General features: G+C 67.1%; 234 protein-coding genes, 3 tRNA genes and 1 pseudogene (1 of these 238 cut by a window edge). 102 read left to right on the forward strand and 136 right to left on the reverse strand.

What is annotated here, in order from left to right; genetic code table 11:
• Positions 1-72 precede the first annotated feature (72 nt).
• The 10 genes from ILT43_RS04635 to ILT43_RS04680 all read left to right on the forward strand — a co-directional run bounded on the left by ILT43_RS04635 (position 73) and on the right by ILT43_RS04680 (position 9,208).
• Positions 73-267, forward strand: a complete 195-nt coding sequence (locus ILT43_RS04635; RefSeq protein WP_204195517.1) for a hypothetical protein — start codon at positions 73-75, stop codon at positions 265-267.
• A gap of 12 nt (positions 268-279) precedes the next feature.
• Positions 280-1,521 carry a sensor histidine kinase gene (locus ILT43_RS04640; protein WP_204195518.1) on the forward strand — a complete coding sequence of 414 codons (1,242 nt, stop codon included), beginning with the start codon at positions 280-282 and terminating at the stop codon, positions 1,519-1,521.
• Complete coding sequence (locus ILT43_RS04645) at positions 1,518-2,585, forward strand: substrate-binding domain-containing protein (RefSeq protein ID WP_204195519.1); 1,068 nt, start codon at positions 1,518-1,520, stop codon at positions 2,583-2,585. The genes ILT43_RS04640 and ILT43_RS04645 overlap by 4 nt, the downstream gene beginning before the upstream one ends.
• The gene (gene pstC / locus ILT43_RS04650) at positions 2,585-3,958 is read left to right on the forward strand and encodes a phosphate ABC transporter permease subunit PstC (protein ID WP_204195520.1); all 1,374 of its coding nucleotides are present in this window, start codon (positions 2,585-2,587) and stop codon (positions 3,956-3,958) included. Before ILT43_RS04645 ends, pstC begins: the two co-directional genes overlap by 1 nt.
• Complete coding sequence (gene pstA, locus ILT43_RS04655) at positions 3,951-5,249, forward strand: phosphate ABC transporter permease PstA (RefSeq protein WP_204195521.1); 1,299 nt, start codon at positions 3,951-3,953, stop codon at positions 5,247-5,249. The genes pstC and pstA overlap by 8 nt, the downstream gene beginning before the upstream one ends.
• Positions 5,249-6,016, forward strand: coding sequence for a phosphate ABC transporter ATP-binding protein PstB (gene pstB / locus ILT43_RS04660; RefSeq protein ID WP_204195522.1), 768 nt, complete (start codon positions 5,249-5,251; stop codon positions 6,014-6,016). Before pstA ends, pstB begins: the two co-directional genes overlap by 1 nt.
• Before the next feature lie 13 nt (positions 6,017-6,029).
• Complete coding sequence (gene phoU / locus ILT43_RS04665; protein ID WP_204195523.1) at positions 6,030-6,713, forward strand: phosphate signaling complex protein PhoU; 684 nt, start codon at positions 6,030-6,032, stop codon at positions 6,711-6,713.
• A 5-nt stretch (positions 6,714-6,718) separates the two neighbouring features.
• Positions 6,719-7,411 (forward strand): phosphate regulon transcriptional regulator PhoB, encoded by a 693-nt coding sequence (gene phoB / locus ILT43_RS04670; RefSeq protein ID WP_055845339.1) that lies wholly within the window; start codon positions 6,719-6,721, stop codon positions 7,409-7,411.
• Between the two features lie 121 nt (positions 7,412-7,532).
• Entirely contained in the window at positions 7,533-8,003 is a 471-nt protein-coding gene (locus ILT43_RS04675) for a hypothetical protein (RefSeq protein WP_204195524.1), read from the forward strand.
• A 116-nt stretch (positions 8,004-8,119) separates the two neighbouring features.
• Entirely contained in the window at positions 8,120-9,208 is a 1,089-nt protein-coding gene (locus ILT43_RS04680; RefSeq protein WP_204195525.1) for a hypothetical protein, read from the forward strand.
• Here ILT43_RS04680 and ILT43_RS04685 read toward each other — a convergent pair.
• Both ILT43_RS04685 and epsC read right to left on the reverse strand, forming a co-directional pair.
• Positions 9,186-9,521, reverse strand: a complete 336-nt coding sequence (locus ILT43_RS04685) for a DUF2794 domain-containing protein (protein ID WP_239474097.1) — start codon at positions 9,519-9,521, stop codon at positions 9,186-9,188. The genes ILT43_RS04680 and ILT43_RS04685 overlap by 23 nt on opposite strands.
• A gap of 13 nt (positions 9,522-9,534) precedes the next feature.
• Entirely contained in the window at positions 9,535-10,218 is a 684-nt protein-coding gene (gene epsC, locus ILT43_RS04690; RefSeq protein ID WP_204195527.1) for a serine O-acetyltransferase EpsC, read from the reverse strand.
• Between the two features lie 210 nt (positions 10,219-10,428).
• On the opposite strand from epsC, the gene ILT43_RS04695 reads away from it, so the two are divergent.
• From ILT43_RS04695 to ILT43_RS04710, 4 genes are all read left to right on the forward strand, one after another.
• Positions 10,429-11,193 carry a sulfite exporter TauE/SafE family protein gene (locus ILT43_RS04695; protein WP_204195528.1) on the forward strand — a complete coding sequence of 255 codons (765 nt, stop codon included), beginning with the start codon at positions 10,429-10,431 and terminating at the stop codon, positions 11,191-11,193.
• A gap of 47 nt (positions 11,194-11,240) precedes the next feature.
• Positions 11,241-12,140, forward strand: coding sequence for a hydrogen peroxide-inducible genes activator (locus tag ILT43_RS04700; RefSeq protein ID WP_204195529.1), 900 nt, complete (start codon positions 11,241-11,243; stop codon positions 12,138-12,140).
• Positions 12,137-12,682 (forward strand): fasciclin domain-containing protein, encoded by a 546-nt coding sequence (locus ILT43_RS04705; protein ID WP_204195530.1) that lies wholly within the window; start codon positions 12,137-12,139, stop codon positions 12,680-12,682. The genes ILT43_RS04700 and ILT43_RS04705 overlap by 4 nt, the downstream gene beginning before the upstream one ends.
• Before the next feature lie 118 nt (positions 12,683-12,800).
• Positions 12,801-13,547 carry a fasciclin domain-containing protein gene (locus ILT43_RS04710; RefSeq protein WP_204195531.1) on the forward strand — a complete coding sequence of 249 codons (747 nt, stop codon included), beginning with the start codon at positions 12,801-12,803 and terminating at the stop codon, positions 13,545-13,547.
• Between the two features lie 181 nt (positions 13,548-13,728).
• Here ILT43_RS04710 and ILT43_RS04715 read toward each other — a convergent pair whose 3' ends face one another.
• The 3 genes from ILT43_RS04715 to pgsA are packed head-to-tail and all read right to left on the reverse strand — an operon-like array spanning position 13,729 to position 14,974.
• The gene (locus tag ILT43_RS04715) at positions 13,729-14,166 is read right to left on the reverse strand and encodes a molybdenum cofactor biosynthesis protein MoaE (protein ID WP_204195532.1); all 438 of its coding nucleotides are present in this window, start codon (positions 14,164-14,166) and stop codon (positions 13,729-13,731) included.
• Positions 14,166-14,417 carry a molybdopterin converting factor subunit 1 gene (gene moaD / locus ILT43_RS04720; protein ID WP_211534395.1) on the reverse strand — a complete coding sequence of 84 codons (252 nt, stop codon included), beginning with the start codon at positions 14,415-14,417 and terminating at the stop codon, positions 14,166-14,168. Before moaD ends, ILT43_RS04715 begins: the two co-directional genes overlap by 1 nt.
• Before the next feature lie 5 nt (positions 14,418-14,422).
• Complete coding sequence (gene pgsA, locus ILT43_RS04725) at positions 14,423-14,974, reverse strand: CDP-diacylglycerol--glycerol-3-phosphate 3-phosphatidyltransferase (protein WP_204195534.1); 552 nt, start codon at positions 14,972-14,974, stop codon at positions 14,423-14,425.
• 114 nt (positions 14,975-15,088) lie between these two features.
• Between pgsA and ILT43_RS04730 the strand changes: the two genes are divergently transcribed.
• A complete protein-coding gene (locus tag ILT43_RS04730; protein WP_204195535.1) occupies positions 15,089-16,378 on the forward strand; it encodes an MFS transporter in 1,290 nt (429 codons plus the stop codon).
• A gap of 7 nt (positions 16,379-16,385) precedes the next feature.
• On the opposite strand, the gene ILT43_RS04735 is transcribed toward ILT43_RS04730, so the two are convergent.
• The 4 genes from ILT43_RS04735 to ILT43_RS04750 form a co-directional block, all read right to left on the reverse strand.
• Positions 16,386-16,553, reverse strand: coding sequence for a hypothetical protein (locus tag ILT43_RS04735; protein ID WP_204195536.1), 168 nt, complete (start codon positions 16,551-16,553; stop codon positions 16,386-16,388).
• Positions 16,554-16,684: 131 nt separating this feature from the next.
• Positions 16,685-17,962, reverse strand: a complete 1,278-nt coding sequence (locus tag ILT43_RS04740; RefSeq protein ID WP_204195537.1) for an SPOR domain-containing protein — start codon at positions 17,960-17,962, stop codon at positions 16,685-16,687.
• Between the two features lie 15 nt (positions 17,963-17,977).
• Entirely contained in the window at positions 17,978-18,511 is a 534-nt protein-coding gene (locus ILT43_RS04745) for a hypothetical protein (RefSeq protein ID WP_204195538.1), read from the reverse strand.
• Between the two features lie 5 nt (positions 18,512-18,516).
• Positions 18,517-19,227: a ParA family protein gene (locus tag ILT43_RS04750; RefSeq protein ID WP_204195539.1), complete on the reverse strand. Its 711-nt coding sequence runs from the start codon at positions 19,225-19,227 to the stop codon at positions 18,517-18,519.
• Positions 19,228-19,382: 155 nt separating this feature from the next.
• Between ILT43_RS04750 and ILT43_RS04755 the strand changes: the two genes are divergently transcribed.
• Entirely contained in the window at positions 19,383-20,318 is a 936-nt protein-coding gene (locus ILT43_RS04755) for an SPOR domain-containing protein (RefSeq protein ID WP_204195540.1), read from the forward strand.
• A gap of 185 nt (positions 20,319-20,503) precedes the next feature.
• Here the strand turns inward: ILT43_RS04755 and serB are convergent, their stop codons facing one another.
• On the reverse strand, positions 20,504-21,385 hold the full coding sequence (gene serB, locus ILT43_RS04760; RefSeq protein ID WP_211534357.1) for a phosphoserine phosphatase SerB: 882 nt from the start codon (positions 21,383-21,385) through the stop codon (positions 20,504-20,506).
• Between serB and miaA the strand changes: the two genes are divergently transcribed.
• From miaA to ilvC, 4 genes are all read left to right on the forward strand, one after another.
• A complete protein-coding gene (gene miaA / locus ILT43_RS04765) occupies positions 21,378-22,319 on the forward strand; it encodes a tRNA (adenosine(37)-N6)-dimethylallyltransferase MiaA (protein ID WP_204195542.1) in 942 nt (313 codons plus the stop codon). The genes serB and miaA overlap by 8 nt on opposite strands.
• Before the next feature lie 55 nt (positions 22,320-22,374).
• Positions 22,375-24,120, forward strand: a complete 1,746-nt coding sequence (locus tag ILT43_RS04770; protein WP_204195543.1) for an acetolactate synthase 3 large subunit — start codon at positions 22,375-22,377, stop codon at positions 24,118-24,120.
• A gap of 146 nt (positions 24,121-24,266) precedes the next feature.
• Positions 24,267-24,782 (forward strand): acetolactate synthase small subunit, encoded by a 516-nt coding sequence (gene ilvN, locus ILT43_RS04775; RefSeq protein ID WP_204195544.1) that lies wholly within the window; start codon positions 24,267-24,269, stop codon positions 24,780-24,782.
• 126 nt (positions 24,783-24,908) lie between these two features.
• Positions 24,909-25,928 carry a ketol-acid reductoisomerase gene (gene ilvC, locus ILT43_RS04780; RefSeq protein WP_204195545.1) on the forward strand — a complete coding sequence of 340 codons (1,020 nt, stop codon included), beginning with the start codon at positions 24,909-24,911 and terminating at the stop codon, positions 25,926-25,928.
• Between the two features lie 100 nt (positions 25,929-26,028).
• Here ilvC and ILT43_RS04785 read toward each other — a convergent pair whose 3' ends face one another.
• Positions 26,029-26,379, reverse strand: coding sequence for a hypothetical protein (locus tag ILT43_RS04785; RefSeq protein WP_204195546.1), 351 nt, complete (start codon positions 26,377-26,379; stop codon positions 26,029-26,031).
• 300 nt (positions 26,380-26,679) lie between these two features.
• Here ILT43_RS04785 and ILT43_RS04790 point away from each other — a divergent pair, with 300 nt between their 5' ends.
• The gene (locus ILT43_RS04790) at positions 26,680-27,282 is read left to right on the forward strand and encodes a YceI family protein (RefSeq protein WP_204195547.1); all 603 of its coding nucleotides are present in this window, start codon (positions 26,680-26,682) and stop codon (positions 27,280-27,282) included.
• Between the two features lie 35 nt (positions 27,283-27,317).
• Here ILT43_RS04790 and ILT43_RS04795 read toward each other — a convergent pair whose 3' ends face one another.
• Positions 27,318-27,716 carry a BLUF domain-containing protein gene (locus ILT43_RS04795; protein WP_204195548.1) on the reverse strand — a complete coding sequence of 133 codons (399 nt, stop codon included), beginning with the start codon at positions 27,714-27,716 and terminating at the stop codon, positions 27,318-27,320.
• 248 nt (positions 27,717-27,964) lie between these two features.
• Here ILT43_RS04795 and leuA point away from each other — a divergent pair, with 248 nt between their 5' ends.
• Positions 27,965-29,623, forward strand: coding sequence for a 2-isopropylmalate synthase (leuA, locus tag ILT43_RS04800; protein WP_204195549.1), 1,659 nt, complete (start codon positions 27,965-27,967; stop codon positions 29,621-29,623).
• A gap of 77 nt (positions 29,624-29,700) precedes the next feature.
• On the opposite strand, the gene ILT43_RS04805 is transcribed toward leuA, so the two are convergent.
• From ILT43_RS04805 to folE, 4 genes are all read right to left on the reverse strand, one after another.
• Positions 29,701-30,288, reverse strand: a complete 588-nt coding sequence (locus ILT43_RS04805) for a PEPxxWA-CTERM sorting domain-containing protein (protein ID WP_204195550.1) — start codon at positions 30,286-30,288, stop codon at positions 29,701-29,703.
• Between the two features lie 294 nt (positions 30,289-30,582).
• Positions 30,583-30,939: a dihydroneopterin aldolase gene (locus ILT43_RS04810; protein ID WP_204195551.1), complete on the reverse strand. Its 357-nt coding sequence runs from the start codon at positions 30,937-30,939 to the stop codon at positions 30,583-30,585.
• Positions 30,932-31,684 (reverse strand): SDR family oxidoreductase, encoded by a 753-nt coding sequence (locus tag ILT43_RS04815; protein WP_204195552.1) that lies wholly within the window; start codon positions 31,682-31,684, stop codon positions 30,932-30,934. Before ILT43_RS04815 ends, ILT43_RS04810 begins: the two co-directional genes overlap by 8 nt.
• Positions 31,681-32,301, reverse strand: coding sequence for a GTP cyclohydrolase I FolE (gene folE / locus ILT43_RS04820; protein WP_204195553.1), 621 nt, complete (start codon positions 32,299-32,301; stop codon positions 31,681-31,683). The genes ILT43_RS04815 and folE overlap by 4 nt, the downstream gene beginning before the upstream one ends.
• A gap of 66 nt (positions 32,302-32,367) precedes the next feature.
• Between folE and ILT43_RS04825 the strand changes: the two genes are divergently transcribed.
• The 3 genes from ILT43_RS04825 (at position 32,368) to ILT43_RS04835 (ending at position 35,073) form a co-directional block, all read left to right on the forward strand.
• Positions 32,368-32,571 (forward strand): hypervirulence associated TUDOR domain-containing protein, encoded by a 204-nt coding sequence (locus ILT43_RS04825; protein WP_204195554.1) that lies wholly within the window; start codon positions 32,368-32,370, stop codon positions 32,569-32,571.
• Between the two features lie 42 nt (positions 32,572-32,613).
• Positions 32,614-32,916 (forward strand): SWIB/MDM2 domain-containing protein, encoded by a 303-nt coding sequence (locus ILT43_RS04830; RefSeq protein ID WP_204195555.1) that lies wholly within the window; start codon positions 32,614-32,616, stop codon positions 32,914-32,916.
• Positions 32,917-33,012: 96 nt separating this feature from the next.
• Positions 33,013-35,073: a GDSL-type esterase/lipase family protein gene (locus ILT43_RS04835; RefSeq protein ID WP_204195556.1), complete on the forward strand. Its 2,061-nt coding sequence runs from the start codon at positions 33,013-33,015 to the stop codon at positions 35,071-35,073.
• Positions 35,074-35,403: 330 nt separating this feature from the next.
• On the opposite strand, the gene ILT43_RS04840 is transcribed toward ILT43_RS04835, so the two are convergent.
• A complete protein-coding gene (locus ILT43_RS04840) occupies positions 35,404-36,465 on the reverse strand; it encodes a LacI family DNA-binding transcriptional regulator (RefSeq protein ID WP_239474108.1) in 1,062 nt (353 codons plus the stop codon).
• A 183-nt stretch (positions 36,466-36,648) separates the two neighbouring features.
• Between ILT43_RS04840 and ILT43_RS04845 the strand changes: the two genes are divergently transcribed.
• The 6 genes from ILT43_RS04845 (at position 36,649) to paoC (ending at position 44,771) form a co-directional block, all read left to right on the forward strand.
• A complete protein-coding gene (locus ILT43_RS04845; protein WP_204195558.1) occupies positions 36,649-37,740 on the forward strand; it encodes a glycoside hydrolase family 43 protein in 1,092 nt (363 codons plus the stop codon).
• Between the two features lie 7 nt (positions 37,741-37,747).
• Positions 37,748-39,190, forward strand: a complete 1,443-nt coding sequence (xylB, locus tag ILT43_RS04850; RefSeq protein WP_204195559.1) for a xylulokinase — start codon at positions 37,748-37,750, stop codon at positions 39,188-39,190.
• Positions 39,187-40,497, forward strand: a complete 1,311-nt coding sequence (gene xylA / locus ILT43_RS04855; RefSeq protein ID WP_343283954.1) for a xylose isomerase — start codon at positions 39,187-39,189, stop codon at positions 40,495-40,497. Before xylB ends, xylA begins: the two co-directional genes overlap by 4 nt.
• Positions 40,498-40,936: 439 nt before the next feature.
• Positions 40,937-41,599, forward strand: a complete 663-nt coding sequence (gene paoA / locus ILT43_RS04860) for an aldehyde dehydrogenase iron-sulfur subunit PaoA (RefSeq protein WP_204195561.1) — start codon at positions 40,937-40,939, stop codon at positions 41,597-41,599.
• Complete coding sequence (locus tag ILT43_RS04865) at positions 41,596-42,552, forward strand: FAD binding domain-containing protein (protein ID WP_204195562.1); 957 nt, start codon at positions 41,596-41,598, stop codon at positions 42,550-42,552. Before paoA ends, ILT43_RS04865 begins: the two co-directional genes overlap by 4 nt.
• Positions 42,549-44,771 carry an aldehyde oxidoreductase molybdenum-binding subunit PaoC gene (gene paoC / locus ILT43_RS04870; protein WP_204195563.1) on the forward strand — a complete coding sequence of 741 codons (2,223 nt, stop codon included), beginning with the start codon at positions 42,549-42,551 and terminating at the stop codon, positions 44,769-44,771. Before ILT43_RS04865 ends, paoC begins: the two co-directional genes overlap by 4 nt.
• 45 nt (positions 44,772-44,816) lie before the next feature.
• On the opposite strand, the gene guaA is transcribed toward paoC, so the two are convergent.
• The 36 genes from guaA to rpsL form a co-directional block, all read right to left on the reverse strand.
• The gene (gene guaA, locus ILT43_RS04875; protein WP_204195564.1) at positions 44,817-46,370 is read right to left on the reverse strand and encodes a glutamine-hydrolyzing GMP synthase; all 1,554 of its coding nucleotides are present in this window, start codon (positions 46,368-46,370) and stop codon (positions 44,817-44,819) included.
• 90 nt (positions 46,371-46,460) lie between these two features.
• Positions 46,461-46,883 (reverse strand): 50S ribosomal protein L17, encoded by a 423-nt coding sequence (gene rplQ / locus ILT43_RS04880; protein WP_204195565.1) that lies wholly within the window; start codon positions 46,881-46,883, stop codon positions 46,461-46,463.
• A 248-nt stretch (positions 46,884-47,131) separates the two neighbouring features.
• Positions 47,132-48,199, reverse strand: a complete 1,068-nt coding sequence (locus ILT43_RS04885) for a DNA-directed RNA polymerase subunit alpha (protein WP_204195566.1) — start codon at positions 48,197-48,199, stop codon at positions 47,132-47,134.
• Between the two features lie 80 nt (positions 48,200-48,279).
• Positions 48,280-48,669: a 30S ribosomal protein S11 gene (gene rpsK / locus ILT43_RS04890; protein WP_204195567.1), complete on the reverse strand. Its 390-nt coding sequence runs from the start codon at positions 48,667-48,669 to the stop codon at positions 48,280-48,282.
• Between the two features lie 105 nt (positions 48,670-48,774).
• Positions 48,775-49,143 carry a 30S ribosomal protein S13 gene (gene rpsM, locus ILT43_RS04895; RefSeq protein WP_055845469.1) on the reverse strand — a complete coding sequence of 123 codons (369 nt, stop codon included), beginning with the start codon at positions 49,141-49,143 and terminating at the stop codon, positions 48,775-48,777.
• 188 nt (positions 49,144-49,331) lie between these two features.
• Positions 49,332-49,577: a hypothetical protein gene (locus tag ILT43_RS04900; RefSeq protein WP_204195568.1), complete on the reverse strand. Its 246-nt coding sequence runs from the start codon at positions 49,575-49,577 to the stop codon at positions 49,332-49,334.
• A gap of 40 nt (positions 49,578-49,617) precedes the next feature.
• Positions 49,618-50,991, reverse strand: coding sequence for a sensor histidine kinase (locus ILT43_RS04905; protein WP_204195569.1), 1,374 nt, complete (start codon positions 50,989-50,991; stop codon positions 49,618-49,620).
• Complete coding sequence (locus ILT43_RS04910) at positions 50,988-51,680, reverse strand: winged helix-turn-helix domain-containing protein (RefSeq protein WP_204195570.1); 693 nt, start codon at positions 51,678-51,680, stop codon at positions 50,988-50,990. The genes ILT43_RS04905 and ILT43_RS04910 overlap by 4 nt, the downstream gene beginning before the upstream one ends.
• Before the next feature lie 236 nt (positions 51,681-51,916).
• Entirely contained in the window at positions 51,917-52,399 is a 483-nt protein-coding gene (locus ILT43_RS04915; RefSeq protein ID WP_204195571.1) for a hypothetical protein, read from the reverse strand.
• 45 nt (positions 52,400-52,444) lie between these two features.
• A complete protein-coding gene (locus ILT43_RS04920) occupies positions 52,445-53,089 on the reverse strand; it encodes an adenylate kinase (RefSeq protein WP_204195572.1) in 645 nt (214 codons plus the stop codon).
• 34 nt (positions 53,090-53,123) lie between these two features.
• Complete coding sequence (gene secY / locus ILT43_RS04925) at positions 53,124-54,488, reverse strand: preprotein translocase subunit SecY (RefSeq protein WP_211534358.1); 1,365 nt, start codon at positions 54,486-54,488, stop codon at positions 53,124-53,126.
• A 184-nt stretch (positions 54,489-54,672) separates the two neighbouring features.
• The gene (gene rplO, locus ILT43_RS04930; protein WP_204195573.1) at positions 54,673-55,215 is read right to left on the reverse strand and encodes a 50S ribosomal protein L15; all 543 of its coding nucleotides are present in this window, start codon (positions 55,213-55,215) and stop codon (positions 54,673-54,675) included.
• 104 nt (positions 55,216-55,319) lie between these two features.
• A complete protein-coding gene (rpmD, locus tag ILT43_RS04935) occupies positions 55,320-55,496 on the reverse strand; it encodes a 50S ribosomal protein L30 (RefSeq protein ID WP_204195574.1) in 177 nt (58 codons plus the stop codon).
• Between the two features lie 6 nt (positions 55,497-55,502).
• Positions 55,503-56,309, reverse strand: a complete 807-nt coding sequence (rpsE, locus tag ILT43_RS04940) for a 30S ribosomal protein S5 (RefSeq protein ID WP_204195575.1) — start codon at positions 56,307-56,309, stop codon at positions 55,503-55,505.
• A 2-nt stretch (positions 56,310-56,311) separates the two neighbouring features.
• Positions 56,312-56,662 (reverse strand): 50S ribosomal protein L18, encoded by a 351-nt coding sequence (gene rplR / locus ILT43_RS04945; protein WP_204195576.1) that lies wholly within the window; start codon positions 56,660-56,662, stop codon positions 56,312-56,314.
• The gene (gene rplF, locus ILT43_RS04950; protein WP_204195577.1) at positions 56,662-57,195 is read right to left on the reverse strand and encodes a 50S ribosomal protein L6; all 534 of its coding nucleotides are present in this window, start codon (positions 57,193-57,195) and stop codon (positions 56,662-56,664) included. Before rplF ends, rplR begins: the two co-directional genes overlap by 1 nt.
• Positions 57,195-57,590 (reverse strand): 30S ribosomal protein S8, encoded by a 396-nt coding sequence (gene rpsH / locus ILT43_RS04955; RefSeq protein WP_055845506.1) that lies wholly within the window; start codon positions 57,588-57,590, stop codon positions 57,195-57,197. The genes rplF and rpsH overlap by 1 nt, the downstream gene beginning before the upstream one ends.
• Before the next feature lie 9 nt (positions 57,591-57,599).
• Positions 57,600-57,905 (reverse strand): 30S ribosomal protein S14, encoded by a 306-nt coding sequence (rpsN, locus tag ILT43_RS04960; protein ID WP_055845511.1) that lies wholly within the window; start codon positions 57,903-57,905, stop codon positions 57,600-57,602.
• A 59-nt stretch (positions 57,906-57,964) separates the two neighbouring features.
• Positions 57,965-58,552, reverse strand: coding sequence for a 50S ribosomal protein L5 (gene rplE / locus ILT43_RS04965; protein ID WP_211534359.1), 588 nt, complete (start codon positions 58,550-58,552; stop codon positions 57,965-57,967).
• Positions 58,545-58,862: a 50S ribosomal protein L24 gene (rplX, locus tag ILT43_RS04970; RefSeq protein ID WP_204195579.1), complete on the reverse strand. Its 318-nt coding sequence runs from the start codon at positions 58,860-58,862 to the stop codon at positions 58,545-58,547. The genes rplE and rplX overlap by 8 nt, the downstream gene beginning before the upstream one ends.
• Positions 58,862-59,230: a 50S ribosomal protein L14 gene (gene rplN / locus ILT43_RS04975; protein WP_017979484.1), complete on the reverse strand. Its 369-nt coding sequence runs from the start codon at positions 59,228-59,230 to the stop codon at positions 58,862-58,864. The genes rplX and rplN overlap by 1 nt, the downstream gene beginning before the upstream one ends.
• Positions 59,231-59,453: 223 nt before the next feature.
• Positions 59,454-59,726 carry a 30S ribosomal protein S17 gene (rpsQ, locus tag ILT43_RS04980; RefSeq protein WP_055845520.1) on the reverse strand — a complete coding sequence of 91 codons (273 nt, stop codon included), beginning with the start codon at positions 59,724-59,726 and terminating at the stop codon, positions 59,454-59,456.
• 12 nt (positions 59,727-59,738) lie between these two features.
• Positions 59,739-59,942 carry a 50S ribosomal protein L29 gene (gene rpmC / locus ILT43_RS04985; protein ID WP_055845523.1) on the reverse strand — a complete coding sequence of 68 codons (204 nt, stop codon included), beginning with the start codon at positions 59,940-59,942 and terminating at the stop codon, positions 59,739-59,741.
• A gap of 2 nt (positions 59,943-59,944) precedes the next feature.
• On the reverse strand, positions 59,945-60,379 hold the full coding sequence (gene rplP, locus ILT43_RS04990) for a 50S ribosomal protein L16 (RefSeq protein ID WP_055845527.1): 435 nt from the start codon (positions 60,377-60,379) through the stop codon (positions 59,945-59,947).
• A 13-nt stretch (positions 60,380-60,392) separates the two neighbouring features.
• A complete protein-coding gene (gene rpsC, locus ILT43_RS04995) occupies positions 60,393-61,100 on the reverse strand; it encodes a 30S ribosomal protein S3 (protein ID WP_055845529.1) in 708 nt (235 codons plus the stop codon).
• A complete protein-coding gene (gene rplV, locus ILT43_RS05000) occupies positions 61,100-61,477 on the reverse strand; it encodes a 50S ribosomal protein L22 (RefSeq protein ID WP_055845534.1) in 378 nt (125 codons plus the stop codon). Before rplV ends, rpsC begins: the two co-directional genes overlap by 1 nt.
• Positions 61,477-61,752, reverse strand: coding sequence for a 30S ribosomal protein S19 (gene rpsS, locus ILT43_RS05005; protein WP_204195580.1), 276 nt, complete (start codon positions 61,750-61,752; stop codon positions 61,477-61,479). The genes rplV and rpsS overlap by 1 nt, the downstream gene beginning before the upstream one ends.
• A gap of 3 nt (positions 61,753-61,755) precedes the next feature.
• Positions 61,756-62,595, reverse strand: a complete 840-nt coding sequence (rplB, locus tag ILT43_RS05010; RefSeq protein ID WP_055845538.1) for a 50S ribosomal protein L2 — start codon at positions 62,593-62,595, stop codon at positions 61,756-61,758.
• Positions 62,596-62,601: 6 nt separating this feature from the next.
• Positions 62,602-62,916, reverse strand: coding sequence for a 50S ribosomal protein L23 (locus ILT43_RS05015; RefSeq protein WP_204195581.1), 315 nt, complete (start codon positions 62,914-62,916; stop codon positions 62,602-62,604).
• Positions 62,909-63,535: a 50S ribosomal protein L4 gene (gene rplD / locus ILT43_RS05020; protein WP_204195582.1), complete on the reverse strand. Its 627-nt coding sequence runs from the start codon at positions 63,533-63,535 to the stop codon at positions 62,909-62,911. Before rplD ends, ILT43_RS05015 begins: the two co-directional genes overlap by 8 nt.
• 3 nt (positions 63,536-63,538) lie before the next feature.
• Positions 63,539-64,273 (reverse strand): 50S ribosomal protein L3, encoded by a 735-nt coding sequence (gene rplC / locus ILT43_RS05025; protein WP_204195583.1) that lies wholly within the window; start codon positions 64,271-64,273, stop codon positions 63,539-63,541.
• A gap of 257 nt (positions 64,274-64,530) precedes the next feature.
• Complete coding sequence (rpsJ, locus tag ILT43_RS05030; protein WP_007406109.1) at positions 64,531-64,839, reverse strand: 30S ribosomal protein S10; 309 nt, start codon at positions 64,837-64,839, stop codon at positions 64,531-64,533.
• Between the two features lie 214 nt (positions 64,840-65,053).
• Positions 65,054-66,247 carry an elongation factor Tu gene (tuf, locus tag ILT43_RS05035; protein WP_055845552.1) on the reverse strand — a complete coding sequence of 398 codons (1,194 nt, stop codon included), beginning with the start codon at positions 66,245-66,247 and terminating at the stop codon, positions 65,054-65,056.
• A gap of 128 nt (positions 66,248-66,375) precedes the next feature.
• A complete protein-coding gene (gene fusA / locus ILT43_RS05040; RefSeq protein WP_204195584.1) occupies positions 66,376-68,472 on the reverse strand; it encodes an elongation factor G in 2,097 nt (698 codons plus the stop codon).
• Between the two features lie 97 nt (positions 68,473-68,569).
• Positions 68,570-69,040 (reverse strand): 30S ribosomal protein S7, encoded by a 471-nt coding sequence (gene rpsG, locus ILT43_RS05045; RefSeq protein ID WP_204195585.1) that lies wholly within the window; start codon positions 69,038-69,040, stop codon positions 68,570-68,572.
• Between the two features lie 60 nt (positions 69,041-69,100).
• Entirely contained in the window at positions 69,101-69,472 is a 372-nt protein-coding gene (gene rpsL, locus ILT43_RS05050) for a 30S ribosomal protein S12 (protein WP_019516007.1), read from the reverse strand.
• A gap of 255 nt (positions 69,473-69,727) precedes the next feature.
• On the opposite strand from rpsL, the gene ILT43_RS05055 reads away from it, so the two are divergent.
• Together ILT43_RS05055 and ILT43_RS05060 are read left to right on the forward strand one after the other, a co-directional pair.
• Positions 69,728-70,903, forward strand: coding sequence for a glycosyltransferase 87 family protein (locus ILT43_RS05055; protein WP_204195586.1), 1,176 nt, complete (start codon positions 69,728-69,730; stop codon positions 70,901-70,903).
• A tRNA-Trp gene (locus ILT43_RS05060) sits at positions 70,902-70,978 on the forward strand. Before ILT43_RS05055 ends, ILT43_RS05060 begins: the two co-directional genes overlap by 2 nt.
• 64 nt (positions 70,979-71,042) lie before the next feature.
• Here the strand turns inward: ILT43_RS05060 and ILT43_RS05065 are convergent.
• Positions 71,043-71,273: a hypothetical protein gene (locus ILT43_RS05065; protein WP_204195587.1), complete on the reverse strand. Its 231-nt coding sequence runs from the start codon at positions 71,271-71,273 to the stop codon at positions 71,043-71,045.
• A gap of 121 nt (positions 71,274-71,394) precedes the next feature.
• Positions 71,395-71,631 (reverse strand): hypothetical protein, encoded by a 237-nt coding sequence (locus ILT43_RS05070; protein WP_204195588.1) that lies wholly within the window; start codon positions 71,629-71,631, stop codon positions 71,395-71,397.
• A 231-nt stretch (positions 71,632-71,862) separates the two neighbouring features.
• On the opposite strand from ILT43_RS05070, the gene ILT43_RS05075 reads away from it, so the two are divergent.
• The 5 genes from ILT43_RS05075 (at position 71,863) to ILT43_RS05095 (ending at position 75,307) form a co-directional block, all read left to right on the forward strand.
• Positions 71,863-72,372: an NIPSNAP family protein gene (locus ILT43_RS05075; RefSeq protein ID WP_204195589.1), complete on the forward strand. Its 510-nt coding sequence runs from the start codon at positions 71,863-71,865 to the stop codon at positions 72,370-72,372.
• A gap of 144 nt (positions 72,373-72,516) precedes the next feature.
• A complete protein-coding gene (locus ILT43_RS05080; RefSeq protein ID WP_204195590.1) occupies positions 72,517-73,029 on the forward strand; it encodes an FxDxF family PEP-CTERM protein in 513 nt (170 codons plus the stop codon).
• A 263-nt stretch (positions 73,030-73,292) separates the two neighbouring features.
• Complete coding sequence (gene secE, locus ILT43_RS05085; protein WP_055846117.1) at positions 73,293-73,490, forward strand: preprotein translocase subunit SecE; 198 nt, start codon at positions 73,293-73,295, stop codon at positions 73,488-73,490.
• Positions 73,491-73,498: 8 nt separating this feature from the next.
• Entirely contained in the window at positions 73,499-74,035 is a 537-nt protein-coding gene (gene nusG / locus ILT43_RS05090) for a transcription termination/antitermination protein NusG (protein ID WP_055845572.1), read from the forward strand.
• Positions 74,036-74,401: 366 nt separating this feature from the next.
• Positions 74,402-75,307, forward strand: coding sequence for a DUF5677 domain-containing protein (locus ILT43_RS05095; protein WP_204195596.1), 906 nt, complete (start codon positions 74,402-74,404; stop codon positions 75,305-75,307).
• Positions 75,308-75,846: 539 nt separating this feature from the next.
• Here the strand turns inward: ILT43_RS05095 and ILT43_RS05100 are convergent.
• Complete coding sequence (locus tag ILT43_RS05100) at positions 75,847-76,839, reverse strand: hypothetical protein (protein WP_204195604.1); 993 nt, start codon at positions 76,837-76,839, stop codon at positions 75,847-75,849.
• 149 nt (positions 76,840-76,988) lie between these two features.
• Complete coding sequence (locus ILT43_RS05105; RefSeq protein WP_204195608.1) at positions 76,989-79,232, reverse strand: S9 family peptidase; 2,244 nt, start codon at positions 79,230-79,232, stop codon at positions 76,989-76,991.
• A gap of 183 nt (positions 79,233-79,415) precedes the next feature.
• Between ILT43_RS05105 and rplK the strand changes: the two genes are divergently transcribed.
• Positions 79,416-79,847, forward strand: a complete 432-nt coding sequence (rplK, locus tag ILT43_RS05110) for a 50S ribosomal protein L11 (protein ID WP_055845581.1) — start codon at positions 79,416-79,418, stop codon at positions 79,845-79,847.
• A 4-nt stretch (positions 79,848-79,851) separates the two neighbouring features.
• On the forward strand, positions 79,852-80,544 hold the full coding sequence (gene rplA, locus ILT43_RS05115) for a 50S ribosomal protein L1 (RefSeq protein WP_204195618.1): 693 nt from the start codon (positions 79,852-79,854) through the stop codon (positions 80,542-80,544).
• A gap of 312 nt (positions 80,545-80,856) precedes the next feature.
• Here the strand turns inward: rplA and ILT43_RS19850 are convergent.
• A pseudogene (locus ILT43_RS19850) lies at positions 80,857-81,096 on the reverse strand (IS5/IS1182 family transposase); the annotation flags it as partial.
• A gap of 11 nt (positions 81,097-81,107) precedes the next feature.
• Between ILT43_RS19850 and ILT43_RS05120 the strand changes: the two are divergent.
• The 4 genes from ILT43_RS05120 to ILT43_RS05135 all read left to right on the forward strand — a co-directional run bounded on the left by ILT43_RS05120 (position 81,108) and on the right by ILT43_RS05135 (position 83,468).
• On the forward strand, positions 81,108-81,449 hold the full coding sequence (locus ILT43_RS05120; protein WP_204195637.1) for a hypothetical protein: 342 nt from the start codon (positions 81,108-81,110) through the stop codon (positions 81,447-81,449).
• A gap of 46 nt (positions 81,450-81,495) precedes the next feature.
• On the forward strand, positions 81,496-82,194 hold the full coding sequence (locus ILT43_RS05125) for a hypothetical protein (RefSeq protein WP_204195645.1): 699 nt from the start codon (positions 81,496-81,498) through the stop codon (positions 82,192-82,194).
• A 188-nt stretch (positions 82,195-82,382) separates the two neighbouring features.
• The gene (locus ILT43_RS05130) at positions 82,383-82,862 is read left to right on the forward strand and encodes a hypothetical protein (protein ID WP_204195669.1); all 480 of its coding nucleotides are present in this window, start codon (positions 82,383-82,385) and stop codon (positions 82,860-82,862) included.
• Between the two features lie 60 nt (positions 82,863-82,922).
• Positions 82,923-83,468, forward strand: coding sequence for a YaiI/YqxD family protein (locus ILT43_RS05135; RefSeq protein WP_204195680.1), 546 nt, complete (start codon positions 82,923-82,925; stop codon positions 83,466-83,468).
• Between the two features lie 37 nt (positions 83,469-83,505).
• Here the strand turns inward: ILT43_RS05135 and hslU are convergent, their stop codons facing one another.
• From hslU to phaR, 3 genes are all read right to left on the reverse strand, one after another.
• On the reverse strand, positions 83,506-84,801 hold the full coding sequence (gene hslU / locus ILT43_RS05140) for an ATP-dependent protease ATPase subunit HslU (protein WP_204196167.1): 1,296 nt from the start codon (positions 84,799-84,801) through the stop codon (positions 83,506-83,508).
• Between the two features lie 72 nt (positions 84,802-84,873).
• On the reverse strand, positions 84,874-85,440 hold the full coding sequence (gene hslV, locus ILT43_RS05145; RefSeq protein WP_204195684.1) for an ATP-dependent protease subunit HslV: 567 nt from the start codon (positions 85,438-85,440) through the stop codon (positions 84,874-84,876).
• A 78-nt stretch (positions 85,441-85,518) separates the two neighbouring features.
• On the reverse strand, positions 85,519-86,103 hold the full coding sequence (gene phaR, locus ILT43_RS05150; RefSeq protein ID WP_204195691.1) for a polyhydroxyalkanoate synthesis repressor PhaR: 585 nt from the start codon (positions 86,101-86,103) through the stop codon (positions 85,519-85,521).
• Positions 86,104-86,198: 95 nt separating this feature from the next.
• Between phaR and ILT43_RS05155 the strand changes: the two genes are divergently transcribed.
• Positions 86,199-87,188, forward strand: coding sequence for an alpha/beta fold hydrolase (locus tag ILT43_RS05155; RefSeq protein WP_204195696.1), 990 nt, complete (start codon positions 86,199-86,201; stop codon positions 87,186-87,188).
• Positions 87,189-87,220: 32 nt separating this feature from the next.
• On the forward strand, positions 87,221-88,408 hold the full coding sequence (locus tag ILT43_RS05160) for an acetyl-CoA C-acetyltransferase (protein ID WP_204195702.1): 1,188 nt from the start codon (positions 87,221-87,223) through the stop codon (positions 88,406-88,408).
• Between the two features lie 101 nt (positions 88,409-88,509).
• On the opposite strand, the gene ILT43_RS05165 is transcribed toward ILT43_RS05160, so the two are convergent.
• Entirely contained in the window at positions 88,510-89,439 is a 930-nt protein-coding gene (locus tag ILT43_RS05165) for a hypothetical protein (protein WP_204195709.1), read from the reverse strand.
• 169 nt (positions 89,440-89,608) lie between these two features.
• Between ILT43_RS05165 and ILT43_RS05170 the strand changes: the two genes are divergently transcribed.
• Positions 89,609-90,091 (forward strand): GNAT family N-acetyltransferase, encoded by a 483-nt coding sequence (locus ILT43_RS05170; protein WP_204195722.1) that lies wholly within the window; start codon positions 89,609-89,611, stop codon positions 90,089-90,091.
• Positions 90,092-90,098: 7 nt separating this feature from the next.
• On the opposite strand, the gene ILT43_RS05175 is transcribed toward ILT43_RS05170, so the two are convergent.
• The 14 genes from ILT43_RS05175 to ILT43_RS05240 all read right to left on the reverse strand — a co-directional run bounded on the left by ILT43_RS05175 (position 90,099) and on the right by ILT43_RS05240 (position 111,938).
• Entirely contained in the window at positions 90,099-91,127 is a 1,029-nt protein-coding gene (locus ILT43_RS05175) for an alanine racemase (RefSeq protein ID WP_343283956.1), read from the reverse strand.
• A 99-nt stretch (positions 91,128-91,226) separates the two neighbouring features.
• Positions 91,227-92,096 (reverse strand): 3-hydroxyisobutyrate dehydrogenase, encoded by an 870-nt coding sequence (gene mmsB / locus ILT43_RS05180; protein ID WP_204195737.1) that lies wholly within the window; start codon positions 92,094-92,096, stop codon positions 91,227-91,229.
• Between the two features lie 212 nt (positions 92,097-92,308).
• Positions 92,309-93,085: an enoyl-CoA hydratase gene (locus ILT43_RS05185; RefSeq protein WP_204195756.1), complete on the reverse strand. Its 777-nt coding sequence runs from the start codon at positions 93,083-93,085 to the stop codon at positions 92,309-92,311.
• Between the two features lie 125 nt (positions 93,086-93,210).
• Entirely contained in the window at positions 93,211-94,254 is a 1,044-nt protein-coding gene (locus ILT43_RS05190; protein WP_204195757.1) for a 3-hydroxyisobutyryl-CoA hydrolase, read from the reverse strand.
• A gap of 403 nt (positions 94,255-94,657) precedes the next feature.
• A complete protein-coding gene (locus ILT43_RS05195) occupies positions 94,658-95,803 on the reverse strand; it encodes an acyl-CoA dehydrogenase family protein (RefSeq protein ID WP_204195774.1) in 1,146 nt (381 codons plus the stop codon).
• The gene (locus tag ILT43_RS05200) at positions 95,800-96,333 is read right to left on the reverse strand and encodes a hypothetical protein (RefSeq protein WP_204195780.1); all 534 of its coding nucleotides are present in this window, start codon (positions 96,331-96,333) and stop codon (positions 95,800-95,802) included. Before ILT43_RS05200 ends, ILT43_RS05195 begins: the two co-directional genes overlap by 4 nt.
• A 14-nt stretch (positions 96,334-96,347) precedes the next feature.
• A complete protein-coding gene (locus tag ILT43_RS05205) occupies positions 96,348-97,883 on the reverse strand; it encodes a CoA-acylating methylmalonate-semialdehyde dehydrogenase (RefSeq protein WP_204195791.1) in 1,536 nt (511 codons plus the stop codon).
• Positions 97,884-97,958: 75 nt separating this feature from the next.
• Entirely contained in the window at positions 97,959-100,325 is a 2,367-nt protein-coding gene (treY, locus tag ILT43_RS05210; RefSeq protein ID WP_204195793.1) for a malto-oligosyltrehalose synthase, read from the reverse strand.
• Positions 100,322-102,307: a 4-alpha-glucanotransferase gene (gene malQ, locus ILT43_RS05215; RefSeq protein WP_204195794.1), complete on the reverse strand. Its 1,986-nt coding sequence runs from the start codon at positions 102,305-102,307 to the stop codon at positions 100,322-100,324. Before malQ ends, treY begins: the two co-directional genes overlap by 4 nt.
• Complete coding sequence (treZ, locus tag ILT43_RS05220) at positions 102,304-103,995, reverse strand: malto-oligosyltrehalose trehalohydrolase (RefSeq protein WP_204195800.1); 1,692 nt, start codon at positions 103,993-103,995, stop codon at positions 102,304-102,306. Before treZ ends, malQ begins: the two co-directional genes overlap by 4 nt.
• Positions 103,992-106,118, reverse strand: a complete 2,127-nt coding sequence (glgX, locus tag ILT43_RS05225) for a glycogen debranching protein GlgX (protein WP_204195824.1) — start codon at positions 106,116-106,118, stop codon at positions 103,992-103,994. Before glgX ends, treZ begins: the two co-directional genes overlap by 4 nt.
• Positions 106,119-106,320: 202 nt before the next feature.
• On the reverse strand, positions 106,321-109,536 hold the full coding sequence (treS, locus tag ILT43_RS05230) for a maltose alpha-D-glucosyltransferase (RefSeq protein ID WP_204195845.1): 3,216 nt from the start codon (positions 109,534-109,536) through the stop codon (positions 106,321-106,323).
• Positions 109,533-111,554, reverse strand: coding sequence for an alpha-1,4-glucan--maltose-1-phosphate maltosyltransferase (locus tag ILT43_RS05235; RefSeq protein WP_204195848.1), 2,022 nt, complete (start codon positions 111,552-111,554; stop codon positions 109,533-109,535). The genes treS and ILT43_RS05235 overlap by 4 nt, the downstream gene beginning before the upstream one ends.
• Before the next feature lie 75 nt (positions 111,555-111,629).
• Positions 111,630-111,938: a DUF2934 domain-containing protein gene (locus ILT43_RS05240; protein ID WP_204195863.1), complete on the reverse strand. Its 309-nt coding sequence runs from the start codon at positions 111,936-111,938 to the stop codon at positions 111,630-111,632.
• 239 nt (positions 111,939-112,177) lie between these two features.
• Between ILT43_RS05240 and ILT43_RS05245 the strand changes: the two genes are divergently transcribed.
• From ILT43_RS05245 to ILT43_RS05255, 3 genes are read left to right on the forward strand one after another with little or no spacing between them, the layout of a single operon-like run.
• Positions 112,178-113,302 carry an 8-amino-7-oxononanoate synthase gene (locus tag ILT43_RS05245; RefSeq protein WP_204195869.1) on the forward strand — a complete coding sequence of 375 codons (1,125 nt, stop codon included), beginning with the start codon at positions 112,178-112,180 and terminating at the stop codon, positions 113,300-113,302.
• Positions 113,299-113,922 carry a dethiobiotin synthase gene (gene bioD / locus ILT43_RS05250; RefSeq protein WP_204195872.1) on the forward strand — a complete coding sequence of 208 codons (624 nt, stop codon included), beginning with the start codon at positions 113,299-113,301 and terminating at the stop codon, positions 113,920-113,922. The genes ILT43_RS05245 and bioD overlap by 4 nt, the downstream gene beginning before the upstream one ends.
• Positions 113,919-115,187, forward strand: coding sequence for an adenosylmethionine--8-amino-7-oxononanoate transaminase (locus tag ILT43_RS05255; RefSeq protein ID WP_204195877.1), 1,269 nt, complete (start codon positions 113,919-113,921; stop codon positions 115,185-115,187). Before bioD ends, ILT43_RS05255 begins: the two co-directional genes overlap by 4 nt.
• An 18-nt stretch (positions 115,188-115,205) precedes the next feature.
• Here the strand turns inward: ILT43_RS05255 and ILT43_RS05260 are convergent.
• Together ILT43_RS05260 and cpdR are read right to left on the reverse strand one after the other, a co-directional pair.
• Positions 115,206-115,280, reverse strand: a tRNA-Val gene (locus ILT43_RS05260).
• A gap of 49 nt (positions 115,281-115,329) precedes the next feature.
• A complete protein-coding gene (cpdR, locus tag ILT43_RS05265) occupies positions 115,330-115,704 on the reverse strand; it encodes a cell cycle two-component system response regulator CpdR (protein ID WP_204195880.1) in 375 nt (124 codons plus the stop codon).
• 133 nt (positions 115,705-115,837) lie between these two features.
• Between cpdR and ILT43_RS05270 the strand changes: the two genes are divergently transcribed.
• A complete protein-coding gene (locus ILT43_RS05270) occupies positions 115,838-116,677 on the forward strand; it encodes an N-formylglutamate amidohydrolase (RefSeq protein WP_204195882.1) in 840 nt (279 codons plus the stop codon).
• Between the two features lie 237 nt (positions 116,678-116,914).
• On the opposite strand, the gene ILT43_RS05275 is transcribed toward ILT43_RS05270, so the two are convergent.
• Complete coding sequence (locus ILT43_RS05275) at positions 116,915-117,685, reverse strand: SapC family protein (protein WP_204195893.1); 771 nt, start codon at positions 117,683-117,685, stop codon at positions 116,915-116,917.
• A gap of 65 nt (positions 117,686-117,750) precedes the next feature.
• The gene (locus ILT43_RS05280; protein ID WP_204195895.1) at positions 117,751-119,217 is read right to left on the reverse strand and encodes an FAD-binding oxidoreductase; all 1,467 of its coding nucleotides are present in this window, start codon (positions 119,215-119,217) and stop codon (positions 117,751-117,753) included.
• A gap of 69 nt (positions 119,218-119,286) precedes the next feature.
• Between ILT43_RS05280 and ILT43_RS05285 the strand changes: the two genes are divergently transcribed.
• The 3 genes from ILT43_RS05285 to ILT43_RS05295 all read left to right on the forward strand — a co-directional run bounded on the left by ILT43_RS05285 (position 119,287) and on the right by ILT43_RS05295 (position 121,578).
• A complete protein-coding gene (locus ILT43_RS05285; RefSeq protein ID WP_204195896.1) occupies positions 119,287-119,742 on the forward strand; it encodes a hypothetical protein in 456 nt (151 codons plus the stop codon).
• A 121-nt stretch (positions 119,743-119,863) separates the two neighbouring features.
• The gene (locus tag ILT43_RS05290; protein WP_204195897.1) at positions 119,864-121,345 is read left to right on the forward strand and encodes a DEAD/DEAH box helicase; all 1,482 of its coding nucleotides are present in this window, start codon (positions 119,864-119,866) and stop codon (positions 121,343-121,345) included.
• Positions 121,346-121,365: 20 nt separating this feature from the next.
• On the forward strand, positions 121,366-121,578 hold the full coding sequence (locus ILT43_RS05295; RefSeq protein WP_211534398.1) for a DUF1289 domain-containing protein: 213 nt from the start codon (positions 121,366-121,368) through the stop codon (positions 121,576-121,578).
• 14 nt (positions 121,579-121,592) lie between these two features.
• On the opposite strand, the gene ILT43_RS05300 is transcribed toward ILT43_RS05295, so the two are convergent.
• The 5 genes from ILT43_RS05300 to ILT43_RS05320 all read right to left on the reverse strand — a co-directional run bounded on the left by ILT43_RS05300 (position 121,593) and on the right by ILT43_RS05320 (position 125,847).
• Entirely contained in the window at positions 121,593-122,204 is a 612-nt protein-coding gene (locus ILT43_RS05300) for a glutathione S-transferase family protein (protein WP_204195899.1), read from the reverse strand.
• 8 nt (positions 122,205-122,212) lie between these two features.
• Positions 122,213-123,070, reverse strand: coding sequence for a dienelactone hydrolase family protein (locus ILT43_RS05305; protein WP_204195900.1), 858 nt, complete (start codon positions 123,068-123,070; stop codon positions 122,213-122,215).
• Between the two features lie 63 nt (positions 123,071-123,133).
• On the reverse strand, positions 123,134-123,820 hold the full coding sequence (locus ILT43_RS05310; RefSeq protein WP_318293458.1) for a DUF1013 domain-containing protein: 687 nt from the start codon (positions 123,818-123,820) through the stop codon (positions 123,134-123,136).
• Between the two features lie 108 nt (positions 123,821-123,928).
• A complete protein-coding gene (locus ILT43_RS05315) occupies positions 123,929-124,966 on the reverse strand; it encodes a glycosyltransferase family 4 protein (protein ID WP_204195901.1) in 1,038 nt (345 codons plus the stop codon).
• An 11-nt stretch (positions 124,967-124,977) separates the two neighbouring features.
• Positions 124,978-125,847: a UDP-2,3-diacylglucosamine diphosphatase gene (locus ILT43_RS05320; RefSeq protein ID WP_204195902.1), complete on the reverse strand. Its 870-nt coding sequence runs from the start codon at positions 125,845-125,847 to the stop codon at positions 124,978-124,980.
• A 475-nt stretch (positions 125,848-126,322) separates the two neighbouring features.
• Here ILT43_RS05320 and ILT43_RS05325 point away from each other — a divergent pair, with 475 nt between their 5' ends.
• Together ILT43_RS05325 and ILT43_RS05330 are read left to right on the forward strand one after the other, a co-directional pair.
• Positions 126,323-126,523, forward strand: coding sequence for a type II toxin-antitoxin system VapB family antitoxin (locus ILT43_RS05325; protein ID WP_204195903.1), 201 nt, complete (start codon positions 126,323-126,325; stop codon positions 126,521-126,523).
• On the forward strand, positions 126,520-126,888 hold the full coding sequence (locus tag ILT43_RS05330; RefSeq protein ID WP_204195904.1) for a type II toxin-antitoxin system VapC family toxin: 369 nt from the start codon (positions 126,520-126,522) through the stop codon (positions 126,886-126,888). Before ILT43_RS05325 ends, ILT43_RS05330 begins: the two co-directional genes overlap by 4 nt.
• 3 nt (positions 126,889-126,891) lie before the next feature.
• Here ILT43_RS05330 and ILT43_RS05335 read toward each other — a convergent pair whose 3' ends face one another.
• A complete protein-coding gene (locus tag ILT43_RS05335; RefSeq protein ID WP_204195905.1) occupies positions 126,892-127,893 on the reverse strand; it encodes an NAD(P)H-quinone oxidoreductase in 1,002 nt (333 codons plus the stop codon).
• A gap of 92 nt (positions 127,894-127,985) precedes the next feature.
• Here ILT43_RS05335 and ILT43_RS05340 point away from each other — a divergent pair, with 92 nt between their 5' ends.
• The 13 genes from ILT43_RS05340 (at position 127,986) to ILT43_RS05400 (ending at position 141,965) form a co-directional block, all read left to right on the forward strand.
• A complete protein-coding gene (locus ILT43_RS05340) occupies positions 127,986-128,180 on the forward strand; it encodes a DUF1192 domain-containing protein (protein ID WP_204195906.1) in 195 nt (64 codons plus the stop codon).
• A gap of 108 nt (positions 128,181-128,288) precedes the next feature.
• Positions 128,289-130,607, forward strand: a complete 2,319-nt coding sequence (gene clpA / locus ILT43_RS05345) for an ATP-dependent Clp protease ATP-binding subunit ClpA (protein ID WP_204195907.1) — start codon at positions 128,289-128,291, stop codon at positions 130,605-130,607.
• A gap of 320 nt (positions 130,608-130,927) precedes the next feature.
• Positions 130,928-132,607 (forward strand): GGDEF domain-containing protein, encoded by a 1,680-nt coding sequence (locus ILT43_RS05350; RefSeq protein ID WP_204195908.1) that lies wholly within the window; start codon positions 130,928-130,930, stop codon positions 132,605-132,607.
• Positions 132,608-132,708: 101 nt separating this feature from the next.
• Positions 132,709-132,996, forward strand: a complete 288-nt coding sequence (locus ILT43_RS05355) for an exodeoxyribonuclease VII small subunit (protein ID WP_204195909.1) — start codon at positions 132,709-132,711, stop codon at positions 132,994-132,996.
• Positions 132,997-132,998: 2 nt separating this feature from the next.
• Positions 132,999-133,919 (forward strand): polyprenyl synthetase family protein, encoded by a 921-nt coding sequence (locus tag ILT43_RS05360; protein ID WP_204195910.1) that lies wholly within the window; start codon positions 132,999-133,001, stop codon positions 133,917-133,919.
• A complete protein-coding gene (gene coaD / locus ILT43_RS05365) occupies positions 133,916-134,419 on the forward strand; it encodes a pantetheine-phosphate adenylyltransferase (RefSeq protein WP_204195911.1) in 504 nt (167 codons plus the stop codon). Before ILT43_RS05360 ends, coaD begins: the two co-directional genes overlap by 4 nt.
• Positions 134,420-134,485: 66 nt before the next feature.
• Positions 134,486-135,235 (forward strand): peptidylprolyl isomerase, encoded by a 750-nt coding sequence (locus ILT43_RS05370; RefSeq protein ID WP_204195912.1) that lies wholly within the window; start codon positions 134,486-134,488, stop codon positions 135,233-135,235.
• On the forward strand, positions 135,232-136,269 hold the full coding sequence (queA, locus tag ILT43_RS05375; RefSeq protein ID WP_204195913.1) for a tRNA preQ1(34) S-adenosylmethionine ribosyltransferase-isomerase QueA: 1,038 nt from the start codon (positions 135,232-135,234) through the stop codon (positions 136,267-136,269). The genes ILT43_RS05370 and queA overlap by 4 nt, the downstream gene beginning before the upstream one ends.
• On the forward strand, positions 136,266-136,775 hold the full coding sequence (locus ILT43_RS05380; protein WP_204195914.1) for an EF-hand domain-containing protein: 510 nt from the start codon (positions 136,266-136,268) through the stop codon (positions 136,773-136,775). The genes queA and ILT43_RS05380 overlap by 4 nt, the downstream gene beginning before the upstream one ends.
• Complete coding sequence (tgt, locus tag ILT43_RS05385) at positions 136,772-137,914, forward strand: tRNA guanosine(34) transglycosylase Tgt (protein ID WP_204195915.1); 1,143 nt, start codon at positions 136,772-136,774, stop codon at positions 137,912-137,914. Before ILT43_RS05380 ends, tgt begins: the two co-directional genes overlap by 4 nt.
• Positions 137,911-138,117: a hypothetical protein gene (locus ILT43_RS05390; protein WP_204195916.1), complete on the forward strand. Its 207-nt coding sequence runs from the start codon at positions 137,911-137,913 to the stop codon at positions 138,115-138,117. The genes tgt and ILT43_RS05390 overlap by 4 nt, the downstream gene beginning before the upstream one ends.
• Entirely contained in the window at positions 138,114-140,936 is a 2,823-nt protein-coding gene (locus ILT43_RS05395) for an insulinase family protein (protein ID WP_204195917.1), read from the forward strand. Before ILT43_RS05390 ends, ILT43_RS05395 begins: the two co-directional genes overlap by 4 nt.
• 69 nt (positions 140,937-141,005) lie before the next feature.
• On the forward strand, positions 141,006-141,965 hold the full coding sequence (locus ILT43_RS05400) for a cell wall hydrolase (protein ID WP_204195918.1): 960 nt from the start codon (positions 141,006-141,008) through the stop codon (positions 141,963-141,965).
• A 21-nt stretch (positions 141,966-141,986) separates the two neighbouring features.
• Here the strand turns inward: ILT43_RS05400 and ILT43_RS05405 are convergent, their stop codons facing one another.
• Positions 141,987-142,298 carry a hypothetical protein gene (locus ILT43_RS05405; protein ID WP_204195919.1) on the reverse strand — a complete coding sequence of 104 codons (312 nt, stop codon included), beginning with the start codon at positions 142,296-142,298 and terminating at the stop codon, positions 141,987-141,989.
• A gap of 142 nt (positions 142,299-142,440) precedes the next feature.
• Here ILT43_RS05405 and ILT43_RS05410 point away from each other — a divergent pair, with 142 nt between their 5' ends.
• Positions 142,441-142,611 carry a hypothetical protein gene (locus ILT43_RS05410; protein WP_204195920.1) on the forward strand — a complete coding sequence of 57 codons (171 nt, stop codon included), beginning with the start codon at positions 142,441-142,443 and terminating at the stop codon, positions 142,609-142,611.
• 27 nt (positions 142,612-142,638) lie between these two features.
• On the opposite strand, the gene ILT43_RS05415 is transcribed toward ILT43_RS05410, so the two are convergent.
• The 4 genes from ILT43_RS05415 to ILT43_RS05430 form a co-directional block, all read right to left on the reverse strand.
• Positions 142,639-143,061 carry a glycine zipper 2TM domain-containing protein gene (locus ILT43_RS05415; protein WP_204195921.1) on the reverse strand — a complete coding sequence of 141 codons (423 nt, stop codon included), beginning with the start codon at positions 143,059-143,061 and terminating at the stop codon, positions 142,639-142,641.
• A gap of 226 nt (positions 143,062-143,287) precedes the next feature.
• A complete protein-coding gene (locus ILT43_RS05420; RefSeq protein ID WP_204195922.1) occupies positions 143,288-143,713 on the reverse strand; it encodes an OsmC family protein in 426 nt (141 codons plus the stop codon).
• 18 nt (positions 143,714-143,731) lie between these two features.
• On the reverse strand, positions 143,732-144,016 hold the full coding sequence (locus ILT43_RS05425) for a hypothetical protein (RefSeq protein ID WP_204195923.1): 285 nt from the start codon (positions 144,014-144,016) through the stop codon (positions 143,732-143,734).
• 28 nt (positions 144,017-144,044) lie between these two features.
• Positions 144,045-145,280, reverse strand: a complete 1,236-nt coding sequence (locus ILT43_RS05430) for a hypothetical protein (protein WP_204195924.1) — start codon at positions 145,278-145,280, stop codon at positions 144,045-144,047.
• 115 nt (positions 145,281-145,395) lie between these two features.
• On the opposite strand from ILT43_RS05430, the gene ILT43_RS05435 reads away from it, so the two are divergent.
• The 3 genes from ILT43_RS05435 (at position 145,396) to ILT43_RS05445 (ending at position 146,962) form a co-directional block, all read left to right on the forward strand.
• Positions 145,396-145,668, forward strand: coding sequence for a BrnT family toxin (locus ILT43_RS05435; RefSeq protein ID WP_204195925.1), 273 nt, complete (start codon positions 145,396-145,398; stop codon positions 145,666-145,668).
• Positions 145,628-145,927 (forward strand): BrnA antitoxin family protein, encoded by a 300-nt coding sequence (locus ILT43_RS05440; RefSeq protein WP_204195926.1) that lies wholly within the window; start codon positions 145,628-145,630, stop codon positions 145,925-145,927. The genes ILT43_RS05435 and ILT43_RS05440 overlap by 41 nt, the downstream gene beginning before the upstream one ends.
• Before the next feature lie 519 nt (positions 145,928-146,446).
• Positions 146,447-146,962 (forward strand): hypothetical protein, encoded by a 516-nt coding sequence (locus ILT43_RS05445; protein ID WP_204195927.1) that lies wholly within the window; start codon positions 146,447-146,449, stop codon positions 146,960-146,962.
• 20 nt (positions 146,963-146,982) lie between these two features.
• Here ILT43_RS05445 and uvrA read toward each other — a convergent pair whose 3' ends face one another.
• Entirely contained in the window at positions 146,983-149,892 is a 2,910-nt protein-coding gene (gene uvrA, locus ILT43_RS05450) for an excinuclease ABC subunit UvrA (RefSeq protein WP_204195928.1), read from the reverse strand.
• 150 nt (positions 149,893-150,042) lie between these two features.
• On the opposite strand from uvrA, the gene ILT43_RS05455 reads away from it, so the two are divergent.
• Entirely contained in the window at positions 150,043-150,435 is a 393-nt protein-coding gene (locus ILT43_RS05455) for a hypothetical protein (protein ID WP_204195929.1), read from the forward strand.
• A 335-nt stretch (positions 150,436-150,770) separates the two neighbouring features.
• Here ILT43_RS05455 and ILT43_RS05460 read toward each other — a convergent pair whose 3' ends face one another.
• The 18 genes from ILT43_RS05460 to ILT43_RS05545 form a co-directional block, all read right to left on the reverse strand.
• Positions 150,771-151,412, reverse strand: coding sequence for a CPBP family intramembrane glutamic endopeptidase (locus ILT43_RS05460; RefSeq protein WP_204195930.1), 642 nt, complete (start codon positions 151,410-151,412; stop codon positions 150,771-150,773).
• Positions 151,413-151,578: 166 nt separating this feature from the next.
• Complete coding sequence (locus tag ILT43_RS05465) at positions 151,579-151,920, reverse strand: hypothetical protein (RefSeq protein ID WP_204195931.1); 342 nt, start codon at positions 151,918-151,920, stop codon at positions 151,579-151,581.
• Between the two features lie 350 nt (positions 151,921-152,270).
• Entirely contained in the window at positions 152,271-152,945 is a 675-nt protein-coding gene (locus ILT43_RS05470; RefSeq protein ID WP_204195932.1) for a DUF4893 domain-containing protein, read from the reverse strand.
• A gap of 116 nt (positions 152,946-153,061) precedes the next feature.
• Positions 153,062-153,373: a hypothetical protein gene (locus ILT43_RS05475; protein WP_204195933.1), complete on the reverse strand. Its 312-nt coding sequence runs from the start codon at positions 153,371-153,373 to the stop codon at positions 153,062-153,064.
• A gap of 438 nt (positions 153,374-153,811) precedes the next feature.
• Complete coding sequence (gene lpdA / locus ILT43_RS05480) at positions 153,812-155,218, reverse strand: dihydrolipoyl dehydrogenase (protein WP_204195934.1); 1,407 nt, start codon at positions 155,216-155,218, stop codon at positions 153,812-153,814.
• Complete coding sequence (locus tag ILT43_RS05485; RefSeq protein ID WP_204195935.1) at positions 155,190-155,582, reverse strand: DUF5615 family PIN-like protein; 393 nt, start codon at positions 155,580-155,582, stop codon at positions 155,190-155,192. The genes lpdA and ILT43_RS05485 overlap by 29 nt, the downstream gene beginning before the upstream one ends.
• Positions 155,579-155,821 (reverse strand): DUF433 domain-containing protein, encoded by a 243-nt coding sequence (locus tag ILT43_RS05490; RefSeq protein ID WP_204195936.1) that lies wholly within the window; start codon positions 155,819-155,821, stop codon positions 155,579-155,581. The genes ILT43_RS05485 and ILT43_RS05490 overlap by 4 nt, the downstream gene beginning before the upstream one ends.
• A gap of 7 nt (positions 155,822-155,828) precedes the next feature.
• Entirely contained in the window at positions 155,829-157,043 is a 1,215-nt protein-coding gene (odhB, locus tag ILT43_RS05495) for a 2-oxoglutarate dehydrogenase complex dihydrolipoyllysine-residue succinyltransferase (protein WP_204195937.1), read from the reverse strand.
• 54 nt (positions 157,044-157,097) lie between these two features.
• Positions 157,098-160,067, reverse strand: coding sequence for a 2-oxoglutarate dehydrogenase E1 component (locus ILT43_RS05500; RefSeq protein ID WP_204195938.1), 2,970 nt, complete (start codon positions 160,065-160,067; stop codon positions 157,098-157,100).
• 78 nt (positions 160,068-160,145) lie between these two features.
• Entirely contained in the window at positions 160,146-161,030 is an 885-nt protein-coding gene (sucD, locus tag ILT43_RS05505; RefSeq protein ID WP_055845745.1) for a succinate--CoA ligase subunit alpha, read from the reverse strand.
• Positions 161,031-161,085: 55 nt separating this feature from the next.
• Positions 161,086-161,394: a GIY-YIG nuclease family protein gene (locus ILT43_RS05510; RefSeq protein ID WP_318293459.1), complete on the reverse strand. Its 309-nt coding sequence runs from the start codon at positions 161,392-161,394 to the stop codon at positions 161,086-161,088.
• Between the two features lie 51 nt (positions 161,395-161,445).
• Complete coding sequence (gene mdh, locus ILT43_RS05515) at positions 161,446-162,408, reverse strand: malate dehydrogenase (protein ID WP_204195939.1); 963 nt, start codon at positions 162,406-162,408, stop codon at positions 161,446-161,448.
• 124 nt (positions 162,409-162,532) lie between these two features.
• Positions 162,533-162,808 (reverse strand): hypothetical protein, encoded by a 276-nt coding sequence (locus ILT43_RS05520; protein ID WP_204195940.1) that lies wholly within the window; start codon positions 162,806-162,808, stop codon positions 162,533-162,535.
• A 92-nt stretch (positions 162,809-162,900) separates the two neighbouring features.
• Complete coding sequence (locus ILT43_RS05525) at positions 162,901-163,665, reverse strand: DUF6973 domain-containing protein (RefSeq protein WP_204195941.1); 765 nt, start codon at positions 163,663-163,665, stop codon at positions 162,901-162,903.
• 66 nt (positions 163,666-163,731) lie between these two features.
• Positions 163,732-164,853: a cell division protein ZapE gene (gene zapE, locus ILT43_RS05530; RefSeq protein ID WP_204195942.1), complete on the reverse strand. Its 1,122-nt coding sequence runs from the start codon at positions 164,851-164,853 to the stop codon at positions 163,732-163,734.
• A gap of 328 nt (positions 164,854-165,181) precedes the next feature.
• Entirely contained in the window at positions 165,182-165,637 is a 456-nt protein-coding gene (locus ILT43_RS05535) for a hotdog domain-containing protein (RefSeq protein WP_204195943.1), read from the reverse strand.
• 5 nt (positions 165,638-165,642) lie between these two features.
• Positions 165,643-166,422, reverse strand: a complete 780-nt coding sequence (locus ILT43_RS05540; protein WP_204195944.1) for a succinate dehydrogenase iron-sulfur subunit — start codon at positions 166,420-166,422, stop codon at positions 165,643-165,645.
• 73 nt (positions 166,423-166,495) lie between these two features.
• Positions 166,496-167,077: a ClpP family protease gene (locus ILT43_RS05545; protein WP_204195945.1), complete on the reverse strand. Its 582-nt coding sequence runs from the start codon at positions 167,075-167,077 to the stop codon at positions 166,496-166,498.
• A 150-nt stretch (positions 167,078-167,227) separates the two neighbouring features.
• On the opposite strand from ILT43_RS05545, the gene ILT43_RS05550 reads away from it, so the two are divergent.
• From ILT43_RS05550 to ILT43_RS05560, 3 genes are read left to right on the forward strand one after another with little or no spacing between them, the layout of a single operon-like run.
• Positions 167,228-168,226: an SDR family oxidoreductase gene (locus tag ILT43_RS05550; protein ID WP_204195946.1), complete on the forward strand. Its 999-nt coding sequence runs from the start codon at positions 167,228-167,230 to the stop codon at positions 168,224-168,226.
• 31 nt (positions 168,227-168,257) lie between these two features.
• Positions 168,258-168,491: a DUF433 domain-containing protein gene (locus tag ILT43_RS05555; protein ID WP_204195947.1), complete on the forward strand. Its 234-nt coding sequence runs from the start codon at positions 168,258-168,260 to the stop codon at positions 168,489-168,491.
• Entirely contained in the window at positions 168,488-168,811 is a 324-nt protein-coding gene (locus ILT43_RS05560; protein ID WP_055845770.1) for a DUF5615 family PIN-like protein, read from the forward strand. Before ILT43_RS05555 ends, ILT43_RS05560 begins: the two co-directional genes overlap by 4 nt.
• Positions 168,812-168,936: 125 nt before the next feature.
• Here ILT43_RS05560 and sdhA read toward each other — a convergent pair whose 3' ends face one another.
• Genes sdhA through sdhC form a run of 3 tightly spaced genes read right to left on the reverse strand, consistent with a single transcriptional unit; the run spans position 168,937 to position 171,526 of the window.
• Entirely contained in the window at positions 168,937-170,739 is a 1,803-nt protein-coding gene (sdhA, locus tag ILT43_RS05565; RefSeq protein WP_204195948.1) for a succinate dehydrogenase flavoprotein subunit, read from the reverse strand.
• Positions 170,739-171,116: a succinate dehydrogenase, hydrophobic membrane anchor protein gene (sdhD, locus tag ILT43_RS05570; protein ID WP_204195949.1), complete on the reverse strand. Its 378-nt coding sequence runs from the start codon at positions 171,114-171,116 to the stop codon at positions 170,739-170,741. Before sdhD ends, sdhA begins: the two co-directional genes overlap by 1 nt.
• On the reverse strand, positions 171,116-171,526 hold the full coding sequence (gene sdhC / locus ILT43_RS05575) for a succinate dehydrogenase, cytochrome b556 subunit (protein WP_204195950.1): 411 nt from the start codon (positions 171,524-171,526) through the stop codon (positions 171,116-171,118). Before sdhC ends, sdhD begins: the two co-directional genes overlap by 1 nt.
• Before the next feature lie 212 nt (positions 171,527-171,738).
• Here sdhC and ILT43_RS05580 point away from each other — a divergent pair, with 212 nt between their 5' ends.
• The 4 genes from ILT43_RS05580 to ILT43_RS05595 are packed head-to-tail and all read left to right on the forward strand — an operon-like array spanning position 171,739 to position 176,080.
• Positions 171,739-173,052, forward strand: coding sequence for a methyl-accepting chemotaxis protein (locus ILT43_RS05580; RefSeq protein WP_204195951.1), 1,314 nt, complete (start codon positions 171,739-171,741; stop codon positions 173,050-173,052).
• A 15-nt stretch (positions 173,053-173,067) separates the two neighbouring features.
• Positions 173,068-174,420, forward strand: coding sequence for a methyl-accepting chemotaxis protein (locus tag ILT43_RS05585; RefSeq protein WP_204195952.1), 1,353 nt, complete (start codon positions 173,068-173,070; stop codon positions 174,418-174,420).
• Between the two features lie 27 nt (positions 174,421-174,447).
• Entirely contained in the window at positions 174,448-175,137 is a 690-nt protein-coding gene (locus ILT43_RS05590) for an SDR family NAD(P)-dependent oxidoreductase (protein WP_204195953.1), read from the forward strand.
• Positions 175,127-176,080, forward strand: a complete 954-nt coding sequence (locus ILT43_RS05595; RefSeq protein ID WP_204195954.1) for a 50S ribosomal protein L11 methyltransferase — start codon at positions 175,127-175,129, stop codon at positions 176,078-176,080. Before ILT43_RS05590 ends, ILT43_RS05595 begins: the two co-directional genes overlap by 11 nt.
• Before the next feature lie 23 nt (positions 176,081-176,103).
• On the opposite strand, the gene phhA is transcribed toward ILT43_RS05595, so the two are convergent.
• The gene (gene phhA / locus ILT43_RS05600) at positions 176,104-176,970 is read right to left on the reverse strand and encodes a phenylalanine 4-monooxygenase (protein WP_211534360.1); all 867 of its coding nucleotides are present in this window, start codon (positions 176,968-176,970) and stop codon (positions 176,104-176,106) included.
• Between the two features lie 57 nt (positions 176,971-177,027).
• Between phhA and ILT43_RS05605 the strand changes: the two genes are divergently transcribed.
• Both ILT43_RS05605 and ILT43_RS05610 read left to right on the forward strand, forming a co-directional pair.
• The gene (locus ILT43_RS05605; protein ID WP_204195956.1) at positions 177,028-177,684 is read left to right on the forward strand and encodes a TIGR02117 family protein; all 657 of its coding nucleotides are present in this window, start codon (positions 177,028-177,030) and stop codon (positions 177,682-177,684) included.
• Positions 177,685-177,787: 103 nt separating this feature from the next.
• Positions 177,788-178,474 carry an esterase/lipase family protein gene (locus tag ILT43_RS05610; RefSeq protein WP_204195957.1) on the forward strand — a complete coding sequence of 229 codons (687 nt, stop codon included), beginning with the start codon at positions 177,788-177,790 and terminating at the stop codon, positions 178,472-178,474.
• Positions 178,475-178,513: 39 nt separating this feature from the next.
• Here the strand turns inward: ILT43_RS05610 and ILT43_RS05615 are convergent, their stop codons facing one another.
• Complete coding sequence (locus ILT43_RS05615) at positions 178,514-178,798, reverse strand: hypothetical protein (RefSeq protein ID WP_425530284.1); 285 nt, start codon at positions 178,796-178,798, stop codon at positions 178,514-178,516.
• Positions 178,795-179,757 carry a glycerophosphodiester phosphodiesterase gene (locus ILT43_RS05620; RefSeq protein WP_204195959.1) on the reverse strand — a complete coding sequence of 321 codons (963 nt, stop codon included), beginning with the start codon at positions 179,755-179,757 and terminating at the stop codon, positions 178,795-178,797. The genes ILT43_RS05615 and ILT43_RS05620 overlap by 4 nt, the downstream gene beginning before the upstream one ends.
• Positions 179,758-179,868: 111 nt before the next feature.
• Here ILT43_RS05620 and ILT43_RS05625 point away from each other — a divergent pair, with 111 nt between their 5' ends.
• From ILT43_RS05625 to ILT43_RS05650, 6 genes are all read left to right on the forward strand, one after another.
• The gene (locus ILT43_RS05625; RefSeq protein ID WP_204195960.1) at positions 179,869-180,405 is read left to right on the forward strand and encodes a 2Fe-2S iron-sulfur cluster-binding protein; all 537 of its coding nucleotides are present in this window, start codon (positions 179,869-179,871) and stop codon (positions 180,403-180,405) included.
• A complete protein-coding gene (locus tag ILT43_RS05630) occupies positions 180,402-181,385 on the forward strand; it encodes an FAD binding domain-containing protein (protein ID WP_204195961.1) in 984 nt (327 codons plus the stop codon). Before ILT43_RS05625 ends, ILT43_RS05630 begins: the two co-directional genes overlap by 4 nt.
• Before the next feature lie 4 nt (positions 181,386-181,389).
• Entirely contained in the window at positions 181,390-183,633 is a 2,244-nt protein-coding gene (locus ILT43_RS05635; RefSeq protein WP_204195962.1) for a xanthine dehydrogenase family protein molybdopterin-binding subunit, read from the forward strand.
• A gap of 173 nt (positions 183,634-183,806) precedes the next feature.
• A complete protein-coding gene (locus ILT43_RS05640; protein WP_204195963.1) occupies positions 183,807-186,011 on the forward strand; it encodes a xanthine dehydrogenase family protein molybdopterin-binding subunit in 2,205 nt (734 codons plus the stop codon).
• A 161-nt stretch (positions 186,012-186,172) separates the two neighbouring features.
• Positions 186,173-187,099 carry an XdhC family protein gene (locus ILT43_RS05645; RefSeq protein ID WP_204195964.1) on the forward strand — a complete coding sequence of 309 codons (927 nt, stop codon included), beginning with the start codon at positions 186,173-186,175 and terminating at the stop codon, positions 187,097-187,099.
• Positions 187,083-187,742 carry an NTP transferase domain-containing protein gene (locus ILT43_RS05650; protein ID WP_204195965.1) on the forward strand — a complete coding sequence of 220 codons (660 nt, stop codon included), beginning with the start codon at positions 187,083-187,085 and terminating at the stop codon, positions 187,740-187,742. The genes ILT43_RS05645 and ILT43_RS05650 overlap by 17 nt, the downstream gene beginning before the upstream one ends.
• Here the strand turns inward: ILT43_RS05650 and ILT43_RS05655 are convergent.
• From ILT43_RS05655 to ILT43_RS05720, 14 genes are all read right to left on the reverse strand, one after another.
• Positions 187,711-188,916 (reverse strand): ABC transporter permease, encoded by a 1,206-nt coding sequence (locus tag ILT43_RS05655; protein WP_204195966.1) that lies wholly within the window; start codon positions 188,914-188,916, stop codon positions 187,711-187,713. The two genes, ILT43_RS05650 and ILT43_RS05655, sit on opposite strands and share 32 nt — an antisense overlap.
• Positions 188,916-189,575, reverse strand: a complete 660-nt coding sequence (locus ILT43_RS05660; protein ID WP_204196175.1) for an ABC transporter ATP-binding protein — start codon at positions 189,573-189,575, stop codon at positions 188,916-188,918. The genes ILT43_RS05655 and ILT43_RS05660 overlap by 1 nt, the downstream gene beginning before the upstream one ends.
• 82 nt (positions 189,576-189,657) lie before the next feature.
• Positions 189,658-191,043, reverse strand: a complete 1,386-nt coding sequence (locus ILT43_RS05665; protein ID WP_204195967.1) for an efflux RND transporter periplasmic adaptor subunit — start codon at positions 191,041-191,043, stop codon at positions 189,658-189,660.
• On the reverse strand, positions 191,043-192,515 hold the full coding sequence (locus ILT43_RS05670) for an efflux transporter outer membrane subunit (protein ID WP_204195968.1): 1,473 nt from the start codon (positions 192,513-192,515) through the stop codon (positions 191,043-191,045). The genes ILT43_RS05665 and ILT43_RS05670 overlap by 1 nt, the downstream gene beginning before the upstream one ends.
• A 93-nt stretch (positions 192,516-192,608) precedes the next feature.
• Positions 192,609-194,630: an acetyl-CoA carboxylase biotin carboxylase subunit gene (locus tag ILT43_RS05675; RefSeq protein ID WP_204195969.1), complete on the reverse strand. Its 2,022-nt coding sequence runs from the start codon at positions 194,628-194,630 to the stop codon at positions 192,609-192,611.
• 119 nt (positions 194,631-194,749) lie between these two features.
• Positions 194,750-195,739 carry a biotin synthase BioB gene (bioB, locus tag ILT43_RS05680; protein WP_204196177.1) on the reverse strand — a complete coding sequence of 330 codons (990 nt, stop codon included), beginning with the start codon at positions 195,737-195,739 and terminating at the stop codon, positions 194,750-194,752.
• 42 nt (positions 195,740-195,781) lie between these two features.
• The gene (locus ILT43_RS05685) at positions 195,782-196,606 is read right to left on the reverse strand and encodes a heme-dependent oxidative N-demethylase family protein (protein ID WP_204195970.1); all 825 of its coding nucleotides are present in this window, start codon (positions 196,604-196,606) and stop codon (positions 195,782-195,784) included.
• Positions 196,596-198,815, reverse strand: coding sequence for a methylmalonyl-CoA mutase (gene scpA, locus ILT43_RS05690; RefSeq protein WP_204195971.1), 2,220 nt, complete (start codon positions 198,813-198,815; stop codon positions 196,596-196,598). The genes ILT43_RS05685 and scpA overlap by 11 nt, the downstream gene beginning before the upstream one ends.
• Positions 198,816-199,601: an enoyl-CoA hydratase-related protein gene (locus ILT43_RS05695; protein WP_204195972.1), complete on the reverse strand. Its 786-nt coding sequence runs from the start codon at positions 199,599-199,601 to the stop codon at positions 198,816-198,818.
• Positions 199,601-200,023: a methylmalonyl-CoA epimerase gene (gene mce, locus ILT43_RS05700; RefSeq protein ID WP_204195973.1), complete on the reverse strand. Its 423-nt coding sequence runs from the start codon at positions 200,021-200,023 to the stop codon at positions 199,601-199,603. The genes ILT43_RS05695 and mce overlap by 1 nt, the downstream gene beginning before the upstream one ends.
• A 23-nt stretch (positions 200,024-200,046) precedes the next feature.
• On the reverse strand, positions 200,047-200,637 hold the full coding sequence (locus ILT43_RS05705; protein ID WP_204195974.1) for a TlpA family protein disulfide reductase: 591 nt from the start codon (positions 200,635-200,637) through the stop codon (positions 200,047-200,049).
• A complete protein-coding gene (locus ILT43_RS05710; protein ID WP_055845833.1) occupies positions 200,637-200,849 on the reverse strand; it encodes a hypothetical protein in 213 nt (70 codons plus the stop codon). Before ILT43_RS05710 ends, ILT43_RS05705 begins: the two co-directional genes overlap by 1 nt.
• Entirely contained in the window at positions 200,846-201,133 is a 288-nt protein-coding gene (locus ILT43_RS05715) for a hypothetical protein (RefSeq protein ID WP_204195975.1), read from the reverse strand. The genes ILT43_RS05710 and ILT43_RS05715 overlap by 4 nt, the downstream gene beginning before the upstream one ends.
• A 44-nt stretch (positions 201,134-201,177) precedes the next feature.
• The gene (locus ILT43_RS05720) at positions 201,178-202,704 is read right to left on the reverse strand and encodes an acyl-CoA carboxylase subunit beta (RefSeq protein ID WP_204195976.1); all 1,527 of its coding nucleotides are present in this window, start codon (positions 202,702-202,704) and stop codon (positions 201,178-201,180) included.
• A gap of 111 nt (positions 202,705-202,815) precedes the next feature.
• Between ILT43_RS05720 and ILT43_RS05725 the strand changes: the two genes are divergently transcribed.
• The 5 genes from ILT43_RS05725 to ILT43_RS05745 all read left to right on the forward strand — a co-directional run bounded on the left by ILT43_RS05725 (position 202,816) and on the right by ILT43_RS05745 (position 208,080).
• Positions 202,816-204,171 carry a helix-turn-helix domain-containing protein gene (locus ILT43_RS05725; protein WP_204195977.1) on the forward strand — a complete coding sequence of 452 codons (1,356 nt, stop codon included), beginning with the start codon at positions 202,816-202,818 and terminating at the stop codon, positions 204,169-204,171.
• Between the two features lie 203 nt (positions 204,172-204,374).
• Positions 204,375-205,127: a trehalose-phosphatase gene (otsB, locus tag ILT43_RS05730; protein ID WP_204195978.1), complete on the forward strand. Its 753-nt coding sequence runs from the start codon at positions 204,375-204,377 to the stop codon at positions 205,125-205,127.
• Positions 205,124-206,512, forward strand: a complete 1,389-nt coding sequence (locus ILT43_RS05735) for an alpha,alpha-trehalose-phosphate synthase (UDP-forming) (RefSeq protein WP_204195979.1) — start codon at positions 205,124-205,126, stop codon at positions 206,510-206,512. The genes otsB and ILT43_RS05735 overlap by 4 nt, the downstream gene beginning before the upstream one ends.
• Before the next feature lie 101 nt (positions 206,513-206,613).
• Entirely contained in the window at positions 206,614-207,114 is a 501-nt protein-coding gene (locus ILT43_RS05740) for a hypothetical protein (protein ID WP_204195980.1), read from the forward strand.
• A gap of 165 nt (positions 207,115-207,279) precedes the next feature.
• Positions 207,280-208,080 (forward strand): hypothetical protein, encoded by an 801-nt coding sequence (locus ILT43_RS05745; protein ID WP_204195981.1) that lies wholly within the window; start codon positions 207,280-207,282, stop codon positions 208,078-208,080.
• A 95-nt stretch (positions 208,081-208,175) separates the two neighbouring features.
• On the opposite strand, the gene ILT43_RS05750 is transcribed toward ILT43_RS05745, so the two are convergent.
• Positions 208,176-208,742 (reverse strand): hypothetical protein, encoded by a 567-nt coding sequence (locus ILT43_RS05750; RefSeq protein ID WP_204195982.1) that lies wholly within the window; start codon positions 208,740-208,742, stop codon positions 208,176-208,178.
• A gap of 128 nt (positions 208,743-208,870) precedes the next feature.
• Here ILT43_RS05750 and ILT43_RS05755 point away from each other — a divergent pair, with 128 nt between their 5' ends.
• Positions 208,871-209,536 carry a response regulator gene (locus ILT43_RS05755; RefSeq protein WP_204195983.1) on the forward strand — a complete coding sequence of 222 codons (666 nt, stop codon included), beginning with the start codon at positions 208,871-208,873 and terminating at the stop codon, positions 209,534-209,536.
• Positions 209,533-210,885 (forward strand): sensor histidine kinase, encoded by a 1,353-nt coding sequence (locus ILT43_RS05760; RefSeq protein WP_204195984.1) that lies wholly within the window; start codon positions 209,533-209,535, stop codon positions 210,883-210,885. Before ILT43_RS05755 ends, ILT43_RS05760 begins: the two co-directional genes overlap by 4 nt.
• A gap of 22 nt (positions 210,886-210,907) precedes the next feature.
• Here the strand turns inward: ILT43_RS05760 and ILT43_RS05765 are convergent, their stop codons facing one another.
• The 3 genes from ILT43_RS05765 to ILT43_RS05775 form a co-directional block, all read right to left on the reverse strand.
• Positions 210,908-212,602 (reverse strand): NAD-dependent malic enzyme, encoded by a 1,695-nt coding sequence (locus ILT43_RS05765; RefSeq protein WP_204195985.1) that lies wholly within the window; start codon positions 212,600-212,602, stop codon positions 210,908-210,910.
• A complete protein-coding gene (locus tag ILT43_RS05770; protein ID WP_204195986.1) occupies positions 212,556-214,073 on the reverse strand; it encodes an alginate export family protein in 1,518 nt (505 codons plus the stop codon). Before ILT43_RS05770 ends, ILT43_RS05765 begins: the two co-directional genes overlap by 47 nt.
• Positions 214,074-214,137: 64 nt before the next feature.
• Positions 214,138-215,466 carry a dicarboxylate/amino acid:cation symporter gene (locus tag ILT43_RS05775; RefSeq protein WP_204195987.1) on the reverse strand — a complete coding sequence of 443 codons (1,329 nt, stop codon included), beginning with the start codon at positions 215,464-215,466 and terminating at the stop codon, positions 214,138-214,140.
• 234 nt (positions 215,467-215,700) lie between these two features.
• Between ILT43_RS05775 and ILT43_RS05780 the strand changes: the two genes are divergently transcribed.
• Both ILT43_RS05780 and ILT43_RS05785 read left to right on the forward strand, forming a co-directional pair.
• On the forward strand, positions 215,701-217,383 hold the full coding sequence (locus tag ILT43_RS05780) for a sensor histidine kinase (RefSeq protein ID WP_204195988.1): 1,683 nt from the start codon (positions 215,701-215,703) through the stop codon (positions 217,381-217,383).
• The gene (locus ILT43_RS05785) at positions 217,380-218,672 is read left to right on the forward strand and encodes a sigma-54-dependent transcriptional regulator (RefSeq protein ID WP_204195989.1); all 1,293 of its coding nucleotides are present in this window, start codon (positions 217,380-217,382) and stop codon (positions 218,670-218,672) included. The genes ILT43_RS05780 and ILT43_RS05785 overlap by 4 nt, the downstream gene beginning before the upstream one ends.
• 6 nt (positions 218,673-218,678) lie before the next feature.
• Here ILT43_RS05785 and ILT43_RS05790 read toward each other — a convergent pair.
• Positions 218,679-218,755 (reverse strand) — tRNA-Arg (locus ILT43_RS05790).
• Positions 218,756-218,947: 192 nt separating this feature from the next.
• Positions 218,948-219,433: an SspB family protein gene (locus ILT43_RS05795; RefSeq protein WP_204195990.1), complete on the reverse strand. Its 486-nt coding sequence runs from the start codon at positions 219,431-219,433 to the stop codon at positions 218,948-218,950.
• 74 nt (positions 219,434-219,507) lie between these two features.
• Between ILT43_RS05795 and hisB the strand changes: the two genes are divergently transcribed.
• The 4 genes in view from hisB to hisA are tightly spaced (each overlapping or abutting the next) and all read left to right on the forward strand, a layout consistent with a single transcriptional unit that may run on beyond the window.
• Positions 219,508-220,095, forward strand: coding sequence for an imidazoleglycerol-phosphate dehydratase HisB (gene hisB, locus ILT43_RS05800; protein ID WP_204195991.1), 588 nt, complete (start codon positions 219,508-219,510; stop codon positions 220,093-220,095).
• Positions 220,092-220,376: a YciI family protein gene (locus ILT43_RS05805; RefSeq protein WP_204195992.1), complete on the forward strand. Its 285-nt coding sequence runs from the start codon at positions 220,092-220,094 to the stop codon at positions 220,374-220,376. The genes hisB and ILT43_RS05805 overlap by 4 nt, the downstream gene beginning before the upstream one ends.
• On the forward strand, positions 220,373-220,978 hold the full coding sequence (gene hisH, locus ILT43_RS05810) for an imidazole glycerol phosphate synthase subunit HisH (protein ID WP_204195993.1): 606 nt from the start codon (positions 220,373-220,375) through the stop codon (positions 220,976-220,978). Before ILT43_RS05805 ends, hisH begins: the two co-directional genes overlap by 4 nt.
• Positions 220,966-221,101, forward strand: the start of a protein-coding gene (hisA, locus tag ILT43_RS05815; RefSeq protein WP_239473881.1) for a 1-(5-phosphoribosyl)-5-[(5-phosphoribosylamino)methylideneamino]imidazole-4-carboxamide isomerase. It continues 620 nt past the right edge of the window; 136 of the gene's 756 nt are visible here — the first part of the coding sequence; it begins with the start codon at positions 220,966-220,968; its stop codon lies beyond the right edge, outside the window. The genes hisH and hisA overlap by 13 nt, the downstream gene beginning before the upstream one ends.

Consider the following 221,101-nt stretch of genomic DNA (forward strand, 5'->3'; position numbering starts at 1 on the left):
TCGCCGGACCGTTCCGAGTGTCCCGATCCGGCACGCTGGCGTCCCGCAACGGGACGTGCGACGACGATCGGCATGACGATTCCTCCTCCCTCTCCCCGCTCCGGAGCACGCGCCGGCAGCACGGCCGGCGGCTTCCTCGTCGCGCTCGGCGCGATGATCGGTACCGCTATCGGCTTCTTCGTCGGCGAGGCGACGCCGGGCTTCCTCATCGGGCTGGCGGTGGGTGCGGTCGGCGCCGCGTTGGTGTGGTGGCGCGGGCGCGGGTAAGACCCCGAGCCTATGATCGCCGAATCAAATCCCCGCCTGCCCTGGGCGGTCATCGTCGCAGGCGCGACCGCCGTCGCCGTCTACATCATCGCCGACCCGCTGAGCGGCGCGGCGGCGGCACTGGTCGGCGGGATCGCGGCGATGCTGGTCGCGATCAGCGGCCACCGCGAGGTTGCGGTGGCACCGCCGGCCCCGCCGCCGGACCTGATCGCCAGCCCCTCCGTCGGTGCGATGCTGGACGCGGTGGCGGAACCGCTGCTGCTACTGAGATCGGGCCGCGTCGTCCGTGCCAACCTCGCCGCGCGCACGCTGCTGGGCGAGCATATCGTCGGCGAGGATGCGCGCGTCGCCGTCCGCCATCCCGCCGCCGCCGCCGCGCTGGCGTCTCAGCGCGATCAGACGGTGGAGTTGGTCGGCGTCGGCGCACAGGACGCGCGCTGGCAGATGCGGCTGGCGGCGGCCGCAGACGGGATGCGTGTCGTGCATCTGTCGGACCGCAGCGAGAATGCCGCGACGGAGCGGATGCGCGTCGATTTCGTCGCCAATGCCAGCCACGAACTGCGAACGCCGCTGGCGTCGATCCTCGGCTATGTCGAAACGCTCGACGACGAGGCGGGCGACGACCCCGCGATCCGCCACCGCTTCCTGCGGATCATGATGGACGAGGCGCGGCGGATGCAGCGACTGGTCGAGGACCTGCTGTCGCTGTCGCGGATCGAGGCCGAACGCTATCGCCTGCCGGACCAGCCGGTGGCGCTCGGCGAACTGGTGGACGAGGTCTGCGCCGAACTGAAGCGATCGGGCGCGCCGCGTGCCGCCGACGTCTCCTGCATCGCCGTCTCGGGCATCCCCGACATCGTCGGCGACCGCGCGCAACTATCGCAGATGCTGCACAACCTCGTCGGCAATGCGATGAAATATGGGCGGCCGGGGACGCCGGTCGAGGTGCGGCTGGAACCGGACGCGGGCGGGGGCGCGCGACTGTCGGTCGTCGATCAGGGCGACGGTATCGCGCCCGAGCACCTGCCGCGCCTGACCGAACGCTTCTACCGCGTCGATGCCGGGCGCAGCCGTTCGCTGGGCGGCACCGGGCTGGGCCTCGCGATCGTCAAGCATGTCGTGGAGCGGCATCGCGGACGGCTCGACATCTCCAGCCGGGTCGGCGTCGGCACGACGATGGCCGTGACGCTGCCCGCCGCGCCGGCCGCCCTGTCATCACCACGTAACAACGATGTCACAGAGGGCCGTGCGTGACGAACAGGGCGGCGCGGCGCGCGCTACATCTCGCGCTGGCGATTTTGCCCCTGTTGGCGGGTGCCTGCCGCGATCAGGCGAATGGCGGCGGCGGCGGTGCCCGGGACCAGATCAGTGCCGTCGGCTCCTCCACCGTCTACCCCTTCACCACTATGGTCGCGGAACGCTACGTCGCCGCGAACCCGGACGCGAAGGCGCCGGTGATCGAATCGACCGGCACCGGCGCGGGCATGAAGCTGTTCTGCGCGGGCATCGGTGCGGCCCATCCCGATATCGAGGATGCATCGCGCCGGATGAAGGCGAGCGAGTATAAGGATTGCGCGAAGAACGGCGCGCGCGACATCCTCGAAATTCAGGTCGGGATCGACGGCATCGCCTTCGCAGAGGCCAAGAACGGCCCCAAGATGCAGCTCACGCCAACCGACATCTACCGCGCGATCGCCGCCAATCCGGGCGGCAAGCCCAACACGGCGGCGACGTGGCGCGACGTCAACCCGGCGCTGCCCGCGGTTCCGATCCAGGTGTACGGCCCGCCCGCGACCAGCGGCACCCGCGACGCGCTGGCCGAACTCATCATGACCAAGGGCTGCGAGGCGTTCGACGCGTCCGCCAAGCCACTGGCGAAGTCCGATCCCGACGCGCACAAGGCGCTCTGCACCCGCGTCCGCGAGGACGGGGCGTATGTCGATGCGGGCGAGAACGACAACCTCATCGTCCAGAAGCTGCAGTCGAACCCCGCCGCACTGGGGGTGTTCGGCTATAGCTATCTCGAAGAAAATCGCGACGCGGTGAACGGGGTCGCGATCGATGGCATCACGCCCAGCTATGCCGCCATCGCCGACGGACGTTATCCGGGGTCGCGGCCCTTGTACCTGTACGTCAAGAAGGCGCATCTGAGCGCGATTCCGGGTCTGGCCGACCTGCTGACGTTGTACACCACCCTCTGGGGTCCGGATGGCCCGCTGGTACGCCGCGGCCTGATCGCCGCGCCGGATTCGGTGCGCGCCAACGCCGCGCGGGTGATCGCGGAGCGCATCCCGCTCGACCCGGCGGAGCTGCACTGATGCCTGCGACCGCGCTGCTGTTCATCCTCGTCGGGCTGTCGCTGATCGGCTGGCTGACCGCGCGTGCCCGCGCGGCACGGTTCAAGGTCGCGGGCCAGCGGTTCAGTTCGCTGCCCGGTCATTTCGGCTGGTACGTCGCGCTGTGGACGATCGTGCCGCCGCTGATCTTCCTCGCGATCTGGTCGACGGTCGCGCCCGCGCTCGTCACCGACGCCGTGTTGTCGACGCCCGCCGCCGCGCAACTGCCGCCGCCCGGCTTCGACCGCGCGGCGATCCTGTCGGAAGCGCGGGAGCTTGGCGCGGGGCGCGCGTACGGTGCGTTCCACGGCCTCGCCCGCCTGCTCGCGCCCGCCTATGCCGCGGCGCAGGACCGCTACGACTGGATCGCCACCGCCGCCGCGCTGCTGCTGGCGTTCGCCGGCGGCGCGTTCGCGTGGACCCGGTCGAAGCCGGGCTTCGCGGCGCGCACCCGCGTCGAACGGATCGTGATGGGCGCGCTGCTCGCGGCGTCGCTGATCGCGATCCTGACGACGATCGGCATCGTGCTGTCGCTGGTGTGGGAGGCGGGCCGCTTCTTCCAGGTCGTGCCCGTCCACGAATTCCTGTTCGGCACCCATTGGAGCCCGCAGGTGATCGACGCGCGCGATCCGGGCGCGTCGCTGGGCGCGGTGCCGCTGTTCTGGGGCACGTTCTTCATCGGCGCGGTGATCGCGATGATCGTCGCGATCCCGTTCGGGCTGATGAGCGCGATCTACCTGACCCAATACGCTGCGCCGCGCACCCGCCGCTGGATGAAGCCGATCCTGGAAGTGCTCGCGGGCGTGCCGACCGTCGTCTACGGATATTTCGCGGCGCTGACCGTCGCGCCGGCGGTGCGCGATCTGGCGGTGGCGATGGGGATCAGCTGGGCCTCGTCCGAAAGCGCGCTCGCCGCCGGGCTGGTGATGGGCGTGATGATCATCCCGTTCGTGTCGTCGATGGCCGACGACAGCCTCGCCGCCGTACCCAGTTCGATGCGCGACGGCAGTCTGGCGATGGGTGCGACCAGTTCGGAGACGATCCGCAAGGTCATGCTGCCCGCCGCCCTGCCCGGCGTCGTCGGTGGCGTCCTGCTGGCGATCAGCCGCGCGGTGGGGGAGACGATGATCGTGGTCATGGCCGCATCCGGCGTCGCCACGCTGACGCTCAACCCGTTCGCCAGCACCACCACCGTCACGCGGCAGATCGTCGACCTGCTGACCGGCGAGGCGGAGTTCGACAGCCCCAAGACGCTCGCCGCCTTCGCGCTCGGCCTGACGCTGTTCGTCGTCACGCTGCTGCTCAACATCGTCGCGCTGACCGTCGTGAAGAAATATCGGGAGGCGTATGAGTAAGTCTCTGGTCGCCCAGCTTCCAACCGGCCCCGCCGAGCCGGCGCAGCGCGTCCCGACCGACTGGACGACGGGCGCGATGCAGGGCCGCATCCGCCGCCGCTATGCCGCGGAGCGTCGTTTCCGGCTGATGGGCCTTGCCGCGGTGACGCTGTCGGCGGGGTTCCTCGCCTTCCTGCTCGCGACGATGCTGTGGCAGGGGATCGGCGGCTTCACCGAGACGCGCGTGACGGTGCCGGTGGATCTCGGCGCGGCGAAGCTGGCGGTGACGCCGGCCCAGCTCGACGGGCGCGGCGCCGATCTGGCGCTGGCGGGGGCGGGCCTCGAAGGGATCGTCGATACCTCTGCCTCGCGCGCTTACGGCAAGGACGGCGACAACCTGCTGTCCGGCGGCGCGTGGCTGACGGTGCGGGAGGCGATCAAGGCCGATCCCTCGCTGCTGACACGCCGTGCGACGTTCGACCTGCCCGTCGCCAGCCCGATCGACGTCGCCTATAAGGGCAAGGGAGCGCCCGAGGCGGAGGCGATGGTCGCCCGGCTGACGCCGCGTGGGGTGCTGTCGCGGTCGCTCAACACCGGCTTCCTCGACAGCGCCGACTCGACCGATCCGACGCGCGTCGGCATCTGGGGTGCGTTCAAGGGGTCGCTGCTGACGATGCTCGTCACGCTGCTGCTCGCCTTCCCGATCGGTGTGCTGTCGGCCCTGTATCTCGAGGAATATGCGCCGCGGAACCGCTGGACCGACATCATCGAGGTGTCGATCAACAATCTCGCGGCGGTGCCCTCGATCATCTTCGGCCTGTTGGGGCTGGCGGTCTTTCTCGGCACGTTCGGGCTGCCGCGTTCCGCGCCGATCGTCGGCGGACTGACGCTGGCGCTGATGACGATGCCCGTCATCGTCATCGCCGGGCGCAATGCGATCAAGGCGGTACCGCCGTCGATCCGCGATGCCGCGCTGGGCGTCGGCGCCTCCCCGATCCAAGTCGTGTTCCACCACGTCCTGCCGCTCGCCCTGCCCGGCATCCTGACGGGTACGATCATCGGCATGGCGCGCGCGCTGGGCGAGACCGCGCCGCTGCTGCTGATCGGCATGCGCGCGTTCATCGCCGCGCCGCCGCGTGGGCTGACCGATCCGGCCACCGTGCTGCCGGTACAGATCTTCCTCTGGTCCGATCAGGTGGATCGCGGCTTCGTGGAGAAGACCTCCGCGGCGATCATCGCATTGCTGGTGTTCCTGCTCGCGATGAACGGCCTCGCCATCTATCTCCGCAACCGTTTCGAGACCCGCTGGTGATGAGCAACACGCCTCCCAAGATGACCGCCAGCCACGTGACCGTGCATTACGGCACGAAACGCGCGATCGACGACGTGTCGATCGACATCGACCAGGACGAGGTCGTCGCCTTCATCGGCCCGTCCGGCTGCGGCAAGTCCACGTTCCTGCGCACGCTCAACCGCATGAACGACACCGTCGCGTCGGCGCGGGTGGAGGGCGATATCCGGCTCGACGGGCACGACATCTACGCGCCCGACATGGACGTGGTGCAGTTGCGCGCGCGGGTCGGCATGGTCTTCCAGAAGCCGAACCCGTTCCCGAAATCGATCTACGAGAACGTCGCGTACGGACCGCGCATCCACGGGCTGGCGCAGTCGAAGTCGGACATGGACGGCATCGTCGAACGCTCGCTGACCCGCGCCGGGCTGTGGGCGGAGGTGAAGGACCGGCTGTCGGACAGCGGCACCGCGCTGTCGGGTGGCCAGCAGCAGCGGCTGTGCATCGCCCGCGCGATCGCCGTCGACCCCGAAGTGATCCTGATGGACGAGCCGTGCAGCGCGCTCGACCCGATCGCGACCGCCAAGATCGAGGAGCTGATCCACGAGCTGCGCGGCCGTTACGCGATCGCGATCGTCACGCACAACATGCAGCAGGCGGCGCGCGTGTCGCAGCGGACGGCGTTCTTCCACCTCGGCACGCTGGTCGAGTTCGGGCGCACCTCCGACATCTTCACCAATCCGCGCCAGGAGCGCACAAAGGACTATATCACCGGCCGTTACGGCTGAGTGGGGAACCGCCATGAACGACCATACCGTCAAGGCTTTCGACAACGATATCGGGCAGTTGCGCGGCCTCATCAGCCAGATGGGCGGGCTGGCCGAGGACGCCATCGAAAAGGCTATGCGCGCGCTCCAGCGCAGCGACCTCGACCTCGCCGTCGAGGTGCGCAGCGGCGACAAGGCGATCGACACGATCGAGGCGGAGGTCGAACGCATGGCCGTCCGCATCATCGCGTTGCGCGCGCCAATGGCGAACGACCTGCGCGAGGTCGTCGCGGCGCTGAAGATCGCGGGCGTGGTCGAGCGGATCGGCGATTACGCGAAGAACATCGCCAAGCGCGTGCCGCTGATCGAGAGCGATCACCGGATCGAGCCGATTTCGATCCTGCCGGCGATGGGTCGAATGGCGTCGGAGATGGTGCGCGACGCGCTCGACGCGTTTGCCGCGCGCGATGCGGAGGGCGCGGTGCGGGTGTGCGAAAGCGACACCGCGCTCGACGATTTCTACGACAGCATCTTCCGGACGCTCGTGACCCACATGGTCGAGAATCCGAAGACGATCAGCCAGGTCGCGCACCTGCTGTTCGTCGCGAAGAACCTGGAGCGCATCGGCGATCATGCGACGAACGTCGCAGAGATGGTCTATTTCGCCGCCACCGGCACCCAGATGGTCGAACGCGAACGCGGCGGCAGAGAGGTCTGAACGACATGGCACGGGTCAAGATGCTGTTGGTCGAGGATGATGCCGCGCTGGCGGAGCTCCTGACATTCCATTTCCGGCGCGAGGATTTCGAGGTCGTGCATACGCCCGACGGCGAGGAGGCGCTGCTGCTCGCACGCGAGGCCGCGCCCGACATCGTGCTGCTCGACTGGATGGTCGAGGGGCTGTCGGGGATCGAGGTGTGCCGCCGCCTGCGCCGTGCCCCCGAGACGCAGAACGTGCCGATCATCATGCTCACCGCCCGCGGTGAGGAGGAGGACCGGGTCCGCGGGCTGGAAACGGGGGCGGACGATTATGTGACCAAGCCGTTCTCCCCGCGCGAGCTTGTCGCGCGCGTCGGGGCGGTGCTGCGCCGCGTCCGCCCCGCACTGGCGGGCGAGGCGCTGACCTATGCCGACATCGAGATGGACACGGTCGGCCACAAGGTGAAGCGCGGCGGCGAGATGGTGCCGCTCGGCCCTACGGAATTCCGGTTGCTCAAGCATTTCCTGGAACATCCGGGCTGGGTGTTCTCGCGCGAGCGGTTGCTCGATGCGGTGTGGGGGCACGACAGCGATATCGAGAGCCGCACCGTCGACGTGCATATCCGCCGGCTGCGCAAGGCGATCAATATCGGCGACCGGCCGGATATTATCCGCACCGTCCGATCGGCCGGTTATTCGCTTGATTCAGAAGGCTAAAGGTAACGGCGTAGACACGGCTGTTGGAATCGGTTGCGAAACGAAGGAGCGAACTCGAAGTTGGGGCGTTGGGTCGCCTGCGTGTTTCGAAAATTCGCGCTTCAGATTTCAGGAGACTCCTATGAAGTTCATCCTCTTGGCCGCCACGGCCCTGATCGCTGCTCCGGTCATCGCCCAGACCTCGGGCTCCACCGGCACCAGCTCGCCGACGACCTCCGGCGCAGCGACGACCACGGCGCCGGCTGACCAGACCGCACCGGCGGATCAGGCCGCTCCCGCCGCCGCCGATCCCGCGATGACGCAGCAGACGCCGGACACCGGTGCCGCGACCGATCCGGCCGCCGCAGCCGCACCGGCTCCCGCCCCCGCGCAGACCACTTCGGCTCCGTCGGGCATGAGCACGGGCGGCGATCCCGTCGGCGGCTACGCACCGCAGACGCCACCGACCGCTTCGGGTGCGCCCGGCGCACCGGTGGTGTTCCAGCCTTCGGCTAGCCCGGCACAGGCATTCCCGGCTCCGGCGCCGCTGGAAAGCTACCCGGTCTGCAAGAAGGGCCAGTACGACAAGTGCCGTCAGCGCGGCGGCAAGTAAGGTCGCATCCTGATCGATCAGGGCGTCCCGCGATCAGCGGGGCGCCCTTTTTCGTGGGCGAACGTCATTGTCCGCGGCACGGGCCGTCGCTACGCTGCTTCCAGGGGGAAGCGACGATGTATAGCGAAGCCGAGATCGACGACGCGGTCACCGCGGGCGTGCTGTCAGCCGCGTCGGCGGAGTCTTTTCGAGGGTTCGTCGCCCTGCGTCGCGCCACGCCGGCCGCGGACGAGGAGCAGTTCCGGCTGATCACCGGCTTCAACGACATCTTCGTCGCAATCGCCATCGTGCTGTTGCTGGTCGCGATGTGGCAGGTCGGCGATGCGCTCTGGTCGCCGCTGTCGGCGCTGGCGATCGCCGCCACCTCTTGGGGGCTGGCGGAGTATTTCACCCGCGTTCGCCGCATGGCGCTGCCCAGCATCCTGCTGCTGTTGGCCTTTGCGGGCGGTGTGGCAGGGTTCGTCGGCATGGCGCTTTTCATAGGGCTGGAGGCCATCGGCGCCGTCGACGCTCAGCCTCAGGTCGTCTTGGAAGGTGCTCCCCGCGCCGTTTCCTATGAACGGTTGCAGGCGGGACTCGGCGCGATCACCGCAGCCCTGACGGTCGGCGCGACGTGGCTGCACTGGCGGCGGTTCCACGTGCCGATCACGATCGCGGCGGGCGCGGCGGCCGTGGTCGCCGTCGCGGTGTCGATCGTCGTCGCCATCATGCCTTCGGTCATGAGCGTGGCTTGGGCGGCATTGCTCGTCGGCGGGCTTGGGGTGTTCGCCTTCGCCATGCGCTGGGACCTGTCCGACCGAGAGCGGCGGACGCGGCGCGCGGACGTCGCGTTCTGGCTTCACCTCGCCGCCGCACCGATGATCGCCCACTCGCTGTTCAACCTGCTCGGCGTGTTCGAGGGTGACATGGGCGTCGGCACCGCTGCGGTCGTGCTGATCCTGTACGTGGCGTTCGCGGTCGTAGCGCTGGCGACGGACCGGCGCGCACTGCTCGTGTCCGGCCTCGCCTATGTGCTGTACGCAATGGCGGCGATCATCCGCCAGTCGGGCGCGGTCGAGTTGAGCGCGGCGCTTACGGCACTGGTCATCGGCTCCGCGCTGCTGAGCCTGTCGGCCTTCTGGCAGACGATGCGGCAGCCGATCGTGGCAGGCCTGGGCGCCTGGGGCCAGCGGCTGCCGCCCGCTATTCCTCGACCAGCTTCATGAGGCGGCGCTCGACCGGGGCCAGCACGGGGCCGAGGTCGTGGCCCCGCTTCAGCACCGCGCCGGCCTCCCCCACCAGCGCCCACATGCCCTGACGCTGACGTAGCGCCGGACGTTTCTCGACCCGGATCTCGGGCCGCTCGGCGGTGCGCCGGAAGGCGGAGAACACCGCCGCCTCCCGCCCAAGCTCGATCGCATAATCGCGCCAGTGGCCGGCCGCGACCATCCGCCCGTACAGGTCGAGGATGCGCGTGAGTTCGGCACGGTCGAACCCGACCTGCGCGTCCTTTCGCGAGGGAAACGGCACGACGCCCATCAGGCCGCGACCATCATGCGCGATCACGCTCGCGATGCGCATCCTGCTCCTCCAGCAGCGAATCGAGTCGGCGTCGAAGCTGCTCGACCTCGCAGCGCAGGATTTCCATCTTCTGAGTCTGCGGATCGAAATTTTCGGAACAGGGTGTACCGTATGGCACGAACCGGCCGCGCGGCTCGACGCCGCCTTCGACGGTGGTGGGGCGTGCCGGGATACCGACCATCACCGCGCCTTCGGGCACGTCGCGCGTCACCACCGCATTGGCCCCGACCCGCGAGCGGCGGCCGAGCGTGATCGGCCCCAGCACCTGCGCGCCCGATCCGATGATCGCGCCGTCCATCACCGTCGGGTGACGCTTGCCACCGACACCGTTGTCCGGACTGGTCCCGCCCAGCGTCACGCACTGGTAGATCGTGACATCGTCGCCGATGTGCGCGGTTTCGCCGATCACCACGAAACCGTGGTCGATGAAGAAGTTGCGGCCGATCGTCGCGCCCGGATGGATGTCGATCGCGGTCCAGGCCCGCGTCCAGTGGTTGACCGCACGGGCGAGGAAGAACAGCCGTGCGCGAAACAGCCGGTTCGCGATGCGGTGCCCGGCGAGCGCCCAGACGCCCGGATACAGCAGCACCTCCGCGCGGCTGCGCGGGGCCGGATCGCGGGCGCGGATCGAATCGATATAGGTGCGAAGGCCCATTCCAGTCCCCTGCGCGGCCCTCCGCGCGCTCCAAGAAACACGCGGTCCTCCGCGCGTCCAGCGCGCGATTTAGGTGCTCGCCGCGCCGAAATCCAGACGCGGCCGACAATCGGGGGCTGATCGCGGCGTCCGGCACGACTCGGCTGAAAGCCTATCTTTGTTGTGGATATTGCCGCGTCCGGCCACGTTCATGGTCACGAAAGGACATCCATGCCCGATTTCGCCGCGTTCGATTATTCCTCCATCCTGCCCTTCATCGCGATCGGTTTCGCCGCGCAGGTGGTCGACGGCGCGCTCGGCATGGCGTTCGGCGTGATCTCCAACACCGCCCTGCTGTGGATCGGCGTCCCGCCCGCCGCGGCCTCTGCGGGCGTGCATACCGTCGAGACGTTCACGACCGCCGTGTCGGGGGTCAGCCATGTCCTGCATCGCAACGTGAACTGGAAGCTGTTCTTTCGCCTCGTCATCCCCGGCATCATCGGCGGCGTGCTCGGCGCATACCTGTTGTCGAACATCTCCGCGGCGGCGGCCAAGCCGTTCATCCTCGCCTATCTGTCTGGGATCGGCATCTATCTGCTCGTCCGCGCCTTCCGTTATCCGCCGCAGCACAAGGAGCCCAAGGTCGTCGAGCCGCTCGGGTTGATCGGCGGCTTCCTCGATGCGGCGGGCGGCGGCGGCTGGGGGCCCGTGGTGACGTCGAACCTGCTGGTGCAGGGCGCGACTCCGCGGACGACGATCGGCACCGTCAACACGGTAGAGTTCTTCCTGACGCTGACGATCTCGATCACGTTCCTCACGCAACTCGGCTGGGCGGCGTTCACGGTGGCGACGATCGGCTTGCTGATCGGCGGCGTCATCGCCGCACCGTTCGGAGCGATCCTGGCGAAGCGCGTGCCGGCCAAGACGTTGCTGGCGCTGGTCGGCGTGATCCTCATCATCACCAGCCTCTTCGGCTTATGGCGGGCACTGCACTGATCCCCCCTGCCCTTTGAATGTCGCGGCGGGCTGGGCTAACGGCGGGCATGGCCGCAACCTACCTGCCGACCCTCAAGCAGCTGCAATATCTGGTCGCGCTGCGCGATCACGGGCATTTCGGGCGCGCCGCCGATGCCAGTTTCGTGACGCAGTCGACCCTGTCCGCCGGCCTGCGCGATCTGGAAACGCTGATCGGCGTGACGCTGGTCGAACGCACCCGCCGCGTCGTGCGCTTCACGCCCGTGGGTGAGCGCATCGTCGACAAGGCGCGGCGCGTCCTGCGCGAGGCCGAGGAACTGGGCGACCTTGCCCGGGCCGCCGGCCGGCCGCTGACCGGCGAGATGCGGATGAGCGTCATCCCCACGATCGCGCCGTTCATGCTGCCACGCATCCTGCCCCGCCTGCGCCGTGACTATCCCGACCTCAAGCTGTTCCTGCGCGAGGAGCCGAGCGGGCCGGCGTGCGAGGGCCTGCACAACGGGCGCACCGATTGCGTGCTGCTGGCGCTGCCCTTCGCATGCGGAGAGGTGGCGTCCGAACCGCTGTTCGACGACCGGCTCTATGTCGCGTTCCAGCAGGGCGAGGGCGAGCCCCCCGCTTCCATTCCCGCCGCCGCCATCGACGAGACGCGGCTGTTGCTGCTGGAGGACGGGCATTGCCTGAAGGATCATGCGCTGTCCGCGTGCAACCGTCCCGAGTTGCGGGCGGAGGCGACGATGATGGGCACGTCGCTGCACACGATCGTGCAGATGGTCGACAACGGGCTCGGCGTGACGATGCTGCCCGAGATGGCCGTGAACGCGGGCATTCTCGACCATACCAGCGTCACCGCGCGGCCGCTGGATGCCGCGAACGCCGTCCGCCACATAGCTTTGGTGTGGCGGCGTGCGTCGCCGCGCGAGAGCGATTTCCGCCTGCTCGCCGGCGTATTGAAGGATCATTCTTGAAGCATTTCATGGCGCTTGCCGCCCTTTGCTCGCTCGCCGGCTGCGTTGCGGCGATCCCTGTCGTCGCACCGCCGCCGATCGTGCTCGCGCCCGAACAGCGGACCTTGGCGGCGGAGATCGCCGCGCGTCCCGATCTGTCGATCTTCGCGGCACAACTCGCGGCGAGCGGCGATGCGGGCCTTGCCGCGGCACCGCCGATGACGGTGTTCGCGACCCTGGACGACGCCTATGCGCGGCTGGCGCCGGGGGTCGTGCCCGCGATGCTGACGGTGGAGAACCGGCCGCTGCTGACGAAGGTCGTGGCGTACCATATCGTACCCGGCGCTCTCGATCCGGTGGAATTGCGGCGGCGCGTTGCCGCCGGAAACGGCCGCGCGACGCTCGTCACGCTGGCGGGCGATCCGCTGGTCGTGACGCTGACCGGCACGACGCTGACGCTGACCGATGTCGATGGCGATGTCGGCTATGTCGGTGAGGACGTGCGGCGGCCGAACGGAATCCTGTATCCGGTGAACGGCTTCCTCGCCCCCGCCGTGGAGTAGCCGCGACCGAACGATCGATCCTGTATCGGTTTCGCTTCGTCGTGGGTTTGTGACATTTCGGCTTCACATTCGTTCTGTGAGTTCCGAGTATATTGCAGAGCAACACGGGAGTGATCGAATGTTTCATGCCGGGACCAAGAATGTCCGCGTCATCCTCGCCGCCGGGACCGCGCTGATCGCGACACCGGTCGTTGCGGGACCCCCTGCAACCGCTACGGCGGTGGCGCCGCAGGCTGCCGTCGGCCGTACGCCGATGACCGCGCCTGCCCAGACGGCCCAGGCTTCCCAGACGGCGCCGCAAGCCGCGCCCGCAGGCCAGGCCGCGCCTGCCGGCCAAGCCGCACCGGCGGGTCAGGCCACTCCGGCGCAGGCTGCTCCTGCGGCACCCGCCGCCGCGCCAGCACCGGCCGCCACCACCACGATCGCGGCAGCGCTGCCGACCCTGCCGAACCACGCGACGCTATTGAAGCTGGTGACCGCCGCGAAGCTGGAGGCGCAGCTCGCCGGTCCGGGTCCGTTCACGGTCTTCGCCCCCGATGACGGAGCGTTCGCGCGCCTGCCTGCGGGCACGCTCGATGCGTTCCTTGCCCCGGCCAATGCGCCCACGTTGGCGACGATCCTGAAGAACCACATCGTCGCGGGCTCGATGGACGAGGCGCAGATCCGCGCTGCGATCACTGCCGCCGGTGGCCGGGCGACGATCCCGACGCTCTCCGGGCAGCCGTTGATCGCGACGATCGATCAGGGTTCGGTGCTGCTGACCGACGCCGTCGGCAACAAGAGCTACATCGACAAGCCCGATCTGCGCCAGACCAACGGCGTGATCCACTCGACCAACGGCATCAGCCTGCCCAAGATCGGCTAGGCCGTTCCTCTCCCCTCCCCTCAAGGGAGGGGGGGGGGCCCACCCCAGTCATCCCCGGCACGCGAGGCGGTGGAGGGAAAGCCACGAGCGGCTTCGCTTGCGTCTGCCCAGTCACGCCTGCGGCGCGCCACCTCCCCGTGCCGGGGAGGACTGCATGTCTCCCTGAAGGAAGATGCCGGGCTCACGCCCCCCAGCGCGCCGCCGCTGTATCGTCGGCGGCGCGCGGTTCGACCCAGGTACTCGCGGCACCGCGCGTTTCGCGTTTCCAGAACGGGGCGTCGGTTTTCAGCCGGTCGATCAGATAGGCACAGGCCTCCAGCGCCGCACCGCGATGGGCCGCAGCCGCGGCCACGAACACGATCCGCTCGCCCGGATGCATCGCACCGACGCGGTGGACGATCGTCGCTGCGGTCAGCGACCAGCGCGCGGTCGCTTCCTCCGCCAGGCGGTGCAGCGCCGCCTCGGTCGCGCCCGGATAATGTTCCAGTTCCAGCGTACCGACGCCGTCGTCGGCGCGGACCAGTCCGGTGAAGGTCGCCACGGCACCCACCCCGTCTTCGACCCGCGTCATCTCGGCGGCGATGTCGATCGGATCGGGCGAGACGAGGATGCGGATCATCAACCGCCCGTCACTGGCGGGAAGATCGCGATCTCCCTCGCCCCTGCGATCGGCGCATCCAGCGCCACGAACGCCTGATCCACCGCGCACCTCAGCCGGCCGCGATCGGCGAAGGCACGGGCATGCCCGTCGCTGCGGCCGGCGAGCCAGTCGATCAGACCGGCGACCGTTGCGACCTCCGCCGGCGGGGTCACGTCCTCTTGGCCGATACCGACAGCTTCACGGACCCAGGCGAAATACAGCACACGCATCACGCTCAATCCATGTGCTTCAGGCCGACGCGCAGATAGTCCCAGCCGGTGATCGCCGTCAGCGCCGCCGCACCCCACAGGCTGGCGAGCCCGACGACCTTGATCCACTCCGCCTGTGGCAACGCGCCGCCCAGGATCAGCGCGCCGAGCGACACGAGTTGCAGCGTCGTCTTCCATTTGGCGAGCCGCGACACCGGCATCGACACGTGCAGCGGCGCGAGGAACTCCCGCAGGCCGGACACCGCGATCTCGCGCAGCAGGATGATCAGCGCGGCGACGATGCTGAACCCCTCGATATCGCGAGTCGCCACCAGCATCAGGATGACGGCGGCGACCATGATCTTGTCGGCGATCGGATCGAGGAACACGCCGAGCCGCGACACCGCGCCGTTGCTGCGCGCCAGATATCCGTCGAAATAATCGGTGATGCCCATCAGGCAGTATAGCGCAAAGGCGAGCGCATAGCCGGCCGGCCAGTGCGGCCACCACAGCAGCCCGACCAGCAGCGGCACCGCGACGATCCGCGACAGGGTCAGCAGGTTGGGCAGTGTCAGCATCGGGGGCGACTCCTAACCCCCTATGGCGGAACCGCAACCGGATTGAGCATGGCGCGGGCTCGCGCGCTCGGCTAAGTGCCGTTCGTTCGTAAACGACCGAGGCCGGCGTCCGTCATGATAAATGCCTTGGGGCTGTTGAAGCAGCGCCGCTTCCTGCCTCTGTTCACCACCCAGTTTCTCGGCGCCTTCAACGACAATCTGTTCAAGACGTCGATGGTGTTGTTCGCAACCTACGCGATCTTCGACGATGCCAAGCACGAAGCCAATTTCAACGCCCTGGCAACCGGCATCGCCATTTTTCCCTTCTTCCTGCTCTCCGCGCTGGCCGGCCAGCTGGCTGATAGTCACGACAAGGCGCGGATCATCCGGCTGGTGAAGTCGGCGGAGATCGGGATCATGGCGGTGGGAGCCGCGGGACTCGTGGTCGCGCGGGCGGGGCACATCAATCTCGGCGTCGGGTTGATGCTGTTCGCGGTGCTGTTGCTCGGTACGCACTCGACCTTCTTCGGGCCGATAAAATACGCGATCCTGCCGCAACACCTCGCCCCCTGCGACGTGCTGGGGGGCACGGGGCTGGTCGAGGCGGGCACCTATCTGGCAATCCTGCTCGGCACCGTCGTCGCCGGCTGGATCTCGATCGACGGTGCGGCGGTGCTGGTGCTGGTGATCGCCATCATCGGTTGGTTCGCCGGGCGTCACGTCCCGCCGGCTCCGCGTGAAGGACCGCCGCTGAAGCTGAACTACAACCCGTTCACCGCGTCGTGGCGCCTGATTTCCGCGACGATGCATATCCCGCGGCTGTTCCTGGCGATCTGCGCGATCAGCTTCTTCTGGACGATCGGATCGGTCCTCATCATCGTCTTCCCGCCGCTGGTGAAGAACGTGCTGACCGCCGACGAACGTGTCGCGAGTGCGGTAATCGCGGTGTTTTCGGTTGGCGTCGCGATCGGCTCCGTCGTCATCAACTCGATGCTGAAAGGTCGGATTTCGGCCCGCTATTCGCCCGTATCGGTGATCGCGATGGGCGCGTTGGTCTGCGTCTTCTCGTTCCTGTCGCGCAACTGGACCCCCGCGCCGGCGGGGCAACTCTACGGCTGGGCGGGCTTCGTGGCGCAGCCGGGCGCGATCCCGATCCTGGTGACGCTGCTGCTGATCGCCGTCACAGGCGGCATGTTCGTGGTGCCGCTCTACGCGTTCCTGACGACGACGGTGGAGAAGGATCAGACCGCGCGGACGGTGGCGGCGAACAATGTCGTCAATGCCGGGGCGATGACGATCGGCGCGGTCGCGGTGCTGTTCATCACCGGGCTTGGCGTCACGCCGGAGGACATGCTGTTCCTGGTGGCGGGCATGTGCCTCGTGTCCGCATGGATCGCGCAGAAGCTCCACCGCGCCTGCGACTGAGCCCCCGTCAGATCAGGAACGTGTAGAAACAGGTGAAGAACGCAGCGAAGCTGAGCAGGAACAGCTTCCAGTCGTGATCCTCGCTGCGGACGGCCGCTACGGCAGGCACGCGCGGCAGCGTCTGGCGGAAGGGATGCCTTGCGGCTTCGTTGGTCAGGACAAGGCGTCGTTTCATGGCGCATGTGTTAACGCGCCGTTTACGAATTGGACCAGCGACAAAAATGGTTAACCGCCACCCGTCCGGCGATGGGACGGATAGCGGTTAACGCGCCCGCCCTCCCCGACCCGGAGAGGCGATCGGGAATGTCAGCGCGAGGCGACCTGCAAGCCCGGCTTCCGCAGCCACTGCGCCATCGCGTCGCCGGCGTTGCGGCGAACGAAACAGGCACCGCCGCGTGCACGATATTTCGTGCAGAGCGCCACGGCCTGCGTGCGATCGAACCCGCCGATCGACAGGCGATAGAAGTCGCTGCCGCCGGTCTTGAACATCATCCCCTGAGGCGTGTGCCCGGCGAGTGCGGAAAAGCGCCGCGTCATCCGTCCCCACGCGTCGCGCGCAACGCCGGGCGCACCGAACGCGCCGAGCTGGACCTGCCAGTCGCCCGAACGGACCGCCGGCTGCGCCGCTGCACTCTGGCGCAGGATCGCAGCGAAGGACACCTTGGCGGGCGCCTTGTCGGCGGCGATCAGGATCGACGGCGGCATCGGCAGCGGCTGCACGACTTCCTTGCGAGGACCGAATACGACAGGCGCGAGCAGCGGCGTGGGCAGCGGCTCCGCGGCAGGGACGATCGCGACGACCTTCTCGACCGGCTCCGCCTCGGCGACAGAAGCCGCTTCGGGCGCAGCGGCCGTCATCGTCGGCGCGGCGGACAGCGCCAGCGTCACCGGCTGGCCGCTATCGGCGACCGGATGCACGCCGAGCAACGTCGCGACCTGATCGGACGCGGCGGCGGGCTGCGCGAAGCTGGCCCATTCCTGCATGCGGTGGTCGACATCGGCGGGCGACAGATCGGCGGACGCCGCGGCCCGCGCCATCGTCCAGTCGCCGGCCAGCGCCAGCGCCAGGGCGAGGTTCTGCCGCACGGTCGCGGTCGCCCCCGGCAGGCGCGCAGCCTGCGTCAGCAACGCGACGCCGCCCGCCGGATCACCGGCCAGCGCCATCGCCAGCCCGCGATCGGCCAATGCGATCTGGTTCGCGTGATCGATCAGCGTCGTGCGCGCCGTTGCGAAATCGCCTGTCGCGATCTGCATCAGCGCCAGGTTCAGCGCGGTCGCGCCGTCGTCCGGCACCAGCGACAGCGCGTCGGCATAGGCTGCGCGTGCCGACTGGAAGCGACCCGCCTGAAGATAGCTCTTCGCCAGCAGCACGCGGTAATTGGCGACCGACGGTGCGGCGGCGACCGCCGCCTCCGCCTCGCCGATCGCGAGCGCGGGGCGATGCTTGTCGAGCGCCTTGCCCGCCTTGCGAGCGTGATCGGCGGGGCTGCCCTTGGCGGCGTCGCCACCGATGGCGCTGCCCGCCATCACCGTGCCGATCGCCAGCGCCGAGAGGCCGAGCGAGAACAGCGTGCGCGTCTTCATGTCATCGACTCCGGATCAGGCGGTACGGCGGGCCTTGGGTGCGGGCAGCTGTTCGATCAGCGCCTCCACCTCGGGCATCGTGTTCAGGAAGGCGTCGAGCGCGTCGGCGACCAGCGCCTGCGCCGAGCGGTTCGCGACCGCACTCGCCAGCCGCAGCCGCAGGTGTCGATCGGTGTCGAGGCGCAGCGTGAAGGCGGCCTTGCCGCGCTTCGTCTGGGCGGCGCTGTCGCGCCCGATCCGGGCGGCGGTGGCGATCGATACCGGCCGCGCCTCGACCCGCTCGCGCAGCACGGCGCGTTCGGTCAGCACCGGCGGCGCCTCGACGGGCAACGACACGGGCGCTTCCGCGACGGGTACGATGGACGGTTCGGGCGCCGTTACAGCCGCGACGACAGGCTCCCCGCCCATGTCGTTCCAGCCGAGATCGTCGGCGCTAACCGCCATCGTCTGCGGCGTGTGGGACATGGCGAAGGCCTGGCTGCGCATCGCGGGCCGGGCCTGCCCCTTGCGGGCGAGCAGTTGCGATGAAAGCGAGGCGAGCGGCTTCATGCCCCTTACCCCACCACGCGACGGCCGAAGCCCGACGCGGCCGGGCGCTGGCCGAAGCCGACGGTGCCCGGAACCGCGAATACGGTTCGGCGGAAATTCTTCTCGAGGCGATCGGAGACATAGGTCCACAGCGCCTCGACCTCCGCCGCCGATTTGCCGTTCGGGTCGGTTTCCATGACCGTGCGGCCGTCGATCATCGACGCGGCGAAGTCGGTACGCTGGTGGATCGTGATCGGTGCGACCGTGCCGTGCTGCGACAGCGCGACCGCGGCCTCCGACGTGATCCGCGCCTTGGGCGTGGCGGCGTTGACGACGAACACCAGCGGCTTGCCGGCGCGGTCGCAGATGTCGACGGTGGCGCCGACCGCGCGCAGATCGTGCGGGCTGGGACGCGTCGGCACCAGCACCAGTTCGGCGACCTGGATGACGCTCTGGATCGCCACGGTGATCGCCGGCGGTGTGTCGATCATCGCCAGCTTGAAGCCCTGCTGGCGCAGCACCTCCAGATCGGCGGCGAGCCGTGCCACGGTGGTTTGCGCGAAGGCGGGAAACTCCGACTCCCGCTCGTTCCACCATTCGGACAGCGATCCCTGCGGATCGATATCGATCAGCACGACGGGTCCTGCGCCGGCGCGTTGCGCCTGCACGGCGAGATGGCCGGACAAGGTGGTCTTGCCCGATCCGCCTTTTTGCGATGCCAACGCGAGAACGCGCATAGTTCCCCGACACTCCTGTAAGTCGATCGGGGAAGTGACACGCGCGTCCCTAATAACTCGTTAAATCTCTCGCTTTAGAAATACCCCGGACGAACAACGCCGGTGAACGCGATCTTGACCAAAGACCACGGTACACCGGGCTCGAGGAACGGACGATGACGAAGCTGCTGCCATCACTGGTGTCCGCATTGGTGCTGTCGATAACCGCCGCGCCCGCGGCGGCGGATGTGAAGACCGGTGTCGATGCGTGGGGCCGCGGCGAATATTCGCGTGCGGTGCAGGAGTGGCGGACACCGGCGGTGCAGGGAGACCCCGACGCGCAGTTCAATCTGGCGCAGGCGTACAAGCTGGGCCGCGGCGTGCCAGTCGATCCGGCGCAGGCGGAAAGCTGGTTCCGCAAGGCCGCCGATCAAGGCCATCAACAGGCACAGGACAATTACGGTCTCGCGCTGTTCCAGGGGGGCCACAAGGAACAGGCCGCGCCGTGGCTGTTCAAGTCCGCCGACCGCGGCGAGGCGCGCGCGCAGTTGGTGCTCGGCACGATGCTGTTCAACGGCGACGGTGTGCCGCGGGATTACCCCCGCGCTTACGCGCTGATGACGCGCGCATCGCAGGCGGGATTGCAGTCGGCCGGCACGACCCTGGCGCAGATGGACCAGTATATCTCCGCCGAGGATCGCGAGCGCGGGCTGACGCTGGCGCAGGAATATGCGGTGGGCTCGGTGACGCCTGACCTGCCGGGCGCGGCAACGACCACGCCGGTGAAAGCCGTGAAATCGGCGTCTGTGGTGAAGCCCGTCGCGATTCCGGCCTCCGTGCTGCGTGAGCCGGTCCTGCGCGCCGAGCCGAAGACGGTCGCCAGACCGCGGGCAAAGACCGGAGCATGGCGGGTGCAACTCGGCGCCTTCCGCGATCGCGGCAATGCGGAGGGATTGTGGAGGCAGGTTCGCGGCAAGCTCGGCGGCGCGGAACCGGCCTATGTAGCGGGCGGCGGGGTCACCCGGTTGCAGGCGACCGGCTTTATGAACAAGGCGGAGGCTCAGCGCGCATGCAAAGCCGTAGCGGCATCGTGCGTGGTGGTGGCGCCGTAGAGTTCTCGACGGGCTCGTTGCGGCATCCGCCGTTCCGCAGATGGGATTTCAGCTGACACCGCAAAGCCATCTTCTCCCCTCCCCTTCAGGCGAGGGGCTGGGGGTGGGGCGATGCCGCGAGTACATCGCCTGAGGGGAGGCCCCACCCCAACCCTGCCCTGAAGGGGAGGGAGTAGAAAATTTGGCTACACCCCGACCCAATCCGCTCGCGCGATGCCCTGTGCATAGAGCAGCGCCGTCAGGTCGGCATTCTCGACCCGCGCGCCGGCCGCCGCCGCGACGATCGGCTTGGCGCGAAACGCCACGCCCAGCCCCGCTGCGCGGATCATCGGCAGGTCGTTGGCTCCGTCGCCGACCGCCAGCGTCTCCCCGTGCGAGAGATCGAGGCGTGCGGTTTCCGCCGCCAGCGTCGCCTCCTTCGTCCCGGCATCGACGATCGGCTTCGCAACGGTGCCGGTGAGCTTGCCGTCCGCGACCAGCAGCACGTTGGCGATCGCGCGGTGGAAACCGATCTCCGCGGCCACCGGCTCGGCGAAGCGCGTGAAGCCGCCGGACACCAGCACGCAGGTCGCGCCCCGCGCCCGCATCGTCTGCACCAGCGGCTTCGCGCCCGGCATGATCCGCACGCGTTCGGCCAGACACCGGGTGATCACCGCCTCGTCCAGCCCCGCGAGCAGCGCGACGCGGGCGTCCAGCGCCCCCGCGAAGTCCAGTTCGCCGCGCATCGCCGCCTCGGTCACGGCCGAAACTTGCGCCTTGATCCCGGCATAGTCCGCCAGTTCGTCGATGCATTCGACGGTAATCATCGTCGAATCCATGTCGGCGATCAGCAACCGCTTCTCGCGCGCGGTCGCCGGCTGCACGATCGCATCGACGCCGGGCAGCAGCCCTTCGAGCACCGCCCTGCCCGCCTCCGGCTCGGCGGAGAAGACCAGATCGGCGGCGACGCCCTCGTCCAGCCATGTCGAAGCCCCCGGCGCGCAGCAGGCGTCACGCAGCGCGTCCAGCGCCACCGATACGTCTCCCGCCCGGAGCGTCTCTGCTGCTATCAGCGTCGCCATGAACATCGTCGATCTCCCACCGGCGGCTGAGCGGCCAAGGCTGGCGCTCATTGCAGGGCCGACCGCCAGCGGCAAGTCCGCCGCCGCGATCGCGCTGGCGGAACACGCCGATGGCGTGGTCGTCAACGCCGACGCGAGTCAGGTCTACGCCGACCTGCGCATCCTCAGCGCGCGCCCGTCGGAGGAGGACGAAGCACGCGTGCCGCACCAACTGTTCGGCTATATCGATGGCGCAGAGAGCTGCTCCGCCGCGCGCTGGGCGGGCGATGCCGCTGCCGCGATCGACGCGATCCACGCGCAGGGCAAGCTGCCGGTGCTGGCGGGCGGCACCGGCCTGTATATTCGCACGCTGCTCGACGGCATCGCGCCGGTGCCCGACATCGATCCGGCGATCCGTGCCGACGTCCGCGCCCTGCCCGTCGCCATCGCCCACGACCGGCTGGCGACGCTCGATCCGGCCGCCGCCGCCCGCCTTGCACCCGCCGATACCACCCGAGTCGCGCGCGCGCTGGAGGTGGTGCTGTCGACCGGCCGCACGCTGGCCTCGTGGCAGGCGGAACGCAGCGGCGGTATCGGCGGGCGCGTCATGCTCCAGCCGCTGATCCTGCTGCCCGACCGGGCCGCCTTGATCGACCGCTGCGATGAGCGGCTGGCGGCGATGTTCGCCGGCGGCGCTATCGAGGAAGTCGCCAGCTTGTTGAGACGCAACGATATTCCCCCCGACGCCCCGGTCCGTCGCGCGATCGGCGTGCCGGAGATCGCGGCGATGCTGGCGGGCGATGCGAGCCGGGAAGAGGCGCTCGCGGGCGCGCGGCTGGCGACGCGCCGTTATGCCAAGCGCCAATACACGTGGTTCCGGCACCAGCCACCCGCAGACTGGCCGCGATCAGAAAGTTTCCCCAAAGAGACTTTAAATGAAATATTCTGTCTTTCGGGTTGACGCGCAGGAAAGCGTCCTTTAGCGGGACGGCCATTCCAACAGGTGGAGACGTGACGTGACCGAGCAAAGCGGAGCAGACATCCTCGTCGAGGCGCTGTGCGATCTCGGCGTGGAGGTCGTGTTCGGCTATCCGGGCGGTGCCGTGCTGCCGATCTACGATGCGCTCTTCCGGTCGGGCCGGATCAAGCACATCCTCGTCCGGCACGAACAGGCAGCGACGCATGCGGCGGAGGGCTATGCCCGCTCCACCGGCAAGCCCGGCGTCGTCCTCGTCACCTCCGGCCCCGGCGCGACCAATGCCGTCACCGGCATCACCGATGCGCTGATGGACTCGATCCCGATGGTCGTCATCACGGGTCAGGTCCCGACCGCGCTGATCGGCACCGACGCGTTCCAGGAAGCGGATACGGTCGGCATCACGCGCCACTGTTCCAAGCACAATTATCTGGTGAAGGACCCGGCCAAGCTCGGCGCGATCATCCACGAGGCGTTCCACATCGCCACCAAGGGTCGCCCCGGTCCGGTCGTCGTCGACATCCCCAAGGACGTTCAGGTCGCAACCGCCGCCTACACGAAGCCGGGCGCGATCCAGCACAAGACCTATCGCCCGCAAGTGAAGGCGGACCGTGCCGCGATCGAGCAGGTCGTCGACATGCTCGCCGCGGCGGAGCGGCCCGTTCTGTATACCGGCGGCGGCATCATCAATTCGGGCCCGGCGGCATCGCAGATGCTGGCGGAGCTGGCGCGGCTGACCGGTGCGCCCGTGACCTCGACGTTGATGGGCCTCGGCTGCTTCCCGGCGTCCTCGCCGCAGTTCCTCGGCATGCTCGGCATGCACGGCACGTACGAGGCGAACATGGCGATGAACCAGGCCGATCTGGTCGTCGCGATCGGCGCGCGGTTCGACGATCGGGTCACCGGCCGGCTGGACGCGTTCAGCCCGAACAGCCGCAAGGTTCACATCGATATCGATCGCTCGTCGATCAACAAGACGGTGCGGATCGACCTGCCGATCGTCGCCGATGCCGGCCATGCGATGGAAGACATGGTCCGCATCTGGAAAAGCCGCCAGCATCCGAAGCCGGACACGCGCGAGTGGTGGAGCAGGATCGCCGAATGGCGTGCGGTCGCGTGCCTGTCGTTCCCGGAGGTCGGCAACGACATCATGCCGCAACGCGCGATCCGCGCCTTGTGGGAGGCGACCCACGCCCGCCAGCCGATCATCACGACCGAAGTCGGCCAGCACCAGATGTGGGCCGCGCAGCATTTCGGGTTCGAGCTGCCCAACAAGTGGCTCACGTCCGGCGGTCTCGGCACGATGGGCTATGGCCTGCCCGCCGCGATCGGCGCGCAACTCGGCAATCCGAACGCGCTGGTCATCGACATCGCCGGCGAAGCATCGATCCAGATGAATATCCAGGAACTGGCGACGGCGACTCAGTATCGCCTGCCGGTCAAGATCTTCATCCTGAACAACCAGTATATGGGCATGGTCCGCCAGTGGCAGGAACTGACCTATTCCTCACGCTATGCGGAGAGCTATTCGGAATCGCTCCCCGACTTCGTGAAGCTCGGCGAGGCGTACGGGTGGAAGGGTATTCGCATCGAGACTCGCGATCAGCTCGACGCGGGCATCGCCGACATGCTTGCCTATGACGGGCCGGTGATCGTCGACTGCATGGTGTCGCAGCTGACGAACTGCTTCCCGATGATCCCGTCGGGCGCGGCGCATACCGACATGATCCTCCAGGCGAACGAGGTATCGGGCACGATGGACGACGAGGCCAAGGCCCTCGTCTGACCCTCTCCCCTCCTTGTCAGGGAGGGTGCGGGGGTGGGTAGCATGCTCGCGACCCAGCACAGCCGACGCCCAGCTCTCCGTACATCGCCCAGACGCCACCCACCCCCAGCCCCTCCCTTGCAAGGGAGGGGAGTTGAGGACCCGGAATGCACATCAAGACCGAAGCCGCCGAACGCCACACGCTGGCCGTGATCGTCGACAACGAGCCGGGCATCCTCGCCCGGATCGCCGGGCTGTTCACCGCGCGCGGCTATAATATCGAGAGCCTGACGGTGTCCGAGATCACCGAGGACAAGGCGGTCAGCCGCATCACGATCGTCACCAGCGCATCGCCGCCGGTGATGGAGCAGATCATGGCGCAGCTCGACCGGCTCGTCCCCGTCCACCGCGTCACCGACCTGACCGTCGCGGGCGAACACGTCGAACGCGAACTCGCGCTCGTGAAGGTGGCCGGCATCGGCGACAAGCGGATCGAGGCGATGCGCCTCGCCGAGGTGTATCGCGGTCGTGTGGTCGATGCGACCACGTCCAGCTTCGTGTTCGAAGTCACCGGCGGCCGCGACAAGATCGACAAGTTCGTCGAACTGATGGCGGAGGTCGGGCTGGTCGAAGTCGCCCGCACCGGCATCGTCGCCATCTCCCGCGGTCGCGAGGCCGCCTGATCCTTACCACTCAACCAACCTCCGTCGCCCCGGCAAACGCCGGGGCCTCCCGGAGAGGGAGCACACCCTCACCGCGAGATGCCGGCGTCCGCCGGCATGACGGCCTTCGAAAAGGGACCTGAACCAATGCGTGTCTATTACGATCGCGACGCCGACCTGAACCTCGTCACCGACAAGAAGATCGCCATCGTCGGCTACGGCTCGCAGGGGCATGCCCATGCGCAGAACCTGCGCGACTCCGGCGTCAAGGACGTGGCGATCGCCCTGCGCGAGGGTTCGGCGACCGCGAAGAAGGCGCAGGACGCGGGCTTCAAGGTGCTGTCCAACCGCGAGGCGGCAGAGTGGGCCGACATCGTCATGATCCTCGCCCCCGACGAGCATCAGGCGGCGATCTGGGACACCGACCTGAAGGGGCACATGAAACCCGGCGCCGCGCTCGCCTTCGCTCATGGTCTGAACGTGCATTTCGGCCTGATCGAGCCGCCCGCGGATATCGACGTCATCATGATCGCGCCCAAGGGACCGGGTCACACCGTGCGCAGCGAATACGTCAAGGGCGGCGGCGTGCCGTGTCTGATCGCGGTGCATCAGGACGCCAGCGGCAACGCGCATGACGTCGCGCTCGCCTATGCGTCGGGCGTCGGCGGCGGTCGTTCGGGCATCATCGAAACGAACTTCAAGGAAGAGTGCGAGACCGACCTGTTCGGCGAGCAGGCCGTGCTGTGCGGCGGCATCACCCACCTGATCCAGGCCGGGTTCGAGACGCTGGTCGAGGCCGGCTATGCGCCCGAAATGGCGTATTTCGAGTGCCTGCACGAGACGAAGCTGATCGTCGACCTTCTGTACGAGGGCGGTATCGCCAACATGCGCTACTCGATCTCGAACACCGCCGAATATGGCGACATCGTCACCGGGCCGCGGATCATCACGGACGAGACCAAGGCGGAAATGAAGCGTGTGCTGGCCGACATCCAGTCGGGCCGCTTCGTCCAGAAGTTCGTCCTCGACAACCGCGCCGGTCAGCCCGAACTGAAGGCGTCGCGCAAGCAGGCCGCCGCGCACCCGATCGAGAAGGTCGGCAGCGAGTTGCGCGCGATGATGCCGTGGATCGGCGCGAACAAGCTGGTCGACAAGGCGAAGAACTAAACCCCCGATCCTCATCGCAGCCGCTCCCCATGGCGACGGGGCGGCTGCGATCAGCGGCGGGGGTCGTGGCGATTGCTATCGTCCGAAGACGGGTCGCGTTTCAGATTGCGAACAACCAGGTTCTGGCCTCGGCTTCGTCCAGAAATATCTGGCAGTTATCCGGAGACGTCAGACGCTTGATCTGAAGTCGCTGGATCGCGGAATCCGACGAGACGATGGCGAAGCGTTTTGCCAACATGCTGTACATCGGCATGAATTCACCCAGTTCGCGCGTCAGCTTCTTTTCCTGAACGGGAAAGTTTCGCGCGACGACGAGGATGCGGCTTTGTCCCGGCCTCGCGCCGTCGTCGATCGCGTTCTGCACGATCTCTCCCGCCCGCACCTTGAATGCATCGATCGTGGCATGGGTCCAGAAACCGTTGAATTCGACCCGGACGAAGCGGTTCGGCATGTCGTGATCGAAGCGGAACGGGTGTTAATCCATCGATCCCTTGTCATCGAACCGCAATCTTCGGTCAATGTCAGGTCGACGCGCGATGACGGCGATGCCCGCTTCACGGATTGACATTCCGAAAGGATGGTCTCGATGTCAAACACTTGCAGAACATTCGACCATCAACGATGAATTCGACCGATCAGCGTCGGATGTTCGATCACCCCCCCCTGCATGAAACCGATCGTTGCCGCTTTGGTCGTTTGACAAGGGCCGCATCGGCCCGCACCTCCTGTGCCATCAACAGGAGGATTATCCATGCGTTTCGCGCTTCCCGTCGCGGCTCTGTTCGCCGTCGCCGCCCCCGTCATCGCTCAGGGCCTGCCCGGCACCGCCAACACGGCGCTGGTCAAGGCCGGCACCTATCAGGTCGATCCCAATCACACGCAGGTGACGTGGACCGTCAATCATATGGGCTTTTCCATGTTGTCGGGTCAGTTCGGTGCCGGCTCCGGTTCGATTACGATCGATCCCGCCAAGCCCGCGGCGACGAAGGTCGATGTGACCTTCCCCGTCGACCAGCTGTCGACCACCGCGGCTCGGTTCACGGAGCATCTGAAGTCGAAGGATTTCTTCGACGTCGCCAACAATCCGACCGCGCGCTTCGTCTCGACCGGCGTGACGCCGACCGCGAACGGCGCGACGGTGACCGGCAACCTGACGCTGAAGGGCGTGACCAAGCCGGTGACGTTGCAGGCGAAGTTCGTCGGGGCGGGCGATAACCCGATGAGCAAGAAGCTGAACTTCGGCTTTCACGCGACCGGCACGATCAACCGCAGCGATTTCGGCCTCGGCTATGCCGTGCCGGCGGTGGCCGACAAGGTCGACCTGACGATCAACGCGGCCTTCTCGGCCTCGTAACGACCGACGGGCGGCGTCCTCGACGCCGCCCGCTCTCAGGCCGTACGCCGGGTCGCGATCAGGCCGGTGAAGGTCGCGCGGACGCTGTCGCTGGCACCCGCCAGCAGCCGCGCGACCTTGCCGTCGAACGTGTCCGCCTCGTCCGTCGGCAGGCGATAGGCCATCGACCAATTGCCGAACTCGCGCGTCGTGATCGTGCGATCCGATAATATGACGACCGCATGATGACGGGGATCGGCCTTGATCCGCGCGAAGGTCGCGGCGACGGGTTCCTCGTCCCCCTCCAGCACTTGCAGAAATCGCGTCCCGTCCGTGTAGAGCAGTCCGGTCACGCCGGCCGCGTCGTTGTTGCGGCGGGAAATCATCAGGATGTTGCCGACGCTGACCTCCGGAACGCTCGGCGGGCGGGAACTGACGTAAAGAAGTTGGCGCACGCGGAGTTTCCCTGATGTTGCAGGCGTTCGGACGGGCTCCTAACGCGCCGCTGTCCGGACATCGCTGACCTGCATCAGCCGGGCGGACTTTACCATACTGGACAATCGGTCGTCGCCGCGCCACAGGATGCGTCATGCCGGCCAACCGCCTCGATCCGCGACTTATCCGCCCCTAGGGGCGCGACCACGGCCAGCGCACCTGGGGGACGATAGCGGCCACTCTCCCCTTCTCGCCGAAAGGCTCCGCCATGTTGCGCAATCCCTCCGAAAAATATCGCCCCTTTCCGCCGATCGCCCTGCCCGATCGGCAATGGCCGTCGCGTACGATCACGCAGGCACCCCGCTGGCTGTCGACCGACCTGCGCGACGGCAATCAGGCGCTGATCGATCCGATGGACGCGGAAAAGAAGACGCGACTGTTCGACCTGCTGGTGAAGGTAGGATTGAAGGAGATCGAGGTCGGTTTCCCCAGCGCGGGCGCGACCGAGTTCGACTTCATCTCCGGATTGGTCCGCGACGACCGCATTCCCGACGATGTTCACATCCAGGTGCTGACCCAATCGCGCCGCGACCTGATCGAAACGAGCTTCAAAAGCCTCGACGGCGCGAAGCAGGCGATCGTCCACCTCTACAACGCGGTCAGCCCGGCGTGGCGCAAGATCGTGTTCGGCATGACCCGCGACGAGGTGAAGGCGATCGCCGTCGCCGGCGCGAAGGTGCTGCGCGACGAGGCGGCGAAGCGGCCCGATACCGCGTGGCAGTTCGAATATTCGCCGGAGACGTTCTCCACCGCCGAACTCGATTTCTCGGTCGAGGTTTGCGAGGCGGTGATGGACGTGCTGCAACCGACGCCGGATCGCCCGATCATCTTCAACCTGCCCGCGACCGTCGAATGCGCGACGCCGAACGTCTATGCCGACCAGATCGAATGGTTCGGCCGCAACATCCGCAACCGCGACTCGGTGGTGATCTCACTCCACACCCACAACGATCGCGGCACCGGCGTCGCCGCGGCGGAACTGGGGATGATGGCCGGCGCCGACCGGGTGGAGGGTTGCCTGCTCGGCAATGGCGAACGTACCGGCAATTGCGATCTCGTGACCGTCGCGCTGAACATGTACACGCAGGGGATCGATCCCAAGCTGGACCTGTCGGACATCGACGCGGTCGTGAACACGATCAACTATTGCACCAACCTGCCCGTCCATCCGCGCACGCCCTATGCCGGCGACCTGGTGTTCACGGCGTTTTCCGGGTCGCATCAGGACGCGATCAAGAAGGGCTTCGCGGCGCAGGCGGCGCGCAACGACGGACTGTGGGAAGTCCCCTATCTGCCGATCGATCCCGCCGATCTCGGCCGCAGCTACGAAGCGGTCATCCGCGTCAACTCGCAATCGGGCAAGGGCGGCGTCGCCTGGGTGATCGAGCAGGACAAGGGCCTGAAGCTGCCCAAGCGCTTGCAGGCGGATTTCAGCCGCCATGTTCAGGCGCTGGCGGACGAGACGAGTCGCGAACTGGGCGCGGCCGACATCTGGGGCCGGTTCGAAGCGACCTATCTGCCGCGCAACGACGACCGCTTCGTGCTGCGCGATTACGAGGAGAGCGGCATGGCCGGCCAGCGCCTGTTCGTGGGACGGGTCGCGGTCGATGGCGAGGAGCGATCGATCTCCGGCCGCGGCAACGGCCTGATCTCCGGCGTGATCGCCGCGCTGGGCGATACGACGGGACCGACGCTCGACGTGGTCGATTATTCCGAACACGCGATCGGCCACGGCGCCGATGCGCAGGCCGCTGCCTATGTCGAGTGCCGGACGGACGACGGCCGCACCGTGTTCGGCGTCGGCCTGGACACCGACATTGCCACCGCCAGCGTGCGCGCGGTGCTCAGCGCCGCCAACCGCGTCTAGAGCGGAGCCCGGTGAGGCAGACACGAAAACGCCGCCGGTCTTCCGACCGGCGGCGTCCTTCGTACTGCTACAGCAGATCAGGCGTAACGGACGCTGACCTTCTGGCGACGACGCATCGCGCCACCGACCATGCCGAAGCCACCGATCATCATCGCCCACGTCGCAGGCTCCGGCACCGCACCAGCGCCCGACGGCGTGTAGGTGAAGGTGACTGTGCCGCTGTTCCAGATGCCGTCGATCGCCGCCGAATCATCGAACCCTTCGAAGAATTCGAGGCGCAGGATGCCGTCCGCGCCAACGGTGAAGTCGAGGCCGAGATCGGTCAGGCTGGCCGAGTCAGCATAGCTGGCGGTGCCCGAGAAGTTGTCGGCGAAGCCCGGATTCAGGAACACGCCTTCGGACAGGTCCGAGCTGGTGAATCCCAGCGTCGCTTCCGAAAGCCAGCTTGGTGAGAATGCGGTCAACGACACGTTGTAGGCTACGTCGGTGATACGCGAATTCGCGCCGATATTGACCGTGAAGACGTCGTTGAGAGCGTCGCCAAGTTCGCCGAAGCTCTGGGCGCCGGCAACATTGAACACATAAGTATCGGCGGATGCCGCAGCCGGAAGCGCCACTGCAGCGAATGCGGAAGCAACGATAGCAGTCTTGATAAAGGTCTTCATGGGTCCAACCCCCGTTGGCAGCGACCCCGCGGAAACTCCCGCGGACCCGCGCTGACGATCGTCCTCACCTTATGATGAAGTACGATCCAGATGCGGCGGCGCACGATATGTCGCTGCGCCTCCGACATGATTTGTGAACAACCTGTTAACGAAAAACAAGCGCTAAATCAGAACATTGCAAATTAGCTTGACATTCGATTGTAACGTTGCGGCCGATGCGGCCACAGCTGGAATAATGCATCGCAGCATGAATTGCGCCGGAACAAATTCAGCCGGCACGCGTGCCGACGGCGATCAGCCGTTTCTGCGTCGCCGTATTTCGCACCCGATCACGGCGTCGGGATAGATGTCGGTTTTCGACGTCCGGACGCGGACCGCCTGCACACGTTCGTCGCTCAGGCAGAGCGACGCGACGGCATCGCACAGCGTCTCCTGAAGCGCGAATCGGCGCTCCGCAGCAAGCGCACGGATGCCGGTGCGAACGAAGTCGTAATCCAGCACCTCGGCGATCGAGTCGGCAGTGGGCGGCCGGTCATAGCCGACCGTCATCTCCACCGTCACCAGCACCCGCTGTGGCTCGACCTCGTGCGGGTGGATGCCCAGGCGGATCATCACCGCCAGTCCTTCGAGGATGGTCGTGTACTCAGCCATCGGCACCCTCGAACATCACGTCGCCGTCGCGCTTCAGGAATCGTTGGCCGCAGTCGACGAACAGGTTCTGCCCCGTGACGCTGCGCGCGCCGATCAGGTACACGACAGCGTCCGCGACAGCCTCCGCGCCGACGGGGCGCTGGAGCAGGTTGGCGCGCGCGACCCGCTCGAACGCCGCATCGCTCTGGTCGCCGCTCTTCAGCGTCAGGCCGGGCGACACGGCGTTGACCCGGACGCGCGGCGCGAACGCCTGCGCCATCATCTCGGTCGCCCCCGCCAGCGCGATCTTGGCGCAGCTATACGAGAAGAAGTCGGGGTTCGGATTCGCCAGCTTCTGATCGAGCAGATTGACCACCGCACCCTCGGCCAGATCGTCCTGCGCCGCCAGTGCGGAGGCGAGCAGCGACGGCGCGGTGCAGTTGATCGCGTACAGCCGTGCCGCCAGACTCGTGTCGATCCCGTCCGGTCGATCGAACTCGAACGCGGAGGCGCTGTTGACGAGGCCGTGGATGGCGCCGCCCGCCGCATCCCGCGCGCGCGCGAACAGCGCCGGCACCGCCGCGGCATCGGCGAGATCGCCCTGCACCGTCACGCCGCCGATCTCGACCGCCAGCCGCTCCGCATCGTCGCGCGAGCCGCCATAGTGGATCACGACCCGGTGCCCCGCCCCGGCCAGCCCCCGCGCGATCGCCGCGCCGAGTCGCTTCGCACCACCGGTCACCAGGATCGTCTGCGCGCCGATCACCCCTTCTGCCCCATCAGCGCGAGCACTTCCTTGCGGCTGCGATCGTCGTCGCGGAACACGCCCATCATGCGGCTGGTGACCATCGCGACTCCCGGCGTGCGGACGCCGCGCGCCGTCATGCAGGCGTGGCTCGCCTCGATCACCACCGCGACGCCGAGCGGCTTCAGGTGGTTCCAGATACAGTCGGCGACCTCCGCCGTCAGCCGCTCCTGCACCTGCAACCGGCGCGCGAAGCCATGCAGCACGCGCGCCAGCTTCGAAATGCCGACGACGTGATCGCGCGGCAGATAGGCGATGTGCGCGCGGCCGATGATCGGGGCCATGTGATGTTCGCAATGCGACTGGAACGGGATGTCCTTCAGCAGCACGATCTCGTCGTAACCGCCGACCTCCTCGAAAATCCGCGACAGATGCACCGACGGGTCCTCGCCGTAGCCGGCGCAATATTCCCGCCACGCCCGCGCGACGCGGCGTGGCGTATCGACCAGCCCCTCGCGACCCGGGTCGTCCCCGGCCCAGGCGATCAGCGTCCGGACCGCCTCCGCAACATGCGGGGGAACGACGATCTTCCCGTCACGTCCGATCAGGTCGCCGTCCTCGGGACTGGCTTCGCTCATGATATCCTCCTCGCAACCAAGACCGCCATCCGGCGGTTGGCGCACGATCAAAACAGGAGACGAGCGATGGCCGATCTGAAGAAGGGCGACAAGGTGACCTGGAATTCGCACGGCGGCACCGCCCACGGCACCGTCGAGAAGAAGCAGACCACCGACACCAAGATCAAGGGTCATCAGGTCCGTGCATCGAAGGACGACCCGCAATTTATCGTAGAGAGTGACAACGGCGGCAAGGCGGCGCACAAGGCGGGCACGCTCAAGAAGGCGTAAGTCCGGTCAAGCGGGCTTTGAGGATCAACAGGAAGGACGATCATGGCCACTGCCAAGCAGGAAGCCGGCGCCAAGAAGGCCGCCACCAAGCAGACCAATTCGGGCACCGGCATCCACGCCCCGGTGCAGCCCTCGCCGGAGCTCGGCGCGGTGGTCGGCAACGACAAGCTGCCCCGCAGCGAAGTCATCAGCAAGGTCTGGGCCTACATCAAGTCCAACGACCTGCAGAACCCCGAGAACAAGCGTGAGATCCTGGCCGACGAAAACCTGAAGAAGGTATTCGGCAAGGACAAGGTCACGATGTTCGAGATGAACAAGTACATCTCGGCGCACGTCAAGGCCTGAAGCAGATCGGCCGGGGGTGACGATCATCCCCGGCCACGCTTGCACGCCTCTCCGCCCCGCTGCTAATGATAGCGGTAACGATGTGACGGGGAGAGAATGATGCGGTGGCTCATCGCGCTGGTGGGATGTGCCGTACTGTCAGCGTCCGGCCCGGCCCGGACGATTTCCCCCGCATACACGTCGTGGACGACGAGCTGGGGTTCGGCGCAAATGCCCGCAGAGGGCGACAACGCCCTGCCCGCCGGTTTCGATCGCGATATCACGCTCCGACAGGTCGTTCGGCTCTCCGCCGGTGGATCACGCGTCCGTGTGCGCCTGTCCAACCGCTTCGGCACGCAACCGCTGGCGATCGCCGCCGGTCATCTGGCCCTTGCCGCCCAGCCCGGCACGTCGCGCGTCGGCAGCGGCGCGGGGCTGACCTTTGCCGGGCGCGGCGACGCGGTGATCCCGGCCGGGGCCGAACTCTATTCCGACCCGGTGAGACTCGACGTCACGGGCGGCAGCGATCTTGCGATCAGCCTCTATCTACCGGACAAACCGGTCTCGCAGACCGGCCATCCCGGCTCCCGTGCGACCAGCTTCCTGACCACGGGCAACCACGTCGCCGATCCCGAACTGCGCGACGCCAGGACCGTCATCCACTGGTACGCGATCGCCGATGTCGAGGTGACGGGGGATGCAACGGACAAGGCGGCCGGCGGCACGATCGTCGCGATCGGCGACTCGATCACCGACGGCTATGGCGTGAAGCCGGAACGCAATACGCGCTGGCCCGATATCCTCGCCGCCCGCCTGCGTGCGACACCGACGATGCGCGGCATCGGCGTCGTCAACGCCGGCATCGGCGGCAATCGCGTGCTGCTCGACGGGCTCGGACCCAATCTGCTGGCGCGGTTCGACCGCGACGTCCTGTCCCGGACCGGCGTACGCTGGGCGATCGTGCTGGAGGGGGTCAACGATCTCGGCGTCCTGACCCGCGACGCGCCCGCGACACCGGCGCAGCATGCGGAGATCGTGGCCCAAATCACCGCAGGCTATCGCCAGATGGCGGCGCGTGCCCATGCGCGGGGGATCGCGCTGATCGGCGGCACGATCACGCCGTTCGGCGACAACGACTATTACCACCCCACAGCAGTGACCGAAGCCGACCGGCTGGCGATCAACGCCTTCATCCGCACCTCCGGCGTTTTCGACCACGTCGTCGACTTCGACGCGCTGCTCCGCGACCCGGCGAGGCCCGACCGGCTGGCGGCGCGCTACGATTCGGGCGATCACCTTCATCCGTCGGAGGCCGGATACCGCGCGATGGGCGAGGCGGTGCCACTGGCCCTGTTCGCCACGAAACCGGGCGATCCGCGACCGGCGATCGCACTGACCTTCGACGACATTCCGTCCCACGGCCCGCTGCCACCGGGCGAGACGCGCCTCTCCGTCATCCACCGGATCACCGCGGCGCTGGCGGCGGAAAAGGCGCCCGCCTTCGGCTTCCTCAACACCGGCATCGGTATCGCCGAGCCCACCGCCGCCGCCGCGACCGCGGCATGGCGCACCGCCGGGCACCCGCTGGGCAATCACGGCTGGTCGCACCTCAGCCTCGACAGGGTCGGCGCGACAGCCTTCACCGCGGACCTGATCCGCAACGAACCGGCTTTGGCGACATCACGCGGCGACGGGCGCTGGTTCCGCTATCCCTTCCTCGACGAAGGCCGCGACGCCGCCACGCGCGACGCGGTCCGCGCCACGCTCGCGGAGCGCGGTTACCGGATCGCCGCCGTGACGATGAGCTTCGCCGACTATGACTGGAACGCGCCCTATGTCGCCTGCCTCGCAAGGCGCGACGCCGCCGCGATCACCCGGCTGGAAACCGCCTATCTGGCCGATGCCCGCACCGCCGCGCTGTCGGCGCGCGATGCGGCACAGGCGCGCACCGATCGCGACGTGCCGCAAGCGGTGCTGATGCACGTCGGCGCGTTCGGCGCGCGCATGCTGCCGCGCGTGCTCGCCCAGTACCGCCGACTCGGCTTCCGCTTCGTGTCGCTTCCGGACGCGGAAAGCGACCCCTTCTACGCCGCCGCCACCGATCCGCGCCTGCCGGGGCCGTCGCCGTCCCTGCCCTATGCACGTCTCGTGGGTCCGCCCAAGGGGTTGTGCGGGTAGTCGCAGACGTGTCGCGACGGAGTCGCCCAAGATCGCTAATCCGGTCCTACCCCACTCCCCTTCAGGGAAGGGGTTGAGGGTGGCGCGCTGCCGCAAGCATATCGCCATTGGAGAGGCCCCATCTCCAGCCGCCCGTGGGGGATCCTTACGGAATAGCTCAGTTGCCTGACACCACCCCGGCGAAGGCCGGGGTCCAGTTGGGTAACGCTCTCGGTCGATGCAGACGGCGAGACTGGACCCCGGCCTTCGCCGGGGTGGCAGAAGAAGTTCGGAAACCCTCTCTTGAAGGCCGGAAGCCGAGTCAGATTTTCTTGCCCCCCCCCCCCCGCCTCAGCGACTCCGCGGCCGCTTCCGCGGCGCGGCGTCGGACTGGCGGCGGATCAGGGTATAATCCAGCGTCCGGTGACGCTCGGTCATATCGCCCGCCTTCTGTCGACGGATCGTCGTTACCAACAACTCGACCGCCGCGCGCGACATGTCGGCGATCGGCTGGTGGATGGTCGTCAGTTCGGGCCAGATCGCCGTCGACAGCGTCGTGTCGTCGAACCCGCAGACGGTCAGATCGCTCGGCACGTCCAGCCCTCGGCGGTGCGCGACCGCGACGGTCGCCGCCGCCATGTCGTCGTTCGACGCGAAGATCGCGGAGGGCGGATCGTCCAGTTCCAGCAACTGCTCCGCCGCATCCAGGCCCGAGCGATAGGTGAACAGCCCGTGCGCGATCAGCGCCTGGTCGACGGCGATCCCCGCCTCTTCCAGCGCCGCCGAATAGCCCTCCAGCCGGCGGGCGCTGGCGGACAGATTGGGGTTGCCGGTGATGAAGCCGATGCGGCTGTGCCCCAGTTGCATGATGTGCCGCATCATCGTCAGCGCCGCCTCGCGGTCGTCGATGCGAATCGCGAGCAGATCGTCGGGCGCACGCCCCGTCGCGACCGTGACGGTCGGGATGTTCGCCGCCGCCAGCAGTTCCAGCACGGCATCCGCCTCGCACAATGGCGGTGGCAGCACGACGCCGTCGATCCCCCCTTCGATCAGGTGACGGGTGACCTCCAGCTCATGCTCGCCCAGCTCGCATTTCTCGACCACGATCTGCACGTCGTTGCGGCTTGCCTGATCGAGGCTGCCGAGCAGGAATTCGCTGAGAAAACCGGCGCTGGGATTGCTGTACAGCAGGCCGATGCGGGTCTGCCCCGCGCCCGCCAGACTGCGCGCCGCCGGGTTCGGCGCGTAATTCAGCGCGGAGATCGCGGCGTTCACCACCTCCCGCGTGGTCGGGCGCACGTTGCTCTCGCCGTTGATGACGCGCGACACCGTCATCGGGGAGACGCCGGCCCGCTTCGCGACGTCGCTGATCGTCGGGGCGGAGCCCGCGCGGCGGGAGGGTTTCGGCTTCATCATGTCGCTGCTTTCCCGAAACCGGGGGTTAGCGCAATCTCCGCCGCGACGATTCCATCGCGAATCCGACGCCGGCGTCCCTTGCCCTCCGCCGATCCGCCGAATATGGTAGCGCTACCCAATCCGCTTCGGCGGTTGACAGACCTCATCAGAAGGTCGCCAGAGGAAGGATCGTCCAAGGCCATGCGTACCCGCCCGCTTCTTTTCGCCGCCGCCGCGACGCTGTTCGCCGGGGGCATCGCCGTCGCGCAAACCGCCGGCCGATCGGGTCAGGAACCCCGCAGCCCGGAGGGTCGCCGCTATCTGTCGCAGCCGCTGGTGCGCGAGATCTATACCGCCGATCCGTCCGCGCACGTCTTCGACGGCAAGATCTACGTCTATAACAGCCACGACATCGACGGGCCGACGCCCGAGGACGATCTCGGCGCGCATTTCGAGATGCGCGACTACCGCGTGCTGAAGATGGACGGGATCGGGAAGCCGGTGACGGTCGGCCCCGTCGCGCTCGACGTGAAGCAGGTGCCGTGGGCCGACAGGCAGATGTGGGCCCCGGACGCGGCGCGCAAGAACGGCACCTACTTCCTGTATTTCCCCGCCAAGGATCGGCAGGGCGCGTTCCGCATTGGCGTTGCGACCTCGAAGTCGCCGATGGGGCCGTTCAAGGCCAACCCGCAGCCGATCAAGGGCAGCTTCTCGATCGATCCGGCCGTCTTCACCGATGACGACGGCAAGGCGTACATGTATTTCGGCGGCATCTGGGGCGGCCAGCTTCAGCGTAACACGACCGGCACCTACGACCCGAACGGATCGAAGACCGACCTTCAGGCCGACGACAAGCCGGCCCTCACGGCCAAGGTCGCGGCGATGACCCCGGGTATGACGGAATTCGCGGAAAAGCCGCGCGACGTCGTGATCCTGGACGAGGCAGGCAAGCCCTTGCTCGGCGGCGACCACGACCGTCGCTTCTTCGAAGCGTCGTGGATGCACAAGTACAAGGGCAAGTACTATTTCTCCTACTCGACCGGCGACACGCACTTCCTGAATTACGCGATCGGCGACAATCCCTACGGCCCCTTCACCTACAAGGGCCATGTCATGCTGCCGGTGCAGGGCTGGACGACGCATCACTCGATCGTCGAGTGGAACAAGCGCTGGTGGCTGTTCTACGCCGACACGCAACTGTCGAACCAGACGCGCCTCCGCAACGTCAAGGTCACGGAATTGTTCTACAATCCCGACGGGACGATCCGGACCATCGATCCGTTCGTGAAGTGAGGGGCTGATGTTCCTCGGCATCGATATCGGTACGTCGGGCGTCAAGGCGGTGGTGCTCGACACCGCCGGCGCGGTCGTGGCGCAGGGCACTGCGGCGCTGACGGTGCAGCGCCCGCAGCCCCTGTGGTCCGAACAGGACCCCGCCGCATGGTGGGATGCGACCATCGCCGCGGTGCAGGCGATCGACCCGGCAGTGCGCCGCTCGGTGCGCGGCATTGGCCTTGCCGGCCAGATGCACGGCGCGACCCTGCTCGGTTCGGACGACCGGCCCTTGCGGCCCGCGATCCTGTGGAACGACGGGCGCTCCTTCGCCGAGTGCGCGGAGCTGGAGGCGGCGGAGCCCGCCTTCCACGGTGTCGCCGGTAACCTGGTGATGCCGGGCTTCACCGCCCCCAAGCTGGAATGGGTCCGCAAGCACGAGCCGGAGCTGTTCGCGCAGCTCCGCACCGTGCTGTTGCCGAAGGATTATGTCCGCCTGCTGATGACCGGCGACAAGGCGTCCGACCTTTCCGACTCGGCTGGGACCTTGTGGCTCGACGTGGCGGAGCGGCGCTGGAGCGACACGCTGCTCGCGGCCACCGGGCTGACGGTCGACCACATGCCGCGGCTGGTCGAGGGGACGGAGGTCACCGGACATCTGCTGCCGGAGATCGCCGAGCTCTGGGGCATGCCACAGGTACCGGTCGCGGGTGGCGGCAGCGACAACGCCGCGGGCGCGGTCGGCGTCGGCGTGGTCGCGGACGGCGATGCGCTGCTGTCGCTCGGCACGTCGGGCGTCATCTTCGTCGCCAACGACGGTTTTCGCCCCAATGTCGCCGGGGCCGTCCACGCCTTCTGTCATGCGCTGCCCGGCCTGTGGCACCAGATGGCGGTTCACCTCAGCGCCGCCTCGTGCATCGACTGGGTCGCGCGGATCACCGGCGCGGCCGGCGCCGCCGACCTGTTCGCCCGCGCCGAAGCCGCAGGCCCCGCCAGCGGTCCGGAGTTGTTCCTGCCTTACCTGTCGGGGGAGCGGACGCCGCACAACAACGCGCAGGTCCGCGGCGCGTTTCTGCGCCTCGACAACGACACCGGCCCGGAACGGCTGGCGCAGGCGGTGCTGGAGGGCGTCGCCTTCGCGCTCGCCGACGGTGTGCGCGTCCTGCGCGAGGCGGGCACGACCGTCGATCGCCTGTCGGTGATCGGCGGCGGCGCACGCTCCGCCTATTGGGGCCGCACGCTGGCCGCCGCGATGGACGTGCCGCTGGTGTATCTGAAAGGTGGCGAGGTCGGTCCCGCGCTCGGAGCGGCGCGTTTCGCCCAGCTTGCAGTCGACGGCGGCGTGCCCGCCCAGGTCTGCGTCGCCCCGCCCGTATCCCACGTCATCGAGCCCGACCGCGACCTGGTCGACCGGCTCGCCCCCAAATACGACGCGTTTCGCGACGCCTATCCCCGCATGAGGACCTTCTGATGGCCGACTTCTTCGCCGACATTCCCCAGATCGCGTTCGAGGGTCCTGAAACGACCAACGAACTCGCCTATCGCTTCTACGACAAGAACCGCGTCGTCCTCGGCAAGACGATGGAGGAGCATCTGCGCTTCGCCGCCTGCTTCTGGCACACCTTCTGCTGGCCCGGCAGCGACGTGTTCGGCGGCGGCACCTTCGACCGTCCCTGGCACCGCGGCGCGAACGACAGCGCGGCAGCGGCGCAGAAGCGCGAAGTCGCCTTCGACTTCTTCTCGAAGCTCGACGTGCCCTATTATTGCTTCCACGATGTTGACGTCATGGCCGACGCCCACGGCGTGGCGGAGCATCGCCGCTTCTTCGCGGAGGCCGTCGACCATCTCGAAAAGCTGCAGGGCTCGTCGGGCCGCAAGCTGCTCTGGGGCACCGCCAACCTGTTCAGCCACCCGCGCTTCGCCGCCGGTGGCGCGACCAACCCCGACCCCGAGGTCTTCGCGTTCGGCGCGATGCAGGTCCGCGACGCGCTCGAGGCGACACATCGTCTCGGTGGCCAGAATTACGTGCTGTGGGGCGGTCGCGAGGGCTATGAGACGCTGCACAACACCGATCTCAAGCGCGAGCTCGACAATCTCGGCCGTTTCCTGACGCTGGTCGTGGAGCACAAGCACAAGATCGGCTTCACCGGCACGATCCTGATCGAGCCGAAGCCGCACGAGCCGACCAAGCACCAGTACGACTTCGACACCGCGACGGTGTACGGCTTCCTCAAGCGCTACGGGCTGGAGAACGAGGTCCGCGTCAATATCGAGGCAAACCACGCGACGCTCGCGGGCCACACGTTCGAGCATGAGATCGCGACCGCCTCCGCGCTCGGCATCTTCGGATCGATCGACGCCAATCGCGGCGATCACCAGAATGGCTGGGACACCGACCAATTCCCGAACTCGGTCGAGGAACTGACGCTGGCGATGCTGGAGATCCTGCGCGCGGGCGGCTTCACCACCGGCGGCTTCAACTTCGACGCGAAGGTTCGCCGCCAGTCAATGGACGCGACCGACCTGTTCTACGGCCATATCGGCGGTATCGACGTCGTCGCGAAGGGCCTGCTGAACGCCGCCGCCCTGATCGAGGACGGTCGCCTCGACGCGATCAAGGCCGAGCGCTACGCCGGCTGGACTGGCCCGCTCGGGGAGCAGATCGGCGATCTCGACCTTGCCGCCATCGCCGACCTCGCCGAAACGCAGGGGCTCGATCCCAAGCCGCGTTCGGGCCGGCAGGAGCGGATCGAGAACATCATCAACCGCTTCATCTGATCGGGCGGGCGGGCGGCGACACGGCACCTGCCCCCCTTCCCCCTCCGTCACCTCACTTGAGCGCCGGGGTCTTCCTGAAGGGTGCGTATCGCGCCTCTCGGAGATCCCGGTGTTCGCCGGGATGACGGACTGGGGTTTGGCCCGGGAATACGGTCAGCCTGCGCCCGACCGCGCCGTCCCGCCACCACCCTCCTCCTGCCGTCACTTCAGCGAAAGCTGGGGTTTGCCCATGGAACGTTCCTTCGCGCGCCTCACGGAGACCCCAGCGTACGCTGGATGACGAAGGTGAAGAGCGCCTCCCTCCCCGATCATGCCAGCGACGAGCCGCGCTCGTCACGATCCGGTGATTGTCACGGGTCCAGCCGGTGTTATCGTGCGTTAGGAACATGATAACAGCGTCATGTCGCCGTCCGGCGGCATCAGAGGAACCAGGACCCTCATGGATCAGACAATCGAACCGGCTGCGAGCGGGAATATCTCCCGTCGCGGCATCCTCGTCGGCGGTGCGGCGACCGTCGCGGTGACGGCCGTGCCCGCTGCCGATGCGCAGGGCGTACCCGCCGCCCCGCAACCGACGATGATGCCGGTGGTGCTGGAGGTGAACGGCCAGCGCCGGGAGCTGAACCTCGACACCCGCACCACCCTGCTCGACGCGCTGCGCGAGCATCTGCACCTGACCGGCACCAAGAAGGGCTGCGACCACGGCCAGTGCGGTGCCTGCACGGTCATGGTCGACGGCAAGCGCATCAACAGCTGCCTCAGCCTCGCGGTCATGCATCAGGGTGACAAGGTCACCACGATCGAGGGGCTCGGCACGCCCGACAAGCTGCACCCGATGCAGGCGGCGTTCGTGAAGTATGACGGATACCAGTGCGGATATTGCACACCCGGCCAGATCTGCTCCGCGGTCGCGGTGCTCGACGAGATCAAGGCGGGCATCCCCAGTCACGCTTCGCAGGACATCACCGGCAAGTTCCAGGTGACCGACGCCGAGATCCGCGAGCGGATGAGCGGCAACATCTGCCGCTGCGGTGCCTATTCCAACATCGTCGAGGCGATGAACGAGGTCGCCGAAACCAACGGGGCGAGGACACGCGCATGAAGCCCTTCTCCTACGAACGCGCCACGACGCCCGCCGAGGCCGCCGCCGCCGCGGTCCGCCACCCCGGTGCCAAGTTCATCGCCGGCGGCACGAACCTGCTCGACCTGATGAAGCTGGAGATCGAGACGCCGCAGCATCTGGTCGATGTCGGCACGCTGAAGCTCGACCGGATCGAGAAGACGGCGAACGGCGGCCTGCGCATCGGCGCGCTGGTCACCAACACCGATCTCGCCGCCGACCAGCGCGTCCGCCGCGATTACGGCGTCCTCAGCCGTGCGATTGTCGCGGGTGCATCGGGCCAGCTTCGCAACAAGGCGACGACCGCGGGTAATTTGCTCCAGCGTACGCGCTGCCCGTATTTCTACGACACCAATCAGGCGTGCAACAAGCGCAAGCCCGGCTCCGGCTGCGCGGCGATCGGCGGGTTCAGCCGCCAACTGGCGGTAATGGGCGTCAGCGACGCGTGCATCGCCACCTATCCGGGCGACATGGCCGTGGCGATGCGCGTGCTCGACGCGTCGGTGGAGACCGTGAACTCCACCGGCCAGTCGCGGGTGATCCCGATCGCCGACTTCCACCGCCTGCCCGGCAACACCCCGCACATCGAAACGGCGCTGGCTCCGGGCGAACTCATCACCGCGGTAACCCTCCCGAAACCGATCGGCGGCACGCACATCTATCGCAAGGTCCGCGACCGTGCCTCCTACGCCTTCGCGCTCGTATCGGTCGCGGCGGTGATCCAGAAGGACGGTAGCGGCCGGGTCGCGGTGGGCGGCGTCGCGCACAAACCTTGGCGTGTCGAGGCGGCGGAAGCCGCCATGCCGCAGGGGTCGAAGGCCGTCGCGGCTCGCCTGATGGCCGGTGCGCAGCCGACCAGGGACAACCAGTTCAAGGTGCCGCTGGTGGAGCGAACGCTTGCCGCCGCCCTGGCCGAAGTGAGGGCCACAGCATGAAGTTCGATGCACCCACGGGCAATAACCCGATCGACCGGATGACGGTGATCGGCAAGCCGACCGACCGGATCGACGGCAAGTACAAGACCACGGGCACCGCGCCCTATGCGTTTGAGCATAACGACGACGCGCCGAACGCCGCCTATGGCTATGTCGTCGGTGCGGCGATCGCCAAGGGTCGGATCGCGTCGATCGACCTCGCCGCCGCCAAGGCCGCGCCGGGCGTGCTGGCGATCGTCACGGCCGACACTGCCGGCAAGCTCGCCAAGGGCAACTTCAATACCGCGAAGCTGCTCGGCGGGCCGGAGGTCGATCATTATCATCAGGCGATCGCAGTCGTCGTTGCAGATACGTTCGAACAGGCACGCGCCGCCGCGAACCTGATCCGCGTCGATTACGCCCGCGCCAAGGGCCGCTACGATCTGGCGGAGGCGCTGAAGACGGCTCCGCTGAAGGGCGACAGCAGCGGCGAGGGCAGCGCCGCGCCGCCGATCGACAAGGTCGGCGACTTCGCGGGCGCGTTCGCCAGCGCACCGGTGAAGCTGGACGCGACCTACACCACGCCCGATCACAGCCATGTGATGATGGAACCGCACGCGACGATCGCGTCGTGGGAAGGCGACCAGCTCACGCTGTGGACGGCCAACCAGATGATCGACTGGGGCAAGGGCGATGTCGCGAAGACGCTCGGCATTCCCAAGGAAAAGGTGCGTCTGATCGCCCCCTATGTCGGTGGCGGTTTCGGCGGCAAACTGTTCGTCCGGTCGGATGCGATCATGGCGGCGCTCGGCGCGCGCGCGGCGAAGCGGCCTGTGAAGGTCGCGCTGACGCGACCGATGAGCATCAACAACACCACCCACCGCCCCGCGACCGTCCAGCGCATCCGCATCGGCGCTGATCGGACCGGCAAGATTACCGCGATCGCGCACGAAAGCGGCTCGGGCGATCTCCCCGGCGGCGGACCGGAGACGGCGGTGTCGCAGACCAAGCTCCTTTATGCGGGCGCCAATCGCCTGACGTCGATGCGGCTCGCGGTGCTCGACCTGCCGGAGGGGAACGCGATGCGCGCGCCCGGCGAGGCTCCCGGCCTGATGGCGCTGGAAGTGGCGATGGACGAGATGGCGGAGAAGCTGGGCATGGACCCGGTCGAATTCCGCGTCGTCAACGATACGCAGGTCGATCCGGAAAAGCCCGATCGCAAGTTCTCGCAGCGTCAGTTGGTCAAGTGCCTGCGTGACGGTGCGGAGCGCTTCGGCTGGAGCGCGCGCAACGCCAAGCCCGGCTCCGTCCGCGACGGTCAGTGGCTGATCGGCATGGGCGTCGCGGCGGCGTTCCGCAACAACCTGCTGATGAAGTCCGCCGCGCGCGTCCGCCTCGATCAGGCGGGTGTCGTCACGGTCGAGACCGACATGACCGACATCGGAACGGGTACCTACACGATCATCGCCCAGACCGCGGCGGAGATGCTGGGCGTGCCGGTCGAGGGCGTCGTCGTGAAGCTCGGCGACTCGTCCTTCCCCGTGTCCGCCGGCTCCGGTGGCCAATGGGGCGGCAACAGCTCGACCGCGGGCGTCTACGCCGCCTGCATGAAGATGCGCGAGCAGGTGGCGCAGCGTCTCGGCTTCAACGCTACCGATGTCGAGTTCGTCGGCGGTCAGGTCCGCTCCGGCAACCGCACCGTCGCGCTGGCCGAGGCAGCGAAGGCCGGTGCGCTGAGCGCCGAGGACGTCATGGAATATGGCGACGAGCTACAGAAGCAGCAGCAGCAATCGACCTTCGGCGGCCATTTCGTCGAGGTCGCGGTCAATGCCTATACCGGCGAAACGCGCATCCGCCGCATGCTCGCGGTGTGTGCGGCGGGCCGAATCCTCAACCCCAAGGCCGCACGGAATCAGGTGATCGGCGGCATGACGATGGGCGCGGGCGCAGCGCTGATGGAGGACCTCGCGGTCGACAAGCGCTTCGGCTTCTTCGTCAACCACGACCTCGCTGGCTACGAGGTGCCCGTCCACGCCGACATCCCGCATCAGGAGGTGATCTTCCTCGACGAGGCCGACCCCATGTCCTCGCCGATGAAGGCCAAGGGCGTCGGCGAACTCGGCATCTGCGGCGTCGGTGCCGCGGTCGCGAATGCGGTCTACAACGCCACCGGCGTCCGTGTGCGCGAATACCCGATCACGCTCGACAAGTATCTGGATCGCCTGCCGCAAGTGGCATGAGATGCCCGCTAGCGAACGGCTCCACGGCCGTTCGCTAGCCCCGCGTCACTCCCACTCGATCGTCCCCGGCGGCTTCGACGTATAGTCGTACACGACCCGGTTCACGCCCTTCACCTCGTTGATGATCCGCGTCGCCACGCGCGGCAGGAAGTCGCCGGGGAACTGGAACACCTGCGCCGTCATCCCGTCGGTCGACGTCACCGCCCGCAGTGCCAGCACGCTGTCATAGGTCCGCGCGTCGCCCATCACGCCGACCGTCTTCACCGGCAGCAGCACCGCGAACGCCTGCCAGATGGCGTCGTACAGCCCCGCCGCACGGATCTCCTCCAGATAGATCGCGTCGGCCTTGCGCAGGATGTCGCACCGCTCGCGCGTGACTTCGCCGGGAATACGGATCGCGAGGCCGGGTCCGGGGAATGGGTGCCGCCCGACGAACACGTCCGGCAGGCCCAGTTCGCGCCCGAGCACGCGGACCTCGTCCTTGAACAGCTCGCGCAGCGGCTCGACCAGCTTCATGTTCATGCGCTCGGGCAGGCCGCCGACATTGTGGTGGCTCTTGATCGTCACCGACGGGCCGCCGGTGAAGCTGACGCTCTCGATCACGTCCGGATACAGCGTTCCCTGCGCCAGGAAGCCGGCCCCGCCGATCTTGTTCGCCTCCGCCTCGAACACGTCGATGAACGTCTTGCCGATGAACTTGCGCTTCGCCTCAGGGTCGGTGACCCCGGCGAGCCCGTCCATGAACAGGTCCTGCGCCTCCACATGCACCAGCGGGATGTTGTAATGATTGCGGAACAGCCCGACGACCTGCTCGGCCTCTCCTGCCCGCAGAATGCCGCCGTCGACGAATACGCACGTCAGTTGCTCGCCGATCGCCTCGTGGATCAGCAGCGCCGCGACCGACGAGTCGACCCCGCCCGACAGGCCGCAGATGACCTTGCCGTCGCCGACCTGCTCGCGGATTTCGGCAATCTTGGCAGCCCGGAACTCCGCCATCGTCCAGTCGCCCGCCAGCCCGCAGATATGCCGCGCGAAGTTCGCGATCAGCTTGCCCCCGTCCGGCGTGTGCACGACTTCGGGGTGGAACTGCATGCCGTAGATGCGGCGCTCGTCGTCCGCGGTGATCGCGAAGGGCGCGCCCCTGGACGACGCGACCGGCCGGAACCCCGGTGCCAGCGCCGCGACATGATCGCCGTGGCTCATCCACACCTGATGCCGCTCGCCTGCGGTCCACAGCCCGTCGAACAGTCCGCAGCCGTCATCGACGGACACGAACGCCTCACCGAATTCCCCACTGTTGCCCTTCTCGACCCGCCCACCAAGCTGCGCATTCAGCGCCTGCTGCCCGTAGCAGATACCGAGCAGCGGCACGCCGGCGTCGAGGATCGGCTGCGGGATGCGCGGGCTGTCGGCATCGACGACGGAGGCCGGACCGCCGGACAGGATCACGCCTTTCGGCTTCAGACGCTCATACGCCGCTTCGGCGGACTGGAAGGGGGCGATCTCGCTATACACCCCTGCCTCGCGCACGCGGCGGGCGATGAGCTGGGTGACCTGGCTGCCGAAGTCGACGATGAGGATGGTGTCGGGATGCTCCATGCCGAGCCGATAGCGGTCCGCGCCCGATAACGAAAGAGGCCGCGCTCCCGGTAGGGAACGCGGCCTCTTTTCTGACCGATCCGTCGCCAATCAGGCGGCGGCGTCGAAATCCTCGTCCGACTGGACCGGACCCGAGTCCTGTCCCTTCGCCGAGACGTCGCGGTCGACGAACTCGATGATTGCCATCGGCGATGCGTCCGACAGGCGCGGGCCGGCCTTGATGACGCGGGTGTAGCCACCGTTGCGATCGGCGTAGCGCGTCGCGATGACATCGAACAGCTTCACGAGCTGGGCGTCGTCGAGCAGACGGGCGTGCGCCAGACGACGGTTGGACAGGCCACCCTTCTTCGCGAGCGTCACCAGCTTCTCGACGTACGGGCGGAGCTCCTTCGCCTTGGCGACGGTCGTGGTGATCTGCTCGTGCTTGATGAGCGCCGCCGCCATGTTGCGGAAGAGCGCGATACGATGGGCCGAGGTACGCTGTAGCTTACGGCCGCCGACGCGATGACGCATGATGATTCCTTCGTTCGATAAGGGGCCGTGTCACGGTACCCCAGAGCAGGTGGTGTGGAACGGGCCACCACCGAAAACCCTGATAATCCGGTCGGAAGGTTAGGCTAAGGTTAGTCCTACGCTGCACCATTCCGAAGGCCGGGAGAACCGCGCCGAGGCCGCGGTTTGGCGTCGAACGAGTCGGACGAACCGACCCGCCGGCCGGGCTTATGCCGTCGCGCGGATAGCCAGTGCTATCCGCGGGCGGCTCAGCCCATGATTTCCTGCTCGAGCTTCTTCGCCATCTCTTCGATGTTCTCGGGCGGCCAGCCAGGGATTTCCATGCCCAAGCGCAACCCCATCGACGACAGCACTTCCTTGATTTCGTTCAAGGACTTGCGGCCGAAGTTCGGGGTGCGGAGCATTTCCGCCTCGGTCTTGCCGACGAGATCGCCGATATAGATGATGTTGTCGTTCTTCAGGCAGTTCGCCGAACGCACCGACAGCTCCAACTCGTCCACCTTCTTGAGCAGGTAGCGGTTGATCTGCTGCGTGTCGCCCGCGGGCTCCGCACCACCGGCGGTCGGCGCGGCGGCCTGACCGATCGGGGCCGAACGCGTGACCGACGAGTCGTCGAAGTGGACGAACAGCGCCAGCTGGTCCTGGAGGATGCGACCGGCATAGCCCACCGCGTCTTCCGGGGTGACGGTGCCGTCGGTCTCGATCGTCAGCGTCAGCTTGTCGTAGTCCAGATCCTGCCCGACGCGGGTCGGGTCGACCTTGTACGACACCTGACGTACCGGCGAGTACAGCGCATCGACCGGGATCAGGCCGATCGGTGCATCGGCCGGACGGTTGGCGGTCGCGGGAACGTAACCCTTACCGACATCGGCGGTCAGCTCCATGTTGAGCGTCGCACCCTCGTCGAGGTGGCAGATCACGAGGTCCTTGTTCATGACCTCGATGTCGCCCGATACCGCGATGTCGCCCGCCTTCACCTCGGCCGGACCGGTGGCGGACAGCTGGAGGCGCTTCGGCCCCTCGCCCTGCATGCGCAGCGCGATCTGCTTCACGTTCAGGACGATGTCGGTGACATCCTCGCGGACGCCGGCGAGCGACGAGAATTCGTGCAGGACGTTCTCGATCTTGATCGACGTCACCGCCGCACCCTGGAGCGAGGAGAGCAGAACTCTACGCAGCGCATTGCCGAGCGTCAGGCCGAAGCCACGCTCCAGCGGCTCGGCGACGAAGGTCGCCTTGCGCTTGCCGTCACCGCCCTTTTTCTCCAGGCCGTTCGGCTTCTTGAGTTCCTGCCAGTTCTTTGCGTTGACAGCCACGGGGTTCCCCTGGGTTGGAGGCGGTTGGGGGACCGCCTCAAGTAACGAAGACGCCGGCTCGTCAGCCGGCGCCCGATCATTCAGACGCGGCGACGCTTCGACGGACGCACACCATTGTGCGGAATCGAGGTGACGTCACGGATCGAGGAGATCTGAAAGCCAACGGCCTGAAGCGCGCGCAGCGCCGACTCGCGGCCCGAGCCGGGGCCCTTGACCTCGACTTCCAGCGTGCGGACGCCGTGCTCGGCGGCCTTCTTGCCGGCGTCTTCGGCCGCGACCTGCGCGGCGTACGGCGTCGACTTGCGCGAGCCCTTGAAGCCCATCGCGCCGGCGGACGACCACGAGATGGCGTTGCCCTGCGCGTCGGTGATGGTGATCATGGTGTTGTTGAAGCTGGCGTTCACATGGGCGACGCCGGCGGTGATGTTCTTGCGTTCGCGACGGCGAATACGCTGCGGTTCACGTGCCATTGAATGTAATCCTGACCTGGATCGTCTGATGCGAAAGCCGGGAGGTTCGGTACCTCGCACCGGCTTTTGGCGGAGAAGATGTCAAAAACGGACCCGGGGGCCGTTTTACTTCTTCTTGCCTGCGATCGGCTTCGCCTTGCCCTTGCGGGTGCGCGCATTCGTGTGCGTGCGCTGGCCGCGGACCGGAAGGCCCTTACGGTGGCGCAGGCCACGATAGCAGGCGAGATCCATCAGGCGCTTGATGTTCATCGCAGTTTCGCGGCGCAGATCGCCCTCGACCATGTGGTCGGCATCGATCGCTTCGCGGATCTGGAGAACCTCCTGGTCCGTCAGGTCCTGCACGCGGCGCTCGGCGGCGATTTCCAGCTTGTCCGTGATCTGCTTGGCCTTGGCCGGGCCGATCCCGTGGATGTAGGTCAGCGCGATCACCACGCGCTTGTTGGTCGGGATGTTAACACCCGCGATACGTGCCATGTGTATGTTCTCCTAGCTCCACGGCACCCGGCATGGCAGCACGGGCGCCATCTCGACGCGTTGGTCCCGGTCCACTGGTTCTACGATGATGCCGGAGCATCGACGCAAGATGGCGGCGAGCGCAAACGAGCGCCGCCGGCAAACCGGTGTATCGGGGTTGGGTCAGTTAGGACGCGCGCAACGCCGAGTCAAGCCGCGGGTTCCACCACCCTGCCGGCTTTGGCGCGCAGCTGGACCCACCGTCTCAGCGCGACGACGAACCAGATCAACTCGACCGCCCCGAACGGCCATGCCCCCTGAAGGAAGCCATATGCCGACCCCATTAGGCACCCGATCGCGAACAGGAACGTCCAGAACGGCGCACGATCCTCCAGAACGTAGCACACCAGCATGAAGGTGACGGCGAAAAGGCCGAAGGCGGTCAGCGCATCCATGACCCGTCATGTGGGACATGCCGGCCGGAATGACCAGCCGTCAGCCCGGCAGCACCAGCCGTGCCACCAGTCCGGGCGCGTTATCCGCCAGTTCGAACCGCCCGCCGTGCAGCCGCGCCACCGTGTCGATCAGCGCGAGGCCGAGCCCTGCTCCCGGCGTCGACCGCGCGCTGTCGAGGCGACCGAACCGCTTCATGGCCTGCGCCCGGTCGCGCGCGGCGATGCCGGGACCGCGATCCTCGACCTGGATCGCCACGCCGTCGGGCCGGCAGCAGAGACGCAGGACAATCTCCCGCTCCGCCCCGGTCTGCTTCGGCACCCCGTGCTTCAGCGCGTTGTCGACGAGGTTCGCCAACGCCTGACTGACGAGCTCCCGGTGCAGCGACAGCGGCGCGGGGCGATCGTCGATCGCCACGACGAAGCGGATGCCCGCATCCTCCGCCACCGGCTCGTAGAGTTCGGCGACCTCTTCGACCAGTTCGGCGGGCTCGACCAGCGTGAACCGGTCGCGCGACACCGACTCGGACCGGCTGATCTCGATGACCATCGTCAGCATCCGCATCACGAGATCGGTTTCCGCGAGCAGACCGCCCAACGCCGAGTCGCGCTGCGCCGGATCGGACACGAGCACCGCCTGCTCGGTCTTGGTGCGCAACCGCGCCAGCGGCGAGCGGAGGTCGTGCGCCAGGCTGTCGGTGACGATCCGCAATTCCGCCATCAGCCCTTCGATCCGCCCGAGCATTGCGTTCAGTCGCGCCGCCAACCGGTCGAACGCGTCGGCGCCCTTGGCCTCCATGGGAACGCGGCGGGACAGATTGCCCTCCGCCGCCTCGTCGATCACCGCCGCAATCCGGTCCAGCCGGGTCGCCACGTAACGGGCCAGCACCAAGCCGGCGACGATCCCCAGCGCCAGCGACATCACCACTGCCAGCGCCAGCGCGCGCTCGATCGCGGTCTGCTCCGCTTCGATCACGTCCAGCTTGCGCGCCGTCAGCAGCCACACGCGTCCGACCGGCCGCAGGATGTAACCCGCCTCATGCTCGCGCCAGCCCGGCAGGTCGGCGAGGTAGCCCACCCGGAACGCGCGGGCCGCGATCGGCACCTCCAGCCGCGGCGGTGCATAGCCGACCAGCCGGCGACCCTCCTCATCGACGATCGCGACGACCAGCGAGGTGTCGCCCGGCGGCTGAGCGTTACGGACCGCCTCGCTCAGGCGCGGCAATCCGCCGTCGCGCCAGATGCCGATCAGCGCATCCGACTGCTCGACCATTTCCCGCCGGGTCGCGGCAATGGCGACGTCGTGCGTCTGCTTCCACAGGAACCCGATCAGGGCGAGGTTGCTGACCAGCGCCAGCGCGATCGCCAGCAGCGCGATCCGCGCCGTGACCGACAGCCGCCCGCCCCAGGGCGTCAACCGTCGACCGCCAATCGGTAGCCCGCCCCGCGCACGGTATGCAGGATCGGGGTCGGGAACCCGTCCTCCAGCTTGCGGCGAAGGCGGCCGATATGCACGTCGACGACGTTGGAGCCGGGGTCGAAGTGGTAGTTCCAGATCTTCTCCAGCATCATCGTGCGGGTGACGACCTGACCGGCATGCCGGGCGAGGAACTCCAGCAGGCTGAACTCGCGCGTGCCGAGCGGGATCGAGCGGCCAGCGCGGCTGACGTGGCGCGACAGCAGGTCGATCTCCAGATCGCCGACCGACAGCCGCGTCTTCTGGGGCTCTGCCGCGGTGCGGTCCGTCCGTCGCACCAGCGCCTCGATCCGGGCCGAGAGCTCGGCGAACGAGAACGGCTTGCAGAGATAGTCGTCGGCACCGGCCTTCAGCCCGTCGACACGGTCGTCGACGGACGCGAGCGCCGACAGCACCAGCACCGGCGTCTCGACCTTGGCGGCGCGCAATGCCCCGACCAGCGACAGCCCGTCGAGCCCCGGCAACATGCGGTCCGCGATGACGAGGTCGAATATGCCTTCGCTCGCCAGAAACAGCCCGTCACGGCCGTCATGGCTGACCTCGACGGAATAGCCGGCCTCGGTCAGGCCCTTGGCCAGATAGGCGGCGGTGGAGGGATCATCCTCGACGATCAGTATCTTGCGGGTCAATTCGCGCTCCGCCCAATCCTGGAAGATACCGCCCTGTACAGCAAAGGCCGGCGGAGGGCAGCCCCTCCACCGGCACTACCGGCGCCCCCGGGAGTGACGGACGCCGATCTCGTGGCATCGCCGCGCGATCGATGGACCGCGGCGCCGTGGCCGTAGGGCGCTGATAGGAGATGGGGGTTTGCCGCTGGATGAAGGCTGTGTGACAATCGTGTCATGCAGTTGATCGTGCCGGCGGCTCAGCCAACGCCCTGACCCGCGACGACCTGCGGATCGCTGGCGAGCGAATGCAGATACAATTGTCGATCGAGTGAGCCCGCTGGCAGCCTGCCCAGCGACTTCGCCTGCGCCTTCGTCAGCGCGAATTGACGGTAGCCGCGCTTGGTCAGGCATGCCTCGACGACGGTGTGGAGATATCTACCGACCTCCCGCACCCTCGCATCGGGACGCAGCGCGCGCATTCGCAGGACGCGCGCATTGGGGTCGAGTTCGTCGCCGTTGTTCAGTTCGCGATCGGCCGTTTCCAGCACCCGGATCGCGTCCTTGGCCTGCTGCGTATCGCGCACATCGGTGAAGTAGCCCGACTTCGCGCATTCGAACGAGTCGATGCGATACTGGTCGATCGACACGCCTGGTTTCCCCCAACTCAGCTCGGGGGCCTTAGCCGCGATGGCAGCCGACCAGCCGCAGAGCAGCAGCATCCCGAACCTAACCGCGCGCATACTACCCTCCCGGTGTCTCCGACACTCAGGATAGGCGAAGTCGCATCAGGCGTCGAGGATTGCCGCGATCTGGCCGCCGACCACGTCCATGTCGGCCATGCCATCGACCCGCGACACCAGCCCTCGCGCTTCGTAGAGCGGCAGGATCGGCGCAGTCTTGGCGCGGTACTCGGCCATCCGCGTCGACACCGTTTCGGCGTTGTCGTCGGGCCGGCGTTTGAACTCCGTCGAGCCGCACACGTCGCAAACGCCCGCGACCGCGGGCTGCTTGAAGACGTCGTGATAGCCCGCGCCGCACGATGCGCAGGTGAAGCGACCGACGATCCGCTCGATCAATGCGGCCTCGTCCACTTCCAGTTCGATCACCGCGTCCAGTTGCTGCCCGCGCTCGGCCAGCAACAGATCGAGCGCATCGGCCTGCGCCGCCGTCCGGGGATAGCCGTCGAAGATCGCGCCATGCTCGACACCCTGATCCAGCCGTTCGCCGATCAACGCGGAAACGATCGCGTCGGACACCAGCTCGCCCGCGTCCATCACTGCTTTCGCCTGAACGCCCACCGGTGTCCCGGCCTTGACCGCCGCGCGCAGCATGTCGCCCGTCGACAACTGGACCATGCCACGCTCGCTGACGAGCCGTGCGGCCTGGGTCCCCTTGCCCGCGCCCGGCGGTCCCAGCAGGATGATGTTCACGGCCACTCTCCCCTTAACGTCCCTGCCGCTCCGCTCAGCGGAGCCGGCCGCCCTTCAGCTTCGCCCTCTTGATGAGGTCACCATATTGGTGCGCCAGCAAATGCGACTGGATCTGCGTCACCGTATCCATCGTGACGTTCACGACGATCAATAGGCTGGTCCCGCCCAGGTAGAAGGGTATCGACAGCGCCGACACCAGATATTCCGGCAACAGGCAGATGATCGTCAGATAGGCCGCGCCGAGCACGGTGATCCGCGTCAGGACGTAATCGAAGTAATTCTCGGTGTTCTTGCCGGGACGGATGCCCGGCACGAACCCACCGTACCGCTTCAGATTGTCCGCGGTTTCTTCCGGGTTGAAGACCACCGCGGTGTAGAAGAACGAGAAGAAGATAATGCCGGCACCGTACAGCAGCATGTACACCGGGCTGCCGTGCTGGAGGTACTGGTTGAGGGTGATGATGAAGTCGCCCCACTTCGACTCGCCGGCGACGCGCTGGCCCGCGAACTGCGAGATCGTCAGCGGCATCAGTAGCAGCGACGACGCGAAAATCGGCGGGATGACGCCCGCGGTGTTGATCTTCAGCGGAAGATGGCTGCGATCCGCCTGCATCCCGCGCTGCGTCTGCCTCTTGGGATACTGGATCAGGATGCGACGCTGCGCACGCTCCATGAAGCAAATGAACAGGACAAGCGCCACGACCGCGACGATGATGCCGATCAGACGCAGCGGGTCGAGCGAGCCCGAGCGGCCGCCTTCCAGCAGGTTGACGAGCGTCGTCGGCAGATGTGCAACGATGCCCGCCATGATGATCAGCGACACGCCATTGCCGATGCCACGGCTGGTGATCTGCTCACCCAGCCACATCAGGAACATCGTCCCGCCGATCAGCGAGATGACGGCGGCGACGCGGAACGCCATGCCCGGCTCGATCACCGCCTGCACGCCGTTCGATGCGCCCAGCGCCTCGAGGCCGACGGCAATGAAATAGCCCTGCACCGCGGTCAGCAGCACGGTGCCGTAGCGGGTATACTGGTTCAGCCGCTTACGACCGCTCTCGCCGTCCTTCTTGATCGCCGCCAGCTTGGGGCTGAGCGAGGTCGCCAACTGCACCACGATCGACGCGGTGATATACGGCATCACGCCCAGCGCGATCAGCGACATGCGGCTGAGCGAGCCACCCGAGAAGGTGTTGAAGAAGTCGAGCACGCCGCCCGTGGTCCGCTCGCTGAGCAAACCGAGTGCGGTCGGGTCGACGCCCGGCAGCGGCACGTAGCTGAGCAGGCGGAACACGATCAGCGCGCCGATCGTGAACCATAGCCGCTTCTTGAGGTCGGTCGCCTTCGCGAACTTCGACAGGCTGATGCTTTGCGCCATCTGGTCGGCTGCGGATGCCATGCGGGATTGTGTCCTGGAAACAGAAACGGCGGGCGAGCGTTATGTCGCTCCCCCGCCGCTCATATAGTCGCCCGCCAAGGCTTGTCTAACCTCCGGCGGAATAATCCGTCCCGGCGTGTCGCCGGGACCCAGTTACGAGCGGCCCGATGCTGGACCCCGACAAGCGCCGGGGTGGCGGACGGAATCAGGCCTTGAACGACGCCTTGTGAGCCTGACGCTCCTTATACTTCACGCCCTTCTTGGCGGCGGCCTTCTCGGCGGCGGGCACGACCTCGATCACGGACACCGAACCGCCCGACTTCTCGACCGCCTCGATCGCGCCCTTCGACGCGCCGGCGACGGTGAAGGTCAGCTTGGCGGTCAACTCGCCCTTGCCGAGCAGGCGCACGCCGTCCTTGCCGCCACGGGCCAGACCGGCCAGCTTCAGCGCGGCGTGGTCGAGCGCCGCACCGACCTCGATCTTGCCCGCATCGACCGCCTTCTGGATCGCGCCGAGATTCACCTCGGCATAATCCTTGGCGAAGATGTTGTTGAAGCCACGCTTCGGCAGACGCATGTGGAGCGGCATCTGGCCGCCCTCGAAGCCGGCGATGGACACGCCCTCGCGGCTCTTCTGGCCCTTCTGGCCACGTCCGCCGGTCTTGCCCTTGCCGGAGCCGATGCCGCGGCCGACGCGAATCTTGGACTTGCGGGCGCCGTCATTGTCGCGGAGTTCGTTGAGCTTCATGATATGCACTCGCTTTCGCTTGTTACGCGCTGGTTGTTGGAAACCGGAAAAAGGAAGGGGGCCGGTTAGCCCCCTTCCCCGTATTTGTCACTGGTGAAGTGGGCTTAGCCCTGCACTTCGACCATGTGTTGCACCTTGCGGATCATGCCGCGAACCTCCGGGGTATCCTCGAGCTCCGACACGCGGTGCATCTTGTTGAGGCCGAGGCCGATGAGCGTCGCACGCTGATCGCCGGTGCGGCGGATCGGCGAACCGGTCTGCTTGATCTTGATCGTCGCCATCTCAGCTTACTCCGTGATGGCCGCGGCATCAGCCTCGGCGGTCTGCGCCGAAGCACCCGCGCCGCGGCCGAGCAGGTCGGCGATCTTCTTGCCACGACGCTGCGCGACGGCCTTGGGCGAAGTCTGGTCGCCCAGCGCCTCGAACGTCGCACGGATCATGTTGTAGGGGTTCGACGTGCCGATCGACTTCGTGACCACGTCGGCGACGCCGAGCGATTCGAAGATGGCGCGCATCGGACCACCGGCGATGATGCCCGTGCCCTGCGGCGCCGAACGCAGCGTCACGCGACCGGCACCGAAGTGACCATTGCCGTCATGATGCAGCGTGCGGCCATCCTTCAGGGGCACGCGAACCATCTTCTTCTTGGCTGCCGCAGTTGCCTTGGAGATCGCCTCCGGCACTTCGCGAGCCTTGCCGTGGCCGAAGCCCGCACGACCCTTGCCGTCGCCGACCACAACCAGCGCTGCGAAGCCAAAGCGCTTGCCGCCCTTCACCGTCTTCGAGACGCGGTTGATGTGCACCAGCTTCTCGATCAGCTCTTCGCCGCCGTCGTCCTGGCCGGGGCCACCACGACCGCGATTGTCGCGACCGCCACGACCGCCGTCACGGCCACCGCGCTGTCCGCCCGGACCGCCACGACCACGACCACCGCCGCCACCGCCGCCCGGACCGCCGCGTCCACGGCCACCGCCCTGTCCGCCCTGATAACCGCCACCCGCGTTGCCGCCGGTGTTAGCGCCGGCATCGCCGGCGGGAGCCTCGACCGCGGCAGGATTGCCGGGCTGCGACTGGATATCGTTGGTATCGGCCATTCTTAGAACTCCAATCCGGCTTCGCGCGCGGCGTCAGCCAGCGCCTTGACGCGGCCGTGATAGAGGAACCCGCCGCGATCGAAGACGACCTGCGTCACGCCGGCCGCCAGCGCTGCCTCCGCGACGCGCTTGCCCACCGCCGTGGCGGCCGACATGTTCGCACCCGACTCGTCGCGCGCGGTCAGCGTCGACGCCGCGGCGACGGTGTGACCCGCCGCATCGTCGATCACCTGGGCGTACATGTGCTTGCCCGAACGATGCACCGACAGCCGCGGACGGCTGCCCGAACGCGCACGGAGCGCGGTGCGGTTGCGCCGACGGCGCTTCTCGAAAAGAGAGAGACCCTTGGTCATTACTTCTTCTTCCCTTCCTTGCGGAAGATGAACTCGCCGTCATACTTGATGCCCTTGCCCTTGTACGGCTCGGGCTTGCGCCAGCGGCGGATTTCGGCGGCCAGCTGGCCGACCTTCTGCTTGTCGGCGCCCGAGATCTCGACCGTCGTGTTGTCCGGCGTCTTGACCTCAAGACCCTCCGGCACGGCGATGTCGACGTCGTGGCTGTAGCCGAGCTGCAGCTTCAGGTTGCGGCCCTGCGCGGCGGCACGATAGCCGACGCCCGTGATGAGCAGCTTCTTGGTGAAGCCCTCGGTCACGCCGGTGACGAGGTTCGCAACCAGCGTCCGCTGCATGCCCCAGAAGGCCCGCGCCTGCTTGGTGTCGTTCGCCGGCTGCACCGAGATGCTGCCGTCTTCGACCGAGTAGCTGATCTCGTCGCGCATCGCGAGCGTCAGGGTGCCCTTGGGGCCCTTTACGCTCATCGTCTTGCCGTCGATGCTGGCAGTCACGCCGGCCGGAACCGGAATCGCCTTCTTACCGATGCGGCTCATCAGAACACCTCCGCGAGCACTTCGCCGCCGACGTTCTGCTCGCGCGCTTCCGCGTCGGACAGGACGCCGTTCGGCGTGGAGACGATGGTGATGCCCAGGCCGTTCATCACCCGCGGCAGCTCCTGGCTGCCCGAGTAGACGCGACGACCGGGCTTCGAAACGCGCGCGACGTGCTTGATCGCGGGCTGACCCTCGAAATACTTGAGCTCGATGCGCACGCCGGCGGCGGGGCCCATCTGCTCTTCGGAATAGCCGCGGATGTAGCCTTCGCGCTGCAGCACGTCGAGGACGCGCACGCGCAGCTTGGACGCGGGCGACAGGACGGAGTCCTTCTTCGCGCGCTGGCCATTGCGGATGCGGGTGAGCAGGTCACCCAGAGGATCGGTCACTGCCATGATAAATCCTTACCAGCTCGACTTCGTGACGCCGGGGATCAGGCCCTTGTTGGCCAGATCGCGCAGCTGGATACGGCAAAGCCGGAACTTGCGGTAATAGGCGCGCGGGCGACCGGTCGTCTCGCAGCGATTGCGGATACGGGTCGGGTTCGCGTTGCGCGGCAGTTCCGCCATCTTGAGGCGCGCGATGAGACGCTCGGTCTCGTCGAGCGACTGGTCGTTGGCCGTAGCCTTCAGCTTCGCGAGCTTCGGGGCATACTGCTTCACGAGCTTCTTGCGACGCTCGTTCTTGTTGATCGAACTCAGTTTCGCCATTGGACTTAAGCTCTTCCTTGGATGCCCTCCCCCGCCGAAGCGGAGGGAGGGGGTAGATGTCAGGCCGCCTGCTTCTCTTCGGCGGCTTCCTCGATCGGGAACGGGAACCCGAACAGACGGAGCAGCTCGCGCGCCTCGTCGTCCGTCTTCGCCGTGGTGGTGACGATCACGTCCATGCCGCGCACCTTGTCGATGCGGTCATAGTTGATCTCGGGGAAGATGATCTGCTCCTTGATGCCGCAGGCATAGTTGCCGCGACCGTCGAAGCTCTTGGGGTTCAGCCCGCGGAAATCGCGAACGCGCGGCAGCGCGATCGTGATGAAACGGTCGAGAAACTCGTACATGCGCTCGCGGCGAAGGGTGACCTTCACGCCGATCGGCATGCCTTCGCGCAGCTTGAACTGAGCGATCGACTTCTTTGCCTTGGTGATGACGGGCTTCTGGCCGGCGATCAGTTCCATCTCGGACGCGGCCTGATCGACGCGCTTCTTGTCCTGCGTGGCTTCGCCGACACCCATGTTCAGCACGATCTTCTCGATCCGTGGAATCTCGAGCGCGTTCTTGTACCCGAACTTCTCGGTCATCGCCGCGACGATACGATCGTCGTAGATGCCCTTCATCCGGGGCTTATAAGCTGCATCAGCCATCGATCTTGTCCCCCGTCTTCACGGCCACGCGGACCTTCTTGCCGTCCTGCGTCTCGAATCGGACGCGAGTCGGCTTGCCGTCGGCGGTCACGTGCGCGACCTTGCTGACGTGAAGCGGCGCTTCCTTCGTGACCTTGCCGCCCTGCGGGTCGGCTTGGGTCGGCTTGGTGTGGCGCACGACGGTGTTGACACCCTCGACCACGACCTTGCCATCCTTTGGCATCGACAGGGTGACCGTACCGGTCTTGCCCTTGTCCTTGCCGGACAGGACGACGACGCGGTCGCCCTTCTTGATCTTTGCGGCGCCCATTACAGCACCTCGGGCGCGAGCGAGATGATCTTCATGTGCTTCTTGCCACGCAACTCGCGCACGACCGGGCCGAAGATACGGGTGCCGATCGGCTCCTCGTTCTTGTTGACCAGGACGGCGGCGTTGCCGTCGAAGCGGATGGTCGAGCCATCGGCACGGTGGATGTCCTTGGCGGTGCGGACGATGACGGCGCGATGCACGTCACCCTTCTTCACCTTGCCGCGCGGCTGTGCTTCCTTGATGCTGACGACGATGATGTCGCCGACCGATGCCGTGCGGCGCTTCGAGCCACCCAACACCTTGATGCACTGCACCCGCTTCGCGCCGCTGTTGTCAGCGACGTCGAGATTGGACTGCATCTGGATCATGGATCCGTATCCCTTCTCTTCATCTGGGGCCGATTGCTGACCGGCACCCGCCTAAAACAATGACCCCCGGCACGGGCGCAGCCCGAACCAGGGGGAGCGGTCCGATAACCGCCCCGCGGGGAAAAAGCAACGCCCTTCCCCGCTGTCGCCCTGGCCTGAACCAGGGACTTCGAATCACATCCGAACCTTTTGCGATCCCGGCATCTACCGGGCGACGCGGGGTTCAGGCGTCGACGTCGACCCGCTCGGGAGTCGCATGCGTATTGACGCGATCGAGCACCTTCCAGGTCTTCAGCTTGGAGATCGGAGCGACCTCCTCGATCCGGACCGTCTCACCCTGCTTGTACTCGTTGCTCTCGTCGTGAGCGTGGTACTTCTTGGAGCGACGGATGATCTTGCCGTAGAGCGGGTGCTTGACCTTGCGCTCGACGTTCACAACCACGGTCTTGTCGCCCTTGTCGGAGACGATCAGGCCGGTCAGCACGCGCTTTGGCATGTGCCTAAATCCTTACTTGGCCGACGCAGCGGCGGAGCGCTGGGCCTGCATGGTCTTGATGCGCGCGATGTCGCGACGGACCTCGCGGACGCGGCTCGGCTTCTCGAGCTGGTTCGTCGCCGCCTGGAAGCGGAGGTTGAACTGCTCGCGCTTCAACTGGCCGAGGCTCTCGCCGAGCTGGTCGTCGGACTGGCCGGTGAAATCGGTCTTGGCCATGATTACTCGCCTCCGAGGTGCGAGGTGTCGCCCAGACGGGCAACGACCTTGGTCTTGATGGGGAGCTTCATGGCCGCGCGCTCGAAAGCCTCGGCGGCGATCTTGCCCTCGACACCGTCGAGCTCGAACAGGATCCGGCCCGGCTTGACGCGGGCGGCCCAGAACTCCGGCGATCCCTTGCCCGAGCCCATGCGGACTTCGGCCGGCTTCGACGAGACCGGAACGTCCGGGAAGATGCGAATCCACAAACGCCCCTGGCGCTTGATGTGCCGCGTGATCGCGCGGCGAGCCGCCTCAATCTGGCGTGCGGTGATCCGCTCCGGCTCCATCGCCTTCAGGCCATAGGCGCCGAAGTTGAGGCTGGTGCCACCCTTGGCGTCGCCATGGATGCGGCCCTTGAAGGCCTTGCGGAATTTGGTGCGCTTTGGCTGCAACATGTCGTGTCAGTCCTTAACGACGGTCGTCGCGCGCCGGGCGCACGCCGGAGGTCTGAGCCTCCATCATGAGCCGGTCGGTCGCCATCGGGTCGTGGCCGAGGATCTCGCCCTTGAACACCCACACCTTGACGCCGCAGACGCCGTACGACGTGTGCGCCGTGGCTTCGGCGTAATCGATGTTCGCGCGCAGCGTATGAAGCGGAACGCGGCCCTCACGGTAGCTCTCGGACCGTGCGATTTCCGCACCGCCAAGGCGGCCACCGCAATACACGCGGATGCCATCGGCACCCAGGCGCATCGCCGACTGCACCGCGCGCTTCATCGCCCGGCGAAACGCGATACGGCGCTCCAGCTGGTCGGCGATGCCCTGCGCGACGAGGCGGGCGTCCACCTCGGGCTTGCGGATCTCGACGATGTTGAGCGAGACGTCGGACGAGGTCATCGCCCCGATCGTCTTGCGCAGCTTCTCGATATCCGTGCCCTTCTTGCCGATGATGACACCGGGGCGGGCGGCGAAGATCGAGATGCGGCACAGCTTGGCCGGACGCTCGATCACCACCTTGGAGATCGCCGCCTGCGGCAGCGTCTTCATGATGTACTGGCGGATCTTCAGATCCTCCAGCAGCAGACGGCCATAGTCCGCGCCTTCGGCGAACCAGCGGCTGTCCCAGGTGCGGTTGATCTGCAACCGCATCCCGATCGGATTGCTCTTGTGACCCATTACGCTTCTTCCTGCTCGCGCACGACGATGCGCAGACGGCTGAACGGCTTCAGGATGCGGGTGGACTTGCCACGGCCGCGGGTCGCGAAGCGCTTCATGGTGATCGACTTGCCGACCGACGCCTCGGCGACGACGAGCGCGTCGACGTCGAGGTTGTGGTTGTTCTCCGCATTGGCGATGGCCGAAGCCAGAACCTTGCGCGCGTCGACCGCCATGCCCTTCGTGGAAAAGGCCAGGATGTTCATCGCGTCCGACGCCTTGCGGCCTCGGATCAGACCGGCGACCAGGTTCAGCTTCTGCGCCGAGCCGCGAATCTGCGTGCCGACGGAGAGGGCTTCCTTCTCGCCGACCTTGCGGGGGGAGACTGGCTTGCTCATCAGCGCTTGCCCTTCTTGTCGGCCGCGTGACCCGGGAAGTAGCGCGTCGGCGCAAACTCACCCAGCTTCATGCCGACCATGTCCTCGTTGACCGATACCGGCACGAACTTGCGACCATTGTAGACGCTGAACGTCAAACCGACGAACGACGGCAGGATGGTGGAACGACGCGACCAGGTCTTGATCGGTGCACGGCCACCGGCATCCTGCGCGGTTTCCGCTTTCTTCAGAAGGCTCAGTTCGACGAACGGGCCCTTCCAGACTGAACGAGCCATGAGTTAGCCCTTCCTCTTCGTCGAATGACGCGACCGGATGATCATCTTGTCGGTCGACTTGTTGTGACGGGTGCGCGCACCCTTCGTCGGCTTGCCCCACGGGGTAACCGGATGACGGCCACCCGAGGTCCGGCCTTCACCACCGCCGTGCGGATGGTCGACCGGGTTCTTGGCGACGCCGCGGGTCAGCGGACGCTTGCCCATCCAGCGCGAACGCCCGGCCTTGCCGAGGTTCTGGTTCTGGTTGTCCGGGTTCGACACCGCACCGACCGTCGCCATGCACTCGCCGTGGATGTAACGCTGCTCGCCCGAGTTCAGGCGGACGATCACCATCCCGCGATCGCGACCCACGACCTGCACGTACGTGCCGGCCGAACGGGCGATCTGGCCACCCTTCATCGGCTTCATCTCCACGTTGTGGACGATGGTGCCGACCGGGACCTGACCCAGCTCCATGGCGTTGCCCGGCTTCACGTCGGTCTTCTTCGCCGCGAGCACCTTGTCACCGACCGCCAGACGCTGGGGTGCGATGATATAGGCCTGCTCGCCATCGGCGTAGCTGACGAGCGCGATGAACGCCGTGCGGTTGGGATCGTACTCCAGCCGCTCGACCGTACCCTCAGCGTCCCACTTGCGACGCTTGAAGTCGATGTAGCGGTACTTCTGCTTGTGACCACCCGCGATGCCGCGGCTGGTGACGTGGCCCTTGTTGTTGCGGCCACCGGTCTTGTTCTTGCCCTCGACGAGCGCCTTGACCGGCTTGCCCTTCCAGAGCTGCGACTTGTCGACGAGAATCAGGCCGCGGCGGGCCGGACTCGTCGGGTTGTACTGCTTGAGTGCCATGATCCCTTAGACCCCCGTCGTCACGTCGATCGACTGACCGTCGGCGAGCGTGACGATCGCCTTCTTCACGTCGGACTTCGTGTAGGGCACGCCCTTCCACTTCTTGGTCTTGCCCTTCTGGACGATCGTGTTCACGCCAAGCACCTTGACGTTGAACAGCGCCTCGACGGCCGCCTTGATCTCGGGCTTGCTCGCATCGTGAGCGACCTTGAACACGACCGCATTGTGCTCGCTGAGCAGGGTCGTCTTCTCGGTGATGTGCGGCGCGACGATCACGTCATAGTGACGGTTGTCGATCGCGGCTTTCTGCGGCTTAGCCATTGAAGCGCGCCTCCAGCTTCTCGACCGCGGCGCGCGTGAGCACCAGCGTGTCTGCCTTGATGATGTCGTAGACGTTGGCGCCGGCTGCCGGCAGCACGTCCACTTCGTGAAGGTTGCCGGCGGCGAGTGCGAAGCTCGTCTCGACGGCGTCGCCGTCGATGACCAGCGCGCGCTTGCCCCAACCGAGCTTCGCGAGATCGCCCTTCAGCGTCTTGGTCTTGTTACCCTCGACCGAGAGGCTGTCCATGACGAACAGCGAGCCGGCCTTGGCATGGCTCGACAGCGCCATCTTCAGACCCAGCATCCGCACCTTCTTGTTCAGGCCGGGATTGAAGTCGCGAACGCGGGCGCCGTGAGCCTTACCACCGCCGATGAAGACGGGAGCGCGGCGATCGCCGTGACGTGCCGTACCGCCACCCTTCTGACGGCCGAACTTCTTGCCGGTGCGCGCGACATCGGCGCGCTCGCGAGTGCCGCGGGCGGTGCCGCGACGCTTTTCCAACTGCCAGGTGACGACACGGTGCAGGATGTCGGCGCGCGGATCGAGGCCGAAGACCTCGTCGTTGAGCTCGATGTCCTGACCGTCGGTACCGGCGAAGGACTTGACGGTGACCTTCACTTCTTAGCCCTCCTGGCCGGTGGATGCTTCCGGCGCGGGTGCGGCGTCAGCGTTGTTGTTGGCGGCGGTCTTCAGACCGGCGGGCATCGGCGCATCGGCGTGGCGAGCGGTCTTCACCGCGTCCTTCACGAACAGCCAACCACCCTTTGATCCAGGCACGGAGCCCTTCACGAAGATCAGGCCACGCTCGACGTCGGTCGAGACGATCTCGAGGTTCTGCTGGGTGCGATACTTATCACCCATGTGGCCGGCCATCTTCTTGTTCTTGAAGACGCGACCCGGATCCTGACGCTGACCGGTCGAACCGAGCGAGCGGTGCGAAACCGAGACACCGTGCGTCGCGCGCAGACCACCGAAGTTCCAGCGCTTCATGCCGCCGGCGAAGCCCTTACCCTGGGTGCGACCCTGAATGTCGACGAGCTGGCCTGCCACGAAGTGATCCGCCGCAAGCTCGGCACCGACATCGAGGAGATTGTCCTCGGTCACACGGAACTCGGCGAGAATCGCCTTTGGCTCGACCTCGGCCTTGCCGAAGTGGCCGCGCTGCGGCTTGGCGACGTTCTTGGCTTTCGCAACGCCAGCACCAAGCTGAACGGCGGTGTAGCCATCGGTATCGGTTTCGCGACGGGAAACGACCTGAAGCCCTTCGAGCTGCAAGACGGTGACGGGCACGTGGCGGCCGTCGTCCTGAAACAGGCGGGTCATCCCCAACTTCTTCGCGATCACGCCGGTACGCATGATCCATACTCCTCACAGAGGCACCGGAGGACCATTCCTTCGGTGCGTGCCGGACCCGTCGAAGAAAACCCTCGACGGAATTCCTAACCCGGAAATACGAAGCGAGCCCCCGTCCCGGGCTGGTGTTCCTGCGCTTTCCCGAACGGGAGGCTGTAGAAACGGACGGGAGACGCTGTCCCGGCAACCGAGGCCGCCGGCGGTATCTCACACATCACCGCTGCGGGACGATTCGTCTACCGCAGCGAAGATGCACGCGCTTAGGCGAGCTTGATCTCGACGTCAACGCCTGCTGCGAGGTCAAGCTTCATCAAAGCGTCGACAGTTTGCGGCGTCGGCTGCACGATGTCGAGCATCCGCTTGTAGGTGCGGACCTCGAACTGCTCACGCGACTTCTTGTCGATGTGCGGGCCACGGTTGACCGTGAACTTTTCGATGCGCGTCGGAAGCGGAATCGGACCGCGGATAAGCGCGCCGGTGCGGCGGGCCGTGTCGGCGATGTCGCCGGTCGCCTGATCGAGCACGCGATGGTCGAACGCCTTCAGACGAATGCGGATGTTGCTGTCCATGATCCCTACCGATGCGAAAGAGCGGGGCGTCTCATGCGATCGTGACCGGCCGAACGCCGGACGACAGCCGCATGGCCGCCTCTTGCTGGTTGATACGTCGAATATGTCGAGCCGGCGGTGGAACCCGCCATGCCCCGCGAACGGAGCCTCTACTAAAAGCGAACGGCCGACCCCGGTTGCCCGGGGCCGGCCGCTTGCAAGGCGCTAGCCTATATTACTTGGTGATGGCGCTGACAACCCCGGCGCCGACCGTGCGTCCACCCTCACGGATGGTGAAACGCTGGCCGATATCCATGGCGATCGGCGCGATCAGCTTGATGCCGAGCGAGACGTTGTCGCCGGGCATGACCATCTCGGTGCCCTCGGGCAGTTCGACGGTGCCGGTCACGTCCGTCGTACGGAAGTAGAACTGCGGACGATAGTTGGCGAAGAACGGCGTGTGACGGCCACCCTCTTCCTTCGACAGCACGTACACCTCCGACGAGAAGTCGGTGTGCGGCTTGATCGAGCCAGGCTTGCAGAGAACCTGGCCACGCTCGACTTCGTCACGAGCGACGCCGCGGATCAGCGCACCGACGTTATCGCCGGCCTGACCCTGGTCGAGCAGCTTGCGGAACATTTCGACGCCGGTGACGGTGGTCTTGCGGACCTCCGGGTGGATGCCGACGATCTCGACTTCCTCACCGACCTTGACGATGCCCGTCTCGACGCGGCCCGTGACGACCGTACCGCGACCCGAGATCGAGAACACGTCCTCGATCGGCATCATGAACGGCTTGTCGAGCGGACGCTCCGGCTGCGGGATGTAGTCGTCGACGGCGGCCATCAGTTCGAGGACGGCGTCCTTGCCGAACTTGTCGTTCGAACCGGACAGCGCGCAGGTCGCCGAGCCCTTGATGATGGGAATGTCGTCGCCAGGGAACTCGTACGAGCTCAGCAGCTCGCGGATTTCCAGCTCGACCAGCTCTAGGATTTCCTCGTCGTCGACCAGATCCACCTTGTTCATGAACACGACCATCGCCGGAACGCCGACCTGACGAGCGAGCAGGATGTGCTCGCGGGTCTGCGGCATCGGGCCATCGGTAGCCGACACGACCAGAATCGCGCCGTCCATCTGGGCCGCGCCGGTGATCATGTTCTTCACATAGTCGGCGTGGCCGGGGCAATCGACGTGCGCGTAGTGGCGGTTCGTCGTCTCGTACTCGACGTGCGCGGTCGAGATCGTGATGCCGCGCTCACGCTCTTCCGGAGCCTTGTCGATGTTGGCGAAGTCGACGGCAGTACCGCCGGTCGTCTCTGCCAGCACCTTAGTGATTGCGGCCGTCAGCGACGTCTTGCCATGGTCGACGTGACCGATGGTGCCGATGTTAAGGTGCGGCTTGTTCCGCTCGAATTTCGCCTTTGCCATTTCTTCCTACCTTCTGATTCGAATCCGCTGCCGCATCCGGTGCACCGCGAACGCGGCCCCATAGCGACTGTTTTCGGGTTGCGCCAGCCCGGCGCGGAACGGGACCCCGCTCCGCGCCCGATCGACGATTAGGCCAGCTTCGCCTTGATCTCGTCGGCGACGTTGGTCGGAACTTCGTCATAGTGCGAGAACTGCATCGAGTACTGCGCACGACCCTGGGTGAACGAACGCAGCTGATTGACGTAGCCGAACATGTTGGCCAGCGGAACCATGGCCTCAACAGTCTGCGCATTACCGCGGCTGTCGGTGCCTTGGATCTGGCCACGACGGCTGTTCATGTCACCGATGACGTCGCCCAGATAATCTTCCGGGGTCACGACCTCGACCTTCATGATCGGCTCGAGCAGCTTGATGCCGGCCTTCTGTGCCGCTTCGCGCATCGCACCGCGGGCGCAGATTTCAAACGCCAGCGCCGACGAGTCGACGTCGTGGTACGCACCGTCGTACAGGTGAACTTCGAAATCGATGATCGGGAAGCCGATCAGCGAACCCGACTCCGCCGTCTCGCGCATGCCCTTCTCGACGGAGGGGATGTACTCCTTCGGGATGTTGCCGCCCTTGACCTCATCGAAGAACTGGAAGCCCGTGCCACGCTCGCCAGGAATGACGGTGAGCTTGACACGACCAAACTGACCCGAGCCGCCCGACTGCTTCTTGTGGGTGTAGTCGATGTCGACCTTCTTCGCGAGATACTCGCGATACGCCACCTGCGGCGCGCCGACGTTCGCCTCGACCTTGAACTCACGCTTCATGCGATCGACCAGGATTTCAAGGTGAAGCTCGCCCATGCCCTTGATGATCGTCTGGCCCGATTCGGGGTCAGAAGACACACGAAACGACGGATCTTCGCGAGCGAGACGATTGAGCGCGACGCCCATCTTCTCCTGATCGGCCTTGGTCTTGGGCTCCACCGACAGCTCGATGACGGGCTCGGGAAACTCCATCCGCTCCAGGATGATCGGATCGCCAATCGCGCACAACGTGTCGCCCGTGGTCGTATCCTTCAGGCCCGCCAGTGCGACGATGTCGCCCGCGAAAGCCTCCTGAATGTCCTCACGGCTGTTCGCATGCATCAACAGCATGCGACCGACCTTTTCCTTCTTGTCCTTGACCGAATTCGTGACCTGCGACGCGGCCTCGAGCTTGCCCGAGTAGATGCGCGCGAAGGTCAGCGTACCGACGAAGGGATCGTTCATGATCTTGAACGCCAGCGCCGAGAACGGCTCGCTGTCCGACGACGGACGCTCGTCGGGCGTTACGCCGTCGAGCTTCAGACCCTGAATGGCGGGGACATCGAGCGGCGAAGGCAGATAGTCGACCACGGCGTCGAGCAGGGGCTGCACGCCCTTGTTCTTGAATGCCGAGCCGCACACGACCGGCACGAACGCCATGCTGAGCGTACCCTTGCGAATCAGCTTCTTCAGGTCCGCGGTGCTCGGCTCGTTGCCCTCGAGATAGGCCTCCATCAGGTCGTCGTCCTGCTCGACGGCCATCTCGATCAGGTCGCTACGATATTTCGCAGCCTTCTCGGCCATATCGGCTGGAATGTCCTGATATTCGAACTTCGCACCCAGGCTCTCTTCGAGCCAGATGATCGCGCGGTTCTCGACGAGATCGACCAGACCCTTGAAGCCCCCCTCCATGCCGATCGGCAGGTACAGAACCGCCGGGCGCGCACCGAGGCGCTCGATGATCGAGTTCACGCAGAAGTAGAAGTCGGCGCCGGTGCGATCCAGCTTGTTGACGAAGCACATGCGCGGCACGCCGTACTTGTCGGCCTGGCGCCACACGGTCTCCGACTGCGGCTCGACGCCGGCAACGCCGTCGAAGCAGGCGACCGCGCCGTCGAGCACGCGCAACGAACGCTCGACCTCGATCGTGAAGTCGACGTGGCCGGGCGTGTCGATGATGTTGATGAGGTGCTCTTCGCCCTTACCCTCTTCGGCGCGCCACTTGCACGTCGTCGCGGCGGACGTGATCGTGATCCCGCGCTCCTGCTCCTGCTCCATCCAGTCCATCGTCGCCGTGCCTTCGTGCACTTCGCCGATCTTGTAGGACTTGCCGGTGTAGTAGAGGATGCGCTCCGTCGTCGTCGTCTTACCGGCGTCGATGTGCGCCATGATGCCGATGTTGCGATAGCGATCGAGCGGATGGCTGCGGGCCATGATCGTGGTTTCCTTAGCGATGTGGGGAGCGCAGCTTCCGCCGGCTCCCCACGATATAGGTTACAGGTCTGAGGCTTCCAAGCCTACCAGCGCCGCCTTACCAGCGGTAGTGCGAGAAGGCGCGGTTGGCTTCGGCCATGCGATGCGTGTCTTCGCGCTTCTTGACCGCGTTGCCGCGGTTGTTCGACGCGTCGAGAAGCTCGCCCGACAGCCGTGCCGCCATCGTGTTCTCGCTGCGCGCCCGGGCAGCGGTGATCAGCCAACGAATCGCCAACGCCTGAGCACGCTCCGGACGAACCTCGACGGGGACCTGATAGGTCGCGCCACCAACACGGCGCGAACGCACCTCGATGCCCGGCTTGATGTTGTTCAGTGCGTCATGGAACACACCGAGCGGTTCGCGCTTGGCGCGCTGCTCGACCGTCTCCATCGCGCCGTACACGATCAGCTCGGCGACGGACTTCTTGCCGTCATACATGACGGAGTTCATGAACTTGGAGAGAACCTCATCACCGTACTTGGGATCCGGCAGGATGATGCGCTTCTCTGGGCGACGACGACGTGCCATTTCAAAAACCTTTCTAACTTCAGCCTGATGGTCGAGCCCCCGCGGAGGAGGCCAACCGGCTTACTTCGGACGCTTGGCGCCGTACTTGGAGCGGGACTGGCGACGATCCTTGACGCCCTGCGTATCGAGCACGCCGCGCAGGACGTGGTAGCGAACGCCGGGGAGATCGCGAACGCGGCCGCCGCGGATCAGGACCACCGAGTGCTCCTGAAGATTGTGGCCTTCGCCTGGGATGTAGCTGATGACTTCGCGCTGGTTGGTCAGGCGAACCTTCGCCACCTTGCGCAGAGCCGAGTTCGGCTTCTTCGGGGTCGTCGTGTAGACGCGGGTGCAGACGCCGCGCTTCTGCGGGTTCTGCTCCATCGCAGGGACCTTCGACTTGGCCTTCTGCGGGTCGCGGCCCTTGCGGACCAGCTGGTTGATCGTGGGCATTGAAGCCTTCACCTCTTGACTGGGTTACTTTGCTGGAGCCGTCACAGCACCTAAGAATACAAAAAGGGGCATAGGTGGATTGCACCACCCGGCCCGCGATCCGCATCCAGCAATGTTCAAGCCTCCGCGGGATGATCCAACGGACGCGGTCGTGCCTATACGCGGGTGCCCCTCAGCGGTCAACGGGACTCTCTTCCCGCGGCGGTGCCCTCGCCAGTGACGAAGCGTTAACCACATCGGCGCAGAGCCGGGCGCATGAGCACGCCTATCCTCGCCCCCGACACGCCCACTCCGACGACGGCGTTCGCGCGCCACCTGCCGGTCGCGGCGGTCGGCATGGCGCTGTACCTGCTGCTGTGGCCGATCATGACCAGCGATGTCGAGGGAAGCTTCACTCCTTGGCTGGAACATATCGCCAGGCTGGGTCCTGCCCGCGCCTTTTCGGCACCTTTTGGAGATTACGCGCCGCCCTATCTTTACCTGCTGACGCTGGCCTCGCCGCTGGTCGGGATCGTACCGTCCGACACGATCGTGAAGTTGGTGTCGCTGAGCGGCACGTTGTTGATGGCCGGGGCGGTCTGGCGGCTGTTGCGCGCCATGAACGCCCCTCATCCCGAACGGCACGCGCTCTATGCACTGCTCCTGCCCGGCGTGCTGATGAATACTGCGCTGATGGCGCAATGCGATGCGCTCTACGCCGCGCCGACAGTCATGGCAGTCGCTGCCGCGTGGCAGCATCGGCACCGGTCGATGTTCCTGTGGTGCGGGCTGGCCGTCGCCGTGAAGCTGCAGGCTATCCTGATCGCACCGTTTTTTCTGGCAGTCGCCATCCAGCGGCGGATGCCGCTGCACTGGTGGCCGCTCGCTCCGGCCGCTCTCGCGCTGGCCAACCTGCCGGCAGCGCTCGCAGGCTGGCCGGTCGGCGATCTGGCAATGGTGTATTTTCGGCGGACGACCTTCTACCCCGAATTATCGCGTAACGCGCCGAATATCTGGGCGATCCTCCAGGCCATGCCTGGACTGGACGTCGTCGTCGCAGCGCGCATCGCCAACATCGCTGCGATCGTGGTTTCGGTCGCGTATGTCTCATGGGTAGTCCGACGCCCGATCGAGGGACGACGGTTGCTCGCCGCTGCTGCGCTCGCCCCGATGCTGACGGTGGGCCTGCTGCCGCACATGCACGAACGCTTCTTCTACGTGTCCGACGTGCTGATCTTCGTGTGGGCCGTCGTCGGATCGAGCCGTGATCGCTGGACCGCAGCACTGGTGCAGGCGGGGTCCTTCCTCGGGATCATGGCCTATGGCAACGGCACCGAGCAGCTTGCGATGCTCGGCGCTCTTGCAATGTTGGAAGCGACGCGGCAAATAGTCCGCTCACTCGCATCCGAATCCTTGCCTTTTCAGAGGGTGGGGAGATGGGTTGGGGTGTAGGGGTGTAGCTCAGTTGGTTAGAGCGTCGGTCTCCAAAACCGAAGGCCCTCGGTTCGAGTCCGAGCTCCCCTGCCATTGTCCGGACGGTCGTTCCCGGACAGCCATGACGGCCACCGCGATGAGCATGAACCGGACGGTGTCAGTCGAGGGTGACGGTGTCGCCCGGCCGCGACGTCGTGAACCGGTGAGCGAGTTCGCTGCGCAACAGGGGCAGGTTCGACGAGAGCACTTCGGGTCCGGTACGCTGGACCGTGTCGCGCAGTCGTTGCGCCCGCACTAGGCAGCGCACCGTTCCCATCTCCGTCACCGCATCGAAGATCAGGTCGGTTCCCGCCCACCGGGCACTTTCAAAATCAGCGTTCCAGTACAACGGTTTAGCGCCCCATTCCGTGCCGTCACGGCAGGGGTGGCGCAGCACGGACGACCGCGCAATCGCGATCTGCGGACGCGTTATCCTACGTTTTTGCAGACCCGGCGAACCTAACCTGCCTTTAGATGAATATGGGGAAATCGGAGCGCGCGATCAGTTCCTGCATGCGGCTCCAGTTCAACCGCCGGTCACTAAGTTCATAGACGATGAAGAGTCGCGGCTGTTCGGCGGGATCGATCTCCTTCGCCCGCGCCAGCATCTCGCACAGCTGCCCGCGCGCCAGCAGGGTATCGCCCGCCCCGCGCACCGCGTTCATTCGACACAGGCACACGCCCGCCCACCAGTCCAGCTTCGGCATTCGTTCAATATCAATTCGTTGCGGTTCTTTCCTCTGGTAGGCCGGGCTCCAGGCGGGCGCGACGGGCGAACGCCCCCTCACCTGTCCCAGAACGGGACCAGGATGCCTGTCGGTATCCGGCCCGGGCGTCGCGGTCCGCAGCCCCGCCGCCAGAATATCCCTACCGAACAAAGCACTGGCGAGGACGCGGCAGACTGTGCCACCACGGCTTGGGTCCAACGGAGTCCACCGATGCGCGCCACCGCCTATGCCTGTTTGTCCTTCGCCTGCGTCGCGTTCGGCACGATCGCCGCATCCCCATCGGTCGCCGGCGCGAGATCGGCACCCGCGCAGGGTGCTACGCTCGATCCGCGCACCGCGATCTACGAGTTGCGGACCTATTACGCGGCACCGGGCAAACTCGCGGCGCTCAATACCCGTTTCCGCGAGCATACGCTGGGGCTGTTCGCACGGCACGGCATGACCAATGTCGCCTACTGGAACGAACAGCCATCCAAGGATTATCCCGATGGTCGCGTCATCTATGTCCTGGCCTATCCGACTCGGGCAGCGCGCGAAGACGCGTGGAAGGCGTTCGGCAGCGATCCGGAATGGCGCGCGGTCGCGGCCGCGTCGGAGGCGGACGGCAAGCTGGTGGCGAAGGTCGACAGCGTCTTCATGACGATGACAGACTATTCGCCGGTCCTCACCCTGCCCGCCCCGACCCTGCCGACTCCAACCCTGCCAACCCCGGCGCGATGACGCGACCGATCAATCGGTCCGCCTTTCCTCAAATGCTGCATCGCTCGCCGCGGCGACATCGACCGGTAAAACCAGGTTAACGTTGCGCCCGGTGGCGCTGGGTAGGTTTCCGTTGCCCTAATCAAAGGGTTACAGGGGACTGCCATGAAAACGACGACTTGGCTTGCTGCCGTAGCAGCCACCAGCCTGATGGCCACGCCGGCCTTCGCCGCCGACTTCTTCCTGACGGTGGGGCCGGGAACAAGTTCGACCGACTTCGGCAATACCGGCACGGGATCGGGGACCATCTTCGACCGGTACATCTTCACCGTTCCCGATGGTCTGGCGAACGGGCTGATCGGATCGATCGCGCTCAACGCGGGCCTCGACGTCGACCTGACCTCGGTCTTCCTCGACGACAAGGCGTTCGACGTGATCCTGACGGACGGGACGGAATTGCAGACGCTGTCGTGGACCGACCTGACCGCGGGCGAGCACGTCATCACGGTCAACGGCACCTGGGGCACGGCAGGCGGCTCCTATGCCGGCACGCTGAACTTCGAGCCGACCGCGGTGCCGGAGCCGGCGTCGTGGGCGTTGATGATCGCGGGCGTCGGCATCGCCGGGGGCACGCTGCGCCGTCGTCGCGCCGTGCGGACCACCGTGCGGTTCGCCTGACCGACCTACCGGGTCCGCCCGGTCGGACGGCCGGCAGCGGGCGAACGGAAGGCCGCCGATCCACGGATCGGCGGCCTTTGCGCGTTCGCCGCCACGGCGGGTGCGTTGCCCGGCCTTGCCTTCGATGCCTCACGCGGTTATCTGCACATCCCATCCGACAGCGAGGATGTGCGCGCGCCGGTTCCTCCAGGTGGGGAAGCGGTGGCGGGTTCATGTCCCGCGATCGGTCGTTCATCACGAACGAACACACAGGAAAACCAGACGTGGCGAAGACGACCCCCATCGAATTCATCAACCAGGTCCAGGCCGAACGTAAGAAGATCACGTGGCCGACGTGGAAGGAAACGTGGATGACCGGCCTGATGGTCGTCATCATGACCACGATCCTCGCGCTGTTCTTCCTGGGGGTGGATTCGTTCTTCAACGCGGTGGTTTCCGCGCTTCTCAAGCTCGCGCAGTAAGGACTGGCATGGCCCGCTGGTATATCATCCACGCCTATTCTGGTTTCGAGGGCAAGGTCCGCGATTCGATCATGGCGGAGGCGACCCGGATGGGTCTCGACCGGCTGGTCGAGCAGATCGAGGTCCCGACCGAAACCGTGACCGAAGCCCGTCGCGGCAAGAAGATCGCGGTCGAGCGCAAGTTCATGCCCGGTTACGTGCTGGCGAAGCTCGACATGAACGATCAGGTCTACCACCTGGTCAAGAACACGCCGAAGGTGACCGGCTTCCTGGGCGCGATGGGCAAGCCGCAGGCGATCAGCGAGGCCGAGGCCGCGCGGATGCTCCAGTCGAAGGAAGAGGCCGCCGCCGCCCCGAAGACCAAGGTCAAGGTCGATTACGAGATCGGCGACGCGGTCAAGGTGCTGGAAGGCCCCTTCGCCAGCTTCAACGGCACTGTCGAGGGTCTCGATTTCGACAAGTCCAAGGTCAAGGTGTCGGTGTCGATCTTCGGTCGCGCCACGCCGGTGGAACTGGACTTCGAGCAGGTCGAACGCTCGAAGTAGTTTTCGGTTTTTTGGTGGTGATGCGGGAAGCCGGTGCGGGAGCGCCGGCTTTTTGCGTTTGCGGGGGTGCGGGGTGGGTTTTCGTTGGTTCGGACGGTAGTCCGCTGGACCGGGCTCATGAGGGCGGGTCAGCGGCGGCTGCGGGCAACATTACCGCTGTAGCGGGATGAAAACGTTCGGACGTCCGTAACTGGTAGAAATCGGACATTCTCTCACCGAGTGGATTCGTGCGGCAACCGGCAGATGGTCACCTTCGCGCCCTTGGTACACTCGTCGAACGCAGCCTCGTTGCGTGATCCTCTGGTTCCGCGTACCCGTCATCTCAGGGTTAGGGACATTGGCGTTCGAGCGGTGTAGTCGCCGATCATGTCAGTCTCGCCTCCTCAAGAACGCGCCCAGGTACTTGACTTTTTCCTTGCGGAAGGCCGGGCGATCCTTGCTGCCCAGACACGCGCGCTCGATGCAGTAATTCATGACATGTCAATGCTGGATCCTGATCAAGAACGGCTTGAGCTGCGGATTCCATTGCTGATGCTGCAGGCGGTTGGCGTGTCCATCCACAGCGTACTGGCTTTAACGACGACGCGCAGTATGGCTATTCGGGACTGCTTTGGCATCAGCAGATCTGCGGTTGAGACAGCAGTTAATGAAGCGTTTATTTGCGTGACGGGTGTCGACGAGGCCCGCCGTTCCGACCGGTACATGCGTCAGAAACGTTGGCGCGACCTCAATAGAGAGGGAACGATCGGTGATCTTCGCATCTCCACGTCCCGTGACATTAAGCAAACGGTCGCGGATTTTCCTGGACTCCAAGAAGCACTAGATGAATTCACCGACCGGAAGGGGCGGGAAAAGCGTAGTTGGACCTCGTTGTCGATCGAGGAACGTATCGCGGCCATCCTCAAGGTTAATCATAAAGCTGCCATTGCCTTTGGATCAGCCCTGTTCGGTATTTATCGTCCCGCATCCGAACTTCTTCACGGCAGCTATTATGGGGTCAACTTTTTTTGGCAGGGAAGCCGCGCTAAACCTGCTAAGATGAGGGAGGAATTTGACGAACTGTGGTCGGCTGATCACTTTGCCACTCTCCTGTCATGCTTATTCTTCTGCGTGACGGGTGCAATCGAGACGGTAGCGGCAGTCTGGTCGTTGCCCCACCACCTGAGATCACAGTCCGAATTGGTACAACGCCTCGGCCAGCTTCTCGACGTCATGCACGATACCGATCCTGATCCGGATGATGGGGACAAATTTGCTGCCCGCCCCCGATAGATAGACGCAGGAACGACGCCTCGCTCTGATCGTCCTTTTCCGCCGATCTTAGAGAGCAAGTCGCCTGCATCGGACCCGCGTTAGAAGCCGTCTGTATATCCGCCGTTGGGCGATTGTGTTGAAAAACTTGCACCCGCTGCTTGCCGCGCGAATTTTAGGGCAATATTGATTCAAACAGGCCGGCAGCCGTAAATCTCTGGTACGCCGTCGGCAGTCTTCGGATTTGATTATTGCCAGCGAATGCTAGGTGTCGAGGTTTTCAACACAATCGGGCGTAAGCGGACGTTCGCGGGCACGGTGGATTGCGGAACGACTGCTTCAGATCAGCACTTCAGCAATGCTTCAGGTCATAGCCGCACTGCGGATGAGGTAGGCGGCGCGAGCGCGTGTGGCGAGAAGGGCTTCGATACGCCCGGCCCGAACGGATCGAGGCCCCCCACCTCCGTTCGCCCTGAGCTTGTCGAAGGGCTTCTCTCCGGCAGTCCACCGCCTGTGGAAAGCGGCCCTTCGACAAGCTCAGGGCGAACGGTAGAGGGGGATCAGCGCTTCGGCAGGCCCAGAATGAACGCGTCGAGGCGTTGGAGGGCGATGGCGATCTCGTCGGCTTCGTCGGGGAGCGGTTCGACTGGTCGGGCGATCGGCTGCTCGGTCGGCTGCGGCGTCTGGACGACAGCGCTTTTCGGGCGCGGGCGCGTCCGGGGCGGTTTCGGCGTCAGCACGACCTGATCCAGCGCGGGCAGGTTCGGCGCGGGGGGTTCGTGTTTGGTGCGGCGGGCGAAGGCGTCGAGGCGGGCGATCGCGATGGCGTTCTCCTCCTCTTCCTGCATGACGCGTTGCGTGGCGCGGGTGGCGGCGACGCGGGCTTGCCACGCCTCGCGGGTTTCGGCCGGGAGCTTGCGCGAGGCGGGGCGCTCGGCGGCGTGGCGGGCGGAGCGGTCGTGGAGTTGCAGGAGCATGATCGCCTGTTCGGGCGTCATCGACGGGATCGGCGGCGGGTCGTTGCGGCGCCACGCGTCGTCGCGGGCGGACGCGGGGTCGAAGCTTTCGATCAATGCCATCTCGATGCGTTCGCGCGCGGTCTTCAGCGCCATCCGCATCTCGCGCGCGAAGGCGGGGCTGGCGTCGCGGCGGGCGTAGAAGGCGGAGTGGGAGAAGCCGGCGGCCTTGGCGGCGAGGCGGATATTGGCGGTGGCGGACAGGGCCGCGAGGAACGCCTGTTCGTGCTCGGTGGTGAGTTGGCGACGAGCCGGGGCGCGGAGCTGGAGGTAGCCGGCGCGTTTGCGGATGAGGCGGGGTGCGTTGGCGTCGGTGGTGGAGGGCGTGATGTCGCGCGCGTTCAGGCGGGCGGCGGCGAAGGCGAGCGCGGCGTCCCATTCGGCGGCGAAGGCGGGGTGCGCGTTGCGGCGCTTCGTGAAGCGGGCGCGGTGGGCGCCGAGGTCGCGCGCGGCCTGGCGGACGTTGCCGGTGCGGCGCAGGAGGCGGAGGAAGGCGGCGTTCTCTAGCGCCTGTTCGCGGGTGGGGGCTCTGGGCATGGGGCGAGCGTCGGCCGGGTTTTCCAACATCGCAAGGGGGTGTGGGTCGCGTCGGGGTGGGGGTGCGTGTCTCCCCTCCCCTTCGGGGTTGGGGCGGTGCCGCGGGTTGTTCTACCCCTCCCCCTTTCAGGGGAGGGGCCAGAGGGAGTTCAGCGGCCGCCGGGGGGCAGGTTGGTTTCGAGGTAGTTGGTCATCAGCGTGTAGAGGTGGAGCGTGGTATTCTCCTTCTCGCTGATCGAATGGGTGCGGTCGGGATAGGCCATCATCGAGAATTGCTTGTTCGCGCCGATGAGCTTGTCGGCGAGCTGTTCGGTGTTCTGATAGTGGACGTTGTCGTCACCGGTGCCGTGGATGACGAGGAGGTTGCCCTTCAGGTTGGCGGCATAGGTGATCGGGGAGCCGTCGCGGAAGCCGGTGGGGTTGTCCTTGGGCAGGCCCATGTACCGCTCCTGATACACGGTGTCGTACAGCGTCTGGTCGGCGACGGGCGCGACGGCGATGCCGGTCCTGAACAGGTCGGGGAAGCGGAACATCGCGTGGAGCGTGCTCGACCCGCCGCCGCTCCAGCCCCAGATGCCGACGCGGGACGGGTCGATATACGGGCGGTCGGCGAGCAACTTGCGGACGCCGGCGGCGACGTCGATCGGGCCGAGGACGCCGATCTGGCGGTAGATGACCTTGCGCCACTCGCGGCCGCGCGGGGCGGGGGTGCCGCGGGGGTCGATGCTGGCGACGATATAGCCCTTCTGGGCGAGCATCCGGTGCCACATCGCGCCGCGCCCGCCCCAGCGATCGGCGACGGTCTGGCCGGCGGGCTCGCCATAGACCTGCACGAGCAGCGGGTATTTCTTTGCGGGGTCGAAGTTCGCGGGGCGGATGATCCACGCGTCGAGCATCAGGCCCTTGCCGACGTCGAGGCGCGTCATCTCCGTCTTCGGCAGGCCGGACTTGGCGACGGTGTCCTGGATCGCGGCGTTGCGGGCGAGGATGCGGGCGCTGCGCTGAGTCTGGAGGTCGACGATCTCGGTCATCGGCACGGTGTCGAAGCGCGAGACGGTGTGCTTGGCCCAGTGCGCGCCGGGGGCGATGTCGTAGCTGTTCCAGCCGGCCTGCGCGGAGGGGGTGACGCGCTCGACGCGGGGTTTGCCGGACAGGGCGGCGCGGTAGAGGTAGAGCTGCGTCGGGTTGTCGGGCGAGGCGGTGAAATAGGCCCAGCCGCTCGCCTCGTCGATGGTCAGCAGGTCGACCACGTCGAACTTGCCGGGGGTGCGCAGTTCCAGCCGCTTGCCGTCGCGCGAGGCGACGTAGAGGTGCCGCCAGCCGTCGCGCTCGCTCATCCAGGTGAAGCCGGCGTCGTTGCGGAGCCATTCGGGAGCCGCGTTCGCCTCGACCCAGGCGGCGTCCTTCTCCACGAACAGCGGCGTCGTCGCTCCGGTGGCGGGGTCGCCGAGCATCACCTGATAGGTGTTCTGGAGGCGGTTCGCATATTGGATGAAGACGCGGCCGGACTTGCCCGCCCAGCTCATCTGCGGGACGTAGTTCTGGCGCGGGTCGCCCTGGAGCTTGAACCACGTCGTCTCGCCGCCGGACACGTCGACCGCGCCGACGCGGACCGCAGAGTTCGCGGTGCCGGCCTTGGGGTACTGGAGCGGGATGACCTTCGAATACTGGCCTCCGGTGTTCTGGATCATGTCGAACGTGCCGACGCCCGACGTGTCGAAGCGCCAATAGGCGAGTTTGCGCGAATCAGGGCTCCACGCGAATGCCTTGCGCAGGCCGAATTCCTCTTCGTACACCCAGTCGCCGACGCCGTTGACGATCAGGTCCGACCCGTCGCGCGTCAGCCGCTGCGGCGTGCCGCCGCCTGCTGGTTCCACGTAAAGGTCGTTGTCGCGGACATAGGCGATGCGGCTGCCGTCGGGGGAGAACTCGGCGTACATCAGCGTCTGCGGCGCGGCGTCGCCACCCATCTTGCGCAGGCTCTTCGCGTCGAGGTCGAGCAGCCAGTAATCGCCGTACGCATTGGTGCGGCGGAAGCGCTTGGTGTTGGTAGCGACGAGCATGCGGCGTTCGTCGGGGGAGAAGCTGTATTCCTCGATCGACACGGGCTTGCCCGTCGCCTTGTCGACGAGGTCCTTCGCCGACACGACGACGCGGCGGTTCTGGCCGGTGACGTCGTAACGGACGAGGTCGCTGCCGTCCTTCACGTCCTTCGCCGGCTCGATCGCGAGATAGCCCTGCCCGTCCTTCGTCCACTCGCCGGTGGCGCTGCTCTCGCCGCGGACCGCGCTCTTGCCGAAGATCGTCTCGATCGTGAGCGGGGCCGCGGTTTGCGCGAAAGCGGGGAGCGGCGCGAGCAGCAGGGCGAGCGTGACGAGCGCGGAAGAACGCATGGATTGTACCCCCGGATATACGATTGTTGCGCGGACAGTAGCGGCGGAATCCCGCCCCGCAAGCGGATTGCTTTTTGCGGAGATGACCGGTAAGGCCCGCCGCTTCCAAGCACATGCGACGGAAGCCTCCGCGGGAGAACGCCACGCGTTCGCACGAACCGCTAAACTTGAAACGAGAGTGACATGGCAAAGAAGATCACAGGTTACATCAACCTGCAGGTTCCTGCCGGCGATGCGAAGCCCGCGCCGCCGATCGGACCCGCGCTGGGTCAGCGCGGCGTAAACATCATGGAGTTCTGCAAGGCGTTCAACGCCGCGACGACCGACATGGCCAAGGGGACGCCGATCCCCACCAAGATCACGGTCTATGCCGACCGTTCGTTCAGCTTCGAGACGAAGACGCCGCCGGCGACCTTCCTGATCAAGCAGGCGATCAACATCAAGTCGGGCTCCAAGGAGCCGGGCAAGACGGTCGCGGGCAAGATCAAGCGTTCGCAGCTGTCGGAGATCGCGCAGGTCAAGATGAAGGACCTGAACGCGAACGACATCGACGCCGCGACGAAGATCATCGAAGGTTCGGCCCGCGCGATGGGCCTCGAAGTGACGGAGGGCTGATCCGATGGCCAAGCTGACCAAGAAGCAGAAGACGCTGTCGATCAATCCCGAGCAGCTGCACGGCATCGACGAAGCGATCGCCCTCGCCCGCACCAACGCGACCGCCAAGTTCGACGAGACCATCGAGGTCGCGCTGAACCTGGGCGTCGATCCGCGCCACGCCGACCAGATGGTCCGCGGCGTCGTGAACCTGCCCAAGGGCACCGGCAAGACGGTGCGCGTCGGCGTGTTCGCGCGCGGCGCCAAGGCCGACGAAGCGCGTGAGGCGGGTGCCGACGTCGTCGGTGCCGAGGACCTGATGGAGATCATCCAGGGTGGCACGATCGATTTCGATCGCTGCATCGCGACCCCGGACCTGATGGGCGTCGTCGGTCGCCTCGGCAAGGTGCTGGGCCCCAAGGGCCTGATGCCGAACCCGAAGCTGGGCACCGTGACGATGAACGTCGCACAGGCGGTCAAGGACGCCAAGTCCGGCCAGGTCGAGTACCGCGTCGAGAAGGCCGGCATCATCCATTCGGGCATCGGCAAGGCGTCGTTCCCGGCCGAGGACCTGCGCGCGAACTTCGACGCGCTGGTCGACGCGGTCGTGCGGGCCAAGCCGTCGGGCGCGAAGGGCAAGTATGTCCGCAAGATCGCGCTGTCGTCGTCGATGGGCCCGGGGATCAAGGTCGACACGACCGAGGTCGCGGGGGCGTAATCGCCGTCGGTTTCCTTCCGGGATCGGAAGGAGTGAGATTGGGGGCCGCAGGAGTGATCCTGCGGCCCTTCTTCTTTTGGTGATGTCGTATTTGACGTACCTGCCCGAACCTGATTCCCTCGGTTCCTGTATCCGCTGGGGCTTTGGAATGGTCAGAACAACATAAGTAAGCCAGCGAGACCAATATCATGCCGCGGCCAGCGTATGGGTAACCGGCGTTGCCGATTAACATGCTCGAAGGGCTACCAGCCGTCGACATGATTACGCATTGGCGATCTGCTCATGCCCATCTCCAAGGTCGAGACTCATTGGTCATAGCCATAAGATGGCGGAGACCGTGAAGGGGACCGCGGAGAAGAAGACTATGGGGCACCGGTCGTAGCGAGCAGCTACGCGACTTCAGTCCTTCAGGCGCCCCAACATGATCTCGATGCGGCTGCGGCGTCTGTATCGGCGCTCGTCCTATCTGACCGGTTCGTTGCGCGATCCGCAGTCCGGGATGCCGGGCTGGATGCCCTTGGCTTCGGGGGCGTCCCTGAACACGTCGGCGTCACACCTCGATCATGGAAGCAAGCGGGGCGACCTCGGCCGGCGGCGGTGAGTTGCTGTCGAAGGTCGGCAAGGTCGCCCGGCCGGGCGGGCTGGTGATGGATGCGGTGGAGGTCGGCTCCGCCTTCCGCGCGGACGGTAACCGCATCGGTGAGAATACCGGGCGCGCCGCCAGCGGCCTCGCCGGCGGGGCCGCCGGTGGCTGGGGCGGCGCGGCCGTCGGTGCGGCGGTCGGCACCGCCATCTTCCCCGGGGTGGGGACGGTTGTCGGTGGCCTCATCGGCGGCATCGGCGGGGCCCTGGCCGGGGACGCGGCCGGCAAGGGCGTGTTCGACACCGTCAAGGGCTGGTTCTGACCCGATGACGGCTGACGCGACCCCGATCCAGCGCTAGGCTGTTTCGATGGCTGGTCTCTGGGACAAGTTGCGGGGCAAGGATGCGCCCGTCGTGGACGACACGGGCGCGGCGTTGCGGCGGTTGTTCGGCGACTATCCGCCGGACCCGCCGGCCCATGCCGGCCCGGCGGCGACGTTGACCGCCGCCCAGCAGGACGAGAACCTCGCACAGTTCCTGGCGGTGCAGTCGCAGCGGCTGGCGGTCGGCAGCGACTATCTGCGTGCGCGAGGCGTGAGCGTGGACCCGATGCTCGACCCGGCAGCGGACGGACTGCCGGCGGCGCGGGCGGTGGACGCGTGGCTGGATGAGGCGCTGCCGAAGCGCCCCTTCTCGCCGATCTCGGGCGACGAGACGCCGAATCCGGACGAGCACGGCCTGATGGCAAGCGACCGGACCGGGCCGGACATCTATTACAGCGTTCTCGCCGATCTCGGCCGGCTGGAGGGTGAGGCGATCCGGCGGCGCGATCCCCGGTTCGACTGGGCGGTCAATCGGTTGCCGGGTTTCGAGGATATGGGCAGTTATGGCCGCATCTGCCTGATCAAGGCAGGTGACGTGCAATGGGCGCCGACCGTGCTGGACATGGAGATGCACATGCTCGGCATTTGCCATCCGAAGATGGCCCCGCGCGGCAACCTGTCCGGCCACCGCTTCGGCGAGTTGCTGGAGGCGGCGGTCACGCAGGCGTTCGACCCGCACCCGTGAGGAGCATGACCGGTACTCCATCACGTGCGGCGATGCTGCTTTGAACGTCGACCGGCGTCGTCAGGCATGCTTCGACGGCTAGGGCGACGGCGTGTCCGGCTCCTCGGCAGCCTGCCGTCCAGCACCGCCTTCCGACCAGTCTGGACATCCGGGTGAAGCGACGTACGGCGGATGGGGGGAGTGCGCTGATGCAGAAGTTCATCGTCGAGACGCTGCTGTTTCTCTTTGGCCTGCTCGTCACGTTCGGTCTGCCGTGGCTCGTGTGGCGGTGGATGCGGTCCGGTCGGCCGTCGATCGCGCCCCTGCCGATCGTCGACGACGGCAATGGCGGGAAAGTCGTGCCGCTGATCGCCACCTTTACCGGGATGCGCGGTCTGCCGTGGGTCGGCGTGGCGAGCAACAATCTCAGCCCCCGTCTGGTCATCACGCCCGCCGGGATCACGTATCGGGTCATGCGGCTGCGGTCTCGTGACTGGTCCGATATCGTTCGGGTGGATGTCCGTAGTTTTGGAGCGACGGTGAACCTCGGCTTCGCCTTCCGCGACAGCCTGTTCACCTTCGATGCGAACGTCGGCAGTACCATATTGGCGACGCGGACACTGGCGTTGCTGCCCGATACTGTCGCGTTGACCGATCGGGCACGATCGCTGCTGACGGAGGAAGGCTGATACCCCTTCGCGCGCGCGGAACCGCGACCGCGACGCTTCCCCGACCGAACTCCGAAGGGGATGACCTCCACGGCAACTCCCCAGGACGCGGGGAGTAGAGTAGGAGCGCGTGGCCCCTCTTCCCCGATCATCCGGAGCGCCGCCATTTCCGATCCCCGCCGTATCCTGGTCGATGCCGATGCCTGTCCGGTGAAGGACGAGATCTACCGCGTGGCGTGGCGCGTGGGGGTGGCGGTGGTGATCGTCAGCAACCAGCATCTACGCATTCCGGCGCATCCCCTGGTCAGCCGGGTAGTGGTGAGCGACGGGTTCGATGCGGCGGACGACTGGATCGCGGAGCAGTCCAACGCGCGGTGCGTGGTGGTGACGGCGGATATCCTGTTGGCGGACCGGTGCCTGAAGGCGGGCGCCACCGTGCTCTCGCCGACGGGGAAGCCGTTTACGGCGGCGTCGATCGGCGGGGCGATCGCGACGCGGGCGATCATGGCGGACTTGCGGGCAGGCGGGGATCAACTGGGTGGGCCGGCACCGTTCCAGAAAGCGGACCGGTCGCGGTTTCTCTCGGCGCTGGATGCGGCTTTGGTGAAGTTGGGGCGATCGGTGTGATCGCTCCCCCCTCTCGTGAAGAGAGGGGGGACAGCGCTTACAGCACGAAGCGGCTGAGGTCGGTGTTGCGGGCGATGCTGGCGAGTTGCCGGTCGACGTACGCACCGTCGACGATCAGCGTCTGGCCGGCGCGGTCCTCGGCGTCGAAGCTGACCTCTTCGAGCAGCTTTTCCATGACCGTCTGCAAGCGGCGGGCGCCGATATTCTCGACCTCGCCGTTCACCTCCGCGGCGATGCGGGCGACGGCGGCGATGCCGTCCTCGGTGAACTCGACCGTGACCTCCTCGGTCGCGAGCAGCGCCTTGTACTGGATCGGCAGCGATGCCTTCGTGTCGGACAGGATCGCGACGAAATCGGCCTCGGTCAGGCCCTTGAGTTCGACGCGGATCGGCAGGCGGCCCTGAAGCTCGGGGAGAAGATCGCTGGGCTTGGCGACGTGGAAGGCGCCGGACGCGATGAAGAGGATGTGGTCGGTCTTCATCGGGCCGTATTTGGTGGCGACGGTCGTGCCCTCGATCAGCGGCAGCAGGTCGCGCTGCACGCCCTCGCGGCTGACGGAGCCGCCGCGCACGTCGCTGACCGCGATCTTGTCGATCTCGTCGAGGAAGACGATCCCGTTCGCCTCCGCGTCGGCCAGCGCGGTGCGGCTGACCTCGTCCTGATCGAGGCGCTTGTCGGCCTCCTCCTCGACCAATTTGTCCCACGCGGCGCGGACGGTGAGCTTGCGCCGCTTGAGCTGCTGACCGCCGCCGAACGACTTCATCATTTCGCCGAGGTTGATCATCTGCGGCGCGCCGCCGGGGATGTCGAACGGCATGGACGGGGCCTGCTCGACCTCGATCTCGACCTCCGCATTGTCGAGGTGGCCGTCGCGGAAGCGCTGCTTGAAGCTCTCGCGCGTGGCCTGGCTCGACCCCTTGCCGGTCAGCGCGTCGAGCAGGCGGTCGAGCGCGGCCTCCTCCGCCTTGTCCTTGACGGCGGAGCGGCGGCGTTCCTTTTCGAGGCGGATCGCTTCCTCGACGAGGTCGCGGGCGATCTGCTCGACGTCGCGGCCGACATAGCCGACCTCGGTGAACTTGGTCGCCTCGACCTTGACGAACGGCGCGTCGGCCAGCTTGGCGAGGCGGCGGCTGATCTCGGTCTTGCCGCAGCCCGTGGGCCCGATCATCAGGATGTTCTTCGGCGTGACCTCGTCGCGAAGATCCGCGCCGAGGCGTTGCCGCCGCCAGCGGTTGCGCAATGCGACGGCAACCGCCCGCTTGGCATCGGACTGACCGATGATGTGCGCGTCGAGCGCGGCGACGATAGCCTTGGGGGTGAGTTGGTCGTTCATGGACAAGTTGTTCATTTCACAGGAAGTGGAGACGCGAAGTGGAGGAAGTGGAGGCGCTGGCGCGCCCGTCTCTCACCCGCTGCTGTCCAGCGTCTCGATCGTGAGGCGGTCGTTGGTGTAGACGCAGACCTCGGCGGCGATCGCCATCGCCTTGCGGCAGATCGTCTCCGCATCGGCCTCGTAGTCGACCAGCGCGCGGGCGGCGGCGAGCGCATAATTGCCGCCCGAGCCGATCGCCGCGACGCCGTTCTCCGGTTCCAGCACGTCGCCGTTACCCGTCAGGATCAGCGTCACGTCCTTGTCGGCGACGATCATCATCGCCTCCAGATTGCGGAGGTATTTGTCGGTGCGCCAGTCCTTCGCGAGTTCGACGGCGGAGCGCAGCAACTGGCCCTGATGCTGTTCCAGCTTGCGCTCCAGCCGCTCGAACAGGGTGAAGGCATCCGCCGTGGCCCCTGCGAAGCCGCCGACGACCGCGCCGTCAGCACCCAGCCGCCGCACCTTGCGCGCGTTGGGTTTCATGACCGTCTGGCCCATGGAAACCTGCCCGTCGCCGATCACGACGACCTTGCCGTTGCGACGGACGGACAGGATGGTGGTGCCATGCCATACCGGCATGGAGGATTCGTTCCCGCTCATGCTGCGCCATATGGGGGGCTGGTCGGCAGGTGCAAAGAGGGGTGGTGGATGCCGGCACGAGCCCGGCGTGACGGACGATCAGCCGCCGAGTTTTTCCACCTTCGCCTGCAATGCCGCCATTTCGGCCTTCAGCGCGGCGAGTGTGTCGTCCTTGGCGTCGTCGGTCGCCGTCGGTGCCTGCGTAGGTGTGGGCGTGGAAGCAGGCGTGGGCACTCCGCCGACGGGGGGCTTGAAGGCGGTGGCGGCGGCTTCGAACATGGCCATGTTGCGCTTGGCGATCTCCGCGAACGGGCCGGTCGCGAAGGCGCCCTCGACCGCCGAGCGGAACTGTTCCTGGTTGCGGCGGAAGCTGTCCATCGACGCCTCCAGATAGCTGGGGACCATCGACTGCATCGAGTCGCCATACATGGAGATCAATTGCCGCAGGAAATTGACCGGCAGCATCGTCTCGCCACGGCTTTCCTCTTCCATGATGATCTGGGTCAGGACATTGTGGGTGATATCCTCGTCGGTCTTGGCGTCGACGACTTTGAAGTCCCGGCCCTCGCGCGTCATCTTGGCGAGGTGATCGAGCGTGATGTAGGACGACGTCTCGGTATTGTAGAGGCGACGGTTCGCGTATTTCTTGATGATAACGACGCCGCCGACGTTCTGCTTCTTCATGGAAATCCCCCCGAGTGACGTCTTCTTTCGAACAGCCTAGGCCTAACGATGACGCACCGCAACACGCGCCGCGCCCCCTGCCGTTGTTCCTCGACATGCTGCGCAGCGAAACCGCAAAAGACCCCGCGCGCCGCGCTGCGGCATTGCTGGGGCTGGCGCGGTATCAGACGGGGCGACGCGAGCAGGCCCTGCCGCCCCCAAAAGACGTGCGACGCTACGGCCGGGTGACGTTGCGCGGGACCGGCGGAGAGGGAATGCCGGTGGTGCTGGTTCCGTCGCTCATCAATCCACCGGCGGTGCTCGACCTGTCGGAGGAACAGTCGCTGCTGCGCTGGCTGGGGGCGCAGGGATTCGCGGCGTGGCTGCTCGATTGGGGCGAGCCGAGCGCCGCGGAGCGCGCGCTGTCGGTGGCGGGGCATGTCGAGTCGCTGCTGCTGCCGCTGCTGGCGACTTTCGACCGGCCGCCGGTGCTGGTCGGATATTGTCTCGGCGGCACGATGGCATTGGCGGCGGCGGCACGGTCGCGGATCGCGGGCGTGGCGACGATCGCAGCCCCTTGGCGGTTCGACGGCTATGGCGAAGCGCGGGCCGACATCGCCCGACTATGGCACGGCGCGCAGCCGACGTGCGAGGCGCTGGGGCTGGTGCCGATGGAGGTGTTGCAGGCGGGGTTCTGGCGGCTCGACCCGGCGCGCACGATCGCCAAGTTCGAGGCGTTCGGACGGATGGACCCGGACAGCGCGCCGGCCAAGGCATTCATCAGGCTGGAGGACTGGAGCAATGCCGGCGCGCCGCTGACCTATGCGGCGGGGGCGGAGCTGTTCGCGATGATCGCCGACGATGCGCCGGGGCGCGGCGTCTGGCACGTCGCTGGGGTGCCGGTCGACGTTGCCGCGCTGACGGTGCCGGCGGTGGAGTTCGTGTCGACGACCGACCGGATCGTGCCTGCCGCGACCGCCGTCGGCCTGCCCGACCACCGCGCCGTCGCGGCCGGTCATGTCGGGATGATCGTCGGCGGCCGGGCGCGGGCGACATTGTGGCAACCGCTTGCCGACTGGATCGCGGCCCTCCCCTCGCCTACATAGCAAACCAGCTTTTCAAGAGGATTCGACACGTCATGGCCAGCGCCCCCAACGATATCGTCATCACCGCCGCCAAGCGCACGCCGGTCGGCAGCTTCCTGGGCGCGTTCGCGACGACGCCGGCGCATGAGCTGGGGCGGATCGCGATCACTGCGGCGCTGGAGCAGGCGGGCGTCGCCGGCGAGGACGTGTCAGAGGTCATCATGGGTCAGGTGCTGACCGCGGCGCAGGGCCAGAACCCGGCGCGGCAGGCGTCGATGGCGGCGGGCGTGCCCAAGGAAGTCCCGGCCTGGGGCGTCAATCAGGTGTGCGGCAGCGGCCTGCGCGCGGTCGCGCTGGCGGCGCAGGCGGTCGCGACCGGCGATGCGACGATCGTCGTCGCGGGCGGGCAGGAGTCGATGTCGCTCTCCGCGCACGCGCAATCGGTGCGCGGCGGCCAGAAGATGGGTGACCTGAGCCTGATCGACACGATGGTCAAGGACGGTCTGACCGACGTGTTCAACGGGTATCACATGGGCATCACTGCCGAAAATCTGGCGGAACAATATCAGGTGACGCGGGGCGAGCAGGACGAGTTCTCCGTGCGCTCGCAGAACAAGGCGGAGGCTGCACGAAGCTCGGGCCGGTTCCGTGACGAGATCGCGCCAGTGACGATCAAGGGTCGCAAGGGCGACACCGTGGTGGCGGACGACGAGTATATCCGCGCCGACGCGACGATCGACAGCGTGTCGGGCGTGCGGCCTGCGTTCAAGAAGGACGGCACGGTGACGGCGGCGAATGCGTCCGGCCTGAACGACGGCGCGGCGGCGATCGTGGTGATGAGCCGCGCCGAGGCCGAGAAGCGCGGCGCGCCGGTGCTGGCGACGATCCGCAGCTGGGCGTCGGCGGGCGTCGATCCGTCGGTCATGGGCATCGGCCCGGTGCCGGCGTCGAAGAAGGCGCTGGAAAAGGCCGGCTGGACGATCGGCGAACTCGACCTGATCGAGGCGAACGAGGCGTTCGCGGCGCAGGCGCTGTCGATCGGCAAGGAGCTGGGCTGGGACGCGGAGAAGGTCAACGTCAACGGCGGCGCGATTGCGATCGGCCATCCGATCGGCGCATCGGGCGCGCGCGTGCTGACCACGCTGATCTACGAGATGGGCAAGCGCGACGCCAAGAAGGGTCTGGCGACGCTGTGCATCGGCGGCGGCATGGGCATCGCCATGTGCCTCGAGCGGGACTGAGGGGACCGGGCCTGCGCCGGAGCCTTGCTCCGTCGCGGGCTCATCCTTGACTTGAGGGTCGCCGGTGTCGACCTTGCGCAGGGCACGGGCCGATTGGATGATTATCGAGGTGTCCAGGCTGAACCGGCTTCCTCATGGCGCATGTCTGTGCCGCCGAGTTGGATCGCGGCCGTGGCGATTGCTCCGCAGCCAATTGCACCGGCGACCGTGCCGACGATGGCGCCCATCACCAGTTGCACGATCATGCCCAGCGTGAAGCCCGCGCCCTGACGTGCGATCTGCTGCTGGGCAGCGGCGATCGTCGCTTGCTGATCGAGACTGGCATAGGCCGCAAGCAATTGAGGGTTGGTGAGCGCGATCAGGACGACCGTCATGACGACGAAGATCGCGGTCAGGAGCGTGAAAACCCCGAACAATGTCCAGAAATGCCCGCGCGTGATGTGCCATGCATCGCGGATGACGATCTTACCGCGCAACACGGTCAGCGCCCCCGAGAGCGACAGGCGGACCTGAGCGTAGATAGCACCACAGAGCAGGGCCAAGCCAGCGATCGTGATGACAACGATGGTCGCAGCCTGACCCATAATCGTGCCGGCAATGACTCCGACGAGAGCGACGGCAAGGATGCCGATCGTTTCCGCGATGAACGCTGCGATGACGAGCATGACGCCAAGGCCGATCAACCGAAGTTCGTCCATCCCCAGACGAAGATAGGCGAAACGATCGCCGGTGGGGTTGGACACCGCCCGGACGACCGCGGCGAATGCGATCACGGCAAGAACGCAGAATAGAAGCTCGAACAGAAACAGAATCCCGAACCAGCCGGGGGGAATAGCCGGGGCAGACGTCACGCCCGCAGCGGCGTCGGCCGCTGCCTGCTGCTGGAGTGCCAACATCGTCGCCGTCATCGGCCGCATCACGACCATGCCCACCGCCATCACTACACCGTAGAGCGCCGCCCAGATGACGACCGTTTTGGGTTGCGTGCGCACCAGACGAACGCCGCCTCCGATTATCGACGTCACCGACATATGGTTTTCCCCCTGAGGCCTATGAGCTAACCAAGGTTAACGTCGCTGGCGAGTAGAATTGTCGTACGTAGAATTTCTGAGGTCGGGAACGTCGTGGCTTGATCGGACAGACGCGTGAGCAATTACCTCAGGACTCAGTGCTTTGGATCGGAAGGCAGGACGTGGCGTGATGAGCGCGCTTGCAAATATAAGCACACCGCGACTGCATATTCGGCCGTTCGGGTCAGACGAGGCCGGCGATCTGCGGCGGTTGACGGATCATCCCGCGATTACCGGGCCGATCGATTTCCTGTCCTCGCCCTTCGATGACGACGCTGCCGTGGCGCTGATCGCGCGGAACGGGGAGGAGGAGTGCTTTCTGGGGCTGTGGGACGGTGACGATCTGGTCGGCTGCGTCGGCGTGCATCTGCGGGCGGGCGAGCGGATCGAGATCGGGTACTGGATCGATGCCGCGCGGCATGGGCGCGGCTATGCGAGCGAGGGAGTTGCCGCCGTTCTGCACGCCTTGCAGGGGGCGCATCCGGATCGCCGGATCGTCGCGGAGTGCAGGCCGGCGAACCTTGCGTCGTGGCGCCTGCTGCACAAGCTTGGCTTCCGCGATACGGGGGAGGCCGGGGACCGCATCGGTCGGGCGTTGCTGATGCTGGCGTGACCGGCTCTCAGGCCCAGACGCGGCCATAGCGCGCGCCCAATCCGGTCAGCAGTTCATATTGCGACAGGCCGGAGGCGGCGGCGGCGGTGGGGAGGTCGAAGGCGATCGACACCCACTCGCCCTCGGCGAGGTCGGGGGCGGCAGCGACGTTCAGCGCGACGAGGTCCATCGATACGCGGCCGATCACCGGGAGCATCGCGTCGCCGGCCGTGGCCACACCGCGGTCAGAGAATCCGCGCAGATAGCCGTCCGCATAGCCGAGGTTGACGATCGCCACCTCCGTGTCCACGGGCGCGGTCCAGGTGGCGTTATAGCCGACGGTTGCGCCGGCGGGCACGCGGCGGCGTTGCAGCACCTGCGCCTGCGGAGTGACGACCGGCGCGATCACGCTCGCCAGTTCGGCGCGGGCGATGCCGCCATACAGCGCGAGGCCGGGGCGCGTGAGGTCGAAGGCGTAATCGCTCCCCAGCGCGATGCCGGCCGAATTGGCGAGGCTGAGGCGACGTGCGCCGGTGCGGCCGCGCAATTCGTGCAGCGCGGTGCGCTGGGCCGGGTTCATCGAGGAGTCCTCGTCGGCGCACGCGAGGTGGCTCATCAGCGTTTCGATCGTCAGGCCGTCGAGCATTCCGGCCGCGACATCCGCCGCGGCCAGCCCGAGCCGGTTCATGCCGGTATCGACCATGACGTCGCATGGCCCCCCGCCCGCGTCCCGCCAGCGCGCGACCTGGGTCGGGGTGCTCAGCACCGGCCGTGCGAAGCCGGCCAGCGCGGCGGGCACGTCCTCGGCGCGAAGGCCGTGCAGGACGGAGACGATCAGGCCCAGCGGCGCGAGCGCCTGCGCCTCCGCCCAGGTCGCCGTGAAGAAGTCGCGACAGCCCGCTTGCGCCAGGCGCTCGGCGACCTGCACCGCGCCGAGGCCGTAGCCGTCCGCCTTGACCGCCGCGCCGGCCGCGGCCGTACCGCTCATCCGGTCGAGCGCGCGCCAGTTGGCGGCGAGCGCAGGACCGTCGATGAGCAGGCGAAGCGGAGGCGGGATGTCGATCACGCCGCCCCGATAGCCGCTGCGGCCCCGGTCAGGCCAGCCCGGTTGCGCCGGAACGCGTCAACGACGGCGTCGATCGTCGACGGGCGATACTCACAAGGTGCGGATGATGCCGGAGAAATCGACCGCGCCGTTCCCCTCTGCGGCGAAAGCTTCGTAGAGTTCGGCGGCGCGCGAGCCCATCGGCGTCGCCGCGTTCGCGTCAGCGGCGGCGGCCATCGCGAGGCGCAGGTCCTTCAACATCAGCGCGGTCGCGAAGCCGCCCTTGTAGTCATTGTCGGCAGGCGTCGTCGGGCCGACGCCGGGGACGGGGCAATAGCTGGTGGTCGACCAGCTCTGGCCGGACGATACGCTGGCGATGTCGTAGAACGCCTGCGGGTCGAGGCCGAGCTTCTGCGCCATCACGAACGCCTCGCACGTGGCGATCATCGTCGCGCCGAGCAGCATGTTGTTGCACATCTTCGCGGCCTGCCCCGCGCCGTTGCCGCCCGCGCGGATCACCGCCTTGCCCATGTCGTCGAGCAGCGGTTTCGCACGGTCGAAGCCGGCGTCGGTGCCGCCGACCATGAAGGTCAGCGTCCCCGCCGCCGCCGCGGCGATGCCGCCGGAGACGGGCGCGTCGACGGCGACGAAGCCCTTCGCGGCGGCAGCCTCGGCGACGCGGCGGGCGGTGGCGACATCGATCGTCGAGCAATCGATCAGCAGCGTGTCGGGGGCGAGCACCGCATACAGCTCGTCGTAGACGGAGGCGACGTGGGTGCCCGCAGGCAGCATCGTCACGACCGCCTCCGCATCCTGCGCCGCGTCGGGCGCGGAGGTGCCGCGGGTGCAGCCCGCGGCTTCGGCGCGGATCAGCGCGTCTTCGCTCAGGTCGAAGGCGCGGACCGTGTGGCCGGCTTTCGCGAGGTTCGCGGCCATGCCGCCACCCATATTACCCAGTCCGATGATCGCAACGCGTGCCATGTTTTCCTCTCCTGTTCCGTGCTCGTGCGGGGCGGGCACCTCTATTACGATGATCCTGCCTCGACCCACCCCGTTCGCCCTGAGCCTGTCGAAGGGGCTGTCTTCACGTGCCGATCGCTTGCGGATGGCTGGGCTTCGACAGGCTCAGCCCGAACGGATCGGGGTTTGTGCCGTCCCATTTCCGCCACGGCGCGAGTTCGCTGCGGCACGGGTCAGCGTCCCGACCACACCCCTGCCCGCTTCTCGACGAAGGCGGCCATGCCCTCCGACTGATCCTCGGTGCCGAACAGGCCGTGGAACAGGCGGCGTTCAAACTGGACTCCGTGCGACAGGCTCATTTCGAACGCCGCGTTGACCATTTCCTTGTTCGCCAGCACGGCGAGCGGGGCCATGCCCGCGATCGTCTGCGCGGTCTTCACCGCCTCGTCGATCAGGTCGTCGGCAGGGACGATGCGGCTGACGAGGCCGGCGCGCTCGGCCTCGGCGGCATCCATCATGCGGCCGGTCAGGCACATCTCCATCGCCTTGGCCTTGCCGACGGCATGCGCCAGCCGTTGCGACCCGCCCATGCCCGGGGACACGGCGAGCTTGACCTCGGGCTGGCCGAACTTGGCGGTGTCGGCGGCGAGGATGAAATCGCACATCATCGCGACCTCGCAACCGCCGCCGAGCGCGTAGCCGGCCACCGCGGCGATGATCGGCTTGCGCGTGCGGGTGAAGCGGTCCCAGCCGGCGAAGAAGTCGTGGCCGTACATATCGGCGAAGCCCTGCGCCTGCATCTCCTTGATGTCGGCGCCCGCTGCGAACGCCTTCGCGCTGCCGGTGAGGACGGCGCAGCCCTGCGACGCATCCTTGTCGAAGGCGGCCATCGCGTGGAGCAGTTCGTCCAGCACCTGACCGTTGAGCGCGTTCAGCGCCTGCGGGCGGTTGAGCGTGACGAGCGTCGCCGCGCCGCGCTGCTCGACCAGGATCGTCTCGTATTCGGCCATCGATGCATCCTTAGCTATAAAGCCACTCCCCTTCAGGGGAGGGTCGGGGGTGGGGACTTTCCACTGGCGACGTGCTTGCGGCGAGGCCCCACCCCCAGCCCCTCCCCTGAAGGGGAGGGGAGAAACTAGTTTGGCGTCCATTCCTCGCCGGCGGGCAAGGGTGCGAAGATGCGGTCGATCATATGGTCGCTGACCTCCGCCGGGGTGCCGGGGTTCCAGCGGGGCGCATTGTCCTTGTCGACGATCAGCGCGCGCACGCCCTCGGCAAAGTCGGGGCGCTGCACGACGTGGACGGCGACGGCGTACTCCTGCCGCATCTCGTCCTCGAAGGTCGGCATCTGCGCACCGTCGAGCACCAGCTTGAGCGACACCTTCATCGCCTGCGGCGACTTGGTCGCGAGCGTGGCGCGCTGGACCTGCGCCCAGTCGCCACCATCCGCGTCGAGTGCGGCGAGGATCGCTTCCAGATCGTCGGCGGCGAACAGGCGGTCGATCGCGTCGCGATGGGCGAGCAGCGGCGCATCCGGCGCGGGGGCAGAGAGTTCGTCCAGCGTTGCCTCGACCGCCTGCGGGTCGGCGGCGATGCGGGTCTTGGCCTCGTCGAGCCGGTCGGCGGTGAGGTAGTGCGTGGCGAGACCGAGGGCGAGGCACTCCGCACCGTTCAGCCGGTGGCCGGTGAGCGCGAGATACTGACCGATGCGGCCGGGCAGGCGCGACAGGTACCAGCCGCCGCCGACGTCGGGGAACAGGCCGATCCCGGTTTCGGGCATCGCGAGCTTCGTGTTCTCCGTCGCGACGCGGTAGCGGCAGGGCAGCGCGATGCCGACGCCGCCGCCCATCGTGATGCCGTCCATGAATGCGACGATCGGCTTGGCGTAGGTGAACAGCCGGTGGTTCATCCGGTATTCGGTGGCGAAGAAAGCGCGGGCGTCGTTCCCGTCGCCGGCGCCGCTGTCGGCGAGCATGCGGATGTCGCCGCCGGCGCAGAAGCCGCGCCCCTCGGCGTGATCGAGGATGATCGCCTCGATCGTGGTATCCGCGCGCCAGTCCTCGAGAGCGGCAGTGATCGCTTCGCACATGGGGAGGTTGAGGGCGTGGAGCGCCTTGGGGCGGTTAAGGCGGAGGTAGGCGACGGGGCCGTCGCCGCTGATGAGGATGTCGTCGGTCACTTCACTCCTCCCCTTGCAGGGGAGGTGGCGCGCGGCGCCGGAGAGGTGCCCCCCTCTCGATGGCGCGTCACCCCTCCGTCACGCCTGCGGCGTGCCACCTCCCCTTGCAGGGGAGGATTAGAAGACGTCGTTGATCCTCCGCGGTACAGGAAGGCGGCGCACCAGAAACGTGACGGAGGGGCAGCAGCAGGCCGTCGCGCTTGTGGCTGCCCCTCCACCAGCTTCGCTGGTCCCCCTCCCCGTGCCGGGGAGGATTGAGCGAGGTTCCTGATCCTCCCCGGTACGGGGAGGTGGCGCGCCATAGGCGTGACGGAGGGGTAGCCGCGGGCCCTCTTGCTTGTGGCTGCCCCTCCACCGCTTCGCGGTCCCCCTCCCCGTGCCGGGGAGGATTTAAGAACGACGCTCACTGGCGCGTCAGTTCGCGGCCGACGATCATGCGCATGACCTGATTGGTGCCCTCGAGAATCGAATGCACGCGCAGGTCGCGCCAGAAGCGTTCGATGGGGTAGTCCATCAGATAGCCGTAGCCGCCGTGCAACTGGAGCGCGCGGTCAACCACGCTGCTGCCGGTGTCGGTCGCCAGCCGCTTGGCCATTGCGGCGAATTTGGTCTTGTCGGGGGCGTTGGCGGTGACCTTGGCGGCGGCGATGTAGAGCAGCGCGCGGGCGGCCTCCAGCTCGGTCGCCATGTCGGCCAGCGTGAACTGCGTGTTCTGGAACTCGGCGATGGGCTTGCCGAACTGCTGGCGATCACGGGTGTAGCCGATCGCTTCGTCGATGCATCGTTGCGCGCCGCCGAGCGAGCAGGCGCCGATATTGAGGCGGCCGCCGTCGAGGCCCATCATCGCGATGCGGAACCCCTCCCCCAGCCCGCCGACGAGGTTCTCGCCGGGCACGCGAACGCCGTCGAACGTCACCTGACGCGTGGGCTGCGAATGCCAGCCGAGCTTGCGCTCGTTGGCGCCGAACGACACGCCGGGCATGTCCTTTTCGATCACCAGCGCGGAGATGCCCTTCGGCCCCTCCTCGCCGGTGCGGACCATCGTGACGTAGACCTCGTTCTCGCCCGCGCCGGAGATGAACTGCTTCGATCCGGTGACGATCCAGTCGTCGCCGTCCTTGACCGCCTTCGTCTTCAGCGCCGAAGCGTCGGAGCCGGACGATGGTTCGGTCAGGCAATAGCTGGCGATGCGGTCCATCGTGACGAGCGACGGCAGGTATTTGTCCTTCACCGTCTGCGACCCGAACCGGTCGATCATCCACGACGCCATGTTGTGGATCGAGATGAACGCGGAGGTGGAGGGGCAACCGTACGCCATCGCCTCCATGATCAGCGCCGCCTCCAGCCGGCCGAGCGCGATGCCGCCGGACTCTTCGGACACGTAGATCGACGCGAAGCCGAGTTCGGCCGCAGCCTTGATCGTGTCGCGCGGGAAGATGTGCTTCTCGTCCCACTCTCCCGCGAACGGCGTGATGCGGTCGGCGGTGAAGCGCCGCGCGAGCTCCTGGATCTCGCGCTGGTCATCCGTCAGGTCGAACTGGTTCGTCACTTGGCTGCCCCCGCCGGGCAGCGCGAATAGCGTTGCGCGCCCTGTTCATCGCCCTTCTCTCCACCGATCGCCTCGCGGATCAGCGTCTTGCCGTCGTCCATCAGCGTCAGCGTCGCGGTCTGCTGCCACGTCTGGCCTTCGCCGGAGAAGGCGAGATCGGTCGTCAGCTTGTTCGGCGATGCGAGGCGGATGTTGCCGGGTACCGCACGCGATTCGTAGAAGCTGAGCTTGTCGGCGGCCACCGTCAGCAGGCCCTTGTTGTCGGCACGCTGCGGATCGCAGTCATTGGCGACCATGCCCCAGCGTCCGGTAAATTCCGCGGGGATCGCGGAGACGGTCTGCTCGACGCGCGTCACGTCGTCGGGGCGGATCGGCACGACGCTGTTGTTCGGGTCGTCCATCAGGTTCGCGGGCGTCTGCTCGATCGCCGCGCCGGCGGTTTCGGGGCTGCTGCTGTTGTTGCTGCCGGCATCTTCCGACGAACCGCAGGCGGCGAGGATCAGGAAGGCGGCCAGACTTAGATGCTTCATGGTCTTCACTCCGCTCAACCCATCGTCGGGATGACGAACGCGTCCTGCACGCGGCTGGGTCCGCCGTCTTCGGAACCGGTCGGCAGGACCGAGCCGTCGGGCCAGCGCTGTGTCACGGTCTTGACCTTGGTCCAGAAGCGGACGCCCTCCATCCCGTGCTGGTTGGTGTCGCCGAACGCGCTGCGCTTCCAGCCGCCGAAGCTGTGATAGGCGACGGGCACCGGGATCGGCACGTTGATGCCGACCATGCCGACGTTGACCCGCGCCGCGAACTCGCGCGCGGCGTGGCCGTTGCGCGTGAAGATCGCGACGCCGTTGCCGTACTGATGCTCGCTCGGCAGGCGCACCGCCGTCTCGAAATCGGGCGCGCGGACGATCTGGAGGACCGGTCCGAAAATCTCCTCCTTGTACGCGCTCATATCGGTGGTGACGCGGTCGAACAGGCTGGGGCCGATGAAGAAGCCCTGCTCATGCCCCTGCAGCGTGAAGTTGCGGCCGTCGACGACCAGTTCCGCGCCCTCGTCGACGCCGGTCTGGATCCAGTTCTCGACGCGGGTGCGGTGCGCGGCGTTCACGACCGGGCCGTAATGCGCCTCCGCGTCGGTCGACACGCCGACGCGCAGCGCGGCGATGGCGGGGATCAGCTTCTCGCGTAGCGCGTCGGCGGTCTTTTCGCCGACCGGCACCACGACCGGAAGCGCCATGCAGCGCTCGCCCGCCGAACCGAATGCCGCGCCGGACAGGTCGGCGACGACCTGGTCGAGGTCGGCGTCGGGCATGACGATGCCGTGGTTCTTCGCGCCGCCCATCGCCTGCACGCGCTTGCCCGCGTCGACGCCGCGGCGGTAGACGTAGTGGGCGATGTCGGACGACCCGACGAAGCTGATCGCGCTGATCGCGGGGTGATCGAGGATGGCGTCGACCATCTCCTTGTCGCCGTGGACGACCTGAAGGATGCCGGCAGGCGCGCCCGCCTCCAGCATCAGCTCGGCGAGGCGGACCGGGACGGAGGGATCGCGCTCCGACGGCTTCAGGATGAAGGCGTTGCCGGTCGCGATCGCGGTACCGAACATCCACATCGGGATCATGCCGGGGAAGTTGAACGGCGTGATGCCCGCGCCGATGCCGAGCGGCTGGCGCATCGAATAGACGTCGATGCCGGGGCCGGCGCCCTGCGTATACTCGCCCTTCAGAACGTGCGGGATGCCGCAGCAGAATTCGATGACTTCGAGGCCGCGCTGGATGTCGCCCTTCGAGTCGGCGATGACCTTGCCGTGTTCGGACGAGAGCATGTGCGCCAGCGCATCCATGTTCTGCTCGACCAGCTCCTTGAAGCGGAACATGACGCGGGCCCGGCGTTGCGGATTGGTGGCGGCCCAGCCGGGCTGCGCGGCCTGCGCGGCGGCGACGGCGCGATCGAGATCGGCCTGCGTGCCGAGCGTGACGCGCGCCTGCACCTGCCCGGTATTGGGGTCGTAGACGTCGCCGCTGCGCGCAACGCCCGCGCTGCCGCCAGACTCCCCGGCGATCACATGATCGATCGTCCGCATCGTCGCTCTCCTATGTCGTCTTGTAATTTCCTTGCGCGGACCTTTGTCGCGATCCGCGCGTGGAGACAAGTCCGATCAGTCGAGGGCAGCGTATACCGTCCGATCGGCAAAGGCTTCGGCGGCGGATCGGGGCGCATCGGTGAACGCGATGCGGGTGTCGCCCCAATCGCTTACGGCCGTGGTGCGCAACGCCACCGCGATGCGCAACGTCTTGCCGCCGTGGTGGCGCTCGAAGGCGAGGATGTGGTCGGCCTGCGCGCCTTCGATCGTGAGGGGGCGGTAGTCGCCCTTTGCGAACAGCTCCGGGTCTTTCCCGCGCAACGCTAGCAATTCCGCAAGCATCGCCATCTTCGGGTCGTTGCGGTTCTCCAGAACCTTACGGCGGCGGGCGTAATCGACGGGCCGGCGGTTGTCGGGATCGACGAGGCTGAGGTCGGCGAGTTCGGTGCCCTGATAGCAGTCGGGCACGCCCGGCACGGTGCAGCGCAGCGCCACCTGCGCGAGCGAATTGGCTTGGGCGGCATCCGCCGTCTCGGTAACCAGCGCCGCAAGGTCCGCCAGGAACTCCGCCGATCGTGCCGGATCGAGCAGGCGCTCGACCAGTGCCTTGCAGCGCGCCTCATAGTCCTCGTCGGGTGCCTCCCACGACGAGCGCAGCTTGGCTTCGCGCAGTGCCTTTTGCTGCCACGCGTTCACGCGCTCGGCGAAGTCAGACAGGCCGGCAGTGTCGTCGGTCGCCAGCCCCTCCGGCCACGCGCCGAACAGCGTCTGGTAGAGCATATAGGCGTCGGCGGGATCGACGCCCTCCAGCGCCTCCATCGCCACCTCGTTCCATGTAGTGACGTGCTTCAGCCACAGATCGGGCACCTCGCTCAGCACGGCGAGGCGGGCGCGGACATCCTCGCCGCGCTTGTGGTCGTGCGTCGCCGTGGTCAGCATCGCGCGGGGCCAGTCGGTCGCCCGCGCCGTCATGCGATCGTGGAAGCCGTCGATCGTGCCGGCGAACTGTTCCGCGTCGAAGCCGACGTCGTTGCGCGAGAGCAGGCGGCCATAGCGGTAGAAGGCGGTGTCCTCGACGCCCTTCGCGGCGACGGGAGCGGAGAGTTGCTGGAAACGGCGGACCGCCTGATGCGCGAGATCGGGATCGCCGGGCCCCTCGCCCGCCAGCCATGCGAGCACGGCATCGACAACGAAGCCCTCGCCCGGCGGGATGAACTTCTCGACCCGGGCGCGCACGTCGGCGCGGATCGCGGCGTCGGTGGCAGGGGCATCGCTGCCGGTGCCATAGGTGCGGTAGACGGGGAATACCCACAGCAGCCGCTGGATCGCGCGCCGCAGCATTTCCGGGGTGAGCGCCAGCGTCTCGTCACTTGACTCGGCCAGCTTTGCGAAGGCGCGGACGCAGGATTTCAGCTGCCCCTCGAATTGCCACGCCAGTTCGTCCTGCCGTGCCTGAAGCTCTTCGGGTGCGAATTCGGCGGGGCGGCCGCTGAGCGACGCCCATGCTTCGGCGAGCGGGGTTTCGCCGGCGGGGTCGTGGAGCAGCGCCGCGACCTCCTCCATGAAATCGTAGCCGCTGGTACCGTCGACACCCCAATCCTTCGCCAGCGGTTCGCCTGCACCGAGGATCTTCTCGATCCAGATCACCGCGTGATCCTGGCGTGGGCCGTCCTCGAATCGCCGGCGCAGCGTGCGGCAGTAATCGGCGGGGTCGGTCAGGCCGTCGACGTGATCGACGCGGACGCCGTCGATCAGTCCCTCTTCCCAGAGGCGGAAGATCAGCGCGTGGGTGCGCTCGAACACCTTGGGGTCACCGACGCGGACGCCGGCGAGTTCGTTGACGGTGAAGAAGCGCCGCCAATTGAGCTCGTCGTCGGCGGTGCGCCACCACGCCAGCCGATAATGCTGGCGGTCGAGCACATCCTCCACCGCATCGGTCGTGCCGCGATCCTCGGCGCGCAGGGGGAAGCGGTGCTCGCCATAGGCGACGATCGCGTCGTCCTCGACCACGACCGCGCCGTCGGCGAGCGCCTTGGGCAGCGGATCGCCGAGTACGGGCAGGACGATCGGCTGTTTCCAGTCGATGTCGAACACGTCGGCGAACTCACTGTCGCGGCCCTTGGCCAGCACATCGTTCCACCACGCGTTCTCAGCCCCGGCGACGCCCATGTGATTGGGCACGATATCGATGACGACACCCATGTCGTGCGCGCGCAACGAAGCAACCAGCGAGCGGAATGCGTCCGCGCCGCCGAGTTCGGGATTGATGCGGGTCGGATCGACCACGTCGTAGCCGTGCATCGACCCCCTGGTCGCGGTGGTGATCGGCGACAGATAGGCGTGGCTGATGCCGAAATCGGCCAGATAGGGCACGATCGCCTCCGCATCGGCGAAGGTGAAATCCTTGTGCAATTGCAGGCGATAGGTGGCGCGCGGGGTCATCGGGTTCTGGCCTTGTTAAGCGTGGCGAGGCGCGCGGCGACGGCGGGCTGGTCCAGCAGCGCCCCCGTCACGTCGGGCATGCGACGTCGCCAATTGGGATGTTCGTCGATCGTGCCGGGCAGGTTGGGCTGTTCGACCAGCCCCGCCACGTCCTCCAGCGGCACGACCGCGATCGCGCACGGCGTCTGCCCGACGAAGCCGAGCGCGGCGTCGATCACGGGTGCGGAATCGTCAGGGGCGGGGCGTTCGCCCGATGCGGTGCCGGCGGCGGTGAAGCTGTTCCACCACCCCTTCCGCTCGTGGTCGCGCGTCGCCTCGGCGGCCTCGCGACTGTCAGCGCGCGTGCTGCGATGGAGTTCGTAGGTGAGTTCGATATCGCGCCCGCGCCACCAGCCGGCGATCGTCGGCAGATCGTGCGTGCCGGTCATCGCGGCGGCTTCGGGCGCCCACTCGTCGGGCGGCGTGATATTGCCTGCGCCGTCCGCCTCGAACGGCATCACCCGCATGCCCATGACGGCGCGCGAATCGAGCTTGGGGCGGAAGCCTTCGGGCACGGTGCCGAGATCCTCGCCGATGACGATCGCCTGCGCCGCGTCCGATTCTATCGCCAGCACGCGCAGCATGTCGTCGAGCGGGTAGGACAGGTATGCGCCGTCCGCCGCCGACTTGCCGTCGGGCACGACCCACAGGCGCTCCAGCCCCATCGCATGATCGATGCGAATGCCGCCGGCGTGTTGTAAGGCAGACCGGAGCGTCGCGCGGAACGGTTCGAAATTGCGCCTCCGCAACGCGGTGGGCGCGAAACCGGTGATGCCCCAATTCTGCCCGTCCGGGCCGAGCAGGTCGGGCGGCGCGCCGATCGACAGGCCGGTGATGAGATCGTCGGGGCGGCTCCACGCATGGCTGCCGCCGGCATCCATCCCCACCGCGAGGTCGGCGATCAGGCCGACGGCCATCCCGGCGGCTTTGGCGGCGGCCTGCGCCTCCGACAGGCTGCGGTCGGCAAGCCATTGGCAGAAGAGGTAGAAGTCTACTTGCTTGGCATGCTCGTGCGCCCAGCCCGCTACCGCGTCGCCGGCGGGATCGTGGAACGAGGTCGGCCAGCCCTGCCACCCGGTCGCGCCGTCCGCGAAGAAATGGGCGTGCAATGCGTCGAAACGGGCGTGGCGTTGCAATTCCTCGCCGCCCGCCTCCGCAAACGCCGCCACCGCGTCGCGCATCGCGTCGGTCCGCGCGTCGAACGTCTGCCGCAGGAGCGCAAGACGCGCGGGGATTGCGGACTGCCAGTCGATCAGGTCCGGCGAGGCTCCTTCGTGCAGGGGCAGGCCGACGATCGCGGGATCGGCAAAGAGGATGTTGAGGAACAGCCGGCTCGACGGTGCATAGGGACTGTAGCGGTTGGCATCCGCGGGGAAGAGCGCGTGCACCGGGCTGATCGCCGCGGCATCCGCTCCCGCGCCGGCCAATGCGGCGACGGCCTCGCGCAGGCTGCCGAAGTCGCCATACGCGCCGCCGCGTTCGTCGCGCAGGCTGGCGATCTGGATCGCCGCGCCCCAGATGCGCCGGTCGCCGGCGGCATCGGCGACGGTGAAGCACCGCTTCGGCGCGACCGCGACCTCGACCTCGCGATCGTCGAGCATCAGCCGGTGATAGCCGGGCAGGTCGATCGCGGGCAGCGTGCCGTTCTGGATCGCCACGTCGCGCCGCGATCCGTCGGCCATCAGCAGTTCGCCGCGACCGGCGAACGGGACCCCGATCGGCGTGCCGACATCGCCGGTCAGGAAGGTGCCGCCGTCGTTGCTCTGACCCTCTGCGTGCTGACGACGGGTGGCCGCGATCGTGCATTCGTCGCGCGCCTCGAAGCCGAGCGCTTCCAGCACGTCGACCAGCACCTCGTCGCGGACCCGTTGCGCCTGACCCGACGCGTCGCGCCAGTCGACCTGAAGCCCGACCTCCGCCGCCAGTTCGTGAAGCGCGCTCATGCCAGCCACACCGCGCAGCTATCCGCCGCGCCCGGTTCGCCCGAGGCGTAGAAAGCCCGTCCCTCCGGGATCGGCACCGGCTCCGACCCGAGGTTCAGCACGATCGTCAGCACGTCATCGCCCAGTTGCCAGCGGGCGGACACCGCGGCGTCGCCGAGCGCCTCCGCGCCGAGCGAGGACGCCCGCTTCAGCGCCGGCACGATCCGCTCCCGCCGCAGCGTCAGCAATTCGGTGTAGAAGGCGCGCCACGCATCCGCGTCCGGGCCGGGCTGCACCCGCGACCGATCGAACGTGTCGACGCAATTGGGGTCGGGGATGGTCGCGCGTTCGGCCGGTTCGTCGAACGCGGCGAACTTCTTGAATTCGTCGCGCCGCCCTTCCCGCACGGCGTCCGCCAGTTCGTCGTGGAAATCGGTGAAGAACAGGAACGGTGTCTCCGATCCGGTCTCGTCGCCCATGAAGATCAGCGGGATCTGCGGCCCGAGCAGCAGCAGCACCGTCGCGGCGCGCAGCTTCGTAGGGCTGGTCAGCAGCGTCAGCCGCTCCCCCAGCGCGCGGTTGCCGATCTGGTCGTGATTCTGGAGGAACGCCACGAACGATGTCGGGGACAGATGCGCGGACGGTTTCCCCCGGGTCTTGCCGTCCTGATTGGTCGACGCCTCGCCCTGATAGATAAAGCCCTCCGCCAGACAGCGCGCCAGCCGTTCGGCGGGGCGATCGGCGAAGTCGGCGTAATAGGCGTCGGTCTCGCCGGTCAGCAGAACGTGCAGGACGTTATGGAAATCGTCGTTCCACTGCGCGTCGTACTTGCCGGGTGCGAGCCGGTCTGAGTCGTTATGCTCGTTCTCCAGCACCAGATGCACCGGGCGCTTCACGGTCGCACGGATTTCGGCGGCCATCGCATCAAGGAACGCGTCATTGGCGATCGCATGCACCGCGTCGAAGCGCAGCCCGTCGAAGCGATATTCCTGGAGCCACATCAGCGCATTGTCGATGAAGAAGCGCCGCGCCGGCTCCTCGTCCACCGCCACGGCGCCACCCCACGGCGTCTTCACCTCCGGGTGGAAGAAGCCGCTGGCATAGCTGTTAAGGTAGTTTCCATCGGGTCCGAAGTGGTTGTAGACCACATCGAGATACATCGACATGCCCAGCTCGTGCGCGCGATCGATGAGTGCCTTCAGGTCCTCGGGTGAGCCGTAGCTGTCTGCAGGCGCATAGGGCAGCACGCCGTCATAGCCCCAGTTGCGCGTGCCGCCGAACGCGTTGATCGGCATCAGTTCGACCGCCGTAACGCCTAATGCGGCGATCTCCGGCAGCTTGTCCGCCAATCCGCGGAAGCCGCCGCAGGTGCCGGCATGCACCTCCATCACGACGGTTTCTTCCCACGCGCGACCGGCCCAGTCGTTGCGCCACTCGTACGCGGCGGGGTCGACGACGATGCTCCACCCGTTGACGCCGCCGTCCTGCGCGCGCGACGCGGGATCTGGCACCGCCATGTCGCCGATGCGGAACCGGTAGCGGGCATCCGCACCGACCGCCGCCTCCGCGGAGAACCAGCCGCCCTCCCCCGCCGTCATGTCGACGGGAGGAAGGCCTTCCAGCTCCAGCGTCACCGCGTCCGCATCGGGCGCCCAGAGCCGGAACGCCGTCCGGTCATCCGCCAGCAGTTCCGGTCCCCAGCGCATCATGCCTCTCCGTCGTCCTGACCGGTGGCTTCCGGCGCGACCTTCCACGCGATCAGCGCGGCCCCGTGCGCGCCGAGTTCGTAATCGTCGCCGATCGCCTCCTCGCGCAGATCGGGTTTGGTGCTATCGATCAGCACCACGCGGTCGCTGTGCGGGGGCGGCAAGGTGAAGGTGATCGTGTCGTCCGACGCGTTCAGCAGCAGCGAAACCGCCTCGATTTCCCCGCTGTCCAGCTTCACCGCACGGCGCATCAGCAGGGCGCGGCCGTCCGGGTTGTTCCAGTCGTCGGACGACAGTTGCTCGCCGCGCTCGTCCCACCATTCGATGTCGTTGACGCCGTGGCCGGGCGAGTTTTGCCCGTACAGGAACGACTTGGAGCGCAGCACCGGATAGCGACTGCGCAGGTCGGCGAGGCGCGAGGTGAAGTCGAGCAGCGACTTGCCCTCCGGCGAGGCGGCGCGCGACCAGTCGAGCCAGCTGATCTCGTCGTCCTGGCAATAGGCGTTGTTGTTGCCCCCCTGCGTCCGCCCGAACTCGTCGCCCGCGACCAGCATCGGCGTGCCGAGCGAGGCGAACAGCGTGGTCAGCATCGACCGCTGGACGGTGGCGCGGGTCGCCTTGATCCCCTCGTCGTCGGCCTCCCCCTCCGCGCCCCAGTTGCGCGAGTAGTTCTCCGAGTGACCGTCGCGATTGTCTTCCTTGTTGGCCTCGTTGTGGCGCTGTTCGTAGGCGACGGTGTCGTACAACGTGAAGCCGTCATGCGCCGCGAGCAGGTTGACGCTGGCCCAGGGACGCCGCGCGCGGCGGTCGAACAGGTCGCCGGAACCGGACAGGCGCGCCGCGAGATCGCCGCGCTGCGAGGGGTCGCCGCGCCAGAACTTGCGGACGGTGTCGCGGTACTTGTCGTTCCACTCGGCGAAACCGGGCGGGAAATTGCCGAGCTGGTAACCGCCGGGGCCGATATCCCAAGGCTCGGTCGACAGCTTCAGCTTGCCGAGTACCGGGTCCTGCCGCAGCACGTCGAAGAAGGCGTGGCCGCTGTCGAACCCCGTTTCCGTCCGCCCGAGCGTCAGGCCGAGGTCGAAGCGGAAGCCGTCGATGCCGAAGCTGGTCGCCCAGTAGCGCAGCGAGTCGGCGATCATCTGGATCACGCGCGCCTTGTCGGTGTTCAGCGTGTTGCCGGTGCCGGTGTCGTTGATCGCATAGCGCGGCTGATCCTTGACCAGCCGGTAGTAGCTGGCGTTGTCCAGCCCGCGCCACGACAGCGTCGGGCCCTTCTCCGACCCCTCGCAGGTGTGATTGTAGACGACGTCGAGGATCACCTCGATGCCGGCGGAGTGCAGGCGGCGAACGGCACGCCGCAGTTCGTCCTGGCTGTCGGTGGCGAGATACGACTGTTCGGGCGCGAAGAACGAGAGCGTGTTGTAGCCCCAGTAATTGCGCAGGCCCTTCTCCTGCAGGAACCGGTCCTGCGTGAAGGCGTGGATCGGCATCAATTCGAGCGCGGTGACGCCCAGTTTCTTCAGATGCTCGATGACCTTCGGGTGGCCGAGCGCGGCATAGGTGCCGCGTTCGCGTGGGGGGACCAGTTCGAACAGCTTGGTCAGGCCCTTGACGTGCGCCTCGTACACCACCGTTTCCGACCACGGCGTGTTCGGGCGGCGATCCTGCGACCAGTCGAAATGATCGTCGACGACGACGCCCTTGGGCATGGCCGGCGCACTGTCACGCGTATCGAAGGACAGGTCCTCCTTGCGCGAGCGAACCTTGTAACCGTGCAGCGCATCGGTCCACTTGATCTGGCCGTGCAGCTTGCGCGCATACGGGTCGAGCAGCAGCTTGTTCGGGTTGAAGCGGTGGCCCTGTTCCGGCTCGTACGGGCCGTGAGCGCGATACCCGTACAGGACACCGGGGCCGACATCCGGCAGATACCCGTGCCAGACCTCGTCCGTCCATTCCGGCAATTCGTAGCGGCGCAGTTCGCGCTTGCCGTCCGGGCTGAAGATGCACAGCTCGATCTTTTCGGCATTGGCGGAGAAGACGGCGAAGTTGATCCCCCCGTCGATGCACGTTGCGCCGAGCGGATAGGGCGAGCCGGCTTCGAGCCGGTCGGGCAGTGACGTCAAGGCGGTGTTCCCCTGTTCTGGATACCGCCGTGAAACCCGCTCGCCGGGGCGCGTGTTCCGCACGCCGCACGCTTATTGTGCATGTGCGAGATCAATCGGGCTTGGACTTCAGAACCGTCATTGCGAGAGTAGCGAAGCAATCCAGGGCAACGCACCACGCCCTGGATTGCTTCGCTACGCTCGCAATGACGGAGAATCGGGCCTACCCGATCAGGCGTCGTCCCGCCCGGAACAGGCCGTCCACCGGCACCTCCAGCCAATCGGGCCGGTTCGCCGCCTCGTACCCGACCTCGTACGCCGCCTTCGCGACGAGCAGCAGGTCGAGGCGTGCGGCATCCGGCGCCTCGCCCGCCTCCGCGACATACGCATCGAGGAACGCCTCGCGCGCATTGTGGCAGAAGGATGCGTAGCGATGCTCGGCCCGCAACGCCTCGGTGTCCGGTCCCGGCGGGCGCGAGCGATCGGCGACGGCGGTGGCATAATCGAACGAGCGCAGGATGCCCGCCACGTCGCGAAGGGCCAGATCCTTGGCGCGGCGCTCCGCGAGTGGCTTGGCCGGCTGACCCTCAAAATCGATCAGCATCACGTCGCCGCCGGTCACCAGCACCTGCCCCAGATGCAGGTCGCCGTGGATGCGCGTCAGCCGCTCGCCGGCGGTAGCACGGGCCACGTCGCGCACCCGGGCGATCAGCGCGTCGCGGTTGGCGAGCAGATACTCCGCCGCTTCCCCGGTCAGGTGCGCGTCTGCGATCCGCGCCAGCGCGTTCTCGACATCGGCGAGCACGTCGGCGGCGAGACGCTCCGCACCGTCCGACGACATCGTGTCCGGCGCGAATGCCGCGTCGTCGCTCGGTCGCGCGAGCACCGCATGCATCTGCGCCAGCCGCTTGCCCAGCGTCTCCGCGAAGGTGCGGTAATTGGCGAAGGTCGACTCGTCGGCGATCGCCAGCCGTTCCAGCGTCGCCAGCGTCCACTGCCAGCCGTCGCCCTGATTGTGGACGAACCGCTGCGCCATCATCAGCAGCGTGTCGTCGGTGATCCGGCGAACCTCGCCCAATATCGGCGGCACCGCCTCGAACCCTTGCGCGACGAGATGGCGGACCATCTCCGCATCGGGATGGATGCCGCTTTCCAGCTTACGCAGCAGTTTCAGGACGACGCGTTCGCCCAGCACCATCGTGCTGTTGGACTGTTCCGCGGTCAGCCACTCGACCGCTTCGTCCGGCTGCACGTCGAGCCCGTCATAACCGGTAAAGGACAGTGCGGCATCGCCCTCTCCCAGGGTGGTGCCGGCGATCATTCCGCCCAGCACGCTGCGCGCGAATTCGCCGACCGCGAAGCCGTCGGTGAGCAGGCCGACGCGGCGGCCGCGACGGACACGCGCCATCGCCAGACTGCCCGCGAAACGCCCCTGCGTCTCGCCTTCCCACGCGATGCCCAGCGGCAGGGAGTAGCGATAGGCGCCGCGATCCGTCTCGACCTCGATCTCCGCGAGCAACAGGTCCTCGACGCCGGGCAGCGGATCGCAGCGGATCAGCCGCACCTCGTTCAGCGCCTCGTCCTTGGCCCCGAACCAGCGGCGCTGCGCGATGTAGGTCGGCAGCACGTCGCGCTCCAGCACGGATCGGTTGGAGCCGACCGTCACGTCCTCCAGCTCCGGCCGCAGCACGAAGGTGAAGCGCTCCACCTCCAGCGACGGCGCGCTGGTCGCCCAGGCGGGCGCGTTGGCCTGATCGCTGAGCACGAACCACAGGAAACCATAGGGCGGCAGCGTCAGCACATAGGGCTGCGGCCCGACCGCCGGAAACGCCACGCCGCCGGTGAGTTCGACCGGGGTCAACCCCTCATGCTCCTGAAGGTCCAGTTCCACTGCCTGCGCGGTGCGGCCGAGGTTGAACACGCACAGGATGCGATCGTCCTGATATTCGCGGATGTAGGCGAGGATCTTGCGGTTGGCGGGGCGCAGGAAGCGCTGCGTCCCGCGACCGAAGGCGGGATGCTCGCGTCGCACCGCCAGCATGCGCTTGACCGCGTTCAGCTGCGAATGGCCGTCGCGCTCCTGCGCCTCCACGTTCACCGCCTGATAGCCGTAGAGCGGGTCCATGATCGCGGGAAGCGTGAGTTGCGGCGGATCGGCGCGGCTGAAGCCGCCGTTGCGGTCGGGCGACCATTGCATCGGCGTGCGGACGCCGTCGCGGTCGCCGAGATGGATGTTGTCGCCCATCCCGATCTCGTCGCCGTAATACAGCACCGGCGTGCCGGGCATCGTCAGCAGCAGCGCGTGCATCAACTCGATGCGCCGCCGGTCCCGCTCCATCAGCGGCGCGAGGCGGCGGCGGATACCAAGATTGATCCGCGCGCGCCGGTCGGCGGCATAGGTGTTCCAGAGATAGTCTCGCTCCGAATCGGTGACCATTTCCAGCGTCAGTTCGTCGTGGTTGCGCAGGAAGATCGCCCATTGGCAGTTCGCCGGAATATCGGGCGTCTGGCGCATGATGTCGGTGATCGGGAAGCGATCCTCCTGCGCCACCGCCATGTACATGCGCGGCATCAGGGGGAAGTGGAACGCCATGTGGCACTCGTCGCCCGCCTCGCCCGCCGCGGCGCTGTCGCCGAAATATTGCTGCGTATCCTCCGGCCACATATTGGCTTCGGCGAGCAGCATGCGGTCGGGATATTCGCGGTCCAGCGCGGCCCTGATCTTCTTCAGGACGTCGTGCGTCTCGGGCAGGTTCTCGTTCGAGGTGCCGTCACGCTCGATCAGATACGGAATGGCGTCCAGCCGCAGCCCGTCGACGCCGAGATCGAGCCAGAAGCGCATGACGCGCAGCACTTCCTCCAGCACCGCCGGATTGTCGAAGTTCAGGTCGGGCTGGTGCGAATAGAAGCGGTGCCAAAAATAGGCACCCGCCTCCTCGTCCCACGTCCAGTTGGACTTTTCGGTGTCGAGGAAGATGATGCGGGTGCCGCTGTAGAGCTTGTCGTCGTCGGACCAGACGTAGAAGGCGCGTTCCGGCGATCCCGGCGGGGCCTTGCGCGCGGCCTGGAACCACGGATGCTGGTCCGATGTGTGGTTGATGACGAGTTCGGTGACGACGCGAATGCCTCGATCGTGGGCCGCCGCGATAAATGCGGTCGCATCCTCCATCGTGCCGTAATCGGGGGACACGTCCTCGTACGCGGCGATGTCGTAGCCGTCGTCGCGCCGCGGGCTGGGATAGAAGGGCAGCAGCCAGATGCAGGTCACGCCGAGGTCGGCGATGTAATCCAGCTTCTGCAACAGTCCCTTGAAGTCGCCGATGCCGTCATTGTTGCTGTCGTAGAAGGATTTGACGTGGACCTGATAGATCACCGCGTCCTTGTACCAGAGCGGGTCCTTCATCGGATCGGTGACGGCGTCCGACTGCAACTCGCTCATGCGAAACCTCCGGGCGTCAGGCGCCAGATACGATAGGGTTGGTCGGGCTCGATGCGGATGAACTGATCCTTCCCATACCAGCGGAAGCGCCAGCCCTCGCCCAGATCCTCGACATCGACGCTGGCATTATCGTCCAGCCCGAGCTCCCAGAGCGGAATCTGGAAATTGCATTCATGGCCGTTGTGCGGGTCGAGATTGACCATGACGCAGATGATTCCCTTTCCGTCCGGATCGGGCTTGCCGTACCAGATGATGTTGTCGTCGTTGGCGACGAAGAACTTGGTATTCAGATGCGTCTGAAGCGCCGGATATTGCCGGCGAATACGGTTGAGCATCGCAATGTCCATCGTGATGTTGCCCGGCGCGTTCCAGTCGCGCGGCTTGACGATGTACTTCTCGCTGTCGAGATATTCTTCCTTGCCGGGGATCGCCGCGGCCTCGCACAGCTCGAAGCCGGAATAGACGCCGAACAGGCCCGACAGCGTCGCCGCGAGCACGGCGCGGATGCGAAAGCCGGGCCGGCCGGATGTCTGGAGATAGACCGGGTTGATATCTGGCGTGTTGACGAAGAAATGCGGCCGGTAGAACTCCTTGGGAGCCTCCGTCGTCAGTTCCTCGATATACTCGGTCAGCTCGTCCTTGCGGTCGCGCCAGGTGAAATAGGTGTAGCTTTGCGAGAAGCCGACCTTCGCAAGCTGGTACATCATCGTCGGGCGCGTGAACGCCTCCGCCAGGAAGATCGCATCGGGATGCTGTGCGCGGACCTCGCCGATCATCCACTCCCAGAACGGCAGCGGCTTGGTGTGCGGATTGTCGACGCGGAAGACCTTCACGCCGTGTTCGACCCACAACAGCACGACATCGCGCAGCGCGACCCACAGGCCCGGGATCGCGTCGGGGCCGTAGAAATCGACGTTGACGATGTCCTGATATTTTTTCGGCGGGTTCTCCGCATACTTCATCGACCCGTCGGGTCGCCATGCGAACCAGCCGGGATGATCCTTCAGCCAAGGGTGATCCGGCGAACACTGGATCGCGAAGTCCAGCGCGACCTCCAGCCCGTGCGCCTTCGCCGCCTCCACCAGCCGCGCGAACGCCTCGAACCCGCCGAGTTCGGGATGCACCGCATCGTGTCCGCCCGCATCCGAACCGATCGCATAGGGGCTGCCGGGATCGTTCGGGCCCGGCGTCAGCGTGTTGTTCGGTCCCTTGCGGTTGGTTTTGCCGATCGGGTGGATCGGCGGGAAATACAGCGTGTCGAACCCCATGTCGCGGATCTGCGGCAGGCGCGGGATGACATCGTCGAATGTGCCGTGCTTCGTCGGATCGATGACCTGCGAGCGCGGGAACAATTCGTACCAGCTGGAAAACCGCGCCGCGAGGCGTTCGGCATCGAGCAGGACCGTCGCCGAGCGCAACCGGTGCGGCCGGTCGTCCGCCGCCGTCATCAGTCGCGCGAGTTCGTCCGCCAGCAGCAGTTCGGCCCCTTCGCGCGCATCGTCACCGGCATCGACACGGTCGGCCCAGCGCAAAAGCTCGGCATTGCCGGTGCGCTTCGCCGCCGCACGCACGATGCCGCGGCCCTCCATGTAATCGACCCGCTGCGCCACGTCCGCACCCAGCTTCTTGGCGAAATCGCGCCGAAAGCCGCCGAATACGTCCAGCCAGCCCTCGACCGCGAACTCATGCCGGCCCAGCCGCTCGGGCACGAATACCGCGCGCCAGCGATCGGTCGGCAGCGCCGCCATCCGCACCGCGCGCCATTCGGTCTCGTCGGCGGGCCGCCACAATAGTTCGACCGCGAGTTGCTCGTGCCCGTCGGTGAAGACGTTCGCCTCCACCGTCACCGCTTCGCCGGCGATCCGCTTGACCGGCCAGCCGCCATCGACGCTGGGCGCGATCGTGTCGATCACCAGCCGCTCTGCCGGTTTGGTCGCACGATCCAGCGCTTCGGTTTTGGGCATCAGCAGAATCGGATCGAGCGCGCTGTGGCGCGTCGTCTGGGTGGCATCAGGCATCAACAAATTCCCCTCCGGTCCGCCGGCAACCGCCTGCGCGACCCTACGAACGTCTGAAGTCGGCGGAAGGGTCGGCTATTTCGCCGATTTTGCTTTGGGCGAGCGGGCTTTCTTCGCGCTCGGCTCCGCGGCGGTCGTCTGTGGTGGCTCTTCCGGCTTGGTGGCGCGCGGCTTGCGGGTGGGCGGGGAGCCGGCCTGCAGTTCCTCGGTCAAGTCACCACCGGCTTCGTCCCCCGCCGCCGAGGTGGCGGGTTCGGACGCGTCGCTGCTGGCCCCCTGTGACGCCGCATGCCAGTGATGCTCGTCGCGACCGTGCGGACGGCCCTCCTCTTCCCAAAGCTGGTAGGCGCGGGTGCGAATCGCGTCATGGCGGTCGTCGGACATGCTCTGCTCCATCGAGTCTCGGGACGGTGGACGCCCCCTCAGGATGAAATAATCCGAACACCTCCCGGTTCCCCCGTCAATTGCGGCACGACCACATACGTATGGGGTGAGCCGCTCTCGCGTGCCGTAGCGGCAGTCCATAGCGGGAGGGCGGACGGCTGGCCTTCGCCGCCGATGCTGGTAGGAGCCGCGACCGGAGGGGCGAGGACGACGATGACGACGACGATCAGCGGGCCGCTATGACACCCTTCGCCGCGCATCGCCGCGATCTTGGCGCGCTGGCGGAGCGCGATCGGTACCGTAGCCTGCACGCACGTGCGGGCATCGACTTCGCCTCGAACGACTATCTCGGGCTGGCCGGGTCGCCGCGCCTACGCGACGCGGTCGGGGAGGCGATCGGGCGTGGCGTCGCGATCGGGTCGGGCGGATCGCGGCTGCTGCGCGGCAACGATCCGGAGCACGAAGCGCTGGAGACGGAGGCGGCTTCGTTCTTCGGCGCGGAGTCGGCGCTGTATTTTTCAAGCGGCTTCGCGGCGAATGCGACCCTGCTCGCGACGCTGCCGCAGCGGGGCGACCTGATCGTCCACGACACGCTGATCCATGCCAGCGCGCATGACGGCATGGCCCTCGCCCGCGCACCGGTCGCCGTCGCGCGCCACAACGACGCGCAGTCGTTCGCCGACGCGATCGCGGGCTGGCGGGTCGCTGGCGGCGTCGGCACGCCGTGGATCGTGGTCGAAAGCCTCTACAGCATGGACGGCGACCGCGCGCCGCTGGATGCGCTGACCGCGATCGCGGACCGGTACGACGCCGTGCTGATCGTCGACGAAGCGCATGCGACGGGGGTGTTCGGGCCGGACGGGCGCGGATTGCTGGGCGACCGGCCGCGCGGCGATCGTGTCGTCAGCCTGCACACCTGCGGCAAGGCGCTGGGCTGCGAAGGCGCACTGGTCTGCGGGCCGCGCGTGGTGACGGATTTCCTCGTCAACCGCGGGCGGGGCTTCATCTTTTCCACCGCTCCTTCGCCCCTGATGGCCGCGGCGGTGCGGGAGGCGCTGCATATCCTGTCCGACGAACCCGAGCGCCGCACCGCACTGGCCGAACGCATCGCCACGGCGGAGCGCCTGCTGTCGCCGCTTGGCGCGACGGCGACGGAATCCCAAATCCTGCCGCTGGTGTTGGGCGAGGACGCGCAGGCGATGCGCGTTGCGGCGGCGCTTCAGGCGGCGGGGCTGGACGTGCGCGGCATCCGCCCGCCGACGGTTCCAGCGGGCACAGCGCGGCTGCGGATCTCGCTGACGCTCAACATCGACACCGCCGATATCGAGCGGCTGGCCGACACGCTGGAGGAGGTTTTGCGGTGAACCACGCGATCGTCGTCACGGGCACCGATACCGATGTCGGCAAGACGGTGTTTGCCGCCGCCCTCGCCGGCGCGCTCGCCGCGCACTACTGGAAGCCGGTGCAGGCGGGCGACCTCGACCACGGCGATGCCGCGCGCGTCGCTTCGCTGTCCGGATTGCCGGCCGCGCACATCCTGCCCGAGGCATATCGGCTGACGACGCCCTGCTCTCCCCACCGCGCCGCCGCGATCGACGGCGTCACGATCGATGCCGACCGGCTAGCCCTGCCACCCCAGCGGCCGCTGGTTGTCGAGGGTGCGGGCGGCGCGCTCGTCCCGATCGACGGCAACCTGCTTTATGCCGATGTGTTCGCGAAGTGGGCGCAGCCGGTGGTGATCGTCGCGCGCACGGGGCTCGGCACGATCAATCACAGCCTGATGACGATCGAGGCGCTCCGCCACCGCGGCGTCGCCATTCTCGGCGTCGCGTTTTCGGGCGAGGCCGTCGAGGATAGCGAGGCGACGATCTGCCGGATCGGCCAAGTGAAGCGGCTCGGTCGCCTGCCCCGCCTCGCCACGCTCGATGCGGATACGCTGCGCGCGGCGTTCGCGGCGAACTTCGACATCGAGGATTTCGCATGAGTTCGCCGATCTGGCATCCCTTCACGCAGCACGGGCTGGGCGAGCCGATCCCGCTCGTCACGCACGGCAAGGGCGCGGCGCTTCACACCGACGACCGTCGCCGGATCGTCGATGCGATCTCGTCCTGGTGGGTGACGACGCACGGTCACGGCCACCCGCGGATCATGGCGGCGATCGCCGAGCAGGCGCAGCGGCTGGACCAGATCATCTTCGCGGGCTGGACGCATCAGCCCGCCGAAGACGTGGCGCTCGGACTGCTGGCGATCATGCCCCCGTCGCTGACGCGTGTGTTCTTTTCCGACTCGGGTTCGACCAGCGTCGAGGTCGCGCTGAAGATGGCGCTGGGTCACTTCGCGAACCGGGGCGAGCCGCGGACCCACATCGTCGTGATGCAGCACAGCTATCACGGCGACACGGTCGGCGGGATGTCGGTCGGCGCACGCGGGGTGTTCAGCGCCGCCTATGCGCCGCTGCTGTTCGATGTCGCCGTCATCCCCTTTCCCACGGCGGGTCACGAGCAGGAGACGCTGGAGGCGCTGGAGGCGGCGTGTCGCACGCAGCCGGCGGCGTTCATCGTCGAACCGCTGGTGCTCGGCGCGGGCGGGATGCTGATGTACGGCGCGGACACGTTGCGCGCGATGCACGCGATCTGCGCGAGGCACGGCGTGCTGTTCATCGCCGACGAGGTGATGACCGGCTGGGGCCGCACCGGCACGCTGCTCGCCTGCGAACAGGCGGAGATCGCACCGGATATCCTGTGCCTGTCGAAAGGGTTGACCGGCGGTAGCCTGCCGCTGGCGGTGACGATGGCGAGCGAAGACATCTATCAAAGCCACTGGTCGACCGATCGCGCGCGGATGTTCTTCCACTCGTCCAGCTACACCGCCAACCCGATCGCGTGCGCCGCCGCAGTCGCGAACCTGGCGATCTGGCGTGACGAACCGGTGGGGGAGCGGGTATCCTCGCTGGCCGCGCGGCAGGCCGCACGGCTCGACCGACTGGCGGCGTTGCCCGGTGTGGCCGATGCCCGCTCGCTCGGCACGATCGCCGCGCTCGATCTGGAGGTGCCGGACGCTGGTTATCTGTCGGCGCTTGCCCCGCGGCTGTTGGCGCAGTTCCGCGACGCCGACCTGTTGCTGCGCCCACTGGGCAACACGCTCTACGTCATGCCACCCTATTGCATCGACGATGCCGACCTCGATCGTATCTACGACGCGCTTGGCGAGGCGGTCCTCCAGACGCAAAAAAGCCCCGGGATCCAGTAGATACCGAGGCTTTTTGAATGGTGGGCGTGGCAAGGATTGAACTTGCGACCCCTGCGATGTCAACACAGTGCTCTACCACTGAGCTACACGCCCACAAAGGGGAAGCGCGCCTCTAGCGGCGGGTGCCGCGGAGCGCAAGCGCCTAATTCAGGCCGGCGAGATCCGTCTCGAACAGGCGATCGACCTCGGCCACCAAGTCGCGGAGATGGAAGGGCTTGGACAGGACGCGCGCGTTGGGCATCGCCTTGCCGGCCTTGAGCGTGACGGCGGCAAAACCCGTGATGAACATGACGCGCAGATTGGGCGAAACCTCCCCCGCACGCTGTGCCAGTTCGATGCCGTCCATTTCCGGCATGACGATGTCGGTCAGCAGCAGGTCGAAGGATTCCGTCTGGATCAGGGGCAGCGCGGCGGTGCCGCGATCGACCGCCGTGACGGCATAGCCGGACTTCTGCAACGCGCGCGTCAGATATTCGCGCATCACCTGGTCGTCTTCGGCCAGCAGGATTCGGATCATCGCTCGGTACTTCCCTCGTCGTCGAGCCGATGTAGCCACGGGACGGTTAAGATTTCCAGTCGAAAGGCTCACCACGTCGCAGGGCCGCGACGGTCCTTCCCCTTGCCCGGATGCCGCGATAGCATGGTGCCCGATGCAGCCTTCCTTCGACCGCTACGGCACCTGGCCGCCCGCCTCGCCGGTGGTCGTGTCGGTGCCGCATGCCGGGCGCGAGTATCCAGCGGCGCTGATCGACGCGTTGCGCGTGCCGGTCGCTTCGCTGCGCAGCCTGGAAGATCGGCGGGTCGATGCCGTCGCGCTGGCGGCATGCGGCGTGGAGACGATGCTGATCCAGCGGCGCGCACGCGCGTGGATCGACCTGAACCGCAGCGAGGACGAGCGCGACCCCCGCGTGGATGCCGGCGCGCCGCCGCTGCCGGCGGTGCCGTCAGCCAAGTTGCGCAGCGGACTGGGCCTCGTGCCGCGACGGGCGGGCGGCGTGGGCGACATCTGGCGCGGGCGGTTCTCCGGCGCGGCGATAACCCAGCGGCTGGTGGAGGATCACCGCCCCTATCATGCTGCGCTGGACAAGGCGCTGACGGCGGCGCAGGCGCGATTTGGGGCGGCGGTGCTGCTCGACCTGCATTCGATGCCGTCGCTCGGCCGAATGCAGCCGCGGATCGTGATCGGCGACCGGTTCGGCAGCGCAGCGGGATCGCGCTTCACGGCACGTGTCGAATCCGCGGTGGCGGCGACGGGGTTGCCGCATGGGCTGAACACTCCCTACCCCGGCGGCTTCGTGACGCAGGCGCACGGTCGACCCGCGCTGGGCATCCACGCCGTCCAGCTCGAAATCGACCGCAGCCTGTACCTCGATGCTCGGCTGGACGATGTCGGTCCGGGCCTCTCTGTGGTCGTGGCGATGGTGCGTGCGGTGATCGACGCGCTGGCGGATGAAGCACTCGCGCAACCGCTGGCGCTGGCCGCCGAATAAAAAACCACCCCGCAGCGCGAAGCGTACGAGGTGGCCAAGGTTCAGGGAGGAGACACGCTAAAAGCGTGTCGTACGGCCTCGCGAAAGGGGGGACACGAAACCGTACATGGCATAAATGGGTAAGTGGCCGATTGGTTCAAGCCCGACCCGGAAAAAATGCATTTTTACAGGTCGCGCGCGTAACGATCTGCCGGGCGGGGCGACGACAGCCCGAGAACCGCCGCCGCCCCTTGGTGTTTACACGCCCTGCGGCAACGACGGCGGCGTCTTGCCCTGCTGGACCTGACGGCCGAAGACCTCCCGCATCAGCGCCAGCGAGAAGAGGTGTGCATAAAGGAGCGGCAGCATGCCGGACTGCTGCATCTTGCGAAGCTGGTCGCCGCGCAGGCCGTTGAGCTTCTCCTCGTTCACCATCTGGAAGCCGCGATAGATGAACGGCTGGCCGCCGGCGTCGGGCTGGATGCTGACTTCGCCTTCCATCAACAGGCCCAGCTCGCGCAATTCGCGCATGAAGTTCTGGGTCCGCTGGCCGGCCTGTTCGAACTGCTCGTTGAACGCCAGGATCTGCTTGGTGACCTCGGTCGGCTGGCCGTTCTCGAACAGCTTGTCGCCCTCGTCATACGCGCCGAGCACCGGGCTGCTCGGATCGAAGCAGAGCGACAGCTCCTCCGACTCCGGGCGCAGCCGCGCGAGCATGTACGGGTAGCGACGGACATAGGCCGGCACGTAGAAATTGTCGTCGACCAGCTTGCCGTCGTCACCGATGAAGACGTTCACTCCCTCGTTCAGGCCCATCAGGCCGAGCGGGATCGCGTCGTCGCCGACCGAAAACACGATCGGCATGAAACGCTGCACCAGCGCGAACTCGTCCGTAGTGATCGGGATCGCATGCTGGCCGATCAGGTGCGGTGCGCTGTCCTGCGGCTGGATGCGGTAGTCGGCGTGAGTCTCGCTCGAAAGCGGCTCCAGGCCATTGTAGAAAAGCGGCAGTTGCGGCGCGCTGGCCATAATTCTCTCCGTCGTCATGTCGCAGGCCCGCCCCCCGATGGGCCGCCCGCCGATCGGCAGAGGCTCTATTGGCCGCGCGCTGGCGGCGCAAGCAGCTTGCCGGGGTTGAGAATGCCCAGCGGGTCCATCGCCTGCTTGATCGCCATCAGCGCCATCATCCGCGCGGGCGATGCGATCCGCGCCAGTTCGTCGCGCTTCATCTGGCCAATGCCATGTTCGGCGGAGATGGTGCCGCCCGCCGCGTCGACGAGGTCGTGGACGAAGCGGGTGATGACGGGTGCATCCTCCGCGTACCAGCGGTCGCGGTCGACGCCTTCGGGCGCGCGGACGTGGAAATGGATGTTGCCATCGCCCAGGTGACCGAAGCCCGAAGCATCCGTGCCGGGGAAGCGATGCTCGGCCGCGCTTGCTGCCTGCTGCATGAAGGCGGGCATCGTCGCGACCGGCACGGCGATGTCGAACTGGACGGCAGGGCCCCTCGCCCGCTCCGCATCGGACAGCGAATCACGCAGGCGCCAGAACGCCTCGGCCTGCGCTTCGCTGACCGCGATCGTCGCATCCTCCACCAGCCCGCCCGCGAGCGCTGCGCCAAGCAGACGTTCCAGCATCGCAGCCGGCGCCTCCGCGTCGTCAGTCGCTGCCGTGGCCTCGATCAGCAGATGCCAGCGGTGTCGCCCCTGCAAGGGCGCGCGGGAGCCGGAGACATGCGCGAGCGCGGCGTCGAGCGTGGCCGCCGGCATGATCTCAAAACTTTCGATCGTGTCAGTGTCGCGCTGGAAGCTGCGCAATAGGGCCAACGCCGTTTGGGGATCGCTCACGCCCGCCCAGGCGACGCCCCGCGCCGCCACGGCAGGGGCCAGCCGTAATGTCGCGGCGGTGACGATCCCGAGCGTCCCCTCCGCTCCCACGAGCAGATGATCGAGGTCGTAGCCGCGATTGTCCTTCTTCAGGGCCGCGAGTCCGTCATAGATGGAGCCATCCGCCAGCACCGCCTCCACGCCCGCGACCAGCCCGCGCATCGTGCCGAACCGCAGCACCTGCGTGCCGCCGGCGTTGGTCGATACCAAGCCGCCGATCGTCGCGCTGCCCCGTGCGCCGAGGGTCAGGGGAAAACGTCGGCCGACCGTCAGCGCAGCATCGTTGAAGGTCTGGAGAACGACACCCGCCTCGACCACCGACAACCCCGCCTCGGCGTCGATCGAGCGGATGCGGTCGAGCCGGCGCAGCGACAGGATCAGCGCGCTGCCGTCCGCGGGAGGAGTCGCTCCGCCGACCATCGAACTATTGCCGCCCTGCGCCACCAGCGGCACGCGGTGTCGCGCCGCCGCTGCCACGATCGCGGCGACTTCGGCAGTGTTCGCGGGAGTCAGGATCGCAGGCGACGCGCCCTGCCACCGCTTGCGCCAATCCTGCAGCCACGGGGCGATCGTCGCGGCGTCGGTGACGATGCCCTTAGGCCCGAGCACCGGGGCAAGCTCCGCCAGCATCGCGGCCTGAGCGGAGGTCAGTTGGGGAGTGGTGGCACCAATCATCTTGCCTGATCGGCTAGGCGCAATTCATGAGGCGTTCAACGATCCCCGCTACCACCCTGCCCCGGAACGATGATCGCCAAAGCCTTGCCCCTTCTCGTCGCGCTGGCGGCGCCACTCGCCCTCGCGGCGGAAGCGCCCGCGCAACGGCCTTCGCGTGTCGTGGTGACGCAGTTGACGATCCACGAGCGGATCACGATCCGCGTGCCGAGGATGAACGTACCGGGCCGCGTCGCGCTGACCGCGCCGACCATATGGAAGGAGAGCAAGGGGCCGAAATGCATCGCCGCCGCCAGTCTGGCAGGCGCGATGGTATCGGCTCCCGCGACGATCGATCTTGTCGTGCAGGGCGGGCAGCGCGTTCGCGCCAAGCTGGGTCGGCAATGCCGATCGGTCGACTTCTATTCGAACTTCTATATCCGGCCGGGTAGCGACGGTCAGGTCTGCGCCGACCGCGACACGATCCGCGTGCGATCGGGCGCATCATGCGAGATCGACTCGTTCAAATTATTGAAACCGGTGCGATAAGGCCACGCAGCCACCCCAAAGCGGCACAACTTCGCCGGTTTTCTTGACTTTGCCGGTCGAATACGCGAGCGCAACGGAGCTAGCGCGCGGGGGATCGCGCGCCCATTTTCCGGACCGCTACATGAGCTTTGCCGATCTCGGCCTGTCCCCCGAACTTCTCAAGGCCGTCAACGACGCCGGCTATGACACGCCCACGCCGATCCAGGCGCAGGCGATCCCGCCTGTGTTGATGATGCGCGATATCATCGGCATCGCCCAGACCGGCACCGGCAAGACCGCGTCGTTCGTGCTGCCGATGATCGACATCCTGGCCCAGGGCCGCAGCCGCGCGCGCATGCCGCGCAGCCTGATCCTGGAGCCGACGCGCGAACTTGCCGCGCAGGTCGCCGAGAACTTCGAGAAATACGGGGCCAACCACAAGCTGTCGATGGCGCTGCTGATCGGCGGCGTATCGATGGGCGACCAGATCAAGGCACTGGAAAAGGGCGTCGACGTCCTGATCGCGACGCCGGGCCGCCTGATGGACCTGTTCGGCCGCGGCAACATCCTGCTGACCGGCTGCTCGCTGCTCGTGATCGACGAGGCGGACCGGATGCTCGACATGGGCTTCATCCCGGACATCGAGGAAATCTGCACGAAGCTGCCCAAGCAGCGGCAGACGTTGCTGTTCTCTGCCACGATGCCCGCGCCGATCAAGAAGCTGGCGGACAGGTTCCTCGACAATCCCAAGCGGATCGAGGTCGCGCGCCCGGCATCGACCAACATCAACATCACCCAGTGGCTGGTATCGGTGAAAGCGGCGGACAAGCGCGAGCGTCTGCGACGCCTGCTCGCCCAGCCGGAAGTGACCAACGCGATCGTCTTCTGCAACCGCAAGACGACTGTCCGCGAACTGAACAAGGTGCTGAAGCAGGCCGGCTTCAAGTCGGGCGAGATCCACGGCGACATGGAACAGCCGCAGCGGCTGGCCGAGCTGGAGTTGTTCAAGCGCGGTGACGTCACGATCCTCGTCGCGTCCGACGTTGCGGCGCGCGGCCTCGACATCAAGGGCGTCAGCACCGTCTTCAACTATGACGCACCCTGGCACCCCGACGATTACGTCCATCGGATCGGCCGCACCGGTCGCGCGGGGGCGACGGGTACCGCCTACACGTTCGCCGCGCCGGACGATGCCGAGAATATCGAGAATATCGAGAAGCTGACCGGCCAGAAGATCCCCCGCCTCGAAGCGGAGTCGACGCGCGTGGCCGAGCCTGACGCAGAAGCACCGGCGGAGCGCCCGCGTCGCGGACGGCGGCCGGAGCGTGCCGAGAGTGCGGTCCCGGCCGCGCCGGTGCATGACGTCGCTCCGATGCGGGAGCCGGTGCCGGAGCGTTCTCCCCCGTCGCAGCCTCAGCAGCAACGCGATACGCGGCAGGAGCAATTTCGTCAGCAGCAGCAGGATCGTGCACCTCGACGCGAGCGGCAGGACGACCGCTACGGCGACCGCAGCGACCAGCGCCGCGATCGTTATCGCCGCGACGAGCGCGACGATGGTCCCGACGAGGGCTGGAACGGACCGATCCCGGAGTTTCTGAAGGTCGCACTCGTCATCCAACCGTGATGGTCGCGCGTACCTCCATCATGGTCGGGTTAAAGCAGCCGGAGTCGGAAGAGGTCGCGTCGCCGTGCGTCAATACCTGCACGCTCGATCCGGTGACGGGCTGGTGCGTCGGATGCGGCCGGTCGATCAGCGAGATCACCGGATGGGGCACCCGCCCCGCCTCGGAACGGCGCGCCATCCGGGCGGAGTTGCCCGCGCGGATGGCGGCCTTGGCGCGCGTTGGACGTCACTGACGTCCAAATAGGCCTCAGGCTGCGGCGGCCTGTTCGTCCAGCTGATGCGCGCGCTGGAACGCCGGGCGGGCGGTGAGGCCCGCCAGATAGCTTTCAAAAGCCTCGCGCTTTGGCAGCGTGCCGAACATCATGCCCCAGGCGATGTGGCTGCCGACATAGACATCCGCTGCCGAGAAACGATCACCGGCGATGAAGCTCCTGCCCTTCACCGCCGCCTCCAGCGCATCGACCGTAGTGTCGTAGCTGCCATAGCCGACCATGCGGCCTTGCTCTGGCGTGACCTCGATCTTGCGGGATCGGTCGATCACCGCCTGCTCGACCGGGCCTGCGGCAAAGAACAGCCAGCGATAATAATCGGCACGCCCCGTCGTTGGCGGTGCAAGACCGGCGTCGGGGAAGGCATCGGCGAGATAGGCACAGATCGCGGCGCATTCGGTGACGACATGGCCGTCGTGGACGATCGCCGGCACCTTGCCCATCGGATTGATCGCCAGATACTCGGCGGCCTTCATGCTGTCGGCATAGCCCAGAAGCACGGTGTCGTATGGCGCGCCGACTTCCTCCAGCATCCACCGGGCGATGCGGCCACGCGATTGCGGGTTTGTGTAGAAGACCAAGGTCATCATGCTTCCCTTCAGAGCTGCTTCTTGAACAGCGCCAGCTGGCGTGCCCATGCGCGCTCCGCCTGCGGCTGGTTGTAGGCGCGGCTGTCGGGCGGGCACCAGCCGTGGTTCGCGCCCTCGTACACCTCGATCTCGGCAGGAATTTTGGCGGCGGCGAAGGCGGCGCGCAATTTGGTCTTGTCGTCGGGTGAGCGGGCGTCGTCGTTGGCGGCGATTGCGATCAGGTAGCCGCCTTTGAGCCGGGACACGAGCTTGTCGGGACTGTCCGGCGCGTCGCCGACCAGCGCCGCACCGTGGAACGACGCGCCGGCTTTCACCCGATCCGGGCGGGCGGCGGCGGTGCGCATCATCATCGGGCCGCCCATGCAATAGCCGGTGACCGCGATGCCGCGGCGGGTGTCGACCTGTTTCTGGGTGTCGAGCCATGCGACGAAGGTCTTGCCGTCGCTGGTCACTGCCTCGGCGGTCAGAGGCGTGCGCCACGGCATGATGCGGTCGCGGACGGCGGGTTGGTCGAAGCTTTCGCCGGGCTTCAGGAAGGGCGCCTTCACCGACCTGTAGAACTGGTTGACGACCAGCACCGCATAGCCGGACTCGGCCAGCCGCCGGGCCATCTGTTCGAACGCCGGACGCAGCCCCATAATGTCGGGCCAGATCAGCACCGCCGGATGGCGGCCCGTCGCAGGGGCGACGAAATAGGCGTCGCAGATGCCGTCCGGCGTCTTGATCGTCACCGCCTTGCCGGCGACCGTCACCGCGCCGGCGGGGCTGGGCAGCAGCGCGATCAGGCTCGCCGCGCCCATGCCGATGCCGAAATCGCGGCGGGTCGTACCGCGGTCGTTGTCGTCGGCGGTATGGTCGTCGCACATGGTCAGCGTCCCCTCGTTTTGCCGCAGCTTAGGCGGAAAACGAAGGGACGCAACCGGTTGGGATCAGCGGCGGAACGGGTCGTCGAACAGCGCGCGCGCCTGCGATGCGGGATCGTCGCCGTGCAGCACTGCGTCGGCATCGCGCGCCTGCTGCTCGCGCTCCGCGTGAAGCTGCGCGATCAGCGCCTCGCGATCGCCTTCGAGGCGGCTGTCGGTCGGCTGCGCATCCTCCGGGCTGCCCTTGGCGGCCTTCGCCACCGCGGCGTCGAGCTCGCGCTGCGTTGTCAGGCCGAGCGTCACCGGATCCTTCGGCGTGATGTTCGCGATGTTCCAGTGGCTGCGGTCGCGGATCGCGGCGATCGTGGTACGCGTCGTGCCGATCAGGTTGCCGATCGCGCCGTCGCTGATTTCCGGGTGATTGCGGATGATCCAGGCGATACCGTCCGGCTTGTCCTGACGCTTGGACACGGGCGTGTAGCGCGGGCCCTTGGTCCGGCGGACCTGCTCCGGCCCCTTCGTCATCTTCAGGCGATAGTCGGGATCGGCCTGACCCTTGTCGATCTCGTCCTGGCCGAGCTCGTGCGCGCGCACCGGATCGCGGCCGGTCAGCTTGGTCGCGGCGGTGTCGTCGGCGATCGCCTGCACCTCCAGGATGTGGAGACCGCAGAAATCCGCGATCTGCTCGAACGAGAGCGCGGTATTATCGACCAGCCAGGAAGCGGTCGCGTGGGGCATGAGCGGCTGGGCCACGGGCGGAAACTCCGTCTAAAACAGAAAGGGCCGCCCCTTCCCGGAGCGGCCGCACATTGCCTGCGATGTAGAACGCCCGCGCCCCGAGGGCAACCCGGTGCGGGGATTTCAGGCGGCGAGCGGCACAAGAGCCGGGGCGGCCGTGCGAATGGGAGCCAAGGCCGCGACGAACTGGCGCGCGCTGGCCGCCCAGCTGAACCGCCCTGCATAGGCGGCGCAGGTCACGCGGTCGCGGGTCAGCGCGGCGGCGATCGCGGCGTCCAGATTCTCGTCCATCGAACCGACGCGGTCGTCCAGCACGTCCATCGGCCCCGCCACCGGGTAAGCGGCGACCGGCGTGCCGCACGCCAGCGCCTCGACCATCACCAGCCCGAACGTGTCCGTCCGGCTGGGGAAAACCAGCACGTCGGCGCTGCGATACGCCGCGGCCAATTCCGCCCCAGTCCGGGAGCCGAGGAACAGGGTACCCGGAAACTCGCGCTCCAGCTTCGCACGCGCCGGACCGTCTCCGACCACGACCTTGGTGCCGCGATGGCCGCAAGCGAGGAAGGCGGGCAGGTTCTTCTCGACGGCCACGCGACCGACATACAGCAGCACCGGTCCGGCCAGACCGGTCATCGCCGGATCGCGCGCCCCGTCGCTGCCGAAGGTCGCGAAGTCGACGCCGCGACCCCATGCCCGCACCCGGTCGATCCCGCGATCGACCAGCGTCGCCTCCACCGTCGGCGTCGACGCCAGCACGGCGTGCGACGCGCCGTGGAACCACCGGATGTAGCGCCACATCCAGGATGGATCGACGCCGGTCCGCGCGGCGACGTAGTCCGGAAACTGCGTGTGAAAGGCGGTGGTGAAGGACAGGTCGCCCGCCACGCACCACGCGCGGGCGGCGATGCCGAGCGGGCCTTCCGTAGCGATATGAATCGCGTCCGGTGCAAACTCGCCCAGCAGGCGACCGACCGTCTTCTTCCCCGCCAGCGCGAGCCGGATGTCGGGATAGGTGGGGCACGGGAAGTTGCGGAACCGATCAGGGGAGACGACCATCACCTCATGTCCTGTCGCGGCGAGTTCGCGCGTCAATGCCTCCAGCGTGCGGACGACGCCGTTGACCTGCGGGCTCCAGGCGTCGGTGACGATGGCGATGCGCATCCCGGTGTTCCTCATGCTGCTGCGGCCAGTGTGACGATCGTCGCGGTCCGCGCGCGGTCGGCCATCTCGTCGGCCCAGCGCAGGATTTCCATCGTGCCGTCGACATGCTCGACCAGCGCGGTGCAGCTCTCGACCCAATCGCCGTCATTGTAATAGGCGACGCCCTCGATCTCCCGCTGCTCGGCGGTGTGGATGTGGCCGCACACGACCCCGTCGACGCCGCGCGTGCCCGCCGCGTGCGCCACGACCTCCTCGAAGTCGGAGATGAAGGCGACGGCGTTCTTCACCTTCGCCTTGGCATGCTGCGACAGCGACCAATAGGGCATGCCCAGCCCTCGGCGGGCGAGATTGAACCAGCGGTTCACGCCCATCAGCACGGTGTAGGCGGCATCGCCGACATGCGCGAGCCAGCGATGTGCCAGCGTGATCGCGTCGAACTCGTCGCCGTGCAGCACGAGCAGGCGGCGACCGTCCGCGGTGACGTGGATCGCCTGACGCCGGATTGCGATGCCGCCGAAGTCGAGGCCGGTGAACTGGCGGAACACTTCGTCGTGATTGCCGGGGATGTACGTCACTTTCGTGCCGCGCTTCGCCCGCTTGAGTAGCCGCCAGACCACGTCGTTGTGCGCGGCGGGCCAGAAGAACCTCTTCTTCAGCCGCCATCCGTCGATCATGTCGCCGACCAGGAACAGATGCTCGCTGTCGACATGATCGAGGAAGTCGATGAGCATCCCCGCGTTGCAACCACGCGTGCCGAGGTGCACGTCGCTGATCCAGATCGTCCGATAGCGCCGCCGCTCCACGACACGCTCGGGCACGCTGGGGCGCGAATTGGCGAAATCGGTCAGATCGGTGATGTCTGCCAAGGTCGCGACGGTCATGGCGTGCCTCCCGGTGTCCCTCCGGATGCGATAGTCCAGGGATGTGACGGGGGCGTTCCGGCGGCGTGACGATCGCGCGACGGCGATGTGACGGAACCGCGTCGGTTTGCGCACGATCCGGATCGAAGTGGAGGAAGTGGAGGCGTCGGACGGGGTCCTCCACTTCGACGTCGAGAGTGGTGTTCCGAGCGTCGATGACAGAGTGGCAATGCGGTTTGGCATGGCACGACGATCTCATGTCCGGGGCGTGTAGGACAGCGGGCCTCGGGCGGGTTGACCGATGAGCTTTGCCGATCGGGCATTTGAGCCCCTGTCGCGTCATGCCGACGAACTTCGGGATGATGATGGAGTGGGTAACTTCCTCGGGGCCGCGGGCGCGTAAGGTGCGACGGGGCGTTCAGGACCAGCGAGTTGCATCGACGCGTCAACATCGCCATCGTTTGGTGACGACAATCGTGCCTTCAAGGAGCCCGACATGCGAACCACCCTCGCGCTCGATGACGCGTTGCTTGCCCGCGCTCAGGATTTGACGGGACTGCGTGAGAAGTCATCGCTGGTTCGGGAAGCGCTCAGGGCGTTGATCGAGCGGGAAAGCGCCCGGAGGCTTGCGCTGCTCGGCGGCAGCGACCCTGATGCGACAGCAGCACCGCGCCGCAGGCCTATCGATCCGACATGATCCTCGTCGACACTTCGATCTGGATCGACCATCTCCGGTCGAACCAAAAGCCATTGGTCGAGGCGTTGCGGACAGGATTGGTCCTCTGCCACCCCTTTGTCATCGGTGAACTGGCATTGGGCAGCCTTCGGGACCGCGCAATGGTGCTCGCCATGCTTAGCGAACTGCCGCAGGCAGCTGTCGCCGGGACGGAAGAGGTTCTGATCTTCCTCGAACACCATCATCTGTTCGGTCTCGGCATCGGCTATATCGATGCTCACCTTCTGGCGTCGATCCGGCTCACTCCCAACTGTCAGCTATGGACGCGGGACAGACGCCTCGGCGATGCTGCGGACAGGCTGGAACTTCGTTGGCATTCAGGCTGAAGGCTATTCCACCGTCAGCACGATCTTGCCGACGTGGTCGCCCGCTTCCATCCGGCGGTGGGCGTCGGCGGCGTCTGCGAGGCGGAAGACGCGGTCGATGACGGGTTTGAGGTTGCCGGCCTCGACATGGGGCCAGACGGTGCGGGTGAGTTCGTCGGCGACCAGCGACTTGAACGCGGCGTCGCGAGCCCGCAGCGTCGAGCCGGTGAGGGTCAGGCGGCGGCGCATGATGTCGAACAGGGGCACCGTCGCCGATGCGCCGCGCTGGACCGCGATCGAGACGTGGCGGCCGTCCTCCGCCAGGCATTGCAGGTTGCGGGGAACATAGTCGCCGCCGACCATGTCCAGCACGGCCTGCACCCCCTGCCCGTCGGTGATATCCTTCACGCGCTCCACGAAATCGTCCTGCGAATAGTCGATCGCATGCGCCGCGCCGAGGTTGAGCGCGGCCCGGCATTTGGCGGCGCTGCCGCAGGTGACGATGACGGTAAGACCGAACAGCTTCCCGAGCAGGATCGCCATCGTGCCGATGCCGCTGGTGCCGCCGTGGACGAGGACGCTGTCCCCCTCCGTCGCGTAGGCCCGCTCGAACAGGTTGGTCCACACGGTGAACAGCGTCTCCGGCAAAGCCGCCGCTTCGATCATCGACAGTGCCGGCGGCACCGGCAGGCACTGGCCGAAGGGCGCGACGGCGTATTCCGCATAGGCGCCCCCGGCGACGAGCGCGCAGACGGGCTGGCCGATCTGCGCCGCATCGACACCCTCGCCCACCGCCGCGATCGTGCCGGACAGTTCGAGACCGAGGATGCCGGGCGCGCCGGGGGGCGGCGGGTATTTGCCCTGCCGCTGCATGACGTCGGGGCGATTGACGCCGGTGGCGGCGACGCGGACCAGCACCTCGCCGGGGCCGGGCACCGGCACCGGACGCTGGACCGGGGCCAGCACCTCCGGCCCGCCGGGCTGGTCCGGATCGATCGCGGTCATCGTCGCAGGGATCGAGTCCATCGGTTCGCCTTAAACGGGAGGTGGTCGTCGGTCGGGCTTATTGACAACGTGTCCGCGCGGGTCAACGTTCTGGGTTCAGGAGCCGGAACACCGTGGACATCGACGACGCCCCCTCCCGCCGCAACGACCTTCTCGACCAGCTGGTGCGCGAGGATCTGGACCCGTTGTCGGTGACCGAACTGGAATCGCGGATCACGGTGCTGGAGGGTGAAATCGCCCGCGTCCGGCGCAAGCACGAATACGCCGTTAACCATCGGGCAAGCGCCGACGCGCTATTCCGGCGGTGAGCGTCGCGGCGCGCGCCCGATTGGGAAGGCCGCGCCGCTTGATGATGGGCGTCACCGTTCCGACATACACGGAAAGGGCTCGTCATCGGGCCCGACTGGAGTAGCAACATGCCGTCATTCGCCCCCGCGCTGGAAACCACGCTGCACAAGGCGCTGGAGGCCGCGTCCTCGCGCCGCCACGAATATGCAACGCTGGAACACCTGCTGCTTGCGCTGATCGACGATGAGCACGCATCCAAGGTGATGACGGCGTGCCATGTCGATCTGGGTGAGCTGAAGACCACGGTCGCGCATTACCTCGACACCGAACTGGATGCGCTGAAAGTCGATGCGCAGACCGATCCGTCCCCCACCAGCGGGTTCCAGCGCGTCGTTCAGCGCGCGATCCTGCACGTGCAGTCGTCGGGCCGCGACGAGGTGACCGGCGCGAACGTGCTGGTCGCGCTGTTCAGCGAGCGCGAAAGCTACGCGGTGTATTTCCTGCAACAGCAGGACATGAGCCGGCTGGATGCGGTCAGCTTCATCAGCCACGGCGTCGGCAAGGGCGGCGCGGCCGAGGCGACCCCGCCCAAGGGTGCGGCCGAGGACGAGAAGCCGCAAAAGGGACAGGAGAAGGGCAAGACGGAAAGCGCGCTGAAGCAATTCACCGTCGACCTCAACGAGAAGGCGAAGATCGGCAAGGTCGATCCGCTGATCGGTCGCGGCCCGGAAGTGGATCGCACGATCCAGATCCTGTGCCGCCGGTCGAAGAACAACCCGCTCTATGTCGGCGATCCCGGCGTCGGCAAGACGGCGATCGCCGAGGGGCTGGCGCGGAAGATCGTCGAGGGCGACGTGCCCGACGTGCTGCGCGAGGCGGTCATCTACTCGCTCGACATGGGCGCGTTGCTGGCCGGCACGCGCTATCGCGGCGATTTCGAGGAGCGGCTGAAGGCGGTCGTCAACGAGCTGGAAAAGCTGCCGCACGCGGTGCTGTTCATCGACGAGATCCACACTGTCATCGGCGCGGGCGCAACCAGCGGCGGCGCAATGGACGCGTCGAACCTGCTGAAGCCGGCTCTGTCGGGCGGTTCGATCCGGTGCATCGGGTCGACGACCTACAAGGAGTTCCGCAACCACTTCGAAAAGGACCGTGCGCTGTTGCGGCGGTTCCAGAAGATCGACGTGAACGAGCCGACGATCGAGGATACGATCAAGATCCTGGCGGGGCTGCGCTCAGCATTCGAGGAGCATCATTCGGTCAAGTACACGCCGGATGCGATCAAGTCGGCGGTCGAGCTTTCGGCGCGCTACATCAACGACCGCAAGCTGCCGGATAAGGCGATCGACGTGATCGACGAGGTCGGCGCGATGCAGATGCTGGTGCCCGCCGCCAAGCGGAAGAAGACGATCACGCCGAAGGAGATAGAGGCCGTCATCGCGACGATGGCGCGTATCCCGCCGAAGAGCGTCAGCACCGACGACAAGATGGCGCTGGCGACGCTGGAGACCGACCTGAAGCGGGTGGTGTTCGGGCAGAACAGCGCGATCGAGAAGCTGGCGTCGGCGATCAAGCTGTCGCGGGCGGGGCTGCGCGATCCGGAAAAGCCGATCGGCAACTATCTGTTCACCGGCCCGACCGGCGTCGGCAAGACGGAGGTCGCCAAGCAGCTGTCGGCGATCATGGGCATCCCGCTCCAGCGGTTCGACATGTCCGAATATATGGAGCGTCACTCGGTCAGCCGGCTGATCGGTGCGCCCCCGGGCTATGTCGGGTTCGATCAGGGCGGTCTGCTGACCGATGCGGTCGACCAGAATCCGCATTGCGTGCTGCTGCTGGACGAGATCGAGAAGGCGCATCCCGACCTGTTCAACATCCTGTTGCAGGTGATGGATAACGGTCGCCTGACCGACCAGCACGGCAAGACGGTCGATTTCCGCAACGTCATCCTGATCATGACGACGAATGCGGGCGCGTCCGACATGGCGCGCGAGACGGTCGGCTTCGGTAACCTGACCCGCGAGGGCGAGGATGAGCAGGCGGTACAGAAGATGTTCACGCCGGAATTCCGCAACCGGCTGGATGCGATCGTGCCGTTCGGATACCTGCCGACCGAAGTGGTCGCGCGGGTGGTCGACAAGTTCATCCTGCAGCTGGAATTGCAGCTGGCGGACCGCAACGTCCACATCAACCTGGACGACGCGGCGAAGAGCTGGCTGACCGAAAAGGGCTATGACAAGCTGTACGGCGCACGGCCGATGGGCCGCCTGATCCAGGAAAAGATCAAGCAGCCGCTGGCCGAGGAACTGCTGTTCGGGAAGCTGGTCCACGGCGGCGAGGTGACGGTGCGAATGAAGGACGGCGCGCTGTCGTTCGGCATCGAACCCGCAGCGCCGAAGAAGCCACGCAAGAAGGGCGGCAAGCCTGCGCCGGTCGAGGCGGAGTAGGCTTCGCACTGGATGAAATGAATTGGGGCGGTGGCGCGAAGGTGCCGCCGCCCTTTTCGTTTTTCGATCGGGGTGCGTTCAGCCCTGTGACTGCGGGCACGTCAAAGTGCTGCCGACACTCCGTTCAGGCGGCGAGCGTGAATTTGTCTCCGGGACCTCCGCACCCCGGCGCGGTTCCTGCACTCGTTCGCAATCGAAGCGCAGTCACCTACCGCGCCTGGCTCGTCGCGCGTACGTACCGCCGATCGGAAGGAGCGCAGTCGAAGATGGTATCTGCGGCGTTAACCTTTCGTTGAAGGCGGTGGCGTAACGATCGGGGCATGATCGAGCGGGTGGTGCGACAGTGGTGGATGGCTTTGGTCATGCTGCTCGTCGCGTGGGTGCCCTCCCCCGCCGCCGCGTCGATGGGCACGCCGCTGGACGTGTGCGTCGTCCGCGCCGCGCCCGGCATGACCGCCGCCGCGCTGTTCGCCGGACCGGAGCGGTTCGACTGCACCTCGCCGCAGCGGGCGTTCGGCGGCGGCGATTTCTGGGTTCTGTCGCAGCCGCTGCCGAAGGTCGCCAGTCACGGTCCGCTGACGATCCGCACCGGCAGCGTGTGGCAGAACCGGGTGATGCTCCACATCCTGTTCGCCGATGGCACGATCCGGCAGGCGGGTTATACCAGCCGGACCACCGGCGAGCGGCTGATGCTGGGGGCGATGATCGCCCAAACGCTGCCGCACCATGACGCCGCCGCGGTGCGGCTGCTCTGGCATGTCGAGGGGGCTGCGAACATCCGCGGGATCGTGCGCCAACCGATGCTGGCGACGCATGGCGAGAACGCGGACTCCGAAGTGTCGCTGGCGGCACTGTACGGCGCGTTCGGCGGCATGGTGCTCGCCCTGGTCGTGTATAATCTGGCGCTGTGGCGCGCGTTGCGGCAGGCGTTCCAGCCCGCCTATTGCCTGCTCCTGCTGTGCCTGCTGCTATACGCCCTCAGTTCGTCGGGTGCGCTAGGGCAATGGTATCCCGGTCTGGACAACAACGATCGCATCCGGATCAGCGGTCTGGCGCTGGCCGGATCGGCGACGAGCGTGATGTTCTTCGCCCGGCTGTTCTTCGAGCCGCGCGTGTTCGCGGGCTGGCTGGGCCCGGCCACGACCGCGGGGATGATCGCGACGATGGCGAGCGCGACGGCGTTTGCGGTGCTGGCGCCGTGGCAGATCCACGTGCTCGACGTGTTCATGATGGGATCGATCGCGGTGCTGATCGTGCTCGTGCCCATCATTCTGTTCAGCGCGTGGCGGCAGCGGTCCAATTTCCTGTGGATGTTCGCGATCGCCTGGGGCGTGCCGATCGCGGCGGCCGGGATGCGGATCACCGGCGCCTATGGCTGGACGGCGGACAATTTCTGGGTCGACAATTCCACGTTGATGGCGATGGCGGTGGAGGCGATCATGTCCAGCATCGGCATCGCCTATCGCATCCACCTGCTGGCGAAGGAGCGCGACGAGGCTCGCGTACAGGAGATAGCGGCGCGATTGCTGGCGGACAGCGATCCGCTGACCGGATTGCTCAACCGCCGGTCGTTCCTGTCGCAGGCGATCGGGCGGGAGGGGCCGCAGACGCTGCTGATTGCCGATCTCGATCACTTCAAGGCGGTGAACGAGACGATCGGCCATGACGGCGGCGACGAGGTCCTGCGCGCCTTCGCCAAGGCGCTCCGGACGGTCGTGCCGAACAGCGCGCTGGTCGCGCGCATCGGCGGCGAGGAGTTCGCGGTGATCGTCGACGCGAGCATCGGACTAGCAGCGTCGCGGGTGCTCGACTCGCTGCGAGGCATCCGCATGCCGTACGACATGGCCGTCACCGCCAGCATCGGCACCTGCACCGGACCGCTGGCGAAGGAGACCGACTGGAAGGCGCTTTACCGTTGCGCCGACCGCGCGCTGTACGAGGCGAAGGCGGCGGGCCGCGACCGGGCAAGAGATGCGGGGGCGCTGTCGGCGGCGGCATGAGCTACCGAGATCGACGGCGGTGGCCATCGTCGGGGTAAGACAGCTTGCGGGAGACGGGGCAGCGCCTTGCCTCCCCATCGCCCGTGTCGCATAGCGGCGCGATGGATAGCACGCCCTCCACCCCACCGGACACCACTGCGAAGACCGCCAGCGAGGCCCCGATCGACGACCTGTCGTTCGAGGCAGCATTGAAGGAACTGGAGCGGATCGTCGGGCGGCTGGAGAGCGGCGATGCGACGCTGGACGAGTCGATCCGCCTGTACGAGCGCGGCGACCGGCTGCGCGCGCGCTGTGCGGAGCGGCTGGATGCGGCGCAGGCGCGGATCGAGGCGATCCGGCTCGACGCCTCGGGCAATCCCGCCGGCACCCGCCCGTTCGCGGCGGGCTGAGCATGGCCGACGCGGAAGCCCCGACTTCGACCGCAAATGCGCCGCTGGCGGATGCGATCGCGCTGGTCGCGGGTGAAGTCGATCGCCGCTTCGACACGCTGCTGGCGATCCCTGACGATCCGCGCGCCGACCTGTACCGGGCGATGCGGCATGCGGCGATCGGCGGGGGCAAGCGGCTGCGGCCGCTGCTGACGATGGCGACGGCGGACCTGTTCGGCGTGTCGCGCGAGTGTTCGCTGCTGGTCGGCACCGCGATCGAGGCGATCCACGTCTATTCGTTGATCCACGACGACCTGCCGGCGATGGACGACGACGACATGCGGCGCGGCAAGCCCACCGTGCACAAGGTGTTCGGCGAGGCGGCGGCGATCCTGGCGGGCGATTGCCTGCATGCGCTGGCATTCGAGGTGTTGGCCGATCCAGACACTCATCCCGACCCGTTCGTGCGCGCGGAGCTGGTGCTCGACCTGTCGCGCGCCGCCGGGCCGAGCGGTATGGCCGGCGGTCAGATGATGGACCTGGAGGCGGAGAAGGCGCGCTTCGATCTGGCCACCGTCACGCGGCTGCAACAGATGAAGACCGGCGCCCTGATCTCCGCCGCGGTCGAGGCGGGGGTGATCCTGGGCCGCGTCGCGCCGGAGGGGCGGCGGTCGCTGCGCGGCTATGCGCACGATCTGGGGCTTGCGTTCCAGATCGCCGACGACCTGCTGGATGCGGAGGGCGACGAGGCGCTGGTCGGCAAGGCGCTGCGCAAGGATGCCGGTGCGGGGAAAGAGACGTTCCTGTCGCTGCTGGGTGTCGACCGTGCGCGCGAGCAGTGCCGGATGCTCGTGGATCAGGCGGTCGAGCATCTGCACGCCTACGGGCGTGAGGCGGACCTGCTGCGCGCGGTCGCCCGCTATGTCGTGGACCGCGACCGGTGAGCCGGATCGGCGTCTATCCGGGTACGTTCGACCCGATCACGCTCGGCCACATGGACATCATCCGGCGCGGTGCGAAGCTGGTCGACCGGCTGGTTGTCGGCGTGACGACGAACCCGAGCAAATCGCCGATGTTCTCCGTCGAGGAGCGGATGGCGACGGTGCGGCGCGAGGTCGAAGGGATCGACGCGGTGATCGATGTCGTTTCGTTCGATGCGCTGCTGATGGATTTCGCGGTTCAGCAAGGGGCCAGCGTGATCGTGCGCGGGCTGCGTGCGGTGGCCGATTTCGAATATGAATATCAGATGGCGGGAATGAACCAGCAGCTCAACCGCGAGGTGGAGACGGTGTTCCTGATGGCCGACGTGGCATTGCAGCCGATCGCGTCGCGGCTGGTCAAGGAAATCGCGTTGTTCCGAGGCAACATCGCCAACTTCGTCACGCCCAGCGTCCGCGACGAGGTCGTCGCCCGTGTCGCATCGCTGGGCCCGCGCGGCGGCTGACGTTCAGATTGGCGCAAGCGCGGAAGTGGTCTAAGCGGCTCCGTCGTTCCCTCAGAGTTATCGTTCATGCGCTTCATCGCCGGTCTGTTCGCGTTCGCCGCCGTCCTGTCCGCCGTGCCTGCCACGGCGCAGTTGATCGATCCGGGAGTCGCCGCGCGCAAGCCGATCCCGCCGATCACCGACAAGGAGAACCTGCTGCTGCTCGATCTGTCGACCGGCGGGCGGGTGACGATCTGGCTGCGCCCCGACGTTGCGCCAAACATGGTCGAGCGGGTGAAGACGCTGACGCGGCAGCATTTCTATGACGGGCTACCCTTCCACCGGGTGATCGACGGCTTCATGGCACAGGGCGGCGATCCCAAGGGCGATGGTACCGGCGGATCCACGCTGGCGAACGTGGCGGCGGAGTTCAACTACCTGCCGCATGTGCGTGGCGCGGTGTCGGCGGCACGCGCGGACGATAAGGATAGCGCCAACAGCCAGTTCTTCATCGTGTTCCAGCCGCGCCTGAACCTCGACAAGAAGTACACGGTGTTCGGCCGGGTGATCGACGGCATGCAATATGTCGACTCGATCGAGCGGGGCGAGCCGCCGCAGAATCCGTCGAAGATCGTCCACGCCTATATCGCCGCCGACAATCCGCCGGCGTTCGTGGCAGCGCCGGCTCCCGTTCCGACTGGGCTGGGCGCGCCGGTGACCTTGCCCGGCACGGGGCCGGCCGGCGTGGCCGCACCGAAGCGGGCCCCCACGACCAAGGCTGCTCCTGCGAAGGCTGCTCCCAAGCCAGCCGCCAAGAAGGCTGTGCCGGCCCGTTGAACGTCGACCTTTTCGACTTCGACCTGCCGGCGGAGCGAATCGCGCTCCACCCTGCCGCGCCACGCGATGCGGCGAGGATGTTGGTGCTGGACGGCGATGCGACGGCGGACCGGATCGTCGGCGATTTGCCGGCCAATTTGCGCACGGGCGATTGCCTGGTGTTCAACGACACGCGGGTGATCCCGGCGCAGCTGGAGGGGCGGCGCGGCGATGCGAGGATCGGCGCGACGCTGCACAAGCGCGAGGGCGTTCGCCGCTGGCGCGCCTTCGTGCGCAACGGACGCCGCCTGCGCGAGGGTGACGCAATCGACTTCGGTGAAGATGTGTTCGCCGTCGCAACGGAGCGCGGCGAGGACGGGAGTTGGGTACTCGACTTCGCCGGGGCCGAGCCGGTCGAGCTGCTGCTGGAACGCGCGGGCCGCATGCCGCTGCCGCCCTATATCGCCGCGAAACGCGGGATCGAGGCGCGCGATGCCGAGGATTACCAGACGATGTTCGCCGACGAGCCGGGTGCAGTCGCCGCACCGACCGCGGCGCTCCATTTCACGCCCGGATTGATGACGGCCCTGTCCGCGGCCGGCATCGCGCACGAGACGCTGACGCTGCATGTCGGTGCGGGCACGTTCCTGCCGGTGAAGGCCGAGGATACCGACGATCACCGGATGCATGCCGAATGGGGCAGGATCGACGCCGCCGTGGCCGATCGGCTGAACGCGGTGCGCGCGCGCGGCGGGCGCGTGATCGCGGTCGGCACCACGTCGCTGCGACTGATCGAGAGCGCGACGGGTGATGACGACGTGATCCGGCCGTTCGAGGGCGACACCGCGATCTTCATCACGCCCGGCTACCGCTTTCGCGGGATCGACGGGCTGATGACCAATTTCCACCTGCCGCGATCGACCTTGTTCATGCTGGTATCGGCGTTGATGGGGCGCGAACGAATGCAGGCGGCTTACGCGCACGCGATTGCCGCCGGATATCGCTTCTACAGCTATGGCGACGCGTCGCTGCTCCTGCCGGGGAAGGCCGCATGATCCTGCTCGCCGCGCTGATGCTGCTCCAGCAGGAGGCCGCCCCGGAAATCCTCGTGACCGCCCGGCCCAAACCGTTCGACCAGACGCCCGCGACGATGGTGGTGGAGCCGGTCGCGATGATGATCGCGGCCTGCGACGCGGACGGTGACGGTGAGACGACGCGGATCGAGATGGAAACCGGCGTCCGGCGCTCGTTCGAGGCAATCGATACGGCCAAAAGCGGCAAGCTGCGCTACATCGCGTTCGCGGACTGGGCCGAGCGGTGGCTGGGTGACCGCAACGCCCTGCCCTCCCCGTTCGATGTCGACCGGGATGCGGACGGCGCGGTGACGTTGCAGGAATTGCAGGACCATTTCTCGCGCCTGTTCTCCCGCTTCGATCGGGATCGCGACGGGGCGATCAACCGCGCCGAGATCCTGACGATCCGCACGACCCCGGCGGATGCGAACGGGCCGCAGAAGCCGCTCGCGCCGAACGGCAAGGATCGCAAGCGGGACAAGAAATGACGCGCTTCGCTTTCACGATCCAGGCCACCGACGGTCGTGCGCGTACCGGCGCGATCGCGATGGAGCGCGGCACGATCCGCACCCCGGCCTTCATGCCGGTCGGCACCGCCGCGACGGTCAAGGCGATGAAGCCCGCCGACGTCGTCGCGGCGGGCGCGGACATCATCCTGGGCAACACCTATCACCTGATGCTGCGCCCCGGCGCGGAGCGGGTGGAGCGGTTGGGCGGGCTGCATGCCTTCATGGGCTGGGATCGGCCGATCCTGACCGACAGCGGCGGCTATCAGGTGATGAGCCTGTCCGAACTGACGAAACGTTCGGAAGACGGCGTCGCGTTCAAGTCGCATCTCGACGGAACGCGGCACATGCTCAGCCCGGAACGGTCGATCGACATCCAGCGGCGACTGGGCTCGAACATCGTCATGGCGTTCGACGAACTGGTGCCCACGACGACTCCGCGCGAGGTGCAGGCGGCGGCGATGGAGCGATCGATGCGCTGGGCGAAGCGTAGCCGCGACGCGTTCGACTCGGGTGAGGAGCATGCCGCCCACAACGCGATCTTCGGCATCCAGCAGGGGGCGCTGGACGAGGGGCTGCGCAAGAGTTCGGCGGATGCGCTGATCGATATCGGGTTCGATGGATATGCGGTCGGTGGACTGGCCGTCGGCGAGGGGCAGGAGGCGATGTTCGCCTGCCTCGACTACGCGCCGCAGCAATTGCCGGCGGATCGGCCGCGCTATCTGATGGGTGTGGGCAAGCCGACCGATATCGTCGGCGCGGTAGAGCGCGGGATCGACATGTTCGACTGCGTGTTGCCGACGCGGTCGGGCCGTACCGGTCAGGCGTTCACGCGGGGTGGGCCGCTGAACCTGCGCAATGCGCGGTTTTCAGAGGATCGGGGGCCGCTTGATCCCGAATGCCCCTGCCCGGTTTGCGCGACGTGGAGCAGAGCCTATCTCCATCATCTCGTCCGTTCAGGCGAGATTCTGGGTGCGATGTTGATGACGGAACATAATATACGGTTCTACGAACACCTGATGGCCGACCTGCGCGCGGCGATCACGGACGGCACGCTGGCGAGCTTCGCCAACACCTTCCGCGTGCGCTATGCCGGCGAGACGACTGGAGAGAGAGCATGACCGAGACGCCGAACGCCGGGCACGAGCCGAACGAGATTCTCGCCGCCGCCAAGGAGGCGAAGGATCACGCCGCCGCCGCCGCGGAGAAGATGCTGGATCGCAAGAACTGGCAGCTCGGCAAGATCGGGCTGGGCGTCGGCATCGGATCGGCCGCCGTCGCCGCAGCGGTGCTGTTCGCGAACCGGCAGCGGGGCGGCAAGTGAAGCGCGCGGGTTGCGCGCTGCTGCTGGCCTCCACCCTCCTCGCCGCCCCCGCCTTCGCGCAAACCCGCGCGACCGCGGCCGTTCAGCCGATCGCGTTCACGGAACGAACGCTCCCGAATGGTCTGCGTGTCTATGCGATCCGCGATACGACGACGCCGAACGTCTCGATCCAGGTCTGGTACGATGTCGGCGGCAAGGACGATCCGGCAGGCCGCTCGGGCTTCGCGCATCTGTTCGAACATCTGATGTTCAAGGCGACACGCAATCTGGTGCCCGAGCAGATGGATCGGCTGACGGAGGACGTCGGCGGGTACAACAACGCGTCGACGGGTGACGACTACACCAATTATTTCGAGGTCGTGCCGGCCAACCACCTGCAACGCCTGCTGTTCGCGGAAGCGGACCGGATGGCGAGCCTGGTCGTCGAGCCGACCAGCTTTGCGTCGGAGCGCGACGTGGTGAAGGAAGAATATCGCCAGAGCGTGCTTGCGCGCCCGTATGGCAAGCTGTTCAGCACCTACATGCCCGCGCTCGCTTATAGCCGGCACCCCTATGCGCGCGGCGTGATCGGCGACATCGGCAATCTGGACACCGCGTCGATCGACGACGTGCGGGCGTTCCACGCGACCTATTACCGACCGGACAATGCCGTGCTGGTGGTGTCCGGCAATTTCGATGCGGCGCAGCTCGATCGCTGGATCGACCAGTATTTCGCGCGCATCGCCAAGCCGGATCGCGCGATACCGCGGGTGACCGTGACGGAGCCTGCGCGCACCGAGGCGGTGACGCGCACGGTGTACGAGCCGAACACGCCGCTGCCCGCCGTGCTGATGTCGTGGCACCTGCCGCCCGATCGCGATCCGGACGTGGCGGCGCTGACCATCCTCAACGCGGTGCTGTCGACGGGCGAGAGCTCGCGGCTGTACGAGAGCATCGTCTATCGCGACCAGCTGGCGCAGTCGGCGGATTCTATCCTCGACCTGCGGCAGGGCACGGGCAACCTCGCCCTGTTCGCGATGATGGCGGGCGGCAAAGACGTCGCGACGGGCGAGGCGGCGTTGAAGCGCGAAGTCGCCCGGCTGCGCGACCAGCCGGTTAGCGCCACCGAATTGTCGGAGGCGAAGAACGAAATCCTGACGACGGCGATCCGTGCGCGCGAGACCGCGGAGGGCAAGGCGTCGACCTTGGCCAACTCCGTCATTATCGACGGCGACCCTCGCGCTGCCGACAAACAGCTTGCCGCGATCGCCGCGGTCACCGCCGCCGACGTACAGCGCGTGGCGCGCCGGTATCTGGGCGAGCAGCAGGTCGCGACGATCCGCTATCTGCCGGCCGAGCAGATGCCGAACAACGTGCGGCTGATCCCGATCACCGTCGCACCGACCGTACAGGTGGCGGCGCTGACCCCACCGGTCGGCATCGCCGTGGTGACCCCTGCCCCGGTGGGCGAACGCGTTGCGCCACCGCCACCCGCCGCCGTCGTGGCCGCAAACCTGCCGAAGCCGGTCGAGACGAAGCTCGCCAATGGCTTGCGGGTGATTACGGTGGAGCGGCACGACCTGCCGCTGGTCACGGCATCGCTGGTCGCCTCTGGAGGCGCCGCGGGCGATCCGGCGACGCGGGCGGGTGCGAGCAGCCTGACGGCTGACCTGCTCACGAAGGGAACGAAAACGCGCTCCGCCACCGAGATCGCGCGGGCCGTGGAGTCGCTCGGCGGGTCGATCGGGGCGGACGCCAGCCGCGATGGCGCATCGATCGACATGACGGTGAAGTCGGACCAGCTTGCGCCGGCGATGACGATCCTCGCCGATGTCGCTCAGCATCCGGCGTTTGCGGCGGACGAGATCGAGCGCGCACGAGTGCAGGCGATCGACGGCGTCACGGTGGCGATGAAGAACCCGGCGCAACTGGCCGGCCTGATCGCCAATCGCGTGGTGTTTGGATCTGGGCCGTACGCACCGCCGCTCGAGGGGACGCCGGCGTCGCTGAAGGCGCTGACGCAGCAGGACATCCAGTCGGCTTATGGTCGGACATGGCGGCCCGATCGGGCGGCCTTGGTGCTGGTCGGCGACATCACGCCGGTGGCGGCGAAGGCGCTGGCGGAGAAGCAGTTCGGAACTTGGCGTGCGGCTGGCGGATCGCCCGCGGCGGTGACGGCGGTCGCCGCACCCACCCCGCGCGTCGTCGTCGTCGACGTGCCGAGCGCCGGTCAGGCGGGGGTCGTCGTCGCACGGCCCAGCATCGTGCGGGCGGACGAGCGTTACTATCCGCTTGCCGTCGCCAATACCGTGCTGGGCGGCGGTTTCTCGTCGCGGCTGAACCAGGAGATCCGGATCAAGCGCGGGCTGGCATATGGCGCCAGCAGCGGTGTGTCGGCGGGACGCCTGCCCGGCAGCGTCATGGCGCGGACGCAGACCAAGAACACGACGGCGGCGGAGGTCGTGACGCTGATCGCCGCCGAGATGGCGCGGATGGGCACGGCGGCGGTACCGGATGCCGAACTGGCGACGCGCAAGGCGGTGCTGGTAGGCGGCTTCGGACGGACCGTGGAAACGACGGACGGGATCGCCGACCTGCTCGGTGGCTATGTCCTGCAGGATGTGCCGATCGACGAGTTGCAGCGCTACACGACCCGGATCGAAGGCGTCGATGCGCGCGCGGTACAGGCAGCGGCGGCGCTGCTCGACCCGAAAGCGGCGAGCATCGTCGTGGTGGGTGACGCCAAGCAGTTCCTGCCGGCGCTACGCAAGGCGTACCCGACGGTGCAGGTCATCCCCGAAGCTGCGCTTGATCTGGCTACCGTGACGCTGACACGCTGATCGTCTCTTTTCAGGACGGCGGCGGCGGCGGCAGGGAAAGCGCAAGGACTCCGCGGCTAAGCGAGGCCGATGAAGCGGTGGCAACCTATGGATCGCCAGCAGGTCTGGGCAGCGATGGCGCTGGCCGGGTTGCTGTTGGTCGCGGCGTTTGCGGCGGCGGCAGCTTGGCAGATCGCCACCGCCGTGCCGGCGGTGCCGCGTTCAGACAGCGCCTTGCCGCCGCCGGTTACGCCGTCTGCGCTCAGGATCGTGGTGGATGCGCACCGTTATGCCGAGTCTGCGGCGCCGGCGAGCGGGGTGACTGGGACTACGGTGCTGCCGGCTTTGCCGAGTTGGGTCGGCGCGGGGGACGCCGGCGAGGTCGGGATCGTTGCCGCCAAGCCTTTCGCGCTCGGCCCCGCGTCGGCGGTGGATCATGGGCGGGCGCTGCAATGTCTTGCCAATGCGGTGTATTACGAGGCGGCGTCGGAGTCGGACGCGGGGCAGCGGGCGGTGGCGCAGGTCGTGCTCAACCGCGTGCGGCATCCGGCGTTTCCGGCAACCGTGTGCGGCGTGGTGTATCAGGGGTCGGAGAAGGCGGGATGCCAGTTCTCCTTCGCATGCGACGGGGCCACGGCGCGGGTGCCGGAGGCGAAAGCCATGCTGCGCGCCACGCGGATCGCGGCGGCGGCGCTGGCGGGATACGTCTTCGCGCCGGTCGGCTTGGCGACGCATTACCATACCTATGCCGTGACACCGGCGTGGAACCGGGCGCTGGTCATGACCGACGTGGTCGGCGCGCATTTCTTCCATCGCTGGAAAGGGTATTGGGGAACGGCGCGCGCGTTCTCGCAGACCTATCGCGGCGGCGAACCAGGGGTGGGGAGTCATGCGCCGGTCGTTCCAACATTGCCAGCGGTGAGTTCCGCGCCCGGCGTCGTCGCGGCGGCGCACTCCGCGCCGGCCAGCCCGCCGATCCCGGACATGCTGCCGCAGTCGGGGCAGGTGCTGGATCGGTGGAAGGATTCGGGGAAGCCGCTGACTCCATGAACCAGCGGCCTCCGCGACCGGTCAGCGGCGGTGCTGGCGGTCGTTCTTCTGGACGCGGATGCGGCTGCTGAGGGCGTCGAAGCGGCGGTCGAGATCGCGCCGTTCTGCCTGGGTCAGGCCGTTCTGGCGGTAGCGATATTCGAGGCGCGACAGATCGCGATACTGGGTGCGGAGACGGCCGGCCTCGGCGCGGTTCAGTGCGCCGGAGCGGACGCCCTGGTCGATGCGGCGTTCCAGATTCTGCTGGCGCTGGTCGATCGGCTGCCAGCGCTGGGCGGTGGCCGGAACGGCGATGGTGGCGAGGCCGATTGCGGCGAATATCAGGGACTTCATCAACCTACTCCTTGTTACGCGATGACAGGGAAGTACGACGCGGCTGTCGCAATCCTGTCCCCAACCACATCCGAAAGTGTCGCGGGATGTGTCGGAACGCGTAGTGCGGCAATGGGTTGGATTGACGGAAGGAATTCACATCATGACCGACCGCGATCCGCACGCCACCGACATCCGCACCGACAAGACCGACGATCCCAATCTTTCGACCGAGCATCAGGAACATGGCGACGCCCGGTTGCCGAGCGATCGGCTGGACAAGGATCAGGCACCGCCCGAGGAAACGATCCCGCGGAAGTCGTCCCTCACCTGAGCACGACCACCGCGGGACCTGACCGCATCAGCGGCAGCGTACGTTGTTGCGGTCGATCGCGCGGCCCGCCACCGCGCCACCGGCGGCACCCAGCAACGTACCGAGCGTGTCGGAGCCGCCGCTCGCGATGAGGTTGCCGAGCAGGCCACCGGCGGCGGCACCGACGATCAGGCCGGTCGTGCCGTCGTTGCGGCGGCAGTAATATCGCCCGTTGCGACCGCGATAGACGCGGTCGTTGGCGGCAAGGCGACGCTCGCGGTAGCGGCGGTCGTCGACATAATAGCGTTCGGCATCGTAGCCGCCATAGGACGGGTCCGGGCGGTTATAGTCGTAGGAGGAATAGCTGCGGTAGCGGTCGTTGCCATACCCTCCCCCCGTCGCGCAGCCCGCCAGCGTGGCAGAGGCGAGCGTCGCAGCAAGTATTGCGGTGGTCTTCGGGGTCAGGCGCATGGCAGGCATCCTTTCTCTATCCGGTTGATATCGATCAAATGCGCCGGGTGGCGAAAGGGTTGCGAGGGTCGGTTCATCCACCGACGTGGAGTCATCGATCAAGCCAAACCGCCCCGTTCGGCCTGAGCGAAGTCGAAGCGTCGGCCATTTGGCATGGCCTTCGACTTCGCTCAGGCCGAACGGGGGAGTCCGGCTCAGAGTCATGGAGCCGGCCGCCCAACACTGCCTAGTTCAGCGTGTGCTGCAACGTGATCTCGCAGTTCAGGACCTTGGAGATGGGGCAGCCGGCCTTGGCGCCCGCCGCGATCTCGTCAAACTGCGCGGCTTCGATGCCGGGCACGGTCGCGGTTAGGGTCAGGTCGGAGCGGGTGACGGTGAAGCCGTCGCCGTCCTTGTCGAGCTGCACCGCGGCCTTGGTGTCGAGCGTTCCCTCGGTGAAGCCGGCCCCCGCCAGTGCGAAGCTGAGCGCCATCGTGAAGCAGCTGGCGTGGGCGGCGGCGATCAGCTCCTCCGGGTTGGTGCCGGGCTCGTCGCCGAAGCGGGTCCCGAAGCCATAGGGATTGTTGTCCAGCACCGTCGACTGGGTGCTGACATGGCCCTTGCCATCCTTACCGAGACCTTCGTAGCGGGCGGTGGCGGTGCGTGTCGTCATGGGCTTCTATTCCTTCGTTTACTGAATCGTCGTGCCGCGATCGGCGGCGAGACTGGGGGCCGGGCCGGTCGCGGGACGCAGGCTCTCACGCTCTTCCGCGGTCGGCACCGCCGTGGGGTCCGGCCGGAAAGCCTCTGGCGCGCGGTTGGTGCCGGGGCGCGGCGCATCGGCGGCGAGATCGGGCACCGCATGTTCGGCGGGGCTCGACGCGGCGGCCTCGCTGGCGCGACGGCGGACGAAGAAGGCGGCGGCGAGCGAACCGGCGAGCCCGAGCGCGGCGGCACCGGCGGCCAGCGTCTGCATGCCGAAGCGGCGGTCGGCGGGCTTCGCGTTACGCGAGGGCGAACGGCGAGCGGCGCGGGGCTTGCCCGTCGAGCCCGTCGCATTCGCCTTGCGGTTGGGAGCCTTGCGGGCGGGCGTCTTCGTCTCGGCGGAGTTCGCCGGAGTGCGGGGGGCCATCGTCTTGCCTTTCGCTGGAGGAGGATGCGGCGTTCAACCCCCCGGGCGGCGGGGTCGTTCCTTCGCGCAGCGCGGCGATGTCCGCGCGCACCGCATCGAAATAGGCGAGGCGTGCCGCCTCCGCCTGTTCGGGGTCGACCAATTCGCCATCGGCCATGCGATACAGGCGATAGGCTTGATCCATCAGGGCGCCTTCCTCGTCAGTGAGTTGGCGCTCATACTTGGCGTCGCCCCATCGGCCGAACTCCAGCACATCCTCCGCACCGGGCGGCGGCGGGAAATCGGTGAGGAACAGCCCGGTACGGGTGTGCTGCCAGACGTGCAGCGCATCGTCATTCATGGCCTGCGCCGCGGTGCGAAGTGGAGGAAGTGGAGGCGTCGGCGCGTCGTCTGCCCCTTCGCGAGCCGGAGCGGCGAAGTGGAGCAGGCCGGCAGCCTCCGCCCGCGCCCATTGCTCCGCGGTCCAGCCGGCGCGGGCAGCGGGATCGAGATCGGTCATGTCGACCTCCCGCGCGATGTCCGCGCCGACGCGCAGCCAGCGATCGGCGGCGGCGAGCGCGAGCAGTGGCGCGAGGTCGCGTTCATCCTGTGCGCTGTTGCCGGAGGCTGGCCCCTCCCCCGCCAGACCGCGGCGTTGCAGGAACAGCCCGGCGGCGGCGGGGCTGTCGTCGGCGGCCATGCCCGCCAGCCACGCGTCCCAACCGCTGGCGATCAGCCGCGCCGCGCCCTGCGACGGGGTGCCGGCGGCGTCGTCCGCCTGCCGGTCGAGCCGCGCGAGCATGGTCGAGGCGAGCCGGTTGTCGAAGCGGTGCCGCGTCCAGGTCGATCCGTCAGGGCGGCTGTAGGTATCGACCTGCCCGTCGATCGCACGGGCGGTCAACGCATCGGCGATCCTGTCCCGCGCGAGCAGGCTGGCCGCCTGCCACCCCAGCGCAAAGGCCGACCCCGCCGCGCGCCGCCGCAGCGCATAGGCGGACGAGACGGACATGCCGACATGCCGGCACGCCTCCTCCACCGTCGCCCCCACCGCGACGGATTCGAGGAACGCGCGCTGACGCTCACCGGTCCAGCCGTCGTGGCGAATGTCGCAGGGCGTGTTCGCGTTCATGGTTTGTCCTTTCGAGAGAGGACGGACCATGTATCTTATGCGTGGGGTTGTAGGACAGGGGGCGAGTCGGGATGACGGTGCTTGACGCAGCGATTTACGTAGTTACATATTTCTAGTGGAGATCAGTTTCGATCCTGCCAAGCGTGCAGCGACGCTTGCGGAGCGCGGACTGGACTTCGCAGAAGCCGGTCGCGTTTTCGACGGACCGGTGTTCGAGTTCGAGGATGTCCGCTTCGATTATCCGGAGCGGCGGTTCTCGACCATCGGGCTGCTCGGCGAGCGGATGGTGGTCGTCATCTGGTGCGAGACGGGCACCGGGCGGCGCATAGTGTCGATGAGGAAGGCCAATGACCGAGAACAATCCCGGCTCCGCAGTCGGCTCGCTTGATCCCGCCGACGATGCGCCGGAATGGACCGACGCCATGTTCGACGCCGCGGAGTTCAGTGTCGGCGGTGAAGTCGTGCGGACTGCCACGGGGTATCTGGGCAAGACCGGCGTGGTGCGCGGACGCCCCGCGCAACGAGGCCGCGCGAAGCAACAGGTGACCTTGCGGCTGGACCCGGACGTGGTGGAGCGGTTTCGTGAAAGCGGTCCGGGGTGGCAGGGGCGGATCAACGAGGCGTTGCGACGGGTGGTGGGGCTTTAGGAATATCGCTGTCCGGCGAGGAGGACGGCCGGTATCTCGATCCGGTTGGTGAATGGACCGGTGATCGGGCGAATGCCGGCTATCATCGCCAGAGGCGTGGCGATCCTCCGCCACCCGGGTCGTCGCCGCCCATTCGAAGTATTGCCCCCGGATCGGACCAATCCGGCTGCTTGGAAGCGCCGTGTTCTGATAGCATCGCTTCCGCGGCCATGGGATGTGACCGCTTAACGGGAGAGATGGCCATGGGTCTAAGTTCGCGCAAAATAATCTGTGGAATAGCCTATTCCCTTATCTCGATGGTGGCGTCGCCGGCATTTGCCCAGTCCCAGTGCGGACGCTGCGAGCATGCCTATCTTAACGCGCGGCATGAGTGCTACTATCGCTACAACAGCAATCTATGGTGCTATCAGCAGGCGGACGCCGCGTACTACAACTGCCAGCGTCAAAATGGGTGCGTCCGGGGCGAGTAACCTTCAATAGAAACCTGGCTAGGCGAGCGCGACATCAGCGGAGTTTCGGATGATTTTCAGCATTGTCGCTCTTGCCGCCATGATTGCTCCCGCCCCCGCCACCAAGAATCCGGTCTTCAGTTGGGGCAAACCGGGGGTCACTCAGCAGAACTTCGAACGCAGCGCGCTCGAATGCAGCCGGCCGGTCGCAACGGCGGATGTGTCAGCCGATCCGAGCGCCAAAGCCTATGTTGCAGGATTCGAGGTGCTGGACCGGGAGAACAATATGCCCCCGATGCCCGTGCCGCAAAGCGACGATCCGAACCTCGTCCGCGCCGATAGACAGGTTCGTCTGAAGCGGATGTATTCGCCGGAACGCAAGGTCGACGCATTGCAGAACGAACTGCAATCGCGCGTCGACGCTTGCCTGAAGGCGAATGGATATGTGCGGTTTGCGCTCTCGGACGATCAGCGACGCGCGCTGACGAGGTTGAAGAGGGGGTCCGACGAGCGCAGGCGCTATCTCTACACCCTCGGTGCCGATGCAGACATAGTTGCCCGTCAGCGCGTTATGGCGAAACCATAGCCGCTTTGGCGGCGTTCATCTCACTCCGCCGCCACCGCCTCGCTGCCCGCCCCGCCCTTCAACAGCGGCGTCAGGTACTTGCCCGTGTAGCTGCGGGGTTCCTTCACTACCTGTTCGGGGGTGCCGACGGCGACGATCTCGCCGCCCTTGACGCCGCCTTCGGGGCCGAGGTCGACGATCCAGTCGGCGGTCTTGATGACGTCGAGGTTGTGTTCGATCACTACGACGGTGTTGCCTTGCTCGACCAGCGCGTGAAGGACTTCGAGCAGTTTGCGGACATCCTCGAAATGGAGGCCGGTGGTCGGTTCGTCGAGGATGTAGAGCGTGTTGCCGGTCGCGCGGCGGGCGAGTTCCTTGGCGAGCTTGACGCGCTGCGCCTCGCCGCCGGACAGGGTGGTCGCCTGTTGCCCGACCTTGACGTAGCCGAGGCCGACCTCGACCAGCATCGCCATCTTTTCGCGGATCGGCGGCACGGCCTTGAAGAACTCGGCGGCGTCCTCGACCGTCATGTCGAGCACGTCGGCGATGCTGTGCCCCTTGAACTTCACCTCCAGCGTCTCGCGGTTGTAGCGCGCGCCGTGGCAGACGTCGCAGGTGACGTAGACGTCGGGGAGGAAGTGCATCTCGATCTTGAGCACGCCGTCGCCCTGGCACGCCTCGCACCGGCCGCCCTTGACGTTGAAGCTGAAGCGGCCGGGCTTGTACCCGCGCGCGAGGCTTTCGGGCAGGCCGGCGAACCAGTCGCGGATCTGCGTGAAGCTGCCCGTATAGGTGGCGGGGTTGGAGCGCGGGGTGCGGCCGATCGGCGACTGGTCGATGTCGATGACCTTGTCGAGATGCTCCAGCCCGGTGATCCTGTCGTGCTTGCCCGCGAGGATGCGCGCGCCGTTGAGCTGGCGCGCGGCGGCGGCGAACAGCGTGTCGATCGTGAAGCTGGACTTGCCCGACCCGCTGACGCCGGTGATGCAGGTGAAGGTGCCGAGCGGGATCGACTCGGTGACGCCGGTCAGGTTGTTGGCGGTGGCGTTGTGGACGGTCAGCTTCTTGCCGGTGCCCTTGCGGCGCTTGGCCGGGAGCGGGACCATGCGCGTGCCGTTGAGATAGTCGGCGGTGATGCTGGTCTTCGACTTCAGCAGTTGCTTGAGCGTGCCCTGCGCGACGATCTCGCCGCCGTGGACGCCCGCGCCCGGCCCCATGTCGATGACGTAGTCGGCGGTGCGGATCGCGTCCTCGTCATGCTCCACGACCAGCACGGTGTTGCCGAGATCGCGCAGGCGGCGCAGCGTGGCGAGCAGCATGTCGTTGTCGCGCTGGTGCAGGCCGATCGACGGCTCGTCGAGGACGTAGAGGACGCCGGACAGGCCGCTGCCGATCTGCGACGCGAGGCGGATGCGCTGGCTTTCGCCGCCGGACAGCGTGCCGCTGGTGCGGTCGAGGTTCAGATAATCGAGGCCGACATTGTTGAGGAAGCCGAGCCGCTCGACGATTTCCTTCAGGATGCGCTCGGCGATCGCGCGCTGCTGGTCGCCGAGATGCGTCGGCAGGTCGGTGAAGAACTGGAGCGCGTCGACCACGGACAGGTGCGTGGCGTAGCTGATGTCCCGCATCGCGACCTTGACCGCCAGCGCCTCTGGCTTGAGGCGGGCGCCGTGGCAGGTCTCGCACGGGCGAGACGACTGGTATTTGGTCAGCTCCTCCCGCATCCACGCGCTCTCGGTCTGGAGCAGGCGGCGGTTGAGGTTGCCGATCACGCCCTCGAACGGCTTGTTGACGTCGTACTTCTTCTTGCCGTCGACGAAGGTCAGCGTGACGGGCTTGCCGCGGGTGCCGTGCAGGATCTGGGCGCGGACATCCTCGGGCAGGTCGCTCCACGGCGTGTCCATCGCGAAGTCGAACGCCTTCGCGAGGCTGCCCAGCACCTGCATGTAATAGGGGGATGGCGGGTTGGACTTGGCCCAGGGCACGACCGCGCCCTTCTTGATCGACAGCGCGTGGTTGGGGACGACGAGGTCCTCGTCGAAGATCATCTTCTCGCCCAGGCCGTCGCAGGCCGGGCACGCACCCTGCGGGGCGTTGAACGAGAACAGGCGCGGCTCGATCTCCGCGATCGTGAAGCCGCTGACCGGGCAGGCGAACTTTTCCGAGAACACGATGCGGCCGGGGGGCGCGTGGTCGCCCAGCACGACGCTTTCAGGGGTGCGCGGCTCGACCGGGTCGGCGGGATCGACATACGCGAGGCCGTCGGCGAGCTTCAGCGCGGTCTCGAAACTGTCGGCGAGGCGCGTGGCGATATCCTCGCGCACGACGAGGCGGTCGACCACGACCTCGATGTCGTGCTTGTACTTCTTGTCGAGCGCGGGAGCGTCCTCGATCTCATGCACCTGACCGTCGATGCGGACGCGGGTGAAGCCGGCCTTCTGCCACTCCGCCAGCTCCTTGCGATACTCGCCCTTGCGGCCGCGCACGACGGGGGCGAGCAGCAGCAGGCGCGTTCCTTCTGGCAGGGTCATGACGCGGTCGACCATCTGCGACACGGTCTGCGCGGCGATCGGCTCCCCCGTGGCGGGGCTGTAGGGAACGCCGACGCGCGCCCACAGAAGCCGCATGTAATCGTAGATCTCGGTGACCGTCGCGACCGTCGAGCGCGGATTGCGCGAGGTCGTCTTCTGCTCGATCGAGATCGCCGGGCTCAAGCCCTCGATATGGTCGACGTCGGGCTTCTGCATCAGTTCCAGGAACTGGCGAGCATAGGCGGACAGCGATTCGACGTAGCGACGCTGCCCCTCCGCATAGATCGTGTCGAACGCGAGCGAGGACTTGCCCGACCCCGACAGGCCGGTGATGACGGTCAGCGTGTCGCGGGGGATGTCGACGCTGACATCCTTCAGATTGTGCTCGCGCGCGCCGCGGACGGAAATTTTGGTCAGCATATCAGGCGTTCTACTTCCGTTCTGCGCGAAGGGCTAGATGGGGCTTTGCGGTGAGTTAGGGTCGAGGCGCGCGAGTTGCGAGGGGTAGCGACGGGGGGATGACAGGCCGCGGACGTGTCTTATATCTACACGACACCAGTGGAGCCGAGCATGACGAAGAAGGCCAAACGCATTCCCAAGCGGATCGGCGGCGTGAAGCTGCCCAAGGAATTGCGACAGAAGGGCGAGGCCTTGCTCGACCGGGGCGAAGCGCTGCTGGCGCAGGCGAACACGCCGGCCGGGCGCGAGGTGCTGACCGCCGGACTGACGATGGCGGCGGCGGCGGCCAGCGCGGCGATCGTCAATGCCGGACGCGAGCGGACGAAGGCGGCCGAGGCTGCTGCCGCGCCGGAGCCGGCGGCGCCCCCGACCCCGCCCTCGCCGCCGCCACAGGGCACGCCCCAGGGCACCCAGCGCACGCCCGACCCGCAGGTGATCGCCGACGCGCTGACGCAGGCGGCGGAGCAGGTGCTCGGGAGGTTGTTCGGGGGGAAGAAGGCTTGACGGCGCTCGCGGGGACGGCTGTCCGGCGACTCCGCCTTGTCCGTTCGTGCCAAGCGTGGTTGAAGCGATTAGGTCCGCCGCGTGGCGTTCGACTCGCCAAGGCAGGACGGGGATCGGATATTCGGGCTGATTTCTGTCCCACCTGACGTGCCGCTGCTGCGGGGGACCCCGCCAATTCGACCGACTCACGCGTCGCTCTCGAAGGTAGATGTTCTGGGAACTTCTGGGTTCGGTGAATAGCGGCCTGACCGTTTTCCGAGACGCGGGTAGCGGTAGCGGACATCGAGCGGCGGCTGCCCTTCCCCGAAAAGAATGGTGGATCGGGACGGCTGGATTTACGGGTTCACGACTGTCGCTCGCGGAGACGTTGTCAAAGCTATCAGCGGCAATCCAGTATGGATTAGCATGAGCCACCAAAGTTCGTGCGTCACCGCGAAAGCTGTGGTGAATACAAGAGCAGATGTGATGCTCGCCATCAGCAGGCGGCGATCTTTAACGCCATGCGCGACACCGTAGGCAAGGGCTGCCACTCCTATGGCCGCAACGATCCCGAATAGCGGCGTCAAGAACCACAGCAGGAATCCCCGATACAAAATTTCCCAGCCCAACCCCGCCGCAAATGCGAACAGAACATAGCTTCCACGCTCGACTGTCGTTTGGGGAAACGGATCGTCAGCATCTTCAGCGATCACTTTATTTTCGCGCCGAGCGGCCACACCTGAAACCGCCAGAAACAATACCGCACCAATTAGGCAAATCCATCCCAATTTTGTGGGTGGAACTTTCAATCCTAATAAGGATGTACTTCTGGTTGTGACGCTCCATTGCAAGGCCAAAACGGTCAGACAGCCTGCGATGATGAAAATTGCCGAACGGTAACGCGCGATGCGGGAGCGACTAATACCGGATCGTTCCCGCCAGACTACCTGCATAGGAATGCCGATCAACAGCAGCACTGCCAGCGCGATATCTACCATGTCTCAGACACCGCTCCTATCGTGACTCATTGGCGAATGGCCCTTCTATAGTAAATTAGCAATTTGCGGGGCGGGGCGTGAAACGTCCTTCCGTAAAGGAACCGCGATCGAGACGGCGAGCGCCGTCGCGACTGGGATGCTGTTTCGGGAACGGCAAGTCTGGTGTTCAGCGCCTCTCCAAGGTCCGCAACTCGTTCATGACTCCATCGGGCATTGCCGTGCGGCTAATGATTGTGAGGTATCTGCCGACGCCCGGAACGCCGGCCTTCAATCGGATGTGAAATCGAAAGGCATCGTCGATCTCAAGCACCTCAATTACTCCATATCCGCCGTAGATCTGATCTTGCACTTCAGCGTAATGATCCTCGCCGAAGAACTCGTGTTTAGCGCCGACGTCACGCGGCTTCGACAGGATAAGGTAGACAGCGGGTGACCCAGCCAAGTCGAATGCAATTTGCACCACGCCATCTTCGACGGACAGGCTCTCCGCGATACTTTCACATTTCATCTGCTGCCCTCCGTGCGGAGTGAACTACTCCGCAGACAGAGAGGCAGCAAATAGGAACGCCTTCGGTGTGGCTGAACGTCCCACGTTTGGGCGTTAGCCGAAACCCGCCTTCCCAAGCCGGGAGCGATCCACCGCACGGTCGAGGATCCGCGACGCTCGCCGCTATCGCGGCAGCTGTTTGCCCGAAGCGTGTTCCTGCAATCGTTCGCTGATCGATGGATGTCCAGTCCGGCAGAACGGGCGAAGCCGGAAACGCCGGAGAGCCCTCGTTCTTCCCGGCGCAGGAACGTCGTACCGCCTGCCGCTCCCGGCAACGGCGACGGGGCGACGGGCCGACGGCGTCACGGTCCCTATTTCCCCGCCACCGCTGGCGTCGCACCGGGAACGGCGGGCGGGACGGGGACGAGTTCGTAGATGTCGAGCAGTGCGCCCCTGCCCGCCTTGGGCAGGACGAGGCGCCAGCGGAATGGGCCGACGCGTTCGACGATGCCGGCGACGTCGCGGGTCGGATCGGTGCCGTAACCGGGGGATTGCTGCGTCGGATGAGATCGGGTGCCGCCGAGAAGGACCTGACGGGTCGCGCCATCCTCGAACAGCCAGCCGCCGGGCAGGTTGGCGCCGTCGACCTTGGTGAAGGCGACGCCCTTCGCATCACCCTCGATGTAGCAGAAATCGGGCTTGAAGCTGGCGATCGGCGCGGGCCCGCCGAGCCGGACGAGACGGCATCGGTACGGTCCCGGCGGCAGCGCGGGCAGCGGCAATGCGGCGGCGGGATCGAGCAGCGCACCCTCCGCAGTGACCTTGGCGGCGTAACGGCGGGTGATGCGGGTCTTCGCCTCCGCCCATCGCTGCGGCAGCGCGTCGAGACGGGCCTGGTCCTCCGCCGTCGCCAGCGCGCGCCAGCCCTGTGGCTGCGGGGGCGTGGGCTCCAGCGCCCCCGTCGCGCGAGGCCGATGCGCGCATCCACCCAGAGACACGGCGGAGAGCGGCAGGGCGAGCGCGATCGTCACGGCTACGCGGTTCATGGCGCGAGGCTCCTTCGGGGGTATCAACAGGTGGCCGGTGGTTCGTTGACGAAAGGTAAATGCAGCTGGTTAACGAAAAGTAAACGTCGTTCGTCCGTGCGGCGAACCGAGCCCGGTCAGGCGGTCGGTGGACGCCGCTTGCCACGCCAAGCGAGGGAGGCGCGGTTGAGGGCGTGGAGGTCGGCGGTCCCTTCTGCCGCGTCGTTGCCCAGGCGTGTCGCGGCGACGAGGCGATCCGCGTCGATGTGGCGATAGGCAGGACGGCCGTTGACGTGGTCGTACCACGGGCCGCCGCACGCATTGTCGAGCAGGATGCGCTGGAAACAATGATCGGCGCTGACCGGCCAGCTACGGTCCTTCGCCAACGCCGGGAGCGTCGTGCGGGTGAGATGGAGCCAGTCGGCTTCGAGCGTGGTGCGGAGTTTCATTTTTGAGCGATGCTGGCGGGGCGGATTGTGGGGTCGTGTCGTAACGTTCGGATGCCGCGTTCTTGCCAATGCTGCGCTGTTGGAGGCTGGAGTTATGCATGAGGGGTCGTTGGGCGACGCTGGTTCCGGCATCGCATGAGCTGCGAACTTGGCGGGCTTCGGTCTTGTTGAACCGTGGGTGCCGGGAGCGGGCAGGCATGACGGCGAGCCTTCGAGCAGAACGGCTCGCCACGGGCGCTGGGTGAAGAAGGGGCGTCACGGCGAAGCCGTGCCGTCGGTCGGCGCTCCCAGCGCCGCCGGCCGGCCTTCGCGAGAGTGCGCCACGCGCACTCCCGTTGCGGCTGGTCACGGCGAAGCCGTGCCGTCGGTCGGCGCTCGCAGCGCCGCCGGCCGATCTGGCCGCGGGCGCGGCGCTGCTGCGCTGCGCCCGGCTGCGGCTCAGATATGGATCGGCTTCCCCTGCACGGCCATCGCCGCTTCCTTGAGCGCTTCGGCGTGTGTCGGATGCGCGTGGCAGGTGTAGGCGATATCCTCCGACGTGGCGCCGAACTCCATCGCCTGTGCGGCCTGCGCGATCATGGTGCCGGCGAGCGAGGAGATGATCCAGACGCCCAGAACGCGGTCCGACTTGGCGTCGGCGATGACCTTCACGAAGCCGTCGGTGTCGCGGTTGGTCTTGGCGCGGCTGTTGGCGGCGAAGGGGAACTTGCCGACCTTGATCTCGCCGGCCTTTTCCTTCGCGGCTTCCTCGGACAGGCCGACGCCGGCGATTTCGGGCATCGTGTAGACGACCGAGGGGATCACGTCGTGGTTCACGATCCCGGTCTGGCCGGCGATGTTCTCCGCGACCGCAACGCCCTCGTCCTCGGCCTTGTGCGCGAGCATCAGGCCGGGGGCGACGTCACCGATCGCCCAGATGCCGGCGACGTTGGTGCGGAAGTCGTGGTCGATGCCGACCTGACCGCGCTGGGTCAGTTGCACGCCCGCGGCTTCCAGGTTCAGACCGTCGATGTTGGGCCTGCGACCGATCGCGACGAGCACCGCATCGGCGTCGAGCGTGGTGCCCTCCCCGCCCGCGGCCGGCTCGATCGACACGGTGGCGCGGTCGCCGTTCACGGCGACGCCGGTGACCTTGGTCGAGGTCATCAGCTCGAAGCCCTGCTTCTTGAACAGCTTGGCCGATTCCTTGCGGACTTCGCCATCGAAGCCGGGCAGGATCTGATCGACATACTCGACGACGGTGACCTTGGCGCCGAGCCGCTTCCAGACGCTGCCGAGTTCGAGGCCGATGACGCCGCCGCCGATAACGACCAGATGCTCCGGCACCTTCGGCAGCGCGAGCGCGCCAGTGGAGTCGACGACGACCTTCTGGTCGACCTCGACGCCGGGCAGCGGGGTGACCGACGAGCCGGTGGCGATGACGATGTCCCTCGCCGTGACGGTCTGGTCGCCGACCTTGACGGTATGGCCGTCCTGAAACGCGGCGCGGCCCTTCAGCCACGTCACCTTGTTCTTCTTGAACAGGAATTCGATGCCGCCGGTCAGTTCCTTGACCGCCTTCGCCTTCTCGGCGTGCATCTGGTCGAGGTTGAGCGTCGCGCCCTGGATGTCGACGCCGAACTTGGCGAGGTGGCCACCGGTCGCTTCGGCATACAGTTCCGACGCGTGCAGCAGGGCCTTGGACGGGATGCAACCGACGTTGAGGCAGGTGCCGCCCAGCGTCTCGCGGCTCTCCGCACACGCCGTGCGCAGGCCGAGCTGCGCGGCGCGAATTGCCGCGACGTACCCGCCGGGGCCGGAGCCGATCACGAGGACGTCATAGTCGTACTGCTGTTCGTCTGACATGGTTTTCACTCGTCCCAGGAAATGGCCGATAGCGAACGCTGGTCGGCCCTATAACAACGATATGGGCAAGCAGACGGTCCAGTGCGAGAACCTCGCAGACCGTCCCGCGCAAATCGGGCAACGCTCTCGCGCCACTCCGGAGGTAGACGATCGCAGGCGGTGCCGGATGACCGTCCACGAATACCAGATCGGAAAAGTCGCTGTCTTCGGTAATCAGCACGCGCTTCTGGTCGCAAGCCCATGCCAGCAACCGGACATCTGACCACAGTCCGAAGTCGCTACCGGCACGAACGACGTCATGCCCCGCCGCCTGAAGCGCATGCGTCATGCTGAGGCCGATGTGGACATCAAGCAGCAGCCTCAAGCCGCCTTGGCCTGCCCGATCGCGACGTAATCCTCATCCCGCATCAATTCGACGGCGAAGGCCGCAGCGGCTTGAGGATGATGCGGTTCTATCTCCGGATACTCAATTGCCATCTGTTCGGCACTCCAACCGGCGGCAATCAATTCCAACACGAAATCGACCTTGATCCGCGTGCCGCGAAATATCGGCCGACCGGACCGGATGTCCGGGTTCGAGTAGATGTGATCGCGCCAGTTCATCGCTACCTCACAGGTCGATCAGGATGCGGGTCGGGTCCTCGATAGCATTTTTCAGCGCGACGAGGAACGTCACCGCCTCGCGCCCGTCGATCAGGCGGTGGTCGTAGCTGAGCGCGAGGTACATCATCGGTCGCACCACGACCTGTCCGTTCACGACGACCGGGCGATCCTCGATGCGGTGAAGGCCGAGCACCGCCGACTGCGGCGGGTTGATGATCGGGGTCGACATCAGCGAGCCGAAGACGCCGCCGTTCGAGATTGTGAAGGTGCCGCCCTTCATCTCGTCCATCTTGAGCGCGCCTTCCTTGGCGCGCTTGCCGAAATCGCCGATCGTCTTCTCGATGCCTGCGACCGACAGGTCCTGCGCGTCGCGGATGACGGGGACGACGAGGCCGCCGGGGGAGGACACCGCGACCGAGATGTCGGCGTAATCATGATAGACGATCTCGTCGCCCTCGATCGAGGCGTTGACCGACGGGATGTCCTTCAGGGCCATCGTGGCGGCCTTCACGAAGAAGCCCATGAAGCCGAGGCGGACGCCGTGCTTCTTCTCGAACAGATCCTTGTACTTCGCACGCGCCTCGATCACCGCGGTCATGTCGACGTCGTTGAACGTCGTCAGCATCGCGGCGGTGTTCTGCGCCTCCTTCAGGCGCTTGGCGATCGTCTGGCGGAGACGCGTCATCTTGACGCGCTCTTCCTTACGGCCGCCCGTCGCCGGAGCCGCGGCGGCGGGCGCGGCCGGAGCCGACGTCGTCGCTGGCTTGGACGAGGCGGCGGCGGCGACGTCTTCCTTGGTCAGGCGGCCGTCCTTGCCGGTGCCCTTGATCGTCGCGGGATCGACGCCGTGCTCCAGCACCGCACGGCGCACCGACGGCGACAAAGCAGCGGGGGTGTCGCCGGTGGTTTCGGGCTCGGGAGCGGCGGCGGGGGTCGGGGCGGCGGCAGGTGCGGCGGCCGGCGCCGGGGCAGCGGCGGCGCCGTCACCCGAGTCGATCGTCGCGATCATCGCGCCGACCTGCACCGTATCGCCGACCGATACCGCGTGCTGGCCCATCACGCCGGCGACCGGCGACGGCACCTCGACGGAGACCTTGTCGGTTTCCAGCGACGCGATCGGCTCGTCGGCGGCGACCTTGTCGCCCGGCTGCTTCAGCCACTCGCCGAGCGTCGCTTCGGTGATCGATTCGCCCAGAACGGGGACCAGAACTTCGGTTGCCATGATCTTCTGCCTTCGTTGTGCCCCCGACAGGACGGGAGCCCAGTACTGGGTGGTTTAGCTTGCGGCCTTGCCGGCCTTCTTCGTCGTCTCGGCATCACGGCTGCGGCGAATCTCGTCGCGAACCGAATGGCCGAGCGCGTCGGCGACCAGCGCCCCCTGCTCGGTCTGGTGACGCTTCATCAGGCCGGTGGCGGGCGATGCGGCGGCGGTACGGCCGGCGTAACGCGCACGGCGGACCGTCGCGTTCGCCTTGCCCAGCGACTCCTCGATCAGCGGTTCGACGAAGAACCAATAGCCCTGGTTCTTCGGCTCTTCCTGCGCCCAGATCACCTCTTCGAGGTTCGGCATCCGCGCCACCCGCGTCGCCAAAGCGTCGCCGGGGAACGGATACAATTGCTCGACGCGGACGATCTGCGTCTCCGTATCGCCGGCCGCGTCCCGCGCCTCGATCAGGTCGTAGGCGACCTTGCCGGTGCACAGCACCAGCCGCTTCGTCGTCGCATCCGGAGCACCGTTGGTGTCGGACAGGATACGCTTGAAGTGGGTGTCGCCCTGGAACTCCGCCGCCGTCGACACCGCCAGCTTGTGGCGGAGCAGCGACTTGGGCGTCATCACGATCAGGGGCTTGCGGAAATTGCGATGCATCTGCCGGCGCAGCAGATGGAAGTAATTGGCCGGCGTGGTGCAGTTCGCGACCTGCATATTGTCGCCCGCGCACAGTTGCAGGAAGCGTTCCGGCCGGGCCGACGAATGCTCCGGACCCTGCCCTTCGTATCCGTGCGGCAGCAGCATGACGAGCCCGTTGGCGCGCAGCCACTTCGCCTCGCCCGACGCGATGAACTGGTCGATCATGATCTGCGCGCCGTTGACGAAGTCGCCGAACTGCGCCTCCCACAGGACCAGCGTCTTCGGATCGGCCAGCGCATAGCCATATTCGAAGCCGAGCACGCCATATTCGGACAGCGGGCTGTCCAGCACCTCGAACCGGCCGTGCTCGATACCCTGAAGCGGCACGAACTTGTGTTCGTCGGTCTGGTCGATCCACACCGCGTGACGCTGCGAGAAGGTCCCGCGGCCCGAATCCTGACCCGACAGGCGAACGCCGTATCCCTCCGACAGCAGCGATCCGAACGCCAGCGCCTCGCCGGTCGCCCAGTCGAAGTTGCTGCCGGTCGCGAACATCTGCCGCTTGGCGTCGAGCACGCGGCTCAGCGTCTTGTGGACCTGGATGCTGTCGGGGATCGTCGTCAGCGTGCGGCCGAGCGAATCGAACAGCTTGGTCGACAGGCCGGTTTCGATATTACGACGGCTGGACTCGCCCTCGGCAGGTGCCGACAGGCCGGACCAGCGACCCGCGAACCAGTCCGCCTTGTTGGGCTTGTACGACGCGCCCGCCTCGAACTCGCCTTCCAGCAGCGTGACGTGGCGGCTGACCTGCTCGTCCACCCACGCCTGATCGACGACGCCCTCGCCGACGAGGCGCTTGGCGTAGATCTCGCTGACCGGCGCGTGATCCTTGATCGCCTTGTACATCAGCGGCTGGGTGAAGGACGGTTCGTCGCCCTCATTGTGACCGAAGCGGCGGTAGCACCACATGTCGATGACGATGTCGCGGTGGAAGGTCTGGCGGAACTCCATCGCCATCTTCGTTGCGAAAGTCACGGCCTCCGGATCGTCGCCGTTGACGTGGAAGATCGGCGCTTGAACACCCTTGGCAACGTCCGACGGATAGGGTGACGAGCGCGCGAATTGCGGGCTGGTCGTGAAGCCGATCTGGTTGTTGATGATGAAGTGGACGCAGCCGCCGGTGTTGTAGCCGCGAATGCCCGAGAAGCCGAGGCATTCCCAGACGATCCCCTGCCCCGCGAACGCCGCGTCACCGTGGATCAGCACGGGCAGCGCGCCGGTGTGATCCTTCAGATCGCCGGCGATCGTCTGGATCGCACGCGTCTTGCCGAGGACGACGGGATCCGCCGCCTCCAGATGCGACGGGTTGGCGACCAGCGACATGTGCACCTTGTGCCCGTCGAACTGACGGTCGGTGGAGGTGCCGAGGTGGTACTTCACGTCGCCCGAGCCACCAATGTCGTCGGGGTTGGCCGAACCGCCCGCGAATTCGTGGAAGATCACGCGCAGCGGCTTCGCCATGACGTTGGCGAGGACGTTCAGCCGGCCGCGATGCGCCATGCCGAACACGATCTCGTTGACGCCCATCTGGCCGCCGTACTTGATGATGCTTTCAAGCGCGGGAATCATGCTTTCGCCGCCATCGAGCCCAAAACGCTTCGTGCCGACATACTTGCGGCCGAGAAACTTCTCCCACTGCTCCGCCTCGACGACCTTGGTCAGGATCGCCTTCTTGCCCTCAGGCGTGAAGTCGATCGCCTTGTCCTGGCCCTCCATCCGCTCCTGCAGGAAGCGGCGCTCCTCGACATCGACGATGTGCATGAACTCGAGGCCGACATTGCCGCAGTAATTCTTGCGCAGCGTGTCGACGAGCTGGCGGACGGTCGCCCAGTCGAAGCCCATCGTGCCGCCCAGATAGATCGGGCGATCGAGATCGGCGTCGGAGAAACCGTAATATTCGGTCTTCAGGTCATCGGGCATCTCGCGCTTGGACAGGCCGAGCGGATCGAGATTGGCGGCGAGATGGCCGCGGACCCGGTAGGTGCGGATCAGCAGCTGCGCGCGGATCGCGTCGCCCGCCGCCTTGACGATGTCGTCCTTCGACGGCGCGGCGGCGGCCGGAGCGGCGGCGGCGGGCTTGCCGCCCTTTGCGGGCTTCGGCGCGGGCTCCATCTGCGTCGGATCGAGCGCGGCGGTCAGATCGTCCGTGCTGGTCAGCGGCCAACGGGCGCTCTGCCAGCTCGGGCCCTGCGCGCCGTTCTCCAGCCCCTCGAAGAAGGTGCGCCAGCCGGGTTCGACATCGCCGGGCGAGGACTGGTACTTGGCGTACAAGCCCTCGATGAACGCCGGGCTGACGCCCGAGGCGATGTCGCTGAAATCCTGGCCTTCGTAGCCCATGTATCTGTCCTCTTGTGCGCTCCCGCGCAGGCGGGAGCCCGGCACCGGGTCCCCGCCTGCGCGGGGACACAGCCCGGTTCAGCCGTTCAATACTTCCAGCAGGGTCGAGCCCAGCTCCGACGGAGACGCCGCGACCTTGATCCCGGCGGCTTCCATCGCCGCGATCTTGCTCTCGGCATCGCCCTTGCCGCCCGACACGATCGCGCCGGCATGGCCCATGCGACGACCCGGAGGCGCAGTGCGACCCGCGATGAAGCCGGCCATCGGCTTCTTGCGGCCACGCTTGGCCTCGTCGATCAGGAATTGCGCCGCCTGCTCCTCGGCATCGCCGCCGATCTCGCCGATCATGATGATCGACTGCGTCGCCTCGTCCGCGAGGAAGAGTTCCAGCACGTCGATGAAGTTGGTGCCGTTGACCGGATCGCCGCCGATGCCGACCGCGGTCGTCTGACCCAGGCCGGCGTTCGAGGTCTGGAACACCGCCTCATAGGTCAGCGTGCCGGAGCGCGAGACGACGCCGACCGAGCCCTGCTTGAAGATCGAACCGGGCATGATGCCGATCTTGCACTGGCCGGGGGTCAGCACGCCGGGGCAGTTCGGGCCGATCAGGCGCGACTTCGATCCCGACAGCGCGCGCTTGACGCGGACCATGTCGAGGACCGGAATGCCTTCGGTGATCGTGACGATCAGCGGGATCTCGGCGTCGATCGCCTCGAGGATCGAATCCGCCGCGAAGGGGGGCGGCACGTAGATCACCGACGCGGTCGCGCCGGTCTTCGCCTTCGCCTCGGCGACGGTGTTGTAGACGGGCAGGCCGAGATGCTCGGTGCCGCCCTTCCCCGGCGTGACGCCGCCGACCATCTGCGTGCCGTATTCCAGCGCCGCCTTGGTATGGAAGCTGCCGGTCTCGCCGGTCATGCCCTGGGTGATGACCTTGGTATTGCGGTCGACGAGGATGCTCATTTGATCTCCAATCCTGTCCACCCCGGCGAAGGCCGGGGTCCAGTCGGGAAGACGATCATGGTAGAGCGATACGGTCGTACAGGTCGGCCCAGTCGGGGTTCAGCCCTTCGATCTCTCGCACTTTCCAGTCTCGCTTCCACCCTTTCATCTGCAGCTCGCGCTGCCTTGCCGTTTCCCACTCGCCACACGCCTCGTACCAGACGAGCAGCTTGCAATCATAACGCTTGGTGAAGCCAGGAACGACACCGTTTCGATGTTCCCAAATCCGCTTCAAGAGGTTCACCGTCGAACCCAAGTAGAGCGTACCGTACCGGCCGCTGGCCATGATGTAGACAAAGGCTGGCCCTTCCATCACGTCCTTCACCCAAACTGGACCCCGGCCTTCGCCGGGGTGGTAAGCCCCTCCGGGTTCGGGTTAGTTCAACGACCCATCGATCCCCTTGCAAGCCACCAGCAGTTCCTTGACCGCATCGACCGACACCTGGAAATTGCCCTTGGCCTCATCGTCGAGCGCGATCTCGACGATCTGCTCGACGCCGCCGGCACCGATCACGACGGGCACGCCGACATACAGGCCGTCCAGCCCGTACTGGCCGTCGACATAGGCGGCGCAGGGCAGCAGGCGCTTCTGATCGAACAGATACGCCTCCGCCATTGCGATGCCGCTGGTTGCGGGCGCGTAATAGGCCGAGCCGGTCTTCAGCAGGCCGACGATCTCGCCGCCGCCGCCGCGCGTGCGCTTGACGATCGCGTCGATCTTCTCCTGCGTCGACTTGCCCATCTTGATGAGGTCGGGGACGGGGATGCCCGCGACGGTCGAGTACTGGACGACCGGGACCATCGTGTCGCCGTGGCCGCCGAGCACGAAGGTCGAGACGTCCTTCACCGACACCTTGAACTCGTCGGCGATGAAGTGGCTGAAGCGCGCCGAGTCGAGCACGCCCGCCATGCCGACGACCTTGTGCGTCGGCAGGCCGGAAAACTCGCGCAGCGCCCAGACCATCGCATCGAGCGGGTTGGTGATGCAGATCACGAACGCGTCGGGGGCGTTGTTCTTGATACCCTCGCCGACCGCCTTCATCACCTTCAGGTTGATGCCGAGCAGGTCGTCGCGGCTCATCCCCGGCTTGCGGGCGACACCGGCAGTGACGATGATGACGTCCGCGCCGGCGATGTCGGCGTAATCGTTCGAGCCCTTGATCTCCGCGTCGAAGCCTTCGACGGGCGCGCACTGCGATAGATCGAGCGCCTTGCCCTGCGGCACGCCCTCGACCACGTCGAACAGGACGATATCGCCGAGACCCTTCAGGGCCGCGAGATGGGCGAGCGTGCCGCCGATATTACCGGCGCCGATCAGCGCGATCTTCTTGCGGGCCATCCAATCCTCTTCCGGTCTACAGGCGTGATGGGATCAGCCGCATAGGCGCATCTGCGGGGTGGCACAACCGCTAAACACCGACCTTCCCGTTAATCTTTGATAATGGTTCGCAGTATCTTTAAGATCACGTGCGTGCGAGCGAGGCGCTGGTGACGAGCCCTTTAGGATCATACGCGATGCGATACGTTTCGAAGCTCGGGCCTGAGGCGCTTCGGCCCAGATAGTAGACATCCGCTGCTGGCCCGGTCGAATCGGGCTCGCCGAGCAATTCGCGGACCCGTTCTTTGGTCGCGCCGGGAGAGACGCCGGCAGCGGCAAGGTCGCCGACCATCGCGCCGCGCGCGTTCTTGCCGTCGTAATTGCCTTTTTCCTGCGACCAGCGATCCTTATCGAAGCTCATCTGCCCTCCACAGGCTGGTGTTGCGGCGACCAGCAGCGCGACGATAGCGAAGCGTGCGAACCCGGTCACGCTGCTCGAAGCGCCCGGGGCCGTCACGAGCCGTTTGCGCTCGCATCGCCCCTGGGGATGCCGATCGCCCCCGGCACCGCGATTGATGGCGTCATTCCGTGGTCGCCGCGTGCGACGTCGTCGCTCCACGCAAGATGACCGCTTCGATCGATCACGACCAGCTTACCCTCGTCCAGCGCGCGCAGGACGAGATCGCCCAGCTCTTGGCGCGAAGCGTCGGGATTGTCGGTCGCGATCTGCCGACCCACCTCGTTGTTGTAGAGGTCCATCGCCTCGCGCATCGCACTGTTGCCGGGCAGTCCCTCATGCGCCGTGGTGAATTGGGCGGTCCACGACTCGCCGAACTCGGCGGTCAGCGTCGCGTTCCAGTAGGCATGCCGGAAGGCATCGGTATGGCCGTCGTTCGAAGGCCATGCCCGGCGCGCGACATCCTGCTGATCGGCGGGCAGCGCGGCGATCTGTCGTTCCACCGAGGCGGGCATGGTCGTCGGGGGTGGCACGCGGTCCGCCAATACCGAAAACGCCTGATCGGCGATGTCCGAAAACGCCTTCAACCCGAGCAGACCGCGATCGCGGGTAAGATTGTCGAGCAGCTTGCCCTCGGTCGCGGTCAGTTCGCGCGATCCGCCGAGACCACCCAACGGAATCATGCCGAACAGACTGGGGCTCCACGTTTCGACCTTGTCATCGCTGGCCTGATAGTTGCGCTCGATCGCGCGCAGATCGGGTCGCGTATCGGCCGGCGGCGGTGCGGCGGGACGGCTTCCTCCCACTTCGGCGACAAGCATGTCGATCTCCTGCGTTGGTCCCTCTTCGATGCCTTTCCACGATCGACGACACTATAGCCGTTTCGACTAGGTCGCCACGGGAACCGCAGCATCCGTGCCATGCCCGGCGCACAGATACTCATCCGACCGCATCTCTTCGAGGCGGCTGACGGTGCGTTCGAATTCGAAGCGCCCGTCGCCTATGGGGTAGAGTTGGTCGGGCTGGGCATCCGCGGCGGCGAGCAGCTTGACCTTGTGTTCGTACAGCGCGTCGATAAGTTGAACGAAGCGCGCGGCCTCGTTGCGGTTGTCGGGGCCGAGCTTCGGAATACCGACGAGGATGACCGTGTGGTAGCGGCGGGCGATCGCGAGATAATCAGCCGCACCTTTCGCCTCGCCGCACAATTTCTTGAACGAAAACACTGCGACACCCTTCAGCGTCTTCGGGACGCGCAGCGTACGGCCCTGCACCGGCAGATCTTCCGACGGGATCGGCTCCGTCACCTCGTGGTCGGTCAGGCGGAAGAAGACGGCCGACAGGTTGGCGGTCGCCTCCGCACCGTTCGGCACCAGCCATGTGTCCTGCGATCCCAGCCGGTCGCGGCGATAATCGACGGGACCGCGCAGCGACAGCACGTCCAGCCGCTGCTCGATCAGCGCTATGAAGGGCAGGAAATGCTCGCGGTTGAGGCCGTTCCGGTAGAGGTCGCTCGGGGCGCGGTTGGACGTGGCGACGATCGTCACCCCCGCGCCGATCATCGCCGTGAACAGCCGCGACAGGATCATCGCGTCGGGACTGTTCGTGACCATCATCTCGTCGAACGCGAGCAGACGCGCCTCCTCGGCCAAGGCGGCGGCGACGGGCAGGATCGGGTCGCCAACCTCCTTGCGCCGCTCGACGGCGATGCGGCCGTGAACCTCGATCATGAATTCGGAGAAGTGGACGCGGCGCTTCATGGGGATGTCCAGATGCTCGAAGAACAAGTCCATCAGCATCGACTTGCCGCGCCCGACATCGCCCCACAGGTACACGCCGCGCGGCGCTTCGGCGCGACGGCCGGTCAGCCGGGCGAACAGGCCGGTCTGCGGCGGATGCTCCAGCGTGGTGGCCAGCGCGTCAAGGCGGCGCGCGCCACCGGCCTGCGCCGCATCGGGGCGGAGTTCGCCGGCAGCGACGAGCGCGTCATAGGCGGCGAGGACGTTGGGCATGCTGGTTCGCTTCTTCGGGTCCGCTCGCCTGACGGGAGCGCTTGAGGTACGGATTTCGACATGGGCGATCAGCCCTTGCCTGGGCACTGACGACGATTGAGGCGGAAGTCGAGGCCGTCCGCTGCTCCGCGGTTTACGATGTGCTCCCGCCCGAGCATTTCGACAACTCCACTGGGTTCCCCCCTTCGCGGGAAACGGGCATGACCGGCGACCACGCCGCGCGATGTGCCCGCTGTCAGTGCCGGTCCAGAGAAGCGACTGTGGAGCCGAGACGGTGGCGATTTCCCGAACGATCCCGGGAAACCAGCGCGCGACCCGATCCGTCCGACTAGCGCAGCGTCGGCTTGCGCACCGTCCCGGAAAACGCCGCGACCTTTGTCTCGCCCTGTACCACCAGACCACGCAGGAACAGCAGGCGACCCGTCTCGCGCAGCAGCTCGACCTCCGCATCGAGCGGCTCGCCGATCGTGCCGCCACCGATGAACTGCGTATCGAGGCCGAGCGTCACTGCCGTACCCGCCTCCAGCAAGCCGAACGCGCGCGCGCCGGCGAAGAGCGCCACATCGATGAAGGCGAGGATCGCGCCGCCGTGGACGCTCTCGCGGAGGTTCGAATGCCGGCGCTCCGGATGCATGCGGACGCGGGCGCGACGTGCCGGTCCCTCCCCTTCGACCCGGTAGGCGATCGACCCCAGCAGCGCGTTAAAGCGTGTGCGGTCGACCGCGTCCCAGCTTCGCCAGCCGGGCTCGCCCGGCAGTTCGGCATCGACGAAATGCTCGTGCACGGGCGTCAGACGACCCGCTCGGCTTCCATCTTCTTGATCTCGGCGATCGCCTTGGCCGGGTTCAAACCCTTGGGGCAGACGTTCGCGCAGTTCATGATCGTGTGACAGCGATAGAGGCGGAACGGATCCTCCAGCTCGTCGAGCCGCTCACCCGTCATCTCGTCCCGGCTGTCGGCCAGCCAGCGATACGCCTGCAACAGGATCGCCGGGCCGAGGAACTTGTCGCTGTTCCACCAATAGCTGGGGCACGAGGTCGAGCAGCAGGCGCACAGGATGCACTCGTACAGGCCGTCGAGCTTGTTGCGATCCTCGGGCGACTGCAACCGCTCCTTGCCGGAAGGCGGCGGCGTGACGGTCTGCAACCACGGCTTGATCGAGCTGTACTGCGCGTAAAAGTGCGTGAAGTCGGGAACCAAGTCCTTGACGACATCCATGTGCGGTAGCGGTGTGATCCGCACCTCACCCTTCACGTCCTCGATTGCCGTCGTGCAGGCGAGGCCGTTGCGACCGTCGATGTTCATCGAGCACGATCCGCAAATACCCTCGCGACAGGAACGGCGGAACGTCAGCGACGAGTCCTGCTCGCTCTTCATCTTGATGAGCGCGTCGAGCACCATCGGTCCGCACTCGTCGAGGTTGACCTCGAAATTGTCGTAGCGCGGATTCTCGCCGCTATCGGGATCGTAGCGGTAGACCTTGAATTTCTTCAGCCGGCCCTGCGTGGTCGCCGGGTGCGTCGCGCCCTTCTTGACGACGCTGTTCTTGGGCAGGCGGAATTCGGCCATGAAACTTTCCGATCGAGGAGGTCGGTTCGCGTTACATCACGGGGGGGCGCCGGGCCAACCCCCGTTTTCGCGTTCAGATAACGTCGAGCACCAGACCGAGCGATCGTGCCTCCTCCGCCTCGATGTACCAGTTGGCCGGCGCCTTCTTCAGCAACTGCTCCATGGTCACGCTGGTGCCGCGGATCAGGTCCTCGAACCCTTCGTTCTGGATATTGATCGAATCCTCGATCTCGTGGAGCTTCGCCTTCAGGATCGCGGACAGGCCGTTCAGCGGACCGTTGAGCTGGATCGTCGACTGCATCTGCCGTTCGTGAATCATCACGCGGCTGTTCTTGGTCAGGAAGCGGCTGTCGGCGGGAAAGGCCGCCATGAACGTCGCGCCGGCGGAATAGACCGCGACCTTGCCCAGGAACAGCGTCTCGCGGCCCGTATATTCGCGCAGCAGCCGGATCGAGTCGCCCATCGCCCGCGCCATCTCCGGGTCACCGCCCAGCGTCGTCAGCGACACCACCAGCGGCCCGTCCTGCGGCGCGGCGAGCAGTTGATCCTTGAACGTGGCGTACATCGCCTCGTTCACCGGTCCGTATAGCTGGATGTGCGGTTCGGCGAGCAACGGATAGTTGCGCGCGTTGCTGGCGGGAGACGTGTCGGTCATGGCGCGCCGAACCGTCCGTCGCAGGACAGGTTCCGCAGCCGCACCTAATACGCCCCGCGCGATTTCACTTATGTAACTATTTCAGCATGTTGGGCGGAACTACCCTGCCCGCGCCCGGTTGCCCTCGCAGCATCTGCCGAAGGAACCTGCATGCCCGTGACACTCAAACCACTCGCCGAACAGGTCGTCGTCATCACCGGCGCCAGTTCGGGCATCGGCCTCGCCGCCGCGCGGACGGCAGCGCGGGCCGGTGCGAAGGTCGTGCTGGTGGCGCGATCGGAGGACGTCCTGCGGGATGTCGTGGCGGAGCTGGAGGCGGAGGGTTGCTCGGTCGCGAGCAAGGCGGCGGATGTCGGCGACCGCGCCGGGCTGGAGGCGGCAGCGGCGCATGCGGTCGAGCGGTTCGGACGGATCGACACGTGGATCAACGATGCCGGCGTCGCGATCTACGCGAAGCTGCTGGAGACGCCCGACGACGAGCATGAACGACTGTTCCGGACCAACTATTTCGGAACGGTGCACGGGTGTCAGGCTGCGGTCCCTCATCTGCGCAAGCAGGGCGGCGCGCTCATCACCGTCGCATCGATCGTGTCGGACATGGCAAGCCCGGTGATGGGCGCGTATGCGGCGTCTAAGCACGCGGTGAAGGCCTATGTCGAAGGACTGCGGATGGAATTGGCGGCTGCGGGCGAGCCGATCGTGGTCACGCTGGTGAAGCCATCGGGCATCGATACGCCGATCGGCCAGCACGCCGCGAACCATGAGGGTGGCGAGGCACAGATTCCGCCGCCGGTCTACGATCCGCAACTGGTCGCGGACGCGATCCTCGATTGCGCTGTGCACGCCCGGCGCGAGGTGACGGTGGGCGGCGCGGGCCGGATGCAGGCGCTGTTCGCAGCGCATTTCCCGGCCTTGTACGGGAAGCTGGCCCCGATCGCTGCGCGCAGCTTCGTCGATCGCGACAAGGAACAGCCCGGACCCAGCAACCTGGAAAGGGGCGTGCGCGCCGGCGAGGTGCGGTCGGGCGAACATCCGGCGGCGCGCAGGACCAGCGTGTACACGGCGGCGGCGCTTCACCCGAAGACAACGGCGGCTATCGGGGTCGTGGCGGTGACGGCGGCGGTGCTCGCGGGACGGCGGCGCGGTTGACGATGCGCCCGAATTAATCGATCATTCGGTTATGCAGCTTCCGGACTTCGACAGCATCGCTATTGATCCGGGCGTCTGCGGCGGGCGTCCCTTTATCGCAGGTACGCGCATGCGGGTAAGCGATATTCTGGAGATGCTGGCCGGAGGTGCGACAGAGACAGAGATCGTGGCGGATTTTCCTTATATCTCTGAAGCGGACATCCGCGCATGCCTGTCATTCGCGGCCCACGCCGCCAATCATCCGATCGTTATGGCTGCTGAGTGAAGTTCCTCGTCGATGCACAGCTTCCACCGGCATTGTGCGGCTGGTTGATGTACAAGGGGCATGAGGCGATCCATGTCATCGATGTTGGTATGATCGGTGCCGCCGACCGGGAGATCGCAAACTACGCCGAACAGGGGAATCTGATCCTTGTAAGCAAGGATGAGGACTTCCTGCTGCTCCGGTTGCCGGATCGCTTTGTTCTCTTGTGGCTGCGTGTCGGCAACGCCACGAATCGTGCCTTGACCGTTTGGCTGCAAGCGCGTTGGCCAACGATCGTCGGAATGCTGACGACCGGTGAGCGACTGGTCGAGGTCAGGTGACGTCGGCGATGCCTACGGAGTAACACGATCGGAGCCGATGTTCGCCGCGACGGACGAGCATCGCCCGCACGGGTCATCCTGCCGGCGACCGCACGGGCGGCGGCCGCAGCCACCGCCTGGGATCCTCAATACACCCGCTTCTTCGGCTTGATGTAGTCGATGTCGTCGGTCATCGTGTAGTCGTGGACCGGCCGGTAGTCGATCGCGACGTTGCCGCCGGTCCCGCCCCAACCGTCGAACGTCGTCAGCGTGTGCTTCATCCAGCCGGCGTCGTCACGGTCCGGGAAATCTTCGTGCATGTGGGCACCGCGGGATTCCTTGCGGTTTTCGGCCGCCTTGATCGTTACCGACGCCTGCGCCATCAAATTGTCGAGTTCCAGCGTCTCGACGAGATCGGTGTTCCAGATCAGCGAGCGATCCTTGACCGACACGTCCTGCATGCCGGCGTAGATCTTCTCCATCTGCGACACGCCCTCGGTCAGCAACGCGGTATCGCGGAACACCGCGCAATGCTTCTGCATCGTGCGCTGCATCTCGATCCGCAGCTTCGCGGTTGGCGAGCCGCCGGCCGCATGGCGGAACTTGTCGAGCCGGCCGAGTGCCATCTCCTCCGACGCCTTGGGCAGCGGGTTGTGCGGCGTGCCGGGTTTCAGCTGATCCTTGATCCGCAGGCCGGTCGCGCGACCGAACACCACGAGGTCGATCAGCGAGTTGGAACCGAGGCGATTGGCGCCGTGGACGGACACGCACGCCGCCTCACCGACCGCGAACAGGCCGGGGACGATGCTGTCGGGATCACCGTCCTTCAGGCGGACGACCTCACCGTGATAGTTGGTCGGAATGCCGCCCATATTGTAGTGGACGGTGGGCGTCACCGGCAGCGCCTGACGCGTCAGATCGACGCCGGCGAAGATCTTGCCTGTCTCGGTGATGCCCGGCAGCCGCTCCGCCAGCACCTTCGGATCGATGTGATCGAGGTGGAGGAAGATGTGGTCCTTGTGCTCGCCGACGCCGCGACCCTCGCGCATCTCCATCGCCATCGACCGCGAGACGACATCGCGCGATGCGAGGTCCTTCGCCGACGGAGCGTAACGCTCCATGAAGCGCTCGCCCTCGGAATTGGTCAGGTAGCCACCCTCGCCGCGCGCGCCTTCGGTGATGAGCACGCCCGCGCCGTAGATGCCGGTGGGGTGGAACTGCACGAATTCCATGTCCTGCAACGGCAGGCCGGCGCGAAGAACCATCGCGTTGCCGTCGCCGGTGCAGGTGTGCGCCGACGTCGCCGAGAAATAGCAGCGACCATAGCCGCCGGTCGCCAGCACCACCTGATGCGCGCGGAAGCGGTGGATCGAGCCGTCTTCCATGCACAAGGCGATCACGCCGCGGCAGACGCCGTTTTCCATGATCAGGTCGAGCGCGAAATACTCGACGTAGAAGTCCGCGTCGTACTTCAGCGACTGCTGGTACAGCGCGTGCAGCATGGCGTGGCCGGTGCGGTCGGCGGCGGCACAGGTGCGCTGCACCGGTGGGCCTTCACCCATATTCTGCATGTGGCCGCCGAACGGACGCTGATAGATCGTCCCGTCCTCGTTGCGGCTGAACGGCACGCCGGCATGTTCCAGCTCGTAGACCGCTTGCGGCGCTTCGCGGCAGAGATATTCGATCGCGTCCTGGTCGCCGAGCCAGTCGGAGCCCTTGACGGTGTCGTACATGTGCCACGACCAGTGGTCGGGCGAGTTGTTGCCGAGCGAGGCGGCGATGCCCCCCTGCGCCGCGACGGTGTGCGAGCGCGTCGGGAATACCTTGGTGATGCAGGCGGTCTTCAGGCCCGCCTCGGCGATGCCCATCGTCGCGCGCAGGCCGGAGCCGCCCGCGCCGACGACGACCGCGTCGTAGGTGTGGTCGATGATCTTGTAAGAGGCGGCCATTATGCAGCGGCTCCGAAGGTGATCTTCAGGATCGAGACGATGGCGATCGCGCCCAGCCCCACCACGAAGAAATTGAGCAGGATCATGAACACGACGCGGCTTTCGTCGTGCTGGTAATCCTCGATGACGGTCTGGAGGCCCATGCGGAAATGCCAGAACACCGACAGGACGAGCAGGATCATGGGGATGGCGACCCATGCGCTCTCCATCCACAGCCGCATCGTCGTATAATCATAGGCCGGCTGGCGCAGGATCGAGATCAGCAGCCATGTCATCAAAAGGAAGTTGGAGCCCGCGGTCAGGCGGTGCTGCCACCAATGGTGCGCGCCTTCCTTGGCGGAACCGAGGCCGCGCACGCGGCCGAGCGAGGAGCGCATCACTTGATCCCCAGATAAAGCCAGAACAACACGGTCAGCGTCACCGACGCGACCATCGTCAGCATGGCGTACATCTTGTTGGTCTTGAGTTCGTAACCGGCGCCGGTGTCGAGGACGAGGTGGCGGATGCCCGTCATCATATGCTGGAACAGCGACAGCGTCAGGCCGATCGCGACGATATAACCCAGGATGTTGAGGCCGCCCGCCTCCACCGTGAACGTGTCGCGGAAGGTCGCGTAGCTCTCCGCACCGCCGGCCAGCGCCGCCAGCCACCAGACCAGCAGGCACGCACCGACCGTCGCCATGCCGCTGCCGGTGACGCGGTGGAGGATCGAGACCAGCATGTGCGGGCCCCATTTCCAGATGCCCAGATGCGGGGATAACGGGCGGGCGGGATTACGGGATGCCAAGGCGGATGGTCCTCGTCGCGGGTGAACGGCTGTTTCGTCCCGCCTATGATGCGATGCGCGCGGATGCAAGGACATGCCGACCGCCGCCCGGACGGGGCGTCGTGGTTCCTTACTCCAGGTTAACCTCTTTGCGATACGCCCCGTGCATCGCATTTCGGGGACACCGCCACGTGAATACAGACCTTCCAGTACCAGGGTCCGTCGCCGCCGTCATGGACATCGGCGCACGGCTGCGGGTGTTCGACTTCGACGAGTCGATGATCGCGTCCGCCCGTGCCTGCTGGACGATCCTGGAGCCGGACGCGCGCCCCATCGCCCTCGCCTATTGGCGCCAATGGCAGCGGTGTTTCGGCGAGACGATCGACTGGGCCCCGCATGAGGTCGAGAAGATGGTCGAACTGGGCTGCGTCTTCCTGCGCGACCGGTTCCTGTCGACTGCGCAGCGCGGCTGGATCGAGTCGGTCGAGCGGTCCGTCGCCGCCGCGTTCGCCGCCAAGGTGTCGCCGATGGCGCTGCTGTCGATGATCGCCGCCAGCGATCGCGCCGCGCTCGACGTGCTGTTGTCGAAGGTGGAGCCGATCGACCCGCAATTGCCGCTGATGATCGGCGTGCTCAGCCGGCTGTCGATGCTGGAGAGCGACGTCACGCTCGCCATCTACGAAGAATATAACGAGCATGTCCGCCGCGTCGCCCGCGACCGGCTGGCAGCCGATTTCCGCGAGGGGATCGCGTTGACGGTGGAAAGCGCCACCGACGAGGGTCGGGCGCTGCGCGAGCGCACGGTGCGCAGCTCCAACGCCACGCGCGGCATGCTGGGCAAGGCGTCCGAAGTCGCCGCCGCCGCCGAACAGTCCGCCGTCGCGATGCGGGAAGCCGCACAGACCGCCGCCGGCCTGATCCGCGCGATCGAGGATGCCCGCAACGAAGTCGAGGCCGCTGCCGAGATCGCCACACGCGCCAGCGCGCAGGCGAGCCAGGCGGTCGGCATGTCCGAAACGCTGTCCGACCACGCCAAGTCCATCGAATCGATCCTCGGCCTGATCCGCGACATCGCCGGCCAGACCAACCTGCTGGCGCTGAATGCCACGATCGAGGCCGCCCGCGCCGGCGATGCCGGCCGCGGCTTCGCCGTCGTCGCGCAGGAGGTGAAATCGCTCGCCTCGCAGACCGCCCGCGCTACCGACGATATCGCCGCGAAGATCGCCGCGATCCAGTCGGCGACGCGGTCTACGGTCGAGACCAACGCGTCGATCAAGTCCACCGTCGCGGAGGTGCAGGAAAGCGCCGATCGCATCCGGTACGCGATGGAGGCGCAGGCGCAGACCGTCACCGCGATCACCGCCGCGGTCGACGAAACCGCGCTGGCCGCAGACTCGATGTCCGGCACGATCACCGCGATCCGCGAGGATACCGAAGCGGTCGCGACCGAGATCGACTGGGTCGGCCGCGGTTTCGACATTCTCGACAGCCGCCTCGGCAGCCTGAAGACCAGCGCCGGCGACTTCGTCGCCAAAGTCGCCGCCTGAGCCGGCAACGCCGTCATGCCAGCCGCTGCCCTGCTCCGCGAACAACGCTCGATCGGCGAGCGCGTCCGTGACTATGACTGGGATGGCGTGATCGCCCCGGCGGGGCGGACGATCGCCGAACTGCTGGCTGTCGAGGCGAAGAAGGGCGACATCAGCATCGCATTCTGGAATTGCTACACGTCCGATCCGGCGACAGCGCACATCCGCGCGCACTTCACGGCCGATCGAATGGCCGAACTGTACCGCCGCAGCGCCGAATACGGCCAAGCCATCTACGGTGCGCCATTCGCCGATGCGTGGGAGCAGATGGCGATCCGGCACGCGCAGGAAACCGTTGCCGCCGGCGTGCCGCTGCGGGTCCTGCTGAAGGCGCTGGCGCTATCGCATTCCGCGACGTTGAAACTGATCGAACAACAGATCACGGATGTCGCGCAGGTCTGCGTCCTGGCCGATGTCATCCAGCGCATGGCGCTGGTCGAGGCTGATGTCATGGCGTCGCACGTCCGCGGCATGGACGCCCGGCAGGAACGCGACCGACGCATCGCGCGCGACACCGCGTTTCAGGAACGGATCGCAGGCACCATCCATGACACCGCCACGCTCGGCGCACGGCTGCGCGTGCAGGCCGCGGATGCCGCGACCTCCACCCGCCGCGTGCTCGACCGCACCGGCGAGGTGGCGAGCGCCGCCGAACAGTCGGCCGTCGCGATGCGGGAGGCGGCGCAGACTGCCGCCGGGCTGATCCGCGCGATCGAGGCGGCCCGCAACGAGGTCGAGGAAGCCGCCGACATCGCCACCCGCGCCACCGAACAGGCCGGTCGCGCCGTCGGCATGTCGGAAACGCTGTCCGATCACGCCAAATCCATCGAGTCGATCCTCGGCCTGATCCGCGACATCGCCGGCCAGACCAACCTGCTCGCCCTGAACGCCACGATCGAGGCAGCGCGGGCGGGCGACGCCGGCCGCGGCTTCGCGGTGGTCGCGCAGGAGGTGAAATCGCTCGCCTCGCAGACCGCCCGCGCCACCGATGACATCGCCGCCAAAATCGCCGCGATCCAGTCGGCGACCCGCTCCGCCGTCGACACCAACGCCTCGATCCGCGCCACGGTGGTGGAGGTGCAGGCGAGCGCCGACCGTATCCGTCAGGCGATGGAGGCGCAGGCCGGCACCGTCACCGCGATCACCGCGTCGATCGACGAGACCGCACTGGCCGCCGATTCGATGTCCGGCAGCATCGCCGGTATCCGCCAGGATACGCAGGCGGTCGGCAGCGAGATCGACGCGCTCGGCCGCGGCTTCGGCACCGTCGACGACGAGCTCGCGCGGTTGCAGGCGGCCGCGGACGATTTCTCCGCCAAGGTGGCCTAACCGTCCCGCGCGCGATAAGCCGCGCGCATGACGATACTCCTCACCGGATCGAGCCGCGGCATCGGCGCGGCGATCTTCGACACCCTGACCGCCGCCGGCCAGTCGGTGATCGGCCACGGCACCGCCAGCGGCATCCCGGCCGACTTCGACGAACCCGGCGCGGCGCCCGCGTTATGGCACGAGGCGCTGACCCGCGCGGGTGGCGAGATCGACGTGCTCGTCAACAATGCCGGCGTGTTCGAGGCGACGCCGCTGGAGGACGAGGACTGGCTGGCCGGCTGGGAACGGACGATGCGGATCAACCTGACCGCCGCCGCGGAATTGTGCCGGCTGGCGGTGCTGCACTGGCAAGAGCGTGGCGTGTCGGGTCGGATCGTCAACGTCGCCAGCCGCGCGGCGTACCGGGGCGACTCGCCCGCGCACTGGCATTATGCCGCGTCGAAAGCCGGCATGGTCGCGATGACCAAGACGATCGCGCGCGGCTATGCGGCGCAGGACATATTGGCGTTCGCGGTCTGCCCCGGCTTCACGATGACGGGCATGGCGGACGATTACCTCGCCAGCCGCGGCGGCGATAAATTGCTTGCCGACATCCCGCTAGGCCGCGTCGCCGCCCCGGACGAAGTCGCGGCGGCGGTCAAGTTCCTCGCGCTCGATGCGCCGCCGTCGATGACCGGCGCGGTGCTCGACGTGAACGGGGCTAGTTATGTCAGGTAGCTGGAAGATCACCCTTCCCTGCACGCGCGCGGAGGCAGAGGCGATCGACGCGATCGGCGAGCTGCCGTTCGACGCGGTGTTGATGACGACCGAGGTCGTGCTGGACGATGCGGAGGCGTGGCGGCTGGACGCTTATGTCGAGCACCGGCCCGACGCAGCACTGCTGGCGGCACTGGCCGATCTGGCGCCGAGCGCGGCGGGCACAGAACCGGATATCGAGCAACTCGGCGACGAGGATTGGCTGACGATGAGTCAGGCGGGGCTGGAACCGCTGCACGTCGGACGGTTCTTCGTCCACACCGGCGATGCCGAGCCGCCGGCCGGCTCCCGCGCCTTCCACATCGCGGCGGGCCGCGCGTTCGGTACCGGCCATCACGAAACGACGAGCGGCTGTCTGGCGATGCTGGATACGCTGGCGAGCGACGGGCGGTCGTTCGCGAACGTGGCGGATATTGGGACTGGCACCGGCCTGCTCGCCTTTGCGGCGGTCGCACTCTGGCCGGAGGCGGCGGTGACGGCGACCGACATCGACCCCATCGCGATCGATGTCACGCGCGACAATGCCGCCGCGAACGCCATCGCGGTCGGCGACGGCGCGGGGGCCGTAGCGCTGATCGTAGCGGACGGCACGCTGGACGACGGAATCGTGGCGCGCGCACCCTATGATCTGGTGATCGCCAACATTCTTGCCGGTCCTCTGGTGTCGATGGCCCCCGAACTGGCAGCGATTGCCGCACCGAACGCGACGATCCTGCTGGCCGGGCTGCTGGAAACGCAGCGCGAGACGGTGGTCGCAGCCTACCACGAATGCGGCTGCACGCTGGAGACGGTCGACCGCCGCGGCGACTGGAGCGTACTGCGCCTCACGGCCGGGGCGGAGCGGTTCGTGCCGTCCGCGCCGTTTGATCCCAAGGGCCGGGACGGCTGGGCGCTGGACCTCTGATGTTCGCGCGTGGGCGCGGACCCCTACGCCTTCCCCCGCGCATAAGCCTGCGTCCCGCGCGTCACCACCTCGTCCCCCTCGACGATTTCCGCGACGGGGATGTCCGGTAACTCCTTCAACGCCGCGTACAGCGGCGCGAAGTCCGTCTCCACGGTCAACCTCAACAGCTCGTCGAAGCTGGGGATCACGAAGTAGTTCTGCTGGAAATCGTCGATCCGGTATTCCGTCCGCATCACCCGCGCCAGATCGAGCACGATCCGGTTCGGCGACGGATCGTCCAGCGCGAAGCGGCTTTCCGAAAAGCTCGACACGATGCCAGAGCCATAGATGCGCAAGCCCCCCGGCTCTGCGATCAGCCCGAACTCGACCGTGTACCAGTACAGCCGGCCGAGATACTTGAGCGCATCCATCCCCAGCGCCCGCTGACCGCCCCGGCCATAGGCGGCGAGGTAATCCGCGAACACCGGATCGGCGAGCATCGGCACATGCCCGAACACGTCGTGGAAGATGTCCGGTTCCTGCAGGTAATCGAGCTGGTCGGGCCGCCGGATGAAATTGCCCGCGACGAAGCGGCGGTTCGCCATATGGTCGAAGAAAACGTCGTCCGGCACCAGCCCCGGCACCGCCACCACCTGCCACCCGGTCAGCGCCATCAGCCGATCGTTGAGCGCGCGGAAGTCGGGAATGCCCGGCTTGTCGAGCTTCAGCACGTCCAGCCCTTTCAGCCACTCGTTCGACGCGCGGCCGGGCAGCAACGTCGCCTGACGCGCGAACAGCGTGTCCCACGTCGCATGCTCTTCGGGCGTGTAGCGGTCCCAATGCTGGTCGATCGTCCAGTCCGCCCCAGCCCCCTCGGGCGGACGGTCCATCACATGCGTTTCCTGTTCCATGCGCTTGCCCTAGCATGCCCCCTCGTCATGAGGAATGTGAGCATCCGAAACGCACGCATGAGGAGCGCGGTTGCCTGGGCGAAGCGGATCGCCGCCGGGCTTGCGTCGATCGTGATACTGTACCTGATGGTGGGGCTGATCGGCGGTGCGATCCCGGTCAACCGCGGTTGGCGCGAGCCCGCAAACGGCGTGACGATTTGGGTGGAGTCCAACGGCATCCACACCGGCATCGTCGTGCCCAAATTGGCGGCGGGCGTCGACTGGCGCACACTGGCGAAACCCGGCGACCTCCGCGATCCGCGATATGCCGGGTACGATCATCTGTCGTTCGGCTGGGGAGAGCGTGCCTTCTATCTGGAGACGCCGACCTGGTGGGACGTGCGGCCCGCCACCGTGCTCGCCGCGGCGATCGGCAGCGCGCGGACGCTGGTCCATGTCGACCACGTGCCCGCACCGGTCGAGACCGCCAGCGTCCGCCGCCTCGTCGTGACGCCCGACCAATATCGCCGCCTCGCCGCCTATATCGCGGCGAGCGTTAAACCCGACGGCAGCATCGAACCGGGCTATTTCGGCTATGACACCTTCTACGAGGGCACCGGCCGCTACAGCGCGGCGCGGACCTGCAATAGCTGGACCGGCGCTGCGCTGGCGGCGGCAGGGGTGCGGGTCGGGGCGTGGACCCCGTTCCCGGTGACGGTGCTGTGGTGGTTCTAAGCCCCCTTAGTCATCGCGAGCGCGGCGTAGCAATCCCGTGCCGCGAGCAAAGGCCTGCATTGCTTCGTAGCGCCCACGATGACGTTGCATTGGAGTAAGCCGGTTGAACCATTCGCCGCCCTCGAAAGCCCTGTGGGCCGCCGAACTCCCGCGCGCCGCGTGGATGGTCGCAGGCTGGTGGCGGCACCGGGCCATGCTCGCTGCGGCACCGCGTGGCGATGGGCGGCCGATCATGCTGCTGCCGGGCCTGTTCAACTCGGACCGCTCCAATGTCGTGATGCGGCGCTTCCTGAACCGCCTCGGGTACAGAGCGCACGGTTGGGGCCTCGGCCGCAATCTCGGCGTCCGCACGGTCGGCCCCGACGCCGACCGGTTGATCGCGCGGATCGAGGAACTGGCCGCAACGGACGGCCCCGTGACGCTGATCGGTGTCAGCCTCGGCGGCATCATGGCACGCATGGTCGCGCACGCCCGGCCCGATCTGGTGCGCGAGGTCATCACCGTGGCATCGCCCTATGCCGGCTCCGGCAAGGCGACGAACGTCTGGCGCGCATTCGAACTGGTGACGGGCGAACGGCTGGACGATCCGGCCGTGCTCGCCCGCAGCGACGCGATCGCCCGCCCCCTACCCGTTCCTGCCACCGCGATCTGGAGCCGCAGCGACGGGCTGGTCGCCGGCCACATCTGCCGCTCCGACGACTGCCGCGCGATCGAAGTGCGCAGCGGGCATCTGGGCGTGCAGCTTCGCCCCGAAGTACTGGCGGTGATCGCCAAGGTGCTGGCGGGCTGACCCGACCCTCCCCTTGCAAGAGGTAGGGTCAGGGAGGATTCAGTCCCGCGCGACGAACCCGTCATACCCGCGCCGGCAGTCGCCGTCGTCGGGGTTCTTGCGGCAGCGCTTCTCGAACTCGCGACGTTCCTTGCCCTCGCGCGCCTCCGCCTTGCGCATCTTGCGACCATAGTTGCGGTCCGATTCTTCCTGGCTGGTGGTCGTCCAGTCGACCGCCTTGCCCGCGACCTGAAACGGCGCCTTTACGATGCTCGTTGCGGTGCTGATGCAACCGCCCAGCGGCAGCAGCAGGATCGGACCCAACAGCTTCAGTCTCATCGTCATTCTCCCGCCACCGCGTCGCGCGTCTCTACCCCGATTTGCGGAAAGTCGGTGAAGAAACCGTCCACCCCCGACCGCAGCGCCGCCGCGATCTCGCCGCGCAGATCGCCGTGCCCGCCCGCGTCTTCACCGCGCCTGAACGATGGACCGAGGAAAGCATTCTCTGCCCGGAACGTCCACGGATGCACGTGCAGCCCCACGACATGCGCGTCGCGGACCAGCGTGCCGCCGCCCAGCATCGCCTTGTCCGGCCCGATCCCGAATGCGTAGGTCGCGACCTCGGCCAGACCGGCCGGCGTCGTCATCGCGGCATAGCTGGCGACCGCCCCATCCGCGGGAGCACCGTCCGCGGCCAGCAACTGTATCAGCCGCAGCTTCGTCATACCCGCGATCCGCTTCAGGTTCTCGACCTCGAACGACTGGATGAACACCGGCGCGTCCGCCGCCGTCCAGCCCGCCGCGTGCAGCTCCGCCACCAGCGGTTCGTCGGTGCCGAGGCCGATCCCCGCAAAATAGGTCGGGTGTTTGGTCTCGGGATAGATCGCAACGCCGTGCCGCTTCGCGAGCGCGACGATCTCCTTGAGCGTCGGCACCTCGTACCGCCCGTCATGCGCCGCGTTCCCCGGCCGCAGCAACGGCAGCCGCTCCCGCGCCCGCAGCGTCTTGAGTTCGGCGAGCGTGAAATCCTCCACGAACCAGTCCGTCACGCTGCGCCCGTCGATCGTCTTCGTCGTGCGCCGGCCAGCAAACTCCGCCCGCGCCGCCACGTCGGTCGTGTCCGAAACCGCATTCTCGTGGCGCGCGACCAGCACGCCGTTCGACGTCGGCACCAGATCGGGCTCGATCACGTCCGCGCCCTGTTCGATCGCCAATTCGTACGCCGCCAGCGTGTGTTCCGGCCGCTCGCCGCTGGCACCGCGGTGGGCGATCACCAGCGGCCGATCAAACGCCTTGTATCCCATCGAATATTCATCCCGGCCAACAGCTTTGAGAACGTCTCGCAACGGGAGCCGTTAAGCTTACGCCGCGTTCCAAGCCCCGACTGATCAGACCTGCACCATCCGGGGGCTTCCATGCACTTTACCATCAACGGCCGATCCTACGAGGCGGATATCGACGTACGCACGTCGCTGCTCGACCTCTGCCGCGAGCATCTGGAACTGACCGGATCAAAGAAGGGCTGCGATCACGGCCAGTGCGGGGCCTGCACGATGCTGGTCAACGGCCGTCGCGTGAATAGCTGCCTGACGCTGGCGGTGATGCATCAGGACGACGAGATCGTCACGATCGAGGGGCTGGGACAGGTCGGCAACCTGCATCCCTTGCAAGACGCGTTCGTGCGGCACGACGGCTATCAGTGCGGATACTGCACGCCCGGCCAGATCTGCTCCGCGGTCGGCATGCTCGACGAGGTCAAGAAGGGCTGGCCCAGCCACGTCACCGGCGACCTGCATGATGCCGAGCTGTCCGATGCGGAGATTTCGGAGCGGATGAGCGGCAACATCTGCCGCTGCGCCGCCTACCCCAACATTGTCGACGCGATCCGCGAAGTGGCCGGCATGGGCGACCGCGACCCCGTCCTCAAGACCGCGGCGGAGATCGGCGCATGAAGACCTTTCAATACGCCCGCGCCGACAGCGCCGAGACCGCCGTGCAGGAGGCGATCGCCCAAGGCGCGAAGTTCATCGCCGGCGGCACCAACCTGCTCGACCTGATGAAGCTTCAGGTCGAGACGCCGGAAAAGCTCGTTGACATCACCCGCCTGCCGCTGGGTGAGATCGAGCAGCGCGAGGATGGCGGCCTGACGATCGGTGCGCTGGTCCCCAACAGCGATCTCGCCGCCGACCGCCGCGTCATCGACGGGTATGAAGTACTCAGCCGCGCGCTGCTGGCGGGTGCATCGGGCCAGTTGCGCAACAAGGCTACGACGGCGGGCAATCTGCTCCAGCGCACCCGCTGCTATTATTTCTACGACACCGCCAGCCCCTGCAACAAGCGCGAGCCGGGCAGCGGCTGCGGCGCGATCGGCGGGTTCAACCGCATCCTCGCGGTATTGGGTACGTCGGAAAGCTGCATCGCCAGCCATCCCAGCGACATGGCGGTGGCGATGCGTGCGCTGGATGCGACGATCGTCACGCTGAAGAGCGACGGCGACCGCCGGCGGATCGCGATCGGCGACTTCTATCGCCTGCCGGGGAATACGCCGCACATCGAAACCGCGCTGGAGCCGGGCGAACTCATCACCGCGATCGAACTGCCCGCACCGGTAGAGGGCGCGAAGCATCTGTACCGCAAGGTCCGCGACCGCGCCTCCTACGCTTTCGCGCTCGTGTCGGTGGCGGGCGTCGTAAAGATGGACGGCGACACGATCGCCTCTGCCGCGCTGGCGTTCGGTGGCCTCGGCACGATGCCGTGGCGCGACGCGGGCGTGGAGGCGGCTTTGGTCGGCCAACCGGCGACGACCGCCACGTTCGAGGCGGCGGCGGATGCACTGCTCGCCGATGCGCGCGGCTACGGGTCGAACGACTTCAAGATACCTCTCGCCCGGCGGACGCTCATCGCGTCGCTGCGCGACCTGACGGGACGCTGATCCGATGTTCGAGAAACTCTTCGCGGGTGGCGACACCAACAGCCTGACAATGGATGCGCCGCATCCGGCCAGCCTGCTCGACAGCGGCGTGCAGGGCGTCATTTCCCGCCCGATCGACCGGGTGGAGGGGCCGCTGAAGGTTTCCGGCACAGCCACCTATGCCGCCGAATACCGCCTCGACGACATGGTCCACGGCGTCCTCGTCGGCGCGAAGATCGGTCACGGCACCGTCGAGTCGATCGATTGCGACGCGGTGAAGCTGATGCCCGGCGTCATCGACGTCGTGATCGACTTCGACACCTTCATCCGCAACTCGCAACAGGGCGGCGAGACCAACGCCCCGACGCAGGGCGTCAAGGAGGTCGACTATTTCGGCCAGATCGTCGCGATCGTCCTCGCCGACAGCTTCGAGAACGCCCGCGCCGCCGCACAGGCGCTGCCGATCCACTATACGAAGAAGGATGGCCACTACGCCTTCGAGGAACACCGCGACGAAGCGGAGCCGTGTCAGGATTCGCAGGTCCAGGGCTATTACAAGCAGGGCGATGTCGACAAGGCGCTGGCGGAGGCCCCCGTCACGCTCGACGTGACCTATGTCACGCCCAGCCAGAACTCCGCCGCGATGGAGCCGCACGCGTCGATCGCGGTGTGGAACGACGACGCATTGACGCTCTACGGTTCGTACCAGATGCCGACCTCGGACGCGGAGCAATTGGCGAAATCGCTCGGCGTGCCGAAAGACAAGGTGCGGATCATCTCCCGCTATATCGGCGGCGGCTTCGGGTCGAAGCTGGGCATCGCGCCGGAAAGCGTTGCCGCCGCGATCGCGTCGCGCCGGCTCGGCCGGCCGGTCAAGGCCGTGATGGCGCGCCAGCAGGTGTTCGACGCCACCGTCCGCCGCTCCAACACCGAGCAGCGCGTGCGCTTCGCCGCGGGAACGGACGGCAGGCTGACCGCGGTCGCGCATAATTCGCTGACCTCGAACCTGCCCGAGGAGACCTATTTCGAACCGGTCGGCATCTGCACGCACTTCCTGTATTCGGGCGAGAACCGCTCGATCACGCACGATCAGGTGACGCTCAACATCCTGCTGTCCGGGTCGATGCGCGCGCCGGGCGAGGCGGTCGGCATGGTCGGCCTCGAATGCGCGATGGACGAGCTGGCGGAGACGTTGGGCATGGACCCGATCGAACTGCGCAAGGTCAACGATCCCGACCGCGATCCCGAACAGGACGTCCCCTTCTCGTCACGCCAGCTGTCGCGCTCGCTGGAAGAGGGGGCAAAGATGTTCGGCTGGGATCAGCGCAACCGGACGCCCGGCAGCCGGCGCGAAGGTGAGTGGCTAATCGGCATCGGCGTTTCCTCCGCCGCCCGCTCGAACATGCTCCAGCAATCCTCCGCCAAGGTGGAAATCCACCCAGACGGATCGGCGACGGTGTCCTCGGCGATGACCGACATCGGCACCGGCAGCTATACGATCATGGCGCAGATCGCGTCCGAGATCCTCGGCATCCCGGTCGAACGGATCACGATGTCGCTGGGCGACACCAACGATCCCCCCGCCGCCGGCTCCGGCGGATCATGGGGCGCGGCGTCGGCGGGCTCGGCGGTCTACCTCGCCTGCGAACGCCTGCGCGAGAAGCTGGCGGCGGCGATGGACGTCGATGTAGACGTGCTGACGCTGAAGGACGGGATGGCGATCGGCGACAATCGTCAGAAGGCGATCAGCGACCTCGTCGGAGAAGGCATGCAGGCGCTCGGCGAGATCAAGCCGGGCAAGAACGAGAAGCTGCACCGTCAGGCCAGCTACGGCGCCCATTTCGCCGAGGTCGGCGTCAACGCCGTCACCGGCGAAGTCCGCGTCCGCCGCATGCTCGGCGTGTTCGCGGCGGGGCGCATCCTCAACGCGAAGACCGCGCGGTCGCAATGTCTCGGCGGCATGACGTTCGGGATCGGCTGCGCGCTGACCGAGGATCTGATCCACGACCAGCGCACCGGCAAGCTCGTGAACCGCGATCTGGCCGAATATCACGTGCCGGTGAATGCCGACGTGCCGCAGCTCGACGTGCACTTCCTCGACGAGCGCGACATCCACGCCAACCCGATCCACGCCAAGGGGATCGGCGAACTTGGCATCTGCGGCGCCGCACCCGCGATCGTCAACGCCGTCTACAACGCCTGCGGTGTCCGCGTCCGCGAAATGCCGATCACCTGCGACAAGCTGCTGGCAGGTCTGCCGCCGGTCTGAACCCCTTCTCCTTCCAGCTTCCCGTCATTGCGAGCATGGCGAAGCAATCCAGAACCTCACGTCCAGGGCTGGATTGTTTCGCCACGCTCGAACCGACGAACGGTGAACGACACCTTCCCGCCACCCCAACCCCACCCTATCTACGCAGCGGGCTAACAAGGATCAGCACGCGCATGGAACGAATGCAGGACCACGCGTCGCGTCCGGCCGGGCTCAACGGCAACGGTCAGGACATCCTCGGTCACCCGCTGGACCGCATCGACGGCCCCGCCAAGGTCACCGGCACTGCCCGCTACGCCTTCGAAGGCACGCCCGAGAACATCGCCTACGCCGCGATCGTCGGCGCCCCGGTCGGTGCCGGCCGCCTGATCGCAATCGACGACAGCGCCGCCCGCGCCTTACCCGGCGTGATCGCCGTCATTCACGGCGATCCCCGCATGCCCGCAGGCGAAGCGACTTCGCGCGGCATGCCTGCGCTCAACAGCCTCCACTTCCTCCACTTCGGTCAGCCCGTCGCGGTCGTCGTCGCGGAATCGCAACAGGTTGCGACCGGAGCCGCGCGCCTCGTGGACGTGCAAGTGGAAGCCGCCGAGGGCCGCTGGAACCCGCGAGAGCAGCCGGTCGATCGCGATGCGAAGATCGGCTTCCTGCCGCCGATCGACATCGGCGACGTCGACGCGGCACTCGCCAACGCGGCGGTGACGCTCGACGCGACCTACACCACGCCCATCCACTTCCCCGCCGCACTGGAGCCGCATGCGACCACCGCGTGGTGGGAAGGCGACCGGCTGATCGTCCGCACCAGCAACCAGATTGCGGGATCGGCGCGCAACACCATCGCGCAGGTGATGAAGATTCCTCCCGAGCGCGTCCGCGTCCTCGCGCCGTTCGTCGGTGGCGGCTTCGGCGGCAAGACCGCGGTTGGCCCCGAAGTCATCCTCGCCGCGATCGCCGCGGAAAAGATCGGTCGCCCGGTCAAGATCGCGCTGCCCCGCCGCCAGACCGCATATATGGTCCACCACCGCAGCCCGACCGTGCAGCGCATCCGCTTCGGCACCGACGCGGACGGGCACATCACCGCCATCGCGCACGAAAGCGTCGCGTCGCAGAACGATGCGGGCAGCTTCCTCGAACCCGTCCCGTTCGGCACGATCCCGCTGTACGCCGGTGCCGCCCGTCGATTCCGCACCGACGTGGTGCGCGTCGACCTGCCCGAAACCGGCGCGGTCCGTGCGCCCGGTGAGGCGATCGGTACCTTCGCGGTCGAATGCGGCATGGACGAACTCGCCGAAAAGCTGGGCTTCGATCCCATCGACTTGCGCCGGCGCAACGAGCCCAAGGCCGACCCGACCAGCGGCAAGCCCTTTTCCACCCGTCGCCTGCTCGACTGCTATGACGAGGGCGCACGCCGCTTCGGCTGGCCCGATCGCATCCCCGATCCTGGTTCGGTGCGCGATGGCGAATGGCTGATCGGCATCGGCATGGCGGCGGCGCTGCGCGGCAACTTCACCGTCAATGCGGAGGCGCGGGTCAGCGTCCTGCCCGATGGACGCGCGGTGGTCGAGACGGACATGACCGACATCGGCACCGGCACCTACACGATCCTCGCGCAGGTCGCGGGCGAGATGCTCGGCCTGCCGAGCGACCGCGTCGAGGTGCGGCTGGGCGACAGCGACCTGCCCGCCAGCGCCGGCTCCGGCGGTTCGTACGGCGCGGGCAGCGCAGGGTCGGCGGTGGCGCTGGCGTGCGAGGACATCCTCGCCGAACTTGGCCGCCGCATGAACGCGGCGCCGGACGAATTGCGCCTGCGCGATGGCTGCGTCCACGCCGGCGCGCGCACGGTATCGCTCGCCGACCTCTTGCGGAACGGCAAGCCGATCGTCGCACACGGGAAAGCCGGACCGGGCAAGGAGAGCCAGCGCACCAGTCAGGCCAGCCACGGCGCGCAATTCGCGGAGGTTGCGGTCAACGCCATTACAGGCGAAGTTCGCGTCCGCCGCCTGCTCGGCGTGTTCGACATCGGCCGCGTCCTGAACGCCAAGACCGCGCGCAGCCAGTTGATCGGCGGCATGGCGTGGGCTTTGGCGTATGCGCTGACCGAGGACGGGATCGTCGACCCGCGCACCGGCCGTTTCGTGAACCCCGATTTCGGCGAGTACCACGTCGCCGTGAACGCCGACGTCCCGGCGATCGAGGCATTCTTCGTCGAGGAGATCGACGACAGCGCCAACCCCGTCGGCGCGAAGGGCGTCGGCGAACTCGGGATTGCCGGGGCGGGCGCGGCGATCGTCAACGCGGTCTATAACGCCACCGGGGTGCGTGTCCGCGACATGCCGGTGACCGTCGACAAGTTGCTCCCCGGATTGCCGCCGATCTAGACCCATTCCTCCCCTGCCTTTGCAGGGGAGGGGGACCGGCGCAGCCGGTGGAGGGGCGGCGTCCGGGCGGCCCGTTCATCCCGCTCCAATGCCCCTCCACCAGCTTCGCTGGTCCCCCCCCCTCGCTGCGCGAAGGGAGGATTTAGGAAGAAGAAAGAAGAATGGCCGAGAACGATACCGTCATCGCAGCCGCCAAGGCCTGGGCCGGGGAACCGCTCGCGCTCGCTACCGTGGTCAGTACGTGGGGCTCGGCACCGCGTCCGCGGGGCAGCCATATGCTCGTCCACGCCGATGGCCGGTTCGAGGGCTCCGTGTCCGGCGGCTGCGTCGAAAGCGACATCCTCCAGACCGCGGCAGAAGTGATCGCCGGCGCACCGTTTCAGGTGAAACGCTACGGCGTCGCCGATGCCGCGGCGTGGGAGGTGGGTCTACCCTGCGGCGGCGAGATCGCGGTGATGGTGCAACCGGTATCCGCCACGGGCTTCGACCCCGAACTGTTCGATCGTATCGCCCAGGCCCGCGATCAGGGCGACGCGCTGACCGTCACCACCGACCTGTCGACGGGTCATTCCGACCTTCGCCCGGTCGAAACGGGGGAAGTGTTCGTCAACCGCTACGACCCGCCACGCCGCCTGCTGATCGTCGGCGCGGTCCAGATCGCGCAGGCGTTGGCGGCGCTCGCGACCACGCTGGGGATCGAGACGATCGTCATCGATCCACGCGGCCGCTTCCTGACGGAGGAACGCTTCCCCGGCGTGACGCTCGACGATCGCTGGCCGGACGAAGCGATCGCGGCGTGGCGACCGGGTCCGGCGACCGCCGTCGTGACGCTGTCGCACGATACCAAGATCGACGACCCGGCACTGATCGCCGCGCTCGCCACCGATGCCAGCTATGTCGGCGCGCTCGGCAGCCGGCGCAGTCATGTCGCCCGGCGGGAGCGTCTGGCAGAGGCGGGCGTTGAGCCCTCCGCCATCGACCGCATCGACGCGCCGGTGGGAATCGATATCGGGGCGATCGGCCCATCGGAGATCGCATTGTCGATCGCCGCGGCCATGGTGGGAGCATTTCGTGATAAATCCCAATAGGCTGACGGTCGAGCATACCGTCCTGATCCTGCTCGCCGCCGGTCGGTCGCAGCGTTACGGCGACATCGGGTCGAAGCTGGACGCCGAGTTCCTCGGCAAGCCGCTCGGCCTGCACGTCGCGGTGGCGCTGGAGAGCGTGCCGTTCATGGCCCGCCTCGCGATCATCGACGGTGCGAAGCTCGATTACACCCCTCACGGGTTCGAGACGATCCACAACGACGATCCCGGAGAGGGCATGTCCCGCTCCGTCCGCCTCGGAGTGGAACGCGCACGGGAACTGGGCGCGGACGCGGTGCTGATCGCGCTCGCCGACATGCCGCGCGTCACCGCCGCGCACATCCTGCGCATGATGGACTCCGCCCACGGCGAGGACGCCGTGGTGGCCTCCAGCGACGGCAGCGAGACCAAGCCGCCGGCGATCTTCGGCAAGGGGCGCTTCGATTACCTGATGTCGCTGACCGGAGAAAAGGGCGCCGCCGACATGGTCAAGGCGGGCCGCCACGTCGTGACCAACCCCGCCGAACTCATCGACGTCGACACCGCCGAGGAGCTGGAGGAACTCCGCGCGCTGGTCCACGACGCGCGCGCCCACACGATCCGGTACGACGCCGCTACTCGTGACGAAGGGCGTCGATCGGATTGAGCGCGGCGGCGCGGCGGGCCGGGAAATAGCCGAACACGACCCCGATCACCGCCGATATCGCGAACGCGATCATGTTGATCTGCGGGTCGAACGTCCAAGGCACCTGCATCAACGGCGACAGCGCCAGGATGACGCCCTGCGCCAGCACCAGCCCGATCACGCCGCCCAGGCACGACAGCGCCACCGCTTCGACCAGGAACTGCAACAGCACCTCCCGCGCGACCGCGCCGATGGCCAGCCGGATACCGATCTCCCGCGTCCGCTCCGTCACCGACACCAGCATGATGTTCATGATGCCGATGCCACCGACGACGAGCGAGATCGCCGCCACCGCCGCGACGATCCGCGTCAGCAGCGTCGTCGTACCGGTCAGCGTGTCGCTGATCTGCTTCGTGTCGAAGATGTTGAAATCGTCTTCCTTGCCGCCGGTGATGTTGCGTCGTTCGCGCAACAGATCGCTGATCCCCGCCTGCACCGTGCTGGTCTGATACGCCTGATCGACGCCGACCAGCATCAGGCGGATATCCTGCGTGCCCGTGAAGCGCCGCTGCACCGCCTTGATCGGCATGACGACGACATCGTCCTGATCGCCGAACCCGCCCTGCCCGCGCGTGTTGAGCGTTCCGATGACTTCGCACGTGATGTTGCCCAGCCGGAACCGCGCGCCGACCGCGTCCTGCCCGCGGAACAGGTTCTGGCGGACGGTATTGCCGATCAGGCACACGGCCTTGCCCGCCGCCTCCTCCGCCGGTGTCCAGTATCGCCCGGCGGTCAACGGCCACGGCTGCACCGTCAGAAACGCCGCCGTCGTGCCGTTGATCGTCGTCGACCAGTTCGCGCCGTTGTAGATCGCGGTCGCGCTGGAACTCGCCTGCGGGGCGACGGCGGTGACGCCGGCGATCTGGTTCGCGATCGCCTCGACATCCGCTTCCTTGAAGTCTGGCGGACGCGGGCCGCCGCCGCCGCGGCCGAAGCCCTGTCCGGGACGCACCTGAAGCACGTTGGTGCCCAGCGCGGAAATCGACGCCTGCACCGCCGAGGTGGTCGCCTTGCCCAGCGTGACCATCGTCACGACGGCACCGACGCCGATGACGATGCCGAGAATGGTCAGGAACGACCGCAGCAGATGCCGCCGGATCGACCGCAGCGCGAGGATGAGCGTGGTGCCGAGCATCAGTCCGCCTCCACCCTCTCGCCCTGCCGATGACGGGACTCGATCCGCTCCACCAGCCCATCCTTGAAATGCACGACCGTCCGCGCGAACGCCGCCATGTCGGGTTCGTGCGTGACCATCAGCACGGTGATGCCGGCATCGCGGTTCAGCCCGGTCAGCAGTTCCATGATCTCCACCGACCGTTCCGAATCGAGGTTGCCGGTGGGCTCGTCCGCGAGCAGCACGTCGGGGCTGGTCACGATCGCCCGAGCGATCGCCACGCGCTGTTGCTGACCGCCGGACAGTTCAGCGGGCGTGTGATCCCACCAGTCCGCTAGCCCGACCTTGTCGAGCGCCGCCATGCCCAGCTCGCGCCGCGCCTTCTTGTCCTCGCCCCGGTACAGCAGCGGCAGCTCGACATTCTCCAGCGCCGACGTGCGGCTGAGCAGGTTGAAGCCCTGGAACACGAAGCCGAGATATTTCCGCCGCAGCAACGCGCGCTGGTCGCGGTCCAGCGTCTCGATATGGTGGCCGCGAAACATGAACTCGCCACCCGACGGCACGTCGAGGCAGCCGAGAATGTTCATCGTCGTGGACTTGCCCGATCCCGACGGCCCCATCACCGCGACGAAATCACCACCCTCAATGTCGAGGTCGACACCCTTCAGCGCCTGGAACATCGTCGCGCCGCTGCCATAGATCTTCGTCACGCCCTTCAGCGAGATCAGCGGGGCCGAGGTCGCGCCAGGAACGGGAGAGGGGTTACTGGCCACCCCCGCCCCCCTGACGCCGCTGTCCGCCGCTGCGCCGCGCGCCGGCTGCCGGCGCGGAGCCGTCGCCTGCCGCAAGCTGGCCGGTGATGACCTCCTGCCCCGGCTTCAGATTGCCCGAAAGGACTTCGGTGACGGTGCCGTTGGTATCGCCGGTGGTGATCTGCACCGCCTGCGGCGTACCGTCCGCACCCTTCACGTACACCGTCTGCTGCGCACCACGGCCGAGCTTCGCCGTCCGCTCCGGCCGGTCGCGACGGGGGCGGAAGGTCAGCGACCCGGCGATGCCGCCCTGCCCGCCAGCCGCACCCGCCGCCGCGGGCTTGAACCGCAGCGCGGCGTTCGGCACCAGCAGCGCGTTGTCCTTGGCCGACGTGGTGATGTCCGCCGTCGCCGTCATGCCCGGCCGCAATATGCCGTCCGGGTTCGCCACGGTCAGGTCGGCGGCGTAGCTGACCACCTGTCCTGTCGTCGCCGTTGTCCCAGCGGTCGATGTCGACGCGGTCGCCGCGCTGACGGTCAGGTTCGAGCCGAGATCGACGCGGGTGATGACCGCCGGAAAGGTGCGGCCGGGGAATGCGTCGACGGTGAAGTTCGCCTTCTGGCCCAGTTCCACCTCGCCCACGTCCGCCTCGTCGATCGCGACCTCCAGCTTCATCTTGGTCAGGTCTTCGGCGATCACGAACAGCGTCGGCGTGTTGAACGACGCGGCGACGGTCTGGCCGGGATCGACCTGCCGCGCCAGCACCACGCCCGATACGGGACTGCGGATGATCGCGCGCGACCGCTGCGTCTGCGACTGCGCCAGCTGCGCGCGGGCGGCGGCGACGTTCGCCTGCGCCGTCCTCAGGCCTGCAACGGCGCGCTGCGCATTGGCGCGGCCGGTCTGGAGTTCGGTGGCGGACGGCACGCGGCCGTTCGACAGCTTGTACACTTCTTCAAGGCGGCGAAGCTGCGCGTTCGCCTCCGCGACGGTCGCCTGCGCCTGCGCCACGCCCGCCTGATTGGCGGCAAGCGTCGCTTGCGCGGCGCGGATCTGGTCATCGATCTGTTCGGGATCGATCAGCGCCAGCGCCTGCCCCGCCGTGACGCGGTCGTTGACGTCGACCACGACGCGCGTGACGAGGCCCGACAGCTGCGACCCGACCGTGACCTGATTGGTCGGGGCCAGCTTGCCCGTCGCCGACACGCTGACCGTCAGGTCGCCGCGCGCCACCGGTGCGGTCGAATATTCGACCTTGTCGGACCCGCCGAAGCACTTCGACAGCAGCAGACCGAGCAACACGACGCCGATCGCGACGAACACCCATTTCACATAGCGCCGCCACGCCGGCACGGGCTTCACGCCCAGGAATTCGTCGGTGTTCGGGTCGGCCATCAGCGGGGTTCCGTCACGTTAGCGGCGCGGACGGTATCAACGTCCGGTATGGTGTTCGCGTCCCAGCCGCCGCCGAGCGCGACGTACAAAGCGACCAGGGCCGTCGCGGCATCGGACCGCGCCTGCGTCAGGCCGTTGCGGGCGGACAGCAAAGCCGCCTCCTGCTGGTTGAGCGTGGTGAAATCGGTCAGGCCGGAGCGATACTGGCTGCGGCTGAGGATCGCGGAAGTGTTGGCCGCGTCCAGCGCGATGGCGAACTCCCGCTCACGAGCCTGCGCCGTGGTCAGCGCAACGATCGCGTTCTCGACATCCTCCAGCGCCAACAGGACCGTGCCCTTGTACGCCGCCAGCGCGGCCTCGGCGATCGCCTCCTGCCCGCGTACCTGACTGCGCAGCCGGCCACCGTTGAAGATCGCCTGCGTCAGCCCCGCGAACAGCCCGCCGGTGATCGCGTCGCCGATATTGCCGATCGATGTCGCGTTGGTGTTGATGTTGCCCGTGATCGCCAGCGCCGGGTACAGCCGCGCTTTCGCCACCCCGATCTGCGCCGTCGCCGCCGCCAGCGCCCGTTCCGCCGATCGCACGTCGGGCCGCTGGCGCAGCGTGTCCGCGGGAATACCGATGCCGACCGATGCCGGGCCGGTAGGGATCGGCTTCGCCGCCACCAGTTCGCCCTTCAGCGCGCCCGGTGCCTGCCCCGTCAGCACGCCCAGCCGCGATACCGCGGCGTTGTACTGCTGCTCCAGAGAAGGGATCGTCGCGGCAGTCTGCGCCCGCTGAACCCGCGCCTGCTCGCTGTCGAGCGACGAGACGAGGCCGGCCTGTACGCGGAATCCGGCGATCTCCAGATTGTCGTCCTGCAACGTCAGCGACGCGCGCGCATTGGCGATCTGAGCCTGATACGCGCGTGCCAGCACATAATTGCGCGCCGTCTCGCTCTGCACCGTCTGGATCACGCCGGCATAATCGTACCCGGCGGACTCATACTGCGCCCGCGTCGCCTCGACGGTGCGACGCAGTTCGCCGAAGATCCCGACCTGCCAGCTCGCCGACAACCCCACCGAAAAATTGTTGGTGCCGCCGCCGCCGGTGTCGACGACCGTCCCGTCCGGCAGCGTGAAGGACCGTCCGCCGCCGCGCAGATTCTCGTTGCGCTGGTAGCCGGTGGAACCTGACACCGTCGGCAACAGGCTGCCCCGGCTCTGCACCAGCGGCTCCCGCGCCTGCCGCAACCGAGCGATCGCCTGTGCGACGTCGGTGTTGTTGGCGGCAGCCTGCTCGACCAGCCGGCCGAGCACGGGATCGTCGAACCGGTTCCACCACCGCGTCAGGTCTTCGCGCGTCGGCGCGCCCGGCACCGAGTACGCCTCCGGTACGCCGAGTTCGGCGGGCGTGCGGGGGCGGTAATCGGGACCGACGCTACACGCGCTGAGCGTCGCGGCGGATAGCAAAAGGACGCGGGCACGGACCATGCACGATGGATGGCGGGAGGGCGGCGGAGCGTCCAGCGCTTTTGTGTCGCAGTTTGTCGCGGGACTTCCCTGCTGCCACTCCGATCCGTCCCCCTACTCCAGCTCCAGAATCACCTGATCCACCGCCAGGCTCTCGCCGGCCTTGGCCTCCACCGTCTTCACCACGCCCGACTTCCCGGCGCGCAGGATGTTCTCCATCTTCATCGCCTCGACCACCGCCAGCGGCTGACCTGCCTCCACACGGTCGCCTTCCGCCACGTCGAGCCGCACCAGCAACCCCGGCATCGGCGCGAGCAGGAAGCGCGACAGGTCCGGCGGCACCTTCTCGATCAGGTGCTCGGCATAGGCCGCCATCCGCGCCGGCAGCACGCGGGCGACATGGCTCGCGCCGCGCGTCGACAGCCGGAAACCGCTGCGCACCGGCTCCAGCTTCACCGTCAGCGGCACGTCGTCGACCTCGACCTCCACGATCCGGTCGCCGGGCGTATATTCCATCGCCAGATCGAGTTCTTCACCGTCCACGAGAATGCCGTCCGTCGATACCGCGACGAGATGGTCGACCCCGCCAATCCGCACCGTCCAGTCGGCCGGCGGGCGCAGCGTGCGACCGAGTTGCCCGTCGATCCGCCGCGCACGATCCGCGTGCGCCGTCCCCGCGAAGGCCGCCACCGCCGCCAGCGTACGCAACAGTTCCGCCGACGCCGGGGCGCCGTGGAAGCCTTCAGGATATTCCTCCGCGATGAACCCCGTCGTGATCGCGCCCGAGCGGAAGCGCGGATGCTGCATCAGCGCCGACAGGAAATCGAGGTTCGTCCCCGGTCCCTCGATCTGGAACGCATCCAGCGCCGCGACTTGCGTATCGATCGCCTCCTCGCGCGTCGGCGCCCAGGTGATGAGCTTGGCGATCATCGGGTCGTAGAACATGCTGACCTCGCCGCCCTCGACCACGCCGTCATCGACGCGGACGTAAGGCGTGCGGTCATCACGCTCCCCGGACGAGTAGGGCGCGGCGGACGACTCCGGCGGCGCATAACGCACCAGTCGTCCGATGCTCGGCAGGAACCCACGATACGGGTCCTCGGCGTACACGCGGTTCTCGATCGCCCAGCCGTCCAGCCGCACGTCGGGCTGCCCGAACGCCAGCTTTTCGCCCGCCGCGACGCGGATCATCTGTTCGACCAGATCGAGCCCGGTGATCGCCTCCGTCACCGGATGCTCGACCTGCAGCCGGGTGTTCATTTCCAGGAAGTAGAAACCCTGCCCTGTCGTATCCGCACCCGACACGATCAGCTCCACGGTACCGGCCGAATAATAGCCGACCGCCCGCGCCAGCGCGACCGCCTGCTCGCCCATCGCGCGGCGCATGTCGGGCGTGACGAAAGGCGACGGCGCTTCCTCGACCACCTTCTGGTGCCGCCGCTGGATCGAGCATTCGCGCTCGCCGAGATAGACGATGTTGCCATGCTGGTCGCCCAGCACCTGAATCTCGATATGCCGCGGGGACTCGATGAACTTCTCGATGAAGACGCGGTCGTCGCCGAAACTTGCCAGCCCCTCGCGCTTGGTCGCCTCGAACCCCTCGCGCACGTCCTGCTCGCCGTACGCCAGCCGCATGCCCTTGCCGCCGCCGCCGGCGGATGCCTTCATCATCACCGGATAGCCGATGTCGGATGCGATCCGCACCGCCTCGTCCGTGTCCGCGATCTCGCCCAGGAAGCCCGGCACGACGTTGACGCCCGCCGCCTTGGCGAGCTTCTTGGACTCGATCTTGTCGCCCATCGCGGCGATGGCGTTCGGCGGAGGCCCGACGAACGCGATCCCCGCCTCCGCGCACGCCCGTGCGAAACTCTCCCGCTCGCTCAGGAAACCATAGCCGGGATGGATGCAGTCCGCGCCCGTCTCCTTCGCCGCCAGCAGGATCAGCTCCGCCTTCAGATAGCTCTCCGCCGCCGGTGCCGGCCCCAGCCGCACGGACTCGTCCGCGAGCAGGACATGCGGACTGCGCGCATCCGCATCGGAATAGACCGCGACCGTCGCGATCCCCATCCGCTTGGCGGTCCGCATCACCCGACACGCGATCTCGCCGCGATTGGCGACCAGGATTTTCTTGAACATCCTCTTCTCCCCTCCCGCTTGCGAGAGGGGCCGGGGGAGGGCCTGTCCGCAGCGGAATGACATTGGTTGTCGAGGAGGAGAGCCCCTCCCCCGGCCCCTCCCGCCCAGCGGGAGGGGAGCTATTCCGCCGCCACCCGCATCGGCTCCGCACCCGCCATCGGCGTCAGGCCGAGCTTCGCGAACAGCGCGGCGTCCGCGCCGTCGCCGGCATTGCCCGTCGTCAGCAGCTTGTCGCCCGTGAAGATCGAGTTCGCGCCGGCCATGAAGCACAACGCCTGCGTCGCCTCCGACATCGACTCGCGCCCCGCCGACAGCCGTACCATCGACAGCGGCATCGCGATCCGCGCCACCGCCACCGTCCGCACGAACTCGATATCGTCGATCTTCGCCATCGGGGTACCCGCCAGCATGTCGCCCAGCGGCGTCCCCCTCACCGGCACCAGCGCATTGACCGGCACGCTCTCGGGATGCCGCGGCAATGTCGCCAGCGCGTGGACGAAACCGACGCGGTCCTGCCGCGTCTCGCCCATCCCGACGATGCCGCCGCAGCAGACGGATATACCCGCCTCGCGCACGTTCGCCAGCGTATCCAGCCGGTCCTGAAAGGTGCGCGTGGTGATGACGTTGCCGTAATTCTCCGGCGAGGTGTCGATATTGTGGTTGTAGTAATCGAGGCCCGCCTCGGCCAACCGCTGCGCCTGCGCCGGCTCCAGCATCCCCAGCGTCATGCAGGTCTCCAGCCCCATGTCGCGCACGCCCTCGACCATCCGCACGATCGCGTCCATGTCGCGGTCCTTGGGGTTACGCCACGCCGCGCCCATGCAGAAACGCTGCGATCCCGCCGCCTTCGCCTCCGCCGCACTGGCGAGCACGGCGTCGACATCCATCAGCTTCTCCGCCTTCAACCCGCTGTCGGCGCTGGCGGATTGCGAACAGTATCCGCAATCCTCCGGGCATCCGCCGGTCTTGATCGACAGCAACGTGCAAAGCTGCACCTCGCCCGCCGCGTGATGCGCGCGGTGGACGGTCTGCGCGCGGAACATCAGTTCGTCGAACGGCAGGTCGAACAGGCCGGCGATCTCCGCGCGGGTCCAGTCGGTGCGCAGCATCGGCGCGACCGCATCCCGGCGCTCGGCAGTCAAAACAGTCACTCAGGCGGCCTCCAGTCGATCGTTGGAACGTCGCGCGGCATAGTCCGCCAGTGCGCTCGCGTAAAACGGTGCGGCCTTGCGGCCCTGCTCGCCCGCGGGCTGAGCGGCAATTCCGGCGGCGACGCGCGCCAGCGTCGCGGGCTCCACTGCGTCCAGCCGCGCGACCGCGATGCCGATCGTGAACAGCACCGCGCCCGTCTGCGGCAGCTTGCGCAGCGTCTGCCGCTCGCACCGCACGAACAGCGTCTCGCCGGCAGTGTCGGCGATCACGTGGGCGAAACGCTCGGCCGCGTCATCCTCGGGCAAGTACCGCAACGCGTCGCTCGCCACGACGAACCAGTTGGCGCGGCCGAACACCGCCCCCGGCGTCAGCGTGTCGAGGAAGTGATCCACCCCCGCCGACAATTGCTCCGCATAGCCGTGGATCGGCGCATGGATCGCCGCGACCGGCAGCCCGATCTTGTCGGCCAGCCGCCAGTCGGTTGGAAACGCCACCGCGCCGGCGGTCAGAACGAAGCGCCCCTGCCCGTCACGCTCCAGAACGCAGAGATCCTCCCACGTCGCCCCCGCGGCAGCGCGCAGGTCGCCACGGATCCCGACCAGCGCGGCCACCTCCGCCTGCGCTGCCACCGATCCGGGCAGCGACTGCACCGCACCCGGAAGGCCCAACCCCTCCAGCCGCGCCGCGCGGTCGAACTCCGGCAACAGCCAAGCCTCCGCCGGGATGCGCGACAGGCCCATGCGCAGCGCCCCGCCACCACGGCCCGCCCGCACCAGCGCATCGACGGTAAAACCCAGCGTCACCCGCGTCCGCTCACGCCGCATCCGCCTCGGCAGGCGGCATGTTATGGCCCAGCAGGCGCAACACCTCCTCCGCCGCCGCGATCAGGTTCGTGCCCGGCCCGAAGATCGCCTGCACCCCGGCGTCGCGCAAAGTCTGGTAATCCTGCGCCGGGATCACCCCGCCGGCGATGACCTTGATATCGGCCCGCCCCGCCTCGCGCAGATGCCCGATCAGTTCCGGGATCAGCGTCTTGTGCCCCGCCGCCAGCGAGGACGCGCCGACCACGTCGACATCCTTTTCCAGCGCCAGCACCGCCGCCTCCTGCGGGGTCTGGAACAGCGGCCCCGGCACGATCTCGAACCCCAGATCGGCGAACATCGACGACACGAGATTCGCCCCGCGGTCGTGGCCGTCCTGCCCCATCTTCGCCACCAGCATCCGCGGCTTGCGCCCCAGCCGCCGCTCCGTCGCATCGACCCCGTCCGTCAGCCGCGTCCAGCGCACGTCGTCGCCATATGCGCCGCCATAGATGCCGCTGACCGGCGTCGGCTGAGTTCCGTACCGCCCGAACGCCACTTCCATCGCCGCCGAGATCTCGCCCAGCGTCGCCCGTGCCCGCGCCGCCTCGACCGCCAGCGCCAGCAAATTGGCGCTACCCGCCGCCCCGTCGCGCAACGCACTCAACGCCGCCGAGCACGCCGCCTCGTCCCGCGATGCACGCACGCTCGCCAGCCGCGCGACCTGCGACTCGCGCACCGCGACATTGTCGACATCAAGGATGTCGATCGGGTCCTCGTCCTTCAGCCGGTATTTGTTCACGCCGACGATCACGTCCTCGCCGCGATCGACCCGCGCCTGTCGCGCCGTCGCGGCTTCCTCGATCATCGCCTTGGGCCAACCCTTGGCGACGGCGGCGGCCATGCCGCCCTCCGCCTCGACGCGCTCGATGATCGCCCACGCCTTGTAGACCAGCTCCTGCGTCAGCGCCTCGACATAGTAACTGCCGCCGAGCGGATCGACGACCTTGGTCATCCCCGTCTCTTCCTGGATCACGATCTGCGTGTTGCGCGCGATCCGGGCGGAAAAGTCGGTCGGCAGCGCGATCGCCTCGTCCAGCGCGTTGGTGTGGAGCGACTGCGTCCCGCCCAGCATCGCCGCCATCGCCTCGATCGTGGTGCGGATGACGTTGTTGTACGGGTCCTGCTCCTGCAACGACACGCCGCTCGTCTGGCAATGCGTACGCAGCATCTTCGACCGTTCGTCCCTGGCGCCCAGTTCGGTCATCACCCGGTGCCACAACGTCCGCGCCGCGCGCAGCTTGGCGACTTCCATGAAAAAGTTCATGCCGATCGCGAAGAAAAACGACAGGCGACCGGCGAACTTGTCGATGTCCAGCCCCGCCGCCATCGCCGCGCGCGCATATTCGCGACCGTCGGCGATCGTGAAGGCCAGCTCCTGCACCTGCGTCGCGCCGGCTTCCTGCATGTGATAGCCGCTGATCGAGATGCTGTTGAACTTCGGCATCTCGGCGGATGTGTAGGCGATGATGTCCGCGATGATCCGCATGCTCGGTTCGGGCGGATAGATGTACGTATTGCGGACCATGAACTCCTTCAGGATGTCGTTCTGGATGGTCCCGTCGAGCAGCTTGCGGTCGACGCCCTGTTCCTCGCCCGCGACGATGAAGAATGCCAGGATCGGGATCACCGCGCCGTTCATCGTCATGCTGACCGACATCTGGTCGAGCGGGATGCCGTCGAACAGGATCTTCATGTCCTCGACGCTGTCGATCGCCACGCCCGCCTTGCCGACATCCCCGGTGACGCGCGGATGGTCGCTGTCGTAGCCGCGGTGCGTCGCCAGATCGAACGCGACCGATAGCCCCTTCTGCCCCGCTGCCAGATTACGGCGATAGAAGGCGTTCGATGCCTCCGCGGTGGAGAAGCCGGCATATTGCCGGATCGTCCACGGCCGCCCTGCATACATCGACGCGCGCACCCCCCGCGTGAACGGTGCGAAGCCGGGCAGGCCGGGATCGCCCACCTTCTCCGGCGTCACGTCCGCCGCGGTGTAGAGCGGCTTGACGTCGATCCCCTCCGGCGTGCGCCACGTCAGGTCGCGGCCCTTCACCTCCTTCGCGGCGGCGGCGTTCCAGTCGGTCAGCGTCGGCTGCAAGACCGGTTCGGGCTGCGCAGGCGGTGGCGGCGCGGCACCGGCATCCTCGCCGATATTGGTCTCGATCTCGGCCATCTACTCGCCCTTGAACACCGGCTTGCGCTTTTCGAGAAAGGCTCGCCCGCCCTCCATCGAATCCGCGGACCCGCGGGCGGCGCGCTGGTTCTCCGCCTCCGCCAGCATCGCCGCCGCGTAATCGCTCTCCAGCGCCGCCGCCAACCCGCGCCGCATCAGGCCCAGCGCCACCGTCGGCCCCGCCGCCAGCCGCGCCGCCAGCGCGAACGCCTCCGCGTCCAGCGCGTCGTCCGCGACCACCCGGTGGATCATGCCCCAGTCGAGCGCCTTCGCCGCCGGGATCTTCTCACCCAGCATCATCATCTCCGCCGCCCGCGCCCGCCCGATCAGCCGCGGCAGCATCCACGACGCGCCACCATCCGGCACCAGCCCGATATTGACGAACGCCTGCAGGAAATACGCGCTCTCGCCCGCGATGCAGAAATCCGCCGCCAATGCCAGCGAACACCCGATCCCCGCCGCCGGCCCACGCACCGCGCTGACCAGCGGCACGCCCAATTTGGCCACCGCGAGCATCCCCGGATTGTAATGCTCCGTCAGCGCCGCGAACGTCGCGTTGCCCGGATCGTCCGCGCCCAGCGCCCCGCCCGCAACATCCGCACCCGAGCAGAACGCCCGTCCCGCCCCCGCGATCAGAACCGCCCGCGCGCCGCCAAGATCACCCAGCGCCGCGCGCAGTTCGTCGAACATCGCCGGCGGTGCGGCGTTCAACCGCTCCGGTCGGTTCAACGTCACGACCAGCACGTCGCCGCGCCGTCCGCTCAGGATATGCTCGTACCCGGCCATCAGTGGCTCCCGTCCCGCGGCGTTTCCATCAGTTCGATCAACAGCCCGCCAAAGTCGCGCGGATGCACGAACACGATCGGCGTCCCGTGCGCCCCGATCCGCGGCGCCCCCAGCACCCGCGCGCCCTTCGCGACCAGATCCGCGACCGCGACATGGATGTCCGGCACCTCGAAACACAGATGATGCTGCCCGCCGGCCGGGCTCTTCTTCAGAAACCCCGCGATCGGCGACGCCTCGTCCAGCGGCTGGATCAGCTCGACCTGCGTATTCGGCGCATCGACGAAACACACCCGCACGCCCTGGTCGGGCAGATCGAACGGCTCCCCGATGGCGGTCGCGCCCAGCAGGTTGCGGTACGTCTCCACCGACGCCTCGATCGAGGGCGTCGCGACGCCGACATGGTTCAGGCGACCTAGGGTCATCGATCGTTGCCAAACACGCGCGGTCACTCCTGAATCAACGCGGCGACCCGCGCCAGGGCAAGCGGTTTGTATCCCGTGATCGTCGCAAGCGGTTGTCCTGCCCTGTCGTATACGAGGGTGCGCGGTATCAGATTGTCGGACCGCCCGGTCAGCTTGCCGATCAGCGCTTCTGCCATCACGGCGTAATCGGCGGGGCCCGATCCCGCGGTCTGAAGAAAATCGGCGCGATCCTCTGGCTTTGCGTGATCGTCCCGAACGTTCAGCGCGATGAAGTTGATCGCCTCGGGGCCAACTGCCTGTCTGAGCCGCTTAAGATCGGGCGCCTCTTGACGACAGGGGCCGCACCAACTTGCCCAAAGATTAATGATGGTCGGTCGTCCACTACGAACGATATCGCGCAACTGAGCGCGTCGCCCATCTGGCATGATTATCGGCAGCGTAACGCTCGACGCCAAGCTAGGAGGCAGAGGCTCGCTGTCGAATGTGCGCGCCGCAACGAACAGCACAGCACAAGCAGCTAGCAGCAGCACCGCGAAGCCTATCCAGAGCCGCTTCCAAAACTTCCACGTTCTCGCGTAGGTCGGAGTAGCGGCAGTCGAAAGATCCTCCGCCATCACTCTTCGATCCGCCGCTGACGTGACGCCATCGCCGCGCCTTCGATCACGCCTTCCAACCGGCTGACGCGGTCGCGGAGTTCGCCGTGCGCTTCGGCCAGACGAGCAAAGGAGTCGGACTGGCTCTTCACGCTCTCCTTCAACTGCCGGATATCCTCCTGCATCATCAGGACCGTGCGCAGAGCTTGCAGCGCATCGCCGAAACCGCTCACGGTCGCGGAACCTCGCGAGCGAGCACGGCATCGACCCGGCGGTTGGCCTGCTCGATGGCGTCGATCGCCTCACGGATGTCGGCGCGCATCTTCGGTACAGCCTCTTCGACTTCACGCACCAACAGGCCCAGCTGCTCCTGATCGTCCGTAACCGCCTCGGCGATGTAGCGTGCGGATGCCTCGCGGACGACATGGCCGACCGACTTGCCGCTGCTGGCAGCGAAGGCATCCAGCGCCGCCTTGTGATCCGGGGTGGTCAGAAACGTCACGCGTTCGGTCTGCATGTCGGCACTCCTTCACATGACCTTATAATGTTCAGGAGTATTGCTCACAACGGAATGTTGTCATGCTTCTTCCACGGGTTCTCCAACTGCTTGCCCCGCAGCTTGCGCAAACCCAGCGCAATTCGGCGCCGCGTCGAGTGCGGCTGAATCACCTCGTCGATGAAGCCCTTCGCCGCCGCCACGAACGGGTTGGCGAAGCGCGCCTCGTACTCCGCCGTCCGTTCGGCGATCTCGTCCGGCGTCTTGCCGCGGAAGATAATCTCGACCGCGCCCTTCGCGCCCATCACCGCGATCTCCGCGGTCGGCCACGCATAATTCAGGTCGCCGCGCAGATGCTTGGACGCCATCACGTCGTACGCGCCGCCATACGCCTTGCGCGTGATGACGGTGATCTTCGGCACGGTCGCCTCGGCATAGGCGAACAGCAGCTTCGCGCCGTGCTTGATGATGCCGTTATGCTCCTGCGCCGTGCCCGGCAGGAAGCCCGGCACGTCGACGAACGTCACGATCGGGATTTCGAACGCGTCGCAGAACCGCACGAAGCGCGCCGCCTTCTTCGACGAATTGATGTCCAGCACCCCCGCCAGCACCATCGGCTGGTTCGCGACGATGCCGATCGTCCGCCCCTCGATCCGGCCGAAACCGCACAGGATGTTGCCTGCGTGCGCCGGCTGCACCTCGAAGAAATCGCCCTCGTCGACCGTCTTCCGGATCAGCTCGTGCATGTCGTACGGCTGGTTCGCTGACGCGGGGATCAGCGTGTCGAGACTGTCCTCGATCCGGTCCCACGCATCGGCGGTCGGCCGCTCCGGCACCGGCTCGCGGTTCGACAGCGGCAGGAAGTCGATGAAGTCGCGCGCCGCCAGCAGCGCCTCGATATCGTTCTCGAACGCCACGTCGGCGACGCTGGTCTTGGTCGTGTGCGTGATCGCGCCGCCCAGCGCCTCCTGCGTCACGACTTCGTTCGTCACCGTCTTGACGACGTCGGGGCCGGTCACGAACATGTAGCTCGAATCCTTCACCATGAAGATGAAGTCGGTCATCGCCGGCGAATAGACCGCGCCGCCTGCACATGGCCCCATGATGAGCGAAAGCTGCGGCACCACGCCGGACGCCAGCACGTTCCGCTGGAACACCTCGGCATAACCGCCGAGCGACGCCACGCCCTCCTGGATGCGCGCGCCGCCGCTGTCGTTCAGGCCGATCACGGGCGCGCCGACTTTCAGCGCCATGTCCATGATCTTGCAGATCTTCGCCGCATGTCGCTCCGACAGCGATCCGCCGAACACCGTGAAATCCTGGCTGAACACGAACACCAGCCGGCCGTTGATCGTGCCCGATCCGGTGACCACGCCGTCGCCCGGCACGATCTGGTCCTGCATGCCGAAGTCGACGCAGTTGTGCTCGACGAACATGTCGAGTTCTTCGAAGCTGTCCTCGTCGAGCAGTACGTCCAGCCGCTCGCGCGCGGTCAGCTTTCCCTTGGCGTGCTGGGCGGCGATCCTACGCTCTCCGCCGCCCAGCTTCGCCGCCGCGCGTTTCGCCTCCAGCATTGCGATGGTAGACGACATGGCAGTTCCTCTCGCAGACGCGGCAGCGCGCTTCCTGCCTGCGAGTCACTGCTCGCGCAAATGTGAAGTTGCGAAGTTGCGAACGCACAGCTTGTAAACTACTGCTCGACCATGTCGAAACCCCGCCTCTACGCCGGCGAGCAACTCCGCGACCTGCGCCGCGCCGCCGGCCTCAACCAGCGCGCGATGGCGACGCGGCTCGGTCTGTCGGTCAGCTATTTGTCGCAACTCGAAAGCAGCGAACGACCGCTGACCGCCAGCGTCGTCGCCGTCCTCGCCCGTCATTATCCGCAGGCGCTCGCCGCGATCGAGGGCGAGGCGCCCGCCCGCCGCCTCGCCGCGATCAACGCCGCACTGGGTTCGGACGCCGGCGCGCGGCTGGCCGAGGAACGCCCGGAGGTGGCGGATCGCCTGATCGCTCTCCACGAAGCCGCCCGCGCCGCCGAGGAACGGCTCGCCCTGGCGGAGGAGACGATGACGACGGGCACCGCAGCGCGCCTGCCGTGGGAGGCGGTGCGCGACTGGTTTCATGAGGCCGGCAACTATATCGACCCGCTCGACCGCGCCGCCGAAGCCCTCGCCGCCGAACTCGGCGCGATCGAGGGCGACGCTACCCTGCTCACCGCGCTTGCCCGCCACAATGTGACGATCGGCTCGGACCGCGACGCCGACGCACCGACCGCGCGCAGCGGCGACGGAACACTCGTCCTCAACGCCGCGCTGCCCGCCGAAAGCCGCCGCTTCCAGCTCGCGCATCGCCTCGCCGCATTGTCGTTCCCCGACATCGTCGCCACCGTCATCGAAGCATCCGGGCTGGAGAGCGAGGAGGCGCGCCGCCTGCTCCAGATCGGCCTCGCCAACTATGCCGCGGGCGCGCTGCTGATGCCCTATGCCCGCTTCCGCACGTCGGCTCGCGAAGTCCGCCACGATATCGACCGTCTCGCCCGCCGCTTCGGCGCCAGCTTCGAACAGGCGTGCCACCGCCTGTCCACGCTTCAGCGCCCGCAGGAGGAAGGCGTGCCCTTCTATTTCTGTCGTGTCGACATGGCCGGCAACGTGACGAAGCGCCACTCCGCCACCCGCCTCCAGTTCGCGCGCTTCGGCGGCACCTGTCCCTTGTGGATCGTCCACGAAGCCGCCGCGATCCCCGATCGCATCCTCGTCCAGCATGCGGAGACACCCGACGGCGTCCGCTACGTGACGATGGCGAAGGGGCTGGTGAAACCATCCGGCCGCTTCACCCGCGCACCGCGCCGCTATGCCGTCGCGCTGGGGTGCGAGGCCGTGCACGCTGCGGATTTCGTCTATGCCGACGCCGTCGACCGCACCGGGCCACCGACGCCGATCGGCACCTCCTGCCGCCTCTGCCCCCGCCCCGACTGCGACCAGCGTGCCTTTCCCCCGGCCGACCGCCGCATCGCGGTGGAGCCGGAGACACGGCGCATCGTGCCGTACCGGATCGTGTAGCGGTCCCTTTCGGCTAACTGCCTCCCCCGTTCGGCCTGAGCGAAGTCGAAGGCCATGCGCCAAGCCAAGGTGCGTCGACGGCGCTCAGCACGAACGGGTAGGGGAATAGATAATGAAGTAGCAGCGGCCGAACCAAAGTTGGAGCGCGCGAGGCTGAACGTCCCATTCAGGAACAGCCGCCCCCCGCCGCGGGTTACCCCGACATGGACCTGCCACCACCCCCGATCCCAGACCCCGCCCGAACCAGTCTGTTCCTCGACTTCGACGGCACCCTCGTAGACCTCGCCGCGACCCCGGACGGCGTCACCGTCAGCCCCGAGCTCGGCACCCTGCTACGACGTCTCGGGGAAACGATGCCCGGTCGTGTTGCGATCGTCAGCGGCCGTTCGGTCGCGCAACTCGACGCGATGCTCGGCGATCACCTCACCGGCATCGCCATCGCCGGCAGTCACGGCGCGGAGCGTCGCACGCCCGACGAGGGACACGTCCAACCCGATCGCACCGCCCCCCTCGAACGCGCCGTCGCCGAGCTTCAGCCCTATGCCGATGCCAATGGCCTGATCTTCGAAGCGAAAACACTCGGTGCCACACTCCACTACCGCGCCGATCCATCGCGCGAGGAGGCCGCGGTTGCGATGGCGGAGGAGGTCGCCGCCCGCCACGGCCTTCATGCCGGCCGCGGCAAGATGATGATCGAGGTCCGCCTGCCCGGCGACAAGGGTAGCGCGTTGAGAACCCTGATCGACTCCGCCGCGATGAAGGGCACCGAGCCCTGGTTCCTTGGCGACGACGTGACCGACGAGGATGGGTTCGCCGCCGCGCAGGCACTCGGCGGCGCGGGCATCCTCGTCGACCCGCCGCGCACCACCAAAGCGCGCTATCGACTGGACGACGTTCCCGCCGTCCATGACTGGCTCACTAAAATCGCCAACAGGGCTACGGAGCCAACGGCATGAGCCGCCTCGTCGTCATCTCCAACCGCGTCGCCGTGCCGAAACAGGGCGAGAGCGGCAATCAGGGCGGCCTCGCCGTCGCGCTGCAATCGGCATTGCGCCAGCATGGCGGGCTCTGGTTCGGCTGGTCTGGGGAGACGACCGAGCAGTTCACCGGCACGATCCACGATGCGGAGGGCGCGGGCATCACCACCGCGACGATCGACCTCGAGGAACAGGATATCGAGGAATATTACAACGGTTTCGCGAACCGCACCCTGTGGCCGCTCTTCCACTACCGCATCGACCTGACCGAATTCGAGCGCGACTTCGAGGGCGGCTACCAGCGCGTCAACCAGCGGTTCGCCGACACCGTCGCGCCGCTGATTGAGGACGACGATCTCGTCTGGGTGCACGACTATCACCTGATCCCGCTCGGCAAGAAGCTGCGCGAGGGCGGGCTGCGCAACCGGCTCGGCTTCTTCCTGCACACGCCGTGGCCGCCGACACGGCTGCTGACCGCGCTGCCCAGCCACCGCAAGCTCGTCGAATCGCTGTTCGCCTATGACGTGGTCGGCTTCCATACCGAGGACTGGCTCGACAGTTTCCACCATTATGTCACCAGCCTGATGGGCGGCACCGTCGACGGCACGCGCGTGACGGTCGGCGACCGGACCATTTGCGCGATCATCGCCCCGATCGGCATCGACACCGCCGAGTTCGAAGCCGCCGCCACGTCCGACGAAGCCCGCTTCGCGCGCGAGCGGATGTACATGTCCGCCACCGGCCGCAGCCTGATCGTCGGCGTCGACCGGCTCGACTATTCGAAGGGACTGCGCCAGCGCTTCCTCGGCTACGAACGCTTCCTCGCCAGCCAGCCCGAACGCCGCGGCCTGACCAGCTTCCTCCAGATCGCCCCGCCCAGCCGCGAAAAGGTCGACACCTATCAGGAGATCCGCGCCGATCTCGACGCGCTGTCGGGCCGGATCAACGGCGAATATGCCGATATCGACTGGACGCCGATCCGCTACGTCAACCGCGGCTATCCGCGGCAGGACCTCGCCGGCATCTTCCGCGCCGCCCGCGTCGCGCTGGTCACACCCCTGCGGGACGGCATGAACCTCGTCGCCAAGGAATATGTCGCCGCACAGGACCCGGAGGACCCCGGCGTCCTCGTCCTGTCGGTGTTCGCTGGCGCCGCCGAGCAGATGAAGGACGCGGTGCTGGTCAATCCCTACAGCGCGGAGGAGATGGCCGACGCCCTCGTCACCGCGCTAACCATGCCCCGCGAGGAACGCATCCGTCGCTGGCAGGCCCTGATCGCCGGCGTCCGCGAACAGGACGTGTTCTGGTGGTGCGCCCGCTTCCTCGACGCACTGGAAGCGGTCAAGGAACGTGAGATGGCGTGAGCCCGTCGGGCTTGCCCCCCGACATTCACCGACAAAAGAAAATGACGGATATTTTATCACGGTCTAGGTTCAGCCCACCCGAACCGATGTGAGCGGCAAGCATGAACTATTTCCCGCTAGTATTGGCTATTGCGTTGATCTGCTCGGCCGCCGAAGCCACGCGTGAAGCTCCGCAAAGCTGGACCAAGGCTGGCGGTAGCTACACGCAGTATCAGGCGGACAGCGTAGAATGCGCGAAGGTCGGCTATTTCAGGGATGTCGCGAACGACAAACCCGCCAAACAGTTCATCCGCGGCTTCGAAACCGCGGATCGGCTTCTGAACCTGCCTTCACCGATCGCCAACGATAATCGGGCCTTCGCAGTAGCGCGAACGCAACCCTCCCGTAAAATGGTGCAGGTCCACGCCATTCAGGTCGGCGACGTCGAACGCTGCCTGACGGCGAGGGGCTATCGCAAGTTCACCCTGACGAAGGCGGAGGCGAGAAAGGTCGCATCGTTCGACCGGGGAACGGACGCGAGACGCCGCTACCTCTTCGACATCGGTGTTTCGAGAAACGCCGACCCCGCCGCTAGGGCAGGGCCGAAACCACCGGCATCGTGAGCGCTCCAGCGAGCCGTCGCCGGAGACACCAACGCAGCCATCCGCCCTCAACCCCCTGCCCCCCCCTTACGGCGTTCCTCCCCGGGCCGGCCCTTCACCGCATTCGCTTGCGCAAAATCCCATCTCGTGAATAGACATTGACAGCGGGTCGGGGAGGACAAGGTCATGCGGCATCTGTGGGTCGGGCTGGCGGGCGTGGCGTTGGCGTCGTGCAGCAAGGCACCGGACGGCAGCGGTCCGGGCGATGCGACCACGTCCGCCGGCGGCGTCGCCTTCGCCTATCGCTATGATTTCCGGCTGCCGGGAGCCCGGATCTCTGACGCGCAGGAGGGCCATGCCCTCGCCTGCGAGCAGTTGAGACCAGGTCGTTGCCGTATCACCGGCATGACCTATCGCGTCGACCCGTCGGGCCAGGTTTCCGCCAGTCTCGACCTCCGCGTCGCCAGTCCGATCGCCAGACGAATGGGTCGGGAGGGCGTCAGGGCCATCGAGCAGGCCGGCGGCGCGCTGACCGGGGCCGAGATCACCGGCACCGATGCCGCCGGGGACATCGCGGCGGCCCAGATGGGCAAGGCGGATGCGCGCAGCGATCTGGCGGACGTCGACCGCCAGCTTGCCCGATCCGATCTGCCCGTCGCTATCCGTCGCGACCTTACGACGCGTCGCGCCAGCCTGATCGAAACGCGGCGGGTAGAGGATCAGGCCGCCGTCGCCGCACAGGCCAGCGTCGCCACGACGCCGATCGGCTTCACCTATCGGGCGGGTACGGGCGTCGGCCTGACCGCCCGGTTAGAGGAGGCCGGGCAGGCGGGCTACGCGTCGCTCATCTGGACGCTGGTGACGACGCTGACGCTGCTGGCGTATCTCGGGCCGCCGCTGATCCTGCTGCTGTTGCTCGCGCTGCTGTGGCATCGGGTCGGCCGACGCTGGTGGAGCCGCGCGTTCCCCCAGAAAGCCGTCGACTGACATTCGAAGAGGCAGAGCCGGGCCGCTCGACAGCGCGATGAGGCGCAGCGCGGTGCATGCCGGGGCTGACCCGGCATGCGTGGCGATTCCGGTGACTAGGCGGCGGGCTCAGCAGGAGCCGCTGCTGCGGGAGCGCCGGCAGGAGCCGGCAACGCTGCCCCCGCGAGCGGCGGCGGCGGCGCATCGCCGCGCGGTCCCTTTGGTCCGCGGTGATCCGGCCCCCCTTCCGGACCGCCGCCCGGGCCGCGACCACGACCCGGCGGCGGGCCGATCGGCCGCAGCGACGACACCTTGTTCGCCCCGTCGATCAGGAACGATGCGCGCAGCATGCCCCTGTCGTAACGGCCCTGCACGCCGACCGTCTGGCCGGCGGTCACCAGCGCGGTGTCGTCGCCGGCCCGGCCGAGATCGACCAGCGCACGACCGGTGCCGTCGTCGGCGATGAACTTGTTACCGAACACTTCGGCGACGCGGGCGCGGACGGTGACGACCCCCGTGTCCGACGCGACGAGGCTGCGGATCGGCACCGGCCGCATCGGCGCCATCTCGATCGAGGGATCGAGGGCGTGGCCCGCGACGATACCGGCCGTGCCGCCCGCGGCGAGCAGGACGACCGCGGCGATCGCCGCACGAGTCTTGGTGGTGAAGGTGGGAAGGGGCATGATCGACTCTCCGTGGTTGATGCCCTGCTTCTACGCCGTCGCTGCCACGCCACGCTGAACCGCGCGGTTCAGTTTCGGTTTAGCCTCCGCGCCTAGCGCGCCTATCGAGAGTGAGAGGGAGACGGCGGGTGCGCGTGTTGCTGGTGGAGGACGACGCGGCGCTGGCGGACGGAATCGCACGGGCGTTGCGCGCCGAGCATTTCGCCGTCGATGTCGCCACCGACGGGGAGGATGGCGGGCATCTCGGCTCGACCGAAACCTATGACGCGATTGTCCTCGACCTCGGTTTGCCGAAGCGCGACGGGCTGTCGGTGCTGGCGGAATGGCGGCGGGAGGGCCGGACAGCACCGGTGCTGATCCTCACCGCGCGCGATGCGTGGTCGGAAAAGGTGCAGGGCTTCAAGGCGGGTGCGGACGATTACCTGACCAAGCCGTTCCGCGTCGAGGAACTGGTGATGCGGCTGCGTGCACTCGTCCGCCGTGCCGCGGGGCATGCTGCCAGCGTGATCACCTGCGGCGCGCTGGCGTTCGATGCGCAGACCGGCCAATTCGAGCTCGACGGCTTGCCGCTGAAGCTGACCGCGTTCGAATGGCGCGTCCTGTCTGCCTTGATCCTGCGCCGCGAAGTGGTGGTGGAGCGGCTCGACCTGCTGGAGCGCGTCTACGAGGGCGATGCCGACGTCGACTCCAACTCGCTGGAGGTCATCATCGGCCGGCTGCGGCGCAAGATCGGCGCGGACCGGATCGAGACGGTGCGCGGTCGCGGCTATCGCCTGACCGCCGGGGCGGCATGACGTTGCTGCCGAAGTCCCTGAGGGGCCGGCTGCTGGTGACGGCCGGTGCAGCGCTGGTCGTCGCGCTGGCATTCGCCGGCATCGCGATCGGGCACGTGCTGGAACGCTTCGTCACGCAGAACCTAGACGAGCGGTTGGACGCGCAGATCGCCGTCGTCGCGCGCGCAATACGCCCGGACGGCAGCATCGCCCCTCTGGCCGCCGTCGATCTGCCGCCGTTCGATCGTCCCGGCAGCGGCTGGACGTGGCGGATCGATGCGCCGGGCGGATCACTCGCGTCGCGTTCCGCGATGTCGCCGCTTCGGCTGAGGCGACAGCGTGGGGAGCATCACGGTCCGGATCGTGTCGGTCCGGACGGTCCGCAGCCGTTCGAAGCCCGCGCTGACGACGGCGATCGGGTACATGGTCGCGCCCTCGTCATCCCCACCACACGCGGCGATGCCACCGTGTCCGCGACGGGTCCGCGGGATGTGGTGGAACGCCCGCTGCGAGAGGCGATCGTGCCGCTCGCGACCTCGCTGCTGCTGCTGGGTGCGGGGCTGGCGCTGGCGATCTTCGTTCAGTTGCGCCTCGGCCTCAAACCCTTGGACAAGATCGCGGCGATGCTGGCGGAGATACGCGACGGCCGACGCGAGCGGATCGATGTCGACGAGCCGACCGAACTCCGGCCGATGTTGGCGGAACTCAACGCGCTGATCGATGCGAATCGGTTGGCGCTGGAGCGAGCGCGCGGCCACACCGCCAATCTGGCGCACGGCCTGAAGACGCCACTCGCGGCGCTGCGCCTCGACATCGCTGCAGCCGGGCTGGACGACAGCCCGATCGCTGCGCACGCCGCGAGGATCGAGGGGCAGGTGCGCCACCATCTCGGCCGCGCCCGCGCCGCCAGCCTCGCTGCCGCGAGCAGCGCCAGCGTACCCCTCGCCCCGGTCGTCGCCGACCTCGTCGCGGCCCTCGCGCGGATCCACGCCGACCGGAGCATCATCGCGACGGCGTCCATCGCCGACGACCTGTCCGTCCGCGCCGATCGGCAGGACGTGGAGGAGGCGCTCGGCAACCTGATCGACAATGCGTGGCGGCACGCCCGCGCCCACGTCACCATCGGTGCATCCGCCACGACGGGCACGGTTCACATCGTCATCGCCGACGACGGCCCCGGCATCCCCCCGGATCGCCTCGCACAGGTCGCACAACCCGGCCAGCGCCTGGACGAGCGCGGCGATGGCCACGGCTTCGGCATTCCGATCGCACGTGAACTGGTGGAACTCGCGGGCGGCACGCTGGCGGTCCGCAACGGCCAGGTCGGGCTTGAGGTTGTGGTCGAACTGCCGTTGGCGCGCGTGCGTTGAACGACGGTCGAGTTCCCTTGCGTCAGCCGTAACTCGCCGACCACATCAGCCCGGCGATATGCTCCGGCGTCAGCACCGACCTCACCAGCGTTGCGACGCCGTCCTCGACCGCCTGATGCGCCACCACCAGAGCGATGTGCTGCGCCACGTCGCGCAGACGGTCGATCGGCGGCAGCAGCCCGGCGGCATTGCCCATGCTGCCCAGATCGCCGAGTGCCCGCGCCGCCGCCATGAACATCCCGTCGGTCACCGCCAGCGCCCCGGCCGCGATCGCGCCGAGGCCGACGCCGGGAAAGATGTAGACGTTGTTGACCTGCGTCACGCCTTCCACCCCGAACGGGCTGCCGGTGCCGACCAGCGCTCGCCCGTCGGTCCAGGCCAGCAGGTCCGCGGGATGCGCCTCCGCGCGGGAGATCGGGTTGGACAACGGGAAGATCACCGGCCGCTCGCATCCCGCCGCCATCGCACGCACCACCGCCTCACCGAACGCGCCCATCTGACCCGACGCGCCGATCAGCACGGTCGGGCGGACGTTGACGACCGTATCGAGCAGCCCGATCTGGTGCGATCCGCTCAGCGTCCAGCCCGCGACTTCGGCGGCATCGCGCGCCAGCTTCACCTGCTGGTCGGGAAGGCGCGGAATGTCGGACAGGATCAGGCCGTCGCGATCGACCGCCCACAACCGTGCCCGCGCCGCCTGCTCGGACAGTCCCTCGTCCATCATCGCCCGGACCAGCATCTCGGCGACGCCGCTGCCCGCCGCGCCGGCCCCGAACAGCACGACGCGCTGCTCGGTCAGCGGCACGCCGGTGTGGCGGATCGCCGCGAGCAACGTGCCCGTCGCGGTCGCCGCCGTTCCCTGGATGTCGTCGTTGAAGCTCAGCAACGTGCCGCGATACCGCTCCAGCAGGTCGTACGCGTTCTTGCCCGCGAAATCCTCCCATTGCAGCAGCACGTTGGGGAACCGCTCGACCACGGCCTCGACGAAGGTTTCGACGAACGCGTCGTAATCGCCGCCACGGATACGCGGGTTGCGCCAGCCGACGTATAGCGGATCGTCGCGCCGCGCGGCATTGTCGGTGCCGACATCGAGCAGGATCGGCAGCACCTCCGCCGGATGGATGCCGGCGCACGCGGTGTAGAGCGCCAGCTTGCCGATCGGGATCCCCATGCCGCCGGCGCCCTGATCGCCCAGACCCAGGATACGCTCGCCATCGCTGACGACGATCACCTTCACGCGGTCGAGCGCGGGATCGGCGAGGATGTCGGCGATCTTGTCGCGATTGGGATAGCTCAGGAACAGCCCGCGCGGACGCCGCCAGATCTCGCTGAACCGCTCGCATCCTTCCCCCACCGTCGGCGTATAGACCAGCGGCAGCATGCGCGGCAGGTCGTGCTGCACCAGCGCGTGGAACAGCACCTCGTTCGAATCCTGCAACTCGCGCAGAAAGGCGTAGCGATGGAAATCGTCCGCCATGCCCTCCAGCGCCCGCCGCCGCCGTGCGATCTGGCTGTCGAGCGTACCGACATGCGGCGGCAACAGTCCATGCAGGCCGAGCACGTCGCGCTCCGCTTCCGTAAAGGCCGTACCCTTGTTGGTCAGTGGATCGCCGAGCAGGGCACGTGCGGCGGCATGGGCGTGGGGGGCGATGTCGGGTCTCCCGTGGGTGTCAGAAGCGCAGGCTGAGCCAGCCGGCGAAGAAATCGGAACTGGCATAGCCCGCGCGCGTCAGCGACGGCCCAGCCTGCAAATGCTCGTAGCGGCCCGTGAACGAGACGCGAGGGGTGATCGTCCACACGATCTGTGCGCGCGTGGTGTCCGCGATCTTGCGCGCGGTGACGTTCTGCGTGCCCGCGAACGCGGTGCCGTTGGCGCGGTAGACCGCGTCGCGCACGTCGTCGCGCCACGACCATTGATACTCGACCGTTGCACGCACGCCCTTCAGCGGGGTAAAGGTGAAGTTCGGCGCGACGGCGATGAAGTTCGTCGGCGTCGCGAACAGCTGATAGCTGTAATAGATGTTGTTGCCGAACGGAGCGAGCGCCGTGCGCAACGTGCCCGTCCCATAGGAACCGCCGCCGCTGCCGTAATCGGCGTGGATGCCGATGCGCGGCGCGGTCCGGTCCTTGCCCAGACGATAGGTCTGCGCGGCGAAGACCTGCCACGCCGACAGATTCCGGCCGTTGTAGCTGCCACCCTGATAGTTCACCGTCCAATCGAGATTCACCGGACCGGCATCACCGTACAGATGCACCCCGTAGAAGCTGCGTTCCTCGCGCGCGGTGGTCCGGCCCCACACCGCATTGCGGTTGCGCAGCCGCCAGACGAAGGGATCGAGGTACAGCTTCGATCCGCCGAACAGCGACGTCGGCAGCACGACGCCGGTCGACACGCCCGAGAAGCGCCGCGCCTTGTCGACATTGTCGTCGCTGGTGCCACCCAGCCCCAGCGCCGTCGTGTAATAGTCGAAGAAGTCCGCGCGCAGCGTCTTGCCGCGCGTCCACGCCCGAACGCCGTTATAGACGAAGAAGATCGTATTGTTGTCACGGGGCACGACCATCAGGTTCGGGCCATCGGCAAAGGTCTGGCGACCATAGCGGATGCCGACGTCGATCCCCTCGACCTGCGCCGTGGCGTCGACGAAGGATTGCTGCACGACCAGATCGTTGCGGAGCGTGCCCGCGACATTGCCCAGGTTCTGGCCCGCCAGCCCGCCATGCGCGATCTCGCCATACGCACGGAAATGCGGACCGACATGCAGGTCGGCGCCGCCGACGATGCGGTTGATATCCTGCCGCTGCGCCTCCGCCTCGCGCAGGTTCGGGTTGGTGGTGGCGTTGACGCGCAGGCGGAACTCGCCGGACAGCGTCAGGTAAACGTCGCCGTCGCTGTCGATCGGGATGTACTTCAGCCGGTCGAGCACGTCGTCCCGCTTCTTCGGGTCGCGGAAGCGCGTCCAGTTCTCGACCCAGCGCGACTGGTTGTAGCCGCCGTTGGTGACGCCGTCGCCCGCGCCCTCCCCCGGATAGGATTCCGACAGCGGCGCGGCCGCGGTGGGGTCGGTACGCTCCTTCGGCGCGATCGGCTGGCCCTGCGGTGCCGGAACGGTCTGCGCGAGTGCCGGACCGGCGAGCAGAAGCGCGATCGTGGGGGTGGCACCACCAAGGGCGCGTCGAAATCTGGTCATCGTCATTCTTCCTGGTGAAAGTCGCTGTCAGGTGCGCGATAGATGGCGCAGGTTAAGGGGCCGCTTACTCGGCGGCGACCACCCCCGACGGCAGGTCTTCCACCGGCGGCAACTCGCCGCGCAGCGCCGCGTCGAACTGCGTCCTGTCGAGCTGGCCTTCCCAGCGCGACACCACCACCGTCGCCACCGCATTGCCGATGAAGTTGGTCAGGCTGCGGCACTCGCTCATGAACCGGTCCACGCCCAGGATCAGCGCCATGCCCGCGACCGGCACCGTCGGCACGATCGACAGCGTCGCGGCCAGCGTGATGAAGCCCGCGCCGGTCACGCCCGCCGCACCCTTGGACGACAGCATCGCCACGCCCAGCAGCAACAACTGCTGACCCAGCGTCAGGTCGACGTTGCACGCCTGCGCGATGAACAGCGCCGCCAGCGTCATGTAGATGTTGGTGCCGTCCAGGTTGAAGCTGTAGCCGGTCGGCACGACGAGGCCGACGATCGACTTGGGGCAACCGGCCCGCTCCATCTTCTCGATCAGCGACGGCAGCGCGCTCTCCGACGACGAGGTGCCGAGCACCAGCAGCAATTCGGCCTTCAGGTACGCGATCAGGCGGAAGATCGAGAAGCCGCACATCCGCGCGACGAGGCCGAGCACGACGATCACGAACAGCAGCGACGTCAAATAGAAGGTGCCGACCAGCATCGCGAGATTGGCGAGCGCGCCCACGCCGTACTTGCCGATCGTGAACGCCATCGCGCCGAACGCACCGATCGGCGCCGCCTTCATGACGATGCCCACCAGCTTGAAGAACGCGATCGACACGTCGTTCAGCACGTCGAGCACCTTGTTGCCGCGGTCGCCGATCAGCGCCAGACTGACGCCGAACAGGATCGACACGAACAGCACCTGGAGGATGTTGCCCTCGGTCATCGACGACAGGAACGTGTCGGGGATGATGCCCGTCAGGAACCCGGTGATCGTCGTGTCGTGCGCCTTCGCCGCGAACTCGCTGACTTTCGTGGTGTCGAGCGTCGCGGGATCGATGTTCAACCCCGCGCCCGGCCGGACGACATTCGCCACGATCAGGCCGACGATCAGCGCCAGCGTGGAAAAGAACAGGAAGTAGATGAACGCCTTGCCGGCGACGCGACCGACCGCGGCCAGATCGCGCATGCCGGCGATGCCGGTAACGATCGTCAGGAAGATGACGGGGGCGATGACCATCTTCACCAGCTTGATGAAGGCGTCGCCGATCGGCTTCAGCGCTTCGCCCGTCGCCGGTGCGAAATGGCCCAGCGTCACGCCTGCCGCGATCGCGATCAGCACCTGGATGTACAGTTGCGCATACCAGGGCTTGGGAGCCGGGGGCGCCGGCAGGTCGGAAATGTTCATGGTCAGCCTTTCATCCTCTCGTCAGGCATCCCCGGCTTCTGGCGGCGGATCGATGCCCGCGGATACTGACCCGGATCGGGATCGCGGCCAAACACCGCTACGGAAAATACCATATCTTTAATTTTCAGATACTTGGCGAAATCCGGATCGCGACGAACGTGCCGATATTCGCCCTAGCCGACCAGCCTTGTGCAAGATGTTGCACAGTCCGGAACCGCATCGTACACGCCGATCATGGTCGTTCCCCTGCCCGGCCGCCGCTTCGGCTGGCTGCTCGCCGCGATGCTTGCGGGGCTGTTGGTGGCGTGGGGCGTCGGCTTGGTCGTCGAGCGTCGCGCGCGGGCCACGCTGACCGCAACCACCGCCGCCGACGCCCGCCTGCGCCAGGCTTTGCTGGCGAGCGAAGTCGCGCGTTTCCGCCTGTTGCCGCTGGCCTTGTCCGACGACCGCGACGTCATCGCGGCGCTGGCCGGATCGCCCGCCGCCACCCGCGCGCTCGACCGCAAGCTGGAGGCGCTGAAGGCCGACACCGGCGCCGCCGTCATCTATTTCGTCGGTCGCGACGGCCGCGCCATCGCCGCGAGCAACTGGCGGGAGCCGCGCAGCTTCGTCGGCAACGACTATCGCTTCCGCCGCTATTATCGCGACGCGCTGCTCACCGGGGCGGGCGAGCAGTTCGCGCTCGGCACGGTCAGCCGCCGGCCGGGTCTCTATCTCAGCCGGCGCAGCGCCGCCGGCGGCGTGGTGGTCGTGAAGCTCGAATTCGACGCGATCGAGCGACAGTGGCGCGCGGCGGGTGGCATCACCTACGTCACCGACCGTAGCGGCATCGTGCTCGTCTCCAGCCGCCCGGCATGGCGCTTCGCCGCCACGCGGCCGATCGCGCCCGCGGCGGCGGCGGCGGAGCGTGCCGACCTGTTCGTCAAGGCGCTGCTCCCGGCACCGCCGCGTCCGTCCGGCACCATCACCGTCACGACGGAGCCGAATCCCGCTGGCTGGCGCGTCACGCTGATCCAGTCGACTCGACCGATCGCCGGTGGCGTCCGCATCGCGAAGATCGCGGCCCTGCTGGCGACGTTGGTTGTGGCCGCGATCGGCTGGGCCTTGCGGGAGCGGGGTCGCCGCCGCACCGAACGGACACTGGCGCTGGAAAGCGCGGTCGCCGAACGCACCGCCGATCTCAGCCGGGAGATCGAGGAGCGCGCCGCCGCCGAGGCCCGCGCCGACGACCTGCGCGAAGGATTGCGGCAGGCGAACCGCCTCGCCGCGCTGGGCCAGATCACCGCCAGCGTCGCGCATGAAACCGCGCAGCCGGTCGCGGCGATCCGCAATTACGCCGCCAGCGGCGAACAACTGCTCGATCGCGGCGATGTGGAGGCGGTGCGCGGCAACCTCCACGCCATCGCGCGCCTGACCGAGCGGATCGGCAGCGTGACCAGCGAACTGCGCGGGTTCGCGCGCAAGCGGACCGGCGCGATCGGGCCGGTACCGCTCGCGGAGGTCATCGACGGTGCGCGCCTGATCCTGAAGGAGCGGCTGTCGCGAATCGCCTTGTCTCTGCCGACGATCCCGCCCGGCCTGCTGGTGATCGCCGGCCGCGTCCGGCTGGAACAGGTGCTGGTGAACCTTCTCCAGAACGCGACCGAGGCGCTGGCGGAAACCCCGGGCCCGGCGATCGTGCTGACGCTGGCGGTGGAGGCGGGCATCGTGCGGCTGCGCGTCACCGACAACGGCCCCGGCATCGCCGCCGACGTGGCGGACCGCATCTTCACGCCCTTCGTCACCAGTCGCCCGAGCGGCCTCGGCCTCGGCCTCGTCATCTCGCAGGACATCATGACCGACCTTGACGGCACGCTGCGGCTGATCCCCACCCCGGCGGGGGCCTGTTTCGAGATCGAGTTGAGGCGCGCATCATGACCGAAATGCCCCGCGTCGCCCTCGTGGAGGATGACGAGGACCTGCGCGTCTCCACCGCGCAACTGCTGTCGCTCGGCGGCTTCGCGGTCGATGCCTTCCCCGCCGCCGCCCCTGCGCTGGCGGCGATCGACTCGGACTATCCGGGCGTCGTCGTCACCGACGTACGCATGCCGATGATGTCCGGCATCGAGCTGTTCCAGACATTGCGTACCCGCGACCCGGAACTGCCGGTGATCCTCGTCACCGGCCATGCCGACGTGCCGATGGCGGTCGATGCCTTGCACGCGGGCGCATGGGACTTCCTCGCCAAGCCCTTCGATCCCGCCGCTCTCGTCGCCGCCGTCGCCCGCGCCGCCACCGCCCGTGCGCTGGCGCTCGACAACCGCCGCCTGCGCGCGCTGGCCAGCGAGGCGGACGAGTCGGGCTTGGTCGGCCGCTCCCCCGCGATCGTTCGCCTGCGCGAGATGATCCCGGTGCTCGCCAACGCCGACATCGACCTGCTGGTCGAGGGGGAGACGGGCACCGGCAAGGAACTGCTCGCCCGCCTGATCCACCGCGCCGGCAAGCGCGCGCGCCACCGGTTCCTCGCGGTCGCCTGCGCCGCGTTGCCGGACGCGCTGCTCGAAAGCGAACTGTTCGCCGGCGTCGGTGACGGCAGCGTCGTCGCGGCCAGCCGGGGCACGCTGTTCCTCGACGATGTCGACCATGCGCAGCCGGGCTTGCAGGCGCGGCTGGTACAGTTGGTCGAGGAACGCTCCGTCCGCGGCTCACCGGTCGACATCCGCGTGATCGCCACGGCCGCCGAGGAGGCGCGGCGGGCGTCCGACGCGATCACCCCTGCCCTGCTCTACCGGCTGGCGGCGGTGCGCCTGCGGATGCCACCCCTGCACGAGCGGCGGGAGGACGTTCCGCTCCTGTTCGCGCACCTCGTCGACCTGTCAGCGGCGCGGCTGCGGCGACCGGTGCCGGCTCTTACGCAGGGCACGCGCGACCACCTGTCGCGGCACGATTGGCCCGGCAACGTGCGCGAACTGGCGCATTTCGCCGACCGCTTCGTGCTCGGCCTCGACGCGGAAGCCTCGGGGGCGACCCTGCCGCCCTCCACCGCGCCGCTGCCGGGCCGGGTCGCCGCATTCGAGCGCGAGGCGATCGTGGAGGCGGTGCTGGCCGTGGGCGGCGACGCAGGCGCGGCGATGGACAGGCTCGGTCTTCCGCGGAAGACCTTCTATTACAAGGTCCAGCGCCACGGCATCGACCTGAATGCACTCAGGCGGCGGGTGGAGCGATAAGGGGAGTGGTGGTCCCGGAGGGACTCGAACCCCCGACGCCCACTTTAGGAAAGTGGCGCTCTGTCCAGCTGAGCTACGGAACCACGCGAGGCCGCAGATACGCGCGGCGACGTCCAAAATCCAGACTCAGTTGAACGTCCCGGGCAGCGCCGTTTCCAAGGCCCGTGGAGCCCGACGTTTACGGACACCTGCATGGCGCCGGGACCCCGCCGGCGGATCGTGATCGAGGATCATCGGGGAAGCGCCGCAGGCTGCCCTGCCCCGCTCCTGCGGAGTCACTTCTTCCGCTTGAAGTCCACGCTGACCACGTTCGACCCGTCCTCGACCGGCGTCGCGATCGGGCCGTCATTCTCCGCCGCGTCATGCGCTTCGGGGCCGTCGTCCGGCCCCTCCAGCGCCTGGAAACGCAGCTCGAAGTTCACCGCCGGGTCGTGGAACCCGGTGATCGCCGAATACGGAATCACCAGCTTCGACGGCACCTGGTTAAAGCTCAACCCGACCGAAAACCGCTCGTCGTCGACGATCAGGTCCCAATACCGGTTCTGGAGGACGATCGTCATCTCGTCCGGAAACCGTTCGATCAGGCGCTTCGGAATGTCGACACCCGGCCCTTGCGTCTTGAAGGTGATGTAGAAATGATGCTCGCCGGGCAGCGCTCCGGCTTCCTGCACCGATCCGAGCACGCGGCCGACCACGGCGCGCAAAGCCTCCTGGACGATCTCGTCATAAGGGATCAGGCTGTCTGGAAGGCCATCGGTCATGGCGCTTGGGTAGGCGTCCACCTTCCCTGCCGTCAAGATTGCATCGCCTCGCGCGCTCGTTAAGGGATGCCGCCATGCGTACCGCCACGATCACCCGCGACACCAGCGAGACGAAGATCGCCGTCACCGTCGATCTCGACGGCACCGGCCTCTACGACATCGACACGGGCGTCGGTTTCTTCGACCATATGCTCGAACAGTTGTCGCGCCATTCGCTGATCGACCTGCATGTCCGCACCAAAGGCGACCTGCACATCGACCAGCACCACACGGTCGAGGATACCGGCATCGCGATCGGCGAGGCGGTGGCGAAGGCGCTCGGCGACAAGCGCGGGATCGTCCGCTACGGCGACGCGCTCAGCCCGATGGACGAGACGCTGACCCGCGTCGCGCTCGATATCTCCGGCCGGCCGTGGCTCGTCTGGAAGACGGAGTTCAGCCAGAAACGTCTCGGCGAGATGGACACGGAGATGTTCCAGCACTGGTTCCACAGCTTTGCGCAGGCGGCCGGCATCACGCTCCATGTCGAGACGCTGCACGGCGAGAACAATCACCACATCGCCGAAAGCGCGTTCAAGGGCCTCGCCCGCGCGCTGCGCAAGGCGATCGAGATCGACCCGCGCAAGAGCGACGCCATTCCCTCGACGAAAGGCACCCTATGATCCTCGTCCTGCTCCATTACGTCGTCCCGACCGAAACGATCGACGCGCACCGCGCCGCGCACCTCGACTGGCTCCATGCCGGCGTCGAGGCGGGGATGCTGCTGGCGGCCGGGCGTCAGGTGCCGCTGACCGGCGGCATATTCCTCTGCCGCGGCGAGCGGGACGCGGTCGAGGCGTGGGCGAAGACCGATCCGTTCGCGATCCACGGCCTCGCCGAGTACAGCTTCACCGAGGTCGCGACGTCGGTGGTCGCGCCGGGACTCGAAGCGCTGAAGGGATGACGCTGGCCCTGATCGATTACGGCGCGGGCAACCTCCATTCGGTCGCCAACGCCCTGCGCGCGGCCGGGTGCGATGACCTGACGATCACCGCCGATCCGGACGTGGTCGCCCGCGCCGACCGCATCGTCCTGCCCGGCGTCGGCGCGTTCGGTGCGTGTTCGGCGGCGTTGCGCGGCATCGACGGCATGGTCGAGGCGATGGACCGCCGCGCCCGCACCGAGGGGACGCCGTTCCTCGGCGTCTGCGTCGGCATGCAGTTGATGGCCGATGCCGGCGAGGAGATGGGCACCCATCCCGGCCTCGGCTGGATACCGGGCCGCGTCCGCCGGCTGGAACCCGCGACGATGGAGGCGAAGGTCCCGCACATGGGCTGGAACGACGTCGTCCCCCTCGCGGAGCATCCGCTGGTGCAGCCGGGCGAGGCCTATTTCCTCCACAGCTTCGCGTTCGAAGGCGACGACGTGATCGCCACCACCGACCACGCCGGCCCCGTCACCGCCGCGATCGGCCGCGACACGCTGCTCGGCGTGCAGTTCCATCCGGAGAAGAGCCAGTCCTACGGCCTCTCCCTCCTCACGAGATTCCTCGCATGGCGACCCTGATACCCGACGGCCTGATCGTCTTCCCCGCCATCGACCTGAAGAACGGGCAGGTCGTCCGCCTCGCGGAGGGCGATATGAACCGCGCCACCGTCTATGGCGACGACCCCGCCGCACAGGCGATGA

This window comes from Sphingomonas longa, from assembly GCF_016892685.1.
GTDB classification, from domain to species: Bacteria; Pseudomonadota; Alphaproteobacteria; order Sphingomonadales; family Sphingomonadaceae; genus Sphingomonas; species Sphingomonas longa.

What these genes read in the sequence shown, in the direction of transcription:
- xylB (WP_204195559.1), top strand. Translation starts at nt 37,748, where the DNA reads ATGTTCCTCGGCATCGATATCGGTACGTCGGGCGTCAAGGCGGTGGTG.
- rplP (WP_055845527.1), bottom strand. Translation starts at nt 60,379, where the DNA reads ATGTTGCAGCCAAAGCGCACCAAATTCCGCAAGGCCTTCAAGGGCCGC.
- rplE (WP_211534359.1), bottom strand. Translation starts at nt 58,552, where the DNA reads ATGGCTGATGCAGCTTATAAGCCCCGGATGAAGGGCATCTACGACGAT.
- ILT43_RS05590 (WP_204195953.1), top strand. Translation starts at nt 174,448, where the DNA reads ATGACGATACTCCTCACCGGATCGAGCCGCGGCATCGGCGCGGCGATC.
- ILT43_RS05645 (WP_204195964.1), top strand. Translation starts at nt 186,173, where the DNA reads ATGGCCGAGAACGATACCGTCATCGCAGCCGCCAAGGCCTGGGCCGGG.
- ilvC (WP_204195545.1), top strand. Translation starts at nt 24,909, where the DNA reads ATGCGTGTCTATTACGATCGCGACGCCGACCTGAACCTCGTCACCGAC.
- ILT43_RS05380 (WP_204195914.1), top strand. Translation starts at nt 136,266, where the DNA reads ATGATCCTGCTCGCCGCGCTGATGCTGCTCCAGCAGGAGGCCGCCCCG.
- ILT43_RS05475 (WP_204195933.1), bottom strand. Translation starts at nt 153,373, where the DNA reads ATGAAACTCCGCACCACGCTCGAAGCCGACTGGCTCCATCTCACCCGC.
- rpsN (WP_055845511.1), bottom strand. Translation starts at nt 57,905, where the DNA reads ATGGCGAAACTGAGTTCGATCAACAAGAACGAGCGTCGCAAGAAGCTC.
- ILT43_RS05720 (WP_204195976.1), bottom strand. Translation starts at nt 202,704, where the DNA reads ATGTCGTCTACCATCGCAATGCTGGAGGCGAAACGCGCGGCGGCGAAG.
- ILT43_RS05165 (WP_204195709.1), bottom strand. Translation starts at nt 89,439, where the DNA reads ATGTCGGTGACGTCGATAATCGGAGGCGGCGTTCGTCTGGTGCGCACG.
- ILT43_RS05205 (WP_204195791.1), bottom strand. Translation starts at nt 97,883, where the DNA reads ATGCGGACGATCGATCATGTGATCGCCGGGGAGTCTGGCGGCAGCGCG.
- ILT43_RS05270 (WP_204195882.1), top strand. Translation starts at nt 115,838, where the DNA reads ATGCAGCCTTCCTTCGACCGCTACGGCACCTGGCCGCCCGCCTCGCCG.
- rpsH (WP_055845506.1), bottom strand. Translation starts at nt 57,590, where the DNA reads ATGGCAGTGACCGATCCTCTGGGTGACCTGCTCACCCGCATCCGCAAT.
- ILT43_RS04735 (WP_204195536.1), bottom strand. Translation starts at nt 16,553, where the DNA reads ATGAAACGACGCCTTGTCCTGACCAACGAAGCCGCAAGGCATCCCTTC.
- ILT43_RS04700 (WP_204195529.1), top strand. Translation starts at nt 11,241, where the DNA reads ATGGCCGCAACCTACCTGCCGACCCTCAAGCAGCTGCAATATCTGGTC.
- phoB (WP_055845339.1), top strand. Translation starts at nt 6,719, where the DNA reads ATGGCACGGGTCAAGATGCTGTTGGTCGAGGATGATGCCGCGCTGGCG.
- fusA (WP_204195584.1), bottom strand. Translation starts at nt 68,472, where the DNA reads ATGGCCCGCAGCCATCCGCTCGATCGCTATCGCAACATCGGCATCATG.
- phoU (WP_204195523.1), top strand. Translation starts at nt 6,030, where the DNA reads ATGAACGACCATACCGTCAAGGCTTTCGACAACGATATCGGGCAGTTG.
- ILT43_RS05615 (WP_425530284.1), bottom strand. Translation starts at nt 178,798, where the DNA reads ATGACGATGAGACTGAAGCTGTTGGGTCCGATCCTGCTGCTGCCGCTG.
- ILT43_RS05465 (WP_204195931.1), bottom strand. Translation starts at nt 151,920, where the DNA reads ATGAAATGTGAAAGTATCGCGGAGAGCCTGTCCGTCGAAGATGGCGTG.
- ILT43_RS05200 (WP_204195780.1), bottom strand. Translation starts at nt 96,333, where the DNA reads ATGAAGCATCTAAGTCTGGCCGCCTTCCTGATCCTCGCCGCCTGCGGT.
- sdhD (WP_204195949.1), bottom strand. Translation starts at nt 171,116, where the DNA reads ATGCGCTCCTCGCTCGGCCGCGTGCGCGGCCTCGGTTCCGCCAAGGAA.
- ILT43_RS05685 (WP_204195970.1), bottom strand. Translation starts at nt 196,606, where the DNA reads ATGCGGCGTGAGCGGACGCGGGTGACGCTGGGTTTTACCGTCGATGCG.
- ILT43_RS05675 (WP_204195969.1), bottom strand. Translation starts at nt 194,630, where the DNA reads ATGTTCAAGAAAATCCTGGTCGCCAATCGCGGCGAGATCGCGTGTCGG.
- rpsM (WP_055845469.1), bottom strand. Translation starts at nt 49,143, where the DNA reads ATGGCACGTATCGCGGGTGTTAACATCCCGACCAACAAGCGCGTGGTG.
- ILT43_RS05620 (WP_204195959.1), bottom strand. Translation starts at nt 179,757, where the DNA reads ATGGGATACAAGGCGTTTGATCGGCCGCTGGTGATCGCCCACCGCGGT.
- ILT43_RS05285 (WP_204195896.1), top strand. Translation starts at nt 119,287, where the DNA reads ATGATCGCCAAAGCCTTGCCCCTTCTCGTCGCGCTGGCGGCGCCACTC.
- mdh (WP_204195939.1), bottom strand. Translation starts at nt 162,408, where the DNA reads ATGGCCCGCAAGAAGATCGCGCTGATCGGCGCCGGTAATATCGGCGGC.
- rplO (WP_204195573.1), bottom strand. Translation starts at nt 55,215, where the DNA reads ATGAAGCTCAACGAACTCCGCGACAATGACGGCGCCCGCAAGTCCAAG.
- ILT43_RS05300 (WP_204195899.1), bottom strand. Translation starts at nt 122,204, where the DNA reads ATGATGACCTTGGTCTTCTACACAAACCCGCAATCGCGTGGCCGCATC.
- ILT43_RS04715 (WP_204195532.1), bottom strand. Translation starts at nt 14,166, where the DNA reads ATGATCCGCATCCTCGTCTCGCCCGATCCGATCGACATCGCCGCCGAG.
- ILT43_RS05305 (WP_204195900.1), bottom strand. Translation starts at nt 123,070, where the DNA reads ATGTGCGACGACCATACCGCCGACGACAACGACCGCGGTACGACCCGC.
- pstA (WP_204195521.1), top strand. Translation starts at nt 3,951, where the DNA reads ATGAGTAAGTCTCTGGTCGCCCAGCTTCCAACCGGCCCCGCCGAGCCG.
- ILT43_RS05760 (WP_204195984.1), top strand. Translation starts at nt 209,533, where the DNA reads ATGACGTTGCTGCCGAAGTCCCTGAGGGGCCGGCTGCTGGTGACGGCC.
- treY (WP_204195793.1), bottom strand. Translation starts at nt 100,325, where the DNA reads ATGACCCCGCGCGCCACCTATCGCCTGCAATTGCACAAGGATTTCACC.
- ILT43_RS04635 (WP_204195517.1), top strand. Translation starts at nt 73, where the DNA reads ATGACGATTCCTCCTCCCTCTCCCCGCTCCGGAGCACGCGCCGGCAGC.
- mce (WP_204195973.1), bottom strand. Translation starts at nt 200,023, where the DNA reads ATGACCCTAGGTCGCCTGAACCATGTCGGCGTCGCGACGCCCTCGATC.
- ILT43_RS05135 (WP_204195680.1), top strand. Translation starts at nt 82,923, where the DNA reads ATGACCTCCACGGCAACTCCCCAGGACGCGGGGAGTAGAGTAGGAGCG.
- clpA (WP_204195907.1), top strand. Translation starts at nt 128,289, where the DNA reads ATGCCGTCATTCGCCCCCGCGCTGGAAACCACGCTGCACAAGGCGCTG.
- ILT43_RS05360 (WP_204195910.1), top strand. Translation starts at nt 132,999, where the DNA reads ATGGCCGACGCGGAAGCCCCGACTTCGACCGCAAATGCGCCGCTGGCG.
- ILT43_RS05750 (WP_204195982.1), bottom strand. Translation starts at nt 208,742, where the DNA reads ATGCCCCTTCCCACCTTCACCACCAAGACTCGTGCGGCGATCGCCGCG.
- rplN (WP_017979484.1), bottom strand. Translation starts at nt 59,230, where the DNA reads ATGATCCAGATGCAGTCCAATCTCGACGTCGCTGACAACAGCGGCGCG.
- ILT43_RS05500 (WP_204195938.1), bottom strand. Translation starts at nt 160,067, where the DNA reads ATGGGCTACGAAGGCCAGGATTTCAGCGACATCGCCTCGGGCGTCAGC.
- ILT43_RS05410 (WP_204195920.1), top strand. Translation starts at nt 142,441, where the DNA reads ATGACCGACCGCGATCCGCACGCCACCGACATCCGCACCGACAAGACC.
- phaR (WP_204195691.1), bottom strand. Translation starts at nt 86,103, where the DNA reads ATGAAGAAGCAGAACGTCGGCGGCGTCGTTATCATCAAGAAATACGCG.
- ILT43_RS05775 (WP_204195987.1), bottom strand. Translation starts at nt 215,466, where the DNA reads ATGAACATTTCCGACCTGCCGGCGCCCCCGGCTCCCAAGCCCTGGTAT.
- ILT43_RS04830 (WP_204195555.1), top strand. Translation starts at nt 32,614, where the DNA reads ATGGCCACTGCCAAGCAGGAAGCCGGCGCCAAGAAGGCCGCCACCAAG.
- rpsK (WP_204195567.1), bottom strand. Translation starts at nt 48,669, where the DNA reads ATGGCACGTGAACCGCAGCGTATTCGCCGTCGCGAACGCAAGAACATC.
- rpmC (WP_055845523.1), bottom strand. Translation starts at nt 59,942, where the DNA reads ATGGCCAAGACCGATTTCACCGGCCAGTCCGACGACCAGCTCGGCGAG.
- secY (WP_211534358.1), bottom strand. Translation starts at nt 54,488, where the DNA reads ATGGCATCCGCAGCCGACCAGATGGCGCAAAGCATCAGCCTGTCGAAG.
- ILT43_RS04685 (WP_239474097.1), bottom strand. Translation starts at nt 9,521, where the DNA reads ATGGGCGTCGTGCCGTTTCCCTCGCGAAAGGACGCGCAGGTCGGGTTC.
- rplX (WP_204195579.1), bottom strand. Translation starts at nt 58,862, where the DNA reads ATGGGCGCCGCAAAGATCAAGAAGGGCGACCGCGTCGTCGTCCTGTCC.
- ILT43_RS05695 (WP_204195972.1), bottom strand. Translation starts at nt 199,601, where the DNA reads ATGGCCGGGTACGAGCATATCCTGAGCGGACGGCGCGGCGACGTGCTG.
- ILT43_RS05580 (WP_204195951.1), top strand. Translation starts at nt 171,739, where the DNA reads ATGGACATCGGCGCACGGCTGCGGGTGTTCGACTTCGACGAGTCGATG.
- ILT43_RS05325 (WP_204195903.1), top strand. Translation starts at nt 126,323, where the DNA reads ATGCGAACCACCCTCGCGCTCGATGACGCGTTGCTTGCCCGCGCTCAG.
- ILT43_RS05095 (WP_204195596.1), top strand. Translation starts at nt 74,402, where the DNA reads ATGTCAGTCTCGCCTCCTCAAGAACGCGCCCAGGTACTTGACTTTTTC.
- rpsG (WP_204195585.1), bottom strand. Translation starts at nt 69,040, where the DNA reads ATGGCACGTCGTCGTCGCCCAGAGAAGCGCATCATCCTGCCGGATCCC.
- ILT43_RS05240 (WP_204195863.1), bottom strand. Translation starts at nt 111,938, where the DNA reads ATGTCCGACGACCGCCATGACGCGATTCGCACCCGCGCCTACCAGCTT.
- ILT43_RS05420 (WP_204195922.1), bottom strand. Translation starts at nt 143,713, where the DNA reads ATGACGACACGCACCGCCACCGCCCGCTACGAAGGTCTCGGTAAGGAT.
- lpdA (WP_204195934.1), bottom strand. Translation starts at nt 155,218, where the DNA reads ATGTCAGACGAACAGCAGTACGACTATGACGTCCTCGTGATCGGCTCC.
- ILT43_RS05785 (WP_204195989.1), top strand. Translation starts at nt 217,380, where the DNA reads ATGACCGAAATGCCCCGCGTCGCCCTCGTGGAGGATGACGAGGACCTG.
- ILT43_RS05290 (WP_204195897.1), top strand. Translation starts at nt 119,864, where the DNA reads ATGAGCTTTGCCGATCTCGGCCTGTCCCCCGAACTTCTCAAGGCCGTC.
- ILT43_RS05735 (WP_204195979.1), top strand. Translation starts at nt 205,124, where the DNA reads ATGAGCCGCCTCGTCGTCATCTCCAACCGCGTCGCCGTGCCGAAACAG.
- ILT43_RS05415 (WP_204195921.1), bottom strand. Translation starts at nt 143,061, where the DNA reads ATGCGCCTGACCCCGAAGACCACCGCAATACTTGCTGCGACGCTCGCC.
- ILT43_RS05770 (WP_204195986.1), bottom strand. Translation starts at nt 214,073, where the DNA reads ATGACCAGATTTCGACGCGCCCTTGGTGGTGCCACCCCCACGATCGCG.
- ILT43_RS05275 (WP_204195893.1), bottom strand. Translation starts at nt 117,685, where the DNA reads ATGGCCAGCGCGCCGCAACTGCCGCTTTTCTACAATGGCCTGGAGCCG.
- ILT43_RS04675 (WP_204195524.1), top strand. Translation starts at nt 7,533, where the DNA reads ATGAAGTTCATCCTCTTGGCCGCCACGGCCCTGATCGCTGCTCCGGTC.
- ILT43_RS05100 (WP_204195604.1), bottom strand. Translation starts at nt 76,839, where the DNA reads ATGCCCAGAGCCCCCACCCGCGAACAGGCGCTAGAGAACGCCGCCTTC.
- pstB (WP_204195522.1), top strand. Translation starts at nt 5,249, where the DNA reads ATGAGCAACACGCCTCCCAAGATGACCGCCAGCCACGTGACCGTGCAT.
- rplF (WP_204195577.1), bottom strand. Translation starts at nt 57,195, where the DNA reads ATGAGCCGCATCGGTAAGAAGGCGATTCCGGTTCCGGCCGGCGTGACT.
- treS (WP_204195845.1), bottom strand. Translation starts at nt 109,536, where the DNA reads ATGAGCGAGTTGCAGTCGGACGCCGTCACCGATCCGATGAAGGACCCG.
- rpsQ (WP_055845520.1), bottom strand. Translation starts at nt 59,726, where the DNA reads ATGCCAAAGCGCGTGCTGACCGGCCTGATCGTCTCCGACAAGGGCGAC.
- ILT43_RS05245 (WP_204195869.1), top strand. Translation starts at nt 112,178, where the DNA reads ATGACACCCTTCGCCGCGCATCGCCGCGATCTTGGCGCGCTGGCGGAG.
- ILT43_RS04710 (WP_204195531.1), top strand. Translation starts at nt 12,801, where the DNA reads ATGTTTCATGCCGGGACCAAGAATGTCCGCGTCATCCTCGCCGCCGGG.
- ILT43_RS05525 (WP_204195941.1), bottom strand. Translation starts at nt 163,665, where the DNA reads ATGCTTGTCGCCGAAGTGGGAGGAAGCCGTCCCGCCGCACCGCCGCCG.
- ILT43_RS04755 (WP_204195540.1), top strand. Translation starts at nt 19,383, where the DNA reads ATGACGAAGCTGCTGCCATCACTGGTGTCCGCATTGGTGCTGTCGATA.
- moaD (WP_211534395.1), bottom strand. Translation starts at nt 14,417, where the DNA reads ATGCGTGTGCTGTATTTCGCCTGGGTCCGTGAAGCTGTCGGTATCGGC.
- sdhA (WP_204195948.1), bottom strand. Translation starts at nt 170,739, where the DNA reads ATGGCCGCCTCTTACAAGATCATCGACCACACCTACGACGCGGTCGTC.
- ILT43_RS05315 (WP_204195901.1), bottom strand. Translation starts at nt 124,966, where the DNA reads ATGCGCATCGCCATCGTCACCGACGCCTGGAGCCCGCAGGTCAACGGC.
- ILT43_RS04785 (WP_204195546.1), bottom strand. Translation starts at nt 26,379, where the DNA reads ATGCCGAACCGCTTCGTCCGGGTCGAATTCAACGGTTTCTGGACCCAT.
- phhA (WP_211534360.1), bottom strand. Translation starts at nt 176,970, where the DNA reads ATGGAACAGGAAACGCATGTGATGGACCGTCCGCCCGAGGGGGCTGGG.
- ILT43_RS05400 (WP_204195918.1), top strand. Translation starts at nt 141,006, where the DNA reads ATGAAGCGGTGGCAACCTATGGATCGCCAGCAGGTCTGGGCAGCGATG.
- folE (WP_204195553.1), bottom strand. Translation starts at nt 32,301, where the DNA reads ATGAGCGAAGCCAGTCCCGAGGACGGCGACCTGATCGGACGTGACGGG.
- ILT43_RS05705 (WP_204195974.1), bottom strand. Translation starts at nt 200,637, where the DNA reads ATGGCGGAGGATCTTTCGACTGCCGCTACTCCGACCTACGCGAGAACG.
- ILT43_RS05425 (WP_204195923.1), bottom strand. Translation starts at nt 144,016, where the DNA reads ATGCAGACGCTGGCCGCCGGTGCCGCCGCGCTCGGGCTCGCCGGTTCG.
- paoA (WP_204195561.1), top strand. Translation starts at nt 40,937, where the DNA reads ATGGATCAGACAATCGAACCGGCTGCGAGCGGGAATATCTCCCGTCGC.
- ILT43_RS05595 (WP_204195954.1), top strand. Translation starts at nt 175,127, where the DNA reads ATGTCAGGTAGCTGGAAGATCACCCTTCCCTGCACGCGCGCGGAGGCA.
- ILT43_RS05625 (WP_204195960.1), top strand. Translation starts at nt 179,869, where the DNA reads ATGCACTTTACCATCAACGGCCGATCCTACGAGGCGGATATCGACGTA.
- sucD (WP_055845745.1), bottom strand. Translation starts at nt 161,030, where the DNA reads ATGAGCATCCTCGTCGACCGCAATACCAAGGTCATCACCCAGGGCATG.
- ILT43_RS05490 (WP_204195936.1), bottom strand. Translation starts at nt 155,821, where the DNA reads ATGAACTGGCGCGATCACATCTACTCGAACCCGGACATCCGGTCCGGT.
- ILT43_RS04805 (WP_204195550.1), bottom strand. Translation starts at nt 30,288, where the DNA reads ATGAAGACCTTTATCAAGACTGCTATCGTTGCTTCCGCATTCGCTGCA.
- ILT43_RS05185 (WP_204195756.1), bottom strand. Translation starts at nt 93,085, where the DNA reads ATGGCCGAATACGAGACGATCCTGGTCGAGCAGCGCGGCGCGGCGACG.
- malQ (WP_204195794.1), bottom strand. Translation starts at nt 102,307, where the DNA reads ATGAGCGCGCTTCACGAACTGGCGGCGGAGGTCGGGCTTCAGGTCGAC.
- ILT43_RS05715 (WP_204195975.1), bottom strand. Translation starts at nt 201,133, where the DNA reads ATGCAGACCGAACGCGTGACGTTTCTGACCACCCCGGATCACAAGGCG.
- ILT43_RS04915 (WP_204195571.1), bottom strand. Translation starts at nt 52,399, where the DNA reads ATGCGCGCGGTTAGGTTCGGGATGCTGCTGCTCTGCGGCTGGTCGGCT.
- rpsL (WP_019516007.1), bottom strand. Translation starts at nt 69,472, where the DNA reads ATGCCCACGATCAACCAGCTGGTCCGCAAGGGCCGCGACCCGCAGAAG.
- ILT43_RS04790 (WP_204195547.1), top strand. Translation starts at nt 26,680, where the DNA reads ATGCGTTTCGCGCTTCCCGTCGCGGCTCTGTTCGCCGTCGCCGCCCCC.
- ILT43_RS05795 (WP_204195990.1), bottom strand. Translation starts at nt 219,433, where the DNA reads ATGACCGATGGCCTTCCAGACAGCCTGATCCCTTATGACGAGATCGTC.
- ILT43_RS05655 (WP_204195966.1), bottom strand. Translation starts at nt 188,916, where the DNA reads ATGCTCGGCACCACGCTCATCCTCGCGCTGCGGTCGATCCGGCGGCAT.
- ILT43_RS05235 (WP_204195848.1), bottom strand. Translation starts at nt 111,554, where the DNA reads ATGCCTGATGCCACCCAGACGACGCGCCACAGCGCGCTCGATCCGATT.
- ILT43_RS05070 (WP_204195588.1), bottom strand. Translation starts at nt 71,631, where the DNA reads ATGCCGAAGCTGGACTGGTGGGCGGGCGTGTGCCTGTGTCGAATGAAC.
- scpA (WP_204195971.1), bottom strand. Translation starts at nt 198,815, where the DNA reads ATGGCCGAGATCGAGACCAATATCGGCGAGGATGCCGGTGCCGCGCCG.
- ILT43_RS05330 (WP_204195904.1), top strand. Translation starts at nt 126,520, where the DNA reads ATGATCCTCGTCGACACTTCGATCTGGATCGACCATCTCCGGTCGAAC.
- ILT43_RS05555 (WP_204195947.1), top strand. Translation starts at nt 168,258, where the DNA reads ATGCAGCTTCCGGACTTCGACAGCATCGCTATTGATCCGGGCGTCTGC.
- ILT43_RS05405 (WP_204195919.1), bottom strand. Translation starts at nt 142,298, where the DNA reads ATGAAGTCCCTGATATTCGCCGCAATCGGCCTCGCCACCATCGCCGTT.
- tgt (WP_204195915.1), top strand. Translation starts at nt 136,772, where the DNA reads ATGACGCGCTTCGCTTTCACGATCCAGGCCACCGACGGTCGTGCGCGT.
- pstC (WP_204195520.1), top strand. Translation starts at nt 2,585, where the DNA reads ATGCCTGCGACCGCGCTGCTGTTCATCCTCGTCGGGCTGTCGCTGATC.
- ILT43_RS05280 (WP_204195895.1), bottom strand. Translation starts at nt 119,217, where the DNA reads ATGATTGGTGCCACCACTCCCCAACTGACCTCCGCTCAGGCCGCGATG.
- nusG (WP_055845572.1), top strand. Translation starts at nt 73,499, where the DNA reads ATGGCCCGCTGGTATATCATCCACGCCTATTCTGGTTTCGAGGGCAAG.
- hisH (WP_204195993.1), top strand. Translation starts at nt 220,373, where the DNA reads ATGACGCTGGCCCTGATCGATTACGGCGCGGGCAACCTCCATTCGGTC.
- ILT43_RS05430 (WP_204195924.1), bottom strand. Translation starts at nt 145,280, where the DNA reads ATGAACGCGAACACGCCCTGCGACATTCGCCACGACGGCTGGACCGGT.
- tuf (WP_055845552.1), bottom strand. Translation starts at nt 66,247, where the DNA reads ATGGCAAAGGCGAAATTCGAGCGGAACAAGCCGCACCTTAACATCGGC.
- rpsC (WP_055845529.1), bottom strand. Translation starts at nt 61,100, where the DNA reads ATGGGTCACAAGAGCAATCCGATCGGGATGCGGTTGCAGATCAACCGC.
- ILT43_RS05585 (WP_204195952.1), top strand. Translation starts at nt 173,068, where the DNA reads ATGCCAGCCGCTGCCCTGCTCCGCGAACAACGCTCGATCGGCGAGCGC.
- ILT43_RS05170 (WP_204195722.1), top strand. Translation starts at nt 89,609, where the DNA reads ATGAGCGCGCTTGCAAATATAAGCACACCGCGACTGCATATTCGGCCG.
- ILT43_RS05460 (WP_204195930.1), bottom strand. Translation starts at nt 151,412, where the DNA reads ATGGTAGATATCGCGCTGGCAGTGCTGCTGTTGATCGGCATTCCTATG.
- ILT43_RS05740 (WP_204195980.1), top strand. Translation starts at nt 206,614, where the DNA reads ATGAACTATTTCCCGCTAGTATTGGCTATTGCGTTGATCTGCTCGGCC.
- ILT43_RS05670 (WP_204195968.1), bottom strand. Translation starts at nt 192,515, where the DNA reads ATGGTCCGTGCCCGCGTCCTTTTGCTATCCGCCGCGACGCTCAGCGCG.
- ILT43_RS05665 (WP_204195967.1), bottom strand. Translation starts at nt 191,043, where the DNA reads ATGGCCGACCCGAACACCGACGAATTCCTGGGCGTGAAGCCCGTGCCG.
- ILT43_RS05075 (WP_204195589.1), top strand. Translation starts at nt 71,863, where the DNA reads ATGCGCGCCACCGCCTATGCCTGTTTGTCCTTCGCCTGCGTCGCGTTC.
- ILT43_RS04750 (WP_204195539.1), bottom strand. Translation starts at nt 19,227, where the DNA reads ATGCGCGTTCTCGCGTTGGCATCGCAAAAAGGCGGATCGGGCAAGACC.
- rpsJ (WP_007406109.1), bottom strand. Translation starts at nt 64,839, where the DNA reads ATGGACAGCAACATCCGCATTCGTCTGAAGGCGTTCGACCATCGCGTG.
- rplQ (WP_204195565.1), bottom strand. Translation starts at nt 46,883, where the DNA reads ATGCGTCATCGCGTCGGCGGCCGTAAGCTACAGCGTACCTCGGCCCAT.
- ILT43_RS05120 (WP_204195637.1), top strand. Translation starts at nt 81,108, where the DNA reads ATGGAAGCAAGCGGGGCGACCTCGGCCGGCGGCGGTGAGTTGCTGTCG.
- ILT43_RS05765 (WP_204195985.1), bottom strand. Translation starts at nt 212,602, where the DNA reads ATGCCAGTTCCGATTTCTTCGCCGGCTGGCTCAGCCTGCGCTTCTGAC.
- ILT43_RS05780 (WP_204195988.1), top strand. Translation starts at nt 215,701, where the DNA reads ATGGTCGTTCCCCTGCCCGGCCGCCGCTTCGGCTGGCTGCTCGCCGCG.
- bioB (WP_204196177.1), bottom strand. Translation starts at nt 195,739, where the DNA reads ATGCTGCGCACCGACTGGACCCGCGCGGAGATCGCCGGCCTGTTCGAC.
- rpsE (WP_204195575.1), bottom strand. Translation starts at nt 56,309, where the DNA reads ATGGCCGATACCAACGATATCCAGTCGCAGCCCGGCAATCCTGCCGCG.
- rplC (WP_204195583.1), bottom strand. Translation starts at nt 64,273, where the DNA reads ATGCGTACCGGCGTGATCGCGAAGAAGTTGGGGATGACCCGCCTGTTT.
- ILT43_RS05550 (WP_204195946.1), top strand. Translation starts at nt 167,228, where the DNA reads ATGCCCGTGACACTCAAACCACTCGCCGAACAGGTCGTCGTCATCACC.
- serB (WP_211534357.1), bottom strand. Translation starts at nt 21,385, where the DNA reads ATGTTCATGGCGACGCTGATAGCAGCAGAGACGCTCCGGGCGGGAGAC.
- hslU (WP_204196167.1), bottom strand. Translation starts at nt 84,801, where the DNA reads ATGAACGACCAACTCACCCCCAAGGCTATCGTCGCCGCGCTCGACGCG.
- leuA (WP_204195549.1), top strand. Translation starts at nt 27,965, where the DNA reads ATGTTGCGCAATCCCTCCGAAAAATATCGCCCCTTTCCGCCGATCGCC.
- ILT43_RS04865 (WP_204195562.1), top strand. Translation starts at nt 41,596, where the DNA reads ATGAAGCCCTTCTCCTACGAACGCGCCACGACGCCCGCCGAGGCCGCC.
- ILT43_RS05350 (WP_204195908.1), top strand. Translation starts at nt 130,928, where the DNA reads ATGATCGAGCGGGTGGTGCGACAGTGGTGGATGGCTTTGGTCATGCTG.
- rplK (WP_055845581.1), top strand. Translation starts at nt 79,416, where the DNA reads ATGGCAAAGAAGATCACAGGTTACATCAACCTGCAGGTTCCTGCCGGC.
- treZ (WP_204195800.1), bottom strand. Translation starts at nt 103,995, where the DNA reads ATGATGCGCTGGGGACCGGAACTGCTGGCGGATGACCGGACGGCGTTC.
- ILT43_RS05370 (WP_204195912.1), top strand. Translation starts at nt 134,486, where the DNA reads ATGCGCTTCATCGCCGGTCTGTTCGCGTTCGCCGCCGTCCTGTCCGCC.
- ILT43_RS05470 (WP_204195932.1), bottom strand. Translation starts at nt 152,945, where the DNA reads ATGAACCGCGTAGCCGTGACGATCGCGCTCGCCCTGCCGCTCTCCGCC.
- ILT43_RS04835 (WP_204195556.1), top strand. Translation starts at nt 33,013, where the DNA reads ATGATGCGGTGGCTCATCGCGCTGGTGGGATGTGCCGTACTGTCAGCG.
- ILT43_RS05125 (WP_204195645.1), top strand. Translation starts at nt 81,496, where the DNA reads ATGGCTGGTCTCTGGGACAAGTTGCGGGGCAAGGATGCGCCCGTCGTG.
- ilvN (WP_204195544.1), top strand. Translation starts at nt 24,267, where the DNA reads ATGCACATCAAGACCGAAGCCGCCGAACGCCACACGCTGGCCGTGATC.
- ILT43_RS05295 (WP_211534398.1), top strand. Translation starts at nt 121,366, where the DNA reads ATGGTCGGGTTAAAGCAGCCGGAGTCGGAAGAGGTCGCGTCGCCGTGC.
- ILT43_RS05440 (WP_204195926.1), top strand. Translation starts at nt 145,628, where the DNA reads ATGACCGAGAACAATCCCGGCTCCGCAGTCGGCTCGCTTGATCCCGCC.
- ILT43_RS04810 (WP_204195551.1), bottom strand. Translation starts at nt 30,939, where the DNA reads ATGGCTGAGTACACGACCATCCTCGAAGGACTGGCGGTGATGATCCGC.
- ILT43_RS05540 (WP_204195944.1), bottom strand. Translation starts at nt 166,422, where the DNA reads ATGGCCGAATTCCGCCTGCCCAAGAACAGCGTCGTCAAGAAGGGCGCG.
- ILT43_RS04680 (WP_204195525.1), top strand. Translation starts at nt 8,120, where the DNA reads ATGTATAGCGAAGCCGAGATCGACGACGCGGTCACCGCGGGCGTGCTG.
- ILT43_RS05660 (WP_204196175.1), bottom strand. Translation starts at nt 189,575, where the DNA reads ATGTTCCAGGCGCTGAAGGGTGTCGACCTCGACATTGAGGGTGGTGAT.
- ILT43_RS05105 (WP_204195608.1), bottom strand. Translation starts at nt 79,232, where the DNA reads ATGCGTTCTTCCGCGCTCGTCACGCTCGCCCTGCTGCTCGCGCCGCTC.
- ILT43_RS04845 (WP_204195558.1), top strand. Translation starts at nt 36,649, where the DNA reads ATGCGTACCCGCCCGCTTCTTTTCGCCGCCGCCGCGACGCTGTTCGCC.
- epsC (WP_204195527.1), bottom strand. Translation starts at nt 10,218, where the DNA reads ATGGGCCTTCGCACCTATATCGATTCGATCCGCGCCCGCGATCCGGCC.
- otsB (WP_204195978.1), top strand. Translation starts at nt 204,375, where the DNA reads ATGGACCTGCCACCACCCCCGATCCCAGACCCCGCCCGAACCAGTCTG.
- pgsA (WP_204195534.1), bottom strand. Translation starts at nt 14,974, where the DNA reads ATGCTGACACTGCCCAACCTGCTGACCCTGTCGCGGATCGTCGCGGTG.
- ILT43_RS05335 (WP_204195905.1), bottom strand. Translation starts at nt 127,893, where the DNA reads ATGGACTCGATCCCTGCGACGATGACCGCGATCGATCCGGACCAGCCC.
- ILT43_RS04640 (WP_204195518.1), top strand. Translation starts at nt 280, where the DNA reads ATGATCGCCGAATCAAATCCCCGCCTGCCCTGGGCGGTCATCGTCGCA.
- ILT43_RS05390 (WP_204195916.1), top strand. Translation starts at nt 137,911, where the DNA reads ATGACCGAGACGCCGAACGCCGGGCACGAGCCGAACGAGATTCTCGCC.
- miaA (WP_204195542.1), top strand. Translation starts at nt 21,378, where the DNA reads ATGAACATCGTCGATCTCCCACCGGCGGCTGAGCGGCCAAGGCTGGCG.
- ILT43_RS05130 (WP_204195669.1), top strand. Translation starts at nt 82,383, where the DNA reads ATGCAGAAGTTCATCGTCGAGACGCTGCTGTTTCTCTTTGGCCTGCTC.
- odhB (WP_204195937.1), bottom strand. Translation starts at nt 157,043, where the DNA reads ATGGCAACCGAAGTTCTGGTCCCCGTTCTGGGCGAATCGATCACCGAA.
- ILT43_RS05080 (WP_204195590.1), top strand. Translation starts at nt 72,517, where the DNA reads ATGAAAACGACGACTTGGCTTGCTGCCGTAGCAGCCACCAGCCTGATG.
- rplV (WP_055845534.1), bottom strand. Translation starts at nt 61,477, where the DNA reads ATGAGCAAGCCAGTCTCCCCCCGCAAGGTCGGCGAGAAGGAAGCCCTC.
- ILT43_RS05320 (WP_204195902.1), bottom strand. Translation starts at nt 125,847, where the DNA reads ATGACCGTCGCGACCTTGGCAGACATCACCGATCTGACCGATTTCGCC.
- guaA (WP_204195564.1), bottom strand. Translation starts at nt 46,370, where the DNA reads ATGGAGCATCCCGACACCATCCTCATCGTCGACTTCGGCAGCCAGGTC.
- paoC (WP_204195563.1), top strand. Translation starts at nt 42,549, where the DNA reads ATGAAGTTCGATGCACCCACGGGCAATAACCCGATCGACCGGATGACG.
- uvrA (WP_204195928.1), bottom strand. Translation starts at nt 149,892, where the DNA reads ATGCTGACCAAAATTTCCGTCCGCGGCGCGCGCGAGCACAATCTGAAG.
- ILT43_RS05160 (WP_204195702.1), top strand. Translation starts at nt 87,221, where the DNA reads ATGGCCAGCGCCCCCAACGATATCGTCATCACCGCCGCCAAGCGCACG.
- ILT43_RS05635 (WP_204195962.1), top strand. Translation starts at nt 181,390, where the DNA reads ATGTTCGAGAAACTCTTCGCGGGTGGCGACACCAACAGCCTGACAATG.
- mmsB (WP_204195737.1), bottom strand. Translation starts at nt 92,096, where the DNA reads ATGGCACGCGTTGCGATCATCGGACTGGGTAATATGGGTGGCGGCATG.
- ILT43_RS05355 (WP_204195909.1), top strand. Translation starts at nt 132,709, where the DNA reads ATGGATAGCACGCCCTCCACCCCACCGGACACCACTGCGAAGACCGCC.
- ILT43_RS05015 (WP_204195581.1), bottom strand. Translation starts at nt 62,916, where the DNA reads ATGGCTAAGCCGCAGAAAGCCGCGATCGACAACCGTCACTATGACGTG.
- ILT43_RS04825 (WP_204195554.1), top strand. Translation starts at nt 32,368, where the DNA reads ATGGCCGATCTGAAGAAGGGCGACAAGGTGACCTGGAATTCGCACGGC.
- ILT43_RS04740 (WP_204195537.1), bottom strand. Translation starts at nt 17,962, where the DNA reads ATGAAGACGCGCACGCTGTTCTCGCTCGGCCTCTCGGCGCTGGCGATC.
- ILT43_RS05520 (WP_204195940.1), bottom strand. Translation starts at nt 162,808, where the DNA reads ATGAGCTTCGATAAGGATCGCTGGTCGCAGGAAAAAGGCAATTACGAC.
- ILT43_RS04745 (WP_204195538.1), bottom strand. Translation starts at nt 18,511, where the DNA reads ATGAAGCCGCTCGCCTCGCTTTCATCGCAACTGCTCGCCCGCAAGGGG.
- rpmD (WP_204195574.1), bottom strand. Translation starts at nt 55,496, where the DNA reads ATGGCGACGATCAAGATCAAGCAGACCGGTTCGCCGATCCGCCGCACC.
- rpsS (WP_204195580.1), bottom strand. Translation starts at nt 61,752, where the DNA reads ATGGCTCGTTCAGTCTGGAAGGGCCCGTTCGTCGAACTGAGCCTTCTG.
- ILT43_RS05545 (WP_204195945.1), bottom strand. Translation starts at nt 167,077, where the DNA reads ATGACCGACACGTCTCCCGCCAGCAACGCGCGCAACTATCCGTTGCTC.
- ILT43_RS05725 (WP_204195977.1), top strand. Translation starts at nt 202,816, where the DNA reads ATGTCGAAACCCCGCCTCTACGCCGGCGAGCAACTCCGCGACCTGCGC.
- ILT43_RS05255 (WP_204195877.1), top strand. Translation starts at nt 113,919, where the DNA reads ATGAGTTCGCCGATCTGGCATCCCTTCACGCAGCACGGGCTGGGCGAG.
- ILT43_RS04900 (WP_204195568.1), bottom strand. Translation starts at nt 49,577, where the DNA reads ATGGATGCGCTGACCGCCTTCGGCCTTTTCGCCGTCACCTTCATGCTG.
- rplB (WP_055845538.1), bottom strand. Translation starts at nt 62,595, where the DNA reads ATGGCACTCAAGCAGTACAACCCGACGAGTCCGGCCCGCCGCGGCCTG.
- ILT43_RS05640 (WP_204195963.1), top strand. Translation starts at nt 183,807, where the DNA reads ATGGAACGAATGCAGGACCACGCGTCGCGTCCGGCCGGGCTCAACGGC.
- ILT43_RS05745 (WP_204195981.1), top strand. Translation starts at nt 207,280, where the DNA reads ATGCGGCATCTGTGGGTCGGGCTGGCGGGCGTGGCGTTGGCGTCGTGC.
- ILT43_RS05630 (WP_204195961.1), top strand. Translation starts at nt 180,402, where the DNA reads ATGAAGACCTTTCAATACGCCCGCGCCGACAGCGCCGAGACCGCCGTG.
- cpdR (WP_204195880.1), bottom strand. Translation starts at nt 115,704, where the DNA reads ATGATCCGAATCCTGCTGGCCGAAGACGACCAGGTGATGCGCGAATAT.
- ILT43_RS05805 (WP_204195992.1), top strand. Translation starts at nt 220,092, where the DNA reads ATGATCCTCGTCCTGCTCCATTACGTCGTCCCGACCGAAACGATCGAC.
- ILT43_RS05155 (WP_204195696.1), top strand. Translation starts at nt 86,199, where the DNA reads ATGCTGCGCAGCGAAACCGCAAAAGACCCCGCGCGCCGCGCTGCGGCA.
- hisB (WP_204195991.1), top strand. Translation starts at nt 219,508, where the DNA reads ATGCGTACCGCCACGATCACCCGCGACACCAGCGAGACGAAGATCGCC.
- hslV (WP_204195684.1), bottom strand. Translation starts at nt 85,440, where the DNA reads ATGAGCGGGAACGAATCCTCCATGCCGGTATGGCATGGCACCACCATC.
- zapE (WP_204195942.1), bottom strand. Translation starts at nt 164,853, where the DNA reads ATGCCCAACGTCCTCGCCGCCTATGACGCGCTCGTCGCTGCCGGCGAA.
- ILT43_RS04840 (WP_239474108.1), bottom strand. Translation starts at nt 36,465, where the DNA reads ATGAAGCCGAAACCCTCCCGCCGCGCGGGCTCCGCCCCGACGATCAGC.
- ILT43_RS04695 (WP_204195528.1), top strand. Translation starts at nt 10,429, where the DNA reads ATGCCCGATTTCGCCGCGTTCGATTATTCCTCCATCCTGCCCTTCATC.
- rplA (WP_204195618.1), top strand. Translation starts at nt 79,852, where the DNA reads ATGGCCAAGCTGACCAAGAAGCAGAAGACGCTGTCGATCAATCCCGAG.
- rplR (WP_204195576.1), bottom strand. Translation starts at nt 56,662, where the DNA reads ATGACCAAGGGTCTCTCTCTTTTCGAGAAGCGCCGTCGGCGCAACCGC.
- ILT43_RS04730 (WP_204195535.1), top strand. Translation starts at nt 15,089, where the DNA reads ATGATAAATGCCTTGGGGCTGTTGAAGCAGCGCCGCTTCCTGCCTCTG.
- ILT43_RS05445 (WP_204195927.1), top strand. Translation starts at nt 146,447, where the DNA reads ATGATTTTCAGCATTGTCGCTCTTGCCGCCATGATTGCTCCCGCCCCC.
- ILT43_RS05455 (WP_204195929.1), top strand. Translation starts at nt 150,043, where the DNA reads ATGACGAAGAAGGCCAAACGCATTCCCAAGCGGATCGGCGGCGTGAAG.
- ILT43_RS05055 (WP_204195586.1), top strand. Translation starts at nt 69,728, where the DNA reads ATGAGCACGCCTATCCTCGCCCCCGACACGCCCACTCCGACGACGGCG.
- ILT43_RS05605 (WP_204195956.1), top strand. Translation starts at nt 177,028, where the DNA reads ATGAGGAGCGCGGTTGCCTGGGCGAAGCGGATCGCCGCCGGGCTTGCG.